261 protein-coding genes, 1 tRNA gene, 1 pseudogene, 2 riboswitches and 1 other annotated feature (2 of these 266 only partly in view) are annotated in these 227,281 nt (G+C 41.7%); of the genes and pseudogenes, 45 read left to right on the top strand and 218 right to left on the bottom strand.

Annotated elements, in window-relative coordinates:
- The 11 genes from NSU11_RS10640 to NSU11_RS10690 form a co-directional block, all read right to left on the bottom strand.
- Nucleotides 1-222: the 5' portion of a response regulator transcription factor gene (locus NSU11_RS10640; RefSeq protein ID WP_003215596.1), read on the bottom strand. Its footprint begins 501 nt before the window's first position; 222 of the gene's 723 nt are visible here — the first part of the coding sequence; the start codon lies at nt 220-222; the stop codon falls past the left edge of the window.
- A gap of 85 nt (nt 223-307) precedes the next feature.
- Nucleotides 308-1,486 carry a c-type cytochrome biogenesis protein CcsB gene (gene ccsB / locus NSU11_RS10645; protein ID WP_024428071.1) on the bottom strand — a complete coding sequence of 393 codons (1,179 nt, stop codon included), beginning with the start codon at nt 1,484-1,486 and terminating at the stop codon, nt 308-310.
- Complete coding sequence (locus NSU11_RS10650; RefSeq protein ID WP_025093041.1) at nt 1,470-3,149, bottom strand: cytochrome c biogenesis protein ResB; 1,680 nt, start codon at nt 3,147-3,149, stop codon at nt 1,470-1,472. Before NSU11_RS10650 ends, ccsB begins: the two co-directional genes overlap by 17 nt.
- A gap of 1 nt (nt 3,150) precedes the next feature.
- On the bottom strand, nt 3,151-3,681 hold the full coding sequence (locus NSU11_RS10655; RefSeq protein WP_024422841.1) for a thiol-disulfide oxidoreductase ResA: 531 nt from the start codon (nt 3,679-3,681) through the stop codon (nt 3,151-3,153).
- Between the two features lie 90 nt (nt 3,682-3,771).
- Nucleotides 3,772-4,506 carry a 23S rRNA pseudouridine(2605) synthase RluB gene (rluB, locus tag NSU11_RS10660; RefSeq protein ID WP_024422842.1) on the bottom strand — a complete coding sequence of 245 codons (735 nt, stop codon included), beginning with the start codon at nt 4,504-4,506 and terminating at the stop codon, nt 3,772-3,774.
- A 135-nt stretch (nt 4,507-4,641) separates the two neighbouring features.
- Nucleotides 4,642-5,178, bottom strand: a complete 537-nt coding sequence (locus tag NSU11_RS10665; RefSeq protein WP_024422843.1) for a spore maturation protein — start codon at nt 5,176-5,178, stop codon at nt 4,642-4,644.
- A 4-nt stretch (nt 5,179-5,182) separates the two neighbouring features.
- Entirely contained in the window at nt 5,183-5,770 is a 588-nt protein-coding gene (locus NSU11_RS10670) for a nucleoside recognition domain-containing protein (RefSeq protein WP_024428070.1), read from the bottom strand.
- A complete protein-coding gene (locus NSU11_RS10675) occupies nt 5,758-6,909 on the bottom strand; it encodes a D-alanyl-D-alanine carboxypeptidase family protein (protein WP_025093039.1) in 1,152 nt (383 codons plus the stop codon). Before NSU11_RS10675 ends, NSU11_RS10670 begins: the two co-directional genes overlap by 13 nt.
- Nucleotides 6,910-7,022: 113 nt before the next feature.
- Complete coding sequence (locus tag NSU11_RS10680) at nt 7,023-7,502, bottom strand: YpuI family protein (RefSeq protein WP_149126504.1); 480 nt, start codon at nt 7,500-7,502, stop codon at nt 7,023-7,025.
- Between the two features lie 113 nt (nt 7,503-7,615).
- Nucleotides 7,616-8,209, bottom strand: a complete 594-nt coding sequence (gene scpB / locus NSU11_RS10685; protein WP_024422847.1) for an SMC-Scp complex subunit ScpB — start codon at nt 8,207-8,209, stop codon at nt 7,616-7,618.
- The gene (locus NSU11_RS10690) at nt 8,199-8,957 is read right to left on the bottom strand and encodes a segregation/condensation protein A (protein WP_024422848.1); all 759 of its coding nucleotides are present in this window, start codon (nt 8,955-8,957) and stop codon (nt 8,199-8,201) included. Before NSU11_RS10690 ends, scpB begins: the two co-directional genes overlap by 11 nt.
- 209 nt (nt 8,958-9,166) lie before the next feature.
- Between NSU11_RS10690 and NSU11_RS10695 the strand changes: the two genes are divergently transcribed.
- Nucleotides 9,167-9,259 (top strand): YjcZ family sporulation protein, encoded by a 93-nt coding sequence (locus NSU11_RS10695; protein ID WP_012010430.1) that lies wholly within the window; start codon nt 9,167-9,169, stop codon nt 9,257-9,259.
- A gap of 90 nt (nt 9,260-9,349) precedes the next feature.
- The gene (locus NSU11_RS10700; protein ID WP_149126503.1) at nt 9,350-9,874 is read left to right on the top strand and encodes a DUF309 domain-containing protein; all 525 of its coding nucleotides are present in this window, start codon (nt 9,350-9,352) and stop codon (nt 9,872-9,874) included.
- A gap of 24 nt (nt 9,875-9,898) precedes the next feature.
- On the opposite strand, the gene NSU11_RS10705 is transcribed toward NSU11_RS10700, so the two are convergent.
- The 7 genes from NSU11_RS10705 to NSU11_RS10735 all read right to left on the bottom strand — a co-directional run bounded on the left by NSU11_RS10705 (nt 9,899) and on the right by NSU11_RS10735 (nt 14,253).
- Nucleotides 9,899-10,252 carry a GNAT family N-acetyltransferase gene (locus NSU11_RS10705; protein WP_024422850.1) on the bottom strand — a complete coding sequence of 118 codons (354 nt, stop codon included), beginning with the start codon at nt 10,250-10,252 and terminating at the stop codon, nt 9,899-9,901.
- 113 nt (nt 10,253-10,365) lie between these two features.
- Nucleotides 10,366-10,830, bottom strand: a complete 465-nt coding sequence (ribE, locus tag NSU11_RS10710) for a 6,7-dimethyl-8-ribityllumazine synthase (RefSeq protein ID WP_029706184.1) — start codon at nt 10,828-10,830, stop codon at nt 10,366-10,368.
- Nucleotides 10,831-10,856: 26 nt separating this feature from the next.
- A complete protein-coding gene (gene ribB, locus NSU11_RS10715) occupies nt 10,857-11,483 on the bottom strand; it encodes a 3,4-dihydroxy-2-butanone-4-phosphate synthase (protein WP_080652974.1) in 627 nt (208 codons plus the stop codon).
- Nucleotides 11,484-11,494: 11 nt separating this feature from the next.
- Nucleotides 11,495-12,145, bottom strand: coding sequence for a riboflavin synthase (gene ribE / locus NSU11_RS10720; protein WP_024422851.1), 651 nt, complete (start codon nt 12,143-12,145; stop codon nt 11,495-11,497).
- 253 nt (nt 12,146-12,398) lie between these two features.
- Nucleotides 12,399-12,540, bottom strand: a riboswitch (FMN riboswitch).
- A 108-nt stretch (nt 12,541-12,648) separates the two neighbouring features.
- Nucleotides 12,649-12,993, bottom strand: a complete 345-nt coding sequence (locus NSU11_RS10725; RefSeq protein ID WP_008344451.1) for a hypothetical protein — start codon at nt 12,991-12,993, stop codon at nt 12,649-12,651.
- Nucleotides 12,994-13,222: 229 nt separating this feature from the next.
- Nucleotides 13,223-13,459 carry a DUF2164 domain-containing protein gene (locus tag NSU11_RS10730; protein WP_024422853.1) on the bottom strand — a complete coding sequence of 79 codons (237 nt, stop codon included), beginning with the start codon at nt 13,457-13,459 and terminating at the stop codon, nt 13,223-13,225.
- Nucleotides 13,460-13,671: 212 nt separating this feature from the next.
- Nucleotides 13,672-14,253: a TetR/AcrR family transcriptional regulator gene (locus tag NSU11_RS10735; protein WP_149126502.1), complete on the bottom strand. Its 582-nt coding sequence runs from the start codon at nt 14,251-14,253 to the stop codon at nt 13,672-13,674.
- Nucleotides 14,254-14,525: 272 nt separating this feature from the next.
- Here NSU11_RS10735 and NSU11_RS10740 point away from each other — a divergent pair, with 272 nt between their 5' ends.
- A complete protein-coding gene (locus NSU11_RS10740) occupies nt 14,526-15,779 on the top strand; it encodes an MFS transporter (RefSeq protein ID WP_149126501.1) in 1,254 nt (417 codons plus the stop codon).
- Between the two features lie 229 nt (nt 15,780-16,008).
- Here NSU11_RS10740 and NSU11_RS10745 read toward each other — a convergent pair whose 3' ends face one another.
- Nucleotides 16,009-16,446 carry a peptidylprolyl isomerase gene (locus NSU11_RS10745; RefSeq protein WP_008359679.1) on the bottom strand — a complete coding sequence of 146 codons (438 nt, stop codon included), beginning with the start codon at nt 16,444-16,446 and terminating at the stop codon, nt 16,009-16,011.
- Nucleotides 16,447-16,768: 322 nt separating this feature from the next.
- Between NSU11_RS10745 and NSU11_RS10750 the strand changes: the two genes are divergently transcribed.
- Complete coding sequence (locus NSU11_RS10750; protein WP_024422856.1) at nt 16,769-17,653, top strand: DUF1002 domain-containing protein; 885 nt, start codon at nt 16,769-16,771, stop codon at nt 17,651-17,653.
- A gap of 38 nt (nt 17,654-17,691) precedes the next feature.
- Here the strand turns inward: NSU11_RS10750 and lysA are convergent, their stop codons facing one another.
- The 23 genes from lysA to NSU11_RS10865 form a co-directional block, all read right to left on the bottom strand.
- Nucleotides 17,692-19,017: a diaminopimelate decarboxylase gene (gene lysA, locus NSU11_RS10755; protein ID WP_125587307.1), complete on the bottom strand. Its 1,326-nt coding sequence runs from the start codon at nt 19,015-19,017 to the stop codon at nt 17,692-17,694.
- A 115-nt stretch (nt 19,018-19,132) separates the two neighbouring features.
- Nucleotides 19,133-20,614: a spore germination protein gene (locus NSU11_RS10760; protein WP_149126500.1), complete on the bottom strand. Its 1,482-nt coding sequence runs from the start codon at nt 20,612-20,614 to the stop codon at nt 19,133-19,135.
- Nucleotides 20,559-21,167 carry a stage V sporulation protein AE gene (locus NSU11_RS10765; RefSeq protein ID WP_024422859.1) on the bottom strand — a complete coding sequence of 203 codons (609 nt, stop codon included), beginning with the start codon at nt 21,165-21,167 and terminating at the stop codon, nt 20,559-20,561. The genes NSU11_RS10760 and NSU11_RS10765 overlap by 56 nt, the downstream gene beginning before the upstream one ends.
- A 6-nt stretch (nt 21,168-21,173) precedes the next feature.
- On the bottom strand, nt 21,174-21,524 hold the full coding sequence (spoVAE, locus tag NSU11_RS10770) for a stage V sporulation protein AE (protein WP_007501045.1): 351 nt from the start codon (nt 21,522-21,524) through the stop codon (nt 21,174-21,176).
- Complete coding sequence (gene spoVAD / locus NSU11_RS10775; protein WP_056767201.1) at nt 21,524-22,540, bottom strand: stage V sporulation protein AD; 1,017 nt, start codon at nt 22,538-22,540, stop codon at nt 21,524-21,526. The genes spoVAE and spoVAD overlap by 1 nt, the downstream gene beginning before the upstream one ends.
- A 12-nt stretch (nt 22,541-22,552) precedes the next feature.
- On the bottom strand, nt 22,553-23,005 hold the full coding sequence (gene spoVAC, locus NSU11_RS10780) for a stage V sporulation protein AC (RefSeq protein ID WP_024422861.1): 453 nt from the start codon (nt 23,003-23,005) through the stop codon (nt 22,553-22,555).
- Nucleotides 23,006-23,025: 20 nt separating this feature from the next.
- Nucleotides 23,026-23,442 (bottom strand): stage V sporulation protein AB, encoded by a 417-nt coding sequence (locus tag NSU11_RS10785; RefSeq protein ID WP_024422862.1) that lies wholly within the window; start codon nt 23,440-23,442, stop codon nt 23,026-23,028.
- Nucleotides 23,432-24,052 (bottom strand): stage V sporulation protein AA, encoded by a 621-nt coding sequence (locus NSU11_RS10790; protein WP_024422863.1) that lies wholly within the window; start codon nt 24,050-24,052, stop codon nt 23,432-23,434. The genes NSU11_RS10785 and NSU11_RS10790 overlap by 11 nt, the downstream gene beginning before the upstream one ends.
- Before the next feature lie 114 nt (nt 24,053-24,166).
- Nucleotides 24,167-24,934 carry an RNA polymerase sporulation sigma factor SigF gene (sigF, locus tag NSU11_RS10795; protein WP_024422864.1) on the bottom strand — a complete coding sequence of 256 codons (768 nt, stop codon included), beginning with the start codon at nt 24,932-24,934 and terminating at the stop codon, nt 24,167-24,169.
- Nucleotides 24,935-24,947: 13 nt separating this feature from the next.
- Nucleotides 24,948-25,388 (bottom strand): anti-sigma F factor, encoded by a 441-nt coding sequence (gene spoIIAB, locus NSU11_RS10800; RefSeq protein WP_024422865.1) that lies wholly within the window; start codon nt 25,386-25,388, stop codon nt 24,948-24,950.
- Nucleotides 25,385-25,738 carry an anti-sigma F factor antagonist gene (gene spoIIAA / locus NSU11_RS10805; RefSeq protein WP_024422866.1) on the bottom strand — a complete coding sequence of 118 codons (354 nt, stop codon included), beginning with the start codon at nt 25,736-25,738 and terminating at the stop codon, nt 25,385-25,387. Before spoIIAA ends, spoIIAB begins: the two co-directional genes overlap by 4 nt.
- Nucleotides 25,739-25,898: 160 nt before the next feature.
- The gene (locus NSU11_RS10810) at nt 25,899-27,086 is read right to left on the bottom strand and encodes a D-alanyl-D-alanine carboxypeptidase family protein (protein ID WP_024428060.1); all 1,188 of its coding nucleotides are present in this window, start codon (nt 27,084-27,086) and stop codon (nt 25,899-25,901) included.
- 125 nt (nt 27,087-27,211) lie between these two features.
- Nucleotides 27,212-28,024: a purine-nucleoside phosphorylase gene (locus NSU11_RS10815; protein WP_056767204.1), complete on the bottom strand. Its 813-nt coding sequence runs from the start codon at nt 28,022-28,024 to the stop codon at nt 27,212-27,214.
- Between the two features lie 11 nt (nt 28,025-28,035).
- Entirely contained in the window at nt 28,036-29,220 is a 1,185-nt protein-coding gene (gene deoB, locus NSU11_RS10820) for a phosphopentomutase (RefSeq protein ID WP_058837987.1), read from the bottom strand.
- A gap of 153 nt (nt 29,221-29,373) precedes the next feature.
- A complete protein-coding gene (xerD, locus tag NSU11_RS10825; protein ID WP_024422870.1) occupies nt 29,374-30,264 on the bottom strand; it encodes a site-specific tyrosine recombinase XerD in 891 nt (296 codons plus the stop codon).
- A gap of 6 nt (nt 30,265-30,270) precedes the next feature.
- Nucleotides 30,271-30,498 (bottom strand): YqzK family protein, encoded by a 228-nt coding sequence (locus NSU11_RS10830; RefSeq protein ID WP_024428058.1) that lies wholly within the window; start codon nt 30,496-30,498, stop codon nt 30,271-30,273.
- 117 nt (nt 30,499-30,615) lie between these two features.
- Entirely contained in the window at nt 30,616-31,068 is a 453-nt protein-coding gene (gene fur / locus NSU11_RS10835; RefSeq protein WP_024422872.1) for a ferric iron uptake transcriptional regulator, read from the bottom strand.
- Between the two features lie 110 nt (nt 31,069-31,178).
- Nucleotides 31,179-31,823, bottom strand: coding sequence for a stage II sporulation protein M (spoIIM, locus tag NSU11_RS10840; protein ID WP_024422873.1), 645 nt, complete (start codon nt 31,821-31,823; stop codon nt 31,179-31,181).
- A gap of 116 nt (nt 31,824-31,939) precedes the next feature.
- Complete coding sequence (locus NSU11_RS10845) at nt 31,940-33,070, bottom strand: S8 family peptidase (RefSeq protein ID WP_024428057.1); 1,131 nt, start codon at nt 33,068-33,070, stop codon at nt 31,940-31,942.
- 111 nt (nt 33,071-33,181) lie between these two features.
- Nucleotides 33,182-33,403 (bottom strand): hypothetical protein, encoded by a 222-nt coding sequence (locus tag NSU11_RS10850; RefSeq protein ID WP_024428056.1) that lies wholly within the window; start codon nt 33,401-33,403, stop codon nt 33,182-33,184.
- Nucleotides 33,404-33,471: 68 nt separating this feature from the next.
- Nucleotides 33,472-33,924, bottom strand: a complete 453-nt coding sequence (locus tag NSU11_RS10855; RefSeq protein ID WP_024428055.1) for a GNAT family N-acetyltransferase — start codon at nt 33,922-33,924, stop codon at nt 33,472-33,474.
- Nucleotides 33,911-35,092: a TIGR00375 family protein gene (locus NSU11_RS10860; RefSeq protein ID WP_024428054.1), complete on the bottom strand. Its 1,182-nt coding sequence runs from the start codon at nt 35,090-35,092 to the stop codon at nt 33,911-33,913. The genes NSU11_RS10855 and NSU11_RS10860 overlap by 14 nt, the downstream gene beginning before the upstream one ends.
- The gene (locus tag NSU11_RS10865; RefSeq protein ID WP_024422878.1) at nt 35,089-35,646 is read right to left on the bottom strand and encodes an NUDIX hydrolase; all 558 of its coding nucleotides are present in this window, start codon (nt 35,644-35,646) and stop codon (nt 35,089-35,091) included. The genes NSU11_RS10860 and NSU11_RS10865 overlap by 4 nt, the downstream gene beginning before the upstream one ends.
- Before the next feature lie 168 nt (nt 35,647-35,814).
- Here NSU11_RS10865 and NSU11_RS10870 point away from each other — a divergent pair, with 168 nt between their 5' ends.
- Nucleotides 35,815-36,738 carry an aldo/keto reductase gene (locus NSU11_RS10870; RefSeq protein WP_342493576.1) on the top strand — a complete coding sequence of 308 codons (924 nt, stop codon included), beginning with the start codon at nt 35,815-35,817 and terminating at the stop codon, nt 36,736-36,738.
- Between the two features lie 135 nt (nt 36,739-36,873).
- Here the strand turns inward: NSU11_RS10870 and NSU11_RS10875 are convergent, their stop codons facing one another.
- Nucleotides 36,874-37,278 (bottom strand): antimicrobial peptide LCI, encoded by a 405-nt coding sequence (locus NSU11_RS10875; protein WP_224426704.1) that lies wholly within the window; start codon nt 37,276-37,278, stop codon nt 36,874-36,876.
- Between the two features lie 194 nt (nt 37,279-37,472).
- Nucleotides 37,473-37,697 carry a YqkE family protein gene (locus NSU11_RS10880; protein WP_024422881.1) on the bottom strand — a complete coding sequence of 75 codons (225 nt, stop codon included), beginning with the start codon at nt 37,695-37,697 and terminating at the stop codon, nt 37,473-37,475.
- 123 nt (nt 37,698-37,820) lie between these two features.
- Between NSU11_RS10880 and NSU11_RS10885 the strand changes: the two genes are divergently transcribed.
- Nucleotides 37,821-38,747: an alpha/beta fold hydrolase gene (locus NSU11_RS10885; RefSeq protein ID WP_342493577.1), complete on the top strand. Its 927-nt coding sequence runs from the start codon at nt 37,821-37,823 to the stop codon at nt 38,745-38,747.
- A gap of 26 nt (nt 38,748-38,773) precedes the next feature.
- On the opposite strand, the gene NSU11_RS10890 is transcribed toward NSU11_RS10885, so the two are convergent.
- From NSU11_RS10890 to NSU11_RS10915, 6 genes are all read right to left on the bottom strand, one after another.
- Nucleotides 38,774-40,036 carry a tetratricopeptide repeat protein gene (locus NSU11_RS10890; protein WP_024428051.1) on the bottom strand — a complete coding sequence of 421 codons (1,263 nt, stop codon included), beginning with the start codon at nt 40,034-40,036 and terminating at the stop codon, nt 38,774-38,776.
- A 128-nt stretch (nt 40,037-40,164) separates the two neighbouring features.
- Nucleotides 40,165-40,311 carry a hypothetical protein gene (locus NSU11_RS10895; protein WP_155762198.1) on the bottom strand — a complete coding sequence of 49 codons (147 nt, stop codon included), beginning with the start codon at nt 40,309-40,311 and terminating at the stop codon, nt 40,165-40,167.
- 27 nt (nt 40,312-40,338) lie between these two features.
- Nucleotides 40,339-40,578: a YqkC family protein gene (locus NSU11_RS10900; protein WP_024422884.1), complete on the bottom strand. Its 240-nt coding sequence runs from the start codon at nt 40,576-40,578 to the stop codon at nt 40,339-40,341.
- 12 nt (nt 40,579-40,590) lie between these two features.
- Nucleotides 40,591-40,917 carry an iron-sulfur cluster biosynthesis family protein gene (locus NSU11_RS10905; RefSeq protein WP_024428050.1) on the bottom strand — a complete coding sequence of 109 codons (327 nt, stop codon included), beginning with the start codon at nt 40,915-40,917 and terminating at the stop codon, nt 40,591-40,593.
- A 79-nt stretch (nt 40,918-40,996) separates the two neighbouring features.
- The gene (locus NSU11_RS10910) at nt 40,997-41,971 is read right to left on the bottom strand and encodes a GNAT family N-acetyltransferase (RefSeq protein ID WP_044332778.1); all 975 of its coding nucleotides are present in this window, start codon (nt 41,969-41,971) and stop codon (nt 40,997-40,999) included.
- On the bottom strand, nt 41,968-42,447 hold the full coding sequence (locus tag NSU11_RS10915) for a GNAT family N-acetyltransferase (protein ID WP_044332776.1): 480 nt from the start codon (nt 42,445-42,447) through the stop codon (nt 41,968-41,970). Before NSU11_RS10915 ends, NSU11_RS10910 begins: the two co-directional genes overlap by 4 nt.
- A 278-nt stretch (nt 42,448-42,725) precedes the next feature.
- On the opposite strand from NSU11_RS10915, the gene NSU11_RS10920 reads away from it, so the two are divergent.
- The 4 genes from NSU11_RS10920 (at nt 42,726) to NSU11_RS10935 (ending at nt 46,355) form a co-directional block, all read left to right on the top strand.
- Entirely contained in the window at nt 42,726-43,175 is a 450-nt protein-coding gene (locus tag NSU11_RS10920; protein ID WP_024422888.1) for a YfmQ family protein, read from the top strand.
- Between the two features lie 152 nt (nt 43,176-43,327).
- Nucleotides 43,328-44,560, top strand: a complete 1,233-nt coding sequence (locus tag NSU11_RS10925; RefSeq protein ID WP_171464494.1) for a DNA polymerase IV — start codon at nt 43,328-43,330, stop codon at nt 44,558-44,560.
- Nucleotides 44,561-44,575: 15 nt separating this feature from the next.
- On the top strand, nt 44,576-44,920 hold the full coding sequence (locus NSU11_RS10930; protein ID WP_041117889.1) for a YolD-like family protein: 345 nt from the start codon (nt 44,576-44,578) through the stop codon (nt 44,918-44,920).
- A gap of 199 nt (nt 44,921-45,119) precedes the next feature.
- Nucleotides 45,120-46,355, top strand: coding sequence for an MFS transporter (locus NSU11_RS10935; protein ID WP_171464495.1), 1,236 nt, complete (start codon nt 45,120-45,122; stop codon nt 46,353-46,355).
- Nucleotides 46,356-46,388: 33 nt separating this feature from the next.
- Here NSU11_RS10935 and coaA read toward each other — a convergent pair whose 3' ends face one another.
- The gene (coaA, locus tag NSU11_RS10940; RefSeq protein ID WP_044332772.1) at nt 46,389-47,348 is read right to left on the bottom strand and encodes a type I pantothenate kinase; all 960 of its coding nucleotides are present in this window, start codon (nt 47,346-47,348) and stop codon (nt 46,389-46,391) included.
- Nucleotides 47,349-47,536: 188 nt separating this feature from the next.
- Here coaA and NSU11_RS10945 point away from each other — a divergent pair, with 188 nt between their 5' ends.
- Nucleotides 47,537-48,865, top strand: coding sequence for a CoA-disulfide reductase (locus NSU11_RS10945; RefSeq protein WP_283859490.1), 1,329 nt, complete (start codon nt 47,537-47,539; stop codon nt 48,863-48,865).
- A gap of 63 nt (nt 48,866-48,928) precedes the next feature.
- Here NSU11_RS10945 and NSU11_RS10950 read toward each other — a convergent pair whose 3' ends face one another.
- Both NSU11_RS10950 and NSU11_RS10955 read right to left on the bottom strand, forming a co-directional pair.
- A complete protein-coding gene (locus NSU11_RS10950) occupies nt 48,929-49,705 on the bottom strand; it encodes an SDR family oxidoreductase (RefSeq protein WP_061109320.1) in 777 nt (258 codons plus the stop codon).
- Between the two features lie 12 nt (nt 49,706-49,717).
- On the bottom strand, nt 49,718-50,668 hold the full coding sequence (locus tag NSU11_RS10955; RefSeq protein ID WP_044332765.1) for an MBL fold metallo-hydrolase: 951 nt from the start codon (nt 50,666-50,668) through the stop codon (nt 49,718-49,720).
- A 169-nt stretch (nt 50,669-50,837) separates the two neighbouring features.
- Nucleotides 50,838-51,049 (top strand) — a binding site (T-box leader).
- A gap of 41 nt (nt 51,050-51,090) precedes the next feature.
- Between NSU11_RS10955 and proC the strand changes: the two genes are divergently transcribed.
- Entirely contained in the window at nt 51,091-51,918 is an 828-nt protein-coding gene (gene proC, locus NSU11_RS10960; RefSeq protein ID WP_024428040.1) for a pyrroline-5-carboxylate reductase, read from the top strand.
- Between the two features lie 35 nt (nt 51,919-51,953).
- On the opposite strand, the gene NSU11_RS10965 is transcribed toward proC, so the two are convergent.
- Nucleotides 51,954-52,433 (bottom strand): DinB family protein, encoded by a 480-nt coding sequence (locus NSU11_RS10965; RefSeq protein ID WP_024422896.1) that lies wholly within the window; start codon nt 52,431-52,433, stop codon nt 51,954-51,956.
- 107 nt (nt 52,434-52,540) lie between these two features.
- Entirely contained in the window at nt 52,541-54,154 is a 1,614-nt protein-coding gene (locus NSU11_RS10970) for a M20/M25/M40 family metallo-hydrolase (protein WP_024422897.1), read from the bottom strand.
- A 140-nt stretch (nt 54,155-54,294) separates the two neighbouring features.
- Here NSU11_RS10970 and namA point away from each other — a divergent pair, with 140 nt between their 5' ends.
- Both namA and NSU11_RS10980 read left to right on the top strand, forming a co-directional pair.
- Nucleotides 54,295-55,311: an NADPH dehydrogenase NamA gene (namA, locus tag NSU11_RS10975; protein ID WP_024422898.1), complete on the top strand. Its 1,017-nt coding sequence runs from the start codon at nt 54,295-54,297 to the stop codon at nt 55,309-55,311.
- 120 nt (nt 55,312-55,431) lie between these two features.
- A complete protein-coding gene (locus tag NSU11_RS10980) occupies nt 55,432-56,196 on the top strand; it encodes an alpha/beta hydrolase (RefSeq protein ID WP_024422899.1) in 765 nt (254 codons plus the stop codon).
- 46 nt (nt 56,197-56,242) lie between these two features.
- On the opposite strand, the gene NSU11_RS10985 is transcribed toward NSU11_RS10980, so the two are convergent.
- A complete protein-coding gene (locus tag NSU11_RS10985) occupies nt 56,243-57,550 on the bottom strand; it encodes an aminotransferase class I/II-fold pyridoxal phosphate-dependent enzyme (protein ID WP_176967010.1) in 1,308 nt (435 codons plus the stop codon).
- A 139-nt stretch (nt 57,551-57,689) separates the two neighbouring features.
- A complete protein-coding gene (gene rnz / locus NSU11_RS10990) occupies nt 57,690-58,619 on the bottom strand; it encodes a ribonuclease Z (RefSeq protein ID WP_024422900.1) in 930 nt (309 codons plus the stop codon).
- Between the two features lie 221 nt (nt 58,620-58,840).
- Between rnz and zwf the strand changes: the two genes are divergently transcribed.
- On the top strand, nt 58,841-60,316 hold the full coding sequence (gene zwf / locus NSU11_RS10995; protein WP_024428033.1) for a glucose-6-phosphate dehydrogenase: 1,476 nt from the start codon (nt 58,841-58,843) through the stop codon (nt 60,314-60,316).
- 47 nt (nt 60,317-60,363) lie between these two features.
- Here zwf and NSU11_RS11000 read toward each other — a convergent pair whose 3' ends face one another.
- The 10 genes from NSU11_RS11000 to NSU11_RS11045 all read right to left on the bottom strand — a co-directional run bounded on the left by NSU11_RS11000 (nt 60,364) and on the right by NSU11_RS11045 (nt 70,629).
- Nucleotides 60,364-61,086, bottom strand: a complete 723-nt coding sequence (locus NSU11_RS11000; RefSeq protein WP_024422902.1) for a GntR family transcriptional regulator — start codon at nt 61,084-61,086, stop codon at nt 60,364-60,366.
- Between the two features lie 189 nt (nt 61,087-61,275).
- A complete protein-coding gene (locus NSU11_RS11005; RefSeq protein WP_029706057.1) occupies nt 61,276-62,682 on the bottom strand; it encodes a glycoside hydrolase family 1 protein in 1,407 nt (468 codons plus the stop codon).
- Nucleotides 62,666-64,012 (bottom strand): PTS cellobiose transporter subunit IIC, encoded by a 1,347-nt coding sequence (celB, locus tag NSU11_RS11010; protein WP_024428031.1) that lies wholly within the window; start codon nt 64,010-64,012, stop codon nt 62,666-62,668. Before celB ends, NSU11_RS11005 begins: the two co-directional genes overlap by 17 nt.
- Nucleotides 64,013-64,037: 25 nt before the next feature.
- Nucleotides 64,038-64,370, bottom strand: a complete 333-nt coding sequence (locus tag NSU11_RS11015; RefSeq protein ID WP_024422904.1) for a PTS lactose/cellobiose transporter subunit IIA — start codon at nt 64,368-64,370, stop codon at nt 64,038-64,040.
- A gap of 3 nt (nt 64,371-64,373) precedes the next feature.
- Complete coding sequence (locus tag NSU11_RS11020; RefSeq protein ID WP_024422905.1) at nt 64,374-64,685, bottom strand: PTS sugar transporter subunit IIB; 312 nt, start codon at nt 64,683-64,685, stop codon at nt 64,374-64,376.
- 140 nt (nt 64,686-64,825) lie between these two features.
- Nucleotides 64,826-65,611 (bottom strand): SDR family oxidoreductase, encoded by a 786-nt coding sequence (locus tag NSU11_RS11025; RefSeq protein ID WP_342493578.1) that lies wholly within the window; start codon nt 65,609-65,611, stop codon nt 64,826-64,828.
- Nucleotides 65,612-65,623: 12 nt separating this feature from the next.
- On the bottom strand, nt 65,624-66,472 hold the full coding sequence (locus tag NSU11_RS11030; protein ID WP_025093008.1) for a GRP family sugar transporter: 849 nt from the start codon (nt 66,470-66,472) through the stop codon (nt 65,624-65,626).
- Between the two features lie 116 nt (nt 66,473-66,588).
- Entirely contained in the window at nt 66,589-67,998 is a 1,410-nt protein-coding gene (gene gndA, locus NSU11_RS11035) for an NADP-dependent phosphogluconate dehydrogenase (protein ID WP_034622350.1), read from the bottom strand.
- A 98-nt stretch (nt 67,999-68,096) separates the two neighbouring features.
- Complete coding sequence (locus NSU11_RS11040) at nt 68,097-69,341, bottom strand: DNA polymerase IV (RefSeq protein ID WP_342493579.1); 1,245 nt, start codon at nt 69,339-69,341, stop codon at nt 68,097-68,099.
- A gap of 295 nt (nt 69,342-69,636) precedes the next feature.
- Nucleotides 69,637-70,629 carry a carbon-nitrogen hydrolase family protein gene (locus NSU11_RS11045; protein ID WP_277721866.1) on the bottom strand — a complete coding sequence of 331 codons (993 nt, stop codon included), beginning with the start codon at nt 70,627-70,629 and terminating at the stop codon, nt 69,637-69,639.
- 179 nt (nt 70,630-70,808) lie between these two features.
- On the opposite strand from NSU11_RS11045, the gene NSU11_RS11050 reads away from it, so the two are divergent.
- Both NSU11_RS11050 and NSU11_RS11055 read left to right on the top strand, forming a co-directional pair.
- Nucleotides 70,809-71,090: a hypothetical protein gene (locus NSU11_RS11050; protein WP_024422910.1), complete on the top strand. Its 282-nt coding sequence runs from the start codon at nt 70,809-70,811 to the stop codon at nt 71,088-71,090.
- Nucleotides 71,091-71,157: 67 nt separating this feature from the next.
- Nucleotides 71,158-71,937 carry a membrane protein insertase YidC gene (locus NSU11_RS11055; RefSeq protein ID WP_046312291.1) on the top strand — a complete coding sequence of 260 codons (780 nt, stop codon included), beginning with the start codon at nt 71,158-71,160 and terminating at the stop codon, nt 71,935-71,937.
- Between the two features lie 36 nt (nt 71,938-71,973).
- Here NSU11_RS11055 and NSU11_RS11060 read toward each other — a convergent pair whose 3' ends face one another.
- From NSU11_RS11060 to mce, 4 genes are read right to left on the bottom strand one after another with little or no spacing between them, the layout of a single operon-like run.
- Nucleotides 71,974-72,438: a chemotaxis protein CheW gene (locus tag NSU11_RS11060; protein WP_024422912.1), complete on the bottom strand. Its 465-nt coding sequence runs from the start codon at nt 72,436-72,438 to the stop codon at nt 71,974-71,976.
- Nucleotides 72,439-72,452: 14 nt separating this feature from the next.
- Nucleotides 72,453-73,574 carry a tripeptidase T gene (locus tag NSU11_RS11065; protein WP_041117918.1) on the bottom strand — a complete coding sequence of 374 codons (1,122 nt, stop codon included), beginning with the start codon at nt 73,572-73,574 and terminating at the stop codon, nt 72,453-72,455.
- 16 nt (nt 73,575-73,590) lie between these two features.
- On the bottom strand, nt 73,591-75,054 hold the full coding sequence (locus NSU11_RS11070; protein ID WP_149126492.1) for an acyl-CoA carboxylase subunit beta: 1,464 nt from the start codon (nt 75,052-75,054) through the stop codon (nt 73,591-73,593).
- The gene (gene mce / locus NSU11_RS11075) at nt 75,047-75,469 is read right to left on the bottom strand and encodes a methylmalonyl-CoA epimerase (protein ID WP_149126491.1); all 423 of its coding nucleotides are present in this window, start codon (nt 75,467-75,469) and stop codon (nt 75,047-75,049) included. The genes NSU11_RS11070 and mce overlap by 8 nt, the downstream gene beginning before the upstream one ends.
- 101 nt (nt 75,470-75,570) lie before the next feature.
- Between mce and prli42 the strand changes: the two genes are divergently transcribed.
- Complete coding sequence (prli42, locus tag NSU11_RS11080; RefSeq protein ID WP_149126490.1) at nt 75,571-75,663, top strand: stressosome-associated protein Prli42; 93 nt, start codon at nt 75,571-75,573, stop codon at nt 75,661-75,663.
- 38 nt (nt 75,664-75,701) lie between these two features.
- Here the strand turns inward: prli42 and NSU11_RS11085 are convergent, their stop codons facing one another.
- From NSU11_RS11085 to NSU11_RS11110, 6 genes are all read right to left on the bottom strand, one after another.
- Nucleotides 75,702-76,211 (bottom strand): L,D-transpeptidase, encoded by a 510-nt coding sequence (locus tag NSU11_RS11085; protein WP_044332743.1) that lies wholly within the window; start codon nt 76,209-76,211, stop codon nt 75,702-75,704.
- Between the two features lie 52 nt (nt 76,212-76,263).
- Nucleotides 76,264-77,217 (bottom strand): aromatic acid exporter family protein, encoded by a 954-nt coding sequence (locus NSU11_RS11090; RefSeq protein WP_024422917.1) that lies wholly within the window; start codon nt 77,215-77,217, stop codon nt 76,264-76,266.
- Nucleotides 77,218-77,337: 120 nt separating this feature from the next.
- Nucleotides 77,338-78,060, bottom strand: a complete 723-nt coding sequence (locus NSU11_RS11095) for an amino acid ABC transporter ATP-binding protein (RefSeq protein WP_024422918.1) — start codon at nt 78,058-78,060, stop codon at nt 77,338-77,340.
- A complete protein-coding gene (locus NSU11_RS11100; protein WP_024422919.1) occupies nt 78,053-78,709 on the bottom strand; it encodes an amino acid ABC transporter permease in 657 nt (218 codons plus the stop codon). Before NSU11_RS11100 ends, NSU11_RS11095 begins: the two co-directional genes overlap by 8 nt.
- A gap of 114 nt (nt 78,710-78,823) precedes the next feature.
- Nucleotides 78,824-79,588 carry a transporter substrate-binding domain-containing protein gene (locus NSU11_RS11105; RefSeq protein ID WP_024422920.1) on the bottom strand — a complete coding sequence of 255 codons (765 nt, stop codon included), beginning with the start codon at nt 79,586-79,588 and terminating at the stop codon, nt 78,824-78,826.
- Nucleotides 79,589-79,782: 194 nt separating this feature from the next.
- On the bottom strand, nt 79,783-80,220 hold the full coding sequence (locus NSU11_RS11110; RefSeq protein WP_024428021.1) for a BrxA/BrxB family bacilliredoxin: 438 nt from the start codon (nt 80,218-80,220) through the stop codon (nt 79,783-79,785).
- Between the two features lie 169 nt (nt 80,221-80,389).
- Here NSU11_RS11110 and NSU11_RS11115 point away from each other — a divergent pair, with 169 nt between their 5' ends.
- Complete coding sequence (locus NSU11_RS11115; protein ID WP_149126489.1) at nt 80,390-81,283, top strand: YegS/Rv2252/BmrU family lipid kinase; 894 nt, start codon at nt 80,390-80,392, stop codon at nt 81,281-81,283.
- A 14-nt stretch (nt 81,284-81,297) separates the two neighbouring features.
- Here NSU11_RS11115 and NSU11_RS11120 read toward each other — a convergent pair whose 3' ends face one another.
- The 9 genes from NSU11_RS11120 to NSU11_RS11160 all read right to left on the bottom strand — a co-directional run bounded on the left by NSU11_RS11120 (nt 81,298) and on the right by NSU11_RS11160 (nt 91,720).
- The gene (locus NSU11_RS11120; protein WP_024428019.1) at nt 81,298-81,591 is read right to left on the bottom strand and encodes a YesK-like family protein; all 294 of its coding nucleotides are present in this window, start codon (nt 81,589-81,591) and stop codon (nt 81,298-81,300) included.
- 66 nt (nt 81,592-81,657) lie between these two features.
- Entirely contained in the window at nt 81,658-82,914 is a 1,257-nt protein-coding gene (locus NSU11_RS11125; protein ID WP_149126488.1) for a dihydrolipoamide acetyltransferase family protein, read from the bottom strand.
- Nucleotides 82,915-82,933: 19 nt separating this feature from the next.
- Nucleotides 82,934-83,917 (bottom strand): alpha-ketoacid dehydrogenase subunit beta, encoded by a 984-nt coding sequence (locus tag NSU11_RS11130; RefSeq protein WP_024422925.1) that lies wholly within the window; start codon nt 83,915-83,917, stop codon nt 82,934-82,936.
- Between the two features lie 12 nt (nt 83,918-83,929).
- Nucleotides 83,930-84,922 carry a thiamine pyrophosphate-dependent dehydrogenase E1 component subunit alpha gene (locus NSU11_RS11135; RefSeq protein ID WP_056767291.1) on the bottom strand — a complete coding sequence of 331 codons (993 nt, stop codon included), beginning with the start codon at nt 84,920-84,922 and terminating at the stop codon, nt 83,930-83,932.
- Nucleotides 84,923-84,939: 17 nt separating this feature from the next.
- Entirely contained in the window at nt 84,940-86,364 is a 1,425-nt protein-coding gene (lpdA, locus tag NSU11_RS11140) for a dihydrolipoyl dehydrogenase (RefSeq protein ID WP_024422927.1), read from the bottom strand.
- A complete protein-coding gene (buk, locus tag NSU11_RS11145) occupies nt 86,354-87,481 on the bottom strand; it encodes a butyrate kinase (RefSeq protein ID WP_029708028.1) in 1,128 nt (375 codons plus the stop codon). The genes lpdA and buk overlap by 11 nt, the downstream gene beginning before the upstream one ends.
- A gap of 27 nt (nt 87,482-87,508) precedes the next feature.
- Nucleotides 87,509-88,603 (bottom strand): branched-chain amino acid dehydrogenase, encoded by a 1,095-nt coding sequence (gene bcd, locus NSU11_RS11150; RefSeq protein WP_003215658.1) that lies wholly within the window; start codon nt 88,601-88,603, stop codon nt 87,509-87,511.
- A 26-nt stretch (nt 88,604-88,629) separates the two neighbouring features.
- Complete coding sequence (gene yqiS, locus NSU11_RS11155; protein ID WP_341053998.1) at nt 88,630-89,523, bottom strand: phosphate butyryltransferase; 894 nt, start codon at nt 89,521-89,523, stop codon at nt 88,630-88,632.
- Between the two features lie 124 nt (nt 89,524-89,647).
- Nucleotides 89,648-91,720 (bottom strand): sigma-54-dependent Fis family transcriptional regulator, encoded by a 2,073-nt coding sequence (locus tag NSU11_RS11160; RefSeq protein WP_197172675.1) that lies wholly within the window; start codon nt 91,718-91,720, stop codon nt 89,648-89,650.
- Nucleotides 91,721-91,869: 149 nt separating this feature from the next.
- Between NSU11_RS11160 and NSU11_RS11165 the strand changes: the two genes are divergently transcribed.
- The gene (locus NSU11_RS11165) at nt 91,870-92,106 is read left to right on the top strand and encodes a DUF2627 domain-containing protein (protein ID WP_024422931.1); all 237 of its coding nucleotides are present in this window, start codon (nt 91,870-91,872) and stop codon (nt 92,104-92,106) included.
- A gap of 36 nt (nt 92,107-92,142) precedes the next feature.
- On the opposite strand, the gene NSU11_RS11170 is transcribed toward NSU11_RS11165, so the two are convergent.
- The 30 genes from NSU11_RS11170 to NSU11_RS11315 all read right to left on the bottom strand — a co-directional run bounded on the left by NSU11_RS11170 (nt 92,143) and on the right by NSU11_RS11315 (nt 117,680).
- Nucleotides 92,143-92,880: a glycerophosphodiester phosphodiesterase gene (locus NSU11_RS11170; RefSeq protein ID WP_024422932.1), complete on the bottom strand. Its 738-nt coding sequence runs from the start codon at nt 92,878-92,880 to the stop codon at nt 92,143-92,145.
- Between the two features lie 229 nt (nt 92,881-93,109).
- Complete coding sequence (locus NSU11_RS11175) at nt 93,110-94,210, bottom strand: Rap family tetratricopeptide repeat protein (RefSeq protein WP_024422933.1); 1,101 nt, start codon at nt 94,208-94,210, stop codon at nt 93,110-93,112.
- Nucleotides 94,198-94,395 carry a hypothetical protein gene (locus NSU11_RS11180; RefSeq protein WP_024422934.1) on the bottom strand — a complete coding sequence of 66 codons (198 nt, stop codon included), beginning with the start codon at nt 94,393-94,395 and terminating at the stop codon, nt 94,198-94,200. The genes NSU11_RS11175 and NSU11_RS11180 overlap by 13 nt, the downstream gene beginning before the upstream one ends.
- Before the next feature lie 271 nt (nt 94,396-94,666).
- Nucleotides 94,667-95,470: a sporulation transcription factor Spo0A gene (gene spo0A, locus NSU11_RS11185; RefSeq protein ID WP_024422935.1), complete on the bottom strand. Its 804-nt coding sequence runs from the start codon at nt 95,468-95,470 to the stop codon at nt 94,667-94,669.
- Nucleotides 95,471-95,754: 284 nt separating this feature from the next.
- Nucleotides 95,755-97,032, bottom strand: a complete 1,278-nt coding sequence (gene spoIVB, locus NSU11_RS11190) for a SpoIVB peptidase (RefSeq protein WP_025092993.1) — start codon at nt 97,030-97,032, stop codon at nt 95,755-95,757.
- Between the two features lie 200 nt (nt 97,033-97,232).
- A complete protein-coding gene (recN, locus tag NSU11_RS11195) occupies nt 97,233-98,966 on the bottom strand; it encodes a DNA repair protein RecN (protein WP_025092992.1) in 1,734 nt (577 codons plus the stop codon).
- 33 nt (nt 98,967-98,999) lie between these two features.
- Nucleotides 99,000-99,449 (bottom strand): transcriptional regulator ArgR, encoded by a 450-nt coding sequence (gene argR, locus NSU11_RS11200; RefSeq protein WP_024422938.1) that lies wholly within the window; start codon nt 99,447-99,449, stop codon nt 99,000-99,002.
- 369 nt (nt 99,450-99,818) lie between these two features.
- Nucleotides 99,819-100,673 carry a TlyA family RNA methyltransferase gene (locus NSU11_RS11205; protein ID WP_025092991.1) on the bottom strand — a complete coding sequence of 285 codons (855 nt, stop codon included), beginning with the start codon at nt 100,671-100,673 and terminating at the stop codon, nt 99,819-99,821.
- Entirely contained in the window at nt 100,670-102,571 is a 1,902-nt protein-coding gene (gene dxs, locus NSU11_RS11210) for a 1-deoxy-D-xylulose-5-phosphate synthase (RefSeq protein WP_024428010.1), read from the bottom strand. The genes NSU11_RS11205 and dxs overlap by 4 nt, the downstream gene beginning before the upstream one ends.
- Before the next feature lie 150 nt (nt 102,572-102,721).
- Nucleotides 102,722-103,612 (bottom strand): polyprenyl synthetase family protein, encoded by an 891-nt coding sequence (locus tag NSU11_RS11215; protein WP_025092989.1) that lies wholly within the window; start codon nt 103,610-103,612, stop codon nt 102,722-102,724.
- Nucleotides 103,602-103,862 carry an exodeoxyribonuclease VII small subunit gene (locus tag NSU11_RS11220; protein WP_003215880.1) on the bottom strand — a complete coding sequence of 87 codons (261 nt, stop codon included), beginning with the start codon at nt 103,860-103,862 and terminating at the stop codon, nt 103,602-103,604. The genes NSU11_RS11215 and NSU11_RS11220 overlap by 11 nt, the downstream gene beginning before the upstream one ends.
- Nucleotides 103,859-105,205, bottom strand: coding sequence for an exodeoxyribonuclease VII large subunit (gene xseA / locus NSU11_RS11225; RefSeq protein ID WP_149126486.1), 1,347 nt, complete (start codon nt 105,203-105,205; stop codon nt 103,859-103,861). The genes NSU11_RS11220 and xseA overlap by 4 nt, the downstream gene beginning before the upstream one ends.
- Nucleotides 105,206-105,275: 70 nt before the next feature.
- Nucleotides 105,276-106,127 carry a bifunctional methylenetetrahydrofolate dehydrogenase/methenyltetrahydrofolate cyclohydrolase FolD gene (folD, locus tag NSU11_RS11230; RefSeq protein ID WP_024422943.1) on the bottom strand — a complete coding sequence of 284 codons (852 nt, stop codon included), beginning with the start codon at nt 106,125-106,127 and terminating at the stop codon, nt 105,276-105,278.
- A gap of 11 nt (nt 106,128-106,138) precedes the next feature.
- Nucleotides 106,139-106,534 carry a transcription antitermination factor NusB gene (gene nusB / locus NSU11_RS11235; RefSeq protein ID WP_012010530.1) on the bottom strand — a complete coding sequence of 132 codons (396 nt, stop codon included), beginning with the start codon at nt 106,532-106,534 and terminating at the stop codon, nt 106,139-106,141.
- A gap of 210 nt (nt 106,535-106,744) precedes the next feature.
- Nucleotides 106,745-107,152 carry an Asp23/Gls24 family envelope stress response protein gene (locus tag NSU11_RS11240; protein WP_024422944.1) on the bottom strand — a complete coding sequence of 136 codons (408 nt, stop codon included), beginning with the start codon at nt 107,150-107,152 and terminating at the stop codon, nt 106,745-106,747.
- A 25-nt stretch (nt 107,153-107,177) separates the two neighbouring features.
- Nucleotides 107,178-108,527: an acetyl-CoA carboxylase biotin carboxylase subunit gene (accC, locus tag NSU11_RS11245; protein WP_024422945.1), complete on the bottom strand. Its 1,350-nt coding sequence runs from the start codon at nt 108,525-108,527 to the stop codon at nt 107,178-107,180.
- 11 nt (nt 108,528-108,538) lie between these two features.
- Nucleotides 108,539-109,021 (bottom strand): acetyl-CoA carboxylase biotin carboxyl carrier protein, encoded by a 483-nt coding sequence (gene accB / locus NSU11_RS11250; RefSeq protein ID WP_061109343.1) that lies wholly within the window; start codon nt 109,019-109,021, stop codon nt 108,539-108,541.
- Between the two features lie 195 nt (nt 109,022-109,216).
- Nucleotides 109,217-109,849 (bottom strand): SpoIIIAH-like family protein, encoded by a 633-nt coding sequence (locus NSU11_RS11255; protein ID WP_024428006.1) that lies wholly within the window; start codon nt 109,847-109,849, stop codon nt 109,217-109,219.
- Nucleotides 109,849-110,520 (bottom strand): stage III sporulation protein AG, encoded by a 672-nt coding sequence (gene spoIIIAG / locus NSU11_RS11260; RefSeq protein ID WP_024428005.1) that lies wholly within the window; start codon nt 110,518-110,520, stop codon nt 109,849-109,851. The genes NSU11_RS11255 and spoIIIAG overlap by 1 nt, the downstream gene beginning before the upstream one ends.
- Nucleotides 110,513-111,145: a stage III sporulation protein AF gene (spoIIIAF, locus tag NSU11_RS11265; protein WP_024422949.1), complete on the bottom strand. Its 633-nt coding sequence runs from the start codon at nt 111,143-111,145 to the stop codon at nt 110,513-110,515. Before spoIIIAF ends, spoIIIAG begins: the two co-directional genes overlap by 8 nt.
- Before the next feature lie 14 nt (nt 111,146-111,159).
- The gene (spoIIIAE, locus tag NSU11_RS11270; protein ID WP_024422950.1) at nt 111,160-112,353 is read right to left on the bottom strand and encodes a stage III sporulation protein AE; all 1,194 of its coding nucleotides are present in this window, start codon (nt 112,351-112,353) and stop codon (nt 111,160-111,162) included.
- A gap of 19 nt (nt 112,354-112,372) precedes the next feature.
- Nucleotides 112,373-112,786 carry a stage III sporulation protein AD gene (gene spoIIIAD, locus NSU11_RS11275; protein ID WP_087978339.1) on the bottom strand — a complete coding sequence of 138 codons (414 nt, stop codon included), beginning with the start codon at nt 112,784-112,786 and terminating at the stop codon, nt 112,373-112,375.
- Entirely contained in the window at nt 112,783-112,989 is a 207-nt protein-coding gene (spoIIIAC, locus tag NSU11_RS11280) for a stage III sporulation protein AC (protein WP_003153142.1), read from the bottom strand. Before spoIIIAC ends, spoIIIAD begins: the two co-directional genes overlap by 4 nt.
- Nucleotides 112,990-113,008: 19 nt before the next feature.
- On the bottom strand, nt 113,009-113,524 hold the full coding sequence (spoIIIAB, locus tag NSU11_RS11285; protein WP_024428003.1) for a stage III sporulation protein SpoIIIAB: 516 nt from the start codon (nt 113,522-113,524) through the stop codon (nt 113,009-113,011).
- Complete coding sequence (spoIIIAA, locus tag NSU11_RS11290; protein ID WP_024428002.1) at nt 113,518-114,441, bottom strand: stage III sporulation protein AA; 924 nt, start codon at nt 114,439-114,441, stop codon at nt 113,518-113,520. Before spoIIIAA ends, spoIIIAB begins: the two co-directional genes overlap by 7 nt.
- A 66-nt stretch (nt 114,442-114,507) precedes the next feature.
- Nucleotides 114,508-114,789 (bottom strand): YqhV family protein, encoded by a 282-nt coding sequence (locus tag NSU11_RS11295; RefSeq protein ID WP_024422953.1) that lies wholly within the window; start codon nt 114,787-114,789, stop codon nt 114,508-114,510.
- Nucleotides 114,790-114,959: 170 nt separating this feature from the next.
- On the bottom strand, nt 114,960-115,517 hold the full coding sequence (efp, locus tag NSU11_RS11300; RefSeq protein WP_024422954.1) for an elongation factor P: 558 nt from the start codon (nt 115,515-115,517) through the stop codon (nt 114,960-114,962).
- A gap of 25 nt (nt 115,518-115,542) precedes the next feature.
- Nucleotides 115,543-116,604, bottom strand: a complete 1,062-nt coding sequence (locus NSU11_RS11305; protein WP_151862664.1) for a Xaa-Pro peptidase family protein — start codon at nt 116,602-116,604, stop codon at nt 115,543-115,545.
- Nucleotides 116,601-117,044, bottom strand: coding sequence for a type II 3-dehydroquinate dehydratase (gene aroQ / locus NSU11_RS11310; RefSeq protein ID WP_332284150.1), 444 nt, complete (start codon nt 117,042-117,044; stop codon nt 116,601-116,603). The genes NSU11_RS11305 and aroQ overlap by 4 nt, the downstream gene beginning before the upstream one ends.
- A 108-nt stretch (nt 117,045-117,152) precedes the next feature.
- Entirely contained in the window at nt 117,153-117,680 is a 528-nt protein-coding gene (locus tag NSU11_RS11315) for a YqhR family membrane protein (protein ID WP_034621617.1), read from the bottom strand.
- A gap of 223 nt (nt 117,681-117,903) precedes the next feature.
- Between NSU11_RS11315 and NSU11_RS11320 the strand changes: the two genes are divergently transcribed.
- Nucleotides 117,904-118,860, top strand: a complete 957-nt coding sequence (locus tag NSU11_RS11320; protein WP_151862662.1) for a DUF1385 domain-containing protein — start codon at nt 117,904-117,906, stop codon at nt 118,858-118,860.
- Between the two features lie 38 nt (nt 118,861-118,898).
- Nucleotides 118,899-119,294, top strand: a complete 396-nt coding sequence (locus NSU11_RS11325; RefSeq protein WP_024422959.1) for an SA1362 family protein — start codon at nt 118,899-118,901, stop codon at nt 119,292-119,294.
- Here the strand turns inward: NSU11_RS11325 and NSU11_RS11330 are convergent.
- The 3 genes from NSU11_RS11330 to NSU11_RS11340 form a co-directional block, all read right to left on the bottom strand.
- On the bottom strand, nt 119,291-120,166 hold the full coding sequence (locus NSU11_RS11330; protein WP_024422960.1) for a patatin-like phospholipase family protein: 876 nt from the start codon (nt 120,164-120,166) through the stop codon (nt 119,291-119,293). The two genes, NSU11_RS11325 and NSU11_RS11330, sit on opposite strands and share 4 nt — an antisense overlap.
- A gap of 104 nt (nt 120,167-120,270) precedes the next feature.
- On the bottom strand, nt 120,271-120,705 hold the full coding sequence (gene mntR / locus NSU11_RS11335) for a transcriptional regulator MntR (protein WP_024422961.1): 435 nt from the start codon (nt 120,703-120,705) through the stop codon (nt 120,271-120,273).
- An 85-nt stretch (nt 120,706-120,790) separates the two neighbouring features.
- Nucleotides 120,791-121,627 carry a biotin/lipoate A/B protein ligase family protein gene (locus NSU11_RS11340; protein ID WP_024422962.1) on the bottom strand — a complete coding sequence of 279 codons (837 nt, stop codon included), beginning with the start codon at nt 121,625-121,627 and terminating at the stop codon, nt 120,791-120,793.
- Between the two features lie 219 nt (nt 121,628-121,846).
- On the opposite strand from NSU11_RS11340, the gene NSU11_RS11345 reads away from it, so the two are divergent.
- On the top strand, nt 121,847-122,227 hold the full coding sequence (locus NSU11_RS11345; RefSeq protein WP_087978357.1) for a rhodanese-like domain-containing protein: 381 nt from the start codon (nt 121,847-121,849) through the stop codon (nt 122,225-122,227).
- Nucleotides 122,228-122,271: 44 nt separating this feature from the next.
- On the opposite strand, the gene gcvPB is transcribed toward NSU11_RS11345, so the two are convergent.
- The 3 genes from gcvPB to gcvT are packed head-to-tail and all read right to left on the bottom strand — an operon-like array spanning nt 122,272 to nt 126,185.
- Entirely contained in the window at nt 122,272-123,732 is a 1,461-nt protein-coding gene (gene gcvPB / locus NSU11_RS11350) for an aminomethyl-transferring glycine dehydrogenase subunit GcvPB (protein WP_342493580.1), read from the bottom strand.
- The gene (gene gcvPA / locus NSU11_RS11355; protein ID WP_342493581.1) at nt 123,725-125,071 is read right to left on the bottom strand and encodes an aminomethyl-transferring glycine dehydrogenase subunit GcvPA; all 1,347 of its coding nucleotides are present in this window, start codon (nt 125,069-125,071) and stop codon (nt 123,725-123,727) included. Before gcvPA ends, gcvPB begins: the two co-directional genes overlap by 8 nt.
- Before the next feature lie 16 nt (nt 125,072-125,087).
- Entirely contained in the window at nt 125,088-126,185 is a 1,098-nt protein-coding gene (gene gcvT / locus NSU11_RS11360) for a glycine cleavage system aminomethyltransferase GcvT (RefSeq protein WP_024427995.1), read from the bottom strand.
- Between the two features lie 201 nt (nt 126,186-126,386).
- A riboswitch (glycine riboswitch) is annotated at nt 126,387-126,493 on the bottom strand.
- A 253-nt stretch (nt 126,494-126,746) separates the two neighbouring features.
- On the opposite strand from gcvT, the gene NSU11_RS11365 reads away from it, so the two are divergent.
- The 4 genes from NSU11_RS11365 (at nt 126,747) to sinR (ending at nt 129,944) form a co-directional block, all read left to right on the top strand.
- Nucleotides 126,747-128,417 carry an SNF2-related protein gene (locus NSU11_RS11365; protein ID WP_024427994.1) on the top strand — a complete coding sequence of 557 codons (1,671 nt, stop codon included), beginning with the start codon at nt 126,747-126,749 and terminating at the stop codon, nt 128,415-128,417.
- Nucleotides 128,418-128,431: 14 nt separating this feature from the next.
- Nucleotides 128,432-129,229, top strand: a complete 798-nt coding sequence (locus NSU11_RS11370) for a YqhG family protein (protein ID WP_024422968.1) — start codon at nt 128,432-128,434, stop codon at nt 129,227-129,229.
- 181 nt (nt 129,230-129,410) lie between these two features.
- Nucleotides 129,411-129,575: an anti-repressor SinI family protein gene (locus NSU11_RS11375; protein WP_073206269.1), complete on the top strand. Its 165-nt coding sequence runs from the start codon at nt 129,411-129,413 to the stop codon at nt 129,573-129,575.
- A 33-nt stretch (nt 129,576-129,608) separates the two neighbouring features.
- A complete protein-coding gene (gene sinR / locus NSU11_RS11380) occupies nt 129,609-129,944 on the top strand; it encodes a transcriptional regulator SinR (RefSeq protein WP_024422969.1) in 336 nt (111 codons plus the stop codon).
- Nucleotides 129,945-130,011: 67 nt separating this feature from the next.
- Here the strand turns inward: sinR and NSU11_RS11385 are convergent, their stop codons facing one another.
- From NSU11_RS11385 to tapA, 3 genes are read right to left on the bottom strand one after another with little or no spacing between them, the layout of a single operon-like run.
- Entirely contained in the window at nt 130,012-130,812 is an 801-nt protein-coding gene (locus tag NSU11_RS11385; RefSeq protein ID WP_024422970.1) for a TasA family protein, read from the bottom strand.
- 54 nt (nt 130,813-130,866) lie between these two features.
- A complete protein-coding gene (locus NSU11_RS11390) occupies nt 130,867-131,439 on the bottom strand; it encodes a signal peptidase I (RefSeq protein WP_024422971.1) in 573 nt (190 codons plus the stop codon).
- A 52-nt stretch (nt 131,440-131,491) separates the two neighbouring features.
- Nucleotides 131,492-132,019 carry an amyloid fiber anchoring/assembly protein TapA gene (gene tapA, locus NSU11_RS11395; protein ID WP_024422972.1) on the bottom strand — a complete coding sequence of 176 codons (528 nt, stop codon included), beginning with the start codon at nt 132,017-132,019 and terminating at the stop codon, nt 131,492-131,494.
- A gap of 299 nt (nt 132,020-132,318) precedes the next feature.
- Here tapA and NSU11_RS11400 point away from each other — a divergent pair, with 299 nt between their 5' ends.
- Complete coding sequence (locus NSU11_RS11400; RefSeq protein ID WP_171464609.1) at nt 132,319-132,597, top strand: DUF3889 domain-containing protein; 279 nt, start codon at nt 132,319-132,321, stop codon at nt 132,595-132,597.
- A 34-nt stretch (nt 132,598-132,631) separates the two neighbouring features.
- On the opposite strand, the gene NSU11_RS11405 is transcribed toward NSU11_RS11400, so the two are convergent.
- The 9 genes from NSU11_RS11405 to NSU11_RS11445 form a co-directional block, all read right to left on the bottom strand.
- Nucleotides 132,632-132,826, bottom strand: coding sequence for a YqzE family protein (locus NSU11_RS11405; RefSeq protein ID WP_024422974.1), 195 nt, complete (start codon nt 132,824-132,826; stop codon nt 132,632-132,634).
- Between the two features lie 66 nt (nt 132,827-132,892).
- Nucleotides 132,893-133,276: a competence type IV pilus minor pilin ComGG gene (gene comGG, locus NSU11_RS11410; protein WP_151862661.1), complete on the bottom strand. Its 384-nt coding sequence runs from the start codon at nt 133,274-133,276 to the stop codon at nt 132,893-132,895.
- Nucleotides 133,273-133,800 (bottom strand): competence type IV pilus minor pilin ComGF, encoded by a 528-nt coding sequence (gene comGF, locus NSU11_RS11415; RefSeq protein WP_342493582.1) that lies wholly within the window; start codon nt 133,798-133,800, stop codon nt 133,273-133,275. Before comGF ends, comGG begins: the two co-directional genes overlap by 4 nt.
- Nucleotides 133,712-134,026, bottom strand: a complete 315-nt coding sequence (gene comGE / locus NSU11_RS11420; RefSeq protein WP_283859498.1) for a competence type IV pilus minor pilin ComGE — start codon at nt 134,024-134,026, stop codon at nt 133,712-133,714. The genes comGF and comGE overlap by 89 nt, the downstream gene beginning before the upstream one ends.
- A complete protein-coding gene (comGD, locus tag NSU11_RS11425) occupies nt 134,010-134,456 on the bottom strand; it encodes a competence type IV pilus minor pilin ComGD (RefSeq protein WP_024422976.1) in 447 nt (148 codons plus the stop codon). The genes comGE and comGD overlap by 17 nt, the downstream gene beginning before the upstream one ends.
- On the bottom strand, nt 134,449-134,742 hold the full coding sequence (gene comGC, locus NSU11_RS11430; protein ID WP_024422977.1) for a competence type IV pilus major pilin ComGC: 294 nt from the start codon (nt 134,740-134,742) through the stop codon (nt 134,449-134,451). Before comGC ends, comGD begins: the two co-directional genes overlap by 8 nt.
- Nucleotides 134,743-134,758: 16 nt before the next feature.
- Nucleotides 134,759-135,799, bottom strand: a complete 1,041-nt coding sequence (comGB, locus tag NSU11_RS11435) for a competence type IV pilus assembly protein ComGB (RefSeq protein ID WP_024422978.1) — start codon at nt 135,797-135,799, stop codon at nt 134,759-134,761.
- The gene (gene comGA, locus NSU11_RS11440) at nt 135,780-136,850 is read right to left on the bottom strand and encodes a competence type IV pilus ATPase ComGA (protein WP_025092972.1); all 1,071 of its coding nucleotides are present in this window, start codon (nt 136,848-136,850) and stop codon (nt 135,780-135,782) included. The genes comGB and comGA overlap by 20 nt, the downstream gene beginning before the upstream one ends.
- 177 nt (nt 136,851-137,027) lie before the next feature.
- Nucleotides 137,028-137,903, bottom strand: coding sequence for an STAS domain-containing protein (locus NSU11_RS11445; protein WP_024422979.1), 876 nt, complete (start codon nt 137,901-137,903; stop codon nt 137,028-137,030).
- 97 nt (nt 137,904-138,000) lie between these two features.
- Between NSU11_RS11445 and NSU11_RS11450 the strand changes: the two genes are divergently transcribed.
- Nucleotides 138,001-138,071 (top strand) — tRNA-Gln (locus NSU11_RS11450).
- 55 nt (nt 138,072-138,126) lie between these two features.
- Here NSU11_RS11450 and NSU11_RS11455 read toward each other — a convergent pair.
- Nucleotides 138,127-138,507, bottom strand: a complete 381-nt coding sequence (locus NSU11_RS11455; RefSeq protein WP_007501232.1) for a Spx/MgsR family RNA polymerase-binding regulatory protein — start codon at nt 138,505-138,507, stop codon at nt 138,127-138,129.
- Between the two features lie 212 nt (nt 138,508-138,719).
- On the opposite strand from NSU11_RS11455, the gene NSU11_RS11460 reads away from it, so the two are divergent.
- Nucleotides 138,720-138,962 (top strand): DUF2626 domain-containing protein, encoded by a 243-nt coding sequence (locus NSU11_RS11460; RefSeq protein WP_003217440.1) that lies wholly within the window; start codon nt 138,720-138,722, stop codon nt 138,960-138,962.
- Between the two features lie 47 nt (nt 138,963-139,009).
- Here the strand turns inward: NSU11_RS11460 and NSU11_RS11465 are convergent, their stop codons facing one another.
- The gene (locus NSU11_RS11465; protein WP_342493583.1) at nt 139,010-139,648 is read right to left on the bottom strand and encodes an MBL fold metallo-hydrolase; all 639 of its coding nucleotides are present in this window, start codon (nt 139,646-139,648) and stop codon (nt 139,010-139,012) included.
- A 157-nt stretch (nt 139,649-139,805) separates the two neighbouring features.
- On the opposite strand from NSU11_RS11465, the gene NSU11_RS11470 reads away from it, so the two are divergent.
- The gene (locus tag NSU11_RS11470; protein WP_003217333.1) at nt 139,806-139,979 is read left to right on the top strand and encodes a DUF2759 domain-containing protein; all 174 of its coding nucleotides are present in this window, start codon (nt 139,806-139,808) and stop codon (nt 139,977-139,979) included.
- Nucleotides 139,980-140,003: 24 nt separating this feature from the next.
- Here the strand turns inward: NSU11_RS11470 and NSU11_RS11475 are convergent, their stop codons facing one another.
- From NSU11_RS11475 to rpmG, 11 genes are all read right to left on the bottom strand, one after another.
- On the bottom strand, nt 140,004-140,318 hold the full coding sequence (locus NSU11_RS11475; protein WP_024422982.1) for an MTH1187 family thiamine-binding protein: 315 nt from the start codon (nt 140,316-140,318) through the stop codon (nt 140,004-140,006).
- A 76-nt stretch (nt 140,319-140,394) separates the two neighbouring features.
- Nucleotides 140,395-141,648 (bottom strand): MFS transporter, encoded by a 1,254-nt coding sequence (locus NSU11_RS11480; RefSeq protein ID WP_024422983.1) that lies wholly within the window; start codon nt 141,646-141,648, stop codon nt 140,395-140,397.
- Between the two features lie 154 nt (nt 141,649-141,802).
- Nucleotides 141,803-142,927, bottom strand: coding sequence for a M14 family metallocarboxypeptidase (locus tag NSU11_RS11485; RefSeq protein ID WP_024422984.1), 1,125 nt, complete (start codon nt 142,925-142,927; stop codon nt 141,803-141,805).
- Between the two features lie 85 nt (nt 142,928-143,012).
- Entirely contained in the window at nt 143,013-144,932 is a 1,920-nt protein-coding gene (locus tag NSU11_RS11490; RefSeq protein WP_024427981.1) for an LTA synthase family protein, read from the bottom strand.
- A gap of 213 nt (nt 144,933-145,145) precedes the next feature.
- Nucleotides 145,146-146,099, bottom strand: a complete 954-nt coding sequence (locus NSU11_RS11495) for an ROK family glucokinase (RefSeq protein WP_024422986.1) — start codon at nt 146,097-146,099, stop codon at nt 145,146-145,148.
- A 13-nt stretch (nt 146,100-146,112) separates the two neighbouring features.
- On the bottom strand, nt 146,113-146,316 hold the full coding sequence (locus NSU11_RS11500; RefSeq protein ID WP_008342322.1) for a YqgQ family protein: 204 nt from the start codon (nt 146,314-146,316) through the stop codon (nt 146,113-146,115).
- Nucleotides 146,317-146,386: 70 nt separating this feature from the next.
- A complete protein-coding gene (locus NSU11_RS11505) occupies nt 146,387-147,925 on the bottom strand; it encodes a rhomboid family intramembrane serine protease (RefSeq protein ID WP_024422987.1) in 1,539 nt (512 codons plus the stop codon).
- Between the two features lie 86 nt (nt 147,926-148,011).
- Nucleotides 148,012-148,185, bottom strand: a complete 174-nt coding sequence (locus NSU11_RS11510; protein WP_193743926.1) for a hypothetical protein — start codon at nt 148,183-148,185, stop codon at nt 148,012-148,014.
- Between the two features lie 419 nt (nt 148,186-148,604).
- The gene (locus tag NSU11_RS11515) at nt 148,605-148,817 is read right to left on the bottom strand and encodes a hypothetical protein (protein ID WP_332284135.1); all 213 of its coding nucleotides are present in this window, start codon (nt 148,815-148,817) and stop codon (nt 148,605-148,607) included.
- Nucleotides 148,818-148,873: 56 nt separating this feature from the next.
- Nucleotides 148,874-149,434 carry a 5-formyltetrahydrofolate cyclo-ligase gene (locus tag NSU11_RS11520; protein WP_171464522.1) on the bottom strand — a complete coding sequence of 187 codons (561 nt, stop codon included), beginning with the start codon at nt 149,432-149,434 and terminating at the stop codon, nt 148,874-148,876.
- A 48-nt stretch (nt 149,435-149,482) separates the two neighbouring features.
- Nucleotides 149,483-149,632 carry a 50S ribosomal protein L33 gene (rpmG, locus tag NSU11_RS11525; protein ID WP_008360061.1) on the bottom strand — a complete coding sequence of 50 codons (150 nt, stop codon included), beginning with the start codon at nt 149,630-149,632 and terminating at the stop codon, nt 149,483-149,485.
- 413 nt (nt 149,633-150,045) lie between these two features.
- On the opposite strand from rpmG, the gene NSU11_RS11530 reads away from it, so the two are divergent.
- Nucleotides 150,046-150,393, top strand: a complete 348-nt coding sequence (locus NSU11_RS11530; protein ID WP_024422989.1) for a hypothetical protein — start codon at nt 150,046-150,048, stop codon at nt 150,391-150,393.
- The gene (locus NSU11_RS11535) at nt 150,390-150,890 is read left to right on the top strand and encodes an endolytic transglycosylase MltG (RefSeq protein WP_024422990.1); all 501 of its coding nucleotides are present in this window, start codon (nt 150,390-150,392) and stop codon (nt 150,888-150,890) included. The genes NSU11_RS11530 and NSU11_RS11535 overlap by 4 nt, the downstream gene beginning before the upstream one ends.
- A gap of 41 nt (nt 150,891-150,931) precedes the next feature.
- Here the strand turns inward: NSU11_RS11535 and pstB (NSU11_RS11540) are convergent, their stop codons facing one another.
- From pstB (NSU11_RS11540) to NSU11_RS11580, 9 genes are all read right to left on the bottom strand, one after another.
- The gene (gene pstB, locus NSU11_RS11540) at nt 150,932-151,714 is read right to left on the bottom strand and encodes a phosphate ABC transporter ATP-binding protein PstB (protein ID WP_024422991.1); all 783 of its coding nucleotides are present in this window, start codon (nt 151,712-151,714) and stop codon (nt 150,932-150,934) included.
- 15 nt (nt 151,715-151,729) lie between these two features.
- Nucleotides 151,730-152,533 (bottom strand): phosphate ABC transporter ATP-binding protein PstB, encoded by an 804-nt coding sequence (gene pstB / locus NSU11_RS11545; protein WP_169510668.1) that lies wholly within the window; start codon nt 152,531-152,533, stop codon nt 151,730-151,732.
- Nucleotides 152,534-152,565: 32 nt separating this feature from the next.
- The gene (gene pstA / locus NSU11_RS11550) at nt 152,566-153,450 is read right to left on the bottom strand and encodes a phosphate ABC transporter permease PstA (RefSeq protein ID WP_024422993.1); all 885 of its coding nucleotides are present in this window, start codon (nt 153,448-153,450) and stop codon (nt 152,566-152,568) included.
- Nucleotides 153,450-154,376, bottom strand: a complete 927-nt coding sequence (gene pstC / locus NSU11_RS11555; RefSeq protein WP_024422994.1) for a phosphate ABC transporter permease subunit PstC — start codon at nt 154,374-154,376, stop codon at nt 153,450-153,452. The genes pstA and pstC overlap by 1 nt, the downstream gene beginning before the upstream one ends.
- Nucleotides 154,377-154,455: 79 nt before the next feature.
- Nucleotides 154,456-155,373, bottom strand: coding sequence for a phosphate ABC transporter substrate-binding protein (locus NSU11_RS11560; RefSeq protein ID WP_024422995.1), 918 nt, complete (start codon nt 155,371-155,373; stop codon nt 154,456-154,458).
- Nucleotides 155,374-155,587: 214 nt separating this feature from the next.
- A complete protein-coding gene (locus NSU11_RS11565; RefSeq protein ID WP_041106887.1) occupies nt 155,588-157,723 on the bottom strand; it encodes a penicillin-binding protein 2 in 2,136 nt (711 codons plus the stop codon).
- Between the two features lie 122 nt (nt 157,724-157,845).
- Nucleotides 157,846-159,132, bottom strand: coding sequence for an MFS transporter (locus NSU11_RS11570; RefSeq protein ID WP_024422996.1), 1,287 nt, complete (start codon nt 159,130-159,132; stop codon nt 157,846-157,848).
- A 121-nt stretch (nt 159,133-159,253) separates the two neighbouring features.
- The gene (gene sodA, locus NSU11_RS11575) at nt 159,254-159,862 is read right to left on the bottom strand and encodes a superoxide dismutase SodA (RefSeq protein ID WP_007501264.1); all 609 of its coding nucleotides are present in this window, start codon (nt 159,860-159,862) and stop codon (nt 159,254-159,256) included.
- A 181-nt stretch (nt 159,863-160,043) separates the two neighbouring features.
- Nucleotides 160,044-160,529, bottom strand: a complete 486-nt coding sequence (locus NSU11_RS11580) for a DUF456 domain-containing protein (RefSeq protein WP_024422998.1) — start codon at nt 160,527-160,529, stop codon at nt 160,044-160,046.
- A gap of 145 nt (nt 160,530-160,674) precedes the next feature.
- Between NSU11_RS11580 and NSU11_RS11585 the strand changes: the two genes are divergently transcribed.
- Nucleotides 160,675-161,433, top strand: a complete 759-nt coding sequence (locus NSU11_RS11585; RefSeq protein WP_024422999.1) for a DUF1189 domain-containing protein — start codon at nt 160,675-160,677, stop codon at nt 161,431-161,433.
- Between the two features lie 67 nt (nt 161,434-161,500).
- On the opposite strand, the pseudogene NSU11_RS11590 reads toward NSU11_RS11585, so the two are convergent.
- Nucleotides 161,501-162,035 (bottom strand): annotated as a pseudogene (locus NSU11_RS11590) (GNAT family protein).
- Between the two features lie 197 nt (nt 162,036-162,232).
- Here NSU11_RS11590 and NSU11_RS11595 point away from each other — a divergent pair.
- Entirely contained in the window at nt 162,233-162,535 is a 303-nt protein-coding gene (locus tag NSU11_RS11595) for a hypothetical protein (protein WP_024423000.1), read from the top strand.
- A 105-nt stretch (nt 162,536-162,640) separates the two neighbouring features.
- Nucleotides 162,641-163,756 carry a flavodoxin-dependent (E)-4-hydroxy-3-methylbut-2-enyl-diphosphate synthase gene (gene ispG, locus NSU11_RS11600; RefSeq protein ID WP_024423001.1) on the top strand — a complete coding sequence of 372 codons (1,116 nt, stop codon included), beginning with the start codon at nt 162,641-162,643 and terminating at the stop codon, nt 163,754-163,756.
- Between the two features lie 43 nt (nt 163,757-163,799).
- Here ispG and NSU11_RS11605 read toward each other — a convergent pair whose 3' ends face one another.
- Nucleotides 163,800-164,162, bottom strand: coding sequence for a DUF308 domain-containing protein (locus NSU11_RS11605; RefSeq protein ID WP_024423002.1), 363 nt, complete (start codon nt 164,160-164,162; stop codon nt 163,800-163,802).
- 139 nt (nt 164,163-164,301) lie between these two features.
- Here NSU11_RS11605 and NSU11_RS11610 point away from each other — a divergent pair, with 139 nt between their 5' ends.
- Nucleotides 164,302-164,880, top strand: a complete 579-nt coding sequence (locus NSU11_RS11610) for a nucleotidase (protein ID WP_024423003.1) — start codon at nt 164,302-164,304, stop codon at nt 164,878-164,880.
- A gap of 60 nt (nt 164,881-164,940) precedes the next feature.
- Here NSU11_RS11610 and NSU11_RS11615 read toward each other — a convergent pair whose 3' ends face one another.
- From NSU11_RS11615 to NSU11_RS11635, 5 genes are all read right to left on the bottom strand, one after another.
- Nucleotides 164,941-165,858 carry an ROK family protein gene (locus NSU11_RS11615; protein ID WP_024423004.1) on the bottom strand — a complete coding sequence of 306 codons (918 nt, stop codon included), beginning with the start codon at nt 165,856-165,858 and terminating at the stop codon, nt 164,941-164,943.
- Nucleotides 165,859-165,977: 119 nt separating this feature from the next.
- On the bottom strand, nt 165,978-166,406 hold the full coding sequence (locus tag NSU11_RS11620; RefSeq protein WP_003217433.1) for a Fur family transcriptional regulator: 429 nt from the start codon (nt 166,404-166,406) through the stop codon (nt 165,978-165,980).
- Nucleotides 166,384-167,244, bottom strand: coding sequence for a metal ABC transporter permease (locus NSU11_RS11625; protein ID WP_024423005.1), 861 nt, complete (start codon nt 167,242-167,244; stop codon nt 166,384-166,386). Before NSU11_RS11625 ends, NSU11_RS11620 begins: the two co-directional genes overlap by 23 nt.
- A complete protein-coding gene (locus NSU11_RS11630) occupies nt 167,244-168,020 on the bottom strand; it encodes a metal ABC transporter ATP-binding protein (protein ID WP_024423006.1) in 777 nt (258 codons plus the stop codon). The genes NSU11_RS11625 and NSU11_RS11630 overlap by 1 nt, the downstream gene beginning before the upstream one ends.
- A gap of 135 nt (nt 168,021-168,155) precedes the next feature.
- Complete coding sequence (locus NSU11_RS11635) at nt 168,156-169,037, bottom strand: YitT family protein (RefSeq protein WP_024427967.1); 882 nt, start codon at nt 169,035-169,037, stop codon at nt 168,156-168,158.
- A gap of 140 nt (nt 169,038-169,177) precedes the next feature.
- On the opposite strand from NSU11_RS11635, the gene NSU11_RS11640 reads away from it, so the two are divergent.
- Nucleotides 169,178-169,432 (top strand): DUF2624 domain-containing protein, encoded by a 255-nt coding sequence (locus NSU11_RS11640; protein ID WP_034621575.1) that lies wholly within the window; start codon nt 169,178-169,180, stop codon nt 169,430-169,432.
- 48 nt (nt 169,433-169,480) lie between these two features.
- On the opposite strand, the gene NSU11_RS11645 is transcribed toward NSU11_RS11640, so the two are convergent.
- Both NSU11_RS11645 and NSU11_RS11650 read right to left on the bottom strand, forming a co-directional pair.
- Nucleotides 169,481-170,374, bottom strand: a complete 894-nt coding sequence (locus tag NSU11_RS11645) for a deoxyribonuclease IV (RefSeq protein ID WP_024427965.1) — start codon at nt 170,372-170,374, stop codon at nt 169,481-169,483.
- A 9-nt stretch (nt 170,375-170,383) separates the two neighbouring features.
- Entirely contained in the window at nt 170,384-171,703 is a 1,320-nt protein-coding gene (locus NSU11_RS11650) for a DEAD/DEAH box helicase (RefSeq protein WP_024423009.1), read from the bottom strand.
- 155 nt (nt 171,704-171,858) lie between these two features.
- On the opposite strand from NSU11_RS11650, the gene vrrA reads away from it, so the two are divergent.
- Nucleotides 171,859-172,563 carry a VrrA/YqfQ family protein gene (vrrA, locus tag NSU11_RS11655; protein WP_025092954.1) on the top strand — a complete coding sequence of 235 codons (705 nt, stop codon included), beginning with the start codon at nt 171,859-171,861 and terminating at the stop codon, nt 172,561-172,563.
- A gap of 157 nt (nt 172,564-172,720) precedes the next feature.
- Nucleotides 172,721-173,665: a 4-hydroxy-3-methylbut-2-enyl diphosphate reductase gene (locus NSU11_RS11660; RefSeq protein WP_024423011.1), complete on the top strand. Its 945-nt coding sequence runs from the start codon at nt 172,721-172,723 to the stop codon at nt 173,663-173,665.
- Nucleotides 173,666-173,702: 37 nt separating this feature from the next.
- Here the strand turns inward: NSU11_RS11660 and NSU11_RS11665 are convergent, their stop codons facing one another.
- The 25 genes from NSU11_RS11665 to rpsU all read right to left on the bottom strand — a co-directional run bounded on the left by NSU11_RS11665 (nt 173,703) and on the right by rpsU (nt 197,054).
- Complete coding sequence (locus tag NSU11_RS11665) at nt 173,703-174,824, bottom strand: Nif3-like dinuclear metal center hexameric protein (protein WP_025092953.1); 1,122 nt, start codon at nt 174,822-174,824, stop codon at nt 173,703-173,705.
- Nucleotides 174,817-175,533, bottom strand: a complete 717-nt coding sequence (locus NSU11_RS11670) for a tRNA (adenine(22)-N(1))-methyltransferase TrmK (protein WP_342493584.1) — start codon at nt 175,531-175,533, stop codon at nt 174,817-174,819. The genes NSU11_RS11665 and NSU11_RS11670 overlap by 8 nt, the downstream gene beginning before the upstream one ends.
- A 120-nt stretch (nt 175,534-175,653) precedes the next feature.
- A complete protein-coding gene (cccA, locus tag NSU11_RS11675; RefSeq protein WP_024423014.1) occupies nt 175,654-176,013 on the bottom strand; it encodes a cytochrome c550 in 360 nt (119 codons plus the stop codon).
- Between the two features lie 301 nt (nt 176,014-176,314).
- Complete coding sequence (rpoD, locus tag NSU11_RS11680) at nt 176,315-177,436, bottom strand: RNA polymerase sigma factor RpoD (RefSeq protein WP_008342392.1); 1,122 nt, start codon at nt 177,434-177,436, stop codon at nt 176,315-176,317.
- Nucleotides 177,437-177,642: 206 nt separating this feature from the next.
- On the bottom strand, nt 177,643-179,472 hold the full coding sequence (gene dnaG / locus NSU11_RS11685; protein ID WP_024423015.1) for a DNA primase: 1,830 nt from the start codon (nt 179,470-179,472) through the stop codon (nt 177,643-177,645).
- Between the two features lie 33 nt (nt 179,473-179,505).
- A complete protein-coding gene (locus NSU11_RS11690; RefSeq protein ID WP_024423016.1) occupies nt 179,506-180,006 on the bottom strand; it encodes a YaiI/YqxD family protein in 501 nt (166 codons plus the stop codon).
- Nucleotides 180,007-180,267: 261 nt separating this feature from the next.
- Complete coding sequence (locus NSU11_RS11695) at nt 180,268-181,089, bottom strand: pyruvate, water dikinase regulatory protein (RefSeq protein WP_008342399.1); 822 nt, start codon at nt 181,087-181,089, stop codon at nt 180,268-180,270.
- 25 nt (nt 181,090-181,114) lie between these two features.
- Nucleotides 181,115-181,753: a helix-turn-helix transcriptional regulator gene (locus tag NSU11_RS11700; protein ID WP_024423017.1), complete on the bottom strand. Its 639-nt coding sequence runs from the start codon at nt 181,751-181,753 to the stop codon at nt 181,115-181,117.
- A 167-nt stretch (nt 181,754-181,920) separates the two neighbouring features.
- Nucleotides 181,921-183,966, bottom strand: a complete 2,046-nt coding sequence (gene glyS, locus NSU11_RS11705) for a glycine--tRNA ligase subunit beta (RefSeq protein WP_342493585.1) — start codon at nt 183,964-183,966, stop codon at nt 181,921-181,923.
- Nucleotides 183,959-184,846, bottom strand: a complete 888-nt coding sequence (glyQ, locus tag NSU11_RS11710) for a glycine--tRNA ligase subunit alpha (protein WP_012010611.1) — start codon at nt 184,844-184,846, stop codon at nt 183,959-183,961. Before glyQ ends, glyS begins: the two co-directional genes overlap by 8 nt.
- A 329-nt stretch (nt 184,847-185,175) precedes the next feature.
- A complete protein-coding gene (gene recO / locus NSU11_RS11715) occupies nt 185,176-185,946 on the bottom strand; it encodes a DNA repair protein RecO (protein WP_342493586.1) in 771 nt (256 codons plus the stop codon).
- Nucleotides 185,947-185,981: 35 nt separating this feature from the next.
- On the bottom strand, nt 185,982-186,125 hold the full coding sequence (locus NSU11_RS11720) for a YqzL family protein (protein ID WP_003217288.1): 144 nt from the start codon (nt 186,123-186,125) through the stop codon (nt 185,982-185,984).
- 148 nt (nt 186,126-186,273) lie between these two features.
- Nucleotides 186,274-187,179 (bottom strand): GTPase Era, encoded by a 906-nt coding sequence (era, locus tag NSU11_RS11725; RefSeq protein ID WP_007501305.1) that lies wholly within the window; start codon nt 187,177-187,179, stop codon nt 186,274-186,276.
- Nucleotides 187,172-187,570 (bottom strand): cytidine deaminase, encoded by a 399-nt coding sequence (locus NSU11_RS11730; protein ID WP_008356263.1) that lies wholly within the window; start codon nt 187,568-187,570, stop codon nt 187,172-187,174. Before NSU11_RS11730 ends, era begins: the two co-directional genes overlap by 8 nt.
- A 113-nt stretch (nt 187,571-187,683) precedes the next feature.
- Nucleotides 187,684-188,070 (bottom strand): diacylglycerol kinase family protein, encoded by a 387-nt coding sequence (locus NSU11_RS11735; protein ID WP_048238914.1) that lies wholly within the window; start codon nt 188,068-188,070, stop codon nt 187,684-187,686.
- Nucleotides 188,048-188,527, bottom strand: a complete 480-nt coding sequence (gene ybeY, locus NSU11_RS11740; protein WP_048238915.1) for an rRNA maturation RNase YbeY — start codon at nt 188,525-188,527, stop codon at nt 188,048-188,050. Before ybeY ends, NSU11_RS11735 begins: the two co-directional genes overlap by 23 nt.
- Nucleotides 188,528-190,615: an HD family phosphohydrolase gene (locus NSU11_RS11745; protein ID WP_342493906.1), complete on the bottom strand. Its 2,088-nt coding sequence runs from the start codon at nt 190,613-190,615 to the stop codon at nt 188,528-188,530.
- Nucleotides 190,616-190,753: 138 nt separating this feature from the next.
- The gene (locus tag NSU11_RS11750; RefSeq protein ID WP_268427965.1) at nt 190,754-191,713 is read right to left on the bottom strand and encodes a PhoH family protein; all 960 of its coding nucleotides are present in this window, start codon (nt 191,711-191,713) and stop codon (nt 190,754-190,756) included.
- 3 nt (nt 191,714-191,716) lie between these two features.
- Complete coding sequence (gene yqfD, locus NSU11_RS11755; protein WP_041118008.1) at nt 191,717-192,907, bottom strand: sporulation protein YqfD; 1,191 nt, start codon at nt 192,905-192,907, stop codon at nt 191,717-191,719.
- An 18-nt stretch (nt 192,908-192,925) separates the two neighbouring features.
- Complete coding sequence (gene yqfC / locus NSU11_RS11760; protein WP_012010618.1) at nt 192,926-193,207, bottom strand: sporulation protein YqfC; 282 nt, start codon at nt 193,205-193,207, stop codon at nt 192,926-192,928.
- A gap of 205 nt (nt 193,208-193,412) precedes the next feature.
- Nucleotides 193,413-193,910 carry a hypothetical protein gene (locus NSU11_RS11765; protein WP_342493587.1) on the bottom strand — a complete coding sequence of 166 codons (498 nt, stop codon included), beginning with the start codon at nt 193,908-193,910 and terminating at the stop codon, nt 193,413-193,415.
- Nucleotides 193,911-193,941: 31 nt separating this feature from the next.
- Entirely contained in the window at nt 193,942-194,934 is a 993-nt protein-coding gene (gene floA / locus NSU11_RS11770) for a flotillin-like protein FloA (RefSeq protein ID WP_024423026.1), read from the bottom strand.
- A 27-nt stretch (nt 194,935-194,961) separates the two neighbouring features.
- On the bottom strand, nt 194,962-196,275 hold the full coding sequence (locus tag NSU11_RS11775) for a nodulation protein NfeD (protein ID WP_342493588.1): 1,314 nt from the start codon (nt 196,273-196,275) through the stop codon (nt 194,962-194,964).
- A gap of 141 nt (nt 196,276-196,416) precedes the next feature.
- Nucleotides 196,417-196,866, bottom strand: coding sequence for a GatB/YqeY domain-containing protein (locus NSU11_RS11780; RefSeq protein ID WP_041086254.1), 450 nt, complete (start codon nt 196,864-196,866; stop codon nt 196,417-196,419).
- A gap of 14 nt (nt 196,867-196,880) precedes the next feature.
- On the bottom strand, nt 196,881-197,054 hold the full coding sequence (gene rpsU / locus NSU11_RS11785) for a 30S ribosomal protein S21 (RefSeq protein WP_003152957.1): 174 nt from the start codon (nt 197,052-197,054) through the stop codon (nt 196,881-196,883).
- Between the two features lie 182 nt (nt 197,055-197,236).
- Between rpsU and NSU11_RS11790 the strand changes: the two genes are divergently transcribed.
- Nucleotides 197,237-198,166 (top strand): Na/Pi symporter, encoded by a 930-nt coding sequence (locus NSU11_RS11790; RefSeq protein WP_342493589.1) that lies wholly within the window; start codon nt 197,237-197,239, stop codon nt 198,164-198,166.
- 42 nt (nt 198,167-198,208) lie between these two features.
- Here NSU11_RS11790 and mtaB read toward each other — a convergent pair whose 3' ends face one another.
- The 12 genes from mtaB to gpr all read right to left on the bottom strand — a co-directional run bounded on the left by mtaB (nt 198,209) and on the right by gpr (nt 212,185).
- Complete coding sequence (gene mtaB, locus NSU11_RS11795) at nt 198,209-199,567, bottom strand: tRNA (N(6)-L-threonylcarbamoyladenosine(37)-C(2))-methylthiotransferase MtaB (RefSeq protein WP_024423030.1); 1,359 nt, start codon at nt 199,565-199,567, stop codon at nt 198,209-198,211.
- Nucleotides 199,567-200,337: a 16S rRNA (uracil(1498)-N(3))-methyltransferase gene (locus tag NSU11_RS11800; RefSeq protein WP_342493590.1), complete on the bottom strand. Its 771-nt coding sequence runs from the start codon at nt 200,335-200,337 to the stop codon at nt 199,567-199,569. Before NSU11_RS11800 ends, mtaB begins: the two co-directional genes overlap by 1 nt.
- A gap of 23 nt (nt 200,338-200,360) precedes the next feature.
- A complete protein-coding gene (prmA, locus tag NSU11_RS11805) occupies nt 200,361-201,296 on the bottom strand; it encodes a 50S ribosomal protein L11 methyltransferase (RefSeq protein ID WP_024423032.1) in 936 nt (311 codons plus the stop codon).
- A 22-nt stretch (nt 201,297-201,318) separates the two neighbouring features.
- Nucleotides 201,319-202,452, bottom strand: a complete 1,134-nt coding sequence (dnaJ, locus tag NSU11_RS11810) for a molecular chaperone DnaJ (protein WP_103131929.1) — start codon at nt 202,450-202,452, stop codon at nt 201,319-201,321.
- Nucleotides 202,453-202,617: 165 nt separating this feature from the next.
- Nucleotides 202,618-204,456, bottom strand: a complete 1,839-nt coding sequence (dnaK, locus tag NSU11_RS11815; protein WP_024423034.1) for a molecular chaperone DnaK — start codon at nt 204,454-204,456, stop codon at nt 202,618-202,620.
- 24 nt (nt 204,457-204,480) lie between these two features.
- Nucleotides 204,481-205,038, bottom strand: a complete 558-nt coding sequence (gene grpE, locus NSU11_RS11820) for a nucleotide exchange factor GrpE (protein WP_024423035.1) — start codon at nt 205,036-205,038, stop codon at nt 204,481-204,483.
- 63 nt (nt 205,039-205,101) lie between these two features.
- Nucleotides 205,102-206,133 carry a heat-inducible transcriptional repressor HrcA gene (gene hrcA / locus NSU11_RS11825; protein WP_024423036.1) on the bottom strand — a complete coding sequence of 344 codons (1,032 nt, stop codon included), beginning with the start codon at nt 206,131-206,133 and terminating at the stop codon, nt 205,102-205,104.
- A gap of 81 nt (nt 206,134-206,214) precedes the next feature.
- Nucleotides 206,215-207,354: a radical SAM family heme chaperone HemW gene (gene hemW / locus NSU11_RS11830; protein WP_024423037.1), complete on the bottom strand. Its 1,140-nt coding sequence runs from the start codon at nt 207,352-207,354 to the stop codon at nt 206,215-206,217.
- 114 nt (nt 207,355-207,468) lie between these two features.
- A complete protein-coding gene (lepA, locus tag NSU11_RS11835) occupies nt 207,469-209,307 on the bottom strand; it encodes a translation elongation factor 4 (RefSeq protein ID WP_024423038.1) in 1,839 nt (612 codons plus the stop codon).
- 141 nt (nt 209,308-209,448) lie between these two features.
- The gene (locus NSU11_RS11840; protein WP_024423039.1) at nt 209,449-209,781 is read right to left on the bottom strand and encodes a YqxA family protein; all 333 of its coding nucleotides are present in this window, start codon (nt 209,779-209,781) and stop codon (nt 209,449-209,451) included.
- Nucleotides 209,782-209,794: 13 nt separating this feature from the next.
- Entirely contained in the window at nt 209,795-211,003 is a 1,209-nt protein-coding gene (locus NSU11_RS11845) for a stage II sporulation protein P (protein WP_024423040.1), read from the bottom strand.
- Nucleotides 211,004-211,069: 66 nt separating this feature from the next.
- Complete coding sequence (gene gpr, locus NSU11_RS11850) at nt 211,070-212,185, bottom strand: GPR endopeptidase (protein WP_024423041.1); 1,116 nt, start codon at nt 212,183-212,185, stop codon at nt 211,070-211,072.
- Between the two features lie 198 nt (nt 212,186-212,383).
- On the opposite strand from gpr, the gene rpsT reads away from it, so the two are divergent.
- On the top strand, nt 212,384-212,650 hold the full coding sequence (gene rpsT, locus NSU11_RS11855) for a 30S ribosomal protein S20 (RefSeq protein ID WP_024423042.1): 267 nt from the start codon (nt 212,384-212,386) through the stop codon (nt 212,648-212,650).
- 134 nt (nt 212,651-212,784) lie between these two features.
- On the opposite strand, the gene holA is transcribed toward rpsT, so the two are convergent.
- A complete protein-coding gene (holA, locus tag NSU11_RS11860; RefSeq protein WP_024423043.1) occupies nt 212,785-213,804 on the bottom strand; it encodes a DNA polymerase III subunit delta in 1,020 nt (339 codons plus the stop codon).
- Between the two features lie 236 nt (nt 213,805-214,040).
- On the opposite strand from holA, the gene NSU11_RS11865 reads away from it, so the two are divergent.
- Nucleotides 214,041-214,175 carry a YqzM family protein gene (locus tag NSU11_RS11865; RefSeq protein WP_012010638.1) on the top strand — a complete coding sequence of 45 codons (135 nt, stop codon included), beginning with the start codon at nt 214,041-214,043 and terminating at the stop codon, nt 214,173-214,175.
- Nucleotides 214,176-214,214: 39 nt separating this feature from the next.
- Here NSU11_RS11865 and NSU11_RS11870 read toward each other — a convergent pair whose 3' ends face one another.
- The 3 genes from NSU11_RS11870 to NSU11_RS11880 form a co-directional block, all read right to left on the bottom strand.
- Nucleotides 214,215-216,542 carry a DNA internalization-related competence protein ComEC/Rec2 gene (locus NSU11_RS11870; RefSeq protein ID WP_024423044.1) on the bottom strand — a complete coding sequence of 776 codons (2,328 nt, stop codon included), beginning with the start codon at nt 216,540-216,542 and terminating at the stop codon, nt 214,215-214,217.
- Nucleotides 216,535-217,104, bottom strand: a complete 570-nt coding sequence (locus NSU11_RS11875; RefSeq protein ID WP_024423045.1) for a ComE operon protein 2 — start codon at nt 217,102-217,104, stop codon at nt 216,535-216,537. Before NSU11_RS11875 ends, NSU11_RS11870 begins: the two co-directional genes overlap by 8 nt.
- A gap of 65 nt (nt 217,105-217,169) precedes the next feature.
- A complete protein-coding gene (locus NSU11_RS11880) occupies nt 217,170-217,799 on the bottom strand; it encodes a helix-hairpin-helix domain-containing protein (RefSeq protein WP_024423046.1) in 630 nt (209 codons plus the stop codon).
- A gap of 90 nt (nt 217,800-217,889) precedes the next feature.
- On the opposite strand from NSU11_RS11880, the gene comER reads away from it, so the two are divergent.
- Nucleotides 217,890-218,738, top strand: coding sequence for a late competence protein ComER (gene comER / locus NSU11_RS11885; RefSeq protein WP_024423047.1), 849 nt, complete (start codon nt 217,890-217,892; stop codon nt 218,736-218,738).
- A 48-nt stretch (nt 218,739-218,786) separates the two neighbouring features.
- Here the strand turns inward: comER and NSU11_RS11890 are convergent, their stop codons facing one another.
- From NSU11_RS11890 to NSU11_RS11925, 8 genes are read right to left on the bottom strand one after another with little or no spacing between them, the layout of a single operon-like run.
- Nucleotides 218,787-219,530: a class I SAM-dependent methyltransferase gene (locus tag NSU11_RS11890; RefSeq protein ID WP_024423048.1), complete on the bottom strand. Its 744-nt coding sequence runs from the start codon at nt 219,528-219,530 to the stop codon at nt 218,787-218,789.
- Nucleotides 219,527-219,883 (bottom strand): ribosome silencing factor, encoded by a 357-nt coding sequence (gene rsfS, locus NSU11_RS11895; RefSeq protein ID WP_003217467.1) that lies wholly within the window; start codon nt 219,881-219,883, stop codon nt 219,527-219,529. Before rsfS ends, NSU11_RS11890 begins: the two co-directional genes overlap by 4 nt.
- Before the next feature lie 13 nt (nt 219,884-219,896).
- A complete protein-coding gene (gene yqeK, locus NSU11_RS11900) occupies nt 219,897-220,460 on the bottom strand; it encodes a bis(5'-nucleosyl)-tetraphosphatase (symmetrical) YqeK (protein WP_024423049.1) in 564 nt (187 codons plus the stop codon).
- Nucleotides 220,450-221,019: a nicotinate-nucleotide adenylyltransferase gene (locus NSU11_RS11905; RefSeq protein WP_024423050.1), complete on the bottom strand. Its 570-nt coding sequence runs from the start codon at nt 221,017-221,019 to the stop codon at nt 220,450-220,452. The genes yqeK and NSU11_RS11905 overlap by 11 nt, the downstream gene beginning before the upstream one ends.
- A gap of 13 nt (nt 221,020-221,032) precedes the next feature.
- Nucleotides 221,033-221,323 (bottom strand): ribosome assembly RNA-binding protein YhbY, encoded by a 291-nt coding sequence (yhbY, locus tag NSU11_RS11910; RefSeq protein WP_008342507.1) that lies wholly within the window; start codon nt 221,321-221,323, stop codon nt 221,033-221,035.
- The gene (aroE, locus tag NSU11_RS11915; protein WP_024423051.1) at nt 221,317-222,159 is read right to left on the bottom strand and encodes a shikimate dehydrogenase; all 843 of its coding nucleotides are present in this window, start codon (nt 222,157-222,159) and stop codon (nt 221,317-221,319) included. Before aroE ends, yhbY begins: the two co-directional genes overlap by 7 nt.
- 21 nt (nt 222,160-222,180) lie before the next feature.
- The gene (gene yqeH, locus NSU11_RS11920; RefSeq protein ID WP_024423052.1) at nt 222,181-223,281 is read right to left on the bottom strand and encodes a ribosome biogenesis GTPase YqeH; all 1,101 of its coding nucleotides are present in this window, start codon (nt 223,279-223,281) and stop codon (nt 222,181-222,183) included.
- 2 nt (nt 223,282-223,283) lie between these two features.
- Entirely contained in the window at nt 223,284-223,805 is a 522-nt protein-coding gene (locus NSU11_RS11925; protein WP_008356191.1) for a YqeG family HAD IIIA-type phosphatase, read from the bottom strand.
- 361 nt (nt 223,806-224,166) lie between these two features.
- On the opposite strand from NSU11_RS11925, the gene NSU11_RS11930 reads away from it, so the two are divergent.
- Nucleotides 224,167-224,307, top strand: a complete 141-nt coding sequence (locus NSU11_RS11930) for a sporulation histidine kinase inhibitor Sda (protein ID WP_003217327.1) — start codon at nt 224,167-224,169, stop codon at nt 224,305-224,307.
- A gap of 135 nt (nt 224,308-224,442) precedes the next feature.
- On the opposite strand, the gene NSU11_RS11935 is transcribed toward NSU11_RS11930, so the two are convergent.
- The 4 genes from NSU11_RS11935 to NSU11_RS11950 all read right to left on the bottom strand — a co-directional run.
- The gene (locus NSU11_RS11935) at nt 224,443-224,592 is read right to left on the bottom strand and encodes a hypothetical protein (RefSeq protein WP_162842499.1); all 150 of its coding nucleotides are present in this window, start codon (nt 224,590-224,592) and stop codon (nt 224,443-224,445) included.
- Between the two features lie 78 nt (nt 224,593-224,670).
- Nucleotides 224,671-225,399, bottom strand: coding sequence for a GDSL-type esterase/lipase family protein (locus NSU11_RS11940; RefSeq protein WP_024423053.1), 729 nt, complete (start codon nt 225,397-225,399; stop codon nt 224,671-224,673).
- 84 nt (nt 225,400-225,483) lie between these two features.
- Entirely contained in the window at nt 225,484-226,224 is a 741-nt protein-coding gene (locus NSU11_RS11945) for a polysaccharide deacetylase family protein (protein ID WP_024423054.1), read from the bottom strand.
- Nucleotides 226,225-226,392: 168 nt separating this feature from the next.
- Nucleotides 226,393-227,281, bottom strand: partial view of a tetratricopeptide repeat protein gene (locus NSU11_RS11950; RefSeq protein ID WP_024427938.1) — the 3' portion only. It continues 233 nt past the right edge of the window; 889 of the gene's 1,122 nt are visible here — the last part of the coding sequence; its start codon lies off the right edge, out of view; it ends in the stop codon at nt 226,393-226,395.

Below are 227,281 nucleotides of genomic sequence, written 5' to 3' on the forward strand. Positions count from 1 at the left end.
GTCTCGAATTTGATTACACACTTCGATTCCATCTGTACCAGGCATCATTAAATCGAGCAAAATGAGGTCGTAATCGGTTTGAAGCCCTTTTTGAATCGCCTCATCTCCATTTTCCGCTTCATCGATTTCATAATTTTCACGTTCTAAATACATTTTTAAAAGGCGGCGAATTCTTGCCTCATCATCTACGACTAATATTTTCGTTTGAGTTGTGTGTTCCATTAGACAGTCCTCCTGCTTTCTCCGTTGTTACATTCATTTTAACAAAAAGCCGAATTGAATCATAAAAGTTGGCTTTTCCTTGTGATTATGCGTAAGAATGAAGCCCCGCAATGACAAGGTTGACAAAGATGAGATTAAACATAATAATGGCGAAGCCGATCACAGCAAGCCATGCGGACTTTTCACCATGCCAGCCTCGCGACAAGCGAAGATGAAGATAGGCAGCATAAAAGAGAAACGTAATCAATGCCCATACTTCCTTCGGGTCCCAGCCCCAAAACCTAGTCCATGCAATTTGCGCCCAGATCATGGCAAAGATCAGCCCGCCTAACGCAAATACAGGGAAACCAATCGAAACCGCCCTATACCCAATTTCATCAACTAAATCTAGGTTCACCTGTTTCACTAGCGGCTGAAGCAGTGCGCTCAGCCGTTTGCGAATGATCAATCGAATGAGTCCGTATATGATCAGCCCTACGCCAAATGACCATAACACCGTATTGACCTTTCTACCTGAAAAAACAGGCGGCAGCTCGACAAACGGTTCCAAACGATCTTCCGTCACAAGCTCCCCTTTATGAGGTCCGACAAGAGCTGGCAGCTCATAGACCATCTCACTTTTTTCTTTATTTTTATCGATCCAATTAAATGTCGCTTCATATCCTGTCATTCTAAAGATAGACGTAACAGCGATAAATGCAAGTGTGACCACAATCATAAACATGACAAGCTCTAAACCAAACGTCTTCTTCCCTGGCTTTGTTTGATCCACATGCTTTAATAGAAAGATGACACCTGCCACAAAGCTGATGGCTAAAATGGCTTGGCCAAGTGCTGCTGTTGTCACGTGAATATAAAGCCAATTACTTTGAAGTGAAGGAATCAGCGGTGAAATATCTGATGGGAACATACTTGCATAGGCAATAATCAATAAAGCGATTGGAAGTGTGAATAAACCAAGTACAGATACTTGATACACAAAATATAAAATGATGAATGCAAGCACCAGCATCATGCCAAAAGCCGTTGTGAACTCAAACAAATTACTGACTGGTGCATGGCCAGATGCGATCCATCTTGAAATAAAATAGCCCAACTGGCTCAAAAAACCGATGATGGTAAGCGTAATGCCAATGAGTGCCGCCTTATTCCTGCGCGGTCCTTCCTCTTTCTTTTTTCCCTTAATGGCACCACCAAAAAAAGGAACTGCCGCTAAATAAAATAGAAAAGCTGCAAATAACAGATTTTCACTGACTGCCGCCATCTAATCCTTCCCCCTTGCTTTTGCTGATACTTGTTGTATCAGGCAGTTCTTTTTGATCAACTGGCTGTTTGATGCCACTGCCGTTCAGTAACACACCAAGATCGGACTTTAAGCCGAACCAGTTTTTGTTTGTATGTCCTGCCACCAATACTTTTCCATCCTTTGCCGACAGCCAGATTCTTCTATGCTGCCAATACATCCCCTGCACGACACCAATCATGAAGATGATTCCGCCTACTATGAGCACGCCAAGTGTTAAATCCTTTCTAACTGTTAACCCTGTAACGTTTTTCGTTTCAACCCGATCAAACTTCATTTTATATAGATTGTTATCAGAACCCTCTACTGTCTCTTGAATGGCGACAAAGCTTTTTTCACCTTTAGGTTTTTCAGGAGAAATCATTTCAAACACGAAAGCAGGATTATTCGGATTCCTTGTTTTCGTACTCGGCGTTCCATCATCGTCAAAATAAAAATCAGGCAGATAGCTCATCACCTTGACTTTGTAACCGCTACCAAGATCATATTCTGACTTAGGCTCCAGCAGATTAATCTTCACTGTACCGAAAGATTTTTCTGTATCTTTACGAATCAGCTGAAAGACCATTTGATCGAGTTCATTTTGCTTAAAATCTACTTGATATAATGAGAAATTGTCAAACTTGAGCGGTTCATTCACTTTGATATCGTGTTCTGTTACCTGCTTCAGCTTGGGCTTTTCACCAAATACAACTTCTCCTTCACGTTTGTATAAAATAGCATCCGTTTTATAGCTTTTCACCACTTGACCGTCGCCAGCTTTTTCAATGGCATTCTCAAACACTTCTTTTTCATTTCCAGTTTCATAGCGATCAATTGAAAACGCATTATTTTTCAAGAAGTATTGACCATCCGTACCTGGAATTGGTGCAGTTTCCCCTTCTCTGACCCAAAGCGTTTCATCCACGTACATGCCCGGGACAAACCGGAGCATCGCTCCAATGAGAAAGATGATTAGTCCAATGTGATTGACGTATGGTCCCCAGCGTGAAAAACGTCCTTTTTCGGCTAAAATATGCCCATTTTCTTCTCGCACGCGGTAACGCTTTTGTTTCATTGCTCTTATGATGCCTTCATATGTATGCTGATCTAATGTTTTGTCTGTCTCGCTAAACAGACGCTGTCTTCTCATAAAGCCTTCTTTTTTGATAACCCCTTGGTTTTTGAGTGCTCGATAAAGAGGAATAACGCGGTCGAGACTGCAAATGACAAGGGAGATTCCGATTGATGCGACAAGAGCTAAAAACCACCAAGAATTATAAAGATCATGAAATCCAAGTGTGTAATACAGCTTGCCAAACGATCCATATTGCTCTTCATAATACGTGGAAGCAGATGCACCTGGCGGAATAAATCGCTCCTGCGGAAAAATCGTTCCAAGCGAAGAAGCGAGCAGTGTAATGACAATCAGCCACACACCCACTTTAACGGAAGAAAAAAAGTTCCATACTTTATCAACAATCGTTTTGTTGTATGTTTGCGAGCGTCTTGCACTGCCGTCATATCTCATATCAAGCAGCTTTGAAGAGTTTTTCTCTTTAGCCGCAATGGGATTCCCGCATGATTCACATAGAACAGTACCGATTGGATTAATATGTCCACACTCGCACTTTACCTCTTTCATTCTATGACCCCTTTGGTTTAATCAAATTCATATATTCATAGACATTACGTTCTGTCATCGTTCCCTTTATGACTTTGATTACCTTGCCTTCAGGACTGATTAAAAATGTGGTTGGCAGCGGCGTAATATCATATGCCTCTGTCACTTGGCGATCTTTGTCCATGGCAACAGGAAAATTCACGCCATAGGACTCCATAAAATTTTTCACGGCAATCTTGGATTCCGCTACATTGACTGCAACAATTTCCACACCGCGATCCTTGAACACTTCATATTGATTCGCCATATAAGGAAATTCTTGTTTACACGGACCACACCATGTACCCCAAAAATTAAGAAAGACACCTTTGCCTTTTAAGTCCTTTAACTCAATCCGATCCCCATCGACAGATTGAAGGACAAAGTTTGGCGCAATAGATCCTTCTTTGACTCGATCCTGTTTGGCAAATACTGAGTTATACATTGTATAACATAGTGCAGCAAGCATCACGAGGAGAATGCCCGTCCGTATGAAAAACCGTCTTTTTTTCATCTGAAGTACCCCTTCCCCATAGACATTCAGGTAAATTATAGCATTCTCCTTCTTTTGATGCTTCTTCATTTTTTGAAGTTTATGTGAAAATTAAAAAGCGCTTTTCCCATGATCGGCAATTGCTCTCAGGCGCTTTACTTCATGCGGAGACAATTCTCTGCGGTCTCCTGGTCTCATACCTTCAATATGAAGGAACGAATATTGCTCCCTTTTTAGCTTTAACACATCATGTCCAATCGCTTCAAACATGCGGCGCACCTGTCTATTTCTGCCTTCGTGAATGGTTAATTGAACAATACAAGTTTGTTTTCGTTTATCAATAGAAAGCATTTTCGCACGAGCAGGTGCTGTTTTTTTATGATCTAACATGATCCCTTTTTCTAGCTTTCTAAGCAGTTCCTTTGATGGAATGCCTTTTAGCTTCGCTGCATACGTTTTATCAATTTCGTATTTCGGGTGCATGAGCTTATGAGCAAATTCCCCATCATTTGTAATCAAAATCAAACCGCTCGTATCATAATCTAACCGGCCGATTGGATAAAGGCGCTGCGGGACATCATCAAAGAAATCTGTGACGACCTTGCGTCCTTTATCATCCTCGGCAGCAGAAATGACGCCGCGCGGTTTATAAAGCATAAAGTAAACCGGTTCTTCTCTTTCAAGCTTTAATCCATTGACTTCAATTTTATCTGAAGAGCCCACCTTCACTCCGAGCTCTGTCACTGTTTGACCATTAACGGTAACTCGTCCTTCTTTAATTAATTCTTCAGCCTTTCGTCTTGAAGCGACGCCGGCATGTGCAATTACTTTCTGTAAACGTTCCATTTGTCTTTCACCTCATGTACTATCTTACTTGCTTGACTTAAAACAAACAAGCATTCGTGGAAAAATAAGCGTTTCGTCTGTCTAATTTCAGCTAAAAAGCGATTTTCCATCCATGAAATACAAAAAAGCGCCTGATTAGGCGCCGCTAAATAACAAACTGACGATAATCACAGAGGCAATGACACCAATGAGATCTGCTAGCAAACCTACTTTCAGCGCATCTCCCATTTTTTTAATCCCAACTGCTCCAAAATAGACCGTTAAAATGTAAAGGGTGGTGTCTGTTGACCCTTGCATGACAGCTGCAAGCTGGCCAATAAAAGAATCTGGGCCATACGTCGCTATTAAGTCTGATGTCATTCCAAGTGCAGCCGTTCCTGATATCGGGCGAATAAACGCAAGCGGCACGACTTCTGGCGGGAAACCAATCGCTGTAAAGACTGGTTTTAATAGTCCCATAACAAAATCAAGCGCACCTGATGCACGGAATATCGTAATGGCTACAAGCATACCGACTAAATAGGGAATGATTGAAAAGGCAATTTGAATGCCCTCTTTTCCTCCCTCCACAAATGTTTCATAGGTTGGTACCTTTTTAATGGTTCCAGCAATCAAAATTCCTGCGATGATCAGTGGAATCAAAGCAAGTGACAGCCAGTTAATAAATGCCACAAGATCACCCCCGCCTGCTTCTGCGATAGTGGAAATAACGATCGATGATAATTGCACCGATTCCTGAAATAAGTGTTGCTAAAATGGTTGGCCCTACAATGTCTGTTGGCTGATCTGCCCCATAGGTCATTCTTATTGCTATGACGGTTGTTGGCACAAGTGTGATAGAGGATGTGTTGACCGCTAGAAATGTAATCATAGAACGGCTTGCCTCATTTTTTCCGCCGTTTAATGCTTTCATCTGCTCCATCGCCTTAATTCCAAGCGGTGTAGCAGCATTCCCGAGACCAAAGAAATTCGCCATGAGATTGGATAAAATATATCCCATTGCAGGATGATTAGGCGGAATATCCGGGAATAGCTTTGAAATAAAAGGCCGGCACAATTTACTAAAGAATTTTAACAGCCCTGCCTCTTCGGCAATCTTCATGAGCCCGAGCCAAAAAACGAGGACACTAATCAAACCAATTGAAATAGTAACCGCTTCTTTTGAGCCTTTAAATACAGCCTCGTTCACTTCCTGCATCGTTCCATTAAACATCGCATAGACAAGACCGATGACAGTGAGAAATACCCAAATTAGATTGACCATGAAGATCCGCCTATAGATGTCTGAAAGACAGACTTAAACATTTCTTGAAAGCTTTTTTGAGGCATGCGGTTTCGTTTATTTTCATAAAAAATCGGTAATTGCTCGATCACCTGTCCATCTAACAAAATCGTCATTTTTCCTACAACATCTGGGATGGCTTCGGCGTTTTTTTTCCACTTCTTTTCAGGGGTGAGCATTTCCGTTTCAATTTTGACAAGTTTTTTCTCATCTTCATTTAAAAAATAGTCCACATCACGCTTGATAAACGCTTTTTTTTCGTAAAAGGTCCCTTTTAACGAAGCAAGCCTTCCTTTTTCAGCAAGCATATACGTTTTATAGTGATCAAATGCATATTCAAACATAGAAATATGATCCTTCCAGTCGTCAGGTGCATTAATGGTCACAGCGATCAGCTGAGCATCACCCTTTGCAGCGGTGGAGACAAGTGTTCGTTTTGCAAGCTTTGTATATCCTGTTTTCCCTCCAGTGGAATATTCGTATAAACCGGTAAGCAGCTTGTTTTTATTTTTCCAATAGCCTTCCATTGTCTTCGCTTTATAAAAAGTTGTACCGGCAATTTTTTGATATTGTTTATGTTTCATCGCGTATTTTGTTAGGATCGCCATGTCATAGGCTGATGAATAATGATTTTTATGATCATCGAGTCCGTGCGGATTTTGAAAATTCGTATTCTCCATTCCTAGTTCAGCCGCCTTTTGATTCATCATAAAGATAAATCCTTCTAAGCTGCCGCCAACATGCTCTGCAATGGCAACAGCTGCATCATTTCCAGAACGCAGCATGAGCCCGTATGTCAAATCTTCTAAGCTCACCTTCTGCCCTTCCTTTAAATAAATGGATGACCCCTCCGCCTGAATCGCACGTTTTGATACTTTGACGGTATCTTTCATTTTTCCTGATTCAATGGCTAATACAGCCGTCATGATTTTTGTAATACTGGCGATTCTTCTTTTTTCGTGCTCGTCCTTTCCAAATAGGACTCTGCCTGACTGTCCATCTATTAAAATGGCGCTTCTTGCACTCACTGATAATGAAATGTCTGCTTTGGCATGTGAGGAAAAAGGCAGTAAGAGTGTAAATAGAAGAAGGACTGCTGTTCCAATTTTTAAATAGGGCATGTTCATTCACGTCCTTGTCCGTTTTGTACAAGTGTATGCTCAGCTGAAAAAGTTATGATGCCTCGTCCATAAAAAAAAGCGCCTCTACATATAGAGGCGCTTCTTCAAATTGCTTATACCATTTTCACTTGCTGATGAGAAGTCGTATATTCCAGCTCTTCTCTCATCGCTAAAAAGTCTTTTTCTAATGAAGAAAATAATTGTTTCATATCAGCGGATACTTCATGGTGAAAAACAATGCTGCTTTTTCCTGTATAGGCCGAACGGCTGTCTTCATACCATGTATCCTTTTTAGGCGTGAAAAATTCTTCAATACATTGATGATAAATACGGTGGAGCATCTTCTGTGCGGCTTGCTGCGGGAATGTCTGCTGCTGGCCCATTTTCCTGCAAACTGCTGCTGCATCCTCGCTGTACACTGCAAGCTTCCGTAATGTACTCAATATGTCACAATAATAGGCTTCCGCTTCGGGGTTTAATCGTTTCAAGCTTGATAAGGTGGTTTCGTTCAGAAAACCATTCATTTCAATTGCAACCTTTGATAAAAAGACGCCTGCTTGATCAACTTGAGCCTTTACATTCATATGTGCCATTTGTTTCGTGTTTACCTTCCCCTCATGGCTTTGTCACCATTTTATCTGTCATCAAAAGATTTTAGACCTAAAATCTTTTTTATATTTTATCATACATTTTTCATTCTTTTGAACTATTTTATGTCTTCAAATGTTTGATTGAAGTTTTCAAAAAATAGATCGGCCTCTTCTTGTACTCCATCTGCTTCTACATTCTCTGGAAGCGGCGGTAATTCATCTAAAGCTTTTAAGCCAAATTGCTCTAAAAAGGTAGGGGTTGTCCCATACAGAATCGCTCGTCCCGGACCATCGGCACGTCCTACTTCACAGAGCAGTGCTTTGGCTACTAAACTATGAAGTACCCGCTCTGATTTGACTCCTCTGATCTCCTCTACCTCACTGCGTGTAATCGGCTGTTTATAAGAAACAATGGCAAGCACCTCCAGCGCTGCCTGCGACAAACCCTTGGATGGTGTCTCGACTAATTTTTTTAAATACATGCTGTATTCTTTTTTCGTCAGCAGCATATATGAATCTGCATATTCAATGAGCTCAATCCCTCGTTCTTGTTTTTGATATTCTTCCTTTACGGAAGACATAATGTCGAGTAATACCGACTCATCTACTTCAAGAACAGACATGAGCTGTTTTCTTGTTAAGCCTTCGTCACCTGCTGCATACAGCAGCGCTTCTAAGATGGCTTTCCAATTCACGATATCAAGCGTCATGAATCGTTTCACTCCCTATGATATAAATGTCTTCAAAGTTCCCTTCCTGCTCTAGCATGATTTGATGACTTTTCATCAATTCGAGAACAGCAAGAAACGTCACGACAAGGTGTTCCTTTTGATCATGTTGAAATAGAGTCATGAAATTGGTCCGCTTTTTTGTTTTTCTTAAATGGTTCATAATCTCATTCATTTTGTCTTCAATCGGGATTTCTTGTCTTGTAATCTTTGATGGTGCTGGTTTCGTTATTTTCTTTCGATTTAATACCTTTTGGAACGCACCTAACATATCATACACCGTTACGTGTAAATTTGTGTCCTTCGCTTCTGATTCTTTTGCAAATTCGCTTAAATCACTCGGTGGTTTTGTAAAGGCATTTTGCCTTTCTTCTTCGCGTTCCTTTAGTTCTTGTGCTGCATTTTTATACTTGCGGTATTCAATCAATTTGCCAATCAGCTCTTCTCGAGGGTCTTCTTCCTCTTCGAGCAGGTCTTCATCAAACAGCTCTTCCTCTTGTTTCGGAAGAAGCATTCTGCTTTTAATACTCAGGAGGGTTGCAGCCATGACCAAATATTCACTCGCAACATCGAGCTCAAGCTCCCTCATCGTGTGGACATATAATAAATACTGCTCCGTAATTTTAGCGACGGGAATATCATAAATATCAATTTCCAACCGGTTAATTAAATGTAAAAGCAAGTCCAAAGGACCCTCGAACGAATCTATTTTCACCTGATATTCCAGCATCTTTTTCTCACCATTTCTACTGTCTTCTAAGTACCGTTTCACCGGCTAACCTTTAGTATAAGACAGGATAAAGCTCTCGTCCAATATAATTTCGGCCATGATGCCTTAGGCAAATCGAGAAAAACTGTGGATCCGCCCATACCAATAAGGGCATTTATACATAGAATACCATTGTAATCAGAACTGATGAAAAAGGAGGCCGTATCATTATGGGAGATGGCTATAACTTCGGCGGAGGATTCGCGCTAATTGTCGTGCTTTTCATCTTGCTGATCATCGTTGGCGCGGCTTGGGTTTATTAAAGAAACAGAGCGTCCTTTTCACTAAAGGGACGCTCTTTCTTCTTTTCTTTTCGATATGTTAGACTGAGAGTGGAAAAGGAGATGACCGCTGTGTATCCTGAAGCGTACGTGGCTTTTTTACACGAATTTCATACGACAAGAGATTATTTTGAGTGTCATGAAATTTTAGAGGAATATTGGAAAGAAGATCCCCCTGAGCAGCGCAAAGAATATTGGGTCGGGCTCATCCAGCTCGCTGTTGCCTTGTATCATCAAAGGCGGGGAAATGGAAAAGGAGCAAAACGGCTCATTTCTAACAGTCTTCATTTGTTAGAAGCAAACCGTTCAGTATTATCGAATCTCGGTCTGGATGATGAGGCATTTCTGATGCTTCTGAGAACGCTGAAAAAGAAAATGGTTGAAGATATGCCCTATGAAAGTGTGATGCTGCCAATCAAAGATGAAGCACTTCTTGCTTTATGCCAAGAAATGGCCCAAAAAGAAGGACTGCTCTTTGGACAGGAAAGCAACTTATCCCATACATTTTTAATCGAAAAACATAGACTCCGTGACCGGACAGAAGTTTTGCTGGAACGAAAAAAGCAGATTGAACGTAAAAAAAGCAGAGGACTGTAGCCTCTGCTTTTACATGTGTGATATTTAATTTGATTCGCTGTGACACTTATGAAAGAAGCCTTGCGTTAATTCATTTGGAATGAGTGTTTTGGTTTTAAATATTTCTTCCACGGCTAAAACCATTTCCTTGCCGATTCCTTGATCACGATGGGATGGATTCACACTAATATGCTCAATTTGTACTTGGTCGTCTGTTTTCAACACACCAATAGCACCTACAATATCCTCGCCATCTTTCCATAGGAACAGCTGCCGATCTTCATCCATTTCATATGACTTCATCGTCTGCTGAAGCTGTTTGACGTCTTTCTCACCCGGCATAAAGGACAGAAGTCCCATGGCAATTTTTTCAAAAGACCTCTTGTAACGAATTAACATATATACCCCTCAATATTCAAATTATCCTAATTTCCAGCAAATGTCTTATGATTCATTTGCTCATCACACATTATAAACATTTTTATACCGTTTTTAAACTCTTTTTCACTAAATTAAGAGAACGTTCGATTGAGATTCGCCATTTCAATAGCAGCTGCAGCCGATTCGCTGCCTTTATTTCCTGCTTTTGTACCAGCTCTTTCAATGGCTTGTTCAATAGATTCTGTTGTGAGTACACCAAAGATAATCGGTACCCCTGTTGACATAGCACTCTGAGCAATTCCTTTAGCAGCTTCATTACAAACGTAATCATAGTGAGTCGTTGCGCCTCTGATCACGGTTCCAAGTGTGATGACTGCATCATATTTTTTGGTTTCTGCTAATTTTTTTGCCATGTACGGGATTTCAAAAGCGCCTGGTACCCACACAACATCGATATCATCTCCATTTGCTCCGTGTCTGAGTAATGTATCTTCTGCTCCATCTAACAGTTTACTTGTAATAAAATCATTGAATCTCGCTACAACGATTGCAAATTTTAGTCCTTCTGCTACTACATGGCCTTGTATTGTATTCATATGTTGATCATCCTTTTTTGTGATTTTTATTTTGTTTCAATAGCGGCTGTTCGATTGTTGTTTAAATATGTCTGTAATGCTTCGATTGTCAGCATCTTTAAATCATGCTGTTTTTGGATCTCCTTTAGTTCAGGGACGCGCGCCATTGATCCATCTGCATTCATAATTTCACATATGACACCCGCTGGCTCTGAGCCTGCCAGTTTAGCAAGATCAACCGCCGCCTCTGTATGACCTGGTCTTTCTAGTACGCCGCCCTCTTTTGCAATAAGCGGAAAAACATGTCCTGGTCGGGCAAACTCTTCTGGTTTTGCGTCTTTATTTAACATGGCCAGCATAGTCGTGGAGCGCTCAAAAGCACTAATACCAGTCGTCGTTGTCACATGGTCGATGCTTACTGTAAATGCTGTATGGTGTGCATCCGTATTATGTTCAACCATTGGATGCAGATTCAGGTGTTTGGCGATCGACGCATGGACTGGCGTACAAATGAGGCCTCTTCCATGTAATGCCATGAAGTTAATCACCTCAGGTGTGGCATGCTCAGCGAGTGCCACAAAGTCTCCTTCATTTTCTCTGTCTTCATCATCCACTACGATAATGATTTCTCCTTGTTTAAGGGCATTTACTGCCTCATCAACAGAATGATACATACAATCGCCTCCTAGAATCCGTGCTCTTTTAGAAATGATGGGGTCAATCGAGATGGCTGTTTTTCGCTCTGCTCTTTTGTTAAAAAGCGATAAATGTATTTACCGATCATGTCACACTCTATATTCACGATATCCCCCATAGATTTAGTCGGGAAAATAGTTCCTTCAAGCGTGTGAGGAATAATAGAGACTGTGACATGTGAATCTCGCAAATCGAAAATGGTCAAGCTGACACCATCTATTGCGATCGAACCCTTTTGGGTGAGCATATCTGTGAGGGTCTTGTTCATCTTTAAATCATAGTAAATGGCATTACTCTTCTTTTCTATCCGGGTAATGACAGCCGTTCCATCAACATGGCCTGAGACAAAATGGCCGCCAAATCGTCCATTTGAGGACATGGCTCGCTCTAAATTCACTGGACTGCCTTTTGTCAGCTGATCCAGCGATGTCGCTTTGACCGTCTCTGGCATCACATCTGCCGCGAACTGTTCTTTTGTGAAGCTAGTGACTGTGAGACATACTCCATTAATGGCAATACTGTCTCCGAGGTGAACATCTTCCAGCACACGGCTGCATGTAATGACAATTTCCATGGCATCTGCTGACTTTTTACTTAATGACTGAACGGTGCCAACTTCTTCAATTATCCCCGTAAACATGTGATCCTCCCTTTCGTTTCATTTGTATTTCTCACTTTTAAAAAAAGCGATGTTAGGGACATGTGATCGATTGAGCACCTTCGTCGCTTTTTATGGTCCATACAAGGTAGATGAGGGATCACCTAATAAACACTGCATGCAGTCTATTAACGACAAAATCATACAGAAAGCCCCGGAAAAAATTCCGGGGCTGTGGTTTTTTTGCATCAGAAATAAGACTATGATCAACAAATATTTTTCGTTCATAGCTTTCTTTATCCTTCTCCCATCCAGACTTTCACTGTCGGCTTCAGCTTTTCACTGAATCAACCGTTAATAAATTAACGGGTCACGGGCTGTAAAGCATTTGCTTTATTACCGTCGGTCGGGATTTTCACCCTGCCCCGAAGGATACAATCGATATTTAGCTGTCCTTAGGGGCTATTATAGCGATCCTTGTTGTCAAATGCAACAATCAAGATTTCTTCACACAAAAAAAGCCTCCTTATAGGAAAGGAGACATGTTAATTTACGACTTTTACTACTTTTATCAGTCCATCTATTCTTTTTTCATTACTAAAGTAGGCTTTAATACGATCGCCTTTTTTCAGATCGGCCACATCATCTTCAAATTTCTTACCATTAAAAATGATTTTTGTGCCATTCTTCGCTTGACCGTAATATTCATCTCCATCAATTTTCGTAATGGTATATTCATAGATGGTGTAATCTTTATCATTATTTGTTAAGCTTTCGCCAATGGCTGTTGGCACATCTTCAATTTTCATGCCATTCATGTATAAATAACCTGCGCCTAAACAAAGCAGTAAAACAAATAAGATCGCAATTTTTAATTTAATTTTCCCCATATTTAGAACCTCCATCATCTGCACTTCGCCTATTTGTATGTTTTATTCCTTCTTTTATTGAAATAAAACCAAAAAAGCTGATTTTCATTAATGGTTACTTATATAACGATTCAGATGGCCCTTTGGTTCCACCTCTTAATCATTACATATGATACGAATATGCGTTCTTTATTAAGGGGGTCTTTCTCCTGTTTATTAGTTCGTAACACACCATACTGTAAGCTTTTCATTATATTCTTTTTTCGAGTGCAAATAAGTCTTCCTCTAACAATTGTGACCGCTGAACAGCGATGCTGCGGCTGTCGCGAACCCCTTGATTATAGTAGTAGCTTCCAAGGTTTTTTGTGATAAATTCTAGTATATTAATGGCTGCTAATTCACCAATCTCTTCTTCTCGTTCTTCGGCAAAATAACGCTGAATGGCCATCGTCATTTGATTTTTCTCTTCTTTTGTGAGTGGTTTCAAAGTATCCCCTTCTTTCTTTCCGATTTCTTCATTTGCATCTGATGTGCTGGCACCCCGCAAATACGAATGTTTGTTCTCCTATCATATCATAAAAATACATTCTGCGCATGACTGCCCTATAAGAAAAAGCGTATTTTGATGTAATGGATCAAATACGCTTTCACTATGCTGTATGATTTTTTCATGGAAGCTGTCATAGCGTGTTGTCCATTTTATTTTAAAATGGATAGGATCGTCGCTACAGAATGATCTACAAATGAACGCTCTGGACGTGACTTCATGAGGACGGTAAGCCCGATGAAAGAAACGACCAGTGTCTGTGCTAAGGCTTTAGCATTCAAGCTGCTTTCAAGCTCACCCGAGCGAATACCTTGCACAATCTTTTCTTCAAATATGACCGAAAGATACATCTGATGCTCTCTTGTCAGAATTTCAAATTTCTCTTCGTGTGGAGCAAGCTCCACTATCGTATTAATGCAAAAACAGCCTTTACTCGGGCCATCTCTATATTCCTCTTCCACTACATCTGTAAATAGTGAATGAAATGCTTCCTTTACAGATTGATTGTTTTGAAGTTTTGTTCGAATGCGGGCTGCATGCTGCTTTGTATATTTACGTAATGCAGCCTCAAATAACTCCTCTTTATCTCCAAAGGCTGAGTATAAGCTTGGCCGCTGTATTCCCATTTTTGCAGTCAAATCGCTTAACGTTGTAGCTCTATACCCCTTTTCCCAAAAAAGCACCATTGCATCATCCAACGCTTTTTGCTCATCAAACTCACGCTGTCGAACCATCCTCAATTCCTCTTTTCAACAATAAAATCATTTCACCAAAACAATTATTCATTTATTTGTAAGGATATCATTTTTTATTACTAATCAGTACATTATAATTTTATTTTATTCATGTAAAATTGTCAAACTGTCTTTCTGCTTTCAAGATCAACTTAGAATGACCGGATGAAACTCTTGACTTTAAAACATTTTGTTGGTTATCCTTAACAGGAATCATTTTATACCGATCGGTATATTATACTTTTTAATACAAAAAGGAGAGGATGCAATGAATGGTTAAAGATAAAATGACTCCAAGAGATCATCCTAATATGAATTTTCGATTAAAACCTGAATCAAAGATGAGTCACTATATGGCACTACTTTTTGCAGCAGCGTGCGGGATGGCTGTTGCAAACATATACTTCGCACAACCGTTACTAAATTCACTGGCAGACGAGTTCGGTATCACGTATTCATCCATTGGTATTGTCATTACGATTACTCAGCTTTGTTATGCGGCGGGGCTGCTACTGATAGTACCGCTTGGTGATCTATTGAATCGACGACGGCTCATCATCGGTCAGATGCTTTTATCTGTGCTTGCCCTCATTCTAGTCGGCATCGCTCCTATCGTCACCGTCCTATTTCTAGGATTAGCAGTGGTCGGACTGCTCGCTGTAGTCACTCAGGTACTCGTTGCGTTTGCAGCAAGTTGGGCTGCTCCAGAAGAACGCGGCCGTATAGTCGGCTTGGTGCAAAGTGGAATCGTAACCGGCATTCTTCTCGCTCGAACCTTTGCTGGTGTATTAACCGATTTTGCTGGCTGGAGGTCTGTTTATCTTGTTTCTGCCGTCATCATGCTTATCCTAACTGGCGTATTGTTCCGAGTGCTCCCGCGTGATGACAGCAAAAGAGAGTCATTATCCTATGTTCATCTGCTTCGTTCAATGTTTATATTGTTCATACAAGAACGAATCCTGCGCATCCGTGGGATTTTGGCTCTTCTGATTTTTATCGTCTTTGGTACGTTATGGACTTCACTCGTACTGCCTCTCAGTACTCCGCCATACTCTCTTTCACATACTGCAATTGGCGCATTTGGTCTTGCTGGAGCAGCCGGAGCGTTAGGGGCTGCTCGGGCTGGCAGCCTTGCTGATCGAGGTTTTGGACAGTTCACAACTGGTATAGCCCTTGTCCTATTATTCATTTCATGGTTTTTCATCAGTTTGACTGAACATTCACTTATTGCATTAGTCATTGGCATTATCCTTCTTGACCTATCTGTGCAGGCAGTTCATGTGACCAATCAGAGTATGATTTTTACAGTACGGGCTGAGGCGAGAAGCCGGCTTACTGCGGCTTACATGATTTTTTACTCCATCGGCAGTGCGACCGGTTCAATTGTTTCAACCAGTATATACGCGACCTATGGCTGGGGCGGAGTATGTCTCTTTGGTGCCTCTATCAGCGCTTTAGCCATTTTGTATTGGTTCATCACCTACCGCCTAACGAAACATATCACAGTCGTCTCACAAACAAAATAAAAAAACACCGCGATTAAGCGGTGTCTTTTATTGTTGACAAAGGGCTAAAATGAACTTGATTTTAGCCCTTTGTCTTCTTTTCAGCGTGTTTGAAAACCTTTGAAGTCTAGGAAGGGCGAGCACTGGAACGGAGCGAATTTAACATTCGTGAGTACCGGAGCGCAGACCTGACACCGAATGCAAGGGTTTGTCTATACGCTGAAACACCGCGATTAAGCGGTGTTTTAGATTAAGCATCTACAACTTCAACTTTTTCCATGCCTTGCCCTTGCTCCATATCAAGTACAGCCTCGATACCAGATGTTACCTTGCCAAAAACAGTGTGAACACCGTTTAAGTGCGGCTGCGGGTCATGTACGATAAAGAATTGGCTGCCGCCTGTGTCTTTACCAGCATGTGCCATTGATAATGAACCTCTTTCGTGCTGATGTGGATTTCCTTCTGTTTCACATTTAATTGTGTAACCAGGACCACCCGTTCCATTACCGTTTGGGTCGCCGCCTTGGCTGACGAAGCCTGGGATCACGCGGTGGAATTTTAATCCATCGTAGAAGCCTTCATTCGCTAATTTTTCAAAGTTTGCTACTGTACCTGGAGCAGCCTCTGGGTAAAGTTCAAACTCAATTTTCTTTCCATTCGTTAATTGTATGTATCCTTTTTTCGCCATTTTTCACATTCTCCTTTCAGGTTAAACAACGCTCATTATAGCACATTTTCGGTGATGTTAAACATCCCCTGCTCTTCGATTGTCATTTACCTCTTAACTGATGATTGATAAAATAGGGTTGCTTGATTCTTTTTTCCTAATAAAATGATATTTGACTAAATGACATGTCTTCATTTATCGGAACAGGAACACATCTTAAAAAGAAAATTGAAACGTCAAGCCAATTTGTTACGTCTATATGATGGAGTGCACTACTTTACGTGTACTCAAAAGCTAAAGTTTCTCTTGAAAGGGGAACGCTTTCGACTTGAAGGAGGTCAACATGTTTAAAAAAATGATGCTTGGTATGATGGCAGCGCTCCTTTTCCTAATTGGTGCGCCAAAAGTCAGCTTAGCGGATGCAGCTGTCGGCGATGTCATCGTCACACTCGGGCAAGACTTAACACCGGCTGATCGCCAGAAGGTGCTTGACGAGTTGAATCCACCTGAAAATGCGACAAAAATTGAAGTAACCAATAAAGAAGAGCACGAATATTTAGGAAAATACATCCCTCGTTCTTCTATCGGGACGAGAGCATTATCATCTTCATCGATCACCATTGAAAAATCAGGTACTGGTCTCACTGTGGATACACACAACATCAAGACCATTACAGATGAGATGTATTTAAATGCTTTAATGACAGCAGGTGTCAAAGATGCCAAGGTTGTCGTGACTGCTCCATTTGAAGTATCTGGTACAGCCGCACTGACGGGCTTACTAAAAGCGTATGAGGTGTCAAGCGACAAAGCCATTCCAGAAGATGTGAAGCAGGTGGCAAACGAAGAGCTTGTGACAACTTCTAAATTGGGTGACTCTATCGGGAAAGATAACGCTTCTGCCCTTATTGCAAAAATCAAAGATGACATTGCAAAAAACGGTGTCCCTAAAACCACAAAAGAAGTAGAAGAAAAAGTGGATCAGGCTGCTTCTGATTTGAACTTAAATCTGACGCAGGATCAAAAAGATCAGCTTGTCTCGTTATTTGATAAAATGAAAAACATCAATATCGATTGGAATCAAGTAGGATCTCAAATTGATAAAGCAAAAGACAAGATTACTAAATTCATAGAATCGGATGAAGGAAAAAACCTTCTTCAAAAGATTTGGGATTTCTTTGTATCCATTTGGAATGCGATCGTTTCTGTATTCACTGGAGGAAAATAATTCATGAAAAAAGCTGCCTGAACACCAGGCGGCTTTTTTTAAGTAGATGATTTCACTTTTGATTGATACGGTAAATCAAGTTTCACAATGTCCTCATATGTTTCACGCTCAACCACAAGCTGCGCTTCTCCGTCTTCTACAAACACAACAGCTGGGCGCGGGATACGGTTATAGTTGTTTGACATACTATAGCCGTAAGCTCCAGTACAAAAGACAGCTAATAAATCCCCTTGTGATAATTCTGGCAGATCGATATCCCAAATGAGCATATCTCCGCTTTCACAGCATTTACCGGCAATTGAAACCGTTTGATCATGCGTTTGGCTCATTTTGTTGGCACTTGCGGCTTCATATTTCGCTTGATATAAAGCTGGACGAATGTTATCACTCATTCCGCCATCTATCGCTACATAATCACGGATGCCAGGTACATGTTTTGATGATCCGATCGTATAAAGAGTCGTCCCTGCATCTCCAACAAGAGAACGGCCTGGTTCTATCCAAATCTCTGGCATATCGAACTGGTAGCGGGCCACGTTCTCTTTCACAGCTTGGATAATTTTTTCGACATATTCTGTCGCAGGAAGTGGTTCATCCTCTTCTGTATAACGAATCCCAAAGCCGCCGCCTAAGTTTAATACTGTAGAAATAAAACCAAATGATCTTCTCCATTCATCCAGCTTCAAAAAGATTTTATCTGCTGCAAGGACAAAACCAGCCGTATCAAAAATTTGTGAACCGATATGACAATGAACACCTAAAAGCTCGATCACTTCTGAACCAAGCACTTGTTTCACCGCTTCATCTGCTTGTCCATTGTGAAGATCAAAGCCAAATTTTGAATCCTCTTGACCTGTCGTAATGTAATCATGCGTATGCGCTTCGACACCAGGCGTGATGCGGAGCAATACTTTCACTTTTTTTGACAGCTCTTGACCAAGCTGTTCAATGAGCTTCATTTCATAGAAATTATCCACAACAATACAGCCGATCCCATGCTCTAAAGCCATTTTTAATTCTTCTCTGCTTTTATTATTGCCATGGAAATGAATTTTTTCTACTGGGAATCCAGCGCAAATGGCTGTGTGAAGCTCACCGCCTGATACGACATCAAGAGATAATCCTTCTTCTTTGGCAAGCTGAAACATGGCGATGGAGGAAAATGCTTTACTCGCATATGCTACCTGTGCCGTTAATTCTTCTTCTATAAATGCTTTTTGAAAGCTTTTTGCGCGCTCCCGTATTAAAGCCACATCATATACATAAAGTGGTGTCCCATACGTTTCAGCTAAAGAAACAGCATCAACACCACCAATTTCTAAATGACCGAGTTCATTTTGTCTGCAAGTGCCGTGTAAATACAATGTCATTCCCTCTTTCTCCACTTCGGCTGAAAAAAGGCAGCTGCGTGAGCTGCCTTTTGCCGTGTCTCAAAGTTAAAAATACAATATCACAATCTTCAGCCACTTTCAATGAACGTTAAGAATTTGGCGGAATTTTTGATCTGTTTTGAGGGTGAACGATGCTCGGCCTTACTTTTGAGCCAGGAACAGACGTCCGAATCAGCACTTGCCATAAAGCCTTTCCATTGAAAGGAATGAACGGCCACATATAAGGTGTCTGCAATGAACGAATGGATGTTAAATAAATGATTAACAACGTAAAACCACTGATGAGTCCATTCAGCTTAAAAATTGCCACTAGTGCTAGAATGATGAGCCTTACAATCTTATTGGCGACACTCAGCTCATAGCTTGGCGTTGTAAAGGTACCGATCGCTGCCAGCGAGACGTATAAGATGACCTCTGGTGTAAATAAACCGACATCAATGGCGATTTGTCCAATTAAAACAGCCGCGATCAACCCCATGGCGGTTGACAATGCGGTTGGCGTATGAATGGCTGCCATCCTTAAAAACTCCACCCCGAAATCAGCAAGAAATACTTGGAGAATCACAGGGATATGAGAAGGTTTATTAAACCCAATATAGCTTAAATTGTCAGGCAGGAGATTTGGTTCGAGAATAAAAAGAAACCAAATCGGCAAAAGAAAGGTAGAACATAATATGCCTAAAAAGCGTACCCATCTTAGGAACGTACCAACGGCAGGCGCCTGGCGGTATTCTTCTGCATGCTGAACGTGGTGAAAAATAGTGGTTGGTGTAATGATGACACTAGGGGATGTATCCGTAATGATGATGACATGCCCTTCTAATATGTGGTTAGCGGCAACATCCGGACGCTCGGTATAACGCACTAGCGGAAAGGGATTATATCCTTGCTTAATTATAAATTCTTCAATCGTTTTATCAGACATCGTCAGCCCATCGACTTTGATTCCTGATACTTCTTTTTCTATAATATCTACTAAGTCAGGGTCTGCAATATCTTCAATATAGCAAACACAAACATCCGCTTTTGAACGTTCGCCTACTTTGAGCATTTTGTATCTCAGCTTTTCATCCCGCACTCTTCTTCGAATAAGCGCTGTATTCACAATAATATTCTCAACAAAGCCGTCCCTTGCTCCCCTGACCACCTTTTCTGTATCCGGCTCCTCAGGCATTCTGCCAGGATAGCTTCTAACATCAATGATAAAGGCGTAATTTTCACCTTCTACAACGACTGCTACAAGCCCAGACAGTACTTGATCCACTGCTTCATCCAGCGTTTCTACCTTGGAGACCTGCTGATTGACGAGGCGGTTCTCGACTACATGTGCAAGATCATCGGATTCAGGTTCGTTGTCATTGATTTCGATTAGCTCTTTTAATAAGTAGATAATATACTGTGTATCACACAATCCGTTTACATAGTAAAGCTGGATTTCCTGATCGTGTATATAAATTTTCCGAACACCAAGGTCAAAGCTGAGACCCATTCCGACATTTTCCTTGAAGTAATCTTCATTTTTCTTCGGGTCTCGGTACACGTTTACCTTGTCTTTCTTCATGGAAACCACTCCTTTCTAATATTAATTCCACTGCTTTCATCGTGATTGGAGATCCCTTGCTCAGATCATCTTTCCGTCCCATCTTGCCAATATCTCCAATACCGACAACTAACGGAAGATTGAGGGAGTCAAGACAATACACTGTATCACCGCTCATTTTATGGGGCTCCATTTCGGGAAGACCGTGTTTGTCGACACCGTATTCTGTCAGTTCACCTTCCCTGTCAATGGAGACATGGACCTTAGTCCATTCGGCTTGGTGCGTTTTGGATGCAACTGCAATCGCTCCAATGACTTCGATTTCAGGGTGGCGCGCCACATGTTTCATCGCTGTCTCGCCTGTTCCTTCACCTGTCAGTCCAGAATCATCGAACATCACAAAGACTGGATCATACGGCGTTTTTAAAATCATCTGAACAAGTTCAGGTCCTGTCCGTTTGCTTGGATTTCCTTTTGAGCTGGAAATACATCGTCCGCCAACGTTTTTAGCGGCAAGCTCAATGGTTTTGGCAGCATATATATCTCCGTCTGTCACTAAAATGACTTTCCGTCTTTGCCCCATATTCGGTTATCCTTTCGGTTTAAAGATAAGTGCGATAATAAATGAAAATAAAATCGCAGCTGATATTCCAGCAGAGGTTAATTCAAAGATACCGATACCGATGCCGATGAATCCGTGCACATCTGCCTGATGCATGGCCCCATGAAGCAAGCTATGACCAAAGCTGACAATTGGTACGGTTGCGCCCGCGCCTGCAAATTCAATAAATTTATCATAAATACCGAATCCGTCTAAAATGGTACCTGCCACAACAAAAGTAGTCATGACATGTGCAGGCGTGAGTTTGAGTACATCTAGCAAAAGCTGGCCAATGACGCAAATAAGTCCGCCTGCCACAAAAGCGATAAGATAATCCATTAGCTCTCTCCTCCTGCACGCTCAAATACGACACCGTGCGCAATGGTTGGAATGGTCTCTTTTTGCTGAACCATCATTGGGCTGAGTAACGCCCCGGTTGCCACAACGAGTACTCTTTGCAGATTCCCTGCTTTCATTTCCTTAAAAATATGACTAAATGTCACAACAGCTGAACAAGCACAGCCGCTGCCTCCAGCGAATACGTTTTGGTCGGGTGTATAGATGATTAAACCGCAATCATCGTGCTTTCGCCCAAGCTGAATGCCTTCTTCTTTCAAGAGATCCTTTAAGATCGGTGAACCAATGCCTGATAAATCTCCAGTTAAAATCAAATCGTAATCATCTACTGTTCTGCCTAAGTCTTCTAAATGCTGCTTGATGGTGTCTGCCGCTGCTGGTGCCATGGCCGATCCCATATCAAATGGATCTGTAATGCCAAGATCCATGACCCTGCCTACCGTTGCGCTCGTAATTTGAATTTGAGAGGGTTCTTGGCTGATAATAACGGCTCCACCACCAGTTACTGTACTTGTTGCTGTATCTGGCTTTTGTCCCCCGTATTCTGTCGGATTACGAAATTGGCGTTCTGCAGTCGCATTGTGACTGCTTGTTGCTGCGATGGCTCTATTTGCAAAGCCGCCATCAATGAGTGCTGACGCAATGGCGACCGATTCCATTGAAGTCGAGCATGCCCCAAACAAGCAGAGAAACGGGATCTTCAGCTCTCTTGCCACATAGTTTGCTGTGACGTTCTGGTTGAGTAAATCTCCAGCCAGCAAAAGATCAATATCGCTTTTTTGCAAATTTGCTTTTGATAAAGCGGTTGATATCGCATCATCCATGAGCTTCCTTTCAGCCATTTCCCAGTTCTTTTGATCACAGTGCATTTCATCGTACGTTTTATCAATTAAATGACCAATCGGGCCTTCTTTTTCTTTCGGTCCTGCAGCAGTTCCTTCTGCATTGACATAAAGCTTGTGCTCAAATACCCAAGATTGTTTACCTGTTAGTTTCACCTTTCATTCCTCCTACGAAAACATCTTTTCCAAGACGTATCGAATGATCCCTACGACATATGCCGAAACGACACCAAATACAATGACGTTCCCAGCGAGTTTAAACATATTTGTGGCAACACCTAAAACAAGCCCTTCACTTTTATGCTCAAGGGCAGCACTTGTCATACTGTTAGCAAAGCCTGTCACCGGGACAGCTGATCCGGCTCCAGCAAACTGGCCGATTCTATCGTAAATACCGATACCCGTTAATAGAGAAGAAATTAAAATGAGGGTCGCCACTGTCGGGTTCCCTGCTGTCTTTTCGTTAAAATCAAAAAAGTGGATATAGAAATGTTGCAGCCCCTCACCTATCAGACAGATTAAACCGCCAACTAAAAACGCCTTAATGCAGTTGAGGACATAAGGAGGTTTGGGCTGATACGTTTTCACCTTAGATGGATAGTTCTCTTTTAAACTCGACACGTGTTGTTCCCTCCAATTGATTAAATATAAATAAGCCAATGAAATAGTGAACCAAATACCTTTCCTAAGACGATGGCCATGAGCAGCAAAACAATTTTCCCGTCCATTCCAATTCTTTTCGTTAATATAGGAAGTACATTTAATACTTCAGTGAGTGCAGCTGCAAGCATGCCGACGAAGATGCCTGATAAAAGACCGACCGGCATCGCCAGCCATTTGGTTAAATGAAGATGTATTTGACTTAAGGTGGCCCAGCCGCCAACAACCGCCCCGCTAATAACAGCCGCCTCGTACCCTTGTATGAAGCGCTGCGTTTTGGTTAATTGCATTAAGCGGGGAATAATGCCAAGCACTGTAAGAAAAGCCACAAATCCTGCTCCGACCGTTAAACCGCCGCCAAGTCCAACGAGTACGACAAAAAGCCACTTACCGATCATGGATATCCTTCAATGTTTCTTTATTTTCATTGAGTGCGACATAATGATCGAGATCGAGCTGATATTTAAACATTTCCACTTCGAGCGGACTTGGTTCTTCATTTAAACGCTTTTTAAATACATGATTGAAAAACAAAATCATGCCAAAACCGAGTCCAAAGCTATATGGAATTTGTAATAAATACGGATGCTCAACCGTTTTCCCTGTGATCATTTCATATAGGCGGATATGAACGAGCCGCATACTGACATCCTCGTGGAAATTCATAATGGCAAGCGCCGCTCCAACAAATAATAGGAGCCATACAAACACAAATAAAACGGGAGAAAGCTGGCGTTTGCCTGTATCAATTTCAACAATGGCCTCAGAGCCGCCAACGGTTTGAATGTCGATATCTGGCCACGTTTTTTTGATCGTTTTGACGACATGCATGATATCAAGAACGGCGATGTGACGATCCTTTTTGCTGACATGATACACCGGCATTTTACTAAGCTTTTGCACAGCAAACTCATCACCAGTGATTTGGGCGATATCCTCTAAATAAATGAGCTGATCAATACCGGTCTTGATTCGATGGCGCAGCCGAATAAAGATTTGTCCGTCCATCCAAGTCACTTCCTATACGATGGGTTAAAAATAGTATGTGGTGAAAAATGGTTCTCATACTGATAGAACTTGATTTACCGGTAATTACCACACAAAAAAAGCCAGCCTAATCGGCTAGCTGTCTTTTTGATCCATTTGCATTTGGATTTGTTTTAAAATTTTCTTTTCAAGCCGTGAGACTTGTACTTGTGAAATGCCAAGTCTCTCTGCAACCTCAGATTGTGTCTGGTCTTTATAATACCTTAAATACACAATAAGTTTTTCCCGTTCTTCTAATTCCTTGATCGCTTCTTTCAGTGCGATTTTGTCAAACCATCTTTCCTCAGAATGATCGGCAATTTGATCAAGCAATGTAATCGGATCCCCATCATTTTCATACACCGTTTCATGAATGGATGATGGCGAGCGCACTGCTTCTTGGGCGAGAACAACATCCTCTGGTGTGATATCAAGGTATTCGGCAATTTCCTGAACGGTCGGCATTCTTCCATGAGACTTAGACAATTCATCCCTTGCCCGCCGAATTTTATTTCCGAGTTCCTTTAATGAACGGCTGACTTTGACCGTTCCATCATCCCGAATAAATCGCTGAATTTCACCAATGATCATGGGGACGGCGTACGTTGAAAACTTTACATCATATGACAAATCAAATTTATCAACAGATTTCAGCAGTCCAATACAGCCAATCTGAAATAGATCATCTGGTTCATATCCCCTATTTAAAAAGCGCTGAACAACGGACCAAACAAGACGCATGTTTTTTTCTACGAGGAGGTCTCTTGCTTGCTGATCACCGTCTTGGCTTTTTTTGATGAGCTCTTTGACTTCATCATTTGACAGCTGGGCTTTTTTAGCTTGCTTTTTTACCTCCACATCCATATGAGCAGCTCCTTTAATTACAAAGCGCTTTGCTTTTTGATAGATGCTTTGTTAAACGGATGGTCGTGCCCATTTCTGGAGATGAGTCCACCATGACATCATCCATAAAATTCTCCATGATGGTAAAGCCCATTCCAGAGCGCTCTAAGTCTGGTTTTGTGGTGAAAAGCGGCTGTCTTGCTTCCTCAAGATCGGTAATACCCATTCCTTCATCACGGATGGTGAGGTAAACGACATGATCATCTAGTGTGACATGGATGTGCACCTTGCCATCTGGATTCCCATCATAGCCATGAATGATTGAGTTTGTCACTGCCTCAGATACGACGGTCTTGATTTCTGTTAATTCATCTAAAGTCGGATCAAGCTGAGCGATAAATGCCGCGACTGTCACCCTCGCAAACGATTCATTTTGGCTTAATGCCGAAAAAGTCAGGTTCATTTCATTTCTCATGATGCCACCCCCAATGTTTGCAAAGCCGTTTGCTCAGAAGGCTCCATCCGAATAATTTTAAACAAGCCAGACATATCAAATAACCGGTTCACTGCTGGCGAGATGGCACAGACGACCATTTCCCCGCCAAGCTGCTTAATTTCTTTATATCTTCCTAAAATCACTCCGAGTCCAGAGCTGTCCATAAACGATAAATCAGCCAGATTCAGCACAATGTGGCGAATGTCCTCTGTTTCCAAATAATTCGTCACCTTTTGTCTCAATGTTTCAGCGGAGTGATGATCGAGCTCTCCTGTTAACCGAATGCAAAGTACGCTCTCTTTTACTTGAAAATCAATACCAAGGCTCATTTTTTATTCCTCCTTGCTCTAATTTCGGATAAAGAGTGTTTCTCTTTTATATGAAGTAAATCCTTCACCATGACAAAACTAGTGACCATTCGTCACATTTAGATGTTCTTTTCTTTTCCTCATAGCAAAAAGACTGCCAATTACAGCAGCCTTTCGCCTTTTATTTCCATTTTACAAAATCAGCCATCGCCCGTTTGAAGAAAGTCCAAACGCTTGCCTTTTCCATTCCTTCTTTTGCTTCTACAGGGCTTTCATGCAGCACTTTTCCATCTTTTTTCAAGACGATCGTACCAAGTTCCGTTCCTTTTGAAAATGGAGCTTTGACATCATGAGACAATTTGATTTCTTTTTTGATCTGATCCACATTTTCGCCTTTTTTCGTTAAAAGGGAGATCGGTTCAGAAGTAACGAGCTGAATGTTTTTCTTTTTCCCTTTGCTCACTTTGACCTCCGCCACATCTTGCCCTCTTTTGTAAAGCGGATGAGTCGTATATTGACTAAATGCGTAATCTAACATTTTGACTACCTGAGCGTTTCTGTCTTTCGGCGTGCTTGCGCCAAAGACAACCGCAATGACGCGCATGTTACCTTTTTTAGCAGATGCAGTTAAACAGTATTTCGCTTCACCTGTAAAACCGGTTTTCACCCCATCGACACCTGGATAAAATTTAATCAGACGGTTTGTGTTGACAAGCCAGAATTTTTTATCTGTGTTTTGCCGGAGATAGTCTTCGTAGACACCTGTGAATTTGGTGATTTGTTCGTATTTCAACAGCTCTTTTGCCATTATTGCCATATCGTGAGCTGTGCTGTAATGGTCTTTTTCAGGAAGTCCTGTTGGGTTTTGAAAGACTGTTGAGGTGAGGCCAAGCTCTTTCGCTCTTTTGTTCATCTGCTCTACGAACTGTTCTTCAGATCCTGCAATATGCTCTGCCATGGCAACTGAAGCATCATTTCCTGAAGCAATCGCAATGCCTTTCAGCATTTCTTTCACGGTCATTTCTTCTCCTGGTTCAAGGAAGATTTGTGACCCTCCCATGGACGCTGCATAGTCGCTCGTTCTGACCTTGTCTGTCATTTTCAGTTTACCCTGATCAATGGCTTCCATGATGAGAAGCATCGTCATGATTTTGGTCATACTTGCGGGTGCAAGCTTTTCATCGCTGTTTTTGTTGTAAAGCACCTTTCCCGTGTCTCGTTCTATTAAGATCGCTGATTTGGCTTCGTGTGCCAATTCTGATGTTTGTTTTTCTCCTGGTTTTTCAATCTTTTCTTTTGCTATCGCTGATGGTGAAACCATTGAGATAAGGATCATTAAAATAAACAATGCACATATATGACGTTTCAAGTGGCAGACCTCCATTATCGTAATCCTTTCTATTTTTTCCTCATACAGGCTGTTTTATTCAGAGATCGTATGATTACAAATAAAAAAGCCTTCTGCTTGGGTAGCAGAAGGCTTCTGGACACATGCTATGAAAGTTGTTTGACAATATCTTTTACTAAATCAAGAAAACTTGCTTTCACTTTTTCCGTTACTTCGATCACTTCATCATGAGACAGCGGCTGATCCAAAATACCAGATGCCGCATTGGAAATGCATGAAATACCAAGCACTTTCATTCCTGCATGACGCGCAACAATAACTTCTGGAACAGTCGACATGCCAACAGCATCTGCTCCAAGTGTTCTTAAGAAACGAACTTCAGCAGGTGTTTCATATGAAGGGCCTGTCATCCCTGCATAAACCCCTTGCTGTACAGATATGCCTAAACGCTGGGCTGTTTCTTCTGCAAGTGCCAGCAATTCTTTATCGTACGGTGCAGACATATCAGGGAAACGAACGCCTTGACTGTCATTTGGGCCAATTAATGGATTGGTCCCCATCATATTGATATGATCTGTGATTAGCATGAGATCTCCTGGACGGAATGACGTATTCACTCCGCCGGCTGCATTTGTGACAATGCATGTGTCAATGCCAATTTCTTTCATCACACGGACAGGAAACGTCACTTGCTTCATATCATATCCTTCATAGAAATGAAAACGTCCTTGCATCGCGCAAACGACAGTGCCTTTCAGCGTTCCGATCACGAGCTGCCCTGCATGTCCCTCTACTGTTGAAACAGGGAATCCAGGAATATCTTCATATTTTATTTTGATTGGATTTTCAATCTCATCTGCTAAAATGCCAAGCCCTGATCCTAAAATCAATCCAACTGTTGGTACATATGTCGATGCTTGTTTAATGTATGCCGCCGCTTCTGAAAACTGTGCTCCCACGAGATTTCCCCCTATTTGAGTTTAGATAAAAAGCTTGTTCCGTATTTTGGCATCGCTATCTTGAAATTATCTGCAACGGTTGCCCCAAGATCAGCAAACGTTTTTGCTGTTGGCAGTTCATTTGCTTCCTGATGCTTTTTGCTGTAAGCAATGAGCGGAACATATTCTCTTGTATGATCTGTTCCGTGATGAACAGGGTCATTTCCATGATCTGCTGTGATCACAAGAAGATCATCCTCTTTCAACAGGTCAAACACTTCAGGAAGACGTGCGTCAAATTCCTCTAGTGCTTTTCCATAACCCTCTGGATCTCTTCTATGTCCGTAAAGAGCGTCAAAATCAACAAGGTTTAAAAAGCTGAGTCCTGTAAAGTCTGTTTTAAGTGTATCGACCAGCTTGTCCATTCCATCCATGTTTGATTTTGTTCTAAGAGATGATGTGATCCCCTCGCCGTCATAAATATCAGAGATTTTTCCGATCGCAATGACATCGAGTCCATCATCTTTCAGTTCATTCATGACTGTACGGTCAAATGGTTTTAACGCATAGTCATGACGGTTTGGCGTTCTAACAAATGCGCCAGGCTCTCCGACAAACGGACGAGCGATAATCCGTCCAACCATATATTTTTCATCTAATGTAAGTTCACGGGCAATTTCACAAATACGGTAAAGCTCATCTAATGGCACAACTTCTTCGTGCGCAGCAATTTGCAGCACAGAATCCGCAGATGTATAAACGATTAAATCACCTGTTTTCATGTGCTCTTCGCCAAGCTCATCTAAAATTTCCGTACCAGACGCTGGTTTATTGCCAATAATACCTCGGCCTGTTTTTTCTTTTAGTTCATTTAATAGTTCATCTGGGAATCCGTCTGGAAAGACTTTGAACGGTGTGTCTATGTAAAGACCCATGATTTCCCAGTGTCCTGTCATTGTGTCTTTACCATTTGATGCTTCTTGCATTTTTCCATAATACGCAAGCGGTTTTTCATCCGCTGGAATTCCTTTGATTTCTTTAATATGACTCAGCCCAAGCTTCGCCATATTCGGCATATGAAGCCCGTTCATTTTTTCAGCAATATGTCCAAGTGTATCTGCACCTACATCATTAAAATCAGCAGCATCTGGTGCTTCCCCAATTCCTACTGAATCCATGACGACGAGGAAAATACGTTTATACTGATAATCAGGCATTAAAAAGCGCCTCCTTCAATATTCTTGTCTTTTGACCTTACAAACAGTGAGAGGTCAGACATCTCAAGTATAAACCGTTTACAAGCCAGTTGACAACCATAAACGGTGTAAACATGAAAAAGCATGACACCCGTTCACTGTGTCATGCTTTACTTATGCCCTTGGATGGAATTTGTGATACACATCTTTCAGTCTTGTTTTCGTCACATGTGTATAAATTTGTGTTGTCGAGATATCGGCATGTCCGAGCATCTCCTGTACAGCTCTTAAGTCCGCACCGTTTTCAAGCAGGTGTGTAGCAAATGAATGCCTGAGCGTATGAGGCGTTAGTTCCTTTTGAATCCCTGCTTCGATGGCTCGTTTTTTTAAGTTCTTCCAGAAGCCCTGACGCGACATTTTTTTCCCGTGATGATTGAGAAATAGGGCATCGGACGGCTGTTTTTTTAACAGCTTGCTTCTTCCCTTTTCGAGATATTCTTCAATCGCGCTTGCAGCAGCTTCACCGATTGGCACAATACGCTCTTTTCTTCCTTTTCCAAAACAGCGGACAAAGCCCATTGTGAGGTGTACATCGGCAAGGGTCAGATCCAGCATTTCACTGACGCGAATGCCTGTTGCATATAAAAGCTCAAGCATCGCTTTGTCTCGGTAGTCAAAGGGAGTGTGCTGATTTGGTGTATCAAGCAGCTTTTCGACCTCTCCTAATGATAGAACTTTCGGTAAAGTCCGCTCTGTTTTTTGCGTTTCAATGTTCCATGACGGGTCATCCGTTGTCACTTTTTCCCGAAGCAGAAATTGATGAAAGGAACGAATCGATGATAGATGCCGTACAGACGTTTTACTCGATTTTCCTTCCTCTTTTAGCTGCTTTAAATAATGAATGATATGCAGACGCGTGACATCGCGAATATCCGTCAGCTGTTCATGTGTCATTAAAAAAGACAAGTAGTTTTGTAAATCTCTTTTATAAGAAACAATGGTATTTTCAGAGAGTCCTCTCTCTACGGTCATAAAATGAATAAAGTCGGATAATTGATCGTTCAATGATTTCTACTCCCCGTTTTGATAAAAATAAATCAATCGATCTTGCCAATTGTCTTGATTCGGCTGATCCATTTCCATCACTTTAATTGCTGCACCCTCTGGTTTATCATAACGATGGTAGCTTTCATATTCTGAATTTATCCATATCATAGCATAATAGAACAGGACGGTAAAACCAGTGAACAAGATAAATACTTTGATCACTTCACCTGTTGTTTTGAGCCATTTTCGCATGATCTTCAAGTCCTTTCTCACCTTCTCATTACTTCAGCATATGCCAGGTGGGACAAGGAATATACAGCGAAAATGCAAAAAACCTCTTCATCTTAAATGAAAAGGTTCCAATTCGGATTATTTGCCGGATTCATCATCATGACACCGGTGGCAAATGCCGTGAAATGTCAATCTATGATCCTTAATTTTAAATTTCCAGTCACGTTCAATAATCTCTTCGACATCTTCTAATAAATCTTCTTCTATCTCATCGACTGTTCCGCATTCCATGCAGACAAGATGATGATGGAAGTGAGCGGCTCCTTCTTTGCGAAGATCATATCGCGAAACGCCGTCTCCAAAGTTAATTTTATCAACAACTTTCAGTTCAGTGAGCAATTCTAACGTCCGATAAACAGTAGCAAGACCAATTTCAGGAGACTTCTCTTTTACGAGGAGGTATACATCTTCTGCACTTAAATGGTCTTCTTCATTCTCAAGCAGTACTCTTACTGTGGCTTCACGCTGTGGCGTGAGCTTGTAGCTGGAAGAATGAAGCTGTTTCTTAATTCGATCAATCCTATTTTCCATTGACTTTCCCTCCTACGCCACATTACTTGATCATTATATCAAATGATGTGCTGAGAGCCAACTATAATCATTTTAAATTGATAAATAAATTGATTATTAATTAATAACAATTATAAAAGAACACCTGCCAGCTTTTTCATCAGCATGAATGATATGTACGATTCAAAAAAAGACGAAAGTGCAGCAAGCGCTAAAATCATCAGCAGAACTGATGCATACCGGCCAAACCACTGGACGGGTGCTTGACTGATGGTTTTTTTCATGAAGAGCTGTCCAATGAGACGGATGGAAAACGCAATCGCACAAGTGCCAATTACTAAATAGGCTGGAATGAGCAAAATGTTTTGCGGAAGCACCGATACGAACGAGAGAAAAAATCCACTCAGCCCCATTTGATTCACGAGAAAACCAACAGTAAACCCAACAACAATTCCTTTTAAAAAGATCATAAGAAAGATAAGCGGCAGACCAACGATGGAGATTCCCAGAATCCACATAAGGCCTAAATATTTCATATGATGCAGGAAGCTTTGTAAAAACATTTCTTTTGATTCTGCTGCTTTCTCATTTGTCAGCTGACCAAAAAATTGATTTAAATAATAGAATAAATCCTCTTTCTGGCTGAATGTCATGCTATTGACAATGATGGCCCCGAAGATCACACCCATTAAAAAGAGTACAGAGACAAATAAATAAATCGAGAGATGATCTTTTACGTGCTGAAGAAGATGCTCCTTCCAAGACTTTTTGCGCATGTGTCTTCCTCCCAAATAGTAAGGTTACTAGATTCTATGAGAGAGATTACGAAACATGACAGTTTTATCGAAAGAAAAAAGAGAAAGCAGCCTGCTCACTGCTTTCTCTTTTTCATTTATCGTGCGGCTTTTTGTACATTCACAAGCCCGGCACCATAATAAAAAGGTTCTCCAAGCTTTGTCGCCGTTTTTGACAATCTCTCGCGTACTTCATCGTTTGTCAGATTCGGATGTTTTGATAGAATGACAGCCGCAGCGCCCGCTACATGCGGTGATGCCATTGACGTTCCGCTCATGTAGCCGTATTCGTTATGAGGAATGGTGCTCAGCGTTGAAACGCCTGGTGCTGAGACTTCGATTTCCTCGCCAACAGATGAATCAAAGGCTCTTTGCTTTTTTTGGTCAACAGAGGCAACCGCCATCACTGAGCTGTATTTAGCCGGATAGTCAATCGTATTGAGAGAGCCATAGCTTCCTTCATTCCCTGCAGAAGCCACAATGAGAATACCTTTATCATACGCTCGATCTACCGCTTCTTTCAGCGCCTCAGATTCACTTGCTCCTCCCATACTAATATTGATGACATCCATGTCATTCTCAATGGCCCATTCAATCCCTTTTATGATCCAGCTATAGTAGCCGTCACCATTTTCATCTGCCACCTTGACAGCATAGATAGAAGCTTTTGGCGCAACACCAACGACACCTATCTTATTATCTAATGCGGCAATTGTGCCTGCCACATGCGTTCCATGTTCATGCGGATCAACAAGCGGATCAGACTCTGCCGGTACAAAGCTCACCCCGCCGGTGACATGTAAATCCTCATGTTTACCGTCGATGCCGCTGTCAAGAACGGCTACTTTGACATTCTGTCCAGCGTATCCTTGTTTATGTACCTTTTGTGCTTTGATGCTTTTGATGCCGTATGGAACAGTTTGACCGCTAGTTTTTGCTTTTTGGTCTTCCTCGATGAAGGTCACTTCTTTTGCTTCATTCAGTTTCTTTTTCGAAGTCTCATTCAATGACACTTTCATCATATCTATTTGCTCTATGGATTCTTTCACATGCCCGCCAGCTTCTTCTACAAGCTGTTTTTGGGTTTTGTCTTGAACGGAAGAAGAAAAGCCGATCATGTACTCTTTTTTTGCTTGCTCCTTTGCAGAAATATCTGACGCGCCAAACATGACCGATGCCACAAGCACACTTGCCATACAAAGCCCTGCTCCAAATGACTTGACGTTCACGATACTCACTCTCCCTTTCGTTTCTTTTTGTCATTTAACTACATTTTTAGACAAAAAGAATCGACCGTTTGTCCTATTTTTTAAAATTTTTCCATTTATTTGATCTAGTTGTCACAAAAAAGCAAAATAAAAATGCTTATGATCCTCTTGATAGTGATCATAAGCATTTCGTCCTTTATGTTTTTTCATCATATGCTGCAAGGCTTCTTGTTTTGTTTTTGTCTTCCTTTCGTGTGTGCTAAAATGCGGCATGTTTCCTCTCGACAGTTCTGGATTTCGGCTGTGCTGCCTTTGGATATGCTCTCGTTTTTTCTTTGCTTTGCTTTTTCCCATTTGGCAAAACCCCTTTCGTTGACGTTATGATACACGATGTTTCATAAAAAAGATAGACGTATACACGTCTATCTTTCTGTTTTCACCATATCAAGATGCGGAATCCCATCTTCATCATAAACATCTGAGACGGCCTTGAAACCAAATGATTCGTAAAATGACTTCAGGTAGGCTTGCGCCTGTATTTTGACAGTTGTTTCACCTAATTCACTAAGCTTTTCTAAAGCCTTGATGAGCAGCAGCTTTCCATAGCCTTTTTTCCGGCCCGCCTGCGTCACAAGAACGCGGCCGATGGACGCCTCTTTGTACATGATCCCGTTTTGGAAAATTCGGCAATACGCCACAATGACGCCGTTCTCTTTTGCGATGAGATGAAGCGCCTCTTGGTCCCTGTGATCAATTTCAGGGTAAGGGCATGTTTGTTCTACAACAAACACGTTGACTCTTTCCATGAGAATTAAGTAAAGATCCTCTTTTGACAATTGTTCAAATGTGTGACATGTCCATTTAATGTGACTCATGATTGATATCCACCTTACCGTACACTCCGCCTCCACCAGCGATGAGTCCGACTTCGCCCTTCCTTGCTTTGATGATGTAGCCCGCTGTCTTTTCTGGCAGAACGGCTTTTAGTTCTTGTTCTGTTGCTTGATGTAAAATATTCATCTCTGTGTGAAACACGGCTTTTAGCTTCTCCAGTGTTTTAGGTCCAACTCCCGGAATAAACTGAAGCGGAAGCTGGTGAACATAAGGAGGTCTCGTTCTTTTTTCACTTTCTTGGTCAGCAAGCTCTTCTAAACGTTCACTTACTCCTTTTGTCATCCGTGTATGTCCGCATACATGGCACTCTTTTTGATCTGGTGCGTGAGGTCTAACCCCGCATTTTTCGCAGGTCGTATGATAATACTTCCCAAGCCGCGGAGCAAGTCCATAATTTCCTGTAACAGCTCTGCCATCTTTTTCTTCAAGGGCTAGCTTGAATTCGGCAAAAGAGGCATGATCCATTTTGATTTTTGTATATTCCCGCGCGATTTTCCCTAAAGAATGAGCATCTGAATTCGTTAAAAAGGGATACCGGTTCAGCTCACTCAACTGGGACGCCATTGACGTATCACAGCTAAGACCAAGCTCAACAGCATCAATAAGGTCAGGATCAAATACTTCCGTTAAAGAAGTGTTGACCCCTTTGCCGTATAGACTTTTATGCGGCGTAAAAATATGAGCAGGAATAAACAAACCTCCCAGCTCCTTAACCTTGCGCTGAAGTGTTTTCCCATCAACATAGAGGCGCTGTGAACTCAAATGTACATTTTTCATATGAAGCGAAAGCCATGCGGAAAACTCAGACATTTTGTGTAGTGTGGGCATAAATGCCAGCACATGAATCGGTCCCTTTGAATGGTCATCATTGATTTCTAATTCACTGCCTAAAAGCAGCACTGTCTCTCCAAATGATAGACCGCCGTCATTTAGTTCAGTGTACCTGCCTTCCTCTACACCTTCTATTAATTCTTCTAGGACTTCTGGAGATTGTGCATCAATCACACCAATCATCCCCATCCCTTTACTTTCTGCTGCTTCAATAAGAATTTGATCAATTGTCAGTGACCTTGCACCTGTAATTTTGACAGCTCTGCCTGTTCTTGTTCTGCCAATATGGATATGGATGTCTGCAAAAAATTCTTTCATTTTGTTGACTCAAGTACCTCTTGCAGTTGTAAGTACTGAATGGCATAGGCTGTTTTTGCATCATAAATATGCTGCTCTTCAATGAGGTGCAAGGCTTCTTCTAATGAAACTTCCATTACTTCGACAAATTCATCTTCATCCAGCTCTCTTTTTTCTTCAAGCGGAACTAGCTGATCTGCTAGATAGATGTGAACAATTTCATCTGCAAAACCAGGTGATGTATAAAAGGCCGTCAGCTTTTGAAGCTGCTGAGTTGTATATCCTGTTTCTTCTTCTAATTCTCTTAATGCTGTATGTGCCGGCTCTTCCCCTTTTTCTAGTTTTCCGGCCGGAATTTCAACGATGGCTCTCTCTAGTGCTTTACGGTATTGTTTGACTAAGATGATTTTATTTTCGTCTGTACGTGCAATGACGGCTACTGCACCAGGATGTTTAATGATTTCGCGTTTGCCTTGTTTTCCGTTAGGCAATTCTACATCTTCAAGTACCAAATCAATGATTTTTCCGTTGTATAATTCTTTCGACGATAATGTTTTTTCTTCAAAGTCCTTCAATTTTGTCAGCTCCTCGTTCTACTTTCACTTTTTACTTCATTTATTTTAACATAGATGATTTAAGAGAAGCGAAAAGCGAAACGCTTGCTTCAATGCGCCATTTGAAATCACCTAGCTTGAATTCCTGATTTTTTTCACTTAATGTGAAAGGATAGGAGTGTGATGGAATTGAAAAAAAGACGTATTGGCACCTCAGATCTTTTAGTGAGCGAGGCGGCACTAGGATGCATGTCTCTTGGGACTGATAAAGAAAAAGCGCTCTCTTTATTAGATGAGGCCATTGATCTCGGAATTAACTATTTGGATACAGCCGATTTATATGATTTTGGGACAAATGAGGAAATTGTTGGGGAAGCCATCAAAAATAGACGGCAAGATTTGATTTTGGCGACAAAAGGCGGCAACCGCTTTGAAAAAGGCAAACCAGGCTGGGACTGGGACCCTTCAAAGGCGTACATAAAGGAAGCAGTAAAACAAAGCCTCAAGCGGCTTCAAACAGATTATATTGATTTATATCAATTGCATGGAGGCACGATTGATGACCCCATTGATGAAACGATTGAGGCTTTTGAAGAATTAGTAGAGGAAGGCGTTATTCGCTATTATGGCATTTCATCTATCCGCCCAAATGTCATTAAAGAATATGCCAAAAAGTCCAATATCGTAAGCGTGATGATGCAATATAGCTTACTCGACCGCCGCCCGGAAGAATGGTTCTCTCTTCTTGAAGAACAAAGCATTAGCGTCGTCGCAAGAGGTCCTTTAGCGAAAGGATTATTAACTGAAAAACCACTTTCTCAAGCAAGTGCAGCGATTCAAAAAAACGGCTATCTTCAATATTCATTTGAAGAGCTTCAGCAGATCATTCCTTCTTTAAAGAAAGTCGCTTATGACCTATCACTCACTGAACTGTCCATTCAGTATATACTGAAACATTCTGCGGTCAGTTCCGTTGTATTTGGCGCGAGCTCGGTGGATCAGTTAAAAGAAAACATAGCAGCAGCAAATGCACGTTCTTTAAGTGACCAAGAAGTCAAAGCAGTAACTTACTATACAAAACCGTTTGTGTATGAAGCGCACCGGTTCAAATAACAAAAAAGATCACATGATGTGATCTCTCAGATTGTAGAAGAACTCATGTTTTTCTACAATCTTTTTATTTTAGCGTATGTATGATGCTAGTGTTTCTCTATTAAAAATGAGGAGGGGCTAAAAGCCCCGTTGTCCTTATCTTGCACTTTCATAATATGCATAATTTCCAGATTTGCCTTTAAGATAAAATGTAGTACCAAAGCGACTGAAACTATTTGCAAAAGAACCATTATCTGAATACATACATAGTCGATTACTTGCGCCTTTAAAAGGGGTTACAGAACAATCTACAATTGAAGTAGCCTTTGTACTCAAATCAGCATTCGTTAAATCATTTGTAGCAAGAGCTTGTCCAGAAACAGGTAAAAGCAATCCTAAAGATAAAGCGACTCCAGCCATTGTTTTTCTCAATTTCATGTGAATCATCTCCATTCCCAAATTTTGTAATACACCTTCATTATAAGGAGAATGATCCTCTATCAAAAGGGTCTTAATGACCATATTTTCAATAAAAAGGAATTTAAATAATTCAATACTCACCTTTTTACTTCTATCTTAAACATAAGTTATGGGATTTCGTTCGTTTGACTGTAGATATCATACTGTCACAATTCTGAAATGAAGTGATGTGAAGAGGGAAGAAGCGCTTTTCTCTTTAAGCACTTCTATGTTTCTGCTGTAGATCTATCTTAAAATGATGGTATGAAAAAAAGAGAGCATCATCGCCCTCTTTTTTAGCTTTTATACTTTCTCCAGTCTAAATGGCTTTCATCTAGCAGCTCTGAAAAGCTTTTGTTTTTTTCTTTTTCTTTCTGCTGCCGAAGGAGGTCTTGTCGTTTTTGTTCTTCTCTTTTTTCTGTTTCGACGGCAAGGTTCTGCTTCATTTGAAGAAGCTGCTGTTTGACATCATCGTTTATGCCATCCTTTAATTTCGCTTGATCTTGTTTGGTCTTTTTCATTGTGCCTCTCTCCTTTTGACTTAGTGTATCATCCGTTTTATTTTCTGAGCAAGAGGCACGCCAATCTCCCAAGATGTGGTATGATCGTCATAGAAAAAACTCCGGAAAGGAAGAATCGGCTAGATGAAGAAATGGATCGCTATATTTGCCTTCATATTATGTCCACTCGCTGCAATCGGCATTTTTTTCACCAATAAAATGATGTATATTCGAAAATTAACGGTTGAAGAGCTCATCAAACGAGAATCAGATGGAGGCCATTATCATCATGAGGAATTTCAACAGCTTAAAAAAGAGAAAGTGTGTATTCCTTCAGCATTTGGTTATGATCTCCATGGCTATTTTGTGCCGTATCCACATACAACACGCACAATCGTCCTTTGCCACGGTGTTACAGTCAGTTTGATTAACTCCGTTAAGTATATGAAATTATTCCAAAAGCTCGGATGGAATGTGATGCTTTATGATCATAGAAGACATGGGATGAGCGGCGGAAAAACCACGAGTTATGGATATTATGAAAAAGAAGATCTAGCAAAGATCGTAAAGTGGCTCAGACAAAAACTCGGAGAAAGTGCCATCATTGGGATACACGGGGAATCAATGGGTGCAGTCACGACCTTGTTATATGCTGCAAAGCCGGAAGCAAACGCCAATTTTTACATAGCAGACTGCCCTTTTGCTTCTTTTGAGGAACAGCTTCTTTATCGATTAAAAACAGATTTTCGCCTTTCAGGAGAGTGGATTCTTCCACTAAGTGATCAAGTGTTAAAATGGCGGGACGGATACCGCATCCGGCAAGTTTCCCCTCTTGATGTGATTGATCAGGTGAAAGAACCTGTACTTTTTATTCATAGCCGCCATGACGACTATATCCCCTGTGAGCAAAGTCAGCAGTTATATGCACGAAAAAAGGGCGACAAACAGTTATTTATTGCGCCACACGGTGCGCATGCAATGTCTTTTAGCGAAAATAAGGAAGCTTATGAGCAAGAAATTCAAGCATTTCTTCAAAGATTTGAATTGAATGAAAATAAAAGAGGAGAATGAACAGCAGTTCGTCCCCTCTTTTTGAGCTAACTTATACGATAGTCACCACTGTTGTATGGTGTCTGCCCGCAAGCTCCATATGGCTCTCTTCCGATTGCTGCTGACTCATGACCGATAATCCTGCAGTTGCTGCCAATAAAAGAACTATCAAACTCGTTTTCATATAAATGACCCCCATTTTGGATTTTTGATATGGCTTGAATTTTCCTTTCGTAAAACCGGGTAGATACTTCAAACAGTCCAAGCTCATTGTAATAATGAGCCGCATCAAGTGCCAATTCCTCAATATCTGGGTATAAGCGCTTGTCCTCGAGCAGGTCTAATGTATCGTCTATGATTGTTATGTCTGCATCAACGTATAATGCTTTTAAGAACTGAAATTTGCAGATGTAAATTTCATCTTCTAATTCACAGGCCTTCATAATACCTTGTTGATAGAGGGTTAACGACTCTTCTATTTGTTTTTGTTTAAACAGGATTTGTGTCAGCATAAATAGTGGGTCTAGAGAGCGATTAAGATGGGTTAAATTCTCCTTTTCAAACACTTCAATAGAGTCTTTCAGATAACGGCTTGCTTCCGCAAGATCGTTCATTTGATAATAACAGTTACCTAAGTTGAAAAGGGCCGAACCTATGACTCGAGGGTTTCCAATTGAGCGTGCTCGCTTTAGAGCATTTTTAAAGTAGGGCAATGCATGTTCATAGCATTTCAAATCATCATAGTTTGCACCAATGACAAATTCACAGTGGATGATTCTCAGCGTGTACGTTCTGTAGGCAGAATACGTATCTAACGCTTGCAAGGCATAGTGCATCGAAAAGTGGGTTTGTTTCATGTGGTAGTAAATTTCTGCTAATTTAAAGTAAAATTCTGCTCTTTCTATATCATCTGATATGAGATTGAGCTTTTTTTCTGCTGAGCGGTAATAAGCAATGGCACTTAAATAGTTTCTCTGTTCAAATTCAAACATTCCTGTGAAAAAATGAACATAGTATTCAAGCATATCCGTTAATTTCGTTTGTGAATGTTCAATCGTTTCTAGCAAATTCTTAATCTCTTCATCATTCGAGGCTTTCTTTGCCGGTTCAAAATATTCAAGCATCACCTTGTGGCGAAAATCCATCAGCTGGTAAAACAATAACAAGTTTTGATCCTGCTCCATCTCCAGGATTTCCTGCTCGATCTCCGCCTTCAGCTTCTCTGCTTTCATCACATGAAATCCGCAAATCTGCCTATACCATTCGTTTATTTTGATTCCAACCTGAGGCGATGACAGCTTGAGCTTCAATTCACTTTAGCACCTCCCTTCTCATATACGATACATGTTGTATTCTATCACATTTCCTCGAATGGAAGAAATATGAAATGTCATTTTTCGCAAAGTTTTCGGTATCCCGCAATTAACGCTACAAATGCCTATTTTTCGGCATTTACAGCCATTATTTTTTTATTTCCAGCTTGCTCATTTTGTCGAATTGTTTGTTGAAAAACGGCTTTTTCCGTTCCCAAAAGATCATTTTCCGGATTAGACAGCCATGCGGTTTGATGAGATGATGAACGCACGAAAAAAACCCTTCCGAAAAAGGGCTTTTATAATACATCTGTTACTTGGTCCATATTCTCTTTGATCCAATTGACAGCTAATTCGAGCGTTGGAAATTCTTCTGTTTCAAATGTGACTTCATCCTGAAGAAGCCAAACGTCCTTTTTCACCGAATCCATTCCACCTATTGACCAGTGCAAAAGGCTATAGGGATGATTGTTATTTAAAAACGACACCCATGTTTTATTTTGTGCCGTATTTTGTATCACTTTTAGCTTTTGATCCACTACATTTCCACCTTACTTTACAAGTATACCCATTCTCGGGCTGAGTATTTGTTGAGGACTTTTCAACATGAGTGTGTTGGCTTTTTCGTTAAAATCAATCGTCATTTCCTCGTCAAAAAAGACCTTTTGTGCTGTGTGTATGTACAGCTTAAAGAGCTGATTATGCTTGAGTTCTTCCCATTCGCCTGTTCTTTCACCTGTAAGCCAAATCATTGGGACACCGCTTACCGCACAGCCGCACCCATCTGAATCATATCGAAGGAGCAGTTCTTTTGTTTCATGCCCTGCTTGTTGTTTTGTAAGGAACGCTGCTGCTGGTTCTGTTATATGAATATACATGCCGAACATCCTTTTTTCGTTGATTGTTACATTGTAACATATCAGTCATCAATTAAACATGTTCACGCCCTGTTAGCTCTTATGTCTGATCATTTGTCTTTAACTGGTCTGACCAATTGTACGCTTCTTGTTCAATTTCTTTAATGAGCTCATCTTTTCCTTTGATATAACTTGCCATATCTTCAGGATAGGCTTTTGCCAATTGACGCTTTTTATCTGCATAGGCTTTGGCACGATCAGGTGCAGCTTTTAAATAATCTCGGAACACCAAATGCCTTTTTACATCATCATGGCCGGCTTCATAGGCGTGAACGTGATGTGTTCGGTTCAAGCCGCCTTTTCTAAAAAAACGTCTTCCCTTGAGTCCATTTTCTCCGAGCGGTTCATATCCAAGCTGGCGAAACAGGGGGTTACACTCATCTAACGTGCTGATATGCTTCACCTCTAGCAAGATATCAATAATTGGCTTAGCCGCCATTCCTATGACTGACGTACTGCCAATATGGTGGCCATATACCCAGTTGTCGCCAACTATCTTTTTCAGCTTGTCATGCTCATCTTGAAATTGTTTTGGCCAGCTCGATTGGTATTCAATCACTTCCACCTTTCGAAGCATCAAACGTTCCATCTTTGTTAACATCAGCTTGTTTTCCACCTGCAAACGGGCCTTTTGTTTAAACCCTAGTTTTTCATAAAGCTTAATTGCTGGTGTATTTGCCTCTGCTGTTGTGAGCTCGATTGTTTTTTGATACTGGATAATGGATTGCAGGAGCGCTGTCCCGATTCCTTGATTGACATGATGTGGGTGCACAGCTAACCGGCTGAGGATGATCCGATCATCATGCAGTTCATATGAAGCGATTCCTAACAAATGCCCCTCTTTTTCAAAGCCTATGAAAATCTCATCTGTTTCTATTATGTCTTGAACCGTTTCTTTTAAGGGCGGTAAATCTTGATAGCCAATTTGTTCTGCCTCCCGCTGATATGCAGCCAATTGGATATGTAACAGCTCTTTCGCTTGTTCTTCATTTTTTTGATCCAGTCTGATGATCATGCTTTCGCCTCCAGCTTTTTCACAAATAGCACCCGGTCTTCATGAATGCCGTCGTAATCTGAAAAAACTGAAATACCATCCACTGTTTTATCTCCCTTTTCTATCTGAAAACCGAGCTTTGTATGGTAAGCAATCGAGACTTTATTGACAGGAGCTGTAATAGCCTTAATCGTTGTTCTTCCTTCCTTTTCAACCGCTTCATAAAACGCTTGATAGAGAATTTTGCCAATCTTCAATTTCCGGTGGTCTGGATGTACCCCAACAAAGTGAATATACGCTTCATCTGAATGCGATTGCGATAAAAAACCGACTAGAAAGCCGATCAGTTCACCTTTTTCAACAACGACAAAACTTGTTTGCTGAAAATGTTCGAAAAATAGCTTTGGCAATTTCGCGCGTAAATCTCTGCCTCCCCACCAGCTTTGAATGACGGATGTGACCGCATAAAAATCTGACGGCTTCACTTGACGTATCATGATGGCCTCGCCCCTTTTCATTTTTAGCTGTACCGCTCTTTTTTCACAAAAATCAACTGTTTCAATAGTCTACCTGTCTGATCAATTGTTTGTAAAGGTGATGTATCAGCCTTTTTTCCTTTCAGCTTTGTTGGTTCTTCGTTCTTTTGCTGTCATCTCCTTTTAAATCTTCACACTTATTTCAAAAAGTTCACTTTTTATGCGAAAGATCCATTCTTTTGTTATGTTAAAATTGTTCATATAAGAAATGTAACAAATGTTTATTGGAGATGATGATATTGGTTTGGATTGTTACTTCACTTGTTGTGTTTAGTCTTTTAAAGCTGCTTGTCACTTCGCTGCCTTCGGGTGTTGTTGAACGCCTTTTTAGTCGTTATGCGGTGCATGCAAAAGTAACAAGTGATCAAACAACGATGACGTTTCAAGGACGTCCACTCGATGATCAGCAAACATCCGAAATTATTCAACATTTTAATGATGCGATCTTTATTGAACGCTATTATATTTATCCTGGTGACGAAGAGCGTTTTCTTCATCCGCAGGAAGGGCCGGCGCCGCTTACCATGCAAACAAAGCTTGGCAAGCATGATGTAACCCTTTATCTGTATCATTACGATGACCACGTGGATGTGGTGCGGCAGTTTACCCATAAGCCTAAGAAAAAACTAACGGCCTATCGTTTGCGTTCTGAGCCGCTCCAAACATCCAACAACTTGGCACATGCTTAAAATGACTCATTTTACCCAGATGAGACGAAGTGGAGACACTTCGTCTTTTTTGTATGGATTTACACTCTTCTCTTTGAATGATTTACCAGTATCAATTTCACCTTCTGGCGGTTAAAATGTATACAGAACATACGTTCTAAGAGGTGAAAATCATGAATGAACGAGCCATTCTGCTTGTGGATATGCAGTCGTTTTATGCGTCAGTCGAAAAAGTGGAGGCTCCCCATTTGAAGGATGTGCCGCTCATCGTCTCAGGAGATCCCGAGCGGCGGAGCGGGGTCGTACTTGCGGCCTGCCCGCTCGCTAAAAAACGGGGCGTACAAAATGCATCAAGATTATGGGAAGCAAAGGAGAAATGCCCTGAAGCCGTCGTCGTACGTCCACGTATGCAGCGCTACCTTGATGTCTCTGTCATGATGACAGAACTGCTTGAACAATACACAGATCTTGTCGAACCCTATTCAATTGATGAACAGTTTCTCGATATTACGGGAAGTGTGACACTACTCGGTTCGCCGCGCGAGATCGCTCAAAATATACAAACGACCATTATGAACCAGACAGGCATTTACGCACGTGTTGGCATTGGCCCTAATAAAGTGCTCGCTAAAATGGCCTGTGACCATTTTGCTAAAAAAAACAAATCTGGCATCTATGAACTTCGTGCAGACCGGGTTGCGGCTGATTTATGGCCGCTTCCGATTGGAAAATTATTTGGCGTCGGCAAACGGATGGAGCACCATTTAAAACGAATGGGCATCAGTACCATCGGGACGCTTGCTGCTTATCCGTTAGACCGGCTAAAAAAACGCTGGGGAATCAACGGGGAGCTTCTGCAGCGAACTGCTTTAGGACACGACCCTTCCCCGGTCACTCTTCACACACATGATCAGCAAAAAGCGGTTGGGCATCATATGACCCTTCCCCATGATTATGCGTCCTTTGAGGACATCAAAGTCGCCCTTCTTGAATTGAGTGAAGAAGTGGCAAGACGTGCGCGCTTTAAGCATTATGTTGGGCAAACGGTGTCTGTTGGCGTAAGAGGCGCTGATTTTTCTCATCCGACTGGATTTCATAGACAAATCAAGCTCCATTCACCCACACAATACGGAACAGATATTGCAGAAGCAGCTATTCAGCTATGTCAGCAGCACTGGGACGGCCAGCCCATTCGCAGTGTAGGTATTACTCTCTCGCAGCTGCAGCCTGACAGCCAATATCAGCTGAGTTTATTTGATCACCATTTCAAAAAAGACAGACTCAGCAAAGTATTTGATGCGATCCATATGAAGTATGGACCTGCTGCACTCTTGCACGCTTCGTCACTAACAAGCGCAGGGCAGGCGTATCACCGCGCCGAAAAAATTGGTGGACATTACAAATAACGGAGGCGAACAGCCATGAATCCCAATAAATTAACACCTGGATACAACATCATGTGGGAATCAAGCCGAATGATGCTCCCAGAGCACCGTGAACAGCTGCTTGCTCAAAAACGGAAAAAAAAAGAATACACACCTCCTTCGCTGAGTACTGATCAGCTAGAGGAAATGAATTTTTTGATCACACAGTCGATTACAGAGGACCAAGCGATTTGCGTGACATATGCTGCAGCAGGTATGAAACAGCAGTTTTGGGGCTGGGTGAAAACCATTCATTATGAAACGCAGCGCATAAAAATCGTCAATGATGAAGATGTTCTCCACCTGTCCTTGCAGCAAATTGTCGCGATTGATCTTGATTAAATTGTCTTTAAATGACCATACGAATCAGAAGATCTAAAAGACTAGAAGCATCGGCAGAAAAAAACATGCTCTCCAAATTTGCGAGCTATTCGGGCCTCCTCTGCCATATGACGGATGTCTCCTCCATCAAATTGTGTATTTAATTTGCACAATTTTTCATGTATGATTGGAACATCTTAACACTCAGGGGAGAAACATCATGAAAAATAACTTACGTACTTTACATCCACTTAGTTGGACGATCATCATCGGCACCATATTCGGCCGAATGGCGACGTCCATGAGCATTCCTTTTTTGGCCGTTTATTTGACACAAGTCAAAGGGGCTTCAGCTTCTTCAGCTGGGTTAATCATTGCCGTCAGCTCCCTTATTGGGATCGTGGCGAGTTTTTACGGCGGCTATGTTTCTGACCGAATCGGCAGGAAAAAGGTCATGCTTCTATCCATCTTCGGCTGGACACTTGTCTTTGTTGGCTTTGCGTTTGCAGATGCCATTTGGGTCTTCTTTCTCATGAACGCTTTAAATGGACTGTGCCGGGCACTGTTTGAACCGACGTCTAAGGCACTCTTATCTGATGTCACCCCATCAAGTATTCGGTTGTTTGTTTTTAATTTACGGTATACGGCCATTAATATCGGGGTGATCTTCGGCCCGCTGCTTGGCTTATATCTCGGGTCATCGAAAACAACGTTTCCATTTCTTGTCGCTGCCTTCATTTATTTGTTATATGGATTAACACTGGCCTGGCAATTTCAGAAGCATCCAGTTGCTGCTCCAGAAAGTACGAAACAAATCAGCGTCAAAAAAGCCCTTTCCATTATCCAAAAAGATACGGTCTTTAGCATCATCCTCATCGGCGTTACCTTATGTTCGTTCGGGTATTCGCATTTAAGCTCAACGCTGCCTCAATACTTATCAGCGTCACCTATGATTGAGGATGGTCCTAAACTGTTTGGATATCTTTTATCTTTAAATGCAGTGGTTGTCATTGTCGTACAATATCCGCTCATTATGATTGCGAAGCGCTACTCCACCATTTTGTCGCTGACCACCGGGAATATTCTTCTTGCCGGCAGTTTGTTTGCCATTGCTTTTTCACAAAGTCTCGGCATGCTTGCTTTCATCATTGTCGTGTTTACGATTGGAGAGGTTCTGCTGTTTGCGATGATGGATCTTTTTGTAGACAATATTGCAAAGCCTGAAGTGAAGGGATCGTACTTTGGGGCGATGGGATTTTCTCAGCTCGGCAGTGTCATCGGACCATTTGTCGGCGGACTGTGCATTGACTATTTTGGCGCAGCCCATCCCCTCTCCATTTTTACGGTCTTGTCAATGATCACCATCGCAGGCGTTCCATTCTTACTCATTGGATATTACCGTCTAAAAAAGCGATCGGCAGCAGCCCTAGCTGTTAAAGTAAGTGGAGATCATTAAAAAAACCGCTCTCTCGTTTGAGCGGTTTTTTCTTTATACCCGGCGGATGGCGATCTCTTCCACCTTATGCTGATCCCCTTTTTTCAAAATGAGATCAGCCCGATATTTTGTCGGTAAAATATTTTGATATAAATTAGGGCGGTTCACGGTATTCCAAATGGTGCTTGCCATTTGATCTGCCTCTTCATCCGTCAAATCTTTATATTGATGAAAGAAGGATTCAGGGTCTTGGAAGGCTGTTTCTCTTAACAAACGAAACCGTTCTTTATACCATGATTGAATTTGCGTTTCAGCGGCGTCTACATAAATCGAAAAATCAAAGAAATCGGATACAAACACACGCGGTTCATCCTTCAGATCATCCAGCGCTGGTGATTGGAGCACATTGATTCCTTCAATAATGACAATATCCGCATCCTCTACTGTTTCATACACCCCTTCAAGCCGGTCATAGGTCAAATGCGAATATACCGGGGCATGCACAGTTTGTTTACCTGATTTTAATTCATTCAAAAAAGACAGCAGGGCTTTGACATCATAGCTTTCCGGGAAGCCTTTCTTTTCCATCAGCCCTCGATCCTTTAATTCTTTTTGAGGATATAAAAAGCCATCTGTTGTCACAAGACTCACCTTCAGCCCATCTCCAAGCCTAGATAAAAGCGTTTCAATGATACGAGCCGTTGTGCTTTTCCCGACAGCTACACTTCCAGCAATCCCAATTAAAAAGGGAATTTTGGCATGATGCGGGTAGTTTAAAAAGGCATTCACATGCTGGTTTTTTTGTTTTTCTGCAAAGACATGTAATGTCAGAAAACGAATAAGCGGTATGTAAATATCTCGAACTTCTTCAAGCGATAAATAGTCATTTAACCCTTGCAGCGCTCTTGCTTCCTCTTCTGAAACAGATACCGGCATATATTCTCCAAGAGCTGACCAGGCCTCTCTCGTATGGCGCGTATATAGCGTATTAAAATCTAGTCGCGTGTCACTCAAAGTCTTTCCCACCAATCTTCACTAAACTCGTAACCCAAAAAGACGATAATCCGATTGTAGCTTAAAATGAAGGCGCTGTCTTTATTTTTCAACGAAAGTTTGTTTGTTTTGCGAAAAAAAGCATTAAAAAAAGGAATATGAGGGTAAATAAGAGTATTCAGTACGATAGATAGAAGGGAGCACACTAAATGAAATATGTGATGATTGGCGGAGATGCGGCTGGAATGAGCTGCGCTATGCAAATATATAGAGAGGATCCAAATGCATACATTGTTGCTTTTGAAAAAGGAGAGATTTTCTCATATGGACAGTGCGGACTCCCCTACTTGATCGGCGGACTCATTGATGATCACAGAAAGCTGATCGCACGCAGTGCTGAAACCTTTCGTGAGAAATATGGAATTGACGCCAGATGCTTACACGAAGTGACCTCCATTGACCCAGAGCAAAAAACAGTGGCGGGTCATCATACGAAAACAAAAGAACCCTTTACAGAAAGCTACGACCGCCTCTTAATTGCGACAGGAGCAAGCCCTGTCACACTGGATTTAGACAGCCAGCCATTAGAAGGCGTACACGTATTAAAAACCATCCCGCATGCGCTGTCCATTTTAGAACATTTAGAAAAGGATATCACACATGTCACGATCATTGGCGGTGGATATATCGGCCTTGAAATGGCTGAAAATTTAAAAGCGCTCGGAAAAAACGTACATATCATTCAGCGGGGAGCAGCACTCGGCCCGGGCTTTGACTCCGATATGGCAAAATATCTTAAAGAAGAGGCTGACGCCAAGGGCATTCACGTATCGCTTGGAGAAACGGTACAGCAATTAGAAGGCAAGTCACATGTCACAGCTGTTATCACAGACAAACAAACCATACAAACAGATATGGTCATCATGGCCATCGGTGTCACTCCGCAAACCTCCTTTTTACATCATACCGGAATCAAGCGTCTTCAAAATGGCGCTATTGCAGTAAATCAATACATGCAAACCAATATAAAAGACATTTATGCTGCCGGTGATTGCGCGGCAACCTATCACCGCATCAAAAAATCACTGGATTATATTCCGCTCGGCACAACTGCGAATAAACAAGGGAGAATCGCAGGATTTCATATGACAGGGACAAACCGGGCGTTTCAAGGCGTGACTGGAACAGCCGTCATGAAATTTATGGACGTGACAGCGGGACGAACAGGCTTATCAGAAAAAGAAGCAAAAGAGGCGGACATTCCTTTCTCCGTCATCACCATTGATAGTACAGATCACGCGAAGTATTACCCAGAAGCGCAGAAAATGAAAGTGAAACTGATTTACAGAAGCGATGACCATACCTTGCTTGGTGCCCAAATCATCGGCAGAAACGGTGTAGATAAACGGATCGATATCGTGGCGGCTGCCCTTTACCAAGAGCTGACCATAACAGATCTTGAAGATTTAGATATTAGCTATGCACCGCCGTTTAACAGTGTATGGGACCCGCTTCAGCAAGCGGCAAGACGGATATAGAAAGTGTCACAATGAAGCCATACCTCAAAAAAAGAAACCAGTTCAAAACCGGTTTCTTTTTTGTTATTTTTTCATCATTGCTTTTCGTGCTGCTTTTTCAAATAAAAATGGGAATAACTGATACAATTTGCTGCCAGCGTTCATCCAGCCGGGCAGATTAATCTCTCTCTTTTTCGTCATCATGGCAGATACGACCTTCCCTGCCACCTTGTCCGCACTCAGCATCATAAAATCAACGTTCTTCACATATTCACCGCTGCGGTCAGCAATGGTAAAGAAGTCTGTGGCAATCGGTCCTGGATTGACCGTCGTCACGTGAATGCCTGAGTCTGCCAGCTCCATTCTGAGGCTGTTTGAAAATCCAAGAACGGCATGCTTTGATGCGGAATAAATAGCTGATTTGGGAGTCGCAATCTTTCCTGCCTGGGATGCGATATTGATAATATGTCCCTGCCCTCTTTGCTTCATCTCAGGGATGACTTTTTTCGTGCAGGCAATTAAGCCAAACACATTCACCTCAAACATCGACACCATTTCCTCTATGGAGGCATCTTCGACGAGATCGAATACGCCAAAGCCGGCATTGTTGACCAAAATATCGACCGGCCCCACTTCTTCATACGCGCGATCAATGTCCTCAAGCTGGCTGACATCAAGCTGAGCGATGTGACACACCCCGCCAGCACTCATAATTTTTTCTTTCACACTAGTAAGCTTTTCCACTCGTCTTGCTGAAATAATGACTTCTGCGCCTTCTTCTGCTGCCAAGTACGCCATTTTTTCACCAATGCCCCCAGATGCGCCAGTAATCCAAATCCTTTTTCCTGTCAATCGCCCCATGTGTCTCACTCCTTAGTTTGCTCTGTAATAGACGATTCCGTCTTTTTGCATTTCTTCAATTCGCCCAGCCTCTAAGAGCACATCCAGCTGCCCGACTGTCTCAGACATCGTTAAAAACAAGGCCTCTTCATACATCACAGGAAATAGCTTGCGGCAAAGATGAAAGGCCGTCATTTCTTTTTGTTTAAGCAGCTGATACATCGTATTTGCTCGTTTCTCTTGTTTTTTAAATCTTTCTTCAATCAATTCATGATGGGACGTGATGAGCTGACCGTGTCCTGGATAAATCGTCTTGATTGGCAGACGCAATAACCGATTGAGTGATGCTTTATATTGAAGCAGTGATTTTTGACGTTCCTCGCCCTCATATGGTGCTTCCATTAACGGATTTGAAGAAATGGTCGTCAAAAGCAGGTCGCCGCCAATAAAATTCCCCGTTGTTTCATCTAAAAAGGAAAGATGAGACTGTGCGTGTCCGGGTGTTTCCATCACAAAGAAGTGTTCATGCCCGCTTAAACGATCACCTTCTTTTATGATCTCATCTACATGTGAAGTACAAGAATATGTATAAGATTGCTTCACCATTTTTTCACACTCATTTTGCCGAAGCGGGACACCTAACTGCTGAAAAAAAGGAATCATAAAGTCCACTTGGCGCTGCTTAAACACTGGATCCTGACTAATATACGGCTCATTTAGCTGGTGTCCGATCACACGGACATGAGGTTTCATCAGATTTAACAGACCGACATGATCTGCATGATGATGGGTCAGCACCACCTGATCAATATCGTCTATCGATAAACGATGTTCCTTTAATTGCGTGACAAAAGCATGCTCTGCCTCTTCTGTCATCGGCCCGCAATCTACTAAGGTTACGGCCTCTCCTTTTAATACATATGCATACACATCCCCAACAGCAAACGGCGTCGGGATGGATAATTGAATGATCTCTTCTTTCACTTTTATACGTCATCTCCTGCTTTTTGACTCATGATTGTGGGGACTTAAGCCTTCTTACTTCATTGTATCTTGCAAAAGGCAGACTGTCATGCGGTTTAGACGGGCAATTTTTTTAACTGCCCCTATTGACATAAACTTGTCCATCGTTGCATAATGAACAACAAATATATGATGCGCGATGACAAGGATTAGTAAGCAAAATAATGATGCAAGAGAGTGAGGTCCGCCGGCTGAAAGACTTCACCATCCTCTTATTTGCTGAACCTGCCCTTTGAGCTGTTAGGCAAACCTAAACGTTTCCCGCGTTAAGGGACTAGAGCTGAGTATGCATGTTTGCATGCTAATTGAGGGTGGTACCGCGAAAAACCTTTCGTCCTTTTCAGGCGAGAGGTTTTTTTATTTTCTACAAGGAGGAGCAGCTTATGAGTAAAATTGGATTTATCGGCGCAGGCTCAATGGCAGAGTCTATGATCAAAGGTTTATTAAAAAGCGGCATGATGTCGAATGAAGATATCATTGTCACAAACAAAACGAATGAAAAACGATTAGAGGAATTACAGGCGCGTTATGGGGTCAAAACGGATTTCGCTCGGTCCTTTATTTATGAAGAAGCGGATATTCTCGTTTTTGCCTTAAAACCGAAGGATGCAGAAAGCGGAATTTCTGAAGTCCGTCCTCATTTACATGGACAGCTGATCATTTCTATTTTAGCGGGTATTTCTATTGAAACGATTCAACACTATGCTGGCGGAAAGAGTGCAGTCGTTCGTGCGATGCCAAATACATCAGCGGCGATTCAGCAGTCAGCAACTGGTATTGCCGTAAGTCATGAAGTGACAGAGGAGCAAAAGAAAAAGGCCGTCGAGCTGTTTGAAACGATCGGGCATGTCACAGTATTAGATGAATCGCAGCTAAATGCTGTGACAGCCATCGCAGGCAGCGGCCCTGCCTTCATTTATCATTTGATTGAAGGAATGGAGCGAGGTGCTTCAGAACTTGGAATGGACCAAGCAACTGCGAAATTACTCATTTGCCAAATGATTGCGGGCGCCGCTAATATGCTTCAAGACAGCGGAAAAGAGCCGGCCGAACTGCGCAAAGAAATCACAAGTGAAGGCGGAACAACAGAAGCCGGCCTGAACACACTGGCTGCCTATCAATTTGAAGAGGCCGTTGTCGATTGTGTCAAAACAGCCACTAAACGCGCAGCAGAATTAAACGAAATGTTTTCAGCAAGTACGTATAAATGAAATTGAAAAGCACCTGTTTTGATGACAGGTGCTTTTCACTGCCTCATTGACATGATGGCTTTGATTTGATCCAGATGATGTTGTTCATGTAAAGCGATGGTTTCAGCTAATACTTGGATGGTCATCACTCCTTCTTCCGGATGCAGACCTGATTGTTCCCATATATCTTTTTCTAATAGCCGAAGCGTGTTGTTTCTTCTCTCTTTCATCCGTTTGATCAATGCTTTGATCTCCTCTGCGTTATACCATTCATACGCTCTTTCTCTCACATATATTTCAGGATCATATGATTGAAAGGGCGTGTGATGATCTGATATCGCCTGCTCTATCCGCTCTGACCAGACTTCTTCTGTGTCATACAAATGCCCGGTGAGCTGCTTAATTGACCATTTCTCCTCCCCTAAAGATTGATCCAACATGTGCTCATCACAAGCCTCCACTAGCTTCTCTAGTTCACTTATACTTTCCTGAAGTGATGTGATGATGTCTGTTTTTGTTAATTTCCCAGTTTCCATTTAATTTTCTTACCCCCCTTCAAATAAATGTAAGTCTTCTTTAATATCATTTTCTATTTATTAAATAGAAGCCCTATCATCAAGATAGAGCTCTTCATTACACCTACTTATTTTTTCTCTAATAAAGCATGAATCGTTGATTCTAGCAATTCTGGCAAAATGCCAAAAGAGAACGGGACGTGCAGCCGCTCTGTCCATTTGTGCGGGTCCTTTCCTAGTGGACCTACGTTGATGACTGGAACGTAAAGGGCTTCCTTTTCTCCTTGTGGTAAAGAATAGCCTTTTTGGTAAAGCGGCATATTGGTTGTATAATAACCTACTTCCTGCTTCTCGAGCTGTAAGTAACTTAAATCAGACAATCCCGGGAAATATTTCACTTCCTCTACTTCAAGTCCATACACCTCTTTTGCCTCTTTTTGAATCTTCTTTAATGTCGTCTGAATATGCGGATCTTCTGTTGAGGACACAGAAGGGTAAAATGGCGGACTATAAAATAGCACAATCAGCGGCCCTTCTTCCTTACAGAGTGTCGTCAGCTCCGAGACAATTTTCGTTGAAAAATCACGATCTCCAAGTTCACCTCGGTTGGCGAATGCATAGTTGACAATGCGCTCAACTTCCTGTTCACCAGAGCGTTCTGCGGCTTTTTGATACAGCTCGTGATACGTAAGAACCGTCACCTGAGTGTCAATTGGAGTAAAGTGTTTAAAGCGTTGAAAGTCCGCTGTTTTCTGCTGAAGATTGGCCTCGATTTGGTCTGCTGCTTGTTTCGCAGTTTCATAGAGAAGTCCGTGCAGTTCTTCACTTGAACGTTTCATCATGAGCACATTAAATAAAGATACGGCTGTGTGAGGTGTTTGAACGGAATAGGCTTCTTTCAAGTCCTTTTGCATTAAGTTCGTTGGAGGCGGTGTTACTTCACCATCTACTTCCTCACAATAATCACTATTGAGCTCTAACAGCCTGTTTAGTTCAGATACCATATAATTCGCATTTAAGCCTGAGAAAGGCTCTCCTACATGTGTTTCAATCCCTTTACAGAAAAATCCGGCTAATACCTTTCCTATACTGCCTGTATAAATATAATGATGTTCATCCCCTGGATACTTTTCAAACATCGGCTCACTGTTTAAACACGCGCTATAGTCAAGATCATGTTTTTCTTTAAGCTCTTTTAATTTCGGCACAGCCTCAAGCATTCCTTGTGAATTCACTTCTTCATCAGGAACTGTGACGAGCAGGACATTTCCATCAAATGTTTCTGTCATCGCTCTTTCCAGTATAGAAAGCTGCACGGTGAGACCTGCTTTCATATCCATGGCCCCTCTTCCAAACAGCCAGTCGCCTGAAGCAAGGTCCTCTCTTGCCTTCTTTGGAAGAAGCTCACTTTTTTGCGAAAAGGAAGCCATTAACTCTTCAGGCTTGCATGCCATGTTTTGAAATTCGCCGTAATCTTCTGTATCGACTACATCAAAGTGACTAAGAAGCAGCACGGTACGCCGCAGCGTACTGCGCTTCACAAGTGCCGTTAAATAATACCGGCCATCTTTCATCGGATGCAAAGCCAAATGATGAGGGTTCTGCTCAAAATAAGGCCGCTCCCTTAGCAAATAATATAAATATTCCGCTAACGCGACTTCTCCTGTTGTACCTGATATGCTTTCATACTGCATAAGAGTTGTCAGGAGCTCCCTTAGTTCACTCTCTGTTTGCCATTTCATCCGTTCTCCCCCTTTGATGTCTCTATCTCTCCATTATACAAAAACGTGTATAAAAGCTATATTCTTTGAGCACCTTTTATGACGAAAGTTTGAATGGCTGTTATAATCGGCTATACAATTCCATGAGGAGGCGAAGGTATTTGGAAACAAAACTCTTTTCACCTTGGACATTAAAAGGTGTTACACTGAAAAACCGCATCGTGATGTCCCCGATGTGTATGTATTCATCCTATGACCGTGATGGGAAATTACAGCCTTTCCACTTCACACATTATATTTCCCGTGCACAAGGTCAGGCTGGTCTCATCATGGTGGAAGCAAGTGCTGTATCTCCTGAGGGAAGAATTAGTGATCAAGACCTCGGTATTTGGAGCGATGAACACATCGAAGGATTCGCTTCATTAAACGAACAAATCAAAGCATACGGAACGAAGACAGCCATCCAGCTAGCCCATGCAGGACGTAAGGCTGAACTTGATGGAGACATTCTTGCACCATCAAGCATCCCATTTGATGAAACATCTAAAACCCCTGTCGAGATGTCTGTTGATCAAATCAAAGATACCGTTCAGGCGTTTCAGGATGCAGCTGTACGGGCAAAAAAAGCGGGTTTTGACATCATTGAAATTCATGGTGCACATGGCTATTTGATCAATGAATTTCTTTCACCGCTGGCGAACCACCGAACAGACGATTATGGCGGTTCACCAGAGAACCGTTATCGTTTCTTAAGAGAAGTCGTAGACGCAGTCAACGCCGTATGGGACGGACCTTTATTTGTCCGTGTGTCGGCTTCTGATTACACGACAAAAGGACTTGATATTGCAGATTATATTGGGATTGCCACTTGGCTCAAAGAGCAAGGTGTCGACTTAATTGATGTCAGCTCAGGTGCTGTCGTACAGGCGAAAATCAACACATTCCCCGGCTACCAAGTAACATTTGCAGAGAAAATAAAAGAAGGAGCCGGCATTCAAACAGCAGCTGTCGGTCTGATTGTATCTGGTGTACAGGCAGAGGAGATTTTACAAAATCAGCGTGCGGATTTGATCTTTATCGGCAGAGAATTTTTACGGGATCCATACTTCCCGAAAACAGCTGCTCAAGAGCTCCGTACATCCATCGAAAGCCCGCGTCAATATGATCGCGCTTGGTAAAAGCTCTTAGGAAAAAAGGTGTCTATTTTTCGAAATAGGCATCTTTTTTGTTTTTAAGAGAAACATATCTGCCTTTTGTGCCGTCTTTTAGCTAAAGAACCACTTAGAGGAGATGGAAGAATGAATTCGGCAATGATTGAAAAAATGTATCATATAGATGGACACCACTTTTATACAAAACATCGTCAAGGCAAAAGGCAAGCCACGATTATCTTTGAAGCAGGCTACGGCATTTCTAGTGACACGTGGTCGAATATGGCACGTGATATTGACCCAGAGCTTGGGGTTTTCTTATACGACCGTTTAGGAAATGGAAAGAGCAGTGAGAGCGGTGAAGGAAGAACCTTGCATGACCTCGCTGATGATTTAGATGCACTGCTGAAAGAAGCCAATATTCAGCCGCCATTTCTTATTGTCGCTCACTCATTTGGCTCTCTTGTCAGCCGGTTATGGGCAAGCCGCAGAGGAGATGATGTCATTGGTATGGTGCTGTTAGACCCGGCAAGTGAGGAGCAAGAGCAGGTGATCCTGCCGCTTTTATCAAAGGAAGAACGCACTTCATATATGGCGCAGTTTACAGCAGAATGTACGCATGAGGACTTTCAGCAAATGCTAAGCACAATCAAAGAGGAGCAAACCCATTATGGAATGATGCCGCTTCTTGTCATTTCATCAGGTAAGAGCCGATTGTTTCACCCAGCTCATGAAGCTTGGCTCAGACTTCATAAACGCATGCTGTCTTTGTCATCCCAAAGCGGATGGATTCAGGCGCAAAACAGCTCGCACTATATTCATCATGATGAACCGCATATTGTACAGCTTGCTATCTATGATGTATGGTGCGCAGCCAAACAACCTGTCTCCTATTATCAAACTGCTAATTAAAATAAAAAACTCCTTGACCCGTTATGAGTCAAGGAGTTTCTTTTATTTATGCCGTTGGAGCAGATTGACTTTTTTCTGAAAGCAGCTTTTCAATACTGACAAGCTGAACACATAATGTAAAGATGTCAATCGCTTGCTCTAGTTCTTCAAGAGTCGGGAATGTTGGTGCAATGCGAATGTTACGATCAAGCGGATCTTTTCCATATGGGTATGTTGCACCTGCACCTGTCATTGTGACACCTGCTTCTTTTGCTTTTTGCACAACAGCTTTTGCACAATGATCAAGTGTATTTAAACTAATGAAATATCCGCCATTTGGCTTGTGCCATTCAGCGATATCTTTTCCGCCAAGTTTTTCGTCAAGAATGGAAAGAACGAGGTCAAATTTTGGCTTAATGATAGCTGCATGCTTTTTCATATGTTCCTTCAAACCTTCTGGATTTTGGAAGAAACGAAGATGTCTTAGTTGATTAATTTTGTCTGGTCCGATCGTTTGAATCGATAATTGCTTTTGAGTGAAGCTTACATTGTCAGGGCTAGACGCCATCAGTGCAACACCTGAGCCTGGGAATGTAATTTTAGACGTAGACGCAAACATAAACACACGGTTCGGGTATCCTGCCTCTTCAATTGCTTGAAAAATATCTTTTAACGTATCAGGTGTATCCGTTAGATGGTGGACTGCATATGCATCATCCCAAAAAATGCGGAAGTCGTCTGCTTTTGTTTTCATTGAAGCTAGGCGGTCAACGACTTCATCTGAATACGTAATACCGTCTGGATTGCTATATTTAGGTACACACCAAATGCCTTTAATCGCTTCATCTTCTGCGACCAATTTTTCTACCTGATCCATATCAGGTCCATCAGCCTTCATATCGACCGTGATCATCTCTATGTTAAATAGCTCACAAATGGCAAAATGACGATCATACCCTGGGCTTGGTGCAAGGAATTTTACCTTTGGCAGCTCTCCCCAAGGTGTTTTGCTGTCACATACGCCGTGAGTCATCGCACGTGCAATGGTATCATGCATCATATTCAGGCTTGAATTACCGCCGATGATGATTTGTTCTGGCTTTAAATTGAGTACATCTGCAAAAAATTTCTTCGTTTCAGGAAGGCCTGTCAAGCCGCCATAGTTTCGCACATCTGTGCCATCTTCAGCTGTCATTGCATCCTTTGATGTCACAACATCGAGCATGCCCATAGACAAATCGAGCTGTTTTGGTGAAGGCTTCCCTCTAGACATGTCTAAGTGCAAGTTTTTACTTTTGTAAGTTTCATACTCATTTTGTAGTGCCACATATAGGTCATTCAATTCTGCTTCACTTAATGCTGTAAAACCGCTCATCTTTGATTGTGCCTCCCGTATTCTTCATAGTTTAATTCGTCATTTGTTTTTTCTTCACCATTTTACCACTACCTGAAAAAGAGCGTCATCATAAATATCAAAAAAATCACACAACTTTTTTTGACGATTCATCCAATTTTTACAGGGTGCGTTCAATGGGGAAAGAAGAGAAATCATGTGCAGCTTCTGTCAGCGGGAATATATCGCGGGCTTCTTTCAACAGTTGTTTCAGTGCCTCTTCTCCTTGGTAACGTGCACTTATATGGGTCAAAATGAGCCTTTTTGCGCCTGCTTCCTCTGCTGTTTTCGCTGCTTGTTCTGTTGTACTGTGATAATAATTGTAGGCTAAATCTGCATCTTCTTTACCGAATGTTGCTTCATGGACTAACACATCCGCATTTTTGGCAAGCCTTGTTATATTCTCGCACAAACGGGTATCTCCTGAAAATGCAACGATTCTCCCTTTTTTAGGGGGTTCCAAATAATCGGTTCCATCAATGGTTCTTCCATCTTCGAGTGTCACGGTTTCCCCATTTTTCAACTTCTGATACAAAGGTCCAGGTTTTACACCGATTTCTTTTAGGTCTTCGGCTTTTAATGAACCAGGCATATCTTTTTCCACAACCCGATAGCCGTAAGCTGGAATCCCGTGAGAGACTCTTCTTGCTTCTACTTGAAAGGTATCGTCTTCAAACACGACCCCTTCATCTATTTCTATGATATGCAGCGGATATGTCAAATGCGTTTGAGTAGCTGAAAGTGCTGCGTTCACAAAGGCCTTAATGCCCTTTGGTCCATAGATCGTCAATTCATCCTCCCCGCCTTGAAAGGATCTGCTGCCAAGGAGTCCCGGAAGGCCATATACATGATCACCGTGCATATGTGTTATAAATATTTTCTCGATCTTTCTCGGTTTAATCGTTGTATGTAAGATTTGGTGCTGCGTTGCTTCTCCGCAATCAAAAAGCCACACTGCATTTCTTTCTTCTAAAAGCTTTAGCGCTGTGCAAGTGACGTTTCTTGTTTTTGCAGGAATGCCTGCACCTGTTCCTAAAAAGAGCAGTTCCATTACTTTTCCTCCTAAAGCCGGTATACAATATCTTCATTCATATAGAATACATGAAGACAAGGTAAATGTGAATTCAGCGGAATTTTTGAAAAAAGTGAAACGAGAGCAGAAAAAGTCGAATCAAATGTTTGCTTTACGAACAATGAAGCTTTAAAATAAAGAAAATGTACATACATTCTCGGTTTTTACAACAATGCTACGAATAAAGTGAGGTACTTCTCGTGAATACAGAAACTAACAACCCTAAAGCAGTCATTGTCATTTTTGGCGCAACAGGAGACCTTGCCAAACGCAAGCTCTACCCTTCTATACATAGACTTTATCATAGCGGAAAGCTAGGTGATCAATTCGCTGTTGTCGGAGTTGGACGCCGTCCATGGTCTCATGAGGACCTCAGAGCTGTGGTAAAGGAATCTGTTTCTTCTGATGATGCAGAAGCGAAAACAGAAGAATTCATTTCACATTTCTATTATCACGATTTTGACGTATCAAGCCCTGCTTCCTATCAATCGCTTAACACGCTTCTAACAGGTCTTGAAGATACGTACAGTATTCCAAATAACCGCATGTTCTATTTAGCTATGGCACCGGAATTCTTCGGAACGATTGCGAAGTTCCTAAAGAGTGAGGGCGTATCAGAAACAACCGGCTGGTCACGACTTGTCATTGAAAAGCCATTTGGGCATGATCTGCCAAGTGCCAAAACATTAAATGAAGAAATTCGTGATGCATTCACAGAAGATCAAATTTATCGTATTGACCACTACCTTGGTAAACAAATGGTTCAAAACATTGAGGTCATCCGCTTTGCGAATGCTATCTTTGAACCGCTTTGGACAAACCGCTATATCTCAAACATTCAAATTACATCCAGTGAATCCTTAGGGGTTGAAGACCGGGCTCGATATTACGAAAATTCTGGTGCACTAAGAGATATGGTCCAAAACCATATGCTTCAAATGGTTGCCCTTTTAGCAATGGAGCCGCCAATTAAACTCAATACAGAGGAAATCCGCAGCGAAAAACGGAAAGTATTGCGCGCTCTTCGTCCTTTTTCTAAAGATGAGGTCGATCAATTCTTTGTCCGCGGACAGTATGATACTGGTACGATTGATGGCAGCGAGGTTCCTTCTTATCTGAAAGAGCAAAATGTTGACCCGAACTCAAACACAGAAACATTTGTGGCAGGGAAACTGCTGATTGATAACTTTAGATGGGCCGGGGTGCCATTTTACATTCGGACAGGAAAACGGTTAGAAAAGAAATCTACTCAAATCGTAGTTCAATTTAAAGACATTCCAATGAACCTATACTATGGAAACGGAAATGCCATGCATCCAAACTTACTCGTCATTCATATTCAGCCAGATGAAGGCATCACCCTTCACCTGAATGCTCGCAAGCTCGATGGCGGCACGTATGCGAAACCGATTAAGCTTGACTACCAAACAAACTATAACGACATCATGAATACACCAGAAGCATATGAAAAGCTGATTCATGACTGCTTGCTAGGCGATGCAACAAACTTTGCTCACTGGGACGAGGTGGCACTTTCTTGGAACTTCGTTGATCCGATTTCTGAGAAATGGGCAGAAAGCAAAACATTAAAACCAAACTATCCTGCTGGTTCTATGGGACCGAAAGAAGCTGATGAGCTTCTAGAAAAAGATGGATACCATTGGTGGAATATATAAAATCATATAAAAAAAGAGCAGTCTCCCTTGGGGGTTCTGCTCTTTTTTTAACGTCCTGTTTTCGTGATTTCAACCGTTGAAAAGTCAAATTTATCATAGCGATGATGGCTAAATGAATATTCAAACGGCTGCCCTGCGTTTAAATAAGCAACCTGCTCGACTTCAAGCACAGGATCTGTTGGGTCACACCCTAAATACTGCTGATCCAGCTGATCTGATTTAGCCGCTCTAATTTTCTTGTGCGCTCCTGCTATTTTTAAATGAAGCTGATTTGAAATGTAGCCATAGATAGAACCCAGTAGAACTTCTTCATCTATGCCCTTAATGAGATTGACTGGCATAAACGTTTTTTCTAATACGTAAGGCTCTTCATCCACAAGACGGAGCCGGATGATATCATAAACAGGTGTGGTTGAGTCAATAGATAAATGGGCTGCCACCTCTTCGCTTGGAAAATGGACATCAAAATGAATGATTTGAGTCGTGACGTTTTTATCCGCCATGACCTTTGTGAACCCTTTATTTTCATGGCCTGATACATTGATTGCCCCTTGATTGAGCGCTGCCTTTACAATAAATGTACCGTGGCCTCTTTTTCTAAAGAGCAGACCTTCTGCAACGAGAAGATCAAGCGCACGTTTCATTGTCATTCTGCTGCATTGAAATTCGGCGGCAAGCGAGTTTTCATCTGGAATGGGTTGATCTTCTGGATAATAGGCTGTTCCTATTCGTTTTCTGATTTCTTCTGAAATGAGTTCGTACTTTTTCATCTCACACCACCAACTGACTTGTTTTTTCATAGCGCTTTATTCTAGAAGGAAATATGGCGTTTTTTAGCCTTCCTCTCATTTTACACTAAGGGATGTGAGCTTAAAAGGTGCCAGCCATTTTTGTTTCATCCACTTACCGTCACATAAGAAAAATACTTGCTCTTTTCAAGGAAAGAGCAAGTATTTTGATTAAAAACCGTTATTCTTTGAAACGGATTGAAACCAGTATCCGCTTTTCTTAATCGTTCGTTTCCCGTCTTTTTGAAGATCAACTGAGACAAATCCATAACGATTTTTATATGCATTCGACCAGGACCAGTTGTCCATAAAGGTCCATAGATGATAGCCTTTCACATTGCTTCCTTCTTGAATGGCTTGATGCACCCATTTGAGATGCTCAGAAATAAAGTCAATGCGGTAATCGTCATGAATCATTCCTTCTTCATCCTTAAACCGCTCTTCTCCTTCGACGCCCATTCCATTTTCAGAAATAAAGCATTCAATATTATCATAGTCTGTTTGAACTTTTTTCAATATGTCGTAAATGCCCTTTTCATAGATTTCCCAGCCTCGGTACACATTCATTTTTCTTCCCGGCATCTCAAAAGAATCAAAATAATGGTTCGGCATAAATGGTGCTTGAGGATGCGGCATATGCTCTTTCGCTTTCACTCTTCTTGGCTGATAATAGTTGATGCCAAGAAGATCAATCGTATTCTCTCGAATGAGCTCAAGGTCCCCTTCTTCCATACTTGGCATAAAGCCTTCTTTCTTTAAGACTTCTACTAGCTTTTCCGGGAAATGCCCCTTCACCGCAGGATCTAAGAAGGAACGGTTAAAGAAAGCATCGGCCATCTCTGCTGCTTCTACATCGCGCGGATGCTGGCTTCGCGGGTACGAAGGAGTCAGGTTTAGGATGATGCCAATCTTACCGCCTTGCTGCAGCTTTTTATAAGCCGCAATCGCCTTCGCATTTGATAAAAGTTCATGAAAACCGACCTGTACAGCCTTTTGGAAATCAACTTCGTTTGGATAATGAAAGCTATACATATATCCGCCTTCTACAGGAACAATCGGTTCGTTATGGGTAAACCATTTTTTCACCCGGTCGCCAAATAATTGGAAGCATAATGTTGCATAGCTCACATAATCATCGACCACCTGTCTGTTCACCCAGCCGCCTTTCTCCTGCAGCGCCATTGGCATATCGAAATGGTACAGGTTCACAAATGGCTCGATATCATGTGCAATCAGTTCATTGATCACATCATTATAAAAAGACACCGCTTCTTCATTCACAGCACCTGTTCCTTCTGGTAAAAGGCGTGACCATGAAATCGACAACCGAAATGAATTGTGGCCAATTTCTTTCATGAGACGGATATCCTCTTTATATTTTCGATAAAATTGAGATGTCACGTCCGGTCCTACGCCATCAAAAAAACGAGTTGGCTCTTGTTCAAACCAATGATCCCAAATGTTCGGTCCCTTTCCATCGCCGGGGACGCTCCCTTCTGTTTGCGTCGCAGAAGCAGAAGATCCCCACCAGAAACCTTCTGGAAATGTATATGATTGCTTGTTAGTTTCCATCGACATGTATTGAGTCTCCTTCACCTTTGATGTTTGCTGCCTTCGTTTTTTCTGTTGTCGTTATTTTTTCATTTTTCACATTCATACGGTCAATAAATTTCAGGAACGGGAACCAAATGACAAACACAATCATCAGGTTAAACAACTGAAGCAGTCCGCCCGCTAGTGAATTTGTTGCCATCATTCCGCTAATAAAGATCGGCACTGTCCATGGGATATTCACGCCTGTCGGCGGCGGTACAATCCCTGATGCCATCGCAAAATAAGTAATACATGTAATGACCATTGGCGCCAAAATCCACGGAATGAGAATAAGCGGATTCATGACAATCGGTAAACCAAAGATAATCGGTTCATTGACGTTAAATAATCCTGGTCCTAAGCCAAGCTTGGCTACTTGTTTTAATTGCTTACTTTTCAGGAAAATTAAAATCGTAAACACAACAGCAAGCGTCATACCGGTTCCACCCATTCCAACCGTATAGATTTCAATAAACTGCTTGCTGATGATATTAGGAACCTCACCTGTTTTTGTGTAGCTCTCTAGGTTTTGAATGGACAATGTATTCCAAATCGGATCCATGACAGAGTTGATAATAATTTGGCCATGAAGCCCAAAGAACCAAAGAATTTGTATAAAGAAAACAGCGATCAACGTCGGAATAATACCGCTTCCAAGACCGACAAGCGGCGCCTGAATAGCATGATAAATCAAATCATGCATATTTGTTTTGAAGCCTTGTGTAATGATGATATTTATGAGCAAAAAGGTTGTAAGTGTCAAAGTAGCCGGGATCAGTGCAGCAAAAGACTTGGAAACAGCTGGTGGAACCCCTTGCGGCATATTGATCACAAATTTCTTTTGGACAAAATAACGATAAATTTCAGCAGACAAAAAGCCTGTGATCATTCCTAGGAACATCCCCTTTGCACCTAAACGATCAACTGGGATAACGCCTGCAATCGTTGCACCGCCTTCTTGTTCTAGTAAAAACGGAGTTAGAAGCAAGAAAGAGGCTAAAGCAATCACGCCGCCAAAGACAGCTTCTACATCATAGCTTTTTGATAAATAGTAGCCAATCCCAAATACAACAAACACACTCATAATGCTGATGGTCGCACTTGGTGCGATATTCAGTGCAGACTGGACGCCCTCCAGTACGGTTTTACTCATGATTCTATCTAAAAATGGCAAATTCATCAGCACAACCATAATGGAACCAAAGATGGTGAGCGGGAACGCAAGCATAAAGGCATCACGTAATACGCCTAAATATCGGTTGTTGTTCAATCTCCCAGCAATCGGAACCAAAATGGCACTTATTTTATCAAACATTGGTTTCCCCCCTTGTTTACACCCTTTATTGTTTAAGCGATTGGAATATCGGCAGAAGCTCTCCCACAAGCTCCTTGATGGTAATGGTCGACATTAAATGATCTTCAGCGTGCATGAGCAATAAGGAAAAGGATGTTGTTTCTCCTCCTGCCTCTTTCTGCACGAGTTGAAAATGGATGTCATGTGCAAGCCGTAAATCCTCTTCCGCTTCTTTCATATGACTAAAAGCTTCTTCTTCTAGACCTTCTCGATATTGTTTCAGAGCCTGAAGCAATTTGCTGCGTGCATTCCCGCTGTGTAAGATCAATTGAAAGCTCACTTGTTCCTCCGTGAGCCCTTCCAGTGTTTTCTTTTCCATCCTTTAAGATTCCCCCATCAATGTAAGTGCCTGTTCATATGCTTTTTGTCCATCGGCAAGCCCGTATGCCTGCATATCAATGACCTCTACCTCAATCCCGTATTTTGTTGCTTCTTTTTGGAGGTCTCCTTTTAAAAAGCTCATTTGCGGTCCGATTAACACAACATCTGCATTCGCCATTTCTTTTTTTGCTTGATCTTGACCAACTGCCCAAATTTCTGCTTCGTCCCCAATTGAATCGGCATGTGCTTTCATCTTTGTCACTAGTAAACTCGTAGACATTCCCGAACTGCATGCTAATAAAATACGTTTCATTTCTCTCACCCCATTGTTGTAATAAAAGCGCTTCCAATTAATATTATATATTTTTATTTTTAAATGTCTAGACATTTAATTTTATTTGTCTGTATTTAATATAAAAAAGAGCGTACAATACGCTCTTTTTCTTAATTGTCTTATCCTTTTCCTGCCTGGAACCCAGGATACTTTGTCATGCCGCCGTCTACATATAACGTCAGGCCTGTGACATAGCTCGCCTCTTTTGATGCCAGCCAGACAGCGCATGCTGCCACTTCTTCCGGCTTTCCAATATAGCCGATTGGAATGAGCTCAATCACGCCTTTTTTCAATGCTGGATCATCGAATTTCTCCGCATTAATCGGGGTATCAATGGCGCCTGGTGCAATACTGTTTACACGGATTTTTTTAGGGGCATATTCAAGCGCCAATGTTTCTGTCAAAAGCTTGGCGCCTCCTTTACTAGCTGCATAATGGACAAAATGAGGCCAAGGAATTTGCTGATGAACCGACGACATATTAATGATCGAGCCTTCTATCCCATGATCTGTCATATACTTCAGTGCATCACGGCACCCTAGAAACATACCTGTTAAATTGGTAGACATTACATTGTTCCAATTATCCAGCGTCATTTCTGTAGAGGGTACTTCATTTTCAATGCCTGCGTTATTGATCATTACATCAAGACTGCCGAATGTATCAACGGCTTTATCAATCATCGCCTGCATATCCTCTTCCTTTGATACGTCTCCCTTGATTTTCACAGCCTGTCCGCCATGTTTTTGAATTTCTGCAATGGTATCATCCGGATTTTCTTTATCAGAGAAGTAATTAATCACCACATTGGCTTTTTCTTGTCCAAATCGGCGGGCCATCGCTTGGCCAATCCCTGTACCTGCACCTGTAATCAGAACTGTTTTTCCTTCTAAATCTGGATACATTCGTGTAACCTCCTATTTTGTAAAGCCTAGCAGCACACCGCCTGCAATGATCATCAAGCAGCCTGCAATGACAAAGCTTGTTCTAGATGCTTTCTCTTTTAATAAATAAATGCCGCCTAGTGTTGAGATGACAATCCCTGTTTGTGACATCGAAAAGCTTACGGCTACGCCGATTAATGGAATGGCCAAAAGCAGCCCAAGATTTCCTGTTGACCAAACAAGACCGGCAATGATATTTCTAAACGTATATTTACTAAATGGGTCCTGTTTTAAACTAATCGCTAATGATGAAAGCAGCATGCCGACGGATTGCGGGACAAGTGCAGACCAGCCATCAATATCAAACCATCTTAAAATGACGACATATCCGACGTAGCCAACGGTTGAGATGAGCAGAATAATGATCCCTTTTTTAAAATTGCCTCTGCCATTCCCGCCGCCATTCTTTTTTTGGCCGAGCGATGTCATCACAACACCTGCAATGATCAGTAAAATGGCGCAAGAACCAATGAGTATGACCGTCATCGTCTGCCATTCTTTGAAGACCATGACGCCAAATAGCGTTGTGCTCACAAGCTGCATGCCCGTTGATAAAGGAACCGCTTTAGACACACCGAGAAAAGCAACACTTGAAAGCTGATTCATTTGTCCAATACTCCAGAAGATGCCTGAAATGACGGAAACCGCAAAAATAAGCGGTGTCAGCTCTGGCATTTTGATGAAAAAGGCAGCAATCGAAAATAAAAACGCGCCGAGCGTAATGCCAAGGGTTTGCTGATACGCATTCCCGCCTAATTTGACACTGATGAGAACAATACTTCCCCAAAATATCGCTGGGAGAAGTGCATATAAGATGCCCACTTCTATCCCTACTTTCTTGTCTTTTTTACATAGCATCCCTCTTTTTCACATTTTTAGCCGAAAAGATGCAAACAAAAAAACCTTACCAAAGGTAAGGTTTTTCAGTCGTTCTCTATTTATTTCATCCATTCAGTATGGAATACGCCTTCTTTATCTGTACGCTCATACGTATGTGCACCGAAATAGTCACGCTGTGCTTGAATTAAATTCGCTGGAAGGACAGCTGTGCGATAGCTATCAAAGTAAGCAAGTGCACTTGAGAATGAAGGAACAGGCACTCCTTGTTCCACTGCAAGTGAAATGACTTTACGAAGTGATGATTGATAGTTTTGAGCAATATCCTTAAAGTATGGATCAAGCAATAGGTTTTTCAGTTCAGGATTACGGTCATACGCTTCTTTAATTTGTTGTAAGAAGGCTGCACGAATGATACATCCGCCGCGGAAGATCATCGCAATTTCACCGTATTTCAAATCCCAGTTATATTCATCAGACGCTGCTTTCATTTGCGCAAAGCCTTGTGCGTAAGAGCAGATTTTACTCATGAATAGGGCTTTTCTAACTGCTTCGATCAGCTCTTGTTTATTCTCAGCTGATTTCGCTGGCTCTGGACCTTCGATCAATTGACTTGCTTCCACTCGCTCATCTTTCATTGCTGAAATGTAGCGCGCAAAAACAGACTCAGTAATGATTGGAAGCGGGACACCTAGATCAAGTGAGCTTTTGCTTGTCCATTTTCCAGTTCCTTTTTGACCAGCTTTATCTAAGATCACATCCACAAGCGGCTGGTTTGTTTCTTCATCCACTTTTGTGAAAATGTCAGCTGTAATTTCGATTAAATAGCTGTCAAGCTCGCCTTTATTCCACTCTGAGAATACTTCATGAAGCTCCCCTGCTGACAATCCAGCAACATGCTTCAAGATAAAGTATGATTCAGAGATCAATTGCATATCTCCGTACTCGATACCGTTATGAACCATTTTGACATAATGTCCTGCTCCATCTGGGCCGATATACGTTGTACAAGGCTCGCCATCTACTTTCGCAGAGATCGCTTCTAAAATTGGTTTTACTAGCTCATGCGCTTCTTTTTGACCGCCTGGCATGATGGAAGGACCTTTTAGCGCGCCTTCTTCACCGCCGGAAACACCTGTACCAATGAAGTGAATACCACTTTCTGCAAGCTCTTGGTTACGTCTTTGTGTATCCTTGTAATATGTATTTCCACCATCAATTAAAATGTCACCTTTCTCTAGGTGAGGAAGTAATGATTGAATGGTTGCATCTGTTGCTGCACCAGCTTTTACCATTAAAAGAATTTTACGCGGTGTTTCAAGCGACTGAACAAATTCTTCGATGCTGTATGTGCCAACAACGTTTTTTCCTTCTGCTTCTTGAAGAAACTCTTCTGTTTTGCTGCTAGATCTGTTATAAACGGATACGGAGAAACCGCGGCTTTCAATATTGAGGGCAAGGTTTTTCCCCATAACGGCTAGTCCAACCACACCGATTTGTTGTTTTGACATAATTCTGACGTCCCTTCTAACACACTATATTGATTACTGCTGAAATGATGTACCCTTTGAAATTACCACAACATCACCTCTTTTATCAAGTTTTCAGGCTAGTCATTTCCTCTTTCGTCCTGAAAAAAATCTTTATTAAAACTTGTCCCGCTTGTTTTGCTCTCTTTTTCCTTAATGGTGATCCCTCTTTGCACCAATGACTTTCCATATTTTTCTTTCAGTCCATCTAAAATGGTTTGGAGAGGCTCTTCTTTTGCATCTTCTGTATATGAAAATAAATCAAGCTGTTTAACAGCTGCTTTTCGTTCGACAAGGTCTGTCCCCGTCACACCTAAGAGCCTCACTGGCTGGTCATTCCAATGTTTAAGGAATAACTGCTTTGCCGCTTCAAATATGTCTTCCTTTCGATCCGTTGGATTTGTGAGCATGACACTTCGCGTGATATTTTTCCAGCTTGCATACCGAATCATGATGAGCAGCCGGTTCGCCATCACTTCTTTTCTCCTTAACCTTGCACTCACAGATTGTGACAGCTTATCAATTAACGTGACAAGTTCATCTGAATCATCCGAATCATGAGGCAGAGTAGATGAATTGCCGACGGATTTAAATTCGTATATTCTTTCTGGGTCTACGATGCCGTGATGTTCACCATTCGCCTTTTGCTTTAATCTCGGTCCATTAATGCCAAGCAATTCTTTTAGCGTATACTCATTCGCTTTCGCTAAGTCTTCAATGGTATGAATTCCGATTTTTTTTAATTTCTCTGCCGTTTTTTGTCCAACCCCGTGCATATCACCAGCAGGGAGCGGCCAGAGCATGTTCGGAACATCTCGTTTACGCAATATGGTGATGCCCATTGGCTTTTTCCAATTAGACGCCATTTTCGCTAAAAATTTATTCGGTGCAATGCCGATACTTGAAGGAAGCATCAGTTCCTCTACAAGCCTTGTTTGAATATCATGAGCCGTTTTTACCGCATGCTCGGCATATGGCGTATGTGTTAAATCAATATAGCCCTCATCAATCGATACAGGTTCGACTAAATCACTGTATTCTCTTAGTATTGTAAACATCTCTTGTGAGGAGCTGCGGTACCGGTCAAAGTTCGGTGTGCGGACAATGAGTCCCGGACATAGCCGCTTCGCCTCCCACAAAGGCATCGGGGGCTTCACACCTAGTGCTCTTGCCTCGTAGCTGCACGTCACAACAATCCCTTTACGCTCTTTTGCATTTCCGCTGATGGCTAAAGGTTTCCCTCGCAAAGAAGGATCATACGCCATTTCTACATTGGCATAAAAAGCATTCATGTCTATATGAAAAATAATATTTGACATTGGCATAACCCCATTTTCTTGTCTACCTGTATTTTGATCAGCTGTTTCCTAATATATCAAACATGATTGCTCTCTTTTATGTTCAATTATACATTGATTTATTTCATCTTTCCTCAAAAAAACCTTCTCTAAAAAAGAGAAGGCCAGACTGTTAACAAAGGGCTAAAATGATCTTGATTTTAGCCTTAGTCTTCTTTTCAGCGTGATCAAAAACCTATGCAGCCCTAGGAAGGACGAGCACCGGAGCGCAGGACTGACACCGAATGCGAGGGTTTGTCTGCGCGCTGGGTTTCACGTTCATTTACACTTTTTCTTCAAGTATACCATGTTGATATTGAATGTCCTCATATGTGAATACTTCATTTTTTTGATGATGTAAATGTTTTACCACCGGATTGGGCTGTTGATGAAAATTCATACTCAAACTTTGATTGGAGTAGTGTCCAGCCGGATCAATATAATACTTGTAATCAATGACTCTTTCTACATCAATTTCAGCGTAAGCAATTCCTTCCGTTTCAGCAGGAACCATATCACTGATCGGTTCCCCGTCCGGCCCGTAAATGCACGTATGCCCGCTCTTAAATGTTTCAAAGTAATCTCTTTGCTCCTGCGTTAAACAAATCATTTCTTTCATTTCTTCCGTATATATAGATGATGTCATCAGCACAAATGTCTGTGTTGCGATGGCATAATATCTGCTTGAAATTTCATCGTCAAAATAACCTGGCCAAGAGGCTACATGTACCTGCTCATTTTGAGCATTCATCGCCATAAGATCAAGCGGGACTTGATGCTCCCAGCACATCAATCCGCCAAGGTTTCCAATGTCAGTTTGAAAGACCGGCATCATACTTCCACTTCCATCCCCCCAAATGAGTCTTTCTGCTACAGAAGCTCTCATTTTCCGGTGTTTTCCTATTAAATCCCCATTTGGATTAAACCAAAGCTGAGCTAAATAGAGAGAGCCGCCATCTTTTTCACTGCATGATATACAAACGTACGTTTCATTTCTTTTTGCTGCCTCACTTATTTTTTGAATGGCTAAGCTAGGGATTTCAACGGCATTTTTATATAATTCATGATAGAACTTTCTCGTATATTCTGGATGACCAATAAAAGCAAACCAAGGATAACCAGGTAAAAATGCTTCTGGGAATGCCACAAGCTTTGCACCATTTGAAGCTGCCTCGTCGATCAGTTCACATGATTTCTCAACGCTTGCTTCCAAATTTAAGTAGACAGGTGCTGCTTGCACGGCAGCTGCTCGAAACTTTGGGTAAATACTTGTCATATTCAAAACCTCCATTTCTTTTATCCCCCTCATTATAGGATAGGAAATATGAAGTTTGGATGAAATTTACCATTTTATACAAAATAAGGAATTTTATTTAATAGAGAAAACACGTGGTTGTGTTAGACATTTAACCATGTGTATAGTACACTGTGAGTAATGAAATGGATGTGATAATCATGATTATTGATACATTCAATGAAGTCTTTTTCCTTGTTGAATTCTTTACGATTATTCTTCCAGCGCTGACGGCCATCGGCATTGCGTTTTTACTAAAAGACTGCCGTATGAACGAACACCTTGGTGGACATCGTTTGGAAGAGTTGGACGCATCTTGCTTGAATCGAACAGACTTTCTGTTTATCATATACGATCGCATTACAACTTGGATTAGTAAAGTCATTCGAATGAAAAGATCATCAAATGATGATGAAGACCATTCGCTTCCTCTCACTAATTAAATTTTTTTAATCATGAGGAGGAAACGAATTGAAACGTTTATTGACTGTTTTTACGACTTTATGTTTGATGATGATTGCGTCACCTGCATTTGCAGCGAGTGCGCAAACGAATACGAGCTCTGATGGGTTTTTCCATCATTATTTTGTTCAGCCTTTTTCTGAGCTGATCATTTGGCTTGCGAACTTTTTCCATGATGATTATGGTTTATCCATTATGTTCGTCACCTTGATTGTCCGCCTGCTGATTTTCCCGCTTTTTGCGAACCAATTTAAGAAGCAACGAGTCATGCAGGAAAAAATGGCACTGGTGAAACCTCAGATTGACCAAATACAAAGCAAACTGAAGAAAACAAAAGATCCTGAAAAACAAAAAGAACTGCAAATGGAAATGATGAAAGTATATAAAGAGAACAATGTGAACCCGCTGGCAATGGGCTGTCTGCCTATGCTGATTCAAATTCCAATTGTTCTTGGCTTTTACTCAGCGATCCGCTCAACACCTGAGATCGCAACTCATACGTTCTTATGGTTTAACTTGGGACAAACCGATTTATTGGTGGCAGTCTTTGCAGGGGCTATGTATTTCTTGCAATTTTATGTCACACAAAAATATGCGAAGCAATCAGGCACTCAGACAGAGGCTGCGCTGAAGCAAGCGAAAGTAATGGGCATGATTTTCCCAATCATGATGCTGTTTCTTTCAATCAATGCACCCGCTGCTCTTCCTTTATACTGGATGACAAGCGGACTATTACTCACGATTCAAACGATTATTTTAAATGTCATGTACCAAAAATCAAAAACGAAAGCTGCGGCTAACGAACAAGCCAAACCAGCTGCTGAATAAAAATAAACCCCTTATCTTTAGATAAGGGGCTTTTCATTATGCCAATTCTTCTTTCAACCGGTCTGGCAATTGATCAAGGTCCTCAATTTTCCCAAGGAACTTATTTGGGTCCACTTGTAAAATCATTTTGTTTTCTCTCTCCACAACGCCGAAGAAATATTCAGAGGCCTTCGTGTTCATATGAAATGGCTTGATCTCACTTTGCTCGATATCGATGATATCTTTTGCATCTGAGACAAGACAGCCAATCATTTGATCGTTTACTTCAAATAGCAGCACCTTGGACTGCTCGTTCACATCAAGAGGCTTTCCGTGAAGCATCACGCCTGTATCACTGACAGGAATGACCTCTCCTCTTAATGACATCAGCCCTTTAATTTCTTTTGGTAGGTTCGATACTTCTTGTAAGTAAGGGACCTTCTCAATCGAACGAATATGCTCTACACTGATGCCAAACTCCTCTTGCCCCACCTGAAAAATAATAATCTTTTGCGTGCTCACAGAGTCTCCTGCCTTTACGATGGATTTGTCGTTTCTTCGATAATGGCGAGAACCATTTCAGCTGTTTTGACTAATTCTTCAATCGGCATTTTCTCATTTTTCGTATGAATATCTTCATATCCAACAGCTAGGTTGACAGTTGGAACGCCGTTGCCTGCAATGACGTTTGCATCACTGCCTCCGCCGCTCGTCTGCAGTTCTGAAGGACGGCCAATTTTTGCTGCCGCTTTTTTCGCCACTTCTACGACTTGATCGCCGTGTGAGAATTTGAAGCCTGGATACATGATGTCAATTTGTACATCGGCACTTCCGCCCATTTCTTTAGCGGTTTTTTCAAAGGCTTCTTTCATCTTCGCTACTTGAGCTTCCATTTTTGCTGGTTCTAAAGAGCGTGCTTCCGCCAAAATATCGACTTGATCGCACACAATATTCGTTTGTGTTCCGCCTTCAAAACGGCCGATATTCGCCGTTGTTTCTTCATCAATCCGGCCAAGCGGCATGCTGGCAATTGCTTTTGATGCAATGGTAATCGCAGACACACCTTTTTCTGGCGCGACACCTGCGTGAGCGGTTTTTCCGTAAATCGTTGCGCGTACTTTTGCCTGTGTTGGTGCAGCTACAATAATCGTGCCAACCTTGCCATCTGAATCAAGGGCATAGCCGTATTTCGCTGTCATCAAATTCGGATCTAACGCTTTTGCTCCAACAAGTCCTGATTCCTCGCCTGCTGTGATCACAAATTCAATTGTTCCATGCGGTAAATTTTTCTCTTTCAGCACGCGGATCGCCTCAAACATAGCAGCAAGTCCTGTTTTATCGTCAGCACCAAGAATCGTTGTTCCATCTGTTTTCACATAGCCGTCCTCAATGACTGGTTTTACGCCATTCCCTGGTACAACTGTATCCATATGGGAAGTGAAATAAATTGTATCTGCCTCTTGATTCCCTTCTAAAGTACAGACAAGATTGCCTGCACCGTGGCCTGTTACCGCTTTTGAATCGTCTTCAACCACTTTTAGACCAAGCTGCGAGAATTTTTCTTTTAATACTTCAACAATTTTCTCTTCGTGTTTTGTTTCTGAATCAATCTGAACTAATTCTAAAAATTCGTCTAGTAAGCGTTTTTCATTGATCATGATGATGCTCCTCCTCTTATAGCGGCATGTTGCCATGCTTTTTTAACGGTCTATCTTCTTCCTTACTGCGAAGCACATCAAATGAGCGGATCAATCGCTCTCTCGTTTCAGCTGGCATGAAAATATCATCTATCAGACCTGCCTGAGCCGCTTTCCATACACTTGGTTTGTTTTCAGACTTGCGCGAAGCAGGATGAACGATTTCGTCTGCGAACGTTTTCCCCATGACATCAATTTCTGCTTCTGGCCATGCATAAACAAAGTCAGCTCCTAAGCCCTTGCTATTCATCGCGACATATGCACCGCCAAACGCCTTTCTTAAAATCACAGTGATTTTTGGAACGGTTGCTTCAGCGTACGCATATAAAAGCTTTGCCCCATGGCGGATAATTCCCGCATGCTCGGCTTTTTCTCCTGGTAAAAAACCAGGAACGTCCACAAGGGTTAAGATCGGAATATGAAACGCATCGCAAAATCGAATAAACCTGGCCGCTTTATCGGCAGCGTCAAGATCAAGGCTGCCTGCCAGCACCTTTGGCTGATTGGCAACAACACCAATGGAGGCTCCTTGTAATCTGGCAAAACCTGTGACAATATTTTTTGAGAAACAAGGCTGCGTTTCAAAGAATGAGTCTGGATCGGTTATCGCTGTCACCACTTGTTTGACATCATAAGTTCGAGATGGATCCTTTGGCAAGATGCTGCCTGGATCGGCGGTATCATGCTTTCGCGTCCCAGCGCGTGTGACAGCCTGCTGTTTCGTTTGTATGTACGTTAAAAGAGTTCGAACCGCTTCTAACACGTCCTTCTCATCTTTCCCAGTATAGTGCACATTCCCGCTCTTCTGATGCTGAACACTTGCACCGCCAAGACGGTCAGGACAGACCGTTTCTCCTGTTGCCTTTTCTATTACTTTCGGACCAGTTAAAAACATATGAGCTGTTTGCTCTGTCATAAAGACAAAATCAGTCAATGCAGGAGAATAAACTGCACCTCCAGCACATGAACCTAAAATAACTGATATTTGCGGGATTCGACCAGAGTACAGCACATTCCGTTTAAAAATCTGTCCGTATCCTTCTAATGATACCACACCCTCTTGAATTCTCGCACCACCTGAGTCTTTTAGACCGATGACCGGCATCTGATTTTTAGCTGCCAGATCCATTAAAGAAGCAATTTTTTTCGCATGCATTTCGCCTAATGAGCCCCCATATACGGTTGCATCTTGTGCATAAACACAGACAGGCTTACCGTGAATGAGTCCCGTTCCAATGACGACGCCGTCACCAACATGCTCTGACAGACCGCCTGTTGCAAATGACTGAATTTCCATCAAGCTGCCCTCGTCAAGAAGTTCATGCAGCCGCTCTCGAACCGTCAGCTTTCCTTTGCTTCTGTGAGCCGCTGCTCGTTTTTCGCCGCCGCCCATTAACGCTTTATTCCGCCATTCAGACAAGTCATTGAACGATTCATTCATCGCAATATTTCTCTCCTTTCAAGGACCCGCACAATTCAAATAACACACCTGACGTTTCTTTAGGTGAAATAAAGGCAATCTGCTTTCCGCTGGCGCCCATCTGTGCTTTTTTTTGGAGAAGCTGCACGCCAAGGTGATCGAGACGGCTAAGATCAGCCTGAATGTCATCTGACTTTAACGCTATATGATGAAGGCCCTCTCCTCTTTTTGTTAAAAAGGTATGTAGTTTACTGCGGGCTGAGATGGGCTCAATTAATTCGATGTACAGATCATCAAGTGAAGCGAAGGACGCTTTAATCTCCTGCTCAGGAATCTCTTGTATGTCTGAAAAATGCCAGTTAAATAGCTGATGAAGCGTTTGAGATGTTTCTTTAATAGAAAAGACGGCAATGGCAATATGATCGATTTGGTTCATCCGTTCACTTCCTTTGCTGATCACTTGTCGCATATGAAAAAACCAGATAAAATAAAGACAAGTGCGCTTGTCGCAAAAATCTTCGGTTATAGGGGTGCGATATGTCTCAAAAATTCATGAAATTTATGGTATTGCTTATGATTAGCCTGCTGTTAGTTTCTTCACTTTTAGCAGGAGCAGCAGCCTTTTTATAAGGTTTGAATAAAGGCAGACAAGCAGGTGATTCGCGATGTCAACGAATGGCCTGTTTGTCTTTGGCAAGCTTTTCAAAGGAAGCACTTGTTTTTGTAATCCATACCTTGGTGCCAATTGGAAGCTGATCAAACAAAAGCTCTACATCTTGATTATGAAGCCTTACACAGCCTGCTGTGATAAATTTCCCAATCGATGTTTCGTCACTCGTTCCGTGAATTCCGTAGGTTCTGCCATCTGTTCCTCGTGCATCAAATCCAATCCATCTTCGCCCAAGAGGGTTATTCTTTGCACCCCCTTCAATATTCTTTCTTCTGTAATAGGGATCTTTCGCTTTGATCATAATCGTAAATTCACCTTCTGGCGTTAAATCCGCTGTTTTTCCTGTTGAAGCAGGATATACTTTTTGGATTTTTCCTTGATCAATGAAGGCAAGTTCATTCGTTTGTTTATTAATGATGACAAACGGGTCACCTGGAAGCGGGTTTTGTCCAAGCGGCCAGATAGGTGAAAGGGACATGGTCAGTACGGTATAAAATAAAAGACGCATAGGCTCCTCCTTTTTCATTAGATTGACCAATGAAGGAGGAACTCATGCGTCTCTATTCTTTCATCCCTTTAAAATAGCTTTTCAGTACTAAATATTGTTCCATTTCACCGAGGAAATGAAAGAGTGCCGCTCTTGCCTCAAATTCTTCTCTTGTTTGCGGGAGCGGAAGTGCATCGAACTCTTCTTTCATATCAATGAGACGTCTTAAAAACTTATGCGCTGTGTTCCCTGGGTGAATATGTTCGCGTAAGTCTCTAATGTATTCTGCAATGATTTGTCCATGCTCCGTTGTGACGGAGATCGACGTAATTTTGGGCAGCACACGCTCAATGATTTCAAATTGCTTTTGTCTCATGTTGAAATAATGATAATACAGGTTTTCATGTCTTAATACATGGTTTTCAACATCACGATATGCAAGAGCTTTCGCTTCTTTGATCAATTGATGTGTCTCTGGTATTTCTTTTCCTGTCCAGTCTTGTTTCCCTGTCATTAAGTATTGCTCGATTTCCTCAAAGATTTTAGCAAAGTTGGCTTCAATCTGTTCGCTGTAGCGTTTAAGTTTTTTATCAACACTTGGCATATAGAGGTTCATAATCAGCGCTACCCCAACACCAATGGTAATCAGCAGCAGCTCGTTCCAGATGAGGTGGAGGGTAATCCCGCCAGACATGTATAAATGGAGAATGATGACTGAACTTGTGACAATCCCTTCTTTAATTCGAAGCAAAACCGTTGTCGGAATAAAGACAAGCAGCATCAAACCGATCACAAAAGGATGATACCCAATCAGATCGAAAAATAAATAAGAAAATAAAATAGCAAGACTGCATGCTGCAAAGCGAGCTCCCGATGCTAAGAGGGATCTTTTCTTTGTCACCTGAATACACAGGATCGTAATAATCCCGGCAGCTGAATAATTTTGCAAGCCAAGCAATTGTGCAATATAAATAGCGATCGCTGTTCCTAATGCTGTTTTCAGCGTTCGGTAGCCGATTTTAAACATGATGTGATTCACTCTTTTCTGTCTTGTTTCCATTCACTTTTGTGAAATGATGAACTTTTTTTACTTTCCCCATTATAATCAAAAAAAGAAGGAGATGTTAAGTCTCCTTCTCTTATTTCTTTATAATATTTTTTGTAAAAAGTCTTTTGCGCGCTGTGAAGACGGTGATTCAAAAAATTGCACAGGGTTTGCATCCTCTACAATTTTCCCATCATCCATAAAGATCACGCGGTCAGCCACTTCTTTTGCAAAGCCCATTTCATGTGTGACGATGACGAGTGTCATTCCAGATTGAGCCAGCTCTTTCATGACTTCTAATACTTCCTTGACCATTTCTGGATCTAGAGCAGACGTTGGTTCGTCAAACAGCATAATGTCTGGTGTCATCGCAAGCGCACGCGCAATCGCTACACGCTGCTTTTGACCGCCTGACAGACGGTTCGGGAAATCATCTTTTTTCTCTAAAAGCCCTACCTTTTTGAGCAGGTCTTCAGCTTGCTTGATGCTGTCTTCCTTCGATTGATTCTTCACATTCATTGGCGCATACGTGATATTTTCCAGCACCGTTTTATGCGGGAACAGATGGAAATGCTGAAACACCATTCCGATGTTCTCACGCACTTTTAGTGCATTCGTTTTTGGATTGGTGATTTCGGTGTCCTTAATCGTAATGACACCAGAAGTCGGCTTTTCAAGTAAATTCATGCAGCGGAGGAACGTCGATTTTCCTGAACCAGATGGTCCAATAACCGCAACAACTTCCCCTTCTTTAATGGTGGTGTCGATCCCCTTTAAAACTTCGTTTTTACCAAAAGATTTTGTGAGTTTCTCTATTTTAATCATTTGATTTTAACTTCCTTTCCACCGATTTGCCGACAAAGGTGAGAACAAGCACGATGACATAATAGATAAGACCCGCAAAAATAAGCGGTTCAAGATAATTATACGTGACGGCCCCTGCTTGATAGGCTCGTCTCATGACATCACCCAGTCCGATGACTGTTACAATCGCTGATTCTTTTGTCAGTGTAATCGTCTCATTCACAAGTGCAGGTGAAATATTTTTAAACGCCTGCGGAAGCAATAAGTCCTTCATCATTTTAGCATAAGGGATGCCTAAAGCAACGGCTGCTTCTTTTTGACCTTTATCAATGGCATTAATACCCGCACGAATAATTTCAGATACGTATGCCGCCGAGTTGAGTGAAAATGCCGCTACAGCAGCCCAGTATTGGTCGATTTGAAACCCAAGAAGCTGAGGCAGACCAAAATAAATAATGAGCAATTGAAGCACAAGCGGTGTGCCTCGGAAAATTGACGTATAAAAATCTGCAAGCCAAATGAGCGGTTTAAACACACTAATTTTACAAAGCGTTAATAAAATTCCTAAAATAAATCCAAGTAAAAGGGATACCACTACTATAGAAAGCGTGACCTTAAGTCCTTCTAGAATAAAGGGCATCTGAGGTATTACATCTTTAAAATCAAACATGACATTCTCCTTTTTTCTGCCTTCATACAAAACAGGAAAAAAGTTCAACATGAGTTGAACTTTTCAGCGCTTTTCTACTTGATTTTCTGGAATGACGCTGATCCTTTTCCTGACTTACTTTTCATCAGCAAACCATTTTTTAATTAATTTATCAAGTTCGCCATTATCTTTCATTTCTTTTAATGATTTATTGAATTTCGCTGTTAAGTCGCTATTTTTCTTGAATGCAATGGCTGAACCTTCGTTTGAGCTGTTCAATCCAAATGCTTGGAAGTCTTTTTCCTTTTTTAAGTAACCAGCAGCTACTTTATCTTCAATAATTGCTGCATCAAAACGGCCTGCTTTAATCTCTTGAATGATATCAGAAATTTTATTACGGTCTTCAACTGTTAGGTTATATTTCTTTTGCAGTCCATTTGCTTCATCCTGTTGAATAGAACCTAATTGAACGCCGACTGTTTTGTCTTTTAAATCTTTCTCTGCCTTAATACCGCTAGATTTCTTTGATACAACCAAGTTTTTAGCATTGTAATAAACATCAGAGAAATCAACTTGCTTTTTACGTTTTTCTGTAGGTGTCATTCCTGCAAGGACAATATCAGCTTTGTTTGTTTTGAGGGCTGATACAAGGCTAGCAAAGTCCATATCTTGAATTTCTAGCTTGTAGCCGTTCTTTTTCGCTAATGCTGTTGCAAGATCTACATCAAAACCGACAATTTTATCTCCGTCTTTTGATTCAAATGGCGGATAATCTGCTGATGTCGCCATAACGAGTGTCTTGTCATCTCCTGATGCGTTTGAATTATTAGAAGAAGTTCCGCATGCTGCGAGTGCAGCTGCAAGACCAGCTGTCATAAGTAATAATAACCACTTTTTCATATGATGATGCCTCCCAGTATTTAAAATCATGTATTGATTGAATATTTATTCACTATAATGTATTTTAAACACTTTCTTTTTAAGATGCAATAGTATTTTGCTAAAATTATTTTGATTCTTTTGTCTTATAAAACAAAAAGCAGACCGATCTAAAGACCGGACTGCTTTATATTTATTCAACCAAAAGTCATATGTTAGATTTCTTCGCAATGCTCATCGAAAGCGGCTTGTAGTTTTGACACGACTTCCATTGGCTCATGCCCTTCAATTTCATGACGCTCGACCATTTTAATGATTTTTCCATCTTTTAATAATGCAAAGGATGGTGAAGATGGCGGGAAGCCTTCAAAGTATTCACGGGCTCTTGCTGTTGCCTCTTTGTCCTGCCCAGCAAACACTGTCAGCAATTGATCTGGACGCTTATCGTAATGAACAGAATAGCCGGCAGCTGGTCTTGCAATACCGCCTGCACAGCCGCATACTGAATTCACCATGACAAGTGCCGTTCCTTTTTTAGTCAGTGCTTCGTCTACTTCTTCAGCTGACGTGAGCTCAGTGTAGCCTGCCTGCTTAATTTCTTCTCTCGCTTGTTTCACAATATCATTCATAAATAAATTAAAATCAATATTCATGTCCGTCCACTCCTTTTGCGTACCAAAACCATTTTAACTCCATCATATCAAGGAAAACGCCAGCGGGCAAATGTGTTGTCTTTTCCTCCGCCTCTTTTTCCAAACATCGTTTATGAGCTGTCAAATTGGGGAAAAGTGATGATAAAGAGATGAAAGGGAGAACTGCGTGATGGCACAATTCAAAAAAGCGATGCTCATTTATAATGGAAATGCTGGACAAAAAAACATGGAAAAAACACTCGGTCAAACAGTGCCTCTTCTTTCTATACATATTGATGAACTCATTTTGAAACCAACAAAGCAGCCAAATGATGCTTATAATTTCTGCTGTCAAATTGATGAGACGGTGGAATTGCTCATTATATTAGGCGGAGATGGTACCGTGCATGAATGCATGAACGGCATTGGCGGTTTAGAAAAAAGGCCCACTGTAGCGATATTACCAGGCGGGACATGCAATGATTTTTCTAGAACACTAGGTATTCCTCAACAAATGCAGAAAGCCGCTCAAATGATTGTAGACGGCAAAGAGAAAAAGGTCGATTTAATCAAAGCAGAAGATCGATACGTGTTAAACTTTTGGGGAATTGGGCTGATCGCAGACACGTCCAACAATATTAACGACAAGGAAAAAGCCGTACTCGGCAAAATCAGCTACTTCACAAGTGCGCTGCGCACCTTGCAGCAAACAGATCCTTTTCACGTACGTATTGAGACAGAAGAGGAAAGCTGGGATGAGGAAGCTGTCATCGTTCTTGTCATGAATGGACATTTTATCGGTACAAATAGAATTGATTTGCCTCATGCAGCCATTGATGATGGAAAAGCAGAAATCTTAATTTGCAGAAATACGAGTTTCTCTGCTTTAAAAGAAATCTTCTCAATGAACCGGGAAGAGCTGGAGGATTTCACCGGCGATCTGTCTCTCATTCAAGCGTCCAGTATTCATATCCACACAAAAGAGGAAATGGATGCTGATACAGATGGTGAGGTTTATATGACAGCCCCTTCTTCTTTAGAAGTGTTAAAACAGCATTTGACCTTTATTGTTCCAGCAGAATAAAAAAATGCCCGACATCATTTTGATTCGGGCGTTTTTTTGATATATCGTCTGTATAAATATTCAAGTGCATATCCGAGAAGCGTCCCGGCGAGAAGTGATATTCCTAAAAAGCTATTGGCTGCTCCTTTAAATCCGCCGACAATCAGCAGACAGTACACGATTTGAATGATTGAAACGATCGATATGATAAGCAGTAATCGTTCAGGATGATTGCGTGATTTAGAAATGTACCGCAGAAAAGCGAATGCAATCGCTGTGATAAACATGAGACCAATCGTGAGAAAAGCAAAAAAATCTAGTCCAGACATATCATCGCTCCTTTCTCCTAGATGTGGAAATCCCCCTCTCATGCCGGGAGGGGGAAAATTGTTGTTTTAATAAACAGATGTCTGCTCGTCAATGCCTTCAAGGATTTGTTTAATTCGCTGAAGGAATCTGCCGCATACAAGACCATCTAGTACTCTGTGATCTAATGAAAGACAAAGATTGACCATGTCTCTTGCCGCAATCATACCGTTTACTATCATTGGACGCTTCACGATCGATTCTACTTGTAAAATCGCCGCTTGCGGATAATTAATGATTCCCATAGATTGTACCGAACCAAATGATCCCGTGTTGTTGACAGTGAAGGTACCGCCTTCCATATCACTTTGCTTAAGCGTTCCTTGTCTCACCTTAGACGCCAGCTCATGAATTTCTTTGGCAATGCCCTTAATGGTCTTTTCATCCGCATCCTTAATGACTGGAACAAAAAGCGCGTCATCTGTAGCGACAGCAATCGAAACATTGATTGCTTTCTTTTGCACAATTTTATCTCCGGCCCACATGCTGTTCATTTCAGGGAATTCCTTTAAGGCCTGAGCCACTGCTTTGACAAAGAACGCAAAGAACGTCAAGTTAAAGCCTTCTTTTGCTTTAAACTGATCCTTCAGCTGATTTCTTCTTGTCACAAGATTTGTCACATCGACTTCCATCATCGTCCATGCATGCGGAATTTCATGTTTGCTTCTCAGCATATTGGCTGCAATTGCCTGACGGATCGGCGTGACTGGCAGCTCAACATCACCAGGCATAGAAGGGACGGCAGGTGCCGCTTTTGTTTGAGATGGCTGCACAGGCTCCGGTTGAACGGCACGTTCATTGACAGGTGCTGTCTTCTCTTTGACGCCGCCGTTTTCAATGAGTTGCAGCAAATCTTTTCTAGTGATTCGGCCGCCTGCTCCCGTGCCTTGAACAGCCGCTAAATCAATGCCGTGCTCACCTGCCAAACGAAGAACGGCTGGAGAATAGCGTTTCTTTTGACTTTGATTCTCATTTGTTTGATCTGCTTCAGGCGCTTCGCTTTGCTCAGGTGCTGCTTCTTCTTTCACACTCTGCTGCTCGCTTCCTTCTATCTCAATTTCACAGAACACTTCTCCTACTTGCAGCGTTTCGCCTTCCTCAGCCGATAGCTTTGTAATCGTTCCTGTAAAAGATGACGGAACTTCTGCGTTCACTTTATCTGTCATGACTTCCGCAATCGGATCGTATTTATTCACATGATCGCCAGGTGAAACGAGCCATTTGCTAATGGTTCCTTCTGTTACACTTTCACCTAGCTGAGGCATTTTCATTTGTTCAATTGCCACTTTGAAACCCTCCTCTTTCTTAAAACGCCGCCAGCTCTCTCATTTCAGCTTCTACCTTATCCGGATTGACCATGAAGAATTTCTCCATTGTCGGCGCATAAGGCATTGCCGGAATATCTGGTCCAGCAAGACGTTTGATTGGTGCGTCTAAATCAAATAAGCAATGCTCCGAAATGATCGCCGCAACCTCACTCATGATGCTGCCTTCTTTTGTATCTTCCGTTAACAGAAGCACTTTCCCTGTTTTAGAAGCCGCTTCTATAATCGCTTCCTGATCAAGCGGGTACACTGTTCTCAAATCGAGAATATGAGCGGAAATGCCGTCTTTTGCAAGGCGGTCTGCTGCTTGCAGCGCAAAATGGACACAAAGGCCATATGTAATGACCGTGATATCATCGCCTTCACGTTTCACATCTGCTTTTCCAATCGGAAGAGTGTAATCCTCTTCAGGTACTTCTCCTTTAATCAGACGGTATGCACGTTTATGTTCAAAGAACAATACAGGATCTGGATCACGCACTGCAGCCTTTAAAAGACCTTTGACATCATAAGGTGTAGAAGGCATCACAATCTTCAAACCAGGCTGGTTAGCAAAAATAGCCTCGACCGATTGTGAATGATAAAGTGCCCCGTGTACTCCGCCCCCGTAAGGTGCGCGGATGACCATTGGACAGCTCCAATCATTATTTGAGCGGTATCTAATTTTTGCAGCCTCTGAAATGATTTGGTTGATTGCAGGCATAATGAAATCCGCAAATTGCATTTCTGCAATTGGGCGCATTCCATACATCGCTGCCCCAATACCTACACCCGCAATGGCTGATTCTGCAAGAGGTGTATCCATGACGCGCGCTTCTCCAAATTGCTCGTAAAGACCCGCTGTCGCTTTAAATACGCCGCCTTTTTTCCCGACATCCTCTCCGAGCACAAACACTTTCGGATCTCGCTCCATTTCTTCTTTCATCGCCAGTGTAATGGCGTCTATATATGACATAACAGGCATTTTTCTTCCCCCTTACTCCGCATACACGTAACGAAGTGCGCTTTCTGCATCAGCATAAGCTGCGTTTTCCGCTTCATCAGTAGCTTCGTTTACGATTTGCATGATTTCTTTTGTCATCTCTTCTTTCATTTCAGAAGTCATGACGTTTCCTTCGATTAAATACGTTTCATATTGGATGAGCGGATCTTTCTTTCTTGCTTCGAGCACTTCTTCTTTTTCTCGATAGCTTGAATCATCGTCATCACTTGAGTGCGCAGTTAAACGGTAAGAGATCGTTTCAATCAATGTCGGGCCTTCGCCTCTAGCCGCACGGTCTCTTGCTTCTTTGACAGCGGCATATACTTCAAGCGGATCATTTCCATCTACAGTGACACCAGGCATCCCATATCCAACCGCACGATCTGAAATGCGTTCACAGGCTACTTGTTTGTCATATGGCACGGAAATCGCATACTTATTGTTTTCACACATGAAAATAACAGGCAGTTTATGAACAGCAGCAAAGTTTGCGCCTTCGTGGAAATCACCTTGGTTTGATGAGCCTTCACCGAACGTGACAAAGCTGACAAAGTTTTTCTGCTCTAATCGTCCAGCAAGGGCAATTCCCACCGCGTGAGGAACCTGCGTTGTTACAGGTGAAGACCCAGTCACAATTCGATTTGCTCTTTGCCCAAAATGCCCTGGCATTTGTCTTCCGCCTGAGTTTGGATCGTCTTGTTTTGCGAAACCAGACATCATTAAATCTTTTGCTGTCATCCCAAAAGCAAGGACAACTCCCATATCACGGTAGTAAGGTAAGACGTAATCTTCTTCTCTATTAAGAGCAAATGCAGCGCCGACTTGCTGCGCTTCCTGCCCTTGACAAGAAATAACGAATGGAATTTTCCCGGAACGGTTTAATAGCCACATCCGTTCATCGATTTTTCTTGCTAGAAGCATTGTTCTGTATATCTCAATTGCTTGTTCATCTGATAATCCTAATTCCTGATGACGCATGTTACTCATCATGTTTCCCTCCTTGATTAAAAATGGATCGCCTTCCCGTCAACAGCAAGGGCTGCCTCGCCAATCGCCTCTGATAAGGTCGGATGCGGGTGTATCGTCTGCCCCACTTCCCACGGGGTTGCATCAAGTACTTTGGCTAATCCAGCTTCAGATATCATATCTGTTACATGAGGACCAATCATATGAATTCCTAAAATATCATCTGTCTTTTGATCGGCAATGATTTTGACAAATCCATCAGACTCCCCGTACACAAGTGCTTTTCCAATCGCCATAAATGGAAATTTCCCTATTTTGACTTCAAACCCCTGCTCTTTTGCCGCCTGTTCAGTGAGTCCAACACTAGCGGTTTCTGGGTGAGAGTAAACACATTTAGATACGAGCGTCTCATCGAGCGGCTTTGGATCTTTCCCAGCCATATGTTCTACAGCAATCATCCCTTCGTGAGAAGCGACATGTGCCAGCTGAAGCCCGCCGATGACATCTCCTATTGCGTAAATATGTGATTCTTTCGTTTGATAATGTTCATTTACGACAATGCCTTGTTTTTCGGTTTGGATGTCCGTGTTTTCAAGACCTATGCCTTCGATATTAGGTACTCTGCCGACTGAAAGAAGGAGTTTTTCCGCTTCAAACGTCTGAATGTCTCCATCCTTTTCCGCTTGAATTGTCACGAGATTTCCCTGCTTTTCTACGCTATCTGGCAGTACCTTCGCATTAGTCACAAAAGTGATGCCTTTTTTAGATAATAGCTTTTCCATTTCTTTAGAAATGTCATGATCCTCTGTTGGCAAAATGCGGTCTGCAAACTCAAGCACAGTGACGTTCACACCAAAATCATTGAGCATGGAAGCCCACTCGATTCCGATCACTCCGCCCCCCACAATTAGCATTGACTGCGGAAGCTCTGGCAGTTCAAGTGCATCATCTGAAGTGAGGATGTGTGTTCCATCTGCTTCAAGCCCTGGCAGCACACGCGGTCTTGATCCTGTCGCGATGATGACCTGCTTTGGAATGAGCATTTCATTTTCCTCTCCATTTGCCATTTCTACGGAGATCGTTCCTGGCATTGGCGAAAAGATAGATGGGCCAAGAATACGGCCGATTCCTTCATATACATCAATTTTTCCTTGTTTCATTAAATGTTTGACGCCGCCTGCTAGTTTTTCGACGATCTCTGTTTTTCTTTTCTGCACATTGGCAAATTGCAAGGCAACGCCTCCTGCCTCAACACCAAAATCAGCTGCGCGTTTGACGGTTTGATAAACTTCTGCACTTCTGAGCAGCGCTTTAGACGGGATGCAGCCTTTATGAAGACATGTTCCGCCGAGCTTTTCTTTTTCTACAACTGCTGTTTTCAATCCAAGCTGTGAGGCACGGATGGCCGCTACATAGCCGCCTGTGCCTCCACCAAGAATGACGAGGTCATATTCAGTTGCCATGACTTGTCACTCCTTTCTTTTCCTGTTGATCATTTGGGTATTCTTTCGGTGATTCTTCTTCTTTTAAAATGCGAAGCGCACCTTCTGCTAACGATTGCAGCTCATTTTCACCTGGAAACACGACAACATCTGAAATCCAGTCAATATAGCCGCGAATACTTGACGTAATTTGTTTGCTGTATGCAAGTCCGCCTGTTAATACAATGACGTCAACTGCTCCTTTTAAGACAGCGCTAGCCGCACCAATTTCCTTGGCAATCTGATAGCACATCGCTTCATAAATGAGCGCCGCCCGCTCATCACCCGCTTCAATCATGCGTTCCACTTTCACAGCGTCTGTCGTGCCAAGATAGCCCGCAAGCCCGCCTTCACCAATAATGCGTTTGAGCATTTCTTCTTGGGTATACTCCCCCGAAAAACAAAGATTCACAAGATCACCTGTCGGCAAGGTTCCCGCACGCTCTGGGCTGAAAGGACCTTCGCCATGCAGACCGTTATTGACATCGATGACTTTTCCTTTTTCATGAACACCAATGGTGATACCGCCGCCCATATGAGTAATAATCATGTTCAAATCTTCGTAACTTTTTCCAAAAGAAGCCGCTGTTTTTCTTGCGACCGCTTTTTGATTTAATGCGTGAAAAATGCTTTTTCTTTCGATCGTTGGCAGCCCTGAAATACGAGCAATTGGTTTTAGTTCATCCACTACAACTGGATCGACAATAAAAGCCGGGATATTCAGGCCAAGTGCAATTTCTCTCGCGATGATTCCACCGAGATTGGATGCGTGCTGGCCGGCATATCCTTCTTTTAGGTCTTCCACCATTTGCTCATTGACTTCATATGTGCCTCCTTCAATCGGACGAAGGAGACCGCCGCGCGCACAAACTGCATCAAACTTTGAGATATTCATCCCCTGTTCATGCAGTGTTTTCAAAATAGTTTCTTTGCGGAAAGAAAATTGATCAATGATATGAGGAAACTGCTTTAATTCCTCATCTGTATGTCTAAGTGTCGTTTCAAAAATAGACCGTTCATTATGAAACACACCAATTTTTGTTGAAGTAGAGCCAGGATTAATCGTGAGAATACGCCATTCTTTTGTCAGCAAAAACAAAACCTCCGTTTCAACTCATTCTTCAAATTAGCGACGGCTTAAAATATGTTGACCATTTTGCAAGAATTGACTTCTTGATTTGCGCATTCTTTCAATTCGCTCTTCAGCCAATCGGTCTGCCGCTTTATAAGTTGGAATGGCATCACGGTTTGAAATTTCAATCACACGTTCAATATTTTGATAAATGCCTTCGACTTTTTTCATCGCACGATCTGCATTATAGCCATAAAGCTCATCAGCCACGTTAATCACACCGCCTGCATTGATCACATAGTCAGGAGCATATACAATTCCCATTTCATGGATAAGGTCTCCGTGATGCGTTTCTCTTAGCTGGTTATTTGCAGCACCTGCAATCACCTTTGCTTTTAACTTAGGAATGGTCACATCGTTAATGGTTGCGCCAAGTGCGCACGGTGCATAAATATCACATGCTTGATCGTAAATATCGTCAGGGTCGACTGCTTTTGCCCCGAAGTCTTCAACAGCTCGTTTGACAGAGTCTTTGTTGATATCTGTGACAATGAGCTGCGCGCCTTCTTCATGCAGATGTTTACACAAGTTGTAAGCGACATTTCCTACGCCTTGGACGGCAATTGTTTTTCCTTCTAATGAATCGGTCCCAAATGCAGCTTTGGCAGCGGCTTTCATCCCTTTGTATACACCGTAAGCAGTGACGGGAGACGGATTTCCAGAAGAACCAAATGCAGGAGAGATCCCTGTGACAAAATCGGTTTCTTCATGAATGAGATCCATGTCTTCTACCGTTGTACCGACATCTTCTGCTGTAATATAGCGGCCATTCAGCCCTTGAATGTAACGACCAAATGCACGGAACATTTCTTCATTTTTGTCTTTTCTCGGATCACCGATGATGACCGTTTTTCCGCCGCCAAGATTAAGTCCTGCTGCCGCGTTTTTATAAGTCATTCCTCTCGCTAGACGCAGTGCATCCTCAATGGCTGCTTCTTCGTTTTCATACGTCCACATTCTCGTTCCGCCTAGTGCAGGCCCAAGTGTTGTATCATGAATCGCAATAATCGCTTTTAAGCCAGACTGCTCATCCTGACAAAATACAAGCTGTTCATAATCGTATCGTTCCATATATTTAAAAAGTTCCATTGTGTTATTCCTCCTATTACTTCCGCTTAATTTGATGTACAGATGGCAAGCGCAATTGAATAAAGCTTACTTTCGGCTGAATCAGACCGGCTTGTTAAAGCAATCGGCGCCTTCGCTCCTGCCACCACAGCTCCCACCTTCGCATGTGCAAAGTAGATGAGAGATTTATAAAGAATGTTTCCTGCCTCAATTGTTGGCACAAGCAAAATATCTGCATGGCCGGCTACATCACTCGTAATATTTTTATGAGAAGCTGCCGTTTGAGAAATGGCATTATCTAAAGCAAGAGGCCCATCAATCAGGCAGCCAGAAATTTGCCCCCGCCGATTCATTTGCGCAAGACTTGCCGCAGTCAAAGTTGAATCCATGGCCGGATTCACGACCTCCACCGCAGAGAGCACTGCAACCTTTGGCATGTCGTTTCCGACAGCTTGTGCTACTTGAACAGAGTTGATCGTAATCTCTTTCAGCATATTTAAATCGGGCGCGATGTTCATCGCAGAATCCGTGACATAAATAAAGCGTTCAAAGCCCGGTACTTCAAATGCCGCAACATGTGATAGGACACTGGTCGTCCTGAGCCCATATTCTTTATTCAATACCGCTTTTAAAAGAACGGCTGTCGGGACATGCCCCTTCATCAAAATATCTGCATGCTTCTCGCTCACTGCCTGAACGGCAATCTTGGCAGATTCTTCGGGAGAATCTGAATGAATAATATCTATCCAGTCCTCATTGATTTCATGCTGCTTCACTAGCTCCTTCAGGTTGCGTTTGTTCCCAACCAGGAGAAAGCGAGCGACCTTTCGCTTAATTGCCATCTTGATGGCATGAAGCACTTCTTCGTCTTCTGCATGAGCCACAGCCGCCGTTTTGTTCTGCAGCTGGGCGGCTTTCATAATCAGATCGTCAAGCTTCATATATGCCCACCTTTCCTTGTGCTCGGTTCATGTTTTATATGCAAGTTCCGTGCCAGTTTGAAATGCAGTGAATATGAGGCAATTCGCATGACATTCGTGCAATCTTTTGCAGATTACATGCATTTTATTGCATGCTATCTTTTGCAAGTTGATATTTGTCCATTTTATAGTAAAGGTTCCGAATGCTGATCCCTAACGTTTTCGCTGTTTTCGTGCGATTGAATTGATGCTTTTCAAGGGTTTGTTTAATCAGCTGCGCTTCAAATGCCTCAACAGCATCCGAAAGCGTCTCTCCCTCAAATTGACTGACAGTCAGTTCCTGCTGCTCTTTTTCTTCCTGATCTTCTGACTCCATGAAAGAAATATGCCCTTCATCAATCCATTCTTCTTGCGGGTTCAAAAAGATCATGGCTCGTCCAAGTACATTTTCAAGCTCTCTTACGTTTCCTGGCCACTTATATGATCGCAGTCTATTAAGTGCCTGTTCCGTTAACCCGCTCACGTTCCGTCCATAGTCTAAATTGATCTTTTGGATGAGACGTTTGCTTAACGAGTCAATATCCTCAAGGCGCTGCCTTAGCGGCGGGATGGAGATCGGGTATCTGTTCATTCGATAATATAAATCTTCTCTGAACTTTCCTTCCGCCATCGCTTTTTCAATATTGACATTTGTCGCCGTGATCACACGAACATCGACCGGTATAGCCTTTGTTCCGCCTACCCTTACTATTTCTTTCTCCTGCATCACACGAAGCAGCTTCGCCTGTGTACTTGGCGTCATTTCGCCAATTTCATCTAAAAAAATGCTGCCTTGATTCGCTTCTTCAAACAGCCCTTTTTTCCCGCCTCGCCTTGCACCAGAAAATGCTCCTTCTTCATAGCCAAAAAGCTCTGACTCTAAAAGGGTCTCAGATAAGGCTGCACAGTTGACCCGTACAAAGCGATTATATTTCCGGTCACTTTCATTATGAATAGCGTGCGCAAACAGCTCTTTTCCAGTACCTGATTCTCCCCGGAGTAAAATGGTGGCTGGCGTTTTCGCGCCTAGCTTCGCCTGCTCAAGCGCCACAAGCATTTGCTCACTCTCTCCAATGATGTCTTCAAATGTGTACTTTGCTTCAAGTGTACGGATGAGCTGCCTTGCTTTATTTAATTCATTTGTGAGTGATTGAATTTCTGATACGTCATGAATGACCCCGACACTGCCTTTTAAAATGCCATCAACAATGACTGGCGCTACGTTGACAATCACATCTTTTTTATTCGGTCCGACTTTCATTCTGACGCCTCGAACGGGTCTCCTTGTTTCAAGTACCTTCAAATGCATGCTTTCTCCTTCAGAAATATCTGCACCTGCTGGTTTCCCCACAACTTCCTTATCTGTTAATCCAGTCATTTTCGTATAAGCCCGGTTGATTAAGATCCCTTTTCCCTGCTCATCAACAACTGATATGGCTTCATCCGACGATTGAATGATCGCCTCCAGCATCGTTCGCACTTCTTTAAGATTGGTTACTTCCTCCGCAAGCTCAACGGCATCTGTAATATCTTTAAAGATGGATAAAGCACCTAGCATTCTCCCCGCGTCATCAATAATTGGCAAACGCGTTGTAACAATTTGTATTTGCTGATTCAAAAATTGTTTTTGATTAAATTCTGGCTCTCTCGATCTTAAAATGTCGGGAAGCTTTGTATTTGGGATCACTTCTCGTATATGACGGCCAATCGCATCTTTTTGCGAACATCCAACCATTTTGGCCGCTGATCGATTAAACAGGACGACTTCTTCATTCATGTTTATAAAAATCATCCCGTCGTTCGTTGCATTAAAAATGCGGTCATGCTTATAGGTTTGTTCCTTTAATATTTGGATCAGCTGCTGTTTTTCTGCCATTAATTCTGATATAACGTAAGCCATTGAACTCGGAACAATGACTGCGTGCTCTGGCTTTTTTTCAATCAGTTCTTTCAGCACTGCTGAACTGCCTGTTGTTTCAATGATGATATCAATGTCATCTTTTATGTATTCTTTCCAATCCGTTGTCGTATCAATTCCATTCTTTTTCGCTTCTACCATCCCCGGTGCCTCAAGATCAAGGTCGGCGATCGCAATGATTTGAATCATATTTGTTTTCAGCAATGTTTCAAGCAATGCTGATCCACCCTGTCCTGCACCGACAATCAAGACTCTCTGCATCCCGTTACCCCTTTATATGAAAAAATTTGCACACCATATTTTTCCTTTGCAAAAAATTGCACAACTCTTATATTACCACGTTTTCCTTTCTTGACAAAATATTTTTTGAATTAGACAATGGAAGTAAATGACGTTTAAGGGGACATTTGATGGGGAGAATACTTGCACTAGTGATTATTTTAATACCTGGCGCGCTTGCAGCACTTGGGATTAAGCTGCTGCGTGACACTGTTTTCGGCATCATCATTGCACCATTTCCATATTTATGGCTGCAAGGAATTGCAGGGTTGTTATTTTTAGGGGGAGGTCTTTATGTAGTGGCTGGCTTTATTTTATATAGAGACCGTAAACGAAATAAAGTGACTGCCCGCTTTAAACAGAGATAAAACGTGAAAAAAGACCCGCTGATTTAGAGCAGGTCTTTATTTCATTTCTTCTCTTATTTTCACGGCTCGGTCAGGAAAATCAGTAAAAATGCCATCGACACCTAAGGAAAACATGTTTTTCATTTGCTTTTCACTATTTACTGTAAACGGCCTGATCACTTGCTGAGATGCATGGAGAGCTGCCACAACCTCTTTGGTCACGCCGGCACCCTTGATATTTGGATGGTAGCCCCTTGCTGGTACTGTTTTTATATACATCTCCGGCTGATGAATCACATCCATTGTGAGAACCGCAAGTTCAACATGCGGCATCAGTTTGTGAAAAAGAGCTAAACTGCCGTGATGAAACGATGAAACAAGTACACGGTCTTCTATTTGAAAATGCTCAATTTGTTTTTTTACTTTCTCTTCGATACCCGGATATCGATAAATGGAGTTTTTTAGTTCAATATTGATGATCAATGATGATTGCTGCGTCACTAGCTCTAATACTTCCTCCAAAAGAGGAATGGATACAGCACCGGTTTCTTCGTAGAAAGAATGACTCGCATCTCCCGCTTTTAATTCTTCATATGTATGGTCTTTCACTAAACCTTTCATGTTCGTTGTTCTGTTCAGTTTCTCATCGTGAATGACAGCAAGTCTGCCGTCTTTCGTCAGCTGAACATCCAGCTCAATTCCGTCAGCTCCCGAATGGAGTGCATGCTCGAAGGCTATCATGGTGTTTTCAGGATAAATGCCTTTAAAGCCTCTGTGTGCAAAAATTTTCGTCATAGGTCACCTCTAAATATGATGCTTCCTTACATTATGACGTGTCTTTTTTCGTTTTTCCAGTTTTGAGCGCATAAAAAAAAACCTCTTCTGATTCATACGAAGAGGTTGACAGATAAATTCGATCACGTAATCGCTCTGATGGCTTGCTCTGTCGTCTCTGCGTCAAGAGCAAAAAGGGAAGAAACAACTGCGACTGCTGTAACAACGGTTACACCTAACAACAACTTTTTCATAAGATAACCTCCACTTTCTTTTGAAGTATTTGTGCATCGAATTTCTTTTCAAGAAAACGAATGGCATTTTGATAATCATTTCGTTCCTTGAAGTATTTCGATATTTGTTCAGACAAATCCTCAAGCTCCACATATAATCTATTTTTTTCTATGTAGTCTAATTTTTCTGAGAATACGTCTGCTGCCCCACTATTCTCGCACATCAAATCCAAAATTTCAAATTTTACTATATATTCATTATTTTGGATATCACAACTATACAAAATACCCTCTTTAATATATTCCCTCGCCTCTTGATCTCCTAAATGAACCAAGGCATTGGCCAGAACATATAAAGATTGGATGTAATAATGGCTATTGTCACGGTGAATTTGAATGCCCATTCCTTTTTTGGCATAATGTGCGCTTTTTTCATAATCATGCTTTGCATAATAAAGAACCGCTAAATTGTGATAGCATTTCCCAATCAGCACTTCATTGTTAATGCGCTTACTTTTCTCAAGTGCTTCTTTATACTTTTTCTCTGCTTCATCGAATTGGAACAAATCAATGCAATTACTTGCATGTAAAATTAAGCTGTCAATCGCCTGCGCTGTGTACTCTTCATGCGCTTTGAATGTATCGATGGCTTTTTTAATATGATTAATGGATATGAAATTTTGTTTCAGTTCGTAATAGATTGAAGCAACCTTATGGTGAAAAGTTCCTACTTCCAGGTCTTCATTCACACGTTTTAGCCGCTGTTCTGCAATTTTGTAAAAGCTAATGGCTTCATCATACTTTTTCACATATGCAGCATATTGGCCTTTGTAAAAGTAAAAATAAAAATTAATAATGTCATCTGCCTTCTCATCGAGCGTTCCGACACTTTTCATAATTTGATTGGCTTTTTCGATATTTCCAAGTAACATTTCATGTCTGCCGTCAACAAGCTGATAATAAAGGAGAACTTCACGGTCTTCATCTGTATTTTTTAGCAAATTCTGAATTTTCTCTTTATAGACAGCAGATTTTTCTAAGTCATTCTGAGAAATGACCCTCGTCCACTTGCTAATTTCGTTCGCAACCTCAGCAGAGTGGATTTTCAGCTTTCCCATAACCTCACCCTCTTCTTTTCATTATTATAGCATAGTAAAAGAATGTGAAAATTATTAAATTCGACAATGGGAATATTCAGTTCAAATGGCACAATCTCTAAGAAGCCAGTGACTTTAAAACGCCAACCAATCAGGTCAATAGAAATAGAACTTTCGATCTCGTTTGCTTTAATTACCAAATCCATGAGACCTTTTCCTCTCATCCTTTTTCTTACGAATGAGCGTTTTCTTCTTCTATTTTGAAGACTTCATGATCGATTGGCGCAGCTGATTACCACTACTTTATGTCTTTTTTATTTTTTTCATGCTTTATTTTTCATTTTATTCTGAAAATAAAGCAGCCCGTTTGTCCAATTTAAACATTAAGATGATTTTATCAACCTAACCAATTTTTGACAACATGTTTCAAAATAAAAAAACGTCTCAATGAAGAAACGTTTTTTTATGAAAAAGATACTAGCTTGCTCTATGCTCTAAACGCAGACGATCAGCTACCATGGCAATAAATTCTGAATTGGTTGGTTTCGCTTTTGACATGCTGACAGTATAACCAAAGAGTGAGGAAATGGAATCAATGTTTCCTCTGCTCCATGCGACTTCAATGGCATGACGAATCGCTCGTTCTACCCTGCTAGCAGTCGTGTTAAATTTCTTTGCAATGTCTGGGTACAACACTTTAGTGATGCTTCCGAGAAGCTCAATGTCATTGTACACCATAGAAATTGCTTCTCTTAAGTATAAATAGCCTTTAATATGAGCGGGCACGCCAATCTCATGAATAATGGTCGTAATGCTCGCATCTAAGTTTTTACGTTTCGGTTCAGGTTTGTTACGAAGAACACTGTTTTGGATTGATGAAGAGCGATGGGTAACTTGTGTGCCGTTTCCACTGACTTGACGAATATGACCTACTAGGTTTTCCATATCAAATGGCTTTAAAATGAAATAGGATGCGCCTAAATCAACTGCTTTTTTCGTGACATCTTCTTGTCCAAATGCCGTTAGCATAATCACACTTGGCTGTTTTGTCATTTCATTGTTTTCACGGAGGCGTTCTAGTACAGCAAGACCGTCTAAATGAGGCATAATAATGTCTAAGAGGAGAACGTCGGGCTCTTTATCTTTAAATAATGTCAGGCATTCCTGACCATTATACGCCACGCCAAGTACTTCCATATCTTCCTGTCCCTCAATATACTCTGTCAAAAGGCCAACAAGCTCTCGATTGTCATCAGCTACACACACTTTAATTTTCTCCACGTTCTTTCCTCCCCAATGTCGATTCCTTTAGTCTTTTGCATTTCTCTTCTGAGTGTTCAATTCGACAAAACCATGCTATCCCCTTTAAAAAACTTTAATTTTCCGAATAATAGAGCATTATCTAGCTTTTTCTACGTTTTTCTTAACGAATCGACGATTATTGCAATTTGACAACATGCTTTTTTCCATTTTGTCGAAAAATCTCTTTTTCCTTATTTTATAACATGATGGAAGAGAAAGAAAGGGTAGAAAAAAACTGCCGGAAGATTCGCGGCAGTTTATGATCAGCTTGCTTTTTTGTTTTTTTGATAAAGGTCGATTCCTGCTTCTGACAGCATCCATTCAATGTGTACGCCGTACCCGCTAGTCGGATCATTGACGAATACGTGTGTGACAGCTCCAATGACTTTGCCATTTTGGATGATGGGGCTTCCGCTCATTCCTTGGACGATTCCGCCCGTTTTGCTTAAGAGCCGCTCATCTGTTACCTTCAATACCATTCCTTTAGTTGCTGGGAATTTCTGCGGTGTTGTGCTGACGATTTTAATATCAAACTTCTCCACTTTATCATGATCCACAACGGTTAAAATTTCTGCTGGGCCTTCTTTTACTTCATTTGATAAAGCGACTGGAAGTGGTTTATCTGCTACATGATTTTCAAGCTTTTCGGTTAACGTACCAAAGATACCAAAAGGGCTGTTGCGGGAGATATCTCCTATTGTTTTTCTTTCGGAAGAGAATCTCGCCAATTTTTCTCCAGGATTGCCTCCTGTGCCTTTTTCAATCGATGTCACGGTTGATCTAACAATTTCACCATTGTCGACAACAATTGGTTTTTTTGTATCCATGTCAGAAATCACATGCCCAAGGGCACCATATTTTTTAGATGAAGGTTCAAAAAAGGTCATCGTGCCGATTCCTGCTGCAGAATCACGAATGTAAAGACCAATTCGATAGATGCCTTCACTTGCATCTTTTGCGGGTGTTAATGTTGTTTGAAAGGTTTTATGATCTCTCTTTATGAGCAAACGAAGCGTTTCACCCGTTTTCCCTGCTTTCTGAATAAATGGGGTGAGGTCATTCATTTTCTCCATTTTTTGACCATTGATTTCAATGATCATATCCCCTGATTGAATGCCTGCGGCTTCACCTGGTGATTTTTTGCCGTCTGCTGTTGTGATTTGATGAAAACCTACAACGAGAACTCCTACAGAGTGGAGCTTGACGCCAATGGATTGACCTCCAGGAATGACTTTTAATTCAGGGAGAACGTCAACTTTTGTTTTCTTAATAGGAAATCCTTTAAAATCATAAACAATTTCGGCTTTTCCCGCCTTTTGTCCTGTAATATCCAGCTGATTCTTTTTCTCTGAAAGGCTAAAGGCTGGTGAAGAAGCATTGGCTGACGCTTCAATCGATGTGTCAATTGAGTGCTTCTGTTTTTCAAATACAGCAACATTTGTTGGAATGCTGATGTATTCCTTCACTATGCTCATAAACCCTGTACTTATTAAAGAAACAAGGAGAATCACACCAATGGCTTTTCTCATCTTTTCGGGCATTCATTTTTCACTCTCCTCGCTCCTTACCCACACCAGAACACTCATGTTTTGGCTACATCTTTACTTTTGCCTTCTTCGAGAGGATTTATAACCGGCAGCTTTAGAAAATGATTGGATAAATTGATAAAAGAAAAAGACGATTTTATGGGTATATACGCCGGCTTTTACACAACATATAAAAAAGGCAGCTGATGATTCAGCTACCCTGTTGTTTTGACATCATTTGCTTGGTGCAATAGTTCTTTTGCATGCTGTTTTGTCAGCTCAGTCACTTCCACACCGGCAATCATCCGGCCAATTTCACTCACTTTTTCTTCATGACTTAATGGTTTGACACTCGTCAGTGTTCTGCCCGCTTTCGAGCGTTTCGAAATGAAGAGATGTGTGTCAGCCATTGCGGCTACTTGAGGCAGGTGTGTAATACAGAGCACTTGTGATCCAGACGCAACTTTGTAAATTTTCTCAGCAATGGCTTGTGCCACTCTGCCGCTGACGCCTGTATCAACTTCATCGAAAATAATGGATGTGACGTCTTGTTTAGCTGAGAAAATACTCTTCACAGCGAGCATGACACGTGAAATTTCTCCACCTGAGGCTACTTTCGATAAAGATTTCATCGGTTCGCCTGTATTTGTAGAAATGACAAATTGGGCTTGGTCGATTCCATTTTTCCCGAGCTGCACAGGTTTTCCGTCTAATAGCGGACAATCGGTGCTGCCAAATGGCGCATATCGAACAGAAAAAGCTGTGTCAAATGATGACTTCTCCATATACAAATCCTTGAGCTCTGTTTGGATTTGCTTCGCTAGCTTTTTGGCCCATTTTTTACGCAGCTCCGAAACGTTAAGTGCTTCGAGCAGGGCGTCACGGCTCATCGCATCTAATTTATTTTTGAGCGTCTGCAGATGGCTGTCTCGATTTTGGATTTGATCTATTTCTTCTTCAATCTTCGCCGCATACTCCAAAATTTCTTCAACGGTTGTGCCGTATTTTCGTTTTAGCTGCTTCATTTCATTCAGCCTGGATTCAATAAAATCAAGACGAGCCGGATCGAATTCTAATTGATCCAGCATGCTCCGCATTTGAAAGGTTGAATCCTCTAATAAGTAGTAGGAGTTCGACACTTGTTCAGATAGCTTTTTCAAATCATCGTTGATCTCAGACACCTGCTCAAGCTCGCTTGAGGACATACCAACCCAATCTAGTCCTCCTTGCTCATTACGCAAGGCGTTATACGCGTTTTGGAGTGAGGAATAGATTTTTTCGTAGTTGCTGATTTGATGACGTTCTTCCTGAAGCTTCTCATCTTCTCCCGGCTCTAATTGTGCCGCCTCAATCTCCTCTAGCTGAAATTGCAGTAAATCTAAGCGGTGCACCATTTCCTGCTCATTCTCAGACAGCTGCCTTAGCTTTTGAGCCGTCTTCATATATTGATCATATGCTTCTTGATACTGCAAGAGAGCCGGTGCAATGTCTTCTGCTCCAAATTGATCGAGCAAATGCAGATGATTTTCATCTTCCATGAGCAGCTGGTTATCGTGCTGTCCATGTATATCAAGCAAAAGCCGTCCTACTTCCCGTAAAAGTGAGATGGTGACAAGCTTTCCATTAATCCGGCAAATGCTTTTCCCGCTGTTATTAATATCACGGCGGAGGATCATCATTTCATCTGATGCGTCAATTCCCTGCTCTTCGCATAGAGCAAATACAGGGTGATCGGCTGGTACAAGAAAAAGCCCTTCCAGCTCTGCCTTTTTTTCACCGTAGCGGACAAATTCAGAGGATCCTCTTCCTCCCACGAGAAGTGAGACAGCGTCAATCATGATGGATTTTCCGGCACCTGTTTCCCCCGTTAGAACCGTGAGTCCTTTTTCAAATGAAACCGTTAACTCTTCAATGATTGCAAAGTTTTTAATGGTTAGTTCTGCTAACACTCATTTGACACCTCTTTTAGTAAACCTGATTCTTTATAGAAGCTCTAAAATTTTGCTCGAAACTGTCTCTGTATCATCTGGGGTGCGGCAAATGATTAAAATGGTATCATCCCCGCAAATCGTTCCCATAATCTCTTCCCAATCTAAATTATCCATTAAAGCACCAATCGCCTGAGCATTACCCGGCATTGTTTTCAGAACAATTAAATGACTGGCAGCATCCATTTTAATAAATGCATCCATTAGGGACCGCTTCAGCTTTGACAGCGGATTAAACCGCTGATCTGCAGGAAGACTGTATTTATATGTTCCATTGTTCGTCGGAACTTTCACTAAATGCAACTCTTTAATATCCCTAGAAACGGTCGCTTGTGTGATGTTATATCCATCGGCTTTCAAAATATCGACCAATTCATCTTGTGTTTCAATTTCTTGGCTTGCAATGATTTCTCTTATTTTAATATGCCTTTGACCTTTATTCATATTTGCCCCCCCTAGGCGTTTCATTCTCAGTTTGTCTTTACGTTCTATGTTATATGATGCACACTTCAAAAAACAAGCATTACGTGAGATACGGCCAATTCTTGTCTTTTGACCATGTAAAAAGGAATAATAGCGAGCTATTATTCCTTTCAGCGTGTAGACAAACCCTCGCATTCGGTGTCAGTCCTGCGCGCTGGTGCTCACGAATGTCAAATTCGCTCCGCAAAAGTAGCTGAACTTCCTAGACTTCAAAGGTTTTCTATCACGCTGAAAAGAAGACAAAGGGCTAAAATAAAGATCATTTTAACCCTTTGTCAACAATCTGAAAAGGAATAATAGCGAGCTATTATTCCTTTTGTTTCAATGATTTCATGTGTCAGCCGGCTCAGGGCTGTTTTTCTTTTCTTTCAATACGGAATGGGCTTCCTTGACGACCTTCTCAAGTTCTGAAGCAGGAAGTGCCGCATTTTCTTCTTGATCAGGATGAAGCACTAAATGAAGCAGAAATTCAATATTTCCATCTCCACCAGTGATAGGCGAAAATGATACATCCTTTACATCATAGCCTTCTTTTGCAGCAAATTGATTCATCTCTTCTAGTACACCAAGGTGGACAGACGGCTCACGCACGATGCCTTTTTTCCCAACAAGCTCTCTGCCTGCTTCAAATTGAGGCTTGACGAGCGCAATACAGTCACCACCCGGAACAAGAATATGCTTTAAAGCCGGCAGAATGAGTTTGAGTGAGATAAAAGATACATCAATCGATGCCACTTCTGGCAATCCTTCAGTAAAATCAGCTGGAACGGAATGGCGGAAATTGGTGCGCTCCATGACGATGACCCTGTCATCCTGCCTTAATTTCCACGCAAGCTGATTGTAGCCAACGTCTACAGCATATGATTTGACTGCTCCATTTTGAAGAGCACAATCTGTAAATCCGCCTGTTGATGAGCCAATATCAATCAGCAATTTCCCTTCAACTGTCAGATCAAATTCTTTAAGCGCTTTTTCAAGCTTTAACCCGCCGCGGCTTACGTATTTGAGAGGGTTCCCCTTCACTGTAAGCGGGGTATCACGAGCAATTTTCTCGCCTGGTTTATCCAAACGGGTTTCATTTGAGTAAACGATCCCTGCCATGATGGCACGCTTTGCTTTCTCTCTTGTTTCCATTAGTCCTTGTTCGACTAATAAAACGTCAAGTCGTTCTTTCTTTGATGTCATGATCCAATTCCTTTTCTTGGTGCTGCTGGAAGCAGGTCACGTAAAGTCTCAGCAACCTGTGCTTTCGTCAGTCCAATTTCTTCAAGCAGGGCATCAACACTTCCATGCTCAATAAATTGATCTGGGATACCCATACGTTCTACTTTGATATGTGATGCTTTCTTGTCGTGTAAATATTCTAACACGCTGCTGCCAAACCCGCCTTGAAGCACAGCTTCTTCAATCGTTAAAATCGGAATCCCTTCAGAAAGAATGTCATGTAGCATCGCTTCATCAAGCGGCTTAATAAACCGAGCGTTGACGACACGAATTGATTTCCCTTCTTTTTGAAGTTCCTCAGCTGCTTGCAGCGCCATTTTAATCGTCGTTCCGAATGTTAAGATGACGGCATCCTTCCCTGGACGAAGAACCTCCCAGGACCCAATCGGAATGGTTTTCAGCTGTTCATCCATTTTCACGCCAAGACCATTTCCGCGTGGGAAACGCATGGCAATAGGACCGTCATCATACTGAATGGCTGTATTGACCATGTGCTGGCCTTCATTTTCATCCTTCGGCATCATGAGCACCATATTCGGCATATGACGCATGAAGGCAATATCAAACACACCTTGATGCGTTTCTCCATCTGCACCGACAAGACCCGCACGGTCAATTCCGATAAAAACATTGAGGTTTTGGCGGCAAATATCATGCAGCACTTGATCATAAGCTCTTTGCAGGAATGTTGAATAGATCGCTAAAAATGGCTTCATATCCTGCGTCGCAAGCCCAGCTGCCATTGTGGCTGCATGCTGCTCAGCAATTCCTACATCAAACATTCGCTCTGGAAATTCCTTTGCAAAGCCTTCAAGTTTTGAGCCAACAGGCATCGCAGGCGTGATGGCCACAATTCGCTCATCTTTCCGCGCAAGCTTTCTGACTGTTTCACTGACAAGACCACTCCATGACGGTGCAGCAGCTGCTGGTTTTACAAAATCACCTGTATCAATTTTGTATGGACCTGTGCCGTGCCAAGTCCCGATTTTATCGGATTCTGCCGGCTGATAGCCTTTTCCTTTTTTCGTGATGACATGCAGCAGGACAGGACCTTTTGTTTTCTTTGCATATTCAAGGTTTTCAAAAAGATCTTCATAAGAATGTCCATCAACAGGACCTAAGTAAGTGAATCCCATTTCCTCAAAGAACATGCCAGACACTAGTAAATACTTGAGGCTGTCTTTAATACGTTCTGCTGTGGCAGCAAGCTTTCCGCCTACAGCTGGGATCCGCTTAAATAAATACTCGAGCTCGTCCTTTACCCATTGGTACTTGCCTGCTGTGCGCAGTCTGCCAAGCATGGTGTGAATTGCACCGACGTTTGGTGCAATACTCATTTCATTATCGTTTAAGATAACGATCATGTCTTTCTTTTCATCACCGATATGATTCAGAGCTTCAAGCGCCATACCTCCGGTTAATGCACCGTCTCCGATAATCGGCAGGATATATTCATCTGTCCCTTTAATATCCCGCGCCGCCGCCATACCCATCGCGCCAGATAATGACGTTGAGCTGTGGCCTGTTTCCCAAACATCATGCTCACTTTCATTTCGTTTAGGAAAACCGCAAAGTCCTTTATATTGACGAAGTGTATCAAACTCCGCCCCTCTTCCAGTTAACAGCTTGTGAACATAAGACTGATGTCCAACATCCCAAAGGAATTTGTCTTTCGGGCTGTCAAATACTTTATGAAGGGCAACCGTGAGTTCAACGACACCCAGGTTTGGACCGATATGCCCGCCAGAGTTAGCCAAGGACTCAATTAAAAACATGCGAATGTCAGCACTAAGCTCCTCTAATTCTGCATTTGACATTCCTTTTAGAAACGTTGGATTTTTTATTGATAAAAGATCCAATCAGGATCAACTCGCTTTCAACAAAATTTCTATCTACATATATAATGCCTTATTCCTATGAAAACCAAGCGGGAATAAGAGTTGTCTTATCATGATAAACTGTTTACAGTTTACCACAATTGCTCGAAGACCCTCAAATCTAGGCTGTTTTTAATGATCTCTTGAGGCGATCAGATCACATAACTCATGCAGCAATTGCTGCTCTAATTCAAGATTTGAGACAATTTCTTTTGCACGTGTGATGTGCTCGTGCAGCTTTTCTTTTGCTCCTGTAAGCGTTAATAAAGAAGGATATGTCGACTTTTCATTCGCTGTATCAGAGCCGACTCGTTTTCCTATTTTTTCTTCGCTTCCTTCGAGGTCTAAAATGTCATCACGGATTTGAAAAGCAATGCCAATATGATAGCTGAATTCTCTTAGTTTTTCGATATCGTCATCTGATGCTCCTGCCAGCATTGCACCTGCTGTGACGCTGAATGTGAGAAGCTTTCCTGTTTTCCGGGCATGAATGGATTCTAGTTCAGCAAGCGGAACTTGTTTTTGCTCTGCTTCCATGTCATCAAATTGACCGCCAACCATTCCTAGTGCACCTGCTGACCGCACAAGCTCATCTACGATTCTAAGCTTTTGGTCAGAAGTGACGCTGCTAGATAGCTGCGATGTAATGAGGCGAAAGCTTTCCGTTAAAAGTGCATCACCAGCGAGAACCGCTGTTGCTTCCCCGTATACTTTATGGTTAGTCGGCTTTCCTCTGCGAAGGTCATCATCGTCCATGCAAGGAAGGTCGTCATGTATCAATGAATACGTATGAATCATTTCTACAGCACAGCCAACCGGTATGCCATCTTCTTCGTTTTTTCCGTAAGCATGTAATAAAGCAAGAACGAGAACAGGGCGAAGTCTTTTCCCTCCAGCTTCAAGAGAGTAAAGCATCGAAGATTTTAGTTCTTCTGGAATCTTCAATTCCTGAACATATGTAAATAAATACTCTTCAATGGCCTGTTTTCGTGTTGTTAAAAAATCCTGCAAATTACTTGTCACCAGCATCTGCCTCCTTCACCGAGAAAGGAGCCAGTTCACCGTCCTCTTTTAAAATGAAATCCATCTGCTTTTCAACGTGCTGTAATTTTTCATGACAAAGCTTTGAAAGTGTCATGCCTTCTTGGAAATAATGAATGGCTTGCTCAAGTGGTACATCTCCTTCTTCGAGCTTCCCAACGATCTCCTCAAGACCTTTCATCGCTTCTTCAAATGTCATTTGTTCTTCTTTTTGTTTATTTGATTCTGTCATGATGATTGCCCCTCCTTCTCAATAACCTCACAAATCAGACGTCCATCCTTCATGGTGATAGCCAATTGATCCTTCGTATCGACTTGGTTCACACTTTTAATCAGTTCATTGTCTTTATAGGCTAAACTGTAGCCTCTTTCCATCACTTGAAGTGGATTTAATGCATTTAGTTTACCAAGAACAGATTGGAACTGCGAATGAATTGTTTTCATTTGCACATTCATGCTGCGGATGAGCTGTTCTGTTTCATTGGTGTGGCGTTTTTTCGCCTGAAGCAGCTGCTCTTTTGGATGAAGCGGCTTCAGCCTGTATGTCTGGCGGTCTAGTTGACTGCGTTTTTGTTCAATTTGTCTCGTCAGCTGTTTTTGAAAACGGTCAAATACCAAATCGAATTGCTGCTCTTTTTGCTCCTGCAATCGTTTTGGAAAACGGAAGGCATAAGAGGATTGCAGCGCCACAAGACGGTCTTTCGCTTGTGATGTTCGGTTCTTCACGGCCCTTGTAAGCCGAATGTCGATGGATTTGATTCGTTCTATTAAATCGGCTGTGCTTGGAACAGCGAGCTCGGCTGCTCCTGTTGGTGTGGGTGCTCTCATGTCTGCAGTGAAATCACTGATCGTAAAGTCCGTTTCATGCCCCACTGCAGAAATGATTGGAATGTCTGATGCGAAGATTGCTCTTGCGACAGCTTCTTCATTAAAGGCCCAAAGTTCTTCGATCGAACCGCCTCCTCTTCCGACAATCAAGACATCACAGATCTGTTTTTCATTTGCTTCTTTGATCCGCTCTACGATTGAACGGATGGCATTTTCACCTTGGACAAGCGCCGGAAGCACAATGATTTTCGCCTGCTGATAACGCCGGTTAATCGTTGTGATGACATCTCGAACAGCCGCTCCTGTTGGGGATGTAATGACACCAACAACCTCTGGATATTCAGGAATTGGTTTTTTATAGCGCGCATCAAATAAGCCTTCACTTGCCAGCTTTTTCTTCAGCTCTTCATAAGCGAGATGAAGAGCACCAACACCATCAGGCTGCATTTCTTTTGCATATAATTGATAGTTGCCGCTTGGTTCATATACTTGAATCCCGCCGCGTACAAACACTTTCATTCCGCTTTTTGGTGAAAAAGGCAGCTTTGCTGCGGAACGCTGGAACATGACGGCTTGCATGCGTGCGTTTTCGTCTTTTAAGGTGAAGTACACATGACCTCTTGAATGAATCTTCACATTGGATAACTCACCTTTGATCCAAATATCTTCTAAATGCGGATCAACATCAAATTTTCTTTTTATGTATTTTGTAAGGGCTGTGACCGTCACAAAGGCTTTTTCACTCATGACGTATTCCTCCTCTTCAAAAACGCACATTCATCCACCGGCAGCATGCAGGTGGATGAATGGATAAAGCTTATGCTAATGTACGTTTTGCTGATTTAACCGTATTATGTGCAAGCATCGTAATCGTCATTGGACCGACTCCGCCAGGGACTGGTGTAATGTAAGAAGCTTTTTCTTTCGCTTCTTCAAAATCAACATCCCCAACAAGCTTCCCAGTATCTAAACGATTGACTCCTACATCGATGACAATTGCACCTTCTTTGATTTGGTCAGCTTTTATAAAGTTTGCTCGACCGACGGCAACAACTAAAATGTCCGCTTTTAATGTATGTTCTGAAATATTCGCCGTTCTTGAATGGCAGTAAGTAACCGTTGCGTTTTCGTTTAACAGCAATTGTCCCACTGGTTTGCCGACAATATTGCTGCGCCCTACAACAACCACTTCTTTTCCAGAAAGACTGACACCCGTTTTATTCAGTAATTCAACAATGCCTGCTGGTGTACAAGGTAGGAATGTATCTTCTCCAAGCAGCATTTTTCCGATATTTAATGGATGGAAACCATCTACATCTTTCTCAGGTGAAATACGTTCAATGACGGCTTTTTCAGAAATATGTTTTGGCAGTGGAAGTTGAACAAGAATCCCGTGGAATTGATCGTTCGCATTGTACTGATCAATCAGCTGAAGCAATTCTTCTTCTGTTAAAGAAGCATCTAAATGATCAAGCTGAAAGTGCATGCCCATTGCTTCTGCTGCTTTTTTCTTCCCGCGTACGTAAGAAAGTGAAGCCGGATCATCACCGATTAGAATAACGGCAAGACCAGGTGTGACTCCTTTTTGTTTGAGCTCTTCTACTTCTTTTGCTAATTGTTCACGTTTTTCTTTTGCTGTTTCTTTCCCATCGATGATTGTTGCTGTCATGTCGAATCCTCCTATTGCTGCTTTAGGTCGTTTTTAATGTTCGAAAGTACACCATTTACAAATTTCGGTGCTTTATCATCGCCGAATAATTTGGCGAGCTCAATCGCTTCATTCATTGAGACACTAACTGGGATGTCTTCTTGATACACCATCTCGTACACAGACAGCCTTAAAATGGCTCTGTCTACGTTTGCAATACGATCGAGTTTCCAATTCACTAGATGCTGTGAGATCATGTCATCAAGCTTGTCCTTTTGTTCAAGCACACCGAAAACCAGTTCCTCGAAAAAAGGATCTGATTCTTGTTCATCCAGCGCATGTGTAATGGCCTCTTTCGGATCAATATTGCTCACATCAATTTGAAATAATGTTTGTAGCGCCTTTTCTCTTGCAGTTCTTCTTTTCATTATTTACTCCTTTAACCACTTTATCCGCTTGTCGTTAAGCCATACAGAGATCATAACATATTTTGACCGTGGTCGCACCAAGATCCATGCGAGCTGTGACGAAAAACGAATCAATCCACGCGTCACGTTATCAATATTCGGAAATTACTCAAAAATGGGCTTTAAAAAACCAAAGAGGCAATGCCTCCTTGGTTTCACTTGAACCCTATTTTACATTTCTTGATCTACTTCAGCCTCAGGTGCTTTTGTTTCAAATTGAATGCCAACGACATGAATGTTAATTTCATTAATCGTTAAGGCAGTCATGTTCAAAAGGGTTTGACGGATATTTTCTTGTACAGCAGTGGATACCTTTGGAATGGAAAGGCCAAATTCAACCACACAATACACATCGATTGTGATGCCTTCATCAGAGACATCTACTTTTACACCTTTACGGTGATTTTTCTTACCAAAGCGTTCTGCTACATCAGCAGCGAAATTGCCGCGCATTTCGGCAATGCCTTCGACTTCTGAAGCGGCGATCCCAGCAATGACTTCAATCACTTCTGGTGCAATTTGCACTTTTCCCAATTGATCCTCATCAAGGTTCATTTCAAGCAAATTGTTTTCTGACACGATCATTCACCTCCGAAAGCTGTGATTATTTCATGATTTGGTATGTTTCTAAAAACTTCGTATTAAAGTTACCGCTCACAAATGTTTCATGCTCGAGCAATCTAAGGTGGAATGGAATCGTTGTGTAGACTCCTTCAATGACGAATTCTTGAAGCGCACGTTTCATTTTCGCAATCGCTTCTTCTCTCGTCTTACCATATGTGATCACTTTTGCAATCATGCTGTCATAATATGGCGGAATCACATAGCCCGGATAAGCGGCAGAATCAACACGTACACCTAAACCGCCTGGCGGAAGATACATTTTAATTTCACCAGCTGAAGGCATGAAGTTTTTCTCTGGGTTCTCTGCATTGATGCGGCATTCGATCGCCCAGCCTTCATATACGACATCCTCTTGTGTAAGAGAAAGCTTCTCACCTGATGCAACCTTGATCTGTTCTTTTATCAGGTCTACACCTGTGACCATTTCTGTCACAGGATGCTCTACTTGAATACGAGTATTCATTTCCATGAAGTAGAACTTCTCTTCATTATAATCATAAATGAATTCGACTGTTCCAGCACCTGTGTATTCAACAGCTTCTGCTGCTTTTACAGCTGCTTCACCCATTTGCTCACGAATGTCTGCATTTAGTGCTGGTGATGGCGTTTCTTCAAGAAGCTTTTGCATTCTTCTTTGGATCGAGCAATCACGCTCTCCTAAATGAATCGTATTGCCATGCTGATCTGCAAGCACTTGAATTTCCACATGTCTAAAGTCTTCAATGAATTTTTCTAAATAGACACCAGGGTTCCCAAAGTTTTGCGCCGCTTCCTGCTGCGTGATGGTGACTCCGTTAATAAGCTCTTCTTCTGTACGAGCCACACGGATCCCTTTACCGCCTCCGCCTGCAGTTGCTTTAATAATCACAGGATACCCAATACTAGCTGCTGTTGAAACAGCATCATCAAGATCTTTTACAATTCCTTGAGAACCAGGGACGATCGGAACGCCTGCATTCTTCATTGTTTCTCGCGCAACATCTTTCGTTCCCATTTTGGAAATCGCTGACGCAGTTGGTCCAACAAAGATCACATTACATTCCTCGCAAAGCTCTGCAAAGTCTGCATTTTCTGCTAAAAAGCCGTATCCTGGATGGATGGCATCTGTCCCTGTTAATTTTGCTACGCTGACAATATTCGTGACATTTAAATAACTATCTTTAGAAGCAGTCGGTCCAATGCAATATGCTTCATCAGCCATTTGTACATGCAGCGCATCGCGATCCGCTTCAGAAAATACCGCAACAGTTTCAATTCCAAGCTCTTTACAAGCGCGGATAATTCTAACTGCGATTTCTCCTCTGTTTGCAATTAATAGCTTTTTAATCATGATCGTACTCCTTACTCTGCTTTCACTAGAAAGAGGGGTTGTCCGAATTCTACAAGCTGACCGTTTTCAGCTAATACTTCGACGATTTCACCTTTTACTTCTGCTTCGATTTCATTAAACAGTTTCATCGCTTCCACGATACATACAACTGAATTTTCCTTCACCTTAGAGCCTGTTGTCACGTATGGATCTGCTTCTGGTGAAGATGAAGCATAAAATGTGCCAACCATTGGGGATGTGATTTTATGCAGATTTTCAGACGCAGCTGCCTCTTGTGCAGGGGCTTCGGTCTGAGCTGGAGCTTGTGCTGTAGGAGCTTGTTGAGCTGGAGCTGCTTGGACAGGAGCCACTGGTGCTTGTGCCGCAACTTGCTGAACGACTTCTTTGTTTTTCTTCAGTTTGATTTTTGCACCTTCGTTTTCGTACGTAAACTCATCGATAGTAGAGTCATCAATTAATTTAATCAGTTCATGAATTTCTTCGATTTTTAACATGGATTTGCACCCCTATGTATGGATTTATCTTTTTATTATAGGCTAGTACTAAAAGTACATACTATAACCATCTTACAGGAGGATTTCGATGAATTCAACTACTATTGTGGTGAAGCGCCTCGCGTAAGCACCTTGGAGAGGGCGTCAAGCCGCATCAAAAAACGCCCTTTTCCGCAAAGGGCGCCAGTTCATTTTTTATTGATTAGTGGGCTCAAAAGTGACAGCTACGTTATCAAGACCTCTCATTTCTTTTGTGACCATATCAATAATATCGGCCGCTTGAGATTTTGATTTTTTATCAGAACGAACCGTGATGCTCACTTTATCCCCTTCAGCACTTACGAGCGCATCTTTATAGCCTTTTGTTTTGATCAAGGTCTCAAGCTGACGCTCAGTTCCTTCTGCTTCACTGAGCGCTGTCATTTGATCGTATGCTTCACTTTTTTCTTGTGCTGTTGCATCGTCACTGGAGACAATTTCGTTGTATTCTTCGCGCTGCTTGCTTCGTTTATCTTCAAGCTCTAGTCTGTATGTTGTAAAAAGCTCATCGTCTGTTTGCTCTGACACAGCCTTTCCTTCTTCACCGCTTGTTTCGATATCCTCTTGCTTGCCGTTTGTTTCTTTGTCAGTGGATTTCTTATCAGCGCCTTTTTCCATGCCTTTGTCCGTCCCTTTTTCTGTTTCAACTTTTTTCTCTTCAGTGCCTTTTGATTTCGTATCTTCTACTGTCACTGCATTTTCACCCTGTGGAGACATGATATAGTACACACTTAATACGACAACTAAACTTAGCATCGTTAATAGCCAAACCGTTTGTTTTTTTAACATCATTCCGAATCCTCCTTGATTTTTTTAGGGGCAACAGCCACTCTATGGCTCGGTACATCAAGCACTCGTGTAACCGCTTCAATGATGGTTTTCTTTATTTGAACGTTGTCTACTCCTTGAGCAACAACGAGGACACCTCGGATTTCTGGTTTTTTCGTTTGAACAACGACTGGTGTTTCTTCATTGCCATTTTTGATGATGACGACTTCTTCTTCTTTTGTTTGATCGGTGACACTTCGTACGCCGCCTTCTTTATCTGTTTCCTCGGTCGTTGTACTTTTATTGGATTTGTTTTTTTCAAACACTTTTAAAGACGTTGCATCTACATTGACCACAATGGATACATCCTCAACGCCGATGATGGTCTCTAAAATTTCTTTCAGCTGATTTTCGTATTCTTGCTCCACATCCTCAATTGAATTTTTTGGTTTACCTGAGGATGCCGGTTTGAATACCTCCTGCTCTTCTGAGGATGTTTTTTTAGAAGCAGGAACAGCAGCTTGTTGTTTGCTTGATGGCGGTGACAAGATCTGACTGACTAACATGAAAGATACGCCGATAATGAATACAAGCAGCAAGTAATGGTGCTTCGTTAATTTGGGTTTCCCTTCACCTTTTTCAGGCGGCTGGAAGAATGATTTCAGCTTTTGTTTCCAGTCCTTGTTATTCATGATCTGCTGCGTCACCTCCCTCAATGTTCAGCGCGATGTGCTCAGGACTCGTATTCCAAACATCAGCAAGTGTCTCTTTCACCCTCGTGATCTCTTTGCTAGAAGATCCAGCGCTTTCCTCCTTTTGCTTGGAGAGATCAATGTCCACCTTTGCCACCGTTTCTACAGCATCACCTGTGAGCGGGGAAAGAACTGCTTTGATGCGAAATTGATCCGCCTCCATATTCTGATCCAGATGCTCCTCATCAGCCAGCACTTCTACGTGTTTCATTACATAGCTCTCCTTCTCCAGTGGCTCCTTTGCGCTTTTTTCTAGTTGGACAGCCATTTGCTTTAAAATATATGCACGCTGAGAGGCTTGTATTTCTTTTTTTTCTAAATTCATCTGATTTTTTATTTCTTCTGACTGCGCTTCTTCCTTCCCTTTCATCAATTCTGAAAAAATTTGATCAGGATCTGCTCGAAATAAAGCAAAAATCGGATTGAGCATCACCACGATGAGCAGCAGGCTGACGACCATTTTTGCATACTTTTGCATGCTCGAATTGGGAAGCAGAAGATCAATAACAATCGCAAATAAGATAAAAAGAATAATACTTGTGATCCATTCCGTGAGAAAACTCAAAAGGTGTCCCCTCCTTACTTCATCATCATGGTCAGGTTACCCGCAGTGATGATGACGGTAATGCTTAAAAAGAACATGAGCGACACTACAGCAAGTGCGGCAAATATATACAGCACACTTTTTGAAATGACATCAAGACAGCTGATGATGGGTCCGCCCCCTAACGGCTGAAGGATGGCAGCAGCAAGCTTATAGATAAGGGCTAACGAAAGCACTTTAATCGCCGGGAAAGCGGCAATTGAAATCAAAATGGCGACCCCAACTAGTCCGACTGTATTTTTGAGTAAAACAGAGGCGCTGATCACGGTATCGGTCGCATCTGTAAACATTCTGCCTAGGACAGGGATGAAGTTTCCGGTAATGAATTTGGCTGTACGAAGAGCGATTCCATCCGTAACGGCCGCAGATGCACCCTGAACGGAAATGACACCGAGAAAAACGGTTAAAAAAACGGCAAGCCCGCCAATTGCCACATTTCTTAACAGCTGGGCAAGCTGGGTGACCTTGTATTGTTCGGTCAGCGTACTGATAATGCTCAATATTGCAGATAAAAAGATGAGCGGGAGAACGACATACTGAATGAAAACACCGCTCGTGTTCATTAAAAATATAATAACGGGATGAAAGAATCCGGCTGAGACAAGCCCGCCTGATGAAGCAATAAGCGCTAGTAAAAGAGGAATAAGAGCAAGAATAAAACTGGTCATCGTTTGAATGGCTTCTGTGGCATAGGAAATCGCCACATGAAAGCTGTTAAGTGCAATAATAATCAGCACCATATAAACAAGAGCATATGCGACTTTGCTGACGGTGCTTTGTTCAAAGGCATTTTGTAAAAGCTGCAAAAGCGAACAAAAGATGGTGAGTAAAATCAGAGTACCTAGAAGCTTTCCGTTTGCAATGACCTCGTGAAACAGATAATGTACAAAGGCTTTCAGCCATGTTTGGGGAGACAGCTCTTTATCGCCGTCAATCATTTCCTTCACTGTGCCCTTTTGGCTTTCTGGCAAAAAGCCGCCATACTCGTCCAAAATGGTTTCCCAAAAGTCACTGATGGAATGAAGCTCAAGTGCATCAGCCTGTCCATTCGCCACTTCCTGTGCTGCTGGCTGTTCATTAGATAAAGGTTCTTTTTCTTCTGCCCCTGCATGCGGAGCAATCAGCCAAAAGAAAAGCATCAATCCCATTACAGCGGTCACCCGTTTCATTGTCATCACCTCTTTTCATTTACGTCATGGACGGGATCATTCCTAAGATCGTCTCAATGATGACTGTTAAAATCGGGACTGCCATCACCAAGATGAGAATCTTGCCGCCTAGCTCTATTTTGGATGCAATGGCGCCTTGTCCAGCATCCTTCGTCAGCTGAGCGCCAAATTCCGCAATATAGGCAATGCCAATAATCTTCAATATGGTTTCAACATACTTCATATTGACGCCGGCACTTGCTGCAATTTTTTCAATCATCGAGATAATGGCATAGATTTGATCAATTAAATAAAGAAAAATGACACATCCGGTAAAAACAACAAGCATAAAGGCGAAGGTTGGCTTTTGTTCTTTGACGATTAATGCTAAAAAAGTAGCGATTAAACCAAGTCCAACAATTTGTATGATTTCGATTTGTAAGCCCTCCCCTATCCTTGAAATAGAAATACGGCTTTAATCTTTTTAAACAAATCGTCTACAATGGTTGCCACCATAAACAAAATGTAGATAAACCCAAGCAGCGTCACCCACTGAGCGTACTCTTTCTTTCCCATTTGGTCTAAAATCGTATGGAGAAAGGCCACGACGATGCCTACTCCGGCAATTTGAAAAATGACGTTTACATCAACGCCCATGCTCTCGACTCCCTTCCTCTCACATCAATAAAAGAATCAGTAGTAATCCGCTTAAAAATCCGAGGCTTCTGACCATTTTTTCATTTTTCGCTTGGGCGATTTCAGCTTCTTTCTCCTCTGATTCCAAATGACCTAAAGCAAGCTTGATATACTTTTGCTGAGAAGTGACATCATGCTGGCCAAGTGTTTCTCCAAAGTGCTTCAACGCCTCATATTCGCCTTTTTTCAATACGGTTTTTTTCCAAACATCTTCAAGACTTTCGTTCCATGCATGGCGTGCAGAAAAGGTCCCCACTTTCAGCTTTTCTGCAAATTGTTCAAACAGCTGATTCACAGGTGGACCTACCTGCGCTGCAATTTGCTCTGCCGCCCGTGCTAAAGGGGTTTGACCATACATAATTTCAGCTTCAAGAGACTGGAGAGCAAACCGCAGCTGCCGAATTTGTTTAGGTCTGTCGCTATATCGTTTGGCAAACTCGAATCCTCCCCAAGTCGTGGCCGCGACAATGAAAATAGCGCCAATGAGCTTTAACATACGTCCACTCCCCGCCTCCATTTCATCTCTTGGCCGTCCCCGCCGTACATTCGCCCGATCGTGCCAGGCCCATTGTTTCGATTTAATTCAACATATCGTTCAAACACACGAAGCTCCCATAACGGTTTAAAAGAAGGCCGTTTATATACATCTTCAAGTGAATAGCCATGAGCTGAGACGATGATGTTGACTCCGGCATGAATCGCTTCTAAAAGTGCCTCGACATCCTCACTTTTTCCGATTTCATCGACAATCATGACCTCTGGGCTCATAGACCGAATCATCATCATCAATCCTTCAGCCTTTGGACACGCATCGAGTACATCAATCCGGTGGCCAAAATGATGCTGCGGCACTCCTCTGATACATCCGGCGATTTCAGAACGCTCATCAATAATGCCTGTTTTTCTAGGAGGAATGGTTTTTGTGCCTGTACTAGCAAGACGTGCTATATCCCGGAGCAATGTGGTTTTCCCCGTTTGCGGGGGGCCGATGATGAGTGTATTGTGCCAGTGCTCTTCATATAAATAAGGAAGAAAAGGAAGCGCAATCCCGATTTTTTCTTTGGCAATGCGGATATTAAATGAAGAGATATCTCTTAACCCTTTGACAAATCCGTTTTCAACGATCACCTTCCCAGCAAGTCCTACCCGGTGTCCGCCAGATATCGTGATATAGCCCTGTTTTAGCTCTTCCTCAAGTGTGTACATGCTGTAATTGCTCAGCCTGCCTAATAGCTGAGACGCATCTTCCCAGGTGGTGTGATAAGAAAGGAAACGTGGTTTTCCTCCCTGCATTAATTCAATAGGACGATCCGTGCGAATGCGGATTTCTTCTATTTGCGCCCATTCTGCCTCTTTCAGCAGCCTGAGTTCTTGTCCAATCGAGTGCGGGAGAATATCCAACAAACTCCGCAACGAATTCCCCTCCTTTTTTTCTTCTCTAAAATGTATGATGTGAGCCGTTAATTATGCCAAGCCGTTTCACTTATAGATCCCAACAAGAATAAACACGACACCAATGAAAATAAACACGAGCTTTGCATAGGATAGCTGCCCGGCAATTTGATAGATTCCAATCGTCATCGTGATAATAAAAATGAGCGGCCCGATGATTGCCAATATGCTATTGATGACTACCGCTTTCCGTACATCATTTGTGATTAAAATAAGGATGGCTGCCGTCAGTTCAATGGCGGCGGATAAGAATCTCATGCCTGCCATTGCAGCGACTGACGGGTGTAGACCTGGGAGAAATTGTTTCATATAGAACCTCCAGCTTTTTTTACACTATATGCTTGACCAGCTGGAAGTAGTCTTGTTTTTCAGGAAGGAAGAGAGATGAATGAGAGAATTGAGAGAAGGCCTGCCTTGAGGAGTCATTTTTCCAATAAAAAAAGACTGTAAACACGAGGTTTACAGTCTTTTTTCGTTCATTACGCTCTTGAAACGTATGAGCCGTCAGATGTATTAATCACTAGTTTATCTCCTTGGTTCACAAAGAAAGGAACGTTGACGATTAAACCAGTTTCAGTTTTTGCAGGTTTTGAGCCGCCTGATGTTGTGTCACCTTTAATACCAGGCTCTGTTTCTACTACTTCTAGTTCTACTGTGTTTGGAAGTTCTACTCCAAGAGTTTCAGCACCGTACATCACGATTTGAACAGACATATTTTCAAGCAAATATTTCAGCTCATCTTTAATTTGTGCTTCACTTAGTTCAAGCTGCTCATAAGAACTTGTATCCATGAAAACATGCTGATCGCCATTTGCATACAAGTATTGCATTGTTTTTGTTTCGATTTGTGCTTTCGCTACTTTTTCGCCTGCGCGGAATGTTTTTTCTTGAATGGCACCTGTACGCAGGTTACGCAGTTTCGAACGAACAAACGCTGCGCCTTTCCCTGGTTTTACGTGCTGAAAATCCACTACTCGCCAAATACCGCCGTCCACTTCAATTGTCAGGCCAGTACGAAAATCGTTTACTGAAATCATTTTGTCATCCTCCTACATTTCACCATCATAATATGATAAGTTCTTTCGGTGAGTGGGTCAATCGTTTATTGCCGTCAGCTGTCAGGACAATATCATCCTCAATTCTCACGCCGCCGACATCTGGCAAGTAAATCCCCGGCTCAACTGTGACGACCATTCCCTCTTCTAAAACGACCTCTGATCGTGAGGAAAGGCCTGGCGCTTCATGTACTTCCATACCTAGCCCGTGCCCGGTTGAATGCCCGAAGTATTGACCATAGCCATACTTTTCAATGATGTCTCGTGTGATGCGATCAGCTTCTTTTCCTGTTAAGCCTGGCTTGATTCTATCCACACCAGCGTTTTCTGCTTCTAAAACGATATGATAAATTTCCTTTAGCTTGTCGCTTGGTGTTCCGACAGCAATCGTTCTTGTCATATCAGAACAATAGCCTTTATAGTAAGCACCAAAATCGAGTGTCACTAAATCACCAGATTCAATCACCTTTTCACTCGCTCTTCCGTGAGGCAGGCTTGAACGAACACCTGAGGCAACTATCATATCGAATGAAGATCCTTCAGCACCTTCTTTTCTCATGAAAAATTCAAGCTCGTTCATGACAGCAATTTCCGTCAGGCCCGGCTTGATGTAAGTGAGAATATGATCAAAGGCGTGATCTGCAATCTTCGCAGCTTCCTCTAATATCTTAATCTCTTCACTAGACTTAATCAAGCGCAACTTTTCAACTGATTCAGAGACTGGAACAAGCTCTATACCGCTTGCTTTGGCTGCGTACTGCTGATACGTGGCAAATGTCATATGGTTTTGTTCGAACCCAAGGCGTTTCACTCCAAATTCCTTTGCCGTTTGAGCAGCCGTTTCCACAATGTTTCCTTTATGTTCAATGATGTCATAGCCTTTGACTTGATCCTTCGCTTGCTCTGTATAGCGGAAGTCCGTGATAAAAGCTGCCCGGTCCTTTGAAACGACAGCAAGACCGGCTGATCCGGTAAAGCTGGTCATATACTGTAAATTAAAACTGCTCGTAATGACAAGGCCATCGATCTCTAATTCACTTAAAAGTGCTCTTAGTTTTTCAAGTTTCATGATACTGCTCCCCCTTCACTGACTAAATAACGAATCGCCAATTTATACCCTTCTAAGCCAAGCCCAACGATTTGTCCTTGGCATACTGGAGCAAGTACAGAATGATGGCGGAATTCCTCTCTCTTATGAACATTTGTGATATGTACTTCAATGACTGATAAAGAAATACTTGCAATGGCATCTCTCAGCGCATAGCTGCAGTGGGTAAATGCACCCGGGTTAAATACGACACCATCGTATTGATCTTCTGCTTCATGGAGCGCATCAATCAAATCCCCTTCGTGATTTGATTGAAAGAACGTTAATTGGATGTTTGCTCGTTCTGCGAACTGGAACAAATCCGTCTCTAAATCTGTCAGCGTCTTACTTCCATAAACAGCAGGCTCTCTTTTGCCAAGCCTATTTAAATTGGGTCCATTCAGTACAAGAAAATGAGGCATATGACCACTCCTTCACCCTAATTCAATCTATATCGAGATCTGTTTCTTTTTCCTTAGAAACCTTTCGTTTCCAAAAATATTTTATCATATGAATAGGCGATTTACACTTTATTCTGTCTTTTTCCCGAGTGCCCTCGCAAGCTTTTGACTCGTCAATTCATTATATTCAAACGAAATGCTGTACCCGACAAACATGCCATATAAAATATATAGGCAAAATGTCGTGACAACGGTGCTTTGCTGCAACTCTTGTACTTGCTTTACATCTGGGAAAATGGGATTAAATACGTAAAAAACGAGCAGCCATAAAAGCCCGCCATATACTAAACCCATCCAAAAGCCTTTGATCCTTTTTAAAAGCCCAAAATAAATAAAGGCGGCTCCAATCGATAAAACTCCTAACAGCACAATACTGATAAAAGTACCAAGTCCTCCCTTTTTCCATTCTCCAAGCACAAATGGCTGAAGCAGCATATTGGGACTCACCTCTGAAAAATGAAACACATGGGTCAGAAACCCGATAAAGCCCCAAAAAACACCGCCGACAAAGCCTGTAGCAGCCGCTCTTGCCACAAGTGATGTCGTTTGCACGGACTGATTTTTTTCTTCTTGGTTTTTCTTTTCATCACGTTTCATTTGTGAACACCTCCAGCAAGTAGTATGTCCAAAATGTCATGAAAAAAAAGGATTTCCATGCGTGAGTGTAAAATTTTTAAAACAGGGTATACTGGCTAAAAAGAGGTAGATAGAATTCTAGTAGATAATCGACCTGTGAGCTAGTGATTTCCCCTCATTTCCTGTACAATAAAGGTATAAGGAAATGCATGTAAATTACAGGAAACAGGCAGGTTGATGAAATATGTCCAATCAAACAAAACCTCCAGCTTATGGAGGGCAGGCAGTTGTCGAAGGTGTCATGTTCGGAGGTAAGAAGAACTATGTGACAGCGATTCGGCGAAAGGACCAGTCCATTGAGTTTTTGAAGCTTCCCCGGACCTCCAATAAACGAACCGCCTTTCTCAAGAAAATCCCCTTTGTCAGGGGTGTTGCTGCACTTGTTGAAGCAAGCGCAAACGGCAGTAAGCACTTAAACTTCTCCAGTGAGCGATATGACTTAGATCCTTCTGAAGATCATACTCTTGAAAAAGAACAAAAAAGCTCGAAATTATCCATGATCTTCGGCATTGCTGTGATCGGAGTTCTCTCTCTACTCTTTAGTAAATTTGTCTTTACCCTGGTACCTGTCTTTTTAGCAGAGCTTGTGCGTCCCATCTTTTCAGGGAATTTCGCACAAATCGCAGTGGAAACATTCTTCAAATTAATCCTTTTATTAGGCTATATTTACTTTATTTCCATGACCCCTTTAATTAAAAGAGTATTTCAATATCATGGGGCAGAACATAAAGTCATAAACTGCTATGAACAGAACCTTGACATCACAGTGGAAAATGTCCAAAAGCAATCCCGTCTGCATTATCGATGCGGCAGCAGCTTTATTTTATTCACTGTCATTGTCGGGATGTTCGTCTATTTACTCGTACCGACAGATCCTTTATGGGTGAGAGTTCTGAACCGCTTGGCACTTATTCCGGTTGTTCTGGGCATTTCATTTGAAGTGCTTCAATTCACGAACAAACTCCGAGAAGTGCCTGTGCTTAAAGCGCTTGGCTATCCTGGCCTTTGGCTGCAATTGCTCACAACAAAAGAACCTTCTGACGATCAAGTCGAGGTAGCCATTGCAAGTTTTAATGAACTTCTTCGTTTAGAGGAAGTATCTCTGAAACAAGCGTCAGATTCTGCTCATCAAGTGATCTAACTTATAAATCCGGTAAATTCCTTCGGAGGTGGACAGTTATGAATCGCCGAGTACATCCTGCTTTTACCATTATTTTCGCTTTAGGTGTTTTGGGATTTGTGTACTTACTCACAACGAACCCAGGCAGACTTTTTACCATGCTGCTGTCTGTTGTGATCATTGGAGCGGTTTTGTTTTTCCTATTTAGATGGCTGATGAATCGAAGAACTGGAACAGAGGGCAATCTTTATCGTAAAGCAGTCAAACAATCAAAACGTCGCTACCAGCAGCCTAAACCAAAAACGAAAAGCCAGATGAAAAATCGGGTCACTCATTTGCGAAGCGTGCCGACTGACCACAAGTCTAAGCCCGTCCTTCTCAAAAAGAAAAGCCAAACACATTTGACTGTGATTGAAGGCAAGAAAAACAAAAAGAAGAATCGCGCCTTATTTTAAAATGTCCAGCTTTTTAAAAATTGCTCGGCCTTCTGTCTGCCTAGATCGACGAGCGCCTTTTTCTTTTCTGTCATGAGTTGAAAATCAGTGGCAATGACGTGTTCTACAGGAATAAAAATAATATGACGTTCGTGTTTTGTGGCGATATGTCTTTCGTCATGAGCACCACGCATCGTTTCAAAAAGAGCGCCAAACAGTTCAAACGCATTGCGGATGGAGTGTTGAGGGCGTTCTTTTTCGTTTGGCGTTAATGTGACACCGACGAACGGTCTTTTTTTCTCTTCAGCAAACAGCCAAATTGGAAAATTGCTCAGCACTCCTCCATCTACAATGGTACAAATGCCTTTTGATGACTTCAGTTTGACAGGTTCGAAAAAATACGGCAGGCTGCAGCTCATTCGAATAGCCCTCGCCACGGAAAACCGCTCTGGATTTAAGCCATATGAAGGAAGGTCGTCTGGCAGCACAAGGATTTTTCCATTCGTTAAATCGGACGCAACGATTTTCAGTGAATCTTTTTTGAGGTCTCCAAACACGGTGACCCCCTTTCGTTTTAGCACATCGGTCAGCCATTTTTCCAGCCGGTCTCCTTTATAAAGACCGAGACGCCAGTAAATGGATACCCACCTGAGCATTTTAAAGGGGATGAATTGACATCTCCTATCAAGCAATTGATGCTCATCCATTTCATCTAAAAGCGTGCGAATTTCCTGGCTTGTAAAACCTGCTGCGATGAGTGAAGCAATGATTGCTCCAGCACTTGTACCAGCAAGACGGACAAATTGAAATCCTCTCGCTTCAAGCGCTTCATAGGCACCTGCAAGCGCTGCCCCCTTAATGCCTCCACCTGAGAACACACCATCTATCTTCATCAAGGAGCCCCCTTTGATTTCACGCTAATAATAGTGTAGGAGCTTTTGCTTTCAATTAGAACTTTAATCAAAAAGGACACCCATGCTGAGGGTGTCCTTTTTGATTAAGATTCTTGATTTGTTTGTTCGTTTTTCTTTTGAATCGCTTTCAGCTGAACAGATCGCTCATCGTTTTCTTCAAAAAATTGAACGAGATCGCCGATGCGGTCAATACTGTTCCAGCTGAGATGATGTTCAATGCCTTCTACATCATCATAAATTTTCTCTTCATCTACACCAATGATTCTTAAAAATTGCTCTAGCAGTTCATGTCTGTATACGAGACGTTTTCCAATTTTTTTGCCTTTCGGGGTTAAAATTAGACCACGATACTTCTCATAAATGAGGTATTCATCTTTATCTAGCTTCTGAACCATTTTTGTTACAGAGGAGGGATGGACAGCGAGTGCTTCTGCAATATCAGAGACTCTGGCATATCCTTTATCTTCTATCAGCATATAAATTTGTTCAATGTAATCTTCCATACTAGGTGTAGTCATAAAACCCCTCCATAATGCACCTTTACTTAATAATCAACCCAATTCTACACCATCGTTCATTAAAAAACAAGGAGTGTCCTTCGGCTTAACGCTTGTAATTCCAATCATCTGAGGCATATTTCGTTTTTGCGAGATGATGGACAAACGCTAATTCTTCATCTGTCAGCTCATAAGGTTCAAGCTCAATATTTAATCCTTTTTCAAACCCTCTTTTAAACGCAGCACGCGCATCGTCTATTGTACATGTTCGGTCTGAGATTTCATTGATGGCAACCGCTTTGTTTTTAAAGCTTCGCTGCATCCGCTCTCTCACCCGGTCGTTTGGATAAAGGAACAAATCGAACAATTTGTCCTCATCAAGGTCAATTAAAATAGATCCATGCTGGAGAATGACACCTTTTTGTCTCGTCTGAGCACTGCCCGCTACCTTTCTGCCTTCTACAACAAGCTCGTACCAAGAAGGGGCATCAAAGCATACAGATGATCTTGGGTTCTTTAAGCTTTCCTTTTCTTTATCTGTTCGAGGAATGGCAAAATACGCATCGAGTCCCAGCTCTTTAAAGCCCTCTAAAATGCCTTCTGAAATAACGCGGTACGCCTCTGTCACCGTCGCTGGCATTTCTGGATGTTCCTCTGACACAATCACGCTGTAGGTCAGCTCCTGGTCATGAAGTACTCCCCGTCCTCCGGTTGGTCTGCGGACAAATCCAAGACCATATCGCTTGACGGCTTCTAGGTTGATTTCTTTTTCAACGTTCTGAAAATACCCAACAGATAATGTCGCCGGATTCCATCCATAAAAGCGGATAACAGGCGGAATGAGCTTCTCGCTATGCCAATAAAGCAAGGCTTCGTCCATTGCCATGTTAAAGGCAGGGTCTTGGTTTCCTGAATCAATGAAACACCATTTCTCTTTTTGCATATAAAATCCCTTCTCTTTTACGTAGTCAATGTTAGATGATGGTGGTGACCACCGGTTTTCTCTCTTCATCAGTCTATCAAATAGGGACGGAATTGAAAATAATTCTTACCATTTATGATGACAAGTTTCTTATGCTTTACTATAATAGTATTTGTCTAAAACGTACCATCAGACAGGCTACTGTGCTGATGCTCAAGAAGGAGTCGAGTTGTATTGTCAATATTCAACTATATCGTCCTCGCACTTTGTGGACTTTTCGTTCTTTATTCCATCGGCAGCTACATTTATCAGCAGCGCATTATGAAAACGCTGACGGAAGAAGAATTTATTAAAGGTTACCGCAAAGCCCAGCTCATTGATGTGAGAGAGCCAAATGAGTTTGAAGGCGGACATATTTTAGGGGCAAGAAATATCCCCCTTTCCCAACTAAAGCAGCGCAAAAATGAAATACGTCCTGACAAGCCTGTTTATCTCTATTGTCAAAATAATTTTAGAAGCGGAAAAGCAGCCCAAACTTTACGTAAAAACGGCTGCCGTGAGATTTATAATTTAAAAGGCGGCTTTAAAAAATGGGGCGGCCGCATTAAAACGAAGAACTAACTAAAAAGACTCTGGGAGCATGATTCCCCCTGAGTCTTTTTTCTTTATTTTCTTTCAAAAACGAGAACCGGATTCCGTGCCGCCTTTGTTTCGTCCATACGTTTAACAACCGTTGTATGCGGCGCTTCCTGCACCACTTCAGGATTCTCTTCTGCTTCTTTCGCAATTTGAATCATTGCTTCAATGAATGCATCAAGTGTTTCTTTTGATTCTGTTTCAGTCGGTTCAATCATGATACATTCCTCTACATTAAGCGGGAAGTATATCGTTGGCGGATGATAGCCGAAATCAAGTAATCGTTTGGCAATATCCAGTGTCCGCACACCTAATTTTTTCTGACGTTTACCTGAAAGAACAAATTCATGCTTACAGTGACGATCAAACGGCAAATCGTAATGAGCACTTAAACGGCGCATCATGTAGTTTGCATTTAACACTGCATTATCAGTTACAGCCTTTAAGCCGCCTGGACCCATAGAGCGGATGTACGCATAAGCTCTGACGTTAATGCCAAAGTTGCCATAGAATGGCTTCACGCGCCCAATTGATTCAGGACGGTCATAATCAAAGTAAAAACGGCCTTCCTTCTTCACAAGCACCGGCTTTGGCAAATACGGAATCAAATCCTTTTTGACGCCAACAGGACCTGAGCCAGGACCTCCGCCTCCGTGCGGGCCTGTAAAGGTTTTATGAAGATTTAAATGGACAACATCAAATCCCATATCCCCCGGTCTAGCTCTGCTTAAAACAGCGTTCAAGTTAGCCCCATCATAATAAAGCTTACCGCCAGCTTCGTGAACGATTTCTGCCATTTCTAAAATATTTTCTTCAAAGAGGCCTAGTGTATTCGGGTTTGTAAGCATTAAAGCAGCTGTTTCTTCATTAACAACGCGGCGTAAATCTTCTAAATCAACAAGCCCGTTTTCATCAGATGCGACGGTAATGGTTTCAAATCCAGCCACTGTCGCAGATGCCGGGTTCGTTCCATGAGCAGAATCAGGCACAATCACTTTTGTACGCTGATGATCCCCTCTTGCTTCATGATACGCACGGATCATCATGAGTCCCGTCCATTCGCCATGTGCTCCTGCCGCAGGCTGTAATGTCACAGCGTCCATCCCCGTAATTTCTTCAAGATGATCGCCTAGATCGTATAGTAATTCTAATGCACCTTGCACAGTGTCTGCCTCTTGCAGTGGGTGGACCTGTGAGAAGCCTGCAAGGCGTGCAACCTTTTCATTAATCTTTGGATTATATTTCATCGTACAAGAGCCAAGTGGATAAAATCCGGAATCGACCCCATGATTGCGTCTTGATAATGCTGTATAATGGCGCATAATATCAAGCTCAGATACTTCAGGAAGCTCAGCATCCTCATCACGGATATACGTCTTATCAAATAAAGACGGGATCTCCTGTTCAGGTACATCTAAATCAGGCAGACTGTACCCTATTCTTCCTTCTTTAGATAATTCAAAAATAAGCGGCTGATCTTGTTTATTCATGGCGATCCCCCAATTCCTTGATAAACGTATCAATTTCTTCTTTTGTTCTTAGCTCTGTCACGGCAACAAGCATGTGCTGCTGAAGCTCTGGGTAGTCTAGCCCTAAGTCGTAGCCGCCGATGATTCCTTTTTCAAGCAATCGTTTATTGGCTTCTTTCACAGGCTCCTGTAACTTGATCACAAATTCATTAAAATGAGCCCCTTCTATATCCGCCTGCAGTCCATATTTTTCTGCCTGCGTCTTGGCATAATGGGCTTTTTGCACGTTTTGATAGGCGATGTCTTTTATGCCTGTTTTTCCTAGTGCCGTCATGGCAACAGAAGCAGCTAACGCATTTAATGCTTGGTTTGAGCAAATATTTGACGTCGCTTTATCTCTTCGGATGTGCTGCTCACGTGCTTGAAGGGTCAAGACAAATCCACGAACACCATTTTCATCTTCTGTCTGCCCGACTAATCGACCTGGCACTTTTCTCATCAACTTTTTCGTCACAGCAAAATACCCGCAATGAGGTCCGCCAAATGCCGCCGGGATACCGAACGGCTGCGCATCACCAACGACAATATCTGCCCCGAGTTTTCCAGGCGGCGTCAATAGTCCGAGTGCGAGGGGATTGCTAGAGACAATGAATAGGCTTTTTCCTTTATGTGCAATGGGTTCAATGTCTTTTAACGGCTCGACTACACCAAAAAAGTTTGGATATTGCACGAGAACTGCTGCTGTATCATCGCAGACCGCTTTTTCCAATGCAGCTAGATCTGTCTGCCCTTTTTTCGCAGGCACTTCAACAACTTCAATGTTTTGTCCTTTGGCGTATGTTTTCAGCACCGCTCTTGATTCAGGGTGAACCGTTTCAGAAACAACCACTTTTTTCTTCTTTGTGTGTCCCGCAGCGAGCATTGCCGCTTCAGCCAGTGCCGTCCCGCCATCATACATCGAGGAGTTGGCAAGATCCATACCAGTCAGCTCAGCAATCATTGTTTGAAATTCAAAGATCGCTTGCAATTCACCTTGCGAAATCTCCGGCTGATAAGGTGTATACGCTGTATAAAATTCAGAGCGTGAGATCACATGATCGACAATGACAGGCTGGTAATGATCATATACACCTGCACCAAGAAACGATGCATAGGAAACTGTATCCTTATTCTTTGCAGCTAGTCGGGATAATTCCCTGACAAGCGCTGTTTCAGATGCGGCTTCTTTGATGTTGTATGCTCCTTTGAATCGAACTTTCTCTGGGATATCTGAAAAAAGCTCATCAATCGACTGAACGCCGATGACATCCAGCATTTCTTTTTGATCTTGCTCTGTTTGCGGCAAATACCTGTGCTTCATCCTCTATTCCCCCTCGTTATTTGGCTCTTTTATAAAATGGTGTTGCGACGATTTTGGCTTTTAGACGTTTTTTGCGAACTTGTACTTCCACCTCTGATCCAAGCTCCGCCTCTGAGGTTTCTATCAAAGCAAGCCCGACATTTTTCTTTAATGTTGGGGATTGAGTGCCCGTTGTGACAATCCCAACCTGCTTTTCTCCTGAAAAGACTGGATAATCTGTACGCGGAATCCCTTTATCAATCATTTCAATGCCGACAAGCTTTCGCTTCAGTCCCTCTTCTTTTTGTTTTTTAAGTGCAGCTTTTCCGATAAAATCAGCTTCTTTATCCGTTTTGACAGCAAAACCAATGCCGCCTTCTAATGGAGAGATATCCTTTGTCAGCTCCTGGCCATAAAGCGGAAGTCTTGCTTCAAATCTCAAGGTGTCACGTGCACCGAGTCCGCATGGAATGAGTCCTTTTGGCTGCCCCGCTTCTAATAAAGCTGACCAAAGGTGGACCGCATCTTCTGACTGGCAGTAGATTTCAAAGCCATCTTCCCCTGTGTAGCCTGTTCTGGAAACGAGCACTTCTTTATTTGCGACCTCAGCTTTTGATAAAAACGTAAATGGTTTAAGCGATGTCACCTCTTCACCCGCCACCTCTTTGATGATGTCAGCTGCAAGAGGTCCTTGAAGCGCTAGCAAGGCGGTTTGATCAGACATATTTTTGATCAATACATCATCCTTCTCTTGGTGCTTCAAAAGCCAATCCACGTCTTTATCGATATTTGATGCATTGATGACAAGCAAATAGTGATTCTTTTCTTTTTGGTAGACGAGCAGGTCATCTACCGTTCCGCCATCTTCATAACACATGGCTGTATATAGTGCCTTACCGTCTGTCAGCTTAGACACATCATTGGTTAATAACCTTTGTAAAAATGGAAGGGCATCTTGACCTTTGACGTCCACCTCACCCATGTGAGACACATCAAAAAGCCCTGCTTTTGTTCGAACAGCTTCATGTTCTTCTTTAATGGAAGAAAATTGGACAGGTAATTCCCAGCCCCCGAAGTCAATGGTTTTTGCGCCAAACGTTTCATACGCATGAAAAAGCGGTGTTCGTTTCAACATCAATCGTTTCCCCCTTTTTTCTCACAGTGCAAATGCAAGCTGAATTTTCAGAAAAAAATCACAGCAAAAAAGGACAGAGCGCTCCCTTTTATCAAAAAGAAGTCTCTGTCCTTGCACCTGAAAGTTTACAGCACAATATCATTGTGCGTTTTCCCCTTTGGTGGTTTGCTAAAACCCTTAAGCAAACACTCTCCAGAGTTGCGTCCGGTAAGAGTACTTTTGCCTGAGAGATTCACTGAATCATTCAGCTTGCTCCTTCGGCGCCTGCCAGTGCAAAATAACCGCCAAGTCTCTCCCCATACCATCATCCGCTCATATTTTTCACATTTATTGGACATACTATCAAAATGGGTGACTTATTTTCTAGATCACTTATCAACATCCTACCATTAGAAATGGATGAAGAGCAACAGAAAAATCATTAACATTTTTAAAATAATCCTTCGATATCGTTCGCTTTTATTCATATATCTAGTCTTTTAGAGACCTCCAAAAAAATGAAGCGTTTAAAAACAGAACAATTTTATCAGATCCTACTAGAAAGAAAGGCAGGCGACCACATTGAATATTCAAACGATTTTTGATCAGGAATGGGCAAATGAATTTCAGCAGCGGCTTTCAGCAGACGGCCCCTGGGCGAACTGGGATATGTATCGTTTAGCGACGCAGGTTCAAAAAGTCACAGCCATTGATTCATTCGAGGGACTGCAAGCTCCCGCGCACCTGCCTGCATTCACACCTTTAAAGCACCAGCTTGAAGTAGCCAGAAGAGTCGTAGAAGAAATGAATGGGAAAGCCATTCTAGCAGATGAAGTGGGACTTGGAAAAACCGTAGAAGCAGGACTCATTATCAAAGAATACATGATTCGTGGACTTGCCAAAAAGATTCTCATTCTCGTCCCCGCCTCTCTTGTATCTCAGTGGGTACAGGAGCTGCGGACGAAATTTTATATTGATGCTGTTGAACAAAAAAAGAGCTATGTATGGGAACAGTGTGACGTAGTCGTTTCCTCTATTGACACAGCCAAAAGACAGCCGCATCGAGACACGATTTTATCGATTGCCTACGATATGGTCATTATCGATGAAGCACACAAACTGAAAAACAATAAAACGAAAAACTATGAATTTGTGAGAAACCTGAATAAGAAGTTCTGCCTGCTGCTGACAGCCACACCTATTCAAAACCGGATCGGAGAAATATTTAATCTTGTTTCTCTTCTGAAGCCAGGCCACCTAGGAAATGAACATCAATTTAAAGATATCTTTGCCAAAAAGGACTTGCAGCTTGAAGACCATGACCGATTAAAACAGCTCGTCAATAAAGTGATGATTCGAAACCGAAGACAAGACACAGGCATCGAGTGGACAAAGCGGCATGTCAAAACGATTTCCATTGATTTCTCTCCGACAGAACAAGCATTGTATGATGAAATCTGCAAGCTGAAAGAGAATCCTTCTTATACAAAGCATATGTTTTCCATTATGACCTTGGAACGAGAATGCTGTTCAAGCCGTGAAGCAGTTTATATGACGATTAAGAAAATGCAGGAAGAAGAAAAGCATATTCTCGGATCTTCTGCAATAACGCAAATCATGGAGAAAATCAATCAAGTGGAGCAAAACTCAAAGGCGCTTGAAGTGGTCAAACTCATTCAGCAGTTAAATGAGAAGGTCATTATTTTCACCGAATACCGCGCCACACAAATTTATTTACAATGGTTTCTACAGCAAAATGGCATCAGCTCTGTGCCATTTCGGGGCGGCTTTAAGCGGGGCAAAAAAGATTGGATGAAAGATTTATTCAGAGAACGGGCGCAAGTGTTAATTGCGACAGAAGCTGGCGGCGAAGGGATCAACCTTCAGTTTTGTAACCAAATCATTAACTACGACCTCCCGTGGAACCCGATGCGTTTAGAACAGAGAATTGGACGTATCCACCGCCTTGGCCAAGAGCGAGATGTCCACATTTACAATATGGCAACGAGCGGAACAGTTGAAGAGCATATTTTAAAGCTTTTATATGAAAAAATTCAGTTGTTTGAAAACGTCATAGGCGATTTAGATGATATTTTAACAAGAATTGATATTAAAGATGTCGAAACAGAATTGCATCAAATCCTCTTCCAGCATGAACCAGGCGGAGACATGAAAAAGAAATTAACCCAGTTTGCTTCTTATTTAACTGAAGCACAAACACCACTTTTAGAAAAAAGACAGCAAGGCTCATAAAGGAGAGTTGATCAATGGAGCAGCATGACATTCACACCTTTCTTCTCCGTTTTTTCAAGGCGAATCAATGCAGCATATTAGAAGAAAGTGCAGGACATATGACCGTACAGCTGACAATTGAAATGGATAAATTGATTATGAACCGTCCTTTTTATTGGCACTGGCTTGAAAAAACTGGCGGTGTACCTGAACCGCGGCAATTGACTTTCATCACAGATCAAAAAAAAGCGGGTGATACGATCAGTGGTGAATTTATCCATTTCGGCTCCCCCCGGTTATTTCAAATATTTGAAGCGGTCAAAGAGCAGGGCCGTTTTATCCGGCTTTATGAACGAGTCAGCCCGCTCACGAACAACCAGATCGCCCTTGAGCCATGGCTTGGTCTCAATGTAAAAATTTCTTACCTTGCAGACCGGAAGAAGGATAAGCTTTTATCATTAGGCCTTCATCTCATTCGCGGAGAAGTCATTGAACAATTTCAAGAGAAGCTGGAAGCTCGTGAGCTGTCGTCTCAAATTCCCGATTATTGCTTTACGATGAGCACAATGATTAAGCCAGAGAGCGGAATCAAACGGCTCTACAGCCTTATGGAGCATTATGCCCATGAGGAGCCGGACGACTGGGCAGTGCGCGCCGTTCAAAAATGGAAGGAAGACTTCGAACTTTTAAACCAATTTTATGAAGGGACTTCAGACACATCTGTAGAATATGAAATAGAAAGACAAGCACTCAAAACTTTATACGAACCAAAAATCAGTCTTACGATTGAAAATGGCGGACTTTTTTACTTACAGCAAAAAAGAGGAGGTTGACTCATGGTCCCCTCCCTTTTATGTGACATACAATTTTCGATCAGTCTAAAGCTAAGTTTGTCTGTTTGTATTGGGCGGAAACATGACGCAAGCAAACTATGAGGTCTTACCACCTATGTCTTTCCATTTCATGCGTTAAGTGCCTGAAATACATGATTCAGTATTTTAGGAGGGTATTTGTATGGAAAAGAAAACGAACAAATTAGACAGTGAATGGGTTCAATTATTACGCGAAGCTCGCAAGGCAGGACTAACAGTTGAAGAAGTCCGTCATTTCCTCAAATCAAATGAAAAGTCCTCTGAGTCTCCCCCTCTGGTAAGAAGTCATTCTATCAAACCTTTCTGAATGTGCTATAATATCGAAAGGAAGGTGATGACATTGATTGGCCAGCGTATTAAACAATACCGCAATGAAAAAGGCTACTCACTATCAGAACTGGCCGAAAAGGCTGGGGTAGCGAAGTCTTATTTAAGCTCAATAGAAAGAAACTTGCAAACAAACCCCTCCATTCAATTTCTTGAAAAAGTCTCCGCTGTTCTGGACGTCTCGGTTCATACACTTTTAAACGAAAAAGATGAAACCGAATACGATGGTCAATTAGATAGTGAATGGGAAAAACTAGTTCGAGATGCAATGACATCAGGGGTTTCGAAAAAGCAATTTCGTGAATTTTTAGATTATCAAATCTGGAGAAAAAAGCAAGAAGAGGAGTAAAGCGCACGTTTTAGCGCATACTCCTCCAATTGCTATGCAGACCTTGATATCAGCCTAAAGACTGGCTTTATTTTTTATCTTCGCTGTGTGCTTTTTCGTTTTCTTTCACGTAGCCTTTTTCATCCGTATGCTTTTTTGGATTGATCGTTAAACCATTCCACTGAGTCGCTTCGAAGGAAAGATCAATTTGAATCGCATCGCCTTGGTATTTATTTTGGATATAGTGACCAGCTTTATCCTTCGTCTGGTCATTGATAAATTCAATGATCATTTCCATTTTATCGTAATCAAACGGATTCTTTGGAATGCCGTCATACTCTGGAGCCACTGTTCCATCAACAGTTGCTACATTAATTTTCCCACTTTCATGTAAAAACTTCTCATCGACGGCATGACGAAGCTTTTCAAATGCGGTCTGATCCTGTTTTGACGTTAATTGATGCAAGTCAAGCAGGTTTGCATGGTCTAAAATAATATTTTTCGGATAACCATTTCCACCTTCGGCTCCAACCGTAAGAACACTCACCTGAAACTGGCTGAGAAATTCTTCAGCTGTATTTTTACCGCCATTCTTCGCGGAAGATCCATCTGTAAACTGGCTGTAATCAAGACTCATCAGCACTTGGTTTATCGCTAGTGATCCCTTATTATCAAAATGAAATTCTTTCTTGATCCGATCACCAGGTTTTAAGTTCGAAAGGTTGATGGCGCCGGAGTTCTCTTTAGCAGATAAATCCAGCTCTCCTGTCGAGTAGACCGCGTTTGCCTTTTCAATATCATTAAACGCCGCCCATGTTCCCCCGCCAATTAATGCAAGACCTAAAGCCCCTGATAATACACCTAAACGAATTGATTTCTTCATTGCCATGAATAAACCCCCTAATATATTGTTTTATTGAAACCTGATTAGGTTACAAACGATTTAAGCTTGTTCCTCTGAGATATGTACATCAGCCGTGTGTCTACGATGTTTTGCTGCGCCCACAAAATGAATGGTTGAATAAACGAGCAGCATGACACCTGGTATAATAAGGAGCAAAGCAGTTCCAGCTGATGTCCCTGCATACGAAAGAAGCTTTCCTGCATAAGGAATGTTCACTCCCATATACTGCGCAGTTACCTGATCCGCTTTTACCAGCGTACCGTCCTGATACATATTATTGTCACCCTTCGTCTCAAACGCTTTATTTGCACCCTTTCCCTTCACCCCAACAATTCGGTGGGTCACAAAGGACTGATCCTGCTTTGTTTGAAACGTAATAATATCTCCTTTTTTGAGCGTCTCAGGTGAGGCGACCTGTTTTACAACAATCAGTGACCCAGCTGAAAATTCTGGTTCCATCGAACCTGATAATACTTGCTTCAATTGATAACCGAAAATCTGAGGTTCTCCTCCTGTTGTTCTTGATGACAACACGACAATAATAGAGGCTATCATCACCGTGAACACCATCACATAAAGAATACTCCCAGACATTTTCATCCATTTTTTCATAACCCCTTCTCCCCTTCGCCTATCATTTTTTCACTTTAAAAGACAGCTCCATTTAGGACGCCTTTTCTTGACACTTTGAGAGCACCATCGGTTTAGACCAAAAGTACGCCTGATCAGATGCGCCAAACCCTTTAGGATAATAGATTTTAAATGCATAGCTTCCATTTGTTTTTGCTTTATCTGTCGTGACAGTCGCTGTTTCTTGCGACAACAGGGACTTTATGGAGCCCTTTTCAAGAATATGACCATCTTGTAATGGCTTCTGACCATTTCCTATTTTATGTAATTCCCACTTCCATTCAGAGTACGCAATAGGCTGTCCACTATTTTTTAGTGTCATGCTCAGCTTTTGAGGTGCGCAGACTGTTCCTTCGATCATCGTTTGATCGATAAGCTCCAATTGACTTTCATCCCATTTTTTAGGCTGACAATGCTGATCTGTCTGTTCAAAATTTTCACATGTTTTCATGACAAAGTTTTTGTGCTCAACATCGTTAAAAGAAGCATTCGTTGGTGTCATGAGGGAAGACGTCAAAATCAAACAAATGGCACAAAAGAGTACAAAGAGCGACTGTTTCATTCATTCCTTCAACTCCTTGAACAACTGTTCTTTAAAAAGAACGATTATATACAGTATAAGGAAATACCTATAAAACCCAAAACGTCAAATTAGTCCATTTTGTTCTTAAACAAGAACCATTACGAGAAAATTCTCCCATTTTCTCATTTTTTCACCATATTCAATATTTTTTTGTGTGACATTTGTACTTCTTAAAACTTACATAAAAATGTAGGATTTGGTCAGGATATGAAGAGGTGAGGTGATGTTAAGTGAAATATGGAAAAATCATAATCATGCTCAGTTTACTGCTGAGTTTTATGATTCTAGAGGTCAAACCCGTTGATGCGAGAGGTTTGACTGCCGCCGCAGATCAATGGGAAACGCGGGCAGTCAAAGAAGCAAAAAAAAGATACCCGCTAACGCAAGTATTATTTAAACAAAAAGTATGGGACCGCCACCGCGATAAGGAATCTGTGAAACAGTATCATATTACGTTAAAAGACCATACAAAGGAATTTGGGGTATTCGTCACCATTTCCTATAATCCTTACTCAAATAAGGTGAATAAAGTGATTGTTGTGGAGGAATACAGCTAAAGTGGCATAGAAAAACCGCCTGCTGGGCGGCTTTTTACTTTCGTCGATGGCGCTGGCGTTTTTTAAGCATCATGGATAAGCCAAACGGCAGAACCCCAAATAAACGCTGTGAAAACGGCGGTTTCGTTTCTATTTTTTCTTGTTTGTGTTCCTTCCGTTCGTCACGTGGTGTATTCATATATTTAATGATTTCCTGCGTCATATATTTTACATAGTCATTTGTTTTCAAGCACATTCACCTCTTCTTCCTTCAAGTCTTTCCAGGAAGAGGATGATTTTATACACTGGCTAATAACTAATCAGGATTTGCCCATCTCATGATTTCACCGGTCTTCCAATCCAGCATCAGTTCACGCTCATCGGATAAACCATCTTTTGTTTTCACCTTCACCAAAACAAGGACAAGTTTTTTCTTAAGATCGCATTTCATCCGCTTCAGTGTCACACGGCCTTCTTTAGTATCAATATGGGTTTTCTGTTTCGCACAAATACGTTCTACTGTGCTGGCAGCTTCACTCACACCCACCCTAAAAAGCTGCTGTTTTTTATAAAAGGAAACCGTCAGCTCTGCACTTTTCAGTTCTTTTTGAAACCCCATCGTTATCGCCCCTAGGATCAAGAGAAAAAATAAAATCGCCGCAAGTACATGCGGATAGATAAACCCTTCCTCTCTTTTCACGATTTACGAACCACTCCTTTATATGTGAAAAAAACGGCTTCATACACTTTACCAGATCCATCTGTGACTTTTAGAATCGCTCTATGCTGACTCGTTCTCACGTGAAATTGTTTCACCTTATGCAATAAAGGAAGATGCCCAGCTTGATCCGTTCGTTTTCGAAGCATCTCTTGATATGGCTCAATTGTTACCACTCGCCCTTGATCAGAAATATACTCTAACGCTTTTCCATCTTTCACTGATTTCACAGCATCGGCACGACTTAATTCCTCATCTAATTGCAGAACAGTCTGTTTCCACTCCATTTGGGAAAATCCGTTGATGTCTTCAAATGGATGAGCTTTCTCCGCTGCTGAAAAGATCAGTCCACAGCCAAAAGAAAGAAATAGAAAGAGCTGCAACTGCCACAAAGCTTGTAAAAGGGTAAAAGCTTTGTCATCGCTCCACATGCTGAAAGCATATGGTCTCTTTTTTTTGTACTTTGTATGAAACACATCCCTTCTGTTTACGCCAATTGAAAACATACGTGATCTCGCCTCTCTTCTTTTTGATGGAAGATGTTGTCCCATTTATGAACGCTTCATTCATCTGTTCATGTAAAACCTGATAAGCTTCAAGATTGGCTCTCACTTCCTTTTTCCCCATCATGAGTTTTTCATAGGCTGGAATGAGCACTAGAGCAGCAAATAGAAAGAGATGACAGGCAAACAGTGTCTCAAACGTACTAAATCCTCTATTGTTTTTGAACATGGATTCGCCCGCTTCCTAAATAAATCGTGAGTTTATACGATTGACTGCCAAATTCGACAATGAGAGATCCACCGCTGCTTGGATGTCCCTTTGCATTAAAATAGATACCTTGCGAGAATGTAGAAGTTTTGATGCTGCCCTTTTTATGTTGATATGAAGCAATGACTTCGTTACTCTTTTGATCTATTACCTGATAAGATACATGCGGCGGATGGATCCCAACATGTACACGTGTTTTTTTGATAAATGCAGTATATGATGCCAATTGAAGATCTTGTTTCATGATGTTTACTTGTCTTTTGGCTTCAGCGTTTTCTATTATTTTTGGGATTTTCCCTCCCATGATCGACAATACAATCGATAAAACAAGTAAGATCATCAGCTGTTCAATCAGGGTAAAACCCTTCTCATGTAAAAATAATTTATTCATGCTTCACGTTGCCGTTTTGAATGACAATCGCTTTTCCATTAGGACAAGTTAATCCCTTTTTGACATAACCTTCTTTTTCTAATTCAGCTAAAGATGGCGTCTTCCCATCATGCTCCAATTCATATGCCATCACTTGTGTGCTGACCATTGATTTAAGCCCTTCACAGCCCTTTGCCTGAATCGCTTGGTGATGACGTGTGATATTCGGTATGGTAATGAGTAAAAGAATGGATATTACGAGCATGACTATTAACATTTCTAACAGGGTAAATCCTTTATCATTCATGTCTCTGTCCTCCTTCTTACACTTGCTCCATTAGTTGATACATTGGTAAAAGAATAGATAAATACACGATGAGTATAAGAAGTGCTGTTACCCCATAAATAACTGGCTGCAGCCAAGAAATCCATTTTTCAATTTTTAGCTCTGCATTCTCTAATAGAAATTGGCTGTACGTGTACATTTCTCTCGCAAGCATTCCGCTGGCTTCACCATGCTTGATAATGGCCGCAAAATGTTTTTCGAAAAAAGGAGACACGCTTACTTGATGGGCCATGCTTTCTCCTTTTCTTAACTCTTCCATCATTTGTTCACCTATTTCTTGAAGAAAAGGCAGGTAGCTTTGCTGTTTAAAAGCTTGCAAACCTTCGTACATCGATAATCCAGCTTGAAGCAGTCCGCTGAGCTGAAGAGAAAAAAGGTACGTATGCATCAGCTGCATCCCTTTATATAAAAAAGGCAGCTTACTCATCACCCTCAATTTCTCAAGGGTCGACTTTTTCCTAAAAAAAACAGCATAATATCCAATAAGACAGATACACAGACAACTAGTGATGAGCAGAAAAGCATGAAGGAATTGAAAAAGTCCAAACATCCCTTGAATCAGCCAAGACATGCGGGTATCCATTGATGAGTACAAAACAGAAAATTGAGGAATGATCATTTGCTGAACGAGTACCAGCACGACCAAAACCGTGAAGATAAGGAAAAGCGGGTAACGTAACATACGTTTAAACGTGTCTAACTGTTTGATTTTTTTCTCTAAAAAACGGGCGCTTTGTTCTAAAGCACGGGCTAGACTGCCATGCTTCTCAGAAAAACATAGTATAGCGATGACTTCCCGCTGAAAATGGAGTCTCTCCAGCACTACATAAAAAGGCTCGCCTTCGTGCAGCCACTGAATACCTAGTTTTAATTGCTGCCGCTGTTGTTTTGATAACTGGATATTCACCATCACTAATGCCTCAATCAATGTATATCCAGCCTGAATTAATTGAGCTAGTTTTGATAGGCATTCAGCTTGGTTCTTTTTAGACCATACTTTAGAGACTCGCTTCTTCATAAACCCAGCGATGGTAAGTGTTTTTTGATAAATAGCCGAGTGCCACTCCTTTACGAATTAATCTTTGCAGTGTTTCATATGACGAGTGAGCATATTCTCCTTTAGCCTCCTTGATACACTCACCAAGCTCTTTTCCAAACAGCAGTTCAAATACATTTGTTCGTCTGATCGGTCGATTTAATTTACAGTAAAGCTGACATCTTTCTCCGCAAAAAGGACAGGTGAGCTCGATTAATCGCTGGGCAGCAATCGCAACCATCGTTTGCTCAAGTTCATTCATCGTGACACCAAATTCAAGCATGCGGTAAAGGGCTCCTTTTGCATTTTTTGCATGGAGCGTACTCAATACTAAATGGCCTGTCAGTGCTGCTCTAATCGCCGTTCTGGCCGTTTCAGCATCTCTTATTTCTCCTAGCACAATCACATCTGGATCATGTCTTAATATAGCGCGTAATCCAGCGGCATACGTGATGCCGGCTTTTTCATTTACTTGAACCTGTAATACTTCTTCATTTCTTGTTTCGACAGGATCTTCAAGTGTAATAATATTTCGGTTGAAATTCTTTTTTGCAAACTGGATCAGTGAATAGAGGGTTGTTGTTTTCCCCGAATTGGTTGGCCCAGTAAATAAAATGAGTCCATGCGAGTGGTTTAAAAAGGATAATAATCTGGCTGAGGCTTTCGGAAATAATGATAGATGTTTTATTTTCGGAACATGATCCTGCGGTAAAATTCTAATCACTAAGCTCTCATCATTCACTGTCGGCAAGGTAGACATCCGAATAAATACTTGACCTTTTCTTAGCATCACAGCTAGTGAGCCATTTTGCGGCCTCCTTTTTTCCCCTATATCCATAGAAGATAAAAACTTAAAATGTGCAATAAGCCGCTCTCCGCTTTTTTTATCAATGGTTCGCTGCTGGATTAAATCTGAATCAACACGAAATGACACCGAAGCTTCCTTTTCTTTTGGCACAATATGCACATCAGAAGCCCTCATGCGGCATGCTTCTTCTAGCAGCTCTTGTCTTAAATATTCAATCCCATACAAGTGGATCACTCCTTTCTCTGATCACATTGTAGAATGGCGGAACGTGAATGACAAAAGAGCAATTTATGATTTTCATGACTAATAAATGATGAAAACCCTCAACTCACGATGCATTACATCATTTTTTAGAAAAGAGCATATAAAAAAACCTGACTTTTACAAGTACAGGTTTTTTGGTCATGATGTGGCTTCTTGCGGCTGCTCTTCAAAGATACGAAATCCTCTTTTTTCTAACGCTTTTGCAAGGCTGTGTTCAGTATTTACTTTTGAGAAATCAATGCCGAGTTTCACTACAGTTTGAGCGATCTCTGGGCGGATGCCTGAAATAATCGTCTCAATTCCTAGCAGCTTCGCACTATCGACCACTTTAAACAGCTGATAGGCCACCATCGTATCAACAACGGGAACACCAGAAATATCAATAAATAAATGCGTTAGACGCAGTCTTGAAGCCTGTTCTAGTACGGATTCCAGAATGATTTTGGCCCGGTACGTATCGATCTCTCCAATCAGCGGCAAAATCCCGATTTCTTTTGATACTGGAATAACTGGGGCACTTAGTTCTTGAATCATCTCTCTTTGTGCATTCAGCTGACTAAGTGTCACGCGGTCATATTCTTCTGATAAACGCTCAATCATGTCATCAAATGTGGCGTGAAAGTGCTGATTCCACTGACATACATCTTGCAGCGTCACTTCAAGCTCTGTTTCTTGGGTGAATGTCTCAATTCTCGAACAGAAAATGTGGCGGAAAATCTTAAACTGTCCAATGATTTCATATAACGGCACCTCGTGCACTGCTCGATCACGTGCAATATCAACAGACCACTTTTTCAAATGGTTTTCTACTTTGTCAGACAGTGTCACAAGCGTGGCTGCAATGGTTTGAATAAACGCCGTGTTCTGTTCCTTCAGCTTCTTTTCCGTTTCCTCTGAGGCATGTTTAGAATATAATGAGCCTTCTTCTGTTCTTGTTTTTAGCCATTCTTCGGTCATGACAGGGGCTTCTTTTAGGATAAACTCGTATAATTGCTTTGATTTTTCATTTTTCATTTATTTCTTTCGCTCCTTTTTCACTAAAACTCGTGACATACAACTTTTATGTATAAATGACCGCAGATGGTGAACAATAACATTACACGTTTGATATTGGGCTATAGCCAAGTGGTAAGGCAATGGACTTTGACTCCGTGATCGTTGGTTCGAACCCAGCTAGCCCAGTTCAGCACAAAAACGAAGACGGCTGAAGCTTGTTTCAGCTGATCTTCGTTTTTTATTAGGAAACCGATTGATGAATCGCTTTCTTCTTTGATATTTTCATGAGTTCTCCTGGATTATAGCCGACCACTAATTTATTCCCATCAATGATGATTGGTCTCCGGAGCAGCTTTGGTTTTTCAATGAGAAGCTGTAAGACCTCGTTTACTTTTAAGTCATTAATATTTAAATTTAAGCTTTTAAAAGCCTGACTTCGTGTGGCTAAAATTTCATCCATTCCTTCTGTTGTTAAAGAAAGAATCTTTTTTAATTCATCTAGTGTTGGCGTTTCTCTGAAAAGGTGACGCTCTTTAAAATCAATTTGATTCGCCTTTAACCAATGTTTTGTTTTGCGGCAAGACGTGCAGCTCGGGTATGAATAAAAAGTAATGTCACTCATTAGTCTTCCTCCTTAGGTCGTTAACCTTTTCTCTTATGGAGTAAGTACCCTCATGCTTTTCAGCATAAACACTTTTTCATCATTTTTTCAAAAAAATTTTTTCTACATTCAAAATAAATTGTTCACATGATGTCAAAAATGTAAATGTTTACATAACAAGTGATGATCAGCTATAATATGAATCAAAGGGGTTTTTAAGGGGAGGGAAAGAAATGAATCGCATGTTCCGCGTGCTTGGCTTTTGGACGGGTATTTTTGCTGTCATGTTCTATTTAGGACATATGAAAGATGCATCGCTGCTGTTCTTCGGTCAAACCGTTCTTTTTGTATTTTTATCCTACTTGAATTTATCCGAAAGAATGTATATTTACATTTTCGGAGCGTACTTGACGATTTTCTTTGCCGGATTTACATATTATTCGATTTTCATCATGGTTCCCGGTACCGGACATTAATTGAAAAAAGCATCTCTTTTAAAGAGATGCTTTTTTCATGCCTGCAATTAAAGAGAAAAACCATTAATAAACGGATTTTGCTCCTGCTCCGTCAGCACAGTCGTTTCCCCGCCATGTCCGCTTAAAACAAGAGTTGATTCTGGCAATGACAATAATTTTTGATAGATTGATTGTAGCAGCACTTCCTGACTGCCGCCTACTAAATCTGTTCTCCCGATGCCGCCTTCAAATAGCGTGTCACCAGAAATAACAAAGCCCTCTTCTGCCGAATAGTAAGACACACTGCCTGGTGAATGCCCTGGTGTATGGAACATTTCTAATGTAAACGATCCAATTTGAAGCGTTCCTTCTGACGTAATCAATTTTTCAGCTTCTTTGACCGTAATTCCATTCCCAATCAATCGAGCTGAACCGTTTAATTCAGCGTTCGTGAGCCATTCTTTTTCATTTTCGTGTACATACAGCGGCACTCCCCACTCTTCGCGCACCTCATCTGCCGCGCCAATATGATCAAAGTGAGCATGTGTCAATAAGACAGCAAGTGGTGTAAGCTGTTTTTCTTTTACATAGGAAATCAGCTTTTGCGCTTCACCGCCTGGATCAAAAATTAAGCATTCTCCCTGCTCATTTTTCCAAATATATGCGTTCGCTTGTACATAGCCTAGTGGCATTCTTCTCCAATTCATTTTCATCACCTACTTTATTCATTCTTTTTTATTATGAAGGCTATTCAATAAAAATTCAAACAATCGTCAACTGGAATCTACTCGACAAGCTTTATGAAAACGGTTAAAATGAAAAGAAAGGAAATCAAGGGGATTGATGACAAAGGGGGACTTTCACATGATGCTCGTCATTATTTTTGGTCTAGTCACGATTTTAGCTGCGCTCGGTATCTATCGCTCACTAAAAAAAGTGAACGTACTTGCCATCGCTTTTGCAGGCGCTACATTTTTGGTTTTTGGATGGTTCACTGTCATGACCATCATCTATAGCGGTTATCCAACTGCACATTAAAAGCCTGCATTTAGCAGGCTTTTTTTATTGATTTAAATGCTTATTCACGCTTTCTAATTTGCTTGTAAGTGTTGTGGTTTGATCCCGTCTGTCATCGATGCGAATATTGGTCGCTACTCGGTGCAATCCCTTTTCAAAAGGGGCTTCATGAATGCGCTGAATGACCTCAAATAAAACGGATAATTCGCCTTCAATTAACGTATTCATCGGTGTTAATTGATATTTGATTTTCCCTTCTTGTTGAAAGCCTTCTAAAATTATTTGTACATCTGCTACATAAGCACTGACACTTGGTGTTTCAGTGCCTATCGGAATGATGGTGACGTCTGCTATAGCCATCGTTTTTCCCCTTTCCATTAAATTCTCATGTTTTCTCGTCCTCATTGTAACCTATCCTCATTCAATCATGCCATGCTTACGTTGCGTTTACGGCAGGTTTGTCTCGTTTTATCGTCAAATCTGCTCTCTCTACCTTCCCGATCTTTGTAAACAGAAGCAGACATATACCTGAAACAGCTTCAATGATGCCGCCAGCCGCAATGACATACCCAGATCCAAACAGGGTTGCCATATAACCGCCAATGAGGGCGCCTAACGGAATCATCAAGTAGGAAATCATGTTAATGATCGCATACACTTGCGGCTGATCCTCTGCCTTAACTGACAATTGAATCATCGTATGTTCGGGTACGTTAACTGCACTAATGGCTGCTCCTAAAGCAAAAGCTGATATAAACACAAGTGGTAACAATGCGTTCATACCTGTGATAAAGAAGGCAATTCCATCAACAATCCCAGCACCTATAAACAGCAATCCATACCGATTCACTTTTATCTTTGTCAAAACAAACCCCATCAAAAATGCCCCTAGTGCGGTTGTGACTTTGATGAATGAATAGACGACCGGTCCACTATGTAGGTCTTCCGTTAAATAAATAACAGACAATGCTTCCCATGGTGCCGCAGCAAAGTTTGAGCAGACACAAAAAATCGCTAATGGAAACAAAATATGATGGCTTCTCACAAGTGAAAAACCTCGAATTAATCTTTTGCCGTAAGATAACCCTTTTTTGGCTTTATCGATGATGACTTCTGTTTGATATGAAATCATGAACACCAATAAAGCGGACAAAAGGTAAAGAGGAATGATCACAAGCATTGTATAACCTACGCCTACAAACGCAATCATGACACCACAAATCGTGACCGTCACAAGTCTTACTACATGACTTGCTGATTGGATCGTTGCATTCGCTTTTTGTATGAGGTCCTCATGAACAAGCTTTGGGATAATCGATACAGATGCCGGTTCATAGGAGCCTCCTGTCGCCGAATGCAGCAGCATACAGCCAATGATGAGGACTAATGGTGTGAAACCATAAAAGTAACTAACCACGATCACAAGGATAATCGCTCCTCGTGTTAAATCAGCAAAACACATCCAAAATTTCAATTGATGCGGCTTCATCATAGGCGTAATAAATGGTCCAACAATCGCTTGAGGAACAAAGCTGACTGCAATAAAAAAAGCTGTCCCTATGGCCCCTTTCCCTCCTAGTACTAAAAGCCACAAGATGCTGTTGAAAGATAAACTATCAGCCGTAATTTTGCACATTTTAGAAACAAATAAATAAGTAAAATTTCTTTTCCACAGGCTTTGAGCACTCAATAGTCGACATCTCCCTAAATCATATCCTTTTTTTTACATCCATATCTTTCACAATAGCTTACTAGGAGGCCTTCGTCAATTGCTTCAACATTGTTTTTATTGACCATAAGCAATTGATTTTCTCAAAATATGAAAAAGCACCAGACAGGTGCTTTTAACATTTACACGCTTCCCACAAAAGCCGCTTTGTTTTTTCATAGATCGAATCAAATTGATCCATGGAAAGAGGATTTTTCCCTAGACCAAGCTCGACTGTATAGCCCTCACTATGAAATTGATAAATAAACCAATCGCGATAGCCTGCATAGCTGTCGAGATATTGGACCGGTTTGTAGCCGCTCACTCGTTCGAATCGTTTGACCGTTTCTTTTGAGATGGCTGGCTCATGGCCAAGAAACCCCCAATAGATCTCTTCTCCTTGTGTATGAAGGGCGATCAGCCGGTCAAATCGTTTTCGCAACGCAAGATTGGCCATCGCTTTCGCTTCTGGTTCTGTTAATGGCTCGCGCCCAGGATAATCCCGGTAGGACGGTGCCTTCGACTGATGACGATAGTACTCGATCTCCCAATAAGCAGGGAATTGATTGTTTAAATCCACCCCTCGAATATTTGCTTTCCATTCCCGGTAATCGGAATATCCCTCGTTTAGCAGTGTGAATTCTTCACGATGAAGACCTAGTGACTCCGGTCCATTACGAACCAAATCCACTCCATCTGGATTGACCATTGGCACGATGGATAAAGCGGTGGTCTGCAGGATATGAACCGCTTCATAATGTCTTGCCTGTACCGGATCTGACGCTGCTAAACAAAGCGATTTCAACCATTTTAATAAAACAGACGTTGTGATCCATTCATTTGCATGAAATGAGGCATTGAGATGAATAGAATGTAAATGCTGAACAGGCTCTGTTCGGATCTCATAAATAGGTGTATCAAGCACTGAATGGCCAATGACGCTGATATGAAGAAAAGGAAATACGGCTTTCAAGCGGCTCAGCTCTTCTTCTAATCGAGCGCTATCATATTCAAATGTTCCATTAATCCAATCATCGGATTGCTGCAGTCTGTAAGGTGCAATAAATCTCTGCACATCACCTATCGAATCAAATACATGGACTCCTTCTGGAAGTCTATATCCCGGTAAAAGAAGGTTATCAGTGCTTGATTGATTAGATAAATGAAAAGCAGCTTTACCAATACCAAGCTGCTTTGCCATAGCATCCCTCCCTGCTTCATCCAGCTGCCATTCAATTTTTCCAAACGACGTTGTCTTCATTTACATCCCTCCTCTCATACTATATGAGCCGTCAGACAAAAAAAGAAAACCTCTGCTTCTAAAATAGCAGAGGTTTTTTCATCTATTAGGACGCCTTTTTCAGCTCCGTTTCACCTTCTTTTTTGGATGGTGAATGGTCCGGGCTGTTTCGATCATAAAATCTAAGGAGATCTCCGTAGATGATTTGATCAGAGAATTGAAGCTCCTGCTTCGCTTTCTCTTCATAAGACTGACACACATTTTTATCATCTGCTGGCTCGCCTGTCTCTTTATTGTAGCAAACACCATCTGTAAAAATGCTGTCCTTCGTAATAAAGCTTCCATCACGGAGTACTGTAAAGTCATTCGTATCTTTTGATAAAAGGTCATGACCAAATTGAATTTGTTTACTTGTATCAATCCCTAGAAGATTGAGTACAGTTGGACGGATATCGACCTGACCGCCTACCGTATCAATTTCTTTTGGATGTTGATCCGTTACCCCTGGAATGTGTACAACAAACGGGACTTTTTGAAGCTGCACTTCTTCAAATGGCGTAATCTCTTTATTTAAGAATTGTCCCATGGCTTCGTTATGGTTTTCAGAAATTCCGTAGTGATCCCCATACAAAACAAAAATGGAGTTATCGTATAACCCAGCTTCCTTCATCTTCTTAAAGAAAAGCTTAAGGGCTTCATCTTGATAACGCACTGTAGGGAAGTACTTGTTCAGTGTTTTGCTCTTTGAATCATATTCATCAATGAGCTTATCTTCTTCATCTAAATCAAAAGGGAAATGGTTCGTTAATGTAATCAATCTCGTATAGAAAGGCTGCGGGATCGATTTCATTAATTCAGCGGACTGCTCAAAGAACGGACCATCTTTCAGTCCCCAGCCAACTGAGTTTTCTTCATTCACATCAAATGATTTAATATCAAAGAACTTATCGTAGCCAAAGCTATCGTAGATAAGGTCACGGTTCCAGAAGCTTTTGTTATTCGCATGAATAACAGAAGAGTGGTAGCCCTCATCCTTTAACAGCTCAGGTGTAGCTGTAAACTCATTACTTGGATTTGTGAAGAACACAGCCCCTCTTCCAAGTGGATAAAGAGAATTATCTACAATAAACTCTGAATCAGATGTTTTCCCTTGACCTGTTTGGTGATAAAAATTAGTAAAGTTATAGCTCTTCTTGATCAATTTGTTTAAAAACGGAGTAATTTCTTTCCCGTTTAATTTTTCATTGATCACGAAACTCTGTGTAGATTCAAGTGATACAAGAATGACATTTCGTCCTTTTGCTTGACCAAATGTCTTTTCATTACGGTCCGTTTGATTTGCGCTTACATAGTTTTCAATTTCAGTTAAGCTATTGCTGTCAGCAAGGGCTCGTTGGGCGGACTGCTTCGATTGCAATACCCCATCATAAATATGGAAGTTATATAAGCTGATATTTTTCACCAGCATCTCACGGTCAAATGAGCGAGTAAGCAGTTCTGGTCTTTCTGTTTCAGCTAAACCAAGGTTAAAGAAAAATGTAGCTGCCACAAATAAGTAATATGCTGCTCGTTCTTTTCGTGAAACGGTGACATCTGTTCTAAAGGAAGGCTGTTTTTTATAGAGCCAAATTAAAATGATGATATCAACAAACATCAGTAAATCGACTGGTTCAATTAAAGAGGTAATACTGGAACCGAGGTCACCCATATTGTTTGTTTGAAATAGGACGGGGATGGTTAGAAAATCACTATAGAATCGATAAAACACTATGTTGGCTAACAAAACGAATGTTAGGATAAAGCTTGTCACGATGATATATCGATTGCGATTTTTTTCTTTGAAAAATAAACCGATACCGAAGATAAACAAGAGAAAGCTAAGCGGATTTATAAACAGGATAAACTCCTGCATGAAATTTTCAATTTTAATATTGAAGCTAGATTTATAGATAACATAGGTTTTGACCCACATCAGCAATGTCGCAATCAGTAAAAATGAAATCGCCTTTAATCTATTCTTTCGCATTGTAACCTCCTTATGCTAAGCGCGCACCCAGGCTCTAGATATACCCTAATTATTGGTGCTTCTAGAAAAATAACTAAAGTATATCTTATCCTGTATATGATGGAAAATCAATGTCTTTTTCCTCATGACAAACTTATGAATATGCTAAACATCCAATTTCATGCCTATCTATCGCTTTTTTTAATAAAAATGACATCATTATGACTTTTTTGTTCAAGACAGCCATTTGTTTTTTGCCATCCATGCACCGCCGATAACACCCGCATCGTTTCCGAGTGATGCAATTACCACTTCAACATCGTCAGCGCAAGGCGGGAAAGCATGTTGTTTCACAATGCGCTCTACTTTACTGCGAAGAAGCTCACCTGCTTTTGAAACACCGCCGCCAATTACAATTTTTGTTGGGTTTAAAGCACTAGCAAGATTCGCTAGGACAAGTCCAAGATGTGTCGTCACTTCTTCTACGACACGCATTGCAAGATCATCTCCATTTTCTGCCGCTTCAAATACATTCTTTGCCGATAGCGAAGCGAGCTTGCCAAGTGAAGATGTATGCTGCTCGGTTTCTAATTTATCCTTTGCAATCCGGACGATGCCAGTTGCAGATGCAATCGTTTCAATACAGCCTGTTCTTCCGCAGTTACACGGTGCTCCTTGAAATGGAACGGCACAAATATGGCCAATTTCTCCGCCAGCACCTGTCTCCCCTTGAACAACTTCACCGTTGACGATGATGCCGCCGCCAACCCCTGTTCCAAGTGTGACCATCAGGATATTTTTTGCGCCATCGCCTGCACCCTTCCACATTTCACCGAGTGCAGCAATATTCGCATCATTTTCAATGACAGATGGAAGTCCCGTCTCTGCCTCTAGGTGATCTTTCAAGGGGTAGTTTGTCCAGCCCAGATTCGTTGTTTTATAGACAATGCCAGATACTTTATCTACAGGTCCAGGTGCACCCATTCCGATCCCAATAAGTGCTGATTTCGGCATACTGATCTCAACCAGTTTATGGTCAATTGATTTGGCAATATCGACTGTGATCGTCTGCCCGGATTTATCCGTAGGAATCTCCCACTTATGCTGAATTTCACCATATAGATTAATGAACGCAAGCTTAATTGTCGTACCGCCAAGATCAATACCTACAAACCAATCCCCTGTCATATGCCCTCCACCTTCACATTGTTTTTCGATTTAATTTGGCTAGCTCCATTTGAAGAATCGTCATTGCGTTTGACCATTCGGTCCGGTCAATGATGCCCGATGTATACATTTCCTTCAATTCGTCTGCCATAAATTCTAATTCTACTTCACGATCTCCGAAATACACATAATTTCCAAATCTCATGAGCAGCTGCTGTACATCATATAACGTTTTCATTGTTTCCACCATTTCTTTTCATCAACAGATAGGATAAGCGTATTCATAAATGCGCTTTCAGTCAAGTCATTCAACGTGTTTGACTATTTTCGATATATTGTTTCAGCTTTAAAAATTGATCATTTTGAGGATCTTGTTTTAACGCTTTCGCTAATAGATCCTCTGCTTTCGCTGTCTCTCCTTTTTCTACGTATAAAAGCGATAAATGATACAGTTTATTTGGATCATCTGGATCTTTTTCAAGCGACTTTTGTAAAAATTGAATAGCCTTATTAAGTTGGCCCTGCTGTGCTTCCGATAGTGCATAGATATGAAGTGCCTCAGCTGATGCATCTTTATCGTGCACATATTCCTCTAGTCGTTCACTTGCTTCGCTATACTTTTTCTCATCAAATAAACTTGCTGCCTCACTTGTTGCCGCTGCTTGCTTTTGATCGTCAGAATGAAACCCTGTATACAATCCAAAACCGCCAATAAAGAGCAAAGCAGCACTCGCAAGAAGCATTTTGACAGGCTGGATCTGTTTAGGCAGACGGACAGCTAATGCGGTGAAAAAACCGCCAACCAGGCCGCCAAGATGCCCTGCGTTATCAATACCTGATACAGTGAAGCCTATTCCTAGGTTGATGAGGATAATGACAATAATATTTGTCCCCATCGTCCGAAAGAAAAGCTTTCGGTTTGAGATGGCTAAATATAACAGTGCGCCTAAGCAGCCAAAGATCGCGCCAGATGCGCCGGCTGCAATTGCCATATTAAACACAAAGCTCGCTATAGAGCCAAAAATGCCGGAAATCAAATAGATGAGCAAAAATCTTCCCGACCCATAAATTCTCTCAACAGCCGCTCCAACGGACCAAAGAGCAAAAGTATTAAAGAGTAAGTGCGTCAAGCCAATATGTAAAAACATTGGTGTCATCAGGCGCCACCATTCACCCTCTAAAATCAGCACATTATTTTTAGCACCAAATGCTGTTAAAGTTGCGGTATTGGTACTTCCGCCTGACAGCTCAAGTAAAAGAAACATCACCACTTGGACAGCGATCAGCAAGTAGGTAAAAATGGGTCTGCCATTTTGAAACACGGCCCGTTCTCGTTCTCGCTGCTTTTCCTGATCATCAAATGCCTGAAGCACGTTCCTTTTCAGCTGCATCGCATCCTCAGCTGTATCTTTCTTCGCTTCTTCTACATCTACTGCAAGCGATGTATTCAGCCATTTTTGCAGTTCGTTTACATCGTTTTGAAGCGTGTCTGCATTGAGTAATACAGGAGTAACTGTCACCTTATTCTCTTTTTGCGGCTGACCGTTTAGGTCTTCCCAATCATCTACTGGAACATCAGTTGTAAATTGCAGCTGCAGGAGATGAAGAGATCGTTTACGCATAGCTTCTCTCAGCTGATTGATCCGATATGTTTGCTCCTCGATATCTCGAACGATCTCCTGCCTGAAATTCACATCTTTTCTATATAGACGGATGAGATCATAACCTGAGTTTCGTGGTGCTTCAAAAAATATTTCATCTTCTGGGTACGGACTTTGAATCATCTCGTATCCTTTTTGTCTAAGTTCATCAACAACTCGCCAAAATAAACTATCTATGACATTCATACATTCGCGCTCCATTTTTTACATTATTATAGCAAGAATCGTTCTTATCCGCATTTCTAAACAAAAAAATCCCGGCTTTTGCGGGATTAGAATGCTTGGCGAATAAATTTCGTCCGAAAATATGGGTTTTTCATCAGCCATTTAATCAAAAAGTGCCGGACTTGATTTTGCCCTAAAACCAAATTCATGAGCCGATAACGATTTTGCACGAGAACGAATGCAAACAGTGTGAACACAATGCTCCAAATCATTTTATTCATCATATTCCCTCCTATGTTCGTATCGTGGCTTAAATAGGATTTGTTTATGCATGAACCATCGTTTTTATCGCTTAAAAGGTTCCTTTCATAAGCAGGCCTTCACAATCTAATCCCTTGTTCTTTTGATTGAATATAATAGACCTCTCCGCACTCTGATTGATCATAAGAAACGTCAAATTGAGAAGGTCGATTAAATCCTTGAAAGTATGAGGCAGCTTACAATTCCGCTCTAACTCCTCCACCTTGTGCGGGAAGTAACTGTCGTATGGATTTGGTGTATGAACATATACAGCGTCTAAACCAAGGTCATGTTCGTGAATACAAATCCAAGTTTGGTATGGACTTTTCAAAGCTTTCAAGCTGTTTTAGCCGCCTATGATATAAAGCGATATGAGCTTTGATATGCTCCCTTCTTATTTTTAAGCTATTTTCCCCGACTCCAAAAAAATCAAGGTGCGTATGCCAAAAATCAAACCATGAATCACGATCAAGTCACAAGTATTCACTTCCTCCCGAATATTACGGAAGTACCTTTTCTTTTCACGAAATTTTTTCAAAACATATCCCCTGTCAGCTAAAATGCCTTTTAATGAAGAATGTTGATCGCTATCGTGCATGTGACTTTTGATCATAAGCAAGCACCTTCGCTCAACACAAAAAGCCCGTTCATATGTATAAGCAGCGGACTTTATTTTAGATATATGGTACCTTTCTCACTGACCATGATTGAGACCGGGATGTCGTGCGTTTCAGCCGGAATATGCTCGGTTTGCTGTACTGTCAAACAAAGGGCAAGCGTTTCGCCGTGATAGTCAGCTAAGTAGCGGTCATAATAGCCGCCCCCATATCCGATACGGTAGCCTTGTCGATCGAAGCACACACCAGGCACAATGATCAAATCGATTGATTCTTTAGATGCAGCGGCCGACGTCAGAGGATCTGGCTCCAATAGCCCAAAGTAGCGGGAGATCATTTTCGTTTCTGGTGTATATTCATAAAACGTCATCTCTTTTGTTTCCGGAAAACAGGTGGGTACACATACTGTTTTCCCCTCCCGCCATGCTTTTTCAATGAGAGGCATTGTCGGTACCTCTTTTCCTCTAGACATGGTAAGTGCAACCGTATTCGCTTGTTTCCATGCTGGCAGTTGAAACAAGCGCTCATGAAGTAAAGCGGTGCTTCGCTTGAATTCTTCGGCACTCATCTGGTCCAGCTTGGCTAATGTTTGAAGGCGAAGTTCCTTTTTCACAAAGATCATCTCCCATCATAAAAAAACAGCAGGAAAATTCCCTGCTGCTTACTTTGTTTCACGATGTAAAGTTTGTTTTTTATCACGTGAGCAATACTTTTTGAATTCAACGCGATCTGGATTGTTTCGCTTATTCTTTTTAGTAATATAGTTACGCTCACCGCATTCAGTGCAAGCTAGAGTAATATTTACGCGCATGTTTTTCCCTCCAAACTAAAATCAATTCACATTCAGACCTAACTATAATACCACTTCTAGCTTAGGAATGCTAGAATGTTTTTTCACCAATTTGATTTTCAGTGCAATCCATCCGCGTTCTGATCCATATCGTATGGTCATTTCATGAAAAATAGCCTGCTCCCCTATAAAACCTCAATCTTTGTCGTACTGTATACATGAGAAACCCTCTTTTATTTTGACAGCGAGCAAGATTTTCATACTCGTTTTTCATATAAAAAGAAAAAAGATGAAAAAAAGGTGATTTTTTCAGCAATTCCTTTTGAAACTAGCTTTTTTATGGTATAAAAAAGAAGGGTCGAAAACTGTCTGAAACAATCATGAAAGCCTTTTATGGCTTTCAGCATTAAAATATGAATAAAAGGTGATGAAACATGGAAATTGCAATTATCGGATTGCTTGTTGTCAGTATCGTACTGATCGCATTCTCATATTTTCAAAGAGAGCCGATTAAAGAAGTCGAGCAGGAACTTGAAACACTTCAACTATCTGCAATGCAAGAAATCTATAAACTGAAAAAGAAAATGAAGGTTCTTGAAGAAGAATTGCTTGAAACAAACATTGTCGTCCGCAAACATTCAGAAATTGATCCATCTATCGCAAGACAAATCATTTCAAAGCATCAAAATGGCATGTCTCCTGAGGCCATTGCGCGCGCTGAGCATGTATCTGTAGATGAGGTCAACATGATCATTAAAGACAATGAGAAGGTGCTTGTATGACGAAAAAAAGCATCCAAACGTTTGCGGCAGGTATGATTCTTGCAACTGGTGTTCTGGCGATCGTTTTTTTCCTCACTGGAAAAGATGAAGCGGCGGCTGATACAACCACAAAAGAAACGCTCGCAGCGAAAGTAACAGACACCGATGTGAAAAACTATTTAGACTCTAAAAAAGAAGTCTCTGTCAGCCGTGAAACATATCAGCAGCTTCTTGATTATAAAGAAAAAGCACTGAAAGCAAATGAAGACGGCGATTCTAAAAATGATAAAGAAACATCGGACAAGCCTAAAGGCAAATCGGTCAAATTTGTTATTAAAAACGGGATGAGCACAAGTGACGTTTCAGACATGCTTGAAAAAGACGGAATTATCAACTCGTCTAAAGATTTTAATGATTACGTGATTGACGCCGGCTACCATAAAGAAATTCGTGCAGGCAAGTTCAATTTAAAAACAGGGATGACGTTCAAACAAATCGTCAAAGCCTTAACAAAATAACAACAATACCCCCTGGCGGCGCTGACCTCCAGGGGGTTTTATTATCCAAATCGACCAGATATATAATCATTTGTTCTTTGATCATTTGGCTCTGAGAACATCACATTCGTATCATTGACCTCAACAAGCTCTCCCATTAAAAAGAAGGCTGTTCTATCTGATACCCTCGCCGCTTGCTGCATGTTATGCGTCACAATGGCAATCGTGTATTTCTCTTTTAATTTCATAATTAATTCTTCAATCTTTAATGTTGAGACAGGATCAAGCGCTGATGTTGGTTCATCCATTAGTAAAATGTCTGGGCTTGTAGCAATAGCTCTTGCGATACAAAGACGCTGCTGCTGACCGCCGGAAAGACCTAATGCTGGTGCATTTAATCGATCTTTCACTTCATCCCAAAGGGCAACATCACGAAGCGCTTTTTCAGCGATTTCTTTCAATTGCTGCTTGCTCTTCACGCCGTGAATTCTTGGTCCGTAGACGACATTATCAAAGATAGATTGAGGGAATGGATTCCCTTTTTGAAAGACCATCCCAACGTTTTTACGCAGTTCCACGAGATCGACACGGCCTTTTAAAATATTGTCGCCGTTATACATCATATCTCCGGTGATTTTCACACCTGGCACTGTTTTGACCATAAGATTTAAGGTCTTGATAAACGTTGACTTTCCGCAGCCTGACGGACCGATAATTGCTGTGACTTCATGCTCTTTAATGTCTAAATCAATATGCTTCAGTGCGTGATGTTGTCCGTACCAAAGGTTCATATCATTCACACGAAACACTTCTTTTTTTGCTGTTTCAGTTGCTACTGCATTCATCAAAATCCACCCGCCTTATCCAAATCGACCATTGATATAGTCTTCTGTTTTTTGCTGCGCAGGACGTGTAAAGATACGTTCAGTGGCATCATATTCTACTAGATCACCGTTCAGGAAAAAGGCCGTATGATCAGATACACGTAACGCTTGCTGCATGTTGTGTGTCACAATGACGATCGAATAATCATTTTTCAAATCTGATAATAGCTCTTCAATTTTTGCATTTGAGATCGGGTCTAGGGCAGAAGCGGGTTCATCTAACAAAAGAACGCTGGGCTTCATCGCAAGTGTACGCGCAATACAAAGGCGCTGCTGCTGACCGCCGGATAATGACAAAGCCGAGCGGTGCAGACGATCTTTGACTTCATCCCACAGCGCCGCTTTTGTTAAACTTTCCTCTACCGCATCATCAAGCACTGATTTTCTTTTTTCACCCGCATACTTTAATGCATGGGTAATGTTATTGTAGATCGATTTAGGAAATGGGTTTGGTTTTTGGAAAACCATGCCGATTTCTCTTCTTAAATTCACCACATTAATGCGGTCATCCAAAATATTGAGTCCTTCGTACATGATCGCCCCTTCACTTCTCGCACCTGGGATCAAGTCGTTCATGCGGTTAATGCTGCGTAAAAAGGTTGATTTCCCGCAGCCAGATGGGCCGATTAATGCGGTAATTGCGTTCTTCTCAATTTCAAATGAAATGTGATTGACCGCTCTTTTTTCACCATAATAAATGCTTAAATCCTGCACCTGTAAAATCTGTTCCGCTTGAAGTGGAGCCTTTTTTGCTGCAATCTCTTTTTTTTCTGCTAGCATTTGAACCATATCCCCTTCACACCTCTCTCACATTATTTTGACGTAAGCTTTTTATGAATAAATGAACCAAGCCATCTAGCTGCTAAGTTAAATACTAAAACTGAAAGCACAAGTACGGCTGATGCACCATTTGCAATGGCCTCTGCATCTGGAATGATTCCTTGTGTATTGACGTTCCATATATGAACGGCTAATGTTTCTGCCGGTCTAAAAATATTCAGCGGTGACGTATCAGAAAATGGACTCCAGTTTGTAAAATCAAGACGCGGTGTGGTGAGACCTGCTGTGAAAAGAAGCGCTGCTGCCTCCCCAAAGACTCTTCCTGATGCTAAAATCGCACCGGTAATAATAGAAGGAATCGCACCTGGAATCAGGACTGTCTTCACTGTATGCCATTTCGTCACACCGAGCGCAAGTGATGCTTCCTTTTGGTCCTTTGGTACAGAGCGAAGCGCGTCTTCTGTCACCCTGACCATCACTGGCAAGTTAAACACCGTGAGCGCAAGAGCTCCTCCGATGATCGTATAGCCCCAGCCTGTTAAATTGACAAACATGAGTAAACCAAACATACCAATGACAATAGAAGGAAGTGAAGACAACACTTCAATACATGTGCGAATAAAATCAGTGACTTTGTTTTGAGGCGCATATTCAGCCATGTACACTCCACCGCCGACACCAAGTGGTACTGTGATCAACATTGTTATAAACAAAATGTAAAACGAGTTAAACAGCTGATCCCTAATACCGCCGCCAGAGCCAATTGCACTTGAGCGGGTTGTCAAAAAGTCAAAATTTAATTCTTTTGCACCGTTGAAGATGATATAAGAAAACAAACCAATTAGGATCGCCGTAATAATGGCGGCACATAATCCAAAAACAAACGTGGCAAAACGATCGGTCATTTTGCTATTCATTAAATCTTCCTCCTAGACGACAAGTATCTGATAATGAGTATGAACATAAACGATACAACTAGAAGGACAAGACCCATTGACCAAAGTGTATTGTTTTCAACACTTCCATACGTTGTGTGACCCATGTTTAACGTAATAATGGTTGTTAATGTACCAGCTGTATCCATAATGCTCTCTGGTAAATTACGCGTGTTTCCAATGACCATCTGAACGGCAAGGGCTTCACCAAATGCTCTTGCCATTCCAAGAACGACTGCTGTCATTAATGTTGGAAGAGCTGCCGGTACAAGCACACGTCTAATCGTTTGCCATCTTGTAGCGCCAAGTGCATAGGATCCCTCACGTAAGCTTTTTGGAAGGGAAGCCATTGCATCAGTTGCAATAGATGTAACGGTTGGCAGAATCATAATAGACAGGACAATCGTTCCTGCTAACACGCTGTGCCCTGAGCCGCTTGACTTGAAATGTCCGATAAACGGCACCAATACTGTAAGACCTATGAATCCGTAAACAACGGATGGAATCCCTACAAGCAATTCAATGACTGGCTGGAGAATTTTCCGGCCCCATGCAGGTGCAATTTCTGTCATAAAGATCGCTCCTGCTATGCCTAGCGGCGCTGCAATAAGTGCCGATAGAAGCGTGACGGCGATCGATCCAAAGATAAAAGGAAATGCGCCGTACTCCGGGTTTTCTGCTGTTGGGTTCCAATTGATACTGGTTAAGAACTCAATTGGGCTTACACCATTTACGATGAAAGATTGTAAACCCTTAATGCCAAGGAATATTGTGATGGCGATGGATACTGCAATCATTAAGAATGCGCAGAATTTCACCAAAATACTTCCTCTTACTTCATCCATTTGCCTATTTTTCTTCGAGCTGATCAGCCGATCGCTCGCTTCTGTATGTTCTATCTGCTTCATCTTTTTCTACACTCCTATGAATGTCATAAAAGGAAAAGTGAAATGCTCCACTTTTCCTTCATCAGCAATTCAAGACCTCTTACTTATCCGATTGTTTGCCTGTTGCGTCTCTTTCTACTTTCATATTAGAGACTGAGATGTAGCCTTGGTCTTTGACGATTTCTTTTTGTACTTCATCACTCATAAGGTAATCTAAGAATTGTTTTGCTAGACCTTCCGGCTCACCTTTTGTATAAGAGTGCTCGTATGCCCAAATTGTATATTTACCGCTTTCTACATTGCTTTCTTCTGGTTTCACACCATCAATGCTAAGCGGTGTAATTTTGTCATCTGTTAAATAAGAGAATGCTAGGTATCCAATCGCACCTGGTGTTTCTGCAATCAGCTTTTTCACTGTGTTTGAAGAATCTTCTGTGATTCCTTCTGCAGGTGTTGCACCATCAAGTGCATATTTCACAAATGTTGCACGTGTTCCTGAAGAATCAGGTCTGTTAACAAGCGTGATTTTTTGGTCTTTCCCGCCAAGCTCTTTCCAGTTTTTGATTTTACCAGTGAAGATTTTTTTCAATTCGTCCTTTGTGATGTCTTTGACACCCACTTCAGGGTTTACAGCTGCGGCCATTCCAACAACTGCTACTTTGTGGTCTTTTAAAGCTTTTGCGTCGACTCCGTCTTTCTCTTCAGCGAATACATCTGAGTTACCAATTTGTACAGATCCTTCTGAAACTTGAGAAAGTCCTGTTCCTGAACCGCCGGCTTGTACTTGAATATCGGCTTTTGGATGTTTATCCATGAATTTTTCTGCTGCCGCAAGAACTAAAGGCTGCATCGCAGATGATCCTGAGATGGTAATGGAACCTGATGCCTCATCTTTGTTTGAAGCATTTCCTTTACTGTCTTTTGAATCTCCGCTTGAGCTGCTGTTTCCGCATGCTGTGACGAATGCTAACAATGCGATAGTAAGGAAAGTAAGCAGCCATAATTTGTTCTTTTTCATTTCAAGAATACCCCCTGAATAATTTGTCCTACGAGTAATACATTAAAGGTTCTTTATTAATTTCGTTTAAATGGAATGTTAAGGTTTTGTAAATGTCGAAATTTTGTAGAGAAATTGCGGCGTTTTTTATGAATTTTGTCAATTTATATCGGAATTTTTGAAGAAAACGTAAAAAAACGCCCACAAAAAGTGAGCGTTTTTACCTATGAAAGGTCTAGTTATTTGTTTCTGCTTCATTTTCAATTTTGTTTTTGTTTTTCGCCTGTGTATCATTGCTTTCCTGTTTTGATTTCAGTTCAAAATACTTATCTAATACTTGTTCACCAATATCATTTGTAATTGGATAGCGCTGGTTGTAGTCTTGATACACCCATGGCACGACAACGGAAATAGCCACTTCTGGATTATCAGCTGGCGCATACGCAACAAGAGTTGTGTTATACGTCGATGTACCGCGCTTGCTTTTAATTGGACCGTCATAGAATGATTGAGCGGTTCCTGTTTTGCCGGCTGGATTATACTTTTTGTTGCCAAAGTTTGAATAGGCTGTCCCTCTTGGGTTCTGCATGACAAGCTTGAAGCCTTGCTGAACGCGTTTGATCTCATCACTTGTCATGTCTAGCTTATTCAATACATCCGGTTTGACGGATTCCGTCACAGCTCCAATGCCTCGCTGCGGGTCTGACTCTCTCACTTCTTTGACAAGCTGCGGACGTAAACGATACCCGCCATTTGCAATGGTTGAAACGTATTGCGCCATTTGCAGCGGTGTAAACGTATCATACTGTCCAATCGCATAGTCAAGTAAGAGACCCGATTGTGTAGACGTTCCTCTGTAGCCCGTTGCTTCGTTTGGCAGGTCAATACCGGTTTTGACGCCAAGGCCAAATTTACTGAAATTGTAGCGGAACGTATCAAATGCTTTCGGATCAATTGGGAGCGGCTGCTTTTTACGATATTCGCTTTTCCCAATGGCGATCGCGGTTTTGAACATATATACGTTTGATGAACGCTCTAGTGCTGTTAAATCATTAATAAGTCCCATATTTTGATAGGATTTCTTCGGCGGTGAATTGGCGATATAAAGAGGTTCATCGTATTGGGTACTTCCAATATGAATAGCGCCTGTTTTATATCCAGTCAGTACCGTTGCCCCTTTTACGGCTGATCCCATCGCATATGAGGAGGTCATCGTTCCTAATGCGTAGTCATCGAATTTGTATTTTCCGTTTTTGTTTGAAATCTGCTTACCCGCAACAGAGAGAACCTCTCCATTTCTCGGGTCCATCATGACAACAAATGCGCGGTCAAGAAGCTCAGTTCCCCCTCTTTGTTTCGCACTTTTCAAGTTCTTTTCAATAATTTTTTCAACCGCTTTTTGCAGCTGAATATCAATTGTAAGCACAAGGTCTTTCCCGCTCTTACCTTCTGTTAACACTTTAGAGCTTGTGACATTGCCCTGTTTATCAGTTGTGCTCTGTTCTTTTTCCTTTTGGCCCTGCAGGACATCTTCATATTGATATTCGAGATAGCTTTTTCCTACACGGTCATTTCGGCTGTAGCCGAGTGATAGATAATGCTCAAGAAGTGACTGCGGAAGACCTTCATCACTCGAAGAAACACTGCCGAGCATACTGCGGAGCAGTCCTTTATACGGATAGCTGCGTGACCAGTCTGTCGTCACATCAACACCTGGCAGCTCGTCCAAATGCTCAGAGACGTAAGCAATTTCGCTTGGCTTTACATCTTCATTTTTAATAAATTGAGGCGTAAGTGCATAGCCTCCATCCATCTGCCTTTTAATGGCAAGCACTTGTAAATCTTTTTTCGTCAGTTGATTTAATTCCTTGTCTGTGATGCGTTTTAGCTGAAGCTCATATAGTTTATCATCAGAGACCTTATCGTCACCCTTTAATTCTGATTCCTTTTGAACAAGCTTTTTCGCTTCATTTGGATGCGTTAAGATCCAGAAATCTTTTTTGTCACGATCTGTGATTTTTTTCGTACTCACATGAATCATATCCGCTAATTTTGATGCCACTTTGAGCCGCTCTTCTTGTGAAGTCGTCGAGGTTCTCGTATATGTAATGGCATTTAGCGCTTTATTGCTGACAATCGTATTGTAGTTTCGATCATAAATTTTTCCGCGCGGAGCAGATGAGCTGACATTCACATCCTCTTGTTTTTCTGCCTGCTTTTTATAATCTTCTCCATTGACAATTTGCACAAATCCGAGTCTAACGACAACGCCGGTAAAAATAATAAAGGCAGCTAAAAATAATAAATTCAGCCGGATCGGAAGTGTTTTGCGCCCTTCCTTCGCGTCTTTTTTGTTTTTCTTGTTTCTCATCACATCACCTTTTCTATCAAGAAAGAAATGGCACCCCTTTTTGTGTATAAAAGGTGCCATCATCATTTTAGCGGTTTTTCTATCATTTATCTAGAAATTTGATGTTCCATAGGTAAGAAATTTTACCTTTCTCCCTTAATAAGGTTCGTTTGAGAAACTGGCTTTTGACCGTCAGCCTCTTTCATATCAGCTGTTTTTTCTTTCAAATGAATATCTTTTACAAAGTAATAAATGAGGGTGTGTCCTGCTCCGAGCACAACAAGTGATGCAGGGATTCCGAGCTCATCACCTAGTAAGGTGACAGACAGCAGGAACAAAACAATCGAACAAATACGGCCGGCATTTAAAAATAGCTCTCTGACCACAATATATTCAATTCGGGCCTTTCTGGCGTACCTTGCATGACCAATGACATCATATGTTAAGGATACATAAGGAACAAGCAGGAGCGGATATCCTATTGCAATGGCTACCGCATACATCAGAAGTGATACATAGGACAAGTGGAAAACGATTAAAAACAAGGCGCCGTATAAAATCAGCCCGCCAAGCATGATGGCCTTCTTCCGCCACTTTTTCTTAATCAAACGTGTAGCGAAGAAATAAGCAAAAAAGGCAACACCTGAATTCACTAAACCAAACGTCCCGAGAGCAAGCTCACTGTTTGTTGCAATAAACACAAAGACACTGATTAAGAAGACAAAGACCCCTTCACGAAGCCCTTGAAAAAAGTGAGCTGTTGTAATCCTACGCCAATTCTCGTCTGCATGACGTTCTTTCCAAATTTGTTTGATCATAAATTTGCCTTTAGACTGCCTTCTTTTGAGGAAAAAGCTCATCACAACCGCTAGTGAAAACAAAAAAAGCGATAATGTGAAAATGACTGTGTAGCCTGTATCATCCGTTAACTGAGAAATGACAATCCCCGCAATGAGAGGACCGATCATGCCGGCAGTTGAGGAAAGCACACCGAGAAATCCATTAAAGAAGTCTCTTGTTTCAGGCTCGGTGATCTCAAAGGTGAGTACGTTAAAAGCAAGCCAGTAAAAACCATAGCCGATCCCAAGGACACTTCCCAATAAAACTAGCCGTGCGGCCGCTTGTTCTCCTGCCATTAAGACAATTAAATAAAAAGCGGCTAAAAAGATGACACCGAAACGAAGGACAAACGCCCGGTCTATTTTTTTTGCAAGCCGGCCAGCGAATAAAAACGTAATGGGCTGAAGCACCACAATGGCCAAGTTATAAATCGCAAGATCCGTGAATTTCCCAGACTGTTTCCATAAGTACACATTTACAAACGTATTCGAAAGCGCAATGGCAAGTGCGTATAACCCGCCAATCGTGAGGAGGAGCAATAAGTCTTTAGTAACATCCATGTCCCCGAACATTTTCTTTAATCTGCTCATACCATTCATTCTCCTTTTCTACACAATAGTCTGTCTCATCAAAAGGCAGATATGTAAAAAAAGGAGGGAAAATATAAAAAGACCTGCTTCTTTTGAAAGCAGGTCTTTTCAAATCAAATCATTATTTTGCTTCGCTGTAAAGGCGAGCTACTTCATCCCAGTTCACAACATTCCAGAATGCTGAAATGTAATCAGGACGACGGTTTTGGTAGTTTAGGTAGTAAGCATGCTCCCAAACGTCTAGTCCTAGAATTGGCGTTTTTCCTTCAGTTAAAGGAGAATCTTGGTTTGGCGTGCTTGTGATTTCAAGCTTTCCATTGTTCACAACAAGCCATGCCCAACCAGAACCAAAGCGTCCTGCAGCTGCTGCAGCGAAATCAGATTTGAATTTTTCAAATCCACCTAGTTCTTTTTCGATCGCATCTGCAAGTTCACCAGTTGGTGCGCCGCCACCGTTTGGTGAAAGAAGCGTCCAGAATAATGAGTGGTTCGCATGTCCTCCGCCATTGTTACGTACAGCAGTACGAATGTTTTCAGGCACTGAGTTTAAGTTAGCCACTAGCTCTTCAATTGATTGATCTTCAAGAGCTGATACACCTTCGATTGCTTTGTTTAAGTTTGTTACATATGTGTTGTGGTGTTTTGTGTGGTGAATCGTCATTGTTTCCTTGTCGATATGTGGTTCTAATGCATCGTAAGCATATGGTAATTCTGGAAGTTTAAAAGCCATGGTTAAATTCCTCCTTAAAATGTATGTACTGAAATGCTTCCTCTGTAAGTCAGCAATTCACCCTACTCAAAGAGTATCAAAAGAAACAGCTTGTTTCAACGTTATTGCTCATGTTCTGAAACATTTCAGTGTTTATTTTGTATTTAGCCCTTTTGAAAAAGTTTTAAACACCCTTTTTCACTTAGCGAAGGACATAAAATAAAAAGATCCCTAGCATCAGCGCTTGAATCAATCCTTTTGCAAAAACACCTGATACAAATCCAATTAATGAGCCTAATCCGACTTTCACACTCGTCTTCAGATCTTTTTGATGAACAAGGAGCTCTGCAATGACACTCCCAAGAAATGGACCAATAATAATTCCTGCAATGGGTATCACAAAAGGACCAGCTAATAACCCAATGGTGCTTCCCCAAATAGCTGCCTTGCTGCCGCCAAAGCGCTTTACCCCAATAAGGTTTGAGACATAATCTGCCGCAAATAAGACGGCAGTAAACATGGCTTGAATGAGCCAGAACGTCAGGGTAAGCGGCGCGAAGCTAAAGAAGAAGCCATATAGAATAAATCCGAGAACCATAAAGACCACACTCGGGATAATTGGATAAACCAGTCCAACAAACGCAATGATAAATGCACAGCCAATCAGTATCCAATACAGAATGTCCAAGACCGTGCCGCCTCCTTTTTATATGCTGTATACATTATGCCTCATTCCCTCTATCTTAACCAGTGATGAAGGCCATACTTGTACTTGATGGATAGACATTGATACAATATGAGAAATAGAAAAGAATGTAGGAAGTGAATGGGTATTGAACGTATTTAATCTATTGTTAAAAGGAATTTATTCACCAAAAGATATTGCTAAAGCACGGTTTACAGGGATCGGTAAAGCGATTTTATTCATTTTTCTCCTCTCAATTATCGCAGCAGTTCCTCAGGGGTATCATATGAGCCAAGAGATCTCGAATGCGATGTCAGGATTTCAGCATGTGCTCAAAAAAGATTTACCCGACTTTTCAATCGAAAAAGGAAAGCTTCAAGCGGATCAAAGTGAACCAATAGAAAAAGAAGAAAACGGCATCACGATTATCTTTGATCCTGCTGAAAAAATAAAAGCAAGTGAGCTTGAATCAAAGCAAACGGCCATCGCTTTATTAAAGGAAAAAGCAGTGATTGCCATTGATGGACAAATGACAGATATTCCATACCAGCTCCTTGGTGGAACGCTGACAAAAGATGAACTCGCCCGCGTCACAAATCAGAACCAAGCGATTATCATCCCTGTCATCTGTGTACTGCTATATCTATCAACTGCGGCTCTCATGTTTATCAGCGCAACATTCCTTGCGATGCTTGGTACTTTTATTAAACGAATGCAGCAAAAAGAGCTGTCCTTCCAAATGCTGTGGAAGCTCTCCGCTTATTCACTCACATTAACAACGGTCTTTTTCGCCATTATGAGTGCATTAAACACGCCTGTTGCAAACTCATTTTTATTAAATTGGGTCATTAACTTTATCTTTTTATATCTTGTTGTGAAAGAAATTCCTGCCAAAAAAAGCAAATGATCCATCGAACATGGATTTGTCTACACAATTTTTTAAAGCTCCCCCGGCTCGGAGGAGCTTTTTATGTCTATTCATGATAGGACTCATCTGGATGGATGATCGCAAACAAATAGTGATCCTCCCACACTCCATTAATCTTTACTTTTTTACGATTTAGTCCCTCATTTTCAAAACCTGTCTTTTCAAGTACACGAATGGAACCCTTATTACTCGGCTTTACTCCAGCCTCAATACGATGGAGATTCAACTCAAAAAAGGCATAGTCAATGATTAAACGAATATCCGCCCTGCCTTTGATCGAGTACATACCCGAGCCAAGTACCTTCTATCGGACCTCTTACGACAGAACTTAATGAGATCGTCCCAATTAAAGCACCTGTTTCATTTAAGAAAATACCATGCATGTAAGATTCATCTTGTGCAATTCTTTGCCTACTCCGCTGAATTCGTTCAATTTGACGAGGTAACGTGAAGAAATCATCTTTGACCAAAGGTGTAAATTCCTGAAAATATGAGCGATTCTCAAGCTCTAATGTTAACAGTGATTCTGCATCATTTTCTGTTAGTGTTCTCACATATATATGCTGACTAACTTTCTTCATTTAATCTCCCCTTTTCTTATTTTATCATAATCGTCATATGAGCTTGCCCTCCTATTTACACCAACGACCCAAGCAGTTTTATTACAAGACATACTAGTACGAACTAGAACCACCCTTTCCAGCTTTTCTTCTCTTTTTGGTTCTATCATTTCAGGACATGCATAGACTGGAGTAAACTCTTAAAAGCGGTGAGTAAAATGCGGCGAATTCTTTTTTTACTAATCAGTTTGTTTGTCCTCTTTATTATCTTTTTTGATTTGAAAAATGGAACCATCCCTGTTGAGGAAAACCAAGCTGTCCCAGCAAGTGCGCTTCAAACAGCTGAGAAAAAGACTTATAAGAATGTCACTGTTAAACAAGGTGAAACGGTCCTCTCCATCGTACATACAAGCAAGCCACTTGATGATGTCATTAAAGATTTCGAGGAGCTGAATCAAGGTGTTAAGGCGAACGAAATCAGGGCAGGCAGCACATATAAGTTTCCTGTATATAAGAGATAAAACGTTAATTCCTTGTCATTCATACAAAGAGACTGTTACAATATGAACTGTAAAACACGACGTACACGGCAAAGGATTGCTTGTACACTAAGGAGCGATTGACAAGTGAGTGAAGTCACACATCGTACTAAAACGCGTCCCGTCAAAGTGGGACCTTTAACTATAGGTGGAAATAATGAGGTTGTCATTCAAAGTATGGCAACAACCAAAACACATGATGTCGAAGCGACAGTCGCTGAAATTAAACGTTTAGAAGAGGCAGGCTGTCAAATCGTGCGTGTCGCATGTCCAGATGAGCGTGCAGCAAATGCAATTGCGGACATTAAAAAACAAATTAACATCCCGCTTGTTGTGGATATTCATTTTGACTACAAGCTTGCACTGAAAGCGATCGAAGCAGGCGCAGACAAAATCCGAATCAATCCAGGAAACATCGGAAGAAGAGAAAAAGTCGAAGCGGTTGTCAAAGCAGCAAAAGAAAAAGGCATTCCAATCCGTATTGGCGTAAACGCTGGTTCATTAGAGAAAAAGATTCTTGATAAATACGGCTATCCAACAGCAGATGGTATGGTCGAAAGTGCACTGCATCACATTAAAATTCTAGAAGACCTAGACTTTCATGACATCATCGTCAGTATGAAAGCATCTGATGTAAACCTTGCAATTGAAGCATACGAAAAAGCGGCTAAAGCCTTTGATTATCCTCTTCACCTTGGGATTACAGAATCAGGTACGCTATTTGCAGGTACAGTCAAAAGTGCAGCTGGACTTGGCGCTATTTTGAATATGGGGATTGGGAACACCCTCCGTATTTCATTAAGTGCTGACCCAGTTGAGGAAGTAAAAGTAGCACGTGAATTGTTGAAATCATTTGGTCTTGCATCAAATGCAGCAACACTGATCTCCTGCCCAACTTGTGGACGAATTGAAATTGACCTCATCAGCATTGCAAATGAAGTCGAAGAATATATTTCTAAAATCAAAGCACCGATTAAAGTTGCTGTTCTCGGCTGCGCTGTTAATGGTCCAGGTGAAGCACGTGAAGCGGATATCGGTATCGCAGGCGCTAGAGGCGAAGGCTTATTGTTCCGTAAAGGTGAAATTGTTCGTAAAGTACCGGAAGAAACAATGGTCGAAGAACTGAAAAAAGAAATCGATAAAATCGCTGAAGAACATTATGCGAAAATGGAAGCTGAAAAAGAAAAACAAGCGAATGCCTAACAAAAAACGCCTGACGTCATAGTCAGGCGTTTTTCTGTTCTTGTTAAAAGAACGGGGTGATAAATATGCCTAGGATAACGGAAACAATTCCGATCCCAATTGACCACGCGCCAAGCGCATGTGCTCCTTTTCTTCTTGCAATATAACCAACGACGATTGCCGCTACCCCTAATAGCACCGGCAAGACAAATAATGAGATAATCGCAATCGCAAGTGCTGTATAGCCTATCCCTTTACTGCCTGAATCGTCACCTGCTTGGTCACGTCCTCGTCTATCTTCTCGATCTCTTGAAGCTTGATATGGCTCTGCAATTTCAGCAGCTGTTTCCTCTAAATAGCCATCATCATTACTAAAATGTGTGTCGATTTCACGATCATTTCTTCTGAAATCCTCGTCTCTTTCCATGATCAATTCCCCCTTTTGGTTAATAGAAAGGAGCTTTTTTAGTATGAGCAAAAATGTCTGTTTCATGATTGCTAAAACTTGCTGGAATTGTGAATTGATTATGTTACACTTTAAGAGTATAAAAATGAGGAGTGTGGGCATGTTACGTTTAGGAATTGATATTGATGGTACAGTGACGGCACAGGACACCTTTGTCCCCTACTTAAATGAGTCGTTCCAATGTGCCATGACACTAGATGATATGACAGAGTATGATTTGACGAAGCTTTTAAAGATTTCTCAAGAAGAATTTTGGGGCTGGATGGATCAGCACGAGCCTCTTATTTATAAACAGGCAAAGCCTGCTGAGGGTGCAAAAGAGATCCTCGACGAAATGAAGCTGCAGCACAGACTGATTTATATTACCGCAAGAAGGCAGCAGCATTCAGATATCACCTACAAGTGGTTTCAAGAACATGACGTGCACTATGATGCTATTGAGCTGGTTGGCGGTCATCATAAGCTGGAAGCCGTTCAAAAGCACAAAATTGATGTATTTTTTGAAGACCATCATGGCAATGCCACAATGATTGCAAAAGAAGCTGACATTCCGGTTATTCTTTTTAACTCCCCTTATAATCAAATGCCAATTGACGACAGAATTATTCGCGTGAACAACTGGCAGGAAGCGTCTCAATGGATCAAACAATACGAACAGCGTCTGCAAACTGCTTATTAATGTAACTGAGCGAGCACCGAAGCGGATTATTCGCGAGTCTACACGCTGAAGCCGATACATTTAATGTATCGGCTTTTTTGATGGAGCAAGCTGCCCTTCTTTCATGAGAAAATGGTACAGTGCCCCCTTCATGCCTGCCTGATTCAAGTAGTAGCAAGTTTCCAGCTTCACCTGAATGTTCTTCCACGCATGCAGTGTATGTAAATGTTTTTCAATGTTTTGTAATAAATCTGGTCTTGCACTTACGCCTCCGCCAATGAGGATTTTCTCTGGGTTAAGAACAGTCGCTACATTGTAAACGCCAATGGCTATTCGCTTGTACCATTGATCCAACAGCTTCTCAATGGCCGGATCATGCTTCGCCTTTTCAAAAATTTCTTGACCGTCTATTTGAGCACTTTGCGGAATTCCTTGCTTTTCTTTATAGCTCCGAATTAATCCAGCCGTTGAAGCGCTGCTGTTAAGAGTTGTAAACTGGCCATTTTCCGTCTCTGTCAGCATCATGCCAAATTCACCACCGCGGAAGGATGCACCGCGCACAAGCTGACCATTAGCAAAAATACCCCCGCCGACACCCGTGCCAATTGTCATACAAATAAAGCTATCACAATCTTTCGCATGACCGCTGTATTTTTCTGCGAGAGCTGCACAGTTCGCATCATTTTCCACTTCTACACGAAGAGACGTTTTCTCTTCTAAAAGTGTTTTTACATTTTGACCATTTAAGGCGATGATGGCGCCTGCAAATTCTGTATAACCTGATTCACTGTCCACAAAACCTGGAAGACTGATGGCGATACCGCTGACATCCTGCATCCTTTGATATTGCCTGACCACATCCGCCATGGCTTCTAAAAACGGTTCAAGCTGCCGGCAGTTCGTTTCATAGTCACCACTTGTGACAAGCTCCCCATCCTGATCCATTAATCCATGTTTTGTTCTCGTCCCGCCTACATCAAACACGACGTAATAGGCCACTTTTACCCCTCCTTTTACTTTAAAAAGTAGTACCTTAATCTCATTTTAATGAAACAGCCTCTCTTTGTAAAACGTTTTCAAAAGACAAAACAAAAAAGCCAGCTCCATGGCTGGCTTTTTCATGAGTGAACTTCCTTCGGTTCGCAAGAAGGACATGTTCCATATATTTCAAATTTATGTCCACTAATATGATAATCCTCTAAATCAGCGTCGAGCTTGTCCATAGGGCAGGCATCGATCTCTTTTGTTTTCCCGCATGTAAGACAAATAAAGTGATGGTGATGATGGGAAAATGAACATTTAAAACGGAAAAGTTTCTCCCCTGACAATTCCGTTGTTTCTAATATTCCAAGGTCTTCATATAGTGACAAGTTTCGATAAATTGTATCAAAGCTGAGACCCGGGTAGTCTTCACTTAGTGCCGTCAGCACATTTTTAGCGGTCAAGTATTTATCAGAATCAGAAAACAATTGAAGCATGTCTTCACGTTTGCTTGTATATTTGTAGCCTTTTTCCTTTAATAAATCAAGCGCTTCTTGTACGTTCATGTTGATTCCCCCTTCTGAATTTCCCAATACTAATACACCCGATTAAAATCAAGATCGACAGCATCACAATGGTTCCGCCTGGCGCTAAATCAAGATAATAGCTTAAAATCAATCCGGCCAATACAGACAATTCACCAAACAAGATCGAAAGGAAAATCGCCTGTTTGAATCCTTTGGCAATGCGGATACTTGCCGCAACAGGAAGCGTCATGAGCGCCGACACAAGCAGTGTACCGACGATACGCATCGATGCCGCAATGACAAGTGCAACAACTAAGATAAAAATAAAATGAATCCATTTTGCTGAAATACCAGAAGCCTTTGCATGCTCTTCATCAAAAGAAAGCAGAAACAATTCTTTATATAAAAGCACAACAACTAACACAACAACGAGTGAGATCCCTACAATAATCCAAAGATCAAGTCTTGAAACCGCACTGACACTTCCGAATAAATAACTAAACAAATCTGTATTAAAGCCATTCGCCAGTGAAATGAAGATGACGGAAATCCCAATACCACCTGATAAGATGATGGGAATGGCAAGCTCCTGATAATGCTTATACACGGAGCGCAAGCGTTCAATAAACAATGAACCTGCAACAGAAAAAGCCATCCCTAAGTAGAGCGGGCTTACCCCTGTCAAAAGGCCAAACTTTTTATCAAGAAATAAACTTGCGGCAATACCGGCAAGTGATACGTGACTGAGGGCATCTGCAATAAGCGAAAGCCTTCTTACGACAATAAATACACCAAGTAAGGGTGCAATAAAACCAATCAGTAACCCTGCGATAAACGCATTTTGTAAAAATTCATAATGAAAAAATGGAAATAGCATTATTCATGTCCCCCATGATGGTGATGATCGTGATGAATCACTTGAATGTCATGCCCGTAAAATTGGGATAGCGCCTGATCATCCATTGAATCAAACGCTTCTGCATCCCCGTGAAAATGCAGTGTCTGATTTAAACAAGCCACATGGGTGACTTTATCAGAAACGGTGCCAACGTCGTGTGTGACGAGAATTAAAGACATTCCTTTTTCTTTGTTCAATGTTTCGAGCAGCTGATAAAAGCCTTCTACTGTCCGCTGGTCTACTCCAACCGTGGGCTCATCCAAAATGAGCAGCTTCGGCTGACTGACAAGCGCACGGGCAATAAATGCACGCTGCTGCTGCCCGCCAGAAAGCTCACCGATGTTTTGATGCTTTAAATCCTGTATGCCAACTGAGCGAATGGCATCTTCCACTTGCCATTTATCCTGTTTGCTCATTCGTTTAAACAAACCAATTTTTGCGGTCAGTCCGCTTGCGACGACCTCATATACAGAAGCAGGGAAACCTGTATTAAAGCTATTCGCCTTTTGAGAAACAAATCCAATTTGATCCCAGTCTCTAAATTTTGAGACAGGCGTGCCAAATAGCTTTAATTCACCCTGCTGCGGTTTAATGAGCCCAAGCAGGCATTTTAATAAGGTTGTTTTACCAGAACCATTCGGTCCAACAAGTGCTAGGAAGTTTCCTTCCTCTACTGTTAAATGAATGTGATCAATGACATTTCGCTGTCCATACGAGTACGAAATGTCCTTCATTTCAATAATTGGCTTTGCCATGAATCTTTCCACCTTTAATCAATATAAAAAGAATGATTACGATTTATACAACAAAAAGAAAATGGCTTTTGCCATTTTCTCTGTCCATACATACATTTCATTATATAAAAGAAAGATAAAAAAGTAAAATAAAAGCTAATGAATGGCTGTTTTGAACTTACCGCCTTTTGTTTCATGCGTATCCATAATCGTGATAAATGCTTGGTCATCAATTTCAAATACAATGGATTTCAGCTTTGTAATTTCAAGCCTTGTGACAACGGCGTAGATGACATCTTTTTCTTCATCTGTATAGCCGCCTTTTCCTCTCAGCTTTGTCGTTCCCCTGCCGAGTCGATGCAGAATCGCATCTGAAATTTCATCATAATAGTCTGAGACGATAATGACAGCTTTTGTTTCATCAAGCCCTTGAATGACAGCATCAATTGTTTTCATTGCCAAATAATATGTCATGACAGAATACATAGCCTGCTCTGGTCCGAAAACAAAGCCCGCCCAAATAAAAATGAACACATTGACGATCATGACAAACTCACCGACGGAGAAAGGAATTTTTTTCGTCAGAAGAATTCCCAAGATCTCTGTTCCATCCATTGAACCTCCATTACGGATGACAAGTCCAACACCAAATCCAAGCAATAGCCCGCCAAATACAGTGGCTAAGATCGGCTGTGTTGTAAATGCCTCCACATGATGAAGTGAAGATTCAATCACGGCTAAGCTGACAATCCCAATCACAGTGGAAATGAGAAAGGTTTTCCCAATATGCTTGTATCCTGATATCATAAATGGAATATTTAAAATGACAACAATCGTCGCGAAATTAATAAACGGGTTATCTGTAAAGAGATAATCCAAAATAAGCGAAATGCCGATGATGCCTCCATCAATAATATTGTTTGGCACTAAAAATAATTCAATGCTGACTGCTGCACATGCAGCTCCTACTAGAATCAGAAAAATTCTCAAAATAAAATGAGGCACCGATTCCTTTCTATGCTGTTTACTATTTGCCATACGTTCTCCCTTCTACACATGTTAAATTTTCAATGAACATTTTATCCGCTTTACTATTTTATCATTTCACAGAATAAAATAAAATTTTTTGCACATTTTCCGTTTTCGCCCATACATTGTTACAGAGGGGAGGAATGGAATTGATTTTAATTCAAAAAATTGTCCTGCAGCGGCTCAATCAGATCACAGCAAATGATCTGTTAAGGTATGCGAAACAGTATGGCGTCAGTTTAACGTCTCATCAAGCTGCTGAGGTGGCCAAACTCATGAACGGGAAAAACATCAATATTTTTAATGACTCAGAGCGTCACCGGCTTCTTAAGCAAGTGGAAGCGATTACTTCTAAACAGACAGCACAGACTGTGAATGATTTGTTTAACCAGTTTACAAGTTAAGCAAAAAAGGGCCGCATTTAGCGGCACCTCAACATGTTGCATCCTTTTTTACTGACCCGTAATTTTATCTAGTAAGCCTTCATCAAATTGCTTTTCTTTCAGCATGGCAATTTCGAATTTGTAAGGTGGTTTTTTGTTCTTTTTATCTTCACCTACATAAGGCGTTTCTAGAATTTTCGGCACATCTTGAAGCTGCGGATGATGCACAATATAGCTCAGTGCATCGAAACCAATTTCACCAAAACCGATATTTTCATGTCGGTCTTTTCTTGCGCCTTGCACGTTTTTACTGTCATTAATATGAAGAACTTTGATTCGGTCAATACCAACAATTCGATCAAATTCTTCTAATACACCATCAAAGTCACTCACAATCGGATAACCAGCATCGTGCGTGTGACACGTATCAAAGCAGACAGAAAGAGCTTCGTTATGTGTCACTCCGTCGATAATTTGGGCAAGCTCTTCAAAGCTTCTTCCGCACTCTGATCCTTTTCCCGCCATTGTTTCAAGTGCAATTTGAACCTCTTGACCTTTCACAATGACTTCGTTTAAACCTTCAATGATTTTTTGAATCCCTGCCTCTGCCCCTGCTCCGACATGCGCACCCGGGTGGAGAACAATTTGTCTTGCTCCCAGCGCTTCCGTACGTTCAATCTCAGAGCGAAGGAAGTCTACACCAAGCTCAAATGTCGCTGGATTCACTGTATTTCCAATATTGATAATATACGGAGCATGCACGACGATATCCGTCATGCCATGCTCTTTCATATGCGCTTGTCCAGCTTCAATATTGAGGTCTTCAATTTTTTTACGGCGCGTATTTTGCGGTGCACCTGTATAAATCATAAACGTATTCGAACCATAAGAGGCAGCTTCCTCACTCGCTGCAAGAAGCATATGTTTTCCGCTCATGGATACATGTGAACCAATCTTTAACAATGTTTCCCCCTACTTTCCATTACGCTTTGACTTTCTACGTTCCTGTCTTTTGATTTTATCCATCTCACGTGTCATTTTCTTTTTATATCCAGGTTTGACGGCTTTCGGTTTTCTCACAAGACGTTTTGCTTTTTCTTCAATTTCATTTGGGGCTTTTTTACGTCTTTGACGCTTCAGACGGTCATCTGCATCTCGCCATTCGCCATGAACAATTGTTTTGTTTTCAAACACAACACCCATTTTCTCAATTTGAATGAGTGCATCCTCATCAGCCAGCTCATAAATGGTCATGGCAATTCCAGATGAACCCGCACGAGCTGTTCTTCCAACGCGGTGCACATAAAAATCAAGATCAGATGGAAGTTCATAGTTAATCACGTGGCTGACGCCTTTAATGTCAATCCCGCGAGCTGCAAGATCTGATGCCACAATATAAGTGAACTCCAAATCTTCAATTTGTTTCATGACTTTTTTACGTTCGCGCGGCGTCAATCCGCCATGGAGCACACCGATTTTCATTCCTTTTTCTTGTAGGAACGATGCGATTTCATCAACAGTTGTTTTTGTATTGGCAAAAATGATCCCTAAATATGGCTGTACATTCGTCACCATTTCATGGAGCAATTTTAATTTATCACGCTGTTTAGACGGAACTAAAATATGCTGAATGTTTTCAGCTGTAATCCGTCTTGGTTCAACATGCGCATACTTTGGATTGTCCATATATTTTTTCAGGAAAGGCTTTAGTTTTTCTGGGATGGTTGCAGAGAACACAAGCATTTGCAGCTGTTCTGGCATTTGTGCACCAATACGGTCCACATCTTCTAAAAATCCCATATCCAGCATTAAATCAGCTTCATCAATAACAAGAGAGGTCGCTTTGTAAACATTCAGCGCCTGCTCATGAATGAGGTCAGCAATACGTCCAGGTGTACCGACAACCAAATGCGGCTGGTTTTTTAGCTTTTGAATTGATTTCTGCTTGTCCGTTCCGCCAATGTAAAGCTTTGCTTTGATCTCTTCTTCTGGAGAAGCATTCTTTAAAATCGTTTGAGCTTCTTTGAAAATTTGATTGGCTAATTCTCTTGTAGGTGCAGTAATCACTACTTGTACCTGCTCTTTGCTTGGATCAATTGAATGAATCAGCGGCAGTAAGTAGGCATGAGTTTTTCCTGTTCCTGTTTGTGACTGGCCGATCACGCTTTCTCCTTTTAAAACAGCAGGGATGATTCTTTTTTGAATATCAGTCGGCTCATAAAAGCCTAGTTCATGAATAGCATCTATAATAAAAGGCTTTAATTCATATGTCGTAAATTTCGTTTCTTTCATGTTTTCACTCCTTAAGGCAATGCCTTTTTGCTCATCTCCTCATTATAGCTGATTTTCAGTAAAAAAACCATGTCCGCTTTTCCTACAGGAAACCAATTGGTGCTTCCTTGCATAACCTATGAAGAGAAAGAGAATGCAGTAAGGGAGGTACAAGTATGTTAGGGCAAAGGCCTATGGGCGATTTTCAGCCGCGCCGTCCCTCACGCCGGCACCTTGGAAATGGCGGACAGCCCGGAATATTTCAAAGAGGGCAGCAGCCTCCTATCCAACAGCCTTTTCAAGGGCAAGGCAATCCATTTCAGCAAATGATGCCTCGCTCCCCGTCTGTACAGGGAGGCGGTTTACCCGGGATGGGCGGAATTCCAGGAGGTGAGAGCCGTGCACTAGGCGGCGGAGCAGGAATTAAAGGCATGCTCTCTAAATTTCTTCCTGGCGCAGGAGGAGCTGGAGTCTCTGGAGGTGGTGCGGGATTACAAGGAATCCAGAGCTTCACAAATCCTGCGACCCTCTCAAGCATGTTAGGAAATGTTCAAAAAGTGCTCGGGATGGCGCAGCAATTTACGCCAATGATTCAGCAATACGGTCCTTTAGTGAGAAATTTGCCGGCGATGATTAAACTGTACAGCCAGCTTGGCAGTGCGGATGATGATGAAGAAAGTGCAAATGATGCTGATGCAGAATCAACGGAGACCAGCGCGGAAACAGAAGTGCACGAGGAAGAAGCACAAACTGACGAAATAGAAAAAAATAAAGAACCAGAAGACATCCTCGTCAAAAAAACAGCACCTCACACATCACCTGCTCCTGAAGCAAAACCGAAAAAAAGATCTGGCAGCTCTGTTCCAAAACTATATGTCTAGTGATCTTTTAACGGCGAAGTGTTCACTGCGTATAACAATCTTTGATATATACGCTTACTTTGGCTATAATGGAAGCAAGAGAATGATAAAAAGCCGTTTTTTACGGCTTTTTATATTGTTCTTCTCTAGCAGCACTTCCCTACAGGAGGACGAATAAATGAATGTAATTAAAATATCGCCGCGTGGCTATTGCTATGGCGTTGTGGATGCAATGGTCATTGCTAAAAATGCCGCACTTGATAAGAACTTGCCACGCCCAATTTATATATTAGGTATGATTGTGCACAACAAACATGTCACTGATGCCTTCGAAGAAGATGGTATTTACACACTGGACGGACCAAACCGCTTAGACATTTTAAAGCAGGTTGAAAGTGGAACAGTCATTTTCACAGCTCACGGGGTTTCTCCTGAGGTTCGTCAAATCGCAGAAGAAAAAGGCCTTGTCGCCATTGATGCGACCTGTCCCGATGTAACGAAAACACACGAACTCATTTCAGAGAAAACAGCCGATGGCTATGACATTATTTATATTGGGAAAAAGGGTCATCCTGAGCCAGAAGGAGCTGTCGGAGTAGCCCCTGACAAGGTACATCTTGTCGAAACAGAAGCTGACATTGAGGCACTCGATTTAACATCAGAAAAACTGCTCATCACGAACCAAACGACGATGTCTCAATGGGATGTCCACGACCTGATGGAGCTGATTAAAGAGAAATACCCTCACGTCGAGTATCATCAAGAAATTTGCCTTGCGACACAGGTGCGTCAGGAAGCTGTATCGCAGCAAGCTGGCCAAGCCGATTTAACCATTGTTGTCGGCGATCCAAAAAGTAATAACTCTAACCGTCTCGCACAAGTGTCAATGGAGATTGCCGGAACGCAGGCTTACCGTATTGGCGACTTAAGTGAACTCAAGCTGGAATGGCTGCAGGGCGTCAAAACCGTTGCCGTTACTGCTGGTGCTTCAACACCAACACCTATTACAAAGGAAGTCATTCGTTTCTTAGAAAACTATGAACCAGATGATGAAACAACTTGGAAGATTGAACGAACCGTTCCTCTTTCTAAAATTTTACCTCGCGTCAAAACAAAGAAATAAGAAAACGTCAGAGCGGATATGCTCTGACGTTTTTTGATTACATAAATTGAAATGGGTTTGTGTTTGATTCAGAAACAAAGAGCTGTACGTCATATTTTTTATCCGCACATAGCGATTGAAGCTTCGCCTTTACGCCCTCTTTCATAATCTTTTCAGCATAATGTCCTGGATCCACAACGTTCAGCCCTAGCATCATGGCATCGTGCGCAACATGGAAATAAAGGTCTCCTGTCACATACACATCTGCACCCATTCTTTTCGCTTGATGGATATATTTATTTCCGTCTCCGCCAAGCACCGCCACTTTTTTCACAACAGCGTTTTGGTCTCCTACAAAACGAGCACCATTTACATCTAGCTTCGTTTTCACAAATTGTGTGAAATCTCTAAGTGTCATTGGCTCATTTAGCTCTCCAATACGGCCAAGACCTTTTTGAATAGGAGGAAGGTCTGTCGTGTGTACACTATAGGCGACTTCTTCATAAGGATGTGCTTTGATCATTTCGCGAATTACTTGTTTTTCTATACTTGCTGGGAAAATGGTTTCAATCCGCACTTCTTTCACAAATTCTAATTGACCCGATTCACCAATAAACGGCTCAGCTTCTTCTGATGGCAGAAAGCTGCCTGTCCCTTCATTTGAAAACGCACAATGGCTGTAGTTGCCAATATGGCCGGCGCCCGCATTTCCTAAAGCTGTCCGGATGGCCTCTTCAAATTCCTCTGGGACATAGAGAGCAAGCTGTTTGATTGGATCTTCGTATGTCGGCACTAACACTCTTGTTTCTTCAAGCTCTAAGGCCTCAGCAAGCAGGTCGTTGACTCCGCCATCAGCTACGTCTAAATTCGTATGTGCCACATATACCGCAATATCATGTTTGATGCATTTTTCAATGATCCGTCCAGCCGGCTGATCCGTCGCTACATGTTTTAATGGTCGAAAAATCGGCGGATGGTGAGCAATAATAAGATCCACTTTTCGCTCGATCGCCTCATCTACTACATTCTCTAATACATCCAAGGTGATCATCACATTGGTTACTTTTTTATTTAAAGTCCCAATCTGAAGACCAATTTTATCCCCTTCCATGGCGTATGCCTTTGGTGAGAATTGTTCAAACAATTGGATGATTTCATGCCCGTTTACTGTTTTAGCCAACAGTCAAAACCTCCTTTAGCATCTTTATTTTCGCATTCAGCTCTTCAAGGCGTTCTTTATTTTCTTCTGTCCGCGCCGCCTGCTGAATTTGACTTTCTATCTTCTCCATATGCTGAAGCTCTTGCATCCACTTGCGCTGGAAGACGCCATTTTGCTCTTTCGCAAGAAACGGACCAACCAGCATGCCTGCTTCAAGTGACATTCCTTTATAGGCTTTATCTTTATCGCCTTTTTCTGCGATGATGATTTCGTATATTTTGCCATCCTCTTCTAAAATGACTTCATCTATCAATTCATACCCCTCTTGATAAAGCCATAAACGAATATGGTGGGCATGGATATTCGGCTGAAGAATGAGCCGCTCATGGCCTGCGAGCTTATGCTTGTTCTCATTTAAAATACTTGCAATGAGTGCCCCGCCCATACCTGCAATCGTCACTGCATTCACTTCGCCTTTTTCAATGACTTCAAGGCCATTTCCTTTTCTGACCGATATCTGTTCATCTAATTCAAGTCTATGTACTTGCTGCTGCGCCGATTGAAGCGGTCCATCGGTAATTTCACCAGCAATGGCTTTCACTGCTTTTTGATGCAGAATCGCATAGCATGGCAAATAGGCATGGTCTGAGCCGATATCAGCGAAGACTGCCTCATCTGGTAAAAAGTCAGCGACTTTTTTTAATCGTTTCGATAAATTCATTTCATTCATACGTATCACTACTTTTCTTTAATGTTCATACTTGTCTATCTTATATAAATTATGGACTTTTTAAAAGTCGTTTTCAAATGAAAAAAGCTCTTCTTTTGAAAAAGAGCTTTTTGTGTAAGATTATTTAATTTTAGACACCCATTCCGCCATTTCATCGAGCTTTTCATTTGGAATCAGCCCGCCTGGCATCCCGTTGCCGCCTTCTTGAATTTTCTTCTTGATGTCAGCTACTTCAAGCTTGTCTCCAACACCTTTTAATGCAGGACCTGCGCCGCCTTCATAGTTTTCCCCGTGACAGCTTATGCAGTTCTGCTTATACAATTCTTCCGGCGTTGCATTTGCTGTCTCTTCTTGCTTTTGCTCTTTGCCCCCAGAGGCAATTTTTTCTTCATCTTTCAGCCCCTTCATTGATAAGAAAAAAGTGAGTCCAATACCTAAAATGGCAATCAATAAAAATGGTATAAGTGGATTCCGTTTCATTTCTTTCATCCTCCCCTTTGTGAAAACCCCTTTGAGACTATGCAAACAATTCTAATTCTACTTTAATTTTACAAAAAGTAAACGAATTATGATACAAAACTTTGGTCAAGTTCACAGATTAGACAAAAATGATTCTAGATGAGAAATGAAGTCTTCAGCACATTTAGATGTATTTTTTATACATCTTTTTTCTAAGAACGTTGCAAATTCATTTGTTATTCAGTAAAATATAATCAGATTGAAAAAAGCGTTTTCATTTTTGATAAGAAAGAACGGATCTCTTTCAAGATCCGTCCGGTTTCTACTCTAAGAAGTCTTTTAATCGTTTACTTCTGCTTGGGTGTCTTAATTTACGAAGAGCTTTCGCTTCAATTTGTCTGATACGCTCTCTTGTTACGCCGAACACCTTTCCAACCTCTTCTAACGTGCGAGTTCTTCCGTCGTCTAGTCCGAAACGTAGTCTTAGCACATTTTCTTCACGGTCCGTCAGCGTGTCTAATACATCTTCAAGCTGCTCTTTTAAGAGTTCGTACGCAGCGTGGTCAGATGGAGATGTCGCCTCTTGGTCTTCGATAAAATCACCAAGATGCGAGTCATCTTCTTCACCAATAGGTGTTTCTAAAGATACAGGCTCTTGCGCAATTTTAAGAATCTCTCTTACCTTTTCTGGAGTTAAATCCATGTCTTCAGCAATTTCCTCAGGCGTTGGTTCTCTGCCTAGGTCTTGCAGAAGCTGTCTTTGAACACGGATCAATTTATTAATCGTTTCCACCATATGAACCGGGATCCGGATTGTTCTCGCCTGATCGGCAATCGCACGTGTGATCGCCTGTCTAATCCACCAAGTCGCATATGTTGAGAATTTATATCCTTTGCGGTAATCAAACTTCTCAACCGCCTTCATCAGACCCATGTTTCCTTCTTGAATCAAGTCAAGGAACAGCATACCACGACCGACATAGCGTTTCGCAATGCTGACAACGAGACGAAGGTTCGCTTCCGCTAATCTTCTTTTTGATTCCTCATCGCCCTCTTCGATCTTTTGAGCATACGTAATTTCTTCTTTAGCAGATAACAAATTGACGCGTCCGATTTCTTTTAAGTACATACGAACAGGATCATTAATTTTGACACCTGGTGGTACGCTTAAATCATTCAGGTCAAATTCTTCTTCTGCTTTAGCCAGCTGCTGAACATTTGGGTCTTCTGTCTCTTCGTTTTCACTAATGAGCTCTACACCCTGTTCGCCTAAGTATTCATAGTATTCATCCATTTGGTCTGATTCAATTTCAAAGCTAGACATACGCTCTGCAATTTCTTCGTATGTTAAAACGCCCCGTTTTTTACCCGTTTCAGTGAGCTTATCTCTCACCTGTTCAAAGGTTAATTCAGTTTCGGTTTCGTGGGCTTGTTTATCAGCCATTATGGATCCCTCCTTCCAAAGCTTGCAACGAATTCTAAAGTAACTTGCGATTTACTTCCGCCCTGCTTTTCTCTCTCTATCAAACAGATGACGAAGCAAATAGGAAATAAAATAAATAATGATGAAGGCAAGATGCTTGCGGTCTTATGCTCCTCCCGTAAAGGATTCATTGCCAGCCGTAAGTCCTGTCATTAATAATAGACGTATTACTTCAGCGAACGGTTCAACTGAATAATTTCTTTTGCAAGTGTTGCCGCTTTGAAGAAATCTTTTTGCCTCTCCGCTTCTGCACGTTCTAGTTCTTTTTCCTTTATCATTGACAAATTCCGATGATTCAACACTTTTTTTACATAATCACTTAATTCAGCTTCACTTAGTTCGTCTCCGACTTGAATCATCAATATATCCGTCAACAGCTGATTCATGACATCATCTTCTATCCGGTTCATCAGGTGCTGCGGCGTTGGTTCTTTGCCTTCTTCATACAAGGCATAAATGTACGTTGCCAGCGCCCTGTGCGAATCTATATTAAATTCAATCCCGATTCTGTCAAGTACTTTGCGGATCACGTCATCGCTTTTTAACATATGAGCAAGCAGCATTCGCTCTGCATTTTCATATGCCGGCCGCAGACGCTTTCTTCTCACTTGTGTTGACAGATGTGCACGCCGTTTTTCAAGCCCGTTTTCTTCCTGCGTGCTTTTGGTTTCTTGCCGCTGCTGTTTTTCAAACAGCTCCAGTTGTTCTTTTAATGAATCAAGTGAGATCGAAAACTCCCCAGCAAGCTGTTTCATGTAAATCTCTTGCTCCAAAGAGCCGTTTAACCGGCTGATTTCTCGGAGAACCTGCTTCATATAAGTAAGACGGTCTCCTTCGTCTGATAAGTTTTTTCCTCTTCGGAAAAAATTCATCTTAAACGTCATTAATGTCACACTTGCATCTATGATGTCATTCCTAAATTTCTCGCCGCCATATTTACGAATGTAATCATCTGGATCAAGTCCATCTGGTATCATGGCAACGCGAACTTTACATCCTCTTTTTCCAAGCAAATCTGATGCTTTCATGGTCGCTTCGTATCCGGCCGTATCAGAGTCATAGCAAAGGATGATCTCTTCTACGTTCCGCCTGAGAAGCTTTACGTGCTCTTCTGTAAGAGACGTACCCATTGTTGCAACACTTTCACCGACACCTGATGTAACAGCTGAGATGACGTCTGCAAATCCTTCAAAAAGAACCGCCCGTTCGCGTTTGCGAATATGCATACGTGCGTCATGAAAGTGATAAAGCAGCTTACTTTTATGAAAAAGCGGCGTTTCAGGACTATTCATATATTTAGGCTGCTGATCACCAAGCGATCTTCCGGAAAAAGCGATGACCGTTCCATGATGATCATGAATGGGAAACATGACACGATCTCTAAAGCGGTCAAAAAAGCCTGTGCCGTTTTCACGTTGAATCAAAAGACCAGCCTTCTCCATCATCACAGGATCAAATCCTCGTTTTTCTAAAAACTTGGTCACGAAATCCCAAGAATCAAGAGCATACCCGATCTCAAACTTGGCAATTGTTTCATCCGTAAAGCCTCTGGACCGTAAATAATCGAGTGCGTTTTGACCTTCCTTTGTATTTACCAGCAAATGGTGGTAAAATTTCTTAAGAAGCTCATGGGCCTCAATCATTTTATGATCTGCAGTGTCCTCTTGCTGAGAGGAACTCATCTGAGCATTCGCCACCTGATCAGGCAGATCAATATGGTACTTATCAGCCACATGTGAAACGGCTTCAATAAATGAGTAGCCTTCCATTTGTCTGAGGAACGAAAACACATTGCCTCCTGCACCACAGCCAAAACAATGGAAGATTTGCTTATCTGCTGAAACAGAGAATGAAGGAGTATTTTCACCATGGAATGGACAAAGACCGAAGTAATTTCGACCTTGCTTTCTAAGCTGTACGTATTCTCCAATCACTTCGACAATGTCTGCGTTTTTTTGGATCTGCTCCAAAAGTTCATCTGGTATACGTTTGCTCATCCTAATAACACTCCGTCGTACATTATTCGCCTTTTAATTTAAAAATCCTTCATGATTCGACAGGATTTTTTGTAGTTGCGCCATAAATCGCTTCTTATCCTCTTCTAAAAGCTTTTTGGGACCTTTTCCGTATACACCTTTTCTTCGCTGTTTGCTGGAAACATGCCTGCGTTCCAAATCAAAATCAATTGTTTCGTTTGTGTACATTCGTCCTCTTTCAGACAGAACAATCACCTGTCTCGGAAGCAGTAAGGAGGCAAGACCAATATCTTGGGTGACGACAATATCATGTGCGGCAGCTGAGTTTGCAATGACTAAATCCGCTGCTTCCTTATGTGTATCTACAAACCGCCAATCTTCAAGTGGAGATCTTTTGGTTTGAAAATGCTCATATGAAGCAATGAACGTCACTGGTACTTGAAATTGAGATGCGACAGAAAGGATTTCGTCTTTTACAGGACAAGCATCTGCATCGACATAAATCGTCCTCTCTTTTTTACGTTCATTCAGGTGACTAATTCTCCATCCCTCCACCTTATTCCTGCTTTAGAGAAGCAAAAAGACCATACTTTTCCCCTATAAAGCAATCAACAGTAAAACTCATTTTGTCGAAAAGTTATGTTCAGAATCACTTGACTTCTGCCAATATTAGTTTATTCGTTCTTGACTTAACTTAAACCTAAAATCAATCATTTTATCACAATTTTTTATTATAATACAAATGCAGCAAATATGCCATTGTTTTTGTTTACCCGTTTCCCGCCATAGGAAAAACCCAGGAGGAGCATCCTGAGTTTATTCGGAACCTCTTTTGGTCAGCATTTGATGAATGACATTTGCCGTTTCCTCAACTGCTTTATTCGATACATCAACGACTTGACAGTTAATGCGGTCAACCACTTTTTCAAAATACTCTAGTTCCTCTTTAATCCGCTCAATGTTCGCATAAATAGCGCGATCATTTAAACCAAGAGATTTTAAACGCTCTTTGCGAATATGATTTAGTTTGTCTGGACTAATTTTCAAACCGATACATTTCTTCGGATCAACTGAAAATAACTCTTCTGGCGGATCAACTTCAGGTACAATTGGAACGTTCGCTACCTTCAGCCGTTTATGTGCCAAATATTGAGATAATGGTGTCTTAGACGTGCGTGATACACCAATGAGTACAATATCAGCCTTTAGAATACCTCTAGGGTCTCTGCCGTCATCGTATTTCACAGCGAACTCAATGGCTTCTACCTTTTTAAAATAGTCCTCATCTAATTGACGTACACGACCCGGCTCATGTTTCGCTTCATTTCCATATGCCGTCTCCATTTTATCAATGAGCGGACCGATGATGTCATAATAAACGACACCGTTTGCTTCTGCTTCCTCGATTAAGAATTGGCGCATTTCTGGCACAACAAGAGTAAAGCAGACGATCCCATTATCTGCTTTCGCCAGTGAAATGACTTCTTTAATCGTACCAACATCCTCTACATACGGGATTCTTCTAATATTTGAATGGTCTGATGAGCCGCCATCAAATTGGCTAAGTGCCGCTTTGACCACGAGCTCTGCCGTTTCTCCAACTGAATCTGATACCACAAAAATTACGCGATTACTCATAACATCCCCTCGCAGTCTTCTGTCATTAGATTATTTCGTTCTCCGATAAGCTGACAAGTATTTTCGTCATGTTTGTTTTCGTAATTCTTCCGACCACTTCAAAACCTTTATCCGTATCTTTTATCACAGGAAGTGCATCTATTTGCTTTTCAATCAAGTGCTTCGCCACATCCATAATGAAATCTTCCTTGCGGCAAACGGTGATGTTCGGCATTCTTGTCATAATAATATGGACAGGGATAGATGGAAGCTCCTGTTTCCCTATACTTGCACGAAGGAGGTCTTTTCTTGATAACACGCCTGTTAAAATAGAGTGATCGTCCACAACGAATAATGTGCCCACATCCTCTAAAAACATCGTACAAATCGCATCATAAACCGAAACATTCTCATGTATCACCACTGGAATGGATTGAAAGTCTTTCACTTGAAGTTTTTTCAGCTTATCTGCGAGAAGCTGCGTGCCTGTTTTTCCTGTGAAAAAGTAGCCGACCCTTGGTCTTGCTTCTAAAAAGCCTGACATTGTTAAAATGGCTAAATCCGGTCTGAGGGTCGCCCTTGTTAAGTTCAGCCGATCGGCGATATGCTCTCCAGTGATCGGACCATTCTCTTTGACAATCTGTAAAATCTGCTCTTGCCGTTTATTTAACTCGATTGTACTCACCACCTTTAAATAGAGAGAGCGAAATCTTTATATTATGTATATCATTTTCATAACTCATCATATTATAGCGCATCTTTGTCCGAATGAAACAAAAATCCACTCAAAAACCGTGAATTAAATGAGTAAAAAACGATTGCCCTTCGGAAAAGACAACCGTTCTTAGGTATTTATTTTACAATTAAATTGTTCATATTCGCAAATGATTGAATGACTTTGGCTAGTTTGACCATTTGTGCCAAACGATTTCGCTTCAGTTTCTCATCATCCGCATGAACCATTGTATGATCGAAATAATGAACAATCGGTGTTTTTAACGTATCCAGCGCCTCTAGTGCCAAGCTGTATTGTCCTGCTGCTACATGTTCCTTTACAGCTTTCTCTACTTGCTTATACGCCTCAAACAGCTTTTGCTCATGTTCATTTTCAAACAGTTCAGGCTGAATCTCTGCGTCTTCCCCTTTTTTACTGATTGAAATGACGCGACCCAATGCTTCAGCCGTTTCTTTGAAGCTTTCTTGTTTCACACTCTCTTCAAGAACAGCTGCTTTTTTGACGACTGCATATGGCTCAATATTTTCAACATCCAGCACTGCATCAACAACATCATGGCGGATATGCTCTGCTTGAAGAACATATTTTAAACGATGCGTTAAAAATTCAATCAGAGCAGCTTCATGTTCTGCCTTTACTTGAGCAAGGGCTAACAGCTCTTTAAATGAAATATTCCAATGACGGTCGAGCAGGATTTGAACGATACCGCTCGCTTGTCTTCTAAGTCCATAAGGGTCTTGAGAACCCGTTGGGATCACATCAATTGAGAAGAATGAACAAATAGAATCAAGCTTATCTGCTACTGCCACAATCGCACCAATCAAAGTGGATGGCGCCTCGTCACCAGCAAAGCGCGGCATATAGTGCTCGTTGATGCTTCTTGCTACTTCTTCATGTTCACCAAGAGCTCTTGCATATTTCTCACCCATGATTCCTTGTAATTCTGGGAATTCATAGACCATTTGAGTCACAAGGTCAAACTTCGAAATACTTGCTGCTCTCGCCACACGTTTAGTGGTTTCGTCATCTGCTCCGACATGCGCCGCTAGACGAGTTGCAATGTCTGTCACTCTCTTCAGCTTGTCGCCGATTGTTCCAAGTTTCTCATGGAATACCACTTTATCAAGCTTTTTAATATTGTCTTCAATCACTAGTTTTTCGTCTTCTTTATAGAAGAATGCAGCATCTGATAAACGCGCACGAAGTACTTTTTCGTTCCCTCTTGCGACATTTTCCAGCGCCTCACTGTTTCCATTTCTGACTGTAATAAAGTGCGGTAATAATTCCCCTTGCTCATTTTTCACAGGGAAGTAGCGCTGATGCTCTTTCATTGTCGTCACCAATACTTCTTCCGGCAATGCAAGAAACTCTTCTTCAAAGGAACCAGACAGCACAGTTGGATATTCTACAAGGTCGTTCACTTCTTCTAAAAGTTCAGGATCAACAGGAATGACCCAGCCTTTTTCTTTAGATAGCGCATCTAGCTGTTCAGTAATGAATTGTTTTCTTTTCTCTGAGTCTGCAATCACAAATTGATCGCGCAATGTTTGTTCATAGGAAGCAGGTGTGTCAATGCTGGCTGTCGTTCCAAGGAAACGGTGTCCTCTAGTCTCACGGCCGCTTTTCACCCCAGCAATTTCAACAGGTACAATCTCTTTTCCAAATAAACAAACAATCCATTTAATCGGACGGATATAGCGTAAATCCTCGCTTCCCCATCTCATGTTCTTTGGAAAGCTTAATGTAGCAGCGATTTCACCTAACGCTGGCAGAAGGTCTTTGACTTGCTTTCCTTCTTGAAACTTTTGGACATGGACATAATCCACTCCTTTGATCTCTTTGAAATAGAGATCATCTGTTGAAGCACCTTGTCCTCTGGCAAAGCCTTCAGCTGCTTTTGTCCAATTGCCTTCAGCATCTTGGGCAATTTTTTTAGCCGGCCCTTTTGCTTCTTCTTTGATGTCTTCTTGTTTTTCTGCGACACCTTTCACAAGTACAGCAAGACGTCTAGGTGAATTAAATAAAGCAGTCTCCTCAAATGAAATATTTTGCGTTTCAAACCATGCTTTTACTTTTTCACCTAGCTGCTTTGTGCTCTCTGGCATAAAACGAGCCGGCATCTCTTCTAAGCCGATTTCAAGTAATACATCTTGTTTATTCATGAGAAGCCGCCTCCTCTTTTAGCATAGGGAATCCCAGTTTTTCGCGTTCTTCATAATAGGTTTTGGCTACTTTTCTTGCTAACTGACGCACTCTTCCGATATAGCCAGTTCGTTCTGTCACAGAAATAGCACCCTTTGCATCGAGCAGGTTAAACGTATGAGAGCATTTGAGGACATAGTCGTATGCCGGGTGAACAAGCCCTTTGTCCATTTGGCTATGTGCTTCTTTCTCATAGGTTGTAAATAGCTCGAACAGCATGTCAGTATTAGATGTTTCAAATGTATAAACAGAGTGCTCGTATTCAGCCATTAAGAATAAATCTCTGACCGTAAATCCGTCTGTCCATTCAAGATCGAAGACATTTTCTTTGTCCTGGATGTAAGAAGCAAGACGTTCAATACCGTATGTGATTTCAACAGAAACGGGCTTACATTCTAAGCCGCCGACTTGTTGGAAATACGTGAACTGCGTAATTTCCATCCCATCAAGCCATACTTCCCAGCCAAGTCCTGCACAGCCAAGAGATGGATTTTCCCAGTTGTCTTCCACAAAACGAATATCATGTTTCAGCGGGTCAATGCCAAGTGCCTTCAATGATTCAAGATATAGCTCTTGAATATTGTCAGGTGATGGCTTAATAATCACTTGAAATTGGTGATGCTGATACAATCTATTTGGGTTTTCTCCATATCTGCCATCAGCCGGGCGTCTTGAAGGCTCTACATATGCTACCTTCCACGGCTCTGGGCCGATGCTTCTGAGGAACGTGTATGGACTCATCGTTCCGGCACCTTTTTCTGTGTCATACGCCTGCATTAATACGCACCCTTCATTTGACCAATGCTTTTGCAGCGTCAAAATCATGTCTTGAATATTCAATGATCGCACCTCCATCTTTTCTAGACCAACCGCTATGTATGGCGGGTGGGATTAGAACCTTGTAAGAGAACACAAAAACTCCCGTCTCTATGCTCGCAAGGTTCTTGCAAACATAGGGACGAGAGTTTTTTCCCGCGGTTCCACCCTATTTGCTGGTGTCGTAGCACCCAGCCGCTTTGTTTTACGTTGCTCAAGAATGCCTTTCGTTACGCCTCCATCCTTAGCTCACACCGCCCTAAGGTCGCTTTTATGGATTTTACGTAAGTACTTCTTTCTGTCAATGCAACATATTTTATCTTAGATGATCTTACAAAAAGTCATGGGAGATGTCAACTTTTGTTTTCGTCACCCATTAGCTTTTTCATGGATTCCATCTGATTCATGAATTTTTTTGATTTTAAATAGAGGCCGGAATATTCGTCATAGTAGTGATCAAGCACTTGACGAATTTCTTGTTTCGTCTGCTGTTTCACATCAACCTGACCAAGCCTTGATAAATCAAAATAATGAAACAAACGGAGCAGCCTTGCAGCTGCGGTGGATAAGGGCAGTTTATATGGATCTTTCGAAAAACAATTTTGGCAAATGAATCCGTTATCTCTTATCGAGAAATGGAACTGCCCTTCTTTTTGACCACAGTGGACACATTGATCCAGTTCAGGCTTCATTCCCATCACTGATAACATTTTGACCTCTACGATAAATAAAATAATATCAGCATCTGTGCCTTCATTGAGATGACGCAGAGATTGAAGCAGAAGCTCAAACAAATAAGGGTTTGGCTTTTTTTCTTCTGTCCCTTTATCAAGTAATTCCGTCATATATGCGGCATATGCGGTCAGAAATAAGTCTTCCCGAATGGTCCGCATACTTTCAATCATTTCGCCTTGCTGGAGCGTTCCAAGTCCTGTTGATGATTGGATGAGAAAGGTGCCGTATAAAAACGGCTGGCTTATAGCTGACAGGCGGCTGTTTGATTTTTTAGCGCCTCTTGCCATCACGCCAATTTTTCCATGTTCTCTAGTGAGCAGCGTGACAATTTTGTTTGTTTCGCCATAATCTGTTGTTCTAAGGACGATTCCTTCACTTTTAATGAGCATTTGTCTACACTCCGAGCTCTGGAGGGGGTCAAGAATTATAAGATTGGAAAATCAAATCGTGCTATTTCTTCTTCAAGTACATCGGGTCTTTCCAGGTTCTCCTTTTCTAACTCTTTGAAAAGCAGATACGTGTCAACGCTTCCTGTTTGTGAAAATACGTTCCATGTAAAATTCAACATAAAAACCCCACCTTTCTTTATTAGAAGCAGCAACGCTACATCCAACATATTAATTTTATCTTGACCAGGCTACCTCCATTTCATGATAAACAATTTTTACTAATCGAACCGCACCATTGTCAGATTTGCTGACAAATGCAGCGTTTTTTTAATATTCGTCTTCTCTAAATCCGAAGTCACGCAGGTGAGTGGATTTATTACGCCAGTCCTTCTGAACTTTGACCCAAAGCTCTAAATACACTTTTGAGCCTAGAAGTGCTTCAATATCTCTGCGCGCTTTTTGTCCCACTTCTTTTAACAAGCTGCCTCGTTTACCAATGACGATCCCTTTTTGCGAATCACGTTCTACGACAATGGTTGCCGCAACATGGATCTTGCCATTTTCATCTGGCTTAATCGATTCAATCGCAACCGCAATACTGTGCGGAATCTCTTCTCTCGTTAAATGCAGCACTTTTTCACGAATTAATTCAGAAATAATAAACCGTTCTGGATGATCTGTTACTTGATCTGCCGGATAAAATTGAGGGCCCTCTGGAAGATAACCTTCAATCTGCTGAAGAAGCGTGTCAATGTTGTTTCCTTCAAGCGCTGAAATTGGCACAATTTCCTTGAATGGATAACGCGTGCGGTATTCATCAATTAAAAGGAACAGTTCATCTGGATGAATTTGGTCAATTTTATTCACGACTAGGAACACCGGTGTAGATGTTTGCTTTAGTCGTTCAATGATGAATTCATCACCTTTGCCATAGCCTTCCTGTGCGTTGATCATAAACAAGATCAGGTCGACTTCCTTCAGTGTATTTTGAGCCACCCTCATCATAAAATCACCAAGCTTATGCTTAGGTTTATGAATCCCCGGTGTATCGATAAAGATCGTTTGTGATGTGTTTGTTGTCAGTACACCTTGCACTTTGTTTCGCGTCGTTTGGGGCTTATCACTCATGATGGCGATTTTTTGTCCAATGACACGATTAAGAAAGGTTGATTTCCCTACATTTGGTCTTCCAATAATTGATACAAATCCTGATTTGAAGCTTTCGTTAGTCATTTAAATCCTCCGGTGAAAATGCGCCTGGCAATAGTTCGTTTACTGTTGTTTCGTATATATGTCCTTTTAAGTTCGTTAGAATCACTGGCATGTCAGGTGCACATAGCTCTGAAATGACCTGTCTGCATGCGCCGCACGGCGAAACAGGCCGGTCTGTATCAGCCACCACTGCTAACATTTGAAAAGATGTAATGCCTTCTGAATAGGCTTTAAAAAGTGCTGTTCTTTCCGCACAATTACACATACCATATGCTGCATTTTCAATGTTGCAGCCGCCATACACTTTTCCATCATTCGACAGTAATGCTGCACCGACTTTGAATTTAGAATAGGGTACATATGCAAAATCTCTTGCTTTGATTGCTTCTGAAATCAACTCTTGTTTGTTCATTCCTAGTTCCCACTTTCAGAAGAAATGGTACCACTGTCACATTTATATTTTACATAATTCACGTGACATTTTCACGCCCATTTCTAAAAATGTTAATAAATAGTAATATTGTTCTATTGCATGATCTTCGGTAAGAAGATGATCAATCCAATCATAACCGAAATCGCGGCGTAAACGCAAACAGCGCCTGCCGCAGCGTCCTTCGCTCTCTCTGCAAGCGGGTGCCTTTCTTCTGTCATCAGATCCACTGTATGTTCAATGGCTGTATTGACAAGTTCAAGCGCAAACATCCCCCCGCATAGAAGAAGAACGATCAGCCATTCAAATGGTTCAATGCGGAACCAAAAGCCGCAGATCACCACGATGATGGCTGCGACTGTGTGAAATCGAAAATTCCGTTCATTCAAGAAAGTTCGCCATATTCCTCTAAATGCATAGTAAAAACTCCGAAAAAAACGGGCGAGCGGCCTTCTTTTCTTACGATGATCTCGAAAGGCCATAATCATCCAAGATTTTTGTCTGTTTGGCGAACATTTCTTTTTCATCTTCCTCTGTCATATGATCATACCCGAGCAAATGGAGGAAGCCGTGAATCGTTAAGAATCCAAGCTCTCTCATAAAGGAATGTCCATATTCCTCCGCCTGCTCTTTCGTTCGATCCACACTAATGATAATGTCACCAAGTACAGGCGGGATATCCTCCGCTCCAATGATTTCAATCTCCCCTTCTCCTTCTTCCTCAAGTGCAAAGGAGATCACATCTGTTGGCGCGTCTTTTCCGCGGTATTCTTTATTGATTTGATGAATCTCTTCATTCGAAACAATCGTCACTGATACTTCCGCTTGATCCTTGACCTCAAGTTCGTCTGCAGCAAACTGAAGAAGCTTTTCCACTTCTTCAAGCTGCTCTTTTGATACTTGTCCTGTTTCATCTATTAAATCGATTAACAATGTCATTTACTTCACCTTCTGCTTCGGGGCATCTGGATATTCAATCCGAGAATGGAAAATCCCCTTTAATGTTGTACAAATTGTTTGGCTGATAATATTTAATTCTTTAAATGTCAGGTCACATTCACTAAATTGCCCGTCCTGCATTTTATCTGAAATAATGCCTTTGACAAGCTTTTCAATCCGCTCTGGATTTGGATTATGCATGGAACGAACCGCCGCTTCAACGCTGTCAGCCACAGAAATAATCGCTGCTTCTTTTGATTGCGGCTTTGGACCAGGGTAACGAAATTCTTCTTCTGTCACCTGATCATCACGCTCTTTTGCCTTATAGTAAAAAAACTTTAAAAGTGACTTCCCGTGATGCTGTTCTGCAATGTCGACAAGCTCTTCAGGAAACTTCTTTTCTCTCAGCATATCAGCCCCATCTGTCGTATGGGCAATAATAATATTTTTACTCAGCTGAGGAGAAAGCTTGTCATGCGGATTATCAATGTTCATTTGGTTTTCGATAAAGTATTGCGGTCTTTTCGTTTTCCCAATGTCATGATAATAAGCGCCGACCCTTGCTAAAAGACCGTTTGCGCCGACTGCTTCACATGCAGCATCCGCTAAATTCGCCACCATGACACTATGATGATATGTACCTGGTGTCTCGGTTAAAATCTTTTTGAGCAGCGGATGATTTGGGTTGGATAATTCAATCAGTTTCATTGTTGAAAGAATGCCAAACATGCTCTCAAAAACAGGCATTAACCCAATGACCAAGATAGATGATGCAAACCCTGACACAATTGCCATCATGAGGTTCACACCGATTTCAAGACCTGATGGTGAAGAGTTTTGGATCAGTGTAATGGATAAAACCACAAGTACATTCACCAAAGCCACCAAAAGTCCGGCCTGCAATATTTTTGATCTTGCATTATGTTTTCTTAAAAATAAAATACCAGCCATCCCGCTCATCAGATAATAAGCGCAGATCACATAGTTAAAGACGCCGGTTACTCCTTGATTAAACATCATACTGCCGCAAAGAGCAAATACAAGACCGGAGAAGATCGCTAACCGCTCATTTATGAGCAGTTTGATCAGCATCGTCCCAAGTGCCACTGGCACAACATAGCCTATCGTTGTATATTTCGTTTCCTGGAAGAGACTGAACACTTCCATGATAATTAAAATAATCGTGAAAATAAGCGAGTAGAGCAGTAACGATTTATTCTTATGGACAAGCGATTTTTTCCTCGATTCAAGGGAATGAATAATCGCTGCTAAGAAAAGACCAATTAATATGAAAAGACCACTGACAGGCTTAAATAAATTTGAGCTGTTTAATAGACCCGTGAGTTCTAATTTGCGATAAACTTCCCGGTCGATGAGCTCTCCTTCTTCAACTAAGATTTGCCCTTGCTTAATTTGCACTGGCTGAATATTGTCAGCTGCTTCCTGTCTTTTCTTCTCAGTTGCCACTGGGTCAAACACATAGTTTGGGATGATCGCAAATTCACCGATTTCTTTCGCTGCATTTAAGTATTTTGATGGAATCGAATTGTTTTCAAGCTCTGTTTTGACTTGTTTTTTCTCATCTTGTAATTTCGCTGCTGTGATTTCTTTACTCATCAGTGAATTCACCACTGTGATGATGGAATCCTTAGTAAAAGAGAGATTTTCATCACTTGCCTGAAGCAGCGCTTTGATGGATTGATCTGAAACAGCCTCCTGCATATCTGTTGTGAGCTTTTCTTTGACACGCTTGACCATTTCTTGATCTGATGGCGCATTCTCTTTATCATCAGCTGCTTTCTTCTCTTCTTTAATGGCTTCAAAGAGGGATGAGATAAGGTCTACGCGATTATCAGAATACGCTTTTTTGAGCGTATATTGATCTTCTACTTGATCTGTTGCTTCTTGTTTCTTTTCTTCTGTCGCTTCTTGATCATCAACGGTTGACGGAGAATAGATGGTCTGTTCGCTCACTGAAAATAAATCTAAGTCGAGCGATTCAGGCTTTACATGGAAGAAGAGCACCACGAATAAAATGGCTGCTAAAGCAGCGTACAGCAAAACATTTAAATAACGTGAGCGCTCCATTTTCTGAGGTTCTTTTTTAGACAGCAGTCTTTTGCGCTTACTGCCTTTTTGATTCTTTCTCAAGGAAAGTACCTCCTTTTTTACTTTAAACCACGATCGAAACAAAATGACCCGATGAAGATGATCGGGTCACTCAGTTCATTTTTGCTTTTCGTATGCGCCAATGATCTTCGCCACAAGCGGGTGTCTGACCACATCTGTCTGGTCTAATTCAATAAATGAGATGCCCTTGATCTCTGCAAGCATGTCCTTTGCAGCCGCAAGACCTGACTGCATGCCCTTTGGCAGATCAATCTGTGTAATATCTCCTGTAATGACCATTTTAGAGCCAAACCCAAGTCTCGTCAAAAACATTTTCATTTGAGCAGGCGTTGTATTCTGCGCTTCATCTAAAATAACAAATGCATCATCAAGCGTCCGGCCTCTCATATAGGCAAGGGGCGCTATTTCAATCACGCCGCGCTCGATTAATCGTTCCGTATGATCACTGCCAAGCACATCATGCAAGGCATCATATAGTGGTCTTAAATAAGGATCTACTTTTTCCTTTAGATCGCCTGGTAAAAAGCCAAGACTCTCTCCTGCTTCAACAGCTGGTCTTGTCAGAATAATTCGTTTCACATGTCCATTTTTCAGTGAATGGACCGCATTGACGACTGCCAAATACGTCTTCCCTGTACCAGCAGGTCCAATTCCAAAGACCAGGTCATCTTTTTTCATCGCCGCAGCATATTCCCGCTGGCCGATTGTTTTCACCCTGATCGACTTTCCTTTGGCATTTTTCGTAATTTCATCTTCATACATATTTTCAAAATAATTCAGCTTGTCTTTTTGCGCCATTTTAATGGCATAGACGACATCCCGTTCAGATATCTCAATTCCTTTACGGATGAGATGTAAAAGAGATGTGATCAAACGGCTTACTGTTTCTCTAGATGCTTCCTCACCAGAAACATACACTTTTTCTCCACGGGTAATAATGGAGACGTTCAGCTCGTTTTCCATTAGTTTCAGATAAGCATCTTGATTGCCAAATAAAGCAATCGCTTCGTTTGGGCTATCCAATTTTTGTTGAATCTCAAGTAAATGTTCTGTCATTCTCTAGTCTCCCTGAACAATAGGTGTTGGTTGAACAATATCTTCTATTACTTGGTAAAGGATGATTAACTTAACTTTACCATTCCCTGTTGTCTCGTGCAAAACTTTTTCACTTTTCACCTCTCCTGTTTGACCTAGCTTCTCTTCTAATTCTTTTTTACCCATTTTAATCCCTGCTTGAACCGCTTCTTTATTTGTGTATTCTCGATTTATTTTCTCACTTTCACGTGTAATTTCCTTTTCATAAGAGAATGGGAGCTGCATGTTTAAGAAATGAAGCGGATGAACTTCTGTTTCTGTTTTTGGCTGCTTAAAATCATCTTTTTTAAAAGAAAAGCCCCAAAATGGCAGTGAGCCTCCAAATGCTGAGAGCTTGTGCTTTGTCTTCATTTTACCCGTAAAGACGTCAAAAGATGTTCGAAGAGGGACAGAAACTTCAGACCGATACCACGTTTCACCATAGATTTTTGCTTTGGCTCCTACCGTTTTTTGCTGATCTTCGCTGCCAATGAGTCCAGAGACAAGCATCTGTCCTTTCTTTACATGTTCATCAACCGCGGCGAGCGGCTCCCCTTTTTCTACATACATTCTCGTGATGACAGCCTTTTTCTTGGCGACGATATGCTGCGGACTCGTGTATTTTTCTTTTTCAGGTTCATTCTTTTCCACAACTTTCATTTGAAAGGTTGTGCCGTTTAGTTCAACGCCGACCCATGTGATGCTTTGAATATTGGTTGTGAGGGATTTTTGAATTTTTTCAGGTGTTCCCATTAGAAACTGAAAACGGCCTTTTTGCACCCCAATGTCGTCTAAATGCTTTCTCATTTGATGTTCAGTTTCTGGGTTGGCTCCTTTAATATCAATTTTCCATACCATGTTTGAAAGCGCCAATATCGTTACTAGAAAACATACAATCCCAAGGGTAAATCCGATATTCTTCCTTGACCAAAGAAGTAGAAACGGAAAGCCCTTCTTTTGATGAAATGAACATGTCACATCATGATGTCTGCGTACTTTTCTAAAGGCATGTACATCTGATAAGCGAATAAATAAGCGCACGCTGTCTTGACGGCGGCTCACTTGAAACATTGTGATCCCCTGCCTCGTGCACTCATTGATGAGCCGCTCAATGCCGTTTCCTTTGATCTCCACTTCCACTCTGCCAATAAAATAGGCGAACCATTTATTCTTCACGCTTCTCCCCTCCGTCAGTCAAGAATCAATATAACGGACCTCATCGATTTTCCCTTCCAATAAAATCTCTTCTGGCAAAATCGTTTTAATCACAAAATCTTTCCCTGAAATAATGCACTGTCCTTGCTTGAGCATCAGCCTTACTTCTTGATCACTGAAAAGCAAAAGCCCTTTATGGTTCTCTATGTAAATGTGGAGTCTGCCAACCATCGTAATACGGGGAAGATCCATCATCACGTCTGGAGGGATTTCAAGTGTTCTTGTCAGCCATGCTTTAAGTCGATTTTTTCTTTTTCCCATTCAATAAGAACCCCTTCCCACCTCATGTGTATGAGATCAAACTGAAAGATGGTGAGACTGATGAGAAAGCCTCTATATCATCCTATTCCTCAGGGGGTCATATCATGCTAATGAATCCCGTAAAACAGCCGTTTCAGCATTTTCTTTATGAAAAATCGTCATCAGGCAAAAAAAAGCCCCCTTTTTTTGAAGGGGACTTTCTTCTTTATCTTTTATATGGCCGTTTCATTGTTCTGTGCGGCTTTTTCGCGCGCGGCTCTCCAAATACTTCTCCAAGGATCATTCCTTGAACAATTGTATCTTGGTTGAGTTTCTCAATGATTTTTGGCCTCACTTCAGCAGATATAGCCTTTGGCCTTGTCAGCTCTCTTTCAAGCGATTGGAACTCTTTATTCAGCTCGTTTTTTCTTTCTTCCATTTCAGCAAGTGTAGCCGTATAGCGATCTTGTAAGGACTGAGAAGTTTTTTTCTTCATCCCGCCATGATCATGTACATCACCGAAATCGTCCAGCTGATCCGTCACGACTGGATCTGGACTTGTTTGCCTTGTTTGCTTTTGGGGCACCGGCTTACGCTGAGGAGCGGGCTTCTTTTGCTGATTCTGCTCTTCGTTCTCCTCTTGTTTGCCGATTTTCCCAAAGACGGCAGAGATGATACCGATGATAATCGCAATTAGTAGCGGATTTTCAAATAGAATGTCCAATGGGCTCCCTCCTTAAAGCGTGAGAGGATGCTTATTTGTTTTCATTATCAGATGGACCTTTTGTCATTTTACCAAATGAATCTCTCATATCCGTATCAGCATCGATATTTTTAATGTTCATGTAGTCCATGACACCAATATTGCCTTCACGTAATGCTTCAGCCATTGCAAGTGGTACCTCAGCCTCTGCTTCAACGACTTTCGCGCGCATTTCTTCAACTTTCGCACGCATCTCTTGTTCTTGTGCAACAGCCATTGCGCGGCGTTCTTCTGCTTTCGCCTGTGCAATGTTTTTGTCTGCTTCTGCTTGGTCTGTTTGCAGAATTGCCCCGATGTTCTTACCGATATCAACATCTGCGATATCAATCGAGAGAATTTCAAACGCAGTACCTGAATCTAATCCTTTCCCAAGAACCGTTTGAGAAATCATATCAGGATTCTCAAGAACCTTTTTATGATTATCGGATGAACCGATTGTAGAGACAATCCCTTCACCTACACGGGCAATAATTGTTTCTTCCCCTGCACCACCGACAAGTCGGTCGATGTTTGCACGAACTGTAATACGTGCTTTTGCTTTGACTTCAATCCCGTCCATCGCAACACCAGAGATAAATGGTGTTTCAATGACTTTAGGGTTTACACTCATTTGAACTGCTTCAAGTACGTCACGGCCTGCTAGGTCGATGGCTGCACAGCGGGCAAAGTTCAATTCGATATTCGCGCGTTGAGCTGCAATTAATGCGTTCACAACTCGGTCCACGTTACCACCTGCAAGATAGTGGCTCTCCAGCTGGTTAATCGTCACATCAAGACCTGCTTTATGTGCTTTGATGAGCGGATTGACCACTCGGTTTGGAATCACTCGGCGCAGTCTCATTCCTACAAGTGTAAAAATGCTCACTTTTACGCCAGCCGCTAGGGCAGAAATCCACAGCATCACCGGTACAAAGGTGAAAAAGATCGATAGAACAATCAAACCTGCTGCGATAATCACAAATAATAGTAAAGTAGATGGATCCATTTTATTCCTCCTCTAAAATCAGTATATCTATACTTTCCTCACGACAATGCGTGAGCCTTCCGCTTTCACAATTTTTACTTGTTCATCTTTATCGATAAATGCACCTTCTGACACAACATCAATTCGCTCATCTCCGAATACGATCGTACCAGATGGACGAAGAGCAGTGGCTGTCACTGCGATTTGTCCAACAAGATCTTCTCTTGTTTCATTTGAGACATAACCGCTTTCCTTATTGGTTGAATCGGTTAAAATGAACTTTTTAAAGAATTTCATACGTTTCCCCAACACCTTTGTCAATAAAATAACTGCTATGATTGAAACAGCAGTGGCAATCAAGATGGAAATCGCCATTTCTGTAAAGCTTCCAGCTGCTAAAAATAAGCTGACAACGACACAGATCAGTCCAATGACACCTACGATTCCCCCTGGCAAAAACAATTCCAGAATGATGAGTGCAATCCCTGCTAAAAACAGGAACAACGTCTCATATCCTGCAAAACCTGCCACGAGATGACCATAAAAGAATAGAAGAAGCGCTGTCACTCCCATCGTGCCCGGGACTCCAAAGCCAGGAGAATAAAGCTCAACAATTAACCCTAAGCTTGCAATGGATAAAAGGATTGGAACGACAATTGGGTGCGTAAGAAAACGCGCAACCTTTTCAGCAAAGCTCACTTCATCGTATTGAACAGAAGCGTCCTGTAATTTCAGCTTCTGAAGCAAGTCATCCATATTTTTTGCTTCTCCTTCTGCATAACCGAATTGCAGCGCCCGGTCTGTGTTGAAGGTGAGCAATTCTCCTTTTGGTGCACCAGCTTCTTTTGCGTCTATATCTATATCCGCCATGGCAAGAGCATACTTTGGATCACGCCCCTGTTTTTCGGCAGCATCACTCATTTCAGCAAGCCATAGAGATTCAGATTTTTGATCGGCAGCATTGCCCTCTCCATCAATGATCGCAGCAGCCCCCATCTTTCCATTCGGGGTCATATAAATCTGATCGGCATTTAGCGCGATGAAGGCCCCGGCTGAAAGCGCTCTATGATTGACAAACGCTGTCACTGGGATATCGGAAGCACGAATGGTATCTGCGATCTCAAGCGCTGCATCGACTGCACCACCCGGTGTATTGATGTCGAGAATAATATGCTTCGCCCGCTCCGACTTTGCCTGCTCAAACGATCGTTCAATGAATTTAGAAAGTCCTTTTTCTACTGTATCTTCAATTGGGATAACATGAACTTTCTGATCTGCTGATTTCGCGGTCAATTGAACCCCTAATAACAAGCATATTATAAAACAACTGAAGAGAGCAATAGAAATTTTTATTTTTTTCATCTATTTGGTGATCCCTCCTCTCTTTCTTCCATTTTACTGTTCCTTTACATACGTTACAAATGTATCATAGGTTTCATTTTTATATGACAGAATCATGAGGGCATAAAAAAAGTACCCTTCTAACAATAGAAGGATACTTTTTTATTGAGACAGCTGCTCGCTGACAAGTCTGTTAATGACAGCTCCATCAGCTTTACCTTTTACTTTTGGCATAATAGCGCTCATGACTTTACCCATGTCAGCCTTCGAGGAAGCACCTGTTTCAGCGATCGTTTCTTTCACGATCGTTTGCAGTTCTTCTTCAGAAAGCTGTTCAGGTAAATAAACGTCTAATATGTCAATCTCTTTTTGAACTTTATCTACTAAATCTAAGCGATTAGCTTTCGAAAATTCATGGAGGGAGTCTTTACGTTGCTTAATCTCGCGGGAAAGGACGGTTAGTTCCTCATCGCCGGTCAAACTGTCTTTCTTAAGCTTGATTGCTTCATTTTGCAGCGAAGCCTTTACCATACGAATGACAACAAGCTTGTCTTTCTCACGGTTTTTCATCATAAGCTTCATATCAGAATTTAATTGCTCAAGAAGACTCATAAAATCCACCCTCTTTAGAATTTACGTTTTCTAGCAGCTTCAGACTTTTTCTTGCGCTTTACGCTAGGCTTTTCATAAAATTCACGCTTTCTTGCTTCTTGCAATGTTCCAGTTTTGGATACACTGCGTTTAAAGCGACGAAGAGCATCTTCAAGCGATTCGTTTTTTCTAACGACCGTTTTTGACATTCTCTTTCCCTCCCTCCGAATACACCAATCGACTGCATTAAAAAAAGATATACATGCAAAACATGTACCTAGACATTATAATATAAGCCTTGTGTGAGGTCAACTAAGTGATTTGGAAATATATTTTCGTCATGAGCAGGTAGACAAGTCCATATATTCATTGGTAAGAGGAGGACTTTTCTATGATGACGATCATTTATTTTTGTGCACTTATTTTCATTTTTTTATGGTCAATGGGTTTGCTGAGAAAAGGATTAATGGCGCTTGCATCGTCTCGAATTGAGAAATCACTTCTTCTCTTTACAGATCACCCGGTCAAAGCATTCTTGGTCAGCATTGTGTTTACAGGGGTTCTACAAAGCAGTTCGGCATTTATGGTCATCGTCATCGGCTTTGTCAGTACTGGCATTCTCTCTTTTAAAAAATCGATCCCAATGATTCTTGGAACCAATATCGGCTCCACGTTTACGACAGAATTTATCGCCATTAAAATGGACGTGTTCATGTGGGTTTTGATCATAGCCGGTCTTGTATGCATCCTTTTTGGCAGGACATCTTTTAGACATGCAGGAAAAAGTTTATTTGGGCTCGGGATGATCTTTTTTTGCATACAAGGCTTTTCGAAAATTGCAGGGATGATGACAAGCCAGCCCGAGACATTGCGTTTTCTTGAAATGATGCAGCATTCAGACTGGACAGCGCTGCTTTCGGGTACCATTTTCACAGCGATTGTTCATTCGAGCTCGGTCTGTATCGGCATTTTAATGGGATTTATGAATGAGGGAACTGTGGCACTTCAGGAAGGCATCAGCTTTGTGTTAGGGTCCAATATTGGGACATGTATTACAGCTGTGATGGCTGCGATATCTGGCGGATACGCAGCACGTCAAACGGCTTATGCACACGTCGTGTTTAATGTGCTCGGGGTTCTTTTATGCCTCCCGTTTCTCGCCCTGATCACAGAGGTTGTCGCCCTTCTCGCAAGCTCACCCGCCCAGCAGATTGCACATTTCAGCCTGCTGTTTAATGTGGCAAGCTCTCTCCTCTTCTTCCCATTCATACGCCCTTTTCACGCATTGATCTTGTGTCTCATGCCGAATCAGACAAAATAAAAGAAACCGGCTTGCCCTGTTGGCTGCCGGTTTTTTTATCTATTATGAGGTCATTCTCACTTTGTCTGGCTGCACATCATCGCTGATGCGAACGAATTGTCCTTCGTTATAAGGATAGCCCGCTTTCGTAATTTTCACTTTGACCAGACGTCCGATCATATCCTCTGTTCCTTCAAAAACAACCTTCATATAGTTATCGGTATAACCAACATAAAGATTGTGGTTTCCTTCTTGTTCTTTGAAGGATTCTTCCGGAATAATTTCTAGCACATCACCTTCATATGCTGATGCATACTCTTTCGCAAGCTGGTCAGAAAGAGCGATCAAACGGTGAACACGTTCGTTTTTCACATTTTCATCCACTTGATCTTCCATTCTTGCAGCCGGCGTACCTGTACGTTTGCTGTAAGGGAAGACGTGCAGCTCAGAGAATTGATGGTCTTTGACAAAATTGTACGTTTCCAAGAACTCTTCTTCTGTTTCCCCAGGGAATCCAACGATCACATCAGAGGTGACAGCAAGTCCCGGCAATGCTTTTTTCAGCTTTGTTAAACGCTCTGCAAAGAATTCCATCGTATATTTACGGCGCATTCTTTTTAGCACAGTATTTGAGCCAGATTGAAGCGGAATGTGCAAGTGTCTAACAATCTTATCTGACTGATCAAGCACTTCAATCACTTCATCTGTAATTTGACTTGCTTCAATAGATGAAATACGGATTCGTTTCAAGCCAATAACACGTTCATCTAATTCTCTCAGAAGCTTTGCAAAGTTATAATCCTTTAAGTCTTCTCCGTATCCGCCTGTGTGAATACCTGTAAGCACAATTTCTTTATAGCCCGCATCAACAAGCTGCTGCGCTTGATTGATGACCTCTTCTGGATCACGAGAACGAAGAAGGCCGCGCGCCCAAGGAATAATGCAGAATGTACAGAAATTGTTACAGCCTTCTTGGATTTTTAATGAAGCGCGCGTTCTGTCTGTGAAGGCAGGAACATCAAGTTCTTCAAACACACGTGCTTTCATGATATTGCCAACCCCGTTGATCGGCTGTCTTTCTCTGCGGTATTCTTCAATATAGCCTAGTAATTTATGTCGGTCCTGTGTTCCAACCACAATATCAACACCAGGAATCGCCATGATTTCTGCTGGTGATGTTTGCGCATAGCAGCCTGTTACACAAATGACACCATCTGGGTTATGACGAATGGCTCTTCTAATGACTTGGCGGCTTTTCTTATCGCCTGTATTCGTGACCGTACATGTATTAATGACATATACGTCTGCTTTTGATTCATACTCTTTTCTTTCATAGCCAGCTTCTTTAAACAGCTGCCAGATCGCCTCTGTTTCATAGTGGTTGACCTTACAGCCAAGTGTATGGAACGCTACTGTTCCCATCATGATTCACCTCTTAATAACTCTGTTTGATAAGATATAGCAGAAAGCGCATATAAAGGAGCAGTTTCTGTTCTTAAAATGCGTGGTCCAAGCCCGCAAATGACTGCACCAAGCGTTTCAAGCTCTTCAATCTCCTTTTCTGCCAAACCGCCTTCAGGGCCAAAAACCACTAGCAAGGTTTGTCCGCCTTTCATCTGTTGAAGCACAGTTTGAAAACGGCTTTGCTCTCCTTCTTTCGATGATTCTTCGTATGCAACGACACATTTATCGAATTCACCAGCTAATTGCGTCAGCTCTTTAAACGTTGATACTGAATAAACACGTGGAATGATATTCCGGTAGGACTGCTCGGCTGCTTCTTTCGCGATTTTCTCCCAGCGCTCTCGTTTTTTATGTGACTTTTTTTGGTCAAGCTTTGTAATAGAACGAGCCGCTTGAAACGGAATAAAAGCACTTGCGCCAAGCTCTGTGCCTTTTTGGATAATGAGCTCAAGCTTATCTCCTTTTGGAAGACCGCTTGCAATCGTCACCCTAATCGGAAGTTCTTTGTCCTGATTTGTCCAGCTTTCAAGGTGGCAAATCACTTCTTCCTTTGTTATTGTATCAATTTTACTGAGCGCTTCAAAGCCGTCTGTCGTTAAACAAAGGATTTCCTGCCCTGCTTTCATCCGCATGACATTGGAAAGATGATGTACATCTTCACCTTTTATAACGATGGCTCCCTTTAACGTCACTTCTTCTTTCGTGAGGTCGATAAAATATCGTTGCATACGTGTCCTGACACCTACTCGCTTTATTTTTTCGCTATAATGCTGACCCAATCTTCCATTGACAGCACTTCAACAATGTCAAAACCTGCTTCTTCTAATGCTGTTTTGACCTGTAATTTCTTTTGTCCAATGATGCCTGATGTAATGAAATAGCCATCTTTCTTCAATAGGTCATAGGCTTGATCTGTAAAGCGCAAAATCACTTCTGCCAGAATGTTGGCGACAATCACATCACGCTCACCTGAAATTCCATCAAGCAAATTGTTTTGTTTGACCGTCACTTGGTCACTTACACCATTTAGTTCGATGTTTTGCTTCGCACTTTCTACCGCAACGGTGTCGAGATCAAAGGCTTGAATGTCCTTTGCACCAAGCATCGCTGCTGCCACACTTAAAATTCCAGAGCCTGTTCCAACATCAATCACCGTATCGTTTTCCTTCACGTAGCGCTCAAGCGCCTGAATGCAAAGGACGGTTGTTGGATGCGTACCTGTTCCAAATGCCATTCCAGGATCCATTTCAATAATCAGTTCATCAGAATGAACCGGTGTATATTCTTCCCACGTTGGAACGATGGTGAATTTTTCAGAGATTTTCACAGGATGATAGTATTTCTTCCAGGCGGTGGCCCATTCTTCTTCATTTACTTCACAAATTGACAGTGTATTGCGTCCAAGGTCAATATCGTATAGAAGAAGATTGTTGATGGCTTCTTTGATCTCATCTACCGTTTCCATCAAAAAGCTGTTCATTGGAAGATAGGCTTTCACAATGACACCTTCATCCGGATAGTCATTCGGATCGAGCTGGTAGATCTCACCGTATACATTTTCACGTTCCTTGACTAAATCAAGCGGGTCCTCAATCACGACACCACTTGCACCTGCTTCATGCAAAATATTGGTGATCGGTTCCACCGCTTCATTTGTTGTATGGACGCTAATTTCTGACCACTTCAATACTACCAACTCCTTATCCGTCTTACTCGCCTTTAAATGCTCGTTTTACCTTATCGAAAAAGCTCATTTCTTGTTCGTCTGGTTTATTTCCGCTCACTTCAGCAAATTTTCTAATGATATCTTTTTGATTGTCTGTTAAATTTGTCGGTGTGACAACACGTACAACGATATGCTGATCGCCTTGGCCGTAGCCGCGTACATTTTTCACACCTTTTCCTTTGAGTCTAAACTTCGTGCCAGTTTGAGTGCCAGCAGGAACTTTTAATTTTACTTTTCCGTGTAATGTCGGTACTTCAATTTCGTCACCTAATGCAGCTTGGGCAAAGGTGAGCGGCATCTCGCAGTAAATGTCATCTCCATCACGTTCGAAGAATTCATGCGCGCGCACATGGAATACAACGAATAGATCGCCTGGAGGTCCTCCATTTACACCTGGTTCACCTTGACCAGATACTCTGAGCTGCTGACCATCATCAACACCTGCAGGGATCGTCACGTTAATTTTCTTACGCTTACGCACTTTGCCAGATCCGCCGCATGTTGAACATTTATGGTCAATTTGTTTCCCTGTTCCGCTACAGTAGTTACATACTCTGCGGTTGACCACTTTACCAAACGGAGTGGATTGCTCAACATTTAATTGACCAGAACCGCCGCAATGTGAACAGGTTTTTGCCTGCGTACCAGGCTTTGCACCTGATCCATGACATGTTTCACAAGATTCTTCACGAGGGATTTCAATGGTTGTTTCTTTTCCAAATGCCGCTTCTTCAAACGAAAGCGTCATTGTATATTGCAGGTCCGCTCCTTGGCGCGGTGCATTTGGATCTCTTCTTCTCGCTCCGCCGCCAAAAATACTAGAGAAGATGTCATCAAAGCCGCCGAAGCCGCCAAAGTCTCCTCCTCCACCAAAACCGCCGCCGCCAAAGCCTTGGTTTGGATCGGTATGACCGAACTGGTCATAATGCGAACGTTTTTGATCATCAGAAAGGGTTTCATAGGCTTCTTTTACTTCTTTGAATTTCTCATCTGAGCCAGCTTCTTTATTAATATCAGGGTGATACTTTTTTGAAAGCTTGCGGTATGCCTTTTTGATTTCGTCCTTTGAGGCGCTCTTACTTACGCCAAGCACTTCATAGTAATCACGCTTACTCATCTCTTCACACTCCCGATTTTCTCACATAAATACGATTGTATCATTTTGATTTAACCTTTTTCAATTCCTTTCATCGTTGAAAAGAAAAAAAGTCAAAGCCAAGAGATCCTGACTTTGACTTTCTGACGAGTACGTTTCAGCAGTCTTTTTCAAAAGTAAAGGTGATTATTTTTTCTCTTGATCGTCGTTTACTTCTTCGTATTCTGCATCCACTACATTGTCATCTGCTTTTTGAGCACCTTCAGCGCCTTCTTGCTGAGCTTGTGCTTGTTTTGCAGCTTCTTCATAGAGCTTTGTCGTTAATTCTTGAACGATTGTTTGCAGCTCATCTTTTTTCGCTTTGATGTCTTCAAACTCGCCTTTTTCGATCGCAGCTTTTAGCGCATCTTTCGCGTCATTTGCTTTTTTCACTTGCTCTTCATCGATTTTGCCTTCTAGATCTTTTAATGTTTTTTCAGTTGTAAACACTAATTGATCTGCTTCGTTGCGCACTTCGATTTCTTCTTTTTTCTTCGCATCTGCTTCAGCATTTTCTTCTGCTTCTTTGACCATTTTTTCGATCTCATCATCAGAAAGACCTGAAGAAGATTTGATTGTGATGTTTTGCTCTTTGCCTGTACCCATATCTTTCGCACGTACGTTGACAATACCGTTTTTATCGATATCAAAAGATACTTCGATTTGCGGTACGCCGCGTGGTGCTGGCGGGATATCAGTCAATTGGAAGCGGCCTAATGTTTTGTTATCTGCAGCCATTGGGCGCTCACCTTGCAGGACATGGATATCTACAGCAGTTTGGTTGTCAGCAGCTGTTGAGAATACTTGAGATTTACTTGTTGGAATTGTTGTATTGCGTTCAATCAGCTTCGTGAATACGCCGCCCATTGTTTCAATTCCTAAAGAAAGTGGTGTTACGTCAAGAAGAACAACGTCTTTGACATCCCCTGTGATCACTCCACCTTGGATCGCTGCACCAAGTGCAACTACTTCATCAGGGTTTACACCTTTATGAGGCTCTTTGCCTGTTTCTTTTTTGATTGCTTCTTGTACTGCAGGAATACGAGTTGATCCACCAACAAGGATGACTTTATCAATCTCGCTAGCAGATAAACCAGCATCTTTCAGCGCTTGACGTACAGGTGTCATTGTACGCTCTACAAGATCTGCAGAAAGCTCTTCGAATTTAGCACGTGTTAACGTTAATTCAAGGTGAAGAGGTCCTGCTTCTCCAGCTGTGATAAATGGCAGTGAGATTTGTGTAGAAGATACACCAGAAAGATCTTTTTTCGCTTTTTCAGCAGCATCTTTTAAACGCTGAAGCGCCATTTTGTCTTTAGAAAGATCAATGCCATTTTCTTTTTTGAATTCAGCCACTAGGTGATCAATAATGACTTGGTCAAAATCGTCTCCACCTAGACGGTTGTCCCCAGCAGTTGAGCGCACTTCAAAGACGCCGTCTCCAAGCTCAAGGATCGATACGTCAAATGTACCGCCGCCAAGGTCGTATACAAGAATCGTTTGATCTTCTTCTGTTTTATCTAAACCATACGCAAGTGCAGCTGCTGTTGGTTCGTTGATGATACGTTCTACTTCAAGACCAGCAATTTTACCAGCATCTTTCGTTGCTTGACGTTCTGCATCGTTGAAGTAAGCAGGAACTGTGATAACAGCTTTTGTTACTTCTTCGCCAAGATAGCCTTCAGCGTAAGATTTAAGGTGCTGAAGAATAATTGCAGAGATTTCCTGCGGTGTATAGTTCTTACCTTCAACTTCTACTTTATAATCAGTACCCATATGTCTTTTAACAGACATGATCGTGTTCGGGTTTGTAATTGATTGACGTTTTGCTACTTCACCCACTTGGCGCTCTCCGTTTTTAAAAGCGACAACAGATGGTGTTGTACGTGCTCCTTCAGCGTTAGCAATGACTTTTGGCTCGCCGCCTTCAAGTACTGCAACACATGAGTTTGTTGTTCCTAAGTCAATCCCAATGATTTTACTCATATTCGATGACCTCCCATTATGTAGTTATTGATTTACTTTTACCATTGATGGACGAATAACTCGGTCTTTGAGTTTATAGCCCTTTTGCAATTCTTCTACAACGATATTTGAATCGTAGTTTTCGTCTTCAACTTGCATGACGGCTTGATGAAGGTTTGGATCGAACTCTTTGCCGACAGCTTCAATTGGTTCAACGCCTTCATTTTTCAACGCTTCTACCAGCTGGCGGTAAACCATTTGCATTCCTTCTAACAAACTTTTCGTCTGCTCATTGTCTGGATCAATTCCAAGCGCTCTTTCAAAGTTATCAAGAGCTGGGAGAAGATCGCTGACAACATGTTGAGAACGATATTTTTGCACGGTCTCCACTTCAGTTCGAGCACGGCGTTTATAGTTTTCAAAATCTGCTTGAACACGCAGAATTTTGTTTTCTTTTTCATCTAGAAGCTGCTGCAATTCATCGATTTTTTCTTGGAAGGCAGACTGTTCATCATTTGTTACTTCCTCAGTATCTGCTTGAACTGCTTCTTCTTGTGCTTCAACCTCTGCTTCTTGCTCAGGTGTCTGTTTTTCTTCTGACATTGTGTTCACCTCCCTCAAAAGATTCAAAAATACGAAGGGGCTGTGCCCCTATCTTTTATCACCCTACTCATCATACAAATTGGAAAGTGCGTTTGACAAGTCTTTTGATACATGATGCAAGAGACTGACAACCCTGCCATAATCCATACGGGTTGGACCAATGACGGCAATGGAGCCGAGTGATTTTTGATCAATCGAATAAGTAGCTGTGATTAAGCTGCAGTTCTCCATCGCTTCCAAATTGTTTTCTGAACCGATTTTAATGGTGATTCCTTGCTGATTTGGATGAAACAGCTGCATGACATCATTCTTTTGCTCAATAAGCATCATGAGTGAACGGATGCGGTCAATGTCATGAAACTCCGGCTGATTCAACATATTAATCTTCCCGCCAAAGAAAAGTTTTGATTCATTTTGAGTCGATGTAAATGTATTGCCGAGCGCATCTAAAATATGATCATAATCTTTTAAATGCGTACGAAGAAGCATCACAACTTCTTTATACATTCTGTCCTTCAGCTGATCCATCGGGACTCCGGCTAGGCGGCTGTTTAAAATATTCATCAGCTTCTCAATATCGGAGACATCGAGATGCTCAGAGAAGGTAATGGTTTTGTTTTCAACATGTCCGCTGTCTGTAATCATGATCGCCACTGCTTTGTTTGGCTTAACAGGGACAAGCTGAATTTGCTTTAATCGATTTTCACTTAGCTTTGGACCAAGCACAATCGATGTATAGTTTGTGAGATCTGATAAAATTTCCGCCGATTTTTGAACTGTCTTTTCCAGCTCAAAAATTTTCTCCTGAAAAGCCGACTGGATGAGCACAAGCTCTTTAGACGACAGTTTTCGCGGAGAGAGCAAATGATCTACATAATAACGATATCCTTTTTCGGAAGGAATTCTTCCTGATGAAGAATGGGTCTTTTCAATAAAACCAAGTTCCTCCAAATCAGCCATTTCGTTTCTAATCGTCGCAGAGCTGAATGTAATGTCTTCTTTTTTAGAAAGAGTCCTTGATCCAACTGGCTGCGCCGAACGAATAAAGTCATTAATGATGACTTGCAGAATCAAAAGCTGACGATTTGTTAACATCATCATCACCCCTGTTAGCACTCTCTTTCAACGAGTGCTAATTGTATAAACAAAATTACCAAACTCAAATTAAAATGTCAATTATAACTCACCGAGAAACGCTTGAAATACTTCATTGCCTAACAATTTTCCTTTTCTTGTTAAACGTATCCCCTTGTCATCTTTTACAATGAGGCCTTTTTCTTCTAAATCTTCAAGAACAGTGGAAAAAAGTGCTTCTGGTGCAGCACCATATTTTGCTTGGAAATCAGCGCTTTTCACCCCTTCAATCTTTCGAAGACCTAAAAACATTTCTTCTTCTATTTGCTCTGCTTTTGTGACCTGATGTGTTTCCTTATACGGGAACCCTGTTTGGTCAATCAGCTCCAAATAATGTTTCACCGGCCCTGCGTTCACATTTCGGATGCCATCTACATACCCGTGTGCGCCTGCACCAAAACCGAAGTAATCTTCATTGCTCCAATAGGTCAGGTTATGCTGGCTTTCAAAGCCAGGTTTGGCGTAATTGCTAATTTCGTACTGCTTTAATCCATGGCGCTCCATTTCATCCATCACAAGCTCATACATTTCAGCCTCACGTTCTTGCGGCGGTAAATGAAGTTTTCCTTTTTGCATTAAGTTGTAAAAAACGGTTTTCGGCTCCACGATGAGTGAGTAAACCGAATAATGCTCTGCCCCCAGTGAGAAAGCTGTCTCAAGTGAATTCATCACATGATGCTTTTCTTGATGCGGCAAGCCAAACATGAGATCGAGGCTAATATTATCAAATCCAACCGCTCTAGCTCGCTCAAAGGATGTAAGGACATCCTTCTTTTGATGAACTCGTCCAATTTTCTTGAGCAAATCGTCTTCAAAAGTTTGAACGCCAAAGCTCAGCCGATTCACGCCGGCTGCTTTAAGCACATGGAGTTTCTCAAGCGATAATTCATCTGGGTTTGCTTCTACTGCAAATTCAATCAGATTTTTTGTCGGCTTTAATACGCTGTGAATGCTGTTCATGAGCTTGTCTAGCTGACTGACAGTCAGTGATGTCGGGGTTCCCCCGCCAATAAAAATTGTCTTTAGTTCCTGCTCGCCTTTTTGCTCGATCGTGTGCTGCATCTCTTTCTCAAGAGCCGCTAAGTATTCGTCGACTGGCTGCGTTTTGATGAAAAATTTATTGAAATCACAATAGTGGCAAATATGCTCACAAAATGGAATGTGAATGTATGCTGCTTTCATTAGATGACACCTTCTTTACAGGTAAAGAGCCGCAGTTTATCGCTGCGGCGTCTTTGTTTGTTATCGACTATAAACGTCAAGGCAGACATTGTAAAGCAGGTAGCCTTGAGGATGTTATTTTTTTGGTGTGCTGTCGTCCATCTTCAGCACAGCCATAAATGCTTCTTGCGGGACTTCAACAGAGCCCACTTGCTTCATGCGCTTTTTCCCTTCTTTTTGCTTCTCAAGAAGCTTTCTTTTCCGGGAAATGTCTCCACCATAACATTTAGCAAGTACGTTTTTACGCATCGCTTTAATGGTGGAACGTGCAACGATTTTTTGACCGATTGCTGCTTGAACCGGCACTTCAAAGTGCTGGCGTGGAATCAGTTCTTTTAGCTTTTCTACGATGATCTTGCCTCGTTCATATGCATAATCGCGGTGAACAATAAAGGAAAGGGCATCGATTTTTTCGCCATTCAGCATGATATCCATCTTCACCAGCGTCGAAGGACGATAGCCAATCAGCTCATAATCAAAGGACGCATAGCCTTTTGTGTTGGACTTTAGCTGATCAAAGAATTCGTATACGATCTCTGCCAAAGGAATTTCGTACACAATGCTCACGCGGTTCGCATCAAGATACTGCATATCAATGAAATTCCCGCGCTTTCCTTGGCAAAGCTCCATCACAGAGCCTACATAGTCATTCGGCACCATCATTGTTGCTTTTACATACGGTTCTTCAATTCGCTCAATCTTTTGCGGATCAGGCAGATTGGACGGGTTATCTACGACAATTTTTTCTCCATCTGTCATATATACATCATAAATAACACTTGGCGCTGTCGTAATCAGATCAATTTTAAATTCACGTTCAATCCGTTCCTGGATGATTTCCATATGAAGCATTCCAAGGAAGCCGCAGCGGAAACCGAAGCCAAGTGCTTGGGATGTCTCTGCCTCATATTGAAGTGAAGAATCATTTAATTCAAGCTTTTCTAACGCTTCACGTAAGTCGTTGTATTTCGCTGTATCAATTGGATAAAGTCCGCAGTATACCATTGGGTTTAGCTTTCTGTATCCCGGCAGTGCTTCTTTAGCAGGGTTTTCCGCGCTTGTGATCGTATCCCCTACACGTGTATCACCGACATTTTTAATCGCAGCGGTTAAGTAGCCAACATCTCCAACGGTGAGTTCGTCTGTTGGCATGGCTTTTGGTGTGAAAACGCCAACTTCAAGTACTTCAAATTCTTTCCCCGTCGCCATCATTTTAATTTTCTGACCCGGTCTGACGGTTCCTTCGACAATTCGTATGTACGCAATAACGCCGCGATACGCATCGTAAAGAGAATCAAAAATAAGGGCTTGAAGTGGTGCTTCTGGATCTCCAGCGGGAGCCGGCACCTTTTCAACGATTTGTTCTAAAATATCCTCGATTCCAATACCCGCCTTAGCAGAGGTGAGAACAGCTTCAGACGCATCCAACCCGATGACATCTTCAATTTCTTCTCTTACACGCTCAGGCTCTGCACTTGGCAGATCGATTTTGTTGATAATCGGAAGAATTTCTAAGTTGTTATCAAGAGCTAAATAAACGTTCGCAAGTGTCTGTGCTTCAATTCCTTGTGCTGCATCTACTACAAGAATCGCACCCTCACAGGCAGCTAGGCTTCGAGATACCTCATAGGTGAAGTCGACATGCCCTGGTGTATCAATCAGGTGCATGATATATTCTTCCCCATCCTTCGCCTTATACTTCAGCTGGACAGAGTTTAATTTAATCGTTATGCCGCGTTCACGCTCTAAATCCATGGAATCAAGCAATTGTTCTTTCATTTCCCGTTGAGTAATCGCCGCTGTTTTTTCCAAAATACGGTCTGCCAATGTGGATTTCCCATGGTCAATATGGGCGATAATGGAGAAATTTCGAATTCTTGATTGCCGCTCTAATCGTTTTTCTTTATCTGTCACAATCTATCACTCCTACTATAAAACGCGGGTTGCGCTAGGTTAGATTATATCAATAGGGCTGTAAAGATTCAATCGAAATCAAGAAAAGCCGCTTATCGGTCAGCGGCTTTGATTAAAAGGGTGATATCTCATGAAATTCGTTTATTTCCCATTCACCCAATCATAAAGAGAACGGGCTGCATGTGTCATGCCATCAGACAGGGCTTTTCCTGCTTTGGAAAAGGCATTAAAGCCCTCTATTTCCTCCAGCTGTTTTTGTTTTTCGGCAAGATCCTTTTCTGTAACAGCCGTTCCTAAGATAGAAGCTTCCTTTTCTTCATTGTCGTTCATTTGAATGGAGAAAGCTCCTTTTAATTGCGGATCATGGTAGCCCTTCATTTGCAGCATGCCATTATTCGCTTGCTGCATTCCTAAAAAGACACCAAACAGCAAGACCAATCCTAAAATAATGGTTTTTCCAATAAATGAGCCCATCCCCGTCACCACCTTAAGAGCGTTTTTTCTCATCCTTTACTTTGCCGTCCACCTTTTCCGCGTCCCAGAAAATGTCGCTGAATACATCAGCTGCCGCATTGGATGCATTTCTTAATTCTTCCATATTATTATCTACTCCACCAAATTCTAAAAGAAGGGCTTTGTCGGATAAATCTTGATTATAGATTCCATTATCGCCAATTTCTCCTTTGGCAAACACACCGACACTAAGACCTTTATATTTTTTCTCCATCAAATGATGGAACTCTGTCGCAAGCTTTAAGTTTTTCTCATAGCTTTGATTCTTCTTCCCAACAACAAACGCAATTCTCGCATATTTCTTCCCTTTGATTTCGACAGTCGTATCTTTCTTTCTTCTTGAGTCCCGGTGAATATCAATTAAATAATCGAGGTCATCATTTTTCGCTAAGGCTTCTTTCACGACCAATCTTGATTCATTATAAGACTGCGGATATTTTAATCCTTTTTTCACCAGTCTTTTTTCAATTTCCGTTTTGTCGACTGTATTGCCGATTCCTTGCTGATCAAGCGCCTTTCCAAACATGTCGCCAACAAGGGTGACATTCACTTTTGAGTGCCGTGCATTATTTGGATTCGTTTCTCCTTTTAAAAATGGTAAATATGATTCCGTATTATGTGTGTGATAAATGTACACAGCTTTTCGTTTTCCTGTTGACCGGTCCGGTTCTTTGGCAGGCTTTTTCGGCGCATCATCATCGAGCTTGTCCAGCTCAGCCAAATTTGCTTCTTTTTCATCTTGGATCACTTCACTAGGCGGCGGCGATTCCATCGGCATATTGGTATAGTCTGTTCCTTCACCCGCTAAGATGATTTTTGTATCAAAATGTTCAAAGCCTGGGAGCTCTCTTCCTAGGAAACTGCGCGGGTCTTCTAAATTAATACTGGTTGCAAGCTTCAGTGACAGCCCAGAGAAATGAAATCCTTTTTGAGCTTCTGGAACTGCTGAGGCGAAATATTGGTTTTCCATGCCCATTAATGTGGCAAAAAATGCGCCAGAGAGCTCATCTGCTACACCATATAACGAGGCTTGCGGCCTCAGCTCGGGTTTTAAAGAGGTCAAAGCCCCTGACATCACAAATACCACAACAAGAGAGGCAATAAATAAGAAGATGCTTTTTACTACTTTCGTTCCATTAATCGCAACGACCAACTGTCGAGGACGGCGGGGTCTTTTTTTCATGATTTACTCCCTCCAGCACGCTTTCTAGTAATTACACTATGAGCGAGCTAGAGAAAGTAGAACCGATTAATGATTATATGAACCCATATTATCTTGCGTGATTTTTTGATGAAGCGCTGTGTTTAATCCGTTGGCAAGTACGTTTGCCATATCATCAATGAATGTATCGACTTCCTTAGGCGTGACCATTAAATTTTGTCCCAGGGGCGCAAGCACTTCGTGGATCAGCTGCCTTTTTTCTTCTTCAGGAAGGGTTCCTACGATGCCTAAGAATGACTGACGCGTTTCTTCATCTGGCAAGTCTTCTTCGTTAAGTACTTTTTTCTTCCCGAATGTTAAACCAGCCGGCACAAGAGAGCGGGATGGTCTATCATCTTTTAGTTCTCTACCAAAATGCTTTAAGACATAATCAATTGTGTCACTAGCAATCGTTACTGCATCCACCACTGTCGGAACGCCAATCGCAATCACTGGAATGCCCAATGTTTCTTTGCTTAATTCTTTTCGCTTATTCCCTACACCAGAACCGGGATGGATACCTGTATCGGAAATTTGAATGGTTGTATTCACTCGTTCTACCGCTCGAGCAGCAAGGGCATCGACCGCAATGACAAAATCAGGCTTAGACCGCTCAATCACGCCTTGGATAATGTCACTTGTTTCAATACCGGTCAGTCCCATCACACCAGGTGACAAAGAGGAAACCGGGCGATAGCCTTCCTGAACATTTTCCGGCTGTAATTCAAAGAGATGGCGGGTTACAAGCAGGTTTTCAACTGTGAGAGGACCTAGTGCATCTGGCGTAACATTCCAGTTTCCCAGACCTACTACAAGGCAGCTCGCATCAGCCTGAATGCCTCGGTCTTTTAAAAACTGAGCAAAATGATGGGCAAAGACTTCGACAACTTTTTCTTGCATCTCAGAGTCTTTCTCCCGAATGCCTTGTGCCTCAAACGTCAAGTATGTCCCTGCCTTTTTGCCGGTCAGCTCCTCCCCTTCTTTCGTGATTTCCACAGTACGTATGCGGATGCCTTGCTCTTCTTTTTCCTTTTCGACAATCCCTTGGATCCCGTCCTTTTTGACGACATTCGGATCGTTCTCTTGTTCTAGTATCTCTTTTGTTTCAACAGCGAGGTCTGTCCGGATTTGATAAACGCTTAAATCGAGTTTCTGTTTCTCCATAAAAAGACTCCTTCCACCAAGTAATTAACAGTAGTCTTTCCATCTCTTGAAAGAAACATTCGAGCACGTCATCAATGAAAAATACTTTACATTTATATTGCATTCTAAAGGTGTGTTTGATAGAATACAATTTGTTCTATTGTGAAGATTTAACCTTAAGACAATTGTGTTTAGGTTGTATCTTAGGAGGTGAAACACATGCCAAATATTAAATCAGCGATCAAACGTACAAAAACGAATAACGAACGCCGTGCACATAACGTAACAATCAAGTCTGCGATGCGTACTGCGATTAAACAAGTTGAAGTTTCTGTAGCTAACAACGATGCTGAGCAAGCAAAAGCTGCTCTTGCTTCTGCTGCAAAACGCATTGACAAAGCCGTTAAAACTGGTCTTGTACACAAAAACGCAGCTGCGCGTTACAAATCAAGACTTGCTAAACAAGTAAACGGACTTTCTGCATAATGCTTGCAACGCCTCAGTGATGGGGCACCTGTTTAACTGTACGTCCGTCCTGACCGGCCGAGCCTTAAGGACAGACTGGCAATTATACATCTAAACAAAAACGACCCTCTTTTTAGAAGGTCGTTTTTTTATATTCATGCGCCTAACAAACGAAGCAGGAACAATTCTAACAGCAGCTGCTTGTCCTTTTTACCCGTTTTCATTTCGTAATCAATCGTTGAAAGCTCTTTGACGATCTGCTTGAGCTCTTCTTCAGAAAACAGTCTTGCCTGATCCATCGCAAGTTTGACCCGGAATGGGTGGACTTTTAGATTTGAAGCAATTTGTTTTTGTCCATAGCCTTGCTGAGCGAAGTACTTCGTCTGCAAAATCAATCGAAATTGAGTTGAAATGAGTGCTAATATTTTAATGGGTTCCTCATTTTGCTTCAGCAGGTCATAAAACATCTGCATGGCCTCAGAGCGGCGTCTGTTTACAATTTGATTAATCAGCTCGAAAATATTTTGCTCTAAGCTTCTTGCAACGAGCTGATTGACATCCGCTAACTCAATTTCCTCCCGCTCTCCAATATATGTACTTAGCTTCCGAACCTCTTGGAATAGAGAGGAGAGACTCCCGCCGCATAGCATCACAAGCTGCTCAGCCGCTTCAGATGTAATCGCCTTTCCTTCTGTCTTCACCAGTGTGATGGTGAAATCAGTTGTTTCTTTTGGGTTTAACTCTTTCGCCTCAACGACAGCAGCTTTCTTTTTTAGCAATTTGGTGATTTTTTTACGCTCATCCAGCTTTTCATATGGTGCCAATAACACGAGAATGGTATAGGGCGCTGGCTTTTCTAAATAAGCTTCTAATACAGAAAGCTCATGCTCAATCTTTTCCTTTTTCTTTTCAGCTGTAAGAAAATAAGGATTCTTGATCACGACGAGACGTCTTTCTCCCATAAACGGAAATGTTTCTGCATCCGTTACAGCCTGTTCAAGCGGCACTTCTTCCATATCGAAGACGGAGTAATTAAAATCCTTCGTTTCTTCGTCTACTACAGCTTGTCTCAATTTAGCAGCGGTTTCTTGCAGTAAATATGTTTCTTTCCCATATAAGCAATAAACGGGATGGATATCCCCTCGTTTTAAATTGTTCCATACATCAAAGACCATCAATTGAATCCCTCTCTTTCACTTCCTCCTCTATCCTAAAGTGTGTGAAGACATTAGTAAAGAGGAAGCTGAAAGTGCCGCCTCCTCATTTATAGTAAACGTCCGGCGCAAGCTCCCGGGTCAGCCTGCTGTCAGACGATATTCATAAAATGATCATAAAATGGAAAACGGTTACTTTACCTTCTAGCAATTCCAAATGAGTTCAAGTATACTAAAATTAGCCAGGAGGGATGAAAATGAATGAATTTGAAAAAAATGTTCAAAGCAAGCGGAATGATGTGACCGACTCAGCCGTTGGTTTTATCGTCACATTCGGATTTTTCGCCTCAATGTTTATTTTGGCAACCATTATACACCTCGTTGGATCTTAACTTCATGAAGGTTACATGACTGCCGTTTTGGCAGTTTTTTTATTGAGTTTGTAAGATATCATATGGAGGGTGTGTGTAAAACGTTCCTTCCTCATTGAGAAATTCATATGTCACGCTCCCGTTGATATCTGTACGATACACCTTCATTTGCTGGTCCTTTAATTTCTTCAAAACTTCCTGATGTGGATGCTGATAACGATTGCGTTCACCTGCTGAAATGAGTGCATGTGAGGGCTTGAGATGTTGAAGCCATTCTTCGCTTGTTGACCCTTTACTCCCGTGATGTCCAACCTTTAAGATATCTGCCCGCAGATGAGGAAAGGCTTCTATAATGTCTCGCTCCCCTTCTTGTTCAAGGTCTCCAGTGAGCATAAACCGCTTCCCGCCTAGAGTAAATGTCAAAACGAGTGAATCATTATTCTTACTTGTCACTTGATCACGCGATGGATGAAGAACTTCAAATATTTGCTCTCCAATCTGAAGCTGATCTCCTCTCTCTAATTCATCAATCATGATCCCTTGATCAGCTGCTTCTTTTAACAGCTCCGCATCCTCTGGACTCCGTGCAAAGCCTTTCGGAATAGCCAGCCGCTTTACTTTATTTCGTTTGATTAAACGAGCTGCTTCTCCCATATGATCTTGATCCGCATGTGTAAGAATAAGAACATCAAGTTTTGCTATACCTTTAGAATGCAGAAACGGGATCAGCGTTTGATCACCGATCGAAGACACTTTACGCCTTTTTTTCCACGGTTCTTCTTCAAAAGAAAGTCTGCCTCCTGTATCCACAAGCAGGTGCCCCTTTCGATAGGGCAGCTGAATAAACAAACTATCCCCCTGTCCTACATCCAGCATCGTCACTTCCCCTTTTTCGAAAAAATTCGGGGTGAAATAGTGTGCACTCAAGACACCAATAAGAAAAAGGATCGGCAGTGCATAGGATTTCACAGAAGTTTTGCACTCCATCACAAATAACAGAACAATTAAGGCGCTTACCTCAAGAAGAATATGCCACCAAGCAGACTTCATAAAAATCAAGTTGAATTCATCAAAAACAGCCATATAGGCTGACAATTGATGACTAAGCTGAATCACCGAATCAAGCAGCTGAAACAATGTTTGTCCAAGCGGAAGATAAATGGTAGTGAGAATAAAAAAGAGTAAGGATAGCGGCATAACGACCGTCGTATATAAAGGAACAAATATCATGTTCAAAGGTACGCTCAGTAAAGAGAATTGGTGAAAATGATATAAAAGAACAGGAAGTGAAGCAAGCTGTGCAATAAAGGAAATCAGGAATAATTGCATGACTGAACTTTTTGCTTTTGATAAAATCCTAGTCGATAACAAAATAAAAAACGTGACCGCGAATGAAAGCTGAAATCCGATATCAAATAAATAAAGAGGATGAATTGCTAATAAGAGTAAAAACGTTGCACTTAATACTACAGCAGAAGGCTGTTTCATTTCTTTTGGCAGACTAGTCATCACTAAATAGATTCCTGCCATGAGGCAAGCTCTTAAAACAGATGGTGCAGCACCTGTCAAACAAGCATAAATTGGAAGAAAGCATAATAGAAGAATACGTGCTGTCTCTCTTGTCACGCCCGCACGAAGGAGACACCAAAATAAACATGCAAGAAGCGTTTGTACATGCAATCCTGAGATCGCTAGTAAATGAATAATGCCAAGCATTTGATAATCTCTTAATGTATCAGGGTCTATCAACTCACGATCGCCAAAAATAAGTGCCTGTACAATGCCAACAGAGTGTTTAGGCACATGATCTTCTAAAAATTTCAACCCCTTTTGCCTTATCACTTGAAGATAATAGGAAGAACTGTCTTTTTTTGTACAGTTTTTGATCGACTGTGGCAGAAAAATGGCGTCAATGCCTTTTGATTTTAAAAATTGATCGTATTGAAACCCGTTAGGAATGGTTGCGTGCTTTGCTGGACGAACATCACCTGTCATGTGACAGCTCATACCAGGTTCTACCTCTTTTAATGCCTCTTTTTCACGCTCTGTTTGAATTGTATAAAAAGTGGCTAGTTGTTCATGTTCTGTTGAAACAGTTGCTGAAAAACGATTGCCATCTGTTTTCGGAATACTTTCAATCACAACGGAACCAGATAGGAATTTTTCTAGTACGGGTTGATCCGTTTCAAGAGACTCATGAATCATAAAAATGAGTATATAGACAGCACCGCATAGGCTGACCATTAAAAAGAGCTGAGGCATTTTTTTCAGTAGGCTGAGAAGTAATATGATGAGAAGAAAGAGAAGGAAATACATATGAAGATGATATGCAGCCAGAGCAATTCCAACAGCTGCTGAAATTGCCCCAAACGGCAAATATTTAAACATAGGAAGTAAATAATTGATTCGCCTTCTCATGCATATCGCGAATTTCTGTTTCGCTAAGTCCTGATTCACTCAGCTTCCCAATTAAATCTGCAACAAAGGCCAATTTTTCTTGATTTTTTAAGTCGATGATCATTTCATCTAATTCAACTTGCTCTGTTTGAACACCCGCCTGCTCGAATAAATCAATCGCATATGGATGATTTTTATAATCCTTTGCATAGTACACTGTTCGTATGCCCGCTTGAATGATGGCTTTACAGCACTGTAAACAAGGAAAATGTGTGACATATATTTCAGCATCAGCTGTAGGTGCACCAAATTTGGCACATTGTAAAATAGCATTCATTTCCGCATGGATGGTGCGAACACAGTGATGATCAATGACATAGCACCCTACATCCGCACAATGAACATCACCGGCAATGGAGCCATTATACCCCCCTGCAATGATGCGCTTGTCCCTTACGATGGTCGCCCCAACAGCTAACCGCTCACAGGTGCTTCGTAAAGCAAGCAAATGGCTTTGTGCCATAAAATATTGATTCCATGAAATTCTTTCCACGAGCTGATCCCTCCAGAATGATGGTTGATATTAAGTGTACATGCCTTTCTTCTCTACCGTCAATTCTACTTCACGGTCAATTGACTTTTCAGCCGTTCAATCGTCTTTTCCCCAAAACCTGAAATGTTTCGCAAGTCTTCAATTTGTTGAAATTCTCCGTGTTCCTCTCTATACGAAATGATGGCTTCGGCTTTAGCTGGTCCTATGCCGTTAATGGTTTGTAATTCGGCTGCATCGGCCTGATTGACATTCACACCCTCACTCTTTTCAACGCCCGTTGATGCGTCAGCTGATGCTGTTTGCGTTTCTCTTTCCGCTTCCCCCTGCTTCCGAACATAAATCATCATACTATCCTCTAATTTAGCTGCTTGGTTGATTTCAATCGAGTCTGCTTTGCTGGTAAAGCCTCCTGCCCTTTGAATCGCTTCCTCTACCCGAGCATCAGATTGAAACGTATAAACACCTGGCTTCCTTACAGCTCCTTTGACCTCTACAAAAATCGTCGATGGCTCTTTTTCTGTCTTTTCTTGTTTGTCTTCTAATGTGACTTGTATGTCTTTATTTTCCTTCAATACACTTGGCTCTCTGCTGCCCTCTCCTTTTCCAGTGAAAAAGAAGAAACTGAAGATGATCACGACTATGAGTCCAGCGGCGATATAAAGACTGTATTTTTTTAATGAAATGAGTCGTTTCACTTACTCACGCTACTTTCAATCATATTTTTCTACTGCTCAACATACTGTTTAGAAGATAACAGATCCTATGCGTCTAAGGAGGGAGAACGTTTGAATATAGGGTTAATCGGTACAGGAAACATGGGTACCATACTTACTGAGGCATTTATTGAATCAAAGGCAGTCAATCCCTCATCGATCACCATTACAAACCGAACCATTGAAAAAGCGTTCAATATAAAAAAGAACCATCCAGAGCTTGAAGTAACGAAACAGCTTTCAGGGGCTGTCACGAATAAAGATTTCATTTTTGTTTGTGTCAAACCACTTGATATTTATCCACTTTTAAAAGAGCTGAGCCCTCTTTTAACGGAGCAGCAAACCATTGTCATCATTACCAGTCCGGTTCATCCTGAACAGCTTCAGGATATCGTTCCTTGTCAAACAGCCAGGTTGATTCCAAGCATTACAAACCGCGCTTTATCAGGCGCATCACTTTTAACTTTTGGTTCATCATGCAATGCCGCGACGAAAACTGCGTTAAGACAGTTAGCTTCGTGCATTTCAACACCTATCGAGATCCATCATTCAATTACTAGAGCGGCTTCCGATATTGTCAGCTGCGGACCTGCTTTTATCAGTTTTCTCGTTCAGAAAATGATTGAAGCAGCCGTAGAAGAAACGGATATTTCTAAAGAAGAAGCCACCACCTTATCAGAGGATATGCTTGTTGGTCTTGGCCGTTTGATTGAAAAAAGAGTCTATACCCTTCCGACACTGCAAGACAAAGTATGTGTGAAAGGCGGCGTCACTGGTGAAGGCATTAAAGCACTTGAAGCTGGTGTGCAAGATATGTTTCACCGTCTCTTTCAAAACACTCATGAAAAATTCGATGAAGATCTAGAAGCGGTTGCGCATCAATATCCTCCAAGTGTGTTCACTGATGATCGCAGAAATTAATCATCTTTGCAACAAGCGAAAAAAGGGTTTTAAAAAACCATCGTTCTATTAAACGATGGTTTTTGGTTTCTTAGCTGAGATGAAATATCTTTCGGCGAATTCACCGGGGGCTTCATTTGTAAAATCAGCAGTCACTTCTATTTGTTCAAAGCCAGCGGACTCAAGGAACGCTGAATATGTTTCAAATGGAAATGTGCGCTGTTCATGTGTCTCATCATAACGCTGATACATGTCTCCGTCTTTTACAAAAAAGCTTAAATCATGTATGACCGAATACATGTCGTCCCCTTTATCACTCTGCCAAATATAGCTGATCTCTTCATCCTGATCTGCATAAGTCGAACCTGGGAATACCTCTTCCATTTTATAAGGCGTATGAACATCAAAAAGTAAAACCCCATCTGCCTCTAAAAGCTGAAACATGTTTTTAAAGGTTTTTTTGACGTCATTTTCGTTTTTTAAGTAATTCAAGGAATCACAGCAAATAACGGCTGCCTGGAAGGCTTGCTCAAAGCCCGTAACCTCTCTCATATCTTGATGTAAAAATTGAATCGACTGCTTTTTCGCCTGCGCTTTTTGCTGCGCAAAGGCCAGCATTTCTTCACTGAGGTCAATTCCTGTGACCTTGTGGCCCTTTTCAGCTAACCGAAGAGAAATCTCTCCAGTTCCACAGCCTACATCGATGATGGCAGCATTCGGCTTCATATATTGCTGGATCCACTGAACCCATTCATCATAAGGTGCATGTGCCATGAGCTCGTCATACACACCTGCAAACCCTTGATAAATCATGAGTTAATGCCAAGTGAAAGCGTTTCTCTCGGCGCATCTCCCCATAGCTTTTCTAGATTGTAGTATCCTCTTTCTTCTTTGTGGAACACATGGGCAATGACATCACCTAGGTCAATCAATACCCATCTTGCTTCATCAAAGCCTTCCATCTTCTTCACTTCGATTCCGCTTTCCTCTGCAAGATGTTTTACTTCTCTTGCAATGGCTTGCACTTGTTTATCAGAATTCCCGTGACAAATGAGAAAATAATCCGCAACAAGTGAGATTCCTTGCATATTAAGGGCAATAATATCCTCAGCCCGTTTATCATCGCATGCTCCAGCTGCGACGTTTAAAATTGATGATGAATCCATCCAAAATTCCTCCTTAGTTGTTCTTATGCACAAGCGAATTGTAAGTAGCAAGCGTATCTGGAAAGACTGGCTGATTCTTTTTCATTAGAAAACTGATGGTGTTTTTTAATGATTGGATCAGTGCACGATCTAGATCATTTTCTGCTAATTCCCTTACTTCTTCGACACCAGGGAAATGACGTCCTGGTTCAATATAATCTGCGACATAAATGACTTTTTCAAGTAAGGTCATGCCTGGTCTGCCGGAAGTATGAAATTCAATAGCTGTTAACACATCTTGATCGTCAATTCCAGCTTCTTTTTTGACCAAATACGCACCAACCGGGGCGTGCCAAAGCTCGGGCGAATATTCAAGCAATAAAGGGTTCATCTGTTCTTTTTGGATAATCCCCTTCATTTCTTCTTTTGGCCTAAATTTCGCATAATCATGAAAAATAGCGGCGATCTCTGCTTTTTTCACATCTGCACCGAACCGTTCCGCTAATGAAATGGCTGTCTCCATGACTCCAAGTGTATGTGTATATCTATGCTCTGTTAACTGCTCTTTGACACAGTTCAATGCTTCTTCACGATTCATATAAATGATGCTCCTTTATATAACGCTCAACAGCTTTCGGAATCAAATAATCGACAGGGTTCCCCTGCTCTATTCGCTGCCTAATCAATGTCGATGATACATCAAAAGCTGGAACATCTGCAAATAAAAGAGGATATGCCGTACTTCCAACGTAACCCGGCCTTTTCATCCCAATAAAGGTGATCATTTGAAGCAAATCATCGATCCGATGCCATTTTGGCAAATATTCGACCATGTCCGCTCCTATCATAAAAAAGAACTGATCTTCTGGATGACGCTTCTTTAACAGATTCACTGTATCTACCGTATAAGACGGACCCTCCCGCTCCATTTCAATAAGCTCGAGCCGAAAATTTGGATTTGATTGAATCGCCGCCTCCACCATTTTTATGCGGTGATGACTATCTGCACGTTTTCGTCCAGTTTTATGAGGAGGCATATGGTTTGGGATAAACCAAATTTCATCAAGCCCCACTTGAATCCGCACCTCACTTGCCATCAGCAAATGCCCGTTATGGGGAGGATCAAACGTACCGCCGAACAACCCTATTTTTTTCATATCGCATCCACCTTTACGGCAGCTTAATTTGTTTATTTTCCTTAGATTCTTTGTAAAGGACAATCACATTTCCGATCGTTTGAACGAGCTCAGCCTTTGCACCTTTTACAAGTGCTTTCGCAACTTCTGTTTTGTCCTCGTCACAATTTTGCAATACGCTGACCTTTAACAGTTCTCTTGCTTCAAGCGCCTCGGAAATTTGCTTGACCATATTGTCATTTACCCCGCCTTTTCCAACTTGAAAAATAGGTGATAAATGATGTGCTTGTGCACGTAAAAAACGTTTTTGCTTACCTTTTAACATGGTGTTCCTCCTAATTTCTCTATGACAATTGACTTCATTTTTCCGGCGTCAGGTGTAATGCCTGTCCACAGTTCAAAGGCTCTTACTGCTTGTCCGACAAACATGCCAACCCCATCCACTGTTTTCAAGCCTAAACCTGCTGCTTCCCTAAGCAGTTTTGTTTCTATTGGATTATACACAATATCACAAACGACCGCTGTTTTTTTTGCGTTCGCTAAAGAAATCGGGGTTTCTTCAACATTCGGATACATGCCGATCGAGGTCGTATGAATGATGACATCATATCCCCCAAGCCGCTCTTCTGCTGCATTTAATGTGATTGCTTGAGATGTGATTTTTCCCTCTGCAGTTTCAATTAAAGCTTCAGCTTTTTCAATGGTGCGGTTCGTAATATCAAAGCTCTTCGGTGCATACTGAGCAATTGTCGTATAAATCGCTCTTGCGGCTCCGCCAGCACCAATCAAGAGAAATGACAGCTCTGATAACGGCTGATCCAAGGCTTCAAGCAATGAATGAAGAAAGCCTTCTCCATCTGTATTGTACCCAACGAGCTGATCCCCTTCGCGCCGCACCGTATTGACGGCACCGAGGCGTTCAGCTGTCACATCAATTTTGTCAAGGTACTTCATGATTTCTACCTTGTGCGGAACAGTGACGTTAATGCCGCTGATTCCTAACGCCTTCATGCCGCTAATCGCATCTTTCAGGTCATCATTTTCTACTTGAAAGCCATGATAATGTCCATCAATTCCAGCGTCCTTTAGTGCTGCATTATGAATATCCGGAGACATTGAGTGGCCAACAGGGTTACCGATTACTCCGTATAAAGGTTTCAAGGTCTCTCCCCCTTTGAACATTTAAATTAACGAACGTCTCATAAACACATGAACGCCTTTTGGCGCATAAACTTTGATTTGCTTGCCCGCATCATTTGCAGTAACCCAGCCTAAACCTGAAAAGACGATGTCGATTTTTGGCTGATCAATGGTAAAGGTATGCGGAACGAGCGGCGGGAAATCTTCCATTCCCTCTTTTGATGGCGGTGACAGCAGTTCCCCTGCATGTTTTTCATATAAATCATCTGCGTTCTCGAGCTTTGTCCGGTGAATGTTCAGCTCATTTGGCATATAGCACACAAATGATGTTCTGCCGCCTTTTACATAATCAAATCGAGCCAGTCCGCCAAAATAAAGCGTTTGTGCTTCATTTAATTGGAACGTTCTCGGTTTCAATTCTTTTTTCGGCGTTAAAATCTTCAGGTCATTTTTGCTGACATAGTGCGCCATTTGATGGCGGTTGATGATGCCCGGCGTATCGAATAAAGCAGACCCGTCATCAAGCGGGATTTCAATCGCATCAAGTGTAGTACCTGGATATTGGGATGTAGTAATGACGTTCTCTTCGCCAGATACTTCTTTGATGATTCGATTGATAAATGTTGATTTTCCAACATTCGTACAGCCGACGACATAGACATTTCTTCCCTCGCGGTAATGATCGATCGCTTCCATCACCTCAGGCACACCCTGGCCTCTGCTTGCACTGATCAAGAAAACATCGATAGGGTTTAATCCGTTTTCCTTTGCTTCCCGTTTCATCCAATGAATTAGACGATCTTTTTTCACGGATTTCGGTAAAATATCCACTTTGTTGCCGACAAGTAAAATCGGATTACCGCCGACAATACGGTTCAGCCCATTGATCCAGCTTCCGTTAAAGTCAAAAATATCAACGACCTTCACAATGAGAGAATCTGTCTCTCCAATGCTGTGCAATATATTTAAAAAGTCGTCCTCTGTTAAAGAAACATCTTGAATCTCATTGTAGTTCTTTAACCTAAAACAGCGCTGACAGATCACATCTTCTTTCAATAGAGATGCTGCCGGCGCATATCCTAATTGATCTTTATCTTCCGTCTGAATGGCTACACCGCAGCCAATACAAACAACCTTTTCCATTATTACTCTTCCTCCCACTGAATGTGGCCCTTACGCTTTAAGGCTCCTAAAATTCTGCGTTCAATCTGCCTGTTAAACTTTGTGAAAAATCCGTCCGAGGCAGCAACAGGAACGACCAAAATCGTATGGAAGCCATGACGATTCCCGCCAAGAACATCTGTCATGAGCTGATCCCCAATGACAACCACATCTTCTTTTTTCAACTGCATATCAGCGACTGCCTTATTAAAGGCTCTTCCCATAGGCTTTCTCGCTTTATAGATAAACGGGATATGAACCGGTTCAGAAAAAAGCTTGACCCTTTTTTCATTATTGTTTGATACAATCGTCACTTGTATCCCGTGATCTTTCATTTCTTGGAACCATTCAATTAAGCGCGGTGTCGCACTTGGACGGTCCCATTCTACTAGTGTGTTATCTAGATCGGTAATAATTCCTTTTACATTTCGTTCTTTTAATTTTTGCGGTGAAATGTGGAAAATACTTTTCACAAATTCATCCGGTAAGAAATACTTCTTTAGCACAATTTGCACCCTTTCTTCCATTGGTTTTCAGCGATTGTGTCGAATCAAATCACAATTTGTCTGTCTATCGAATACAATGAAAAAGTTTTCGACATATGATGAGGCCCTTCAACAGGTGTGGATAATTTTACACACATTATCCACCTATATTTCATCATGCTTTCATTCAATTATAAACACTCTACCCACAAGTTATCCACTTAACCATGTGGATAACAGAACGATTGTTCTTGTTTCCCATTCATGGTAGATTAAAGGTACTTCAAAGACAGTCGATCAACCTATGATGATATGTCTTTTCCTCAAATTTTATGCCAACTTTTTCAGGGGAGGTGTTTTTCCCATCATATGGGTTTCTAGTATGAAAAAGCTGTCAGATGATTTACTTATAGAATCGTATTATAAAGCAAATGAAATGAACTTAAATCGCGACTTCATTGAATTAATTGAGACAGAAATGAAAAGACGTTCGCTCGGGCATATGCTCTCTGTTTCCTCTTAATTCCATATCACAGGAACCATGCCTCCCGAGCACTCTCCTTTTTTAAACTCAGGTGACTGATATTATATCACTTGCGCTATAGGCTTACTACTATTTTCCGTAAAAAACACCCCTTCTGATGAAAGAAGAGGTGTCTTAATTGCAAGGCTGTTCATTCCAAAACCATAACCCTCCGCCTACGACTAAAATGACCACAAGGAACACAACAAGAAAAGCGTAACCGATTCCTGCTCCTTGTGCTGGATAAGGCGAACACGCAGGGTAAGGATAAGGACATCCCCACATATCAGTTACCTCCTTCTAGGAAGATATACTGTTAGACTATGCTGGATGGATGGTCTTGTTTAGGCAGATGGCCATCATTTAAAAATGTTTGATGACATCACGCTCTTTGATTTCGTTATAAATAATTCTCGCCCCTTTTGGTGTCATATGATTGCCAGAAGGGTCGATCAAGCCTGACTGAATCAGGGCATGATCACTATCTTCTCCAGCTTCTCGGATGAAAGCTTTCCAGTTGTCGACAAGCGGCACCTGCTCATCCTTCGCTACTTCTCTTGTGATGTCATTATAAGAGTTTTGCCAAGCTCTTGCCCCGCCTCTCCCGGCAAAATAAGATGACTTATACCTGGAGTAATAATACAAGCCCTTTTTCCCGCCTTCTACAACAGGCACACAGGTCATGAGAATCGGGGTAATGCCTTCTTTTCTACTTTCAGAAATGAAGTAGGTTAAATTTTCTTTAAACCGTTTTTTCGTCACTCGGGGATGTTTCCCGTCTAAAATCGCCGCATCATTCGTACCGAACATGATGAGGACGTAAGTTGGTTTCTGTTTTAAAATATCCTGCTCAAAGCGCAGTTTCGCGTCTTCAGTCGTCTGCCCGCCAATGCCTGCATTCTTCACTTGAATTTGGCCGCGCTCGACGTTTTTCATGAGATTCACCCATTTTTCAGATGTTGGATAATCTCGAAAGTCCCAGTTTGATCCTCTTGTATTGCTGTCACCAAATGCAATGACGCTTTCTTGTACTGGCTTAGAGCACCCAGCAGCAACACATAATAGGATGAAAAGGAAAACATATTTCTTCACAACATTCACCTCCAAAAGCCCTCTTCATATAGTAAACGACAAGACTTTTGGTTTCAATGAATGAATGTTTTTGACGAATGCTGCCTATTGAATCTGAACAGGCATATATGCTTTGTCGTGGTGCAGCAGTTCACTTACTTTTACAAATTCATAGCCCCTCTTCTTCAACTCAGGAATCACTTGTTTCAATGCTTCTACCGTTTGCTTGCGATTTCCCCCGCCATCATGTAAAAGGATAATATCGCCGCCTTGAATATGATCAATAATTCGGCTTGCAATTTTAAATGCGCCTGGTCTTGACCAGTCCTTCGGATCTTGCGTAAAGGACCACATGACCACATCGTACCCTTGCTTTGACAGAATGCGGAATGATTTCATTGTTAAGCGTCCACCAGGAGGGCGAAATAATAAGGGACCGCCAGGCTGGAGTGAAGCGATATGAGCCGCTGATTCTTTTAATTCCCGCTTGATCTCCTTTGACGACAAAAGGTCAAAATACGTATGATTCATCGTATGATTGCCGAGTTCATTCCCTTCGTCCACAATCCGTTCTGCGATCATTGGATAAGCATGGATTCTGCTCCCTATCACAAAAAAGCTTGCATTCACTTGATGCTCCTTCAGCACATCTAATATTTGATTTGTATACACTGGATGAGGTCCATCATCAAAGGTGATCGCAATCTTTTTCCGTTCCGCTCTCATGTCCCAAAAGGCACGTCCCGTTTTTTCAAGATCGACTCGTTTTAATGTATGTGCCTCTACTTCATTAGGAACAAAAGCACCTAGCAGCCATATACACATCAAGATATGCAGCCCTCTCATTCGACCGCCTCCTCCACCGAACATCATTACCGATAAATTGCCCGCTTTCGCATCAATTCATGCAAGCTTCATGGTGATATCTGCTTCTTTTTCAAATAAAAAAAGCCGGCCATATTGGCCCGCTCTTTGTTTCACGTTTGGTTTCTCTCTTCAACTGTCGAACGTTGCTTAGAATTCATACAGACACTCTCCTTCTTGGATTTGATTTTGAGCCCATAATAATTTCTGATAATACTGGTTGGACTTTTTGTATTGTTGAGAGGCTTCTAAGGCTGTCGCAATTTCTAGTGAGATATCCTCTATATAAGAGTATAGGCTAAGTTTTTCCAAATAATCAATGGTTTTTTGCAGTTGGTCTTCATTGATTTCCTGAACATATAAAGCATCCAGATACTCAAACATATGACAGAACAGCTGGTCTTCATGCTTCTTTGCAGCCAATTTCCCATCTTCTAATATGCGCAGGGCATCCGCCTGTTCATTCTGTCTAAAAAGCAGCTTCGCCAGCGTATAAAGCGTATGCGGAAGCGTTGGGAGCAGCTCTTTGCGGGCAAGATCAGCGGATTCCGTTAAATATCGTTCCGCTTCCTCTCTATAGCCAAGCTCGCCATAACATTTTCCTAAATTATAGAGCGCTGAACTGTATATGCGCGGGTGATCAATTTGAGATGCGAGCTGTTTTGCCTTTTTTAAATGAGGCAGCGCCCGGTCTTTTCGTTTTAAATCTTGATAATTTCCTGAGATGACAAAGAGACATTGAATGATGCGAATCGTATACGCATCATGCTGATCGTATATTTCCAGCGCCTTTAAAATATGGTGCATGGAGACATGTGTTTGTTTCATTATATAGTAGGCTTCTGCCACTTTAAAATGAAACTCTGCCTGCTCAATATCATCAAATACCATGGACAGCTGCTTTTCTGCGACTCGATAATATTTGACGGCTTCTAAATATTCTTTTTGACTAAATTCATGCATGCCACGAAAAAATGCATGGTAATAATGCAGCATATCAGATAACTCATGATTGGAGTTTTCGATTTTATCGACTAGA

The sequence above is a fragment of the Bacillus sp. FSL R5-0712 genome (genome assembly GCF_038593285.1).
Taxonomy (GTDB): domain Bacteria; phylum Bacillota; class Bacilli; order Bacillales; family Bacillaceae; genus Bacillus; species Bacillus safensis.

Bases quoted from the DNA above. Each gene is read 5' to 3' on its own strand.
- ccsB (WP_024428071.1), bottom strand. From the start codon at position 1,486: ATGGCGGCAGTCAGTGAAAATCTGTTATTTGCAGCTTTTCTATTTTAT.
- NSU11_RS10650 (WP_025093041.1), bottom strand. From the start codon at position 3,149: ATGAAAGAGGTAAAGTGCGAGTGTGGACATATTAATCCAATCGGTACT.
- NSU11_RS10655 (WP_024422841.1), bottom strand. From the start codon at position 3,681: ATGAAAAAAAGACGGTTTTTCATACGGACGGGCATTCTCCTCGTGATG.
- rluB (WP_024422842.1), bottom strand. From the start codon at position 4,506: ATGGAACGTTTACAGAAAGTAATTGCACATGCCGGCGTCGCTTCAAGA.
- NSU11_RS10670 (WP_024428070.1), bottom strand. From the start codon at position 5,770: ATGGTCAATCTAATTTGGGTATTTCTCACTGTCATCGGTCTTGTCTAT.
- NSU11_RS10675 (WP_025093039.1), bottom strand. From the start codon at position 6,909: ATGCCCTATTTAAAAATTGGAACAGCAGTCCTTCTTCTATTTACACTC.
- NSU11_RS10680 (WP_149126504.1), bottom strand. From the start codon at position 7,502: ATGGCACATATGAATGTAAAGGCTCAAGTTGATCAAGCAGGCGTCTTT.
- scpB (WP_024422847.1), bottom strand. From the start codon at position 8,209: ATGACGCTTGATATCGTGAATTGGAAAGCCATCTTAGAAGCGCTGCTG.
- NSU11_RS10690 (WP_024422848.1), bottom strand. From the start codon at position 8,957: ATGCTGGAATATCAGGTGAAAATAGATTCGTTCGAGGGTCCTTTGGAC.
- NSU11_RS10695 (WP_012010430.1), top strand. From the start codon at position 9,167: ATGGGAGATGGCTATAACTTCGGCGGAGGATTCGCGCTAATTGTCGTG.
- NSU11_RS10705 (WP_024422850.1), bottom strand. From the start codon at position 10,252: ATGTTAATTCGTTACAAGAGGTCTTTTGAAAAAATTGCCATGGGACTT.
- ribE (WP_029706184.1), bottom strand. From the start codon at position 10,830: ATGAATACAATACAAGGCCATGTAGTAGCAGAAGGACTAAAATTTGCA.
- ribB (WP_080652974.1), bottom strand. From the start codon at position 11,483: ATGTATCATTCTGTTGATGAGGCAGTAAATGCCCTTAAACAAGGAGAA.
- ribE (WP_024422851.1), bottom strand. From the start codon at position 12,145: ATGTTTACGGGGATAATTGAAGAAGTTGGCACCGTTCAGTCATTAAGT.
- NSU11_RS10725 (WP_008344451.1), bottom strand. From the start codon at position 12,993: ATGGGGAAAATTAAATTAAAAATTGCGATCTTATTTGTTTTACTGCTT.
- NSU11_RS10735 (WP_149126502.1), bottom strand. From the start codon at position 14,253: ATGGTTCGACAGCGTGAGTTTGATGAGCAAAAAGCGTTGGATGATGCA.
- NSU11_RS10740 (WP_149126501.1), top strand. From the start codon at position 14,526: ATGGTTAAAGATAAAATGACTCCAAGAGATCATCCTAATATGAATTTT.
- NSU11_RS10745 (WP_008359679.1), bottom strand. From the start codon at position 16,446: ATGGCGAAAAAAGGATACATACAATTAACGAATGGAAAGAAAATTGAG.
- NSU11_RS10750 (WP_024422856.1), top strand. From the start codon at position 16,769: ATGTTTAAAAAAATGATGCTTGGTATGATGGCAGCGCTCCTTTTCCTA.
- NSU11_RS10765 (WP_024422859.1), bottom strand. From the start codon at position 21,167: ATGGGGCAAAGACGGAAAGTCATTTTAGTGACAGACGGAGATATATAT.
- spoVAE (WP_007501045.1), bottom strand. From the start codon at position 21,524: ATGGATTATCTTATCGCTTTTGTGGCAGGCGGACTTATTTGCGTCATT.
- NSU11_RS10785 (WP_024422862.1), bottom strand. From the start codon at position 23,442: ATGATCGGTAAGTGGCTTTTTGTCGTACTCGTTGGACTTGGCGGCGGT.
- NSU11_RS10790 (WP_024422863.1), bottom strand. From the start codon at position 24,052: ATGGACGGACAAATCTTTATTCGGCTGCGCCATCGAATCAAGACCGGT.
- sigF (WP_024422864.1), bottom strand. From the start codon at position 24,934: ATGGATGTGGAGGTAAAAAAGCAAGCTAAAAAAGCCCAGCTGTCAAAT.
- spoIIAB (WP_024422865.1), bottom strand. From the start codon at position 25,388: ATGAGAAATGAAATGAACCTGACTTTTTCGGCATTAAGCCAAAATGAA.
- spoIIAA (WP_024422866.1), bottom strand. From the start codon at position 25,738: ATGAGCCTTGGTATTGATTTTCAAGTAAAAGAGAGCGTACTTTGCATT.
- deoB (WP_058837987.1), bottom strand. From the start codon at position 29,220: ATGCCTGATTATCAGTATAAACGTATTTTCCTCGTCGTCATGGATTCA.
- NSU11_RS10830 (WP_024428058.1), bottom strand. From the start codon at position 30,498: ATGCGAAAATGGCTCAAAACAACAGGTGAAGTGATCAAAGTATTTATC.
- fur (WP_024422872.1), bottom strand. From the start codon at position 31,068: ATGGAAAATAGGATTGATCGAATTAAGAAACAGCTTCATTCTTCCAGC.
- spoIIM (WP_024422873.1), bottom strand. From the start codon at position 31,823: ATGCGCAAAAAGTCTTGGAAGGAGCATCTTCTTCAGCACGTAAAAGAT.
- NSU11_RS10850 (WP_024428056.1), bottom strand. From the start codon at position 33,403: ATGGGAAAAAGCAAAGCAAAGAAAAAACGAGAGCATATCCAAAGGCAG.
- NSU11_RS10855 (WP_024428055.1), bottom strand. From the start codon at position 33,924: ATGAGTCACATTAAATGGACATGTCACACATTTGAACAATTGTCAAAA.
- NSU11_RS10860 (WP_024428054.1), bottom strand. From the start codon at position 35,092: ATGAAAGAATTTTTTGCAGACATCCATATCCATATTGGCAGAACAAGA.
- NSU11_RS10880 (WP_024422881.1), bottom strand. From the start codon at position 37,697: ATGAAAAAGACCAAACAAGATCAAGCGAAATTAAAGGATGGCATAAAC.
- NSU11_RS10885 (WP_342493577.1), top strand. From the start codon at position 37,821: ATGAAGAAATGGATCGCTATATTTGCCTTCATATTATGTCCACTCGCT.
- NSU11_RS10905 (WP_024428050.1), bottom strand. From the start codon at position 40,917: ATGTATATTCATATAACAGAACCAGCAGCAGCGTTCCTTACAAAACAA.
- NSU11_RS10910 (WP_044332778.1), bottom strand. From the start codon at position 41,971: ATGATCATCAGACTGGATCAAAAAAATGAAGAACAAGCGAAAGAGCTG.
- NSU11_RS10915 (WP_044332776.1), bottom strand. From the start codon at position 42,447: ATGATACGTCAAGTGAAGCCGTCAGATTTTTATGCGGTCACATCCGTC.
- NSU11_RS10925 (WP_171464494.1), top strand. From the start codon at position 43,328: ATGAATGAACGAGCCATTCTGCTTGTGGATATGCAGTCGTTTTATGCG.
- NSU11_RS10930 (WP_041117889.1), top strand. From the start codon at position 44,576: ATGAATCCCAATAAATTAACACCTGGATACAACATCATGTGGGAATCA.
- NSU11_RS10935 (WP_171464495.1), top strand. From the start codon at position 45,120: ATGAAAAATAACTTACGTACTTTACATCCACTTAGTTGGACGATCATC.
- NSU11_RS10945 (WP_283859490.1), top strand. From the start codon at position 47,537: ATGAAATATGTGATGATTGGCGGAGATGCGGCTGGAATGAGCTGCGCT.
- NSU11_RS10950 (WP_061109320.1), bottom strand. From the start codon at position 49,705: ATGGGGCGATTGACAGGAAAAAGGATTTGGATTACTGGCGCATCTGGG.
- proC (WP_024428040.1), top strand. From the start codon at position 51,091: ATGAGTAAAATTGGATTTATCGGCGCAGGCTCAATGGCAGAGTCTATG.
- NSU11_RS10965 (WP_024422896.1), bottom strand. From the start codon at position 52,433: ATGGAAACTGGGAAATTAACAAAAACAGACATCATCACATCACTTCAG.
- NSU11_RS10970 (WP_024422897.1), bottom strand. From the start codon at position 54,154: ATGAAATGGCAAACAGAGAGTGAACTAAGGGAGCTCCTGACAACTCTT.
- NSU11_RS10980 (WP_024422899.1), top strand. From the start codon at position 55,432: ATGAATTCGGCAATGATTGAAAAAATGTATCATATAGATGGACACCAC.
- NSU11_RS10985 (WP_176967010.1), bottom strand. From the start codon at position 57,550: ATGAGCGGTTTTACAGCATTAAGTGAAGCAGAATTGAATGACCTATAT.
- rnz (WP_024422900.1), bottom strand. From the start codon at position 58,619: ATGGAACTGCTCTTTTTAGGAACAGGTGCAGGCATTCCTGCAAAAACA.
- NSU11_RS11000 (WP_024422902.1), bottom strand. From the start codon at position 61,086: ATGAAAAAGTACGAACTCATTTCAGAAGAAATCAGAAAACGAATAGGA.
- NSU11_RS11005 (WP_029706057.1), bottom strand. From the start codon at position 62,682: ATGTCGATGGAAACTAACAAGCAATCATATACATTTCCAGAAGGTTTC.
- celB (WP_024428031.1), bottom strand. From the start codon at position 64,012: ATGTTTGATAAAATAAGTGCCATTTTGGTTCCGATTGCTGGGAGATTG.
- NSU11_RS11015 (WP_024422904.1), bottom strand. From the start codon at position 64,370: ATGGAAAAGAAAACACTGGAAGGGCTCACGGAGGAACAAGTGAGCTTT.
- NSU11_RS11020 (WP_024422905.1), bottom strand. From the start codon at position 64,685: ATGAAACGTATTTTATTAGCATGCAGTTCGGGAATGTCTACGAGTTTA.
- NSU11_RS11025 (WP_342493578.1), bottom strand. From the start codon at position 65,611: ATGTATCCAGATTTAGAAGGAAAAACAGTTCTGATTACAGGTGCAGGT.
- gndA (WP_034622350.1), bottom strand. From the start codon at position 67,998: ATGTCAAAACAACAAATCGGTGTGGTTGGACTAGCCGTTATGGGGAAA.
- NSU11_RS11040 (WP_342493579.1), bottom strand. From the start codon at position 69,341: ATGCCAATGTCAAATATTATTTTTCATATAGACATGAATGCTTTTTAT.
- NSU11_RS11045 (WP_277721866.1), bottom strand. From the start codon at position 70,629: ATGACAAGTATTTACCCAAAGTTTCGAGCAGCTGCCGTGCAAGCAGCA.
- NSU11_RS11050 (WP_024422910.1), top strand. From the start codon at position 70,809: ATGATTATTGATACATTCAATGAAGTCTTTTTCCTTGTTGAATTCTTT.
- NSU11_RS11055 (WP_046312291.1), top strand. From the start codon at position 71,158: ATGATGATTGCGTCACCTGCATTTGCAGCGAGTGCGCAAACGAATACG.
- NSU11_RS11065 (WP_041117918.1), bottom strand. From the start codon at position 73,574: ATGATCAATGAAAAACGCTTACTAGACGAATTTTTAGAATTAGTTCAG.
- NSU11_RS11070 (WP_149126492.1), bottom strand. From the start codon at position 75,054: ATGAATGAATCGTTCAATGACTTGTCTGAATGGCGGAATAAAGCGTTA.
- mce (WP_149126491.1), bottom strand. From the start codon at position 75,469: ATGAACCAAATCGATCATATTGCCATTGCCGTCTTTTCTATTAAAGAA.
- prli42 (WP_149126490.1), top strand. From the start codon at position 75,571: ATGTCTCAAAAATTCATGAAATTTATGGTATTGCTTATGATTAGCCTG.
- NSU11_RS11085 (WP_044332743.1), bottom strand. From the start codon at position 76,211: ATGCGTCTTTTATTTTATACCGTACTGACCATGTCCCTTTCACCTATC.
- NSU11_RS11090 (WP_024422917.1), bottom strand. From the start codon at position 77,217: ATGTTTAAAATCGGCTACCGAACGCTGAAAACAGCATTAGGAACAGCG.
- NSU11_RS11095 (WP_024422918.1), bottom strand. From the start codon at position 78,060: ATGATTAAAATAGAGAAACTCACAAAATCTTTTGGTAAAAACGAAGTT.
- NSU11_RS11100 (WP_024422919.1), bottom strand. From the start codon at position 78,709: ATGTTTGATTTTAAAGATGTAATACCTCAGATGCCCTTTATTCTAGAA.
- NSU11_RS11105 (WP_024422920.1), bottom strand. From the start codon at position 79,588: ATGAAAAAGTGGTTATTATTACTTATGACAGCTGGTCTTGCAGCTGCA.
- NSU11_RS11110 (WP_024428021.1), bottom strand. From the start codon at position 80,220: ATGAATATTGATTTTAATTTATTTATGAATGATATTGTGAAACAAGCG.
- NSU11_RS11115 (WP_149126489.1), top strand. From the start codon at position 80,390: ATGGCACAATTCAAAAAAGCGATGCTCATTTATAATGGAAATGCTGGA.
- NSU11_RS11120 (WP_024428019.1), bottom strand. From the start codon at position 81,591: ATGTCTGGACTAGATTTTTTTGCTTTTCTCACGATTGGTCTCATGTTT.
- NSU11_RS11130 (WP_024422925.1), bottom strand. From the start codon at position 83,917: ATGCCTGTTATGTCATATATAGACGCCATTACACTGGCGATGAAAGAA.
- NSU11_RS11135 (WP_056767291.1), bottom strand. From the start codon at position 84,922: ATGAGTAACATGCGTCATCAGGAATTAGGATTATCAGATGAACAAGCA.
- lpdA (WP_024422927.1), bottom strand. From the start codon at position 86,364: ATGGCAACTGAATATGACCTCGTCATTCTTGGTGGAGGCACAGGCGGC.
- bcd (WP_003215658.1), bottom strand. From the start codon at position 88,603: ATGGAACTTTTTAAATATATGGAACGATACGATTATGAACAGCTTGTA.
- yqiS (WP_341053998.1), bottom strand. From the start codon at position 89,523: ATGAAGCTTGACGATCTGATTATGAAAGCCGCCCAGCTGCAGAACAAA.
- NSU11_RS11160 (WP_197172675.1), bottom strand. From the start codon at position 91,720: ATGCAGAGAGTCTTGATTGTCGGTGCAGGACAGGGTGGATCAGCATTG.
- NSU11_RS11165 (WP_024422931.1), top strand. From the start codon at position 91,870: ATGGGGAGAATACTTGCACTAGTGATTATTTTAATACCTGGCGCGCTT.
- NSU11_RS11170 (WP_024422932.1), bottom strand. From the start codon at position 92,880: ATGACGAAAATTTTTGCACACAGAGGCTTTAAAGGCATTTATCCTGAA.
- NSU11_RS11175 (WP_024422933.1), bottom strand. From the start codon at position 94,210: ATGGGAAAGCTGAAAATCCACTCTGCTGAGGTTGCGAACGAAATTAGC.
- NSU11_RS11180 (WP_024422934.1), bottom strand. From the start codon at position 94,395: ATGGATTTGGTAATTAAAGCAAACGAGATCGAAAGTTCTATTTCTATT.
- spoIVB (WP_025092993.1), bottom strand. From the start codon at position 97,032: ATGCCCGAAAAGATGAGAAAAGCCATTGGTGTGATTCTCCTTGTTTCT.
- argR (WP_024422938.1), bottom strand. From the start codon at position 99,449: ATGAATAAAGGTCAAAGGCATATTAAAATAAGAGAAATCATTGCAAGC.
- NSU11_RS11205 (WP_025092991.1), bottom strand. From the start codon at position 100,673: ATGACATCAAAGAAAGAACGACTTGACGTTTTATTAGTCGAACAAGGA.
- NSU11_RS11220 (WP_003215880.1), bottom strand. From the start codon at position 103,862: ATGACAGAATCAAATAAACAAAAAGAAGAACAAATGACATTTGAAGAA.
- xseA (WP_149126486.1), bottom strand. From the start codon at position 105,205: ATGAGTGAAAAAGCCTTTGTGACGGTCACAGCCCTTACAAAATACATA.
- folD (WP_024422943.1), bottom strand. From the start codon at position 106,127: ATGACAGCAACAATCATCGATGGGAAAGAAACAGCAAAAGAAAAACGT.
- nusB (WP_012010530.1), bottom strand. From the start codon at position 106,534: ATGAAAAGAAGAACTGCAAGAGAAAAGGCGCTACAAACATTATTTCAA.
- accC (WP_024422945.1), bottom strand. From the start codon at position 108,527: ATGATTAAAAAGCTATTAATTGCAAACAGAGGAGAAATCGCAGTTAGA.
- accB (WP_061109343.1), bottom strand. From the start codon at position 109,021: ATGTTAAAAATCGAAGAAATTCATGAACTGATTAAATTAATTGATGAC.
- NSU11_RS11255 (WP_024428006.1), bottom strand. From the start codon at position 109,849: ATGTTAAAAAAACAAACGGTTTGGCTATTAACGATGCTAAGTTTAGTT.
- spoIIIAG (WP_024428005.1), bottom strand. From the start codon at position 110,520: ATGAATAACAAGGACTGGAAACAAAAGCTGAAATCATTCTTCCAGCCG.
- spoIIIAE (WP_024422950.1), bottom strand. From the start codon at position 112,353: ATGAAACGGGTGACCGCTGTAATGGGATTGATGCTTTTCTTTTGGCTG.
- spoIIIAC (WP_003153142.1), bottom strand. From the start codon at position 112,989: ATGGGCGTTGATGTAAACGTCATTTTTCAAATTGCCGGAGTAGGCATC.
- spoIIIAB (WP_024428003.1), bottom strand. From the start codon at position 113,524: ATGTTAAAGCTCATTGGCGCTATTTTCATTGTCGCGGCCACGACTTGG.
- NSU11_RS11295 (WP_024422953.1), bottom strand. From the start codon at position 114,789: ATGAAACAATTTCTCCCAGGTCTACACCCGTCAGTCGCTGCAATGGCA.
- efp (WP_024422954.1), bottom strand. From the start codon at position 115,517: ATGATTTCAGTAAACGATTTTCGTACTGGCCTGACAATTGAAGTGGAC.
- NSU11_RS11305 (WP_151862664.1), bottom strand. From the start codon at position 116,604: ATGAAACTTGAAAAACTAAGAGCACTTTTAAGTGAATTAGAGATCGAT.
- aroQ (WP_332284150.1), bottom strand. From the start codon at position 117,044: ATGCCTCATTTTCTTGTACTGAATGGACCCAATTTAAATAGGCTTGGC.
- NSU11_RS11315 (WP_034621617.1), bottom strand. From the start codon at position 117,680: ATGAAACGTGATGAAAAGAAAAACCAAGAAGAAAAAAATCAGTCCGTG.
- NSU11_RS11320 (WP_151862662.1), top strand. From the start codon at position 117,904: ATGTCCAATCAAACAAAACCTCCAGCTTATGGAGGGCAGGCAGTTGTC.
- NSU11_RS11325 (WP_024422959.1), top strand. From the start codon at position 118,899: ATGAATCGCCGAGTACATCCTGCTTTTACCATTATTTTCGCTTTAGGT.
- NSU11_RS11330 (WP_024422960.1), bottom strand. From the start codon at position 120,166: ATGAAGATAGATGGTGTGTTCTCAGGTGGAGGCATTAAGGGGGCAGCG.
- mntR (WP_024422961.1), bottom strand. From the start codon at position 120,705: ATGACTACACCTAGTATGGAAGATTACATTGAACAAATTTATATGCTG.
- NSU11_RS11340 (WP_024422962.1), bottom strand. From the start codon at position 121,627: ATGCAAAAAGAGAAATGGTGTTTCATTGATTCAGGAAACCAAGACCCT.
- gcvPB (WP_342493580.1), bottom strand. From the start codon at position 123,732: ATGAATAAACAAGATCAGCCGCTTATTTTTGAATTATCTAAAGAAGGA.
- gcvPA (WP_342493581.1), bottom strand. From the start codon at position 125,071: ATGAAGCACAGGTATTTGCCGCAAACAGAGCAAGATCAAAAAGAAATG.
- gcvT (WP_024427995.1), bottom strand. From the start codon at position 126,185: ATGTTGAAACGAACACCGCTTTTTCATGCGTATGAAACGTTTGGCGCA.
- NSU11_RS11370 (WP_024422968.1), top strand. From the start codon at position 128,432: ATGGAGCAGCATGACATTCACACCTTTCTTCTCCGTTTTTTCAAGGCG.
- NSU11_RS11375 (WP_073206269.1), top strand. From the start codon at position 129,411: ATGGAAAAGAAAACGAACAAATTAGACAGTGAATGGGTTCAATTATTA.
- NSU11_RS11385 (WP_024422970.1), bottom strand. From the start codon at position 130,812: ATGGCAATGAAGAAATCAATTCGTTTAGGTGTATTATCAGGGGCTTTA.
- NSU11_RS11390 (WP_024422971.1), bottom strand. From the start codon at position 131,439: ATGAAAAAATGGATGAAAATGTCTGGGAGTATTCTTTATGTGATGGTG.
- tapA (WP_024422972.1), bottom strand. From the start codon at position 132,019: ATGAAACAGTCGCTCTTTGTACTCTTTTGTGCCATTTGTTTGATTTTG.
- NSU11_RS11400 (WP_171464609.1), top strand. From the start codon at position 132,319: ATGATTCTAGAGGTCAAACCCGTTGATGCGAGAGGTTTGACTGCCGCC.
- comGF (WP_342493582.1), bottom strand. From the start codon at position 133,800: ATGTTTTCAATTGGCGTAAACAGAAGGGATGTGTTTCATACAAAGTAC.
- comGE (WP_283859498.1), bottom strand. From the start codon at position 134,026: ATGTTCAAAAACAATAGAGGATTTAGTACGTTTGAGACACTGTTTGCC.
- comGD (WP_024422976.1), bottom strand. From the start codon at position 134,456: ATGAATAAATTATTTTTACATGAGAAGGGTTTTACCCTGATTGAACAG.
- comGC (WP_024422977.1), bottom strand. From the start codon at position 134,742: ATGAATGATAAAGGATTTACCCTGTTAGAAATGTTAATAGTCATGCTC.
- comGB (WP_024422978.1), bottom strand. From the start codon at position 135,799: ATGAAGAAGCGAGTCTCTAAAGTATGGTCTAAAAAGAACCAAGCTGAA.
- NSU11_RS11445 (WP_024422979.1), bottom strand. From the start codon at position 137,903: ATGAAAAATGAAAAATCAAAGCAATTATACGAGTTTATCCTAAAAGAA.
- NSU11_RS11455 (WP_007501232.1), bottom strand. From the start codon at position 138,507: ATGAGTGACATTACTTTTTATTCATACCCGAGCTGCACGTCTTGCCGC.
- NSU11_RS11460 (WP_003217440.1), top strand. From the start codon at position 138,720: ATGAATCGCATGTTCCGCGTGCTTGGCTTTTGGACGGGTATTTTTGCT.
- NSU11_RS11465 (WP_342493583.1), bottom strand. From the start codon at position 139,648: ATGAATTGGAGAAGAATGCCACTAGGCTATGTACAAGCGAACGCATAT.
- NSU11_RS11470 (WP_003217333.1), top strand. From the start codon at position 139,806: ATGATGCTCGTCATTATTTTTGGTCTAGTCACGATTTTAGCTGCGCTC.
- NSU11_RS11475 (WP_024422982.1), bottom strand. From the start codon at position 140,318: ATGGCTATAGCAGACGTCACCATCATTCCGATAGGCACTGAAACACCA.
- NSU11_RS11485 (WP_024422984.1), bottom strand. From the start codon at position 142,927: ATGAAGACAACGTCGTTTGGAAAAATTGAATGGCAGCTGGATGAAGCA.
- NSU11_RS11490 (WP_024427981.1), bottom strand. From the start codon at position 144,932: ATGCGAAAGAATAGATTAAAGGCGATTTCATTTTTACTGATTGCGACA.
- NSU11_RS11495 (WP_024422986.1), bottom strand. From the start codon at position 146,099: ATGACAGGGGATTGGTTTGTAGGTATTGATCTTGGCGGTACGACAATT.
- NSU11_RS11500 (WP_008342322.1), bottom strand. From the start codon at position 146,316: ATGAAAACGTTATATGATGTACAGCAGCTGCTCATGAGATTTGGAAAT.
- NSU11_RS11505 (WP_024422987.1), bottom strand. From the start codon at position 147,925: ATGAATGTCATAGATAGTTTATTTTGGCGAGTTGTTGATGAACTTAGA.
- NSU11_RS11510 (WP_193743926.1), bottom strand. From the start codon at position 148,185: ATGAATAAAATGATTTGGAGCATTGTGTTCACACTGTTTGCATTCGTT.
- NSU11_RS11515 (WP_332284135.1), bottom strand. From the start codon at position 148,817: ATGATCAAAAGTCACATGCACGATAGCGATCAACATTCTTCATTAAAA.
- rpmG (WP_008360061.1), bottom strand. From the start codon at position 149,632: ATGCGCGTAAATATTACTCTAGCTTGCACTGAATGCGGTGAGCGTAAC.
- NSU11_RS11530 (WP_024422989.1), top strand. From the start codon at position 150,046: ATGGAAATTGCAATTATCGGATTGCTTGTTGTCAGTATCGTACTGATC.
- NSU11_RS11535 (WP_024422990.1), top strand. From the start codon at position 150,390: ATGACGAAAAAAAGCATCCAAACGTTTGCGGCAGGTATGATTCTTGCA.
- pstB (WP_024422991.1), bottom strand. From the start codon at position 151,714: ATGAATGCAGTAGCAACTGAAACAGCAAAAAAAGAAGTGTTTCGTGTG.
- pstB (WP_169510668.1), bottom strand. From the start codon at position 152,533: ATGCTAGCAGAAAAAAAAGAGATTGCAGCAAAAAAGGCTCCACTTCAA.
- pstA (WP_024422993.1), bottom strand. From the start codon at position 153,450: ATGAATAGCAAAATGACCGATCGTTTTGCCACGTTTGTTTTTGGATTA.
- pstC (WP_024422994.1), bottom strand. From the start codon at position 154,376: ATGAAGCAGATAGAACATACAGAAGCGAGCGATCGGCTGATCAGCTCG.
- NSU11_RS11560 (WP_024422995.1), bottom strand. From the start codon at position 155,373: ATGAAAAAGAACAAATTATGGCTGCTTACTTTCCTTACTATCGCATTG.
- NSU11_RS11565 (WP_041106887.1), bottom strand. From the start codon at position 157,723: ATGAGAAACAAGAAAAACAAAAAAGACGCGAAGGAAGGGCGCAAAACA.
- NSU11_RS11570 (WP_024422996.1), bottom strand. From the start codon at position 159,132: ATGAGCAGATTAAAGAAAATGTTCGGGGACATGGATGTTACTAAAGAC.
- sodA (WP_007501264.1), bottom strand. From the start codon at position 159,862: ATGGCTTTTAAACTTCCAGAATTACCATATGCTTACGATGCATTAGAA.
- NSU11_RS11595 (WP_024423000.1), top strand. From the start codon at position 162,233: ATGCGGCGAATTCTTTTTTTACTAATCAGTTTGTTTGTCCTCTTTATT.
- NSU11_RS11605 (WP_024423002.1), bottom strand. From the start codon at position 164,162: ATGGAAAGAGACGAGGATTTCAGAAGAAATGATCGTGAAATCGACACA.
- NSU11_RS11610 (WP_024423003.1), top strand. From the start codon at position 164,302: ATGTTACGTTTAGGAATTGATATTGATGGTACAGTGACGGCACAGGAC.
- NSU11_RS11620 (WP_003217433.1), bottom strand. From the start codon at position 166,406: ATGAACGTACAAGAAGCGCTTGATTTATTAAAGGAAAAAGGCTACAAA.
- NSU11_RS11625 (WP_024423005.1), bottom strand. From the start codon at position 167,244: ATGCTATTTCCATTTTTTCATTATGAATTTTTACAAAATGCGTTTATC.
- NSU11_RS11630 (WP_024423006.1), bottom strand. From the start codon at position 168,020: ATGGCAAAGCCAATTATTGAAATGAAGGACATTTCGTACTCGTATGGA.
- NSU11_RS11635 (WP_024427967.1), bottom strand. From the start codon at position 169,037: ATGGCAAATAGTAAACAGCATAGAAAGGAATCGGTGCCTCATTTTATT.
- NSU11_RS11650 (WP_024423009.1), bottom strand. From the start codon at position 171,703: ATGAAAGAAACGAAATTTACGACATATGAATTAAAGCCTTTTATTATA.
- vrrA (WP_025092954.1), top strand. From the start codon at position 171,859: ATGTTAGGGCAAAGGCCTATGGGCGATTTTCAGCCGCGCCGTCCCTCA.
- NSU11_RS11660 (WP_024423011.1), top strand. From the start codon at position 172,721: ATGAATGTAATTAAAATATCGCCGCGTGGCTATTGCTATGGCGTTGTG.
- NSU11_RS11670 (WP_342493584.1), bottom strand. From the start codon at position 175,533: ATGAATGAAATGAATTTATCGAAACGATTAAAAAAAGTCGCTGACTTT.
- cccA (WP_024423014.1), bottom strand. From the start codon at position 176,013: ATGAAACGGAATCCACTTATACCATTTTTATTGATTGCCATTTTAGGT.
- rpoD (WP_008342392.1), bottom strand. From the start codon at position 177,436: ATGGCTGATAAACAAGCCCACGAAACCGAAACTGAATTAACCTTTGAA.
- dnaG (WP_024423015.1), bottom strand. From the start codon at position 179,472: ATGAGCAAACGTATACCAGATGAACTTTTGGAGCAGATCCAAAAAAAC.
- NSU11_RS11695 (WP_008342399.1), bottom strand. From the start codon at position 181,089: ATGAGTAATCGCGTAATTTTTGTGGTATCAGATTCAGTTGGAGAAACG.
- glyS (WP_342493585.1), bottom strand. From the start codon at position 183,966: ATGAATAAACAAGATGTATTACTTGAAATCGGCTTAGAAGAGATGCCG.
- recO (WP_342493586.1), bottom strand. From the start codon at position 185,946: ATGCTCATTAAAAGTGAAGGAATCGTCCTTAGAACAACAGATTATGGC.
- NSU11_RS11720 (WP_003217288.1), bottom strand. From the start codon at position 186,125: ATGTTGAATTTTACATGGAACGTATTTTCACAAACAGGAAGCGTTGAC.
- era (WP_007501305.1), bottom strand. From the start codon at position 187,179: ATGACTAACGAAAGCTTCAAATCAGGATTTGTATCAATTATTGGAAGA.
- NSU11_RS11730 (WP_008356263.1), bottom strand. From the start codon at position 187,570: ATGAACAAACAAGAGTTGATTTCAGAAGCAATCAAAGCAAGAGATTTT.
- NSU11_RS11735 (WP_048238914.1), bottom strand. From the start codon at position 188,070: ATGGCCTTTCGAGATCATCGTAAGAAAAGAAGGCCGCTCGCCCGTTTT.
- ybeY (WP_048238915.1), bottom strand. From the start codon at position 188,527: ATGACATTGTTAATCGATTTAATAGATGAAACAGGACAAGTATCAAAA.
- NSU11_RS11745 (WP_342493906.1), bottom strand. From the start codon at position 190,615: ATGGAGCGCTCACGTTATTTAAATGTTTTGCTGTACGCTGCTTTAGCA.
- NSU11_RS11750 (WP_268427965.1), bottom strand. From the start codon at position 191,713: ATGACAGAACATTTACTTGAGATTCAACAAAAATTGGATAGCCCAAAC.
- yqfC (WP_012010618.1), bottom strand. From the start codon at position 193,207: ATGGGAAAAAGAAAAAATCGACTTAAAGCATGGCTGACAAGAACACTT.
- floA (WP_024423026.1), bottom strand. From the start codon at position 194,934: ATGGATCCATCTACTTTACTATTATTTGTGATTATCGCAGCAGGTTTG.
- NSU11_RS11775 (WP_342493588.1), bottom strand. From the start codon at position 196,275: ATGAAAAAAATAAAAATTTCTATTGCTCTCTTCAGTTGTTTTATAATA.
- NSU11_RS11780 (WP_041086254.1), bottom strand. From the start codon at position 196,866: ATGAGTCTTCTTGAGCAATTAAATTCTGATATGAAGCTTATGATGAAA.
- rpsU (WP_003152957.1), bottom strand. From the start codon at position 197,054: ATGTCAAAAACGGTCGTTAGAAAAAACGAATCGCTTGAAGATGCTCTT.
- NSU11_RS11790 (WP_342493589.1), top strand. From the start codon at position 197,237: ATGATGACGATCATTTATTTTTGTGCACTTATTTTCATTTTTTTATGG.
- mtaB (WP_024423030.1), bottom strand. From the start codon at position 199,567: ATGGGAACAGTAGCGTTCCATACACTTGGCTGTAAGGTCAACCACTAT.
- NSU11_RS11800 (WP_342493590.1), bottom strand. From the start codon at position 200,337: ATGCAACGATATTTTATCGACCTCACGAAAGAAGAAGTGACGTTAAAG.
- dnaJ (WP_103131929.1), bottom strand. From the start codon at position 202,452: ATGAGTAAGCGTGATTACTATGAAGTGCTTGGCGTAAGTAAGAGCGCC.
- dnaK (WP_024423034.1), bottom strand. From the start codon at position 204,456: ATGAGTAAAATCATTGGGATTGACTTAGGAACAACAAACTCATGTGTT.
- grpE (WP_024423035.1), bottom strand. From the start codon at position 205,038: ATGTCAGAAGAAAAACAGACACCTGAGCAAGAAGCAGAGGTTGAAGCA.
- hrcA (WP_024423036.1), bottom strand. From the start codon at position 206,133: ATGTTAACAAATCGTCAGCTTTTGATTCTGCAAGTCATCATTAATGAC.
- hemW (WP_024423037.1), bottom strand. From the start codon at position 207,354: ATGAAAGCAGCATACATTCACATTCCATTTTGTGAGCATATTTGCCAC.
- NSU11_RS11840 (WP_024423039.1), bottom strand. From the start codon at position 209,781: ATGGGCTCATTTATTGGAAAAACCATTATTTTAGGATTGGTCTTGCTG.
- NSU11_RS11845 (WP_024423040.1), bottom strand. From the start codon at position 211,003: ATGAAAAAAAGACCCCGCCGTCCTCGACAGTTGGTCGTTGCGATTAAT.
- gpr (WP_024423041.1), bottom strand. From the start codon at position 212,185: ATGGAGAAACAGAAACTCGATTTAAGCGTTTATCAAATCCGGACAGAC.
- rpsT (WP_024423042.1), top strand. From the start codon at position 212,384: ATGCCAAATATTAAATCAGCGATCAAACGTACAAAAACGAATAACGAA.
- holA (WP_024423043.1), bottom strand. From the start codon at position 213,804: ATGGTCTTTGATGTATGGAACAATTTAAAACGAGGGGATATCCATCCC.
- NSU11_RS11865 (WP_012010638.1), top strand. From the start codon at position 214,041: ATGAATGAATTTGAAAAAAATGTTCAAAGCAAGCGGAATGATGTGACC.
- NSU11_RS11870 (WP_024423044.1), bottom strand. From the start codon at position 216,542: ATGTTTAAATATTTGCCGTTTGGGGCAATTTCAGCAGCTGTTGGAATT.
- NSU11_RS11890 (WP_024423048.1), bottom strand. From the start codon at position 219,530: ATGATTTATCAAGGGTTTGCAGGTGTGTATGACGAGCTCATGGCACAT.
- rsfS (WP_003217467.1), bottom strand. From the start codon at position 219,883: ATGGATTCATCATCAATTTTAAACGTCGCAGCTGGAGCATGCGATGAT.
- yqeK (WP_024423049.1), bottom strand. From the start codon at position 220,460: ATGAATCGTGAAGAAGCATTGAACTGTGTCAAAGAGCAGTTAACAGAG.
- NSU11_RS11905 (WP_024423050.1), bottom strand. From the start codon at position 221,019: ATGAAAAAAATAGGGTTGTTCGGCGGTACGTTTGATCCTCCCCATAAC.
- yhbY (WP_008342507.1), bottom strand. From the start codon at position 221,323: ATGTTAAAAGGTAAGCAAAAACGTTTTTTACGTGCACAAGCACATCAT.
- yqeH (WP_024423052.1), bottom strand. From the start codon at position 223,281: ATGGAAAAGGTTGTTTGTATTGGCTGCGGTGTAGCCATTCAGACGGAA.
- NSU11_RS11930 (WP_003217327.1), top strand. From the start codon at position 224,167: ATGAAAAAGCTGTCAGATGATTTACTTATAGAATCGTATTATAAAGCA.
- NSU11_RS11935 (WP_162842499.1), bottom strand. From the start codon at position 224,592: ATGTGGGGATGTCCTTATCCTTACCCTGCGTGTTCGCCTTATCCAGCA.
- NSU11_RS11945 (WP_024423054.1), bottom strand. From the start codon at position 226,224: ATGAGAGGGCTGCATATCTTGATGTGTATATGGCTGCTAGGTGCTTTT.